This is a genomic window from Pararhizobium sp. P1_E7, from assembly GCF_056405855.1.
Genome location: NZ_JBFUBH010000001.1, coordinates 115,344 through 344,135 on the forward strand (window position 1 = coordinate 115,344; position 228,792 = coordinate 344,135).

A 228,792-nucleotide genomic window follows, 5' to 3' on the forward strand; every position below is an offset into this window, starting at 1 on the left:
TGCGGTCGGGCGACAAGATGGACAGCTACGTCATGCTGGCCGATGCCCTGTCGCGGCTGACCCATCTACCGTGGCAATTGTCTGTCGTTGGCGACGGTACGCGTGCCGCTGAGGTGCGGTCGCTGTTTTCAGGCTTCGACAAGGACCGGATCCTCTGGCACGGTGAACAGCCGGCTGCCGGGATCGCCGATCTTTTGTCGCGCTCGGCGCTCTATGTCTGGCCCGGCTGCGGTGAGGCCTATGGTCTGGCTTACCTTGAGGCACAGGCGGCCGGTTTGCCTGTCGTCGCGCAAGAGATCGCCGGCGTGCCGGAGGTGGTGGTGCACGGGAAAACGGGCCTTTTGACACCGCCGGGCGACATTGATGCCTATGCGCAGGCGATCGAACGGGTGTTGACGGACGATGGTGAGCGTATGGCGCTTGCCCGCGCGGCAAGGCCGTTTGCGTGCGAGCACCGTTCGCTCGACCAAGCGTCGGCGCGGCTCAGCACTATTCTCGACGAATATCTCAAGCGGGCACGACATGATGGATGATTTCGAAACAGTGATTTCAGGCGAACTGGATCGCTGGCAACAGGCAGGCAAGATCGCGCAGTTCTGGTTGCGGGATGACGACGCCGTCGAGCCGACCGCGCCGCTCGACCGGTTGCTGGACATATCGGCCACATTTTCCGTGCCGCTGACGCTGGCAGTCATTCCGGCCCACACCGGCGAGGCACTTGCCGAAAGGTTGCGGCGGGAACCATTGTGTTCCGTCACTATCCACGGTTGGACGCACCGGAACCATGCAGGCCCTGATGAAAAGAAGCAGGAGCTTGGCCGGCACCGCCCGGCTGCCGACGTGCTTGCCGACTTGAAACAGGGGTTTGATCGCCTCGCCGGACTGCACGGGGAACGGTTCGTGCCGATGCTCGTGCCGCCCTGGAACCGGATCGATGCCGGGCTTGTGCCGCATCTGGCTTCACTGGGCTATCAGGCGTTGTCGGTCTACGGTCCGGAAAAGCCGGCTGCCCTGCCGCTGATCAATACGCATGTGGATGTCATGGACTGGCACGGAACCCGCGGTGGACGTGATCCGCAGGCGCTGGCCGTCGAGATCGCGGCGCGTTTGAGGCACATGTTCGACAATGGCGGAACGATGGGGCTTTTAACGCATCATCTGGTCCATGACGCCGCGGTCTGGGACTTTATGAGCGCCTTGTTTGAGGTGACCGCGCGTCATCCAGCCTGCCGCTGGACCTCGGTTGCGGATATCCTGTCGGAGCGGTGAGCTCTATTTTTCTCAGAGGTCGATCACCTGACCGTCGCGGGCGGTGAAGGCGCCGCCGAAATCCCGCTCGGCAAGCCGTTGGATGGCATCGAGTTCGCTGTCGGTGCGCAGCGGCGAATGATGGATGAAGCCGACCTGCTTGGCCTTTGCAGCCTTGGCAAGCCGTATGGCCTGCTGCCAGGTGGAATGGCCATAGCCGACATGCCGCTGCATCTCCTCGTCGGTATACATGCAATCGTAGAGGAAGAGATCGGCGCCATCGATCAGGTCGAGAACGGCGGGATCGAGCGTGCCCGGTTTATGCTCGGTATCGGTAATCAGAGCGACGGCGCGGCCGCCCCATTCGACCCGGTAACCGATCGCGCCGCCGGGATGGTTGAGGCTGCCGGTCCTGATCGCCACGCCCGGATAGGGGTCAAGCACATCGCCGGAGCGGAAGTCGCGGCAGTTGATCGAGGCGCGGCAGATGTCTGGTTCGACGGGAAACCACGGCGGACGCATGAACTCGCCGATCATCTGGCGGGTGGACATGCGCCCGGCCAGATGCCCGGACCACAAGGTCACCGATGCGTGCGGATCGAACAGCGCCGGCAGATAGGGCAGGCCGACGATATGATCGTAATGGCAGTGGGTGAAAAACAGATTGAAATCGGAGGCGCCTTCGGACTTCAGCACCTGGCCGGCGGGCATCAAGCCGGAGCCTGCGTCAAACAATAGCCTGTGAGGGCCGCATTGCATCTCGATGCAGATGGTGTTGCCGCCATAATTCTGGAACTCGGCCCCCGAGACCGGGAGGCTGCCGCGCACACCCCATAACCGCACCCGAAACACGTTTTCGTTCACTCTCTTGCCTCAGTCACGAAAAGCTACTTTTGCCTTTCCGTCTGCACCCGTCCCACTTAACTCTTAAGGTCGTCTTTTGGTCGTGCCTAGTTAACCAAGCCGTATTTCCATCATGTTAGCTAAACTGAATGGGTTAAGCGAGACTTCAATTCGCTTTTTCTTTCCACATATGCGAGAGACCAAGAGAAACGAATCCGGTTTGAACGTGTAGACGGAAACACCGACAGAATGCCGTCCTTGAAGCACCCGCGCATCGCTGTTGTCGCCGACGCGCATTTTCACGATCTATACGCCGATTATGGCTTTGCAGGCATCGTTCAAGACGACCGGCGGCTGACGTTCAGGCTGCTGGCCGATACGGCCCGCTCGACGCGGGTGTTCAACGAAAGCTATTTCGCATTCCATCATGCGCTTGACGATATCGCTGAACGCGGCATCCGCCATGTCGTGCTGCTCGGCGATTATTCCGACGATGGACAGGTGGAGACCGTCAGGGGTGTGAAACGGGTGCTCGACAGCTATGCAGCGCGGTTCGGCATGCGGTTTTATGCCACCACCGGCAATCACGATATTTTCGGGGCGGATGGACGCCACCGCGCCAAGCGCTTCCTCAACGAGGACGGCGGCTACAGCATCCTCAGTAGCGACCCGCATCTGCGCGACCGGGGCGCGCATGCGGTCATCGCCAGCAAGCGCATGTATTGCCAGGGCTATCCGGAAGGGCTCGAGGCGATGGCGGATTTCGGCTTTTACCCACGGCCGGGCGATCTTCACTGGGAAACGCCGTTCGGTACGGATGGCGATCCGGCAGAGCGGCTTTATGAGGTCAATTCGCCGGATGGAAAAACCACACGCAGGCTGATGGACGCCTCCTATCTCGTCGAGCCTTTCCCCGGCGTCTGGCTGCTGATGATCGACGCCAATGTTTTCGTGCCCGCCGATGGCGTGGCGCCGGGCGGCGAGGGCGATCTCGCCGACAGCACCAGCGCCGGCTGGAACGCGATGCTCGTTCACAAGCGGTTCGTTCTCGACTGGATGGCGGACGTTGCCCGGCGTGCGCGCCTTGAGGGCAAATGCCTGCTGGCGTTTTCACATTATCCTGTTCTCGATCCGCTCGATGGCACGCGCGATGACGAGGTAGCGCTGCTCGGCCGGACGGGCATGGTGGAGCGCATTCCGCAGGCCGATGTTGCCGAGGCGCTGATCGCGGCGGGCATCGACATTCACTTCAGCGGCCACCTGCATGTCAACGATACGGCGCGCCACGGCGATGACGGGCGCTTCCTGATCAACGTCGCCATGCCGTCTCTCGTCGCATTCCCGGGAGCCTACAAGGTTCTTACCATTGGCGAGCAATGCATTGATATCGAGACGATGGGGATCGATGCAATGCCGCTCGATGGCGATTTGCGGCGGGGCTATGACCGCGAGATCGTGCCGTCGCGGCTCGATGCCGGCGGGATGCTCGATGTCACTGACTATGGTGGCTTTCTGTTTGCGCATATCGGTCATCTGGTCGGGCGGCGCTATCTCAAGCGTGAATGGCCGAAGGAGATTGCGGCAATGATCCGCAGCCTCGATGTTGCGGACCTTGCGGCACTGGCGCTGATCGATGAACCGGTTGCAGCGGGAGATGCTGCCGCTGCAATCGCTGCGGCCCGCAACGATGCCGGCGTGCGGCAGCTCCTGACGGAAGCGGGGCTTGAGGGTGCAGGGCTTACGGGCATTTCCGCGATGGCGTTTCTGGCCGACTGGTACCGGCTGCGGATGGGCAGCAACCTGGCGTTCGACTGGATCGCGCCGGCGCGGCTGGCGCTGTACCGGGCGGTCGGGCAGCTGTTTGCAAATGGCGGTTGGAGCGATGCCGGCTGCGCGCAGGCGCGGTTCGCGCTGATCTTCCGGATGTTTGAAAAATACGCCGGCGGGCTGCCTTCACGCAATTTCAGTATAGACCGCACGAGCGGTGCGATTACCCGGGTGGCGGGGTAGCACGAAGAAACAGCGCCCGTTGATGAGGCGCCTTGAAGACGCGTCTGCCGTCAATCCGTCTTGCGCGCGCGGCTTCGGGCTTCCGACAGTTCGCTTGTCGTATGGCTCAGGCGATCGGCCAGCACCCGCATGATCTCGATGGTGATTTCCGGAAAATCGGTGAGCAGCTTGAGGAAATGCTCCTTGCGGATGCGCAGGGCTTCCAGCGGTGTCGTCGTCTGTACCGTCGCGGTTCGCGAAACGTCGCAGAGTATGGCGATCTCGCCGACGATGGAATTGGTTTCGACTTCGGCGATCTTGATCGGGCCGGTCGAGGAATCGACCAGAATGTCCGCTTTGCCGGCCAAAACGACATAGGCGGCATCGCCGGTATCGCCTTGATGGAAGAGCGCTTCGCCCGGATCATAGCTGACACGGTCGGACGTGAACGCGAGAAGCTTCAGCTTGCCCGGCTCTACATTCGAAAACAGCGGCACGCGCCGCAGCATTTGAACTTCATCCTTCAGAAGCATAGTCGTGCCTTTTCTCCATTCTCTCCCTTCCGGACCATCGGCCGGTGCTGGTCACCAGCCCTGCCTCCGCGAAGGTTGCCCCTGCCTGCAATCCCGTCGCACGCATGGACTTCACCAATGACATTATGATGACACAAGCTCCTTAAAGATACCGTTATTCTCGGCCAGCGCCGCAGGTGTGCCTTCTTCCACAAGCAAGCCTCTGTCGAAGACGAGGACACGATCGAACAGGCTCGAAAGTGCGGTGTTCGAGAGCACCCAGACGACAGCCGGATCGCGCCCGTCACGGCGCACGAGCTTCAAGACATCGCGGACGATTTCGTCCTGCAGGCGGTGGTCGAGGCCGGGCAGCGGCCGGTTGAAGATGTAATAATCGGACCGGCGGACCAGCGCACGTGCCAGATTGAGCTTCTGCCGCTGCACCGCCGTCAGCCGTTTGCCGCCGGCGCCGAGATTGAAATCCAGGCCGATATCGATGACGCGCTCCAAAAGGCCGAGTGAGTTCAAAAGCGAGCTGACGATCGAACGGATGCGCTTGGAACCGTCGGTATGCTTGTGGCTGATGCGGCCGAACAGAATATTGTCCATCAGGCTTGCCGACGCCTGATAATGTTCCGGATCGTAGCGCTCGATATCGCCGCGCATTTCTTCCGGCAACCCTTCATGGAATTGACGGCGGACGTCGACGATCTTCGCCATCAGTTCGTCGGTCAGAAGACCGAAACGATGCCGCGGTTCGATGTAGCGGAAGCTCAGGCGAATGATCTGTCCGCGGTCATCCTCGGTCGCCGCGTCAAAACCCTTGCCCTTCAGCTTCTGCAAGAGCAGCTGGTATTCGGGAATGTCATCCGCGGTCATGAAGGTCAGCTGCTGGAAGAACGGATGATCCGGCGGCAGGTCAGAGAACAGTTCGACCGCGTTCTCGGCAATGCTGTACCCCATGTCGAACATGATACGGTCGAGGCCGGAGCGGCCGATAACGGAACGGAAATAGGCGTTCTTGCCGATGGCCTTGCCGATGAGTGCCGGGCCGGTTGCGGTGCCGAACAAAAGGTTTTCGCCGACCGTCGCCTCGGTATTGTAGGCGCCGGGTTCGAAGGAGACGACGAGGCTGCTGAGGCCCGCTTCTTCCAGTTCGTCGCGAAGGGCATGGCGCATTTCGACCAGCCCCTCGGCAAGCCCCGGGTGTTCGTCGGGAGAAACGATGCTGCGCAGGGCAAGATCGAGAATATCTTTCGATAGTTGAACCGTATCAAGCACCGAGAGGACCGGGGTGAAGAGATCGTCGCGGTTGGTCGCATTGGCCGCGTCGTAGTCGATCCAATCACTGTTCACGTCGTAATCCGGATTGCCAGCCAGTCGTGCTTCGTTGATTTCCCATTTGCGATGGGCCGCGCGACTGCCTTCGTAGGCCGCGTCGCGCAGCGGCGCGTGTTTCAACCCGTAAAGCAGGTTGTCGCGCAAGGTGCCGTAGAAGAAGTAGGCATCGGACGAAACATAGGAGATAGCGCGTCCGGTCACGGATTCGGGCAATTCCAGAAGATCGTCGCCGCCTGCCGTTACCTTGCCGCTCTCGGGCCATGTGAGGCGCGCAAAGGCTTCCGCCAGCATTTCGCCGCCGCCGGCGGCACCTCCGACGATGGCAACGGTCTCGCCGGGACGGATCTGTACCGACACGCGCTCGAGAAGCTTGGCGCCGCTATCGTCTGCCAGCGACAGGTTGACCGCCGCCAGCGGATGCTTGATCGAGCCGGCGTCCTTGATGGCAATGGCCTGGATGGACGGATCGATCGTTCTATCGACACTGAACTGCTCGACCACCTGGACATATTTCACCTGGACGTCCTGGCGGGTCTGGTCCCAGTCGATCAGGTCCTTCAAGGGACCGGGCAGGTCCTTGTAGGCGCTGATGACGGCGATCAGCTGACCAATGTCGAGACGGCCCTGCAGCGCCAGATAACCGCCGATGCAATAGAACAGGAAGGGGGTGAGCTGGGCGAGGAAGTTGTTGATGAACTTGACCAGGAATTTCCACTGGTAGAGGTCGTAGCGGATCTTGAAGATGCGGCCGAGGCGCGAGGCGATGTCGGCGCGCTCGTAATTCGACGTATCATAGGCATGGATGGTGCCGATGCCATCGACGATCTCGCTGACGCGGCCGGCAAGCTCGCGGGCGGTGATCTGGCGTTCGCGGCCAAGCACCAGCAGGCGCCGGCGCATACGGGGAATGATCACGGCCTGGACGCCGACCATCACGGCCGCGATCACGCCGAGCCAGGTATTTTGCATGAAGATGAAGAACAGGGCCGTCAATGCCTGCCCGCCGAGCAGGGCGGGCTGGACGAAGGCATCGCCGGTAAAGCCGCCGAGCGGCTCGACCTCATCCTTGACCATGCTGGAAACTTCCGCACCCTTCATGCGCTTGAACTGGCTTGGCGGAAAACGCAGGATCCGGTCGACAAGCTCGAAGCGGATGCGCCGGAGCAGGCGTTCGCCGAGCCGGCCCTTGTAGGTATTGATGTAGAATTTGAAGAGGCCGTTGATAATAACCAGCAGCAGGAAGACCATGCTCAGCGCAAACAGGGTCTGCATGCGGGTCAATTCGACGCCGTCAAAGAGCGAGACTGTTCCGAGCCAGGGCAGGTCGAAGCTGATGTCCATGAACAGCTGGGTGGCGCCCGGCTGATCGAAGCCCTCGCCTTGAATTGGCCCGTTGACGATCTGCTTGGGCAGGTCGAACGACAGGAAGTAGGGGATCATCGAGACGGCGACGACCAGAAGGATCCAGAGCTGCTGGCCTTTGGTGTGGGTCCAGATGTAGCGGGCGATGTTTTTTTCCATGGGTGGATTCAACTGGCCGTGTAGCGGGTGTCGAGGACGTAGAAGCGCCGGGCAGCGTAAGGCGTGCCGGCGATCTCCGGGTCGTGCAGACGAAGATCGAACTGTCCGCGGATCGTGACGGCCGGACGGCTGACGATATGCGGCACCTGGGAGGCGGCCCGTTCGAGTTCGGGCGCATATTCGATCACGACCGTTTTGGCGTTCTCGATCAGCGAGAACAAGAGGTCGCCCAGCGGATCCTTGCGGCCGAACGGTTTTAGCGAATAGCCGAGCAGGACGAGGCCGTAGCTTCCCGGCTGGTAGTGATAGTCGATCTGCTGGAATTTCGCCGGAATATGCCGCACATGGCATTGTTTTCCGTTCAGTTCGTTTGCCTCGTAAGCCTCGGTTTTCGGATCGACGGAGGTGACCGACAGCGGATGATGGGTGAGATAAGGGGTGACCGGCCGGATATGGCCGCCGATTTCCAGGATATGCGGGCAGTCGCGCATGAAGTGGGCGGCGAAGACCTGCCGCATCGTTGCGCCCAGTCCTGCCAGATGCGGAATATCCTTTCCCGCCTCCAAAGGCGGTAGATCGGAGACGGCATCCTTCAGGTTGACTTGCATTCCTTGCACTCCAGAAAAGTCCAGACTACAACACGCGCATGATGAAAACCACCCGACCAAACGAAGCAAACACAACAGATTGGCACGAGAGTGCCTTCGATATTATCCGCGGTCTTTCCGCCTATACGGGAAGCTCTCTGATAGAAGGCCTTGCGAAAGTTATCGCCAAATATCCGGACGCGGACCTCGGCACGGCCTTCAACCACAAGCAGGTTGGAAGCAAGATATGGGCGCGCGAAAAGCTTTTTGAAAGCCTTGGCGGAAAATTTAAACACATCGTCTTGCTCGGCGGCTGGTATGGCGTGCTTCCGGCAATGTTTTTCGATGACAGCCGTTTCGACATCGAACTCTTCGAGAGCATTGATATCGACCCGGAGGTCGGCGAAATCGCCGAAACGCTGAATGCCAGGGCCGGTGCGCATTTTCGCACGGTGACGCAGGATATGTACGCGCTCGATTACGCTACCCGCGGTGCGGATCTCGTCATCAACACCAGCTGCGAACACATTGCCGATCTTCCCGCATGGCTTTCGCTTCTGCCGCGCGGCACGAAGGTCCTTTTGCAGTCGAACGACTATTTCAGCGAGCCGACCCACATCAACTGCGTACCCTCGCTGGAGGCTTTCCAGGAACAGACGTCGCTCAGCCATGTGGCCTTTGCCGGATCGCTGCAGATGAAGAAATATACCCGCTTCATGGTGATCGGCACGGTTTGATCCGAGATCAGATCAGCCCGCGTAAAATCGTGGCGGTGCGATGCGCGCCGTCAAGATCGAGATTGTGGGGCGGCCGGTCCGTTGCCGCGAGCGCTTTCTCGATTGCCCGTGTCATACTATCGGCCGACAGGTCGTCTTCAGTCAGGACATGTGCAAGCCCAAGCTTTTCGAGACGCTCGGCCCGGACGGTCTGCTCGGTTTCACCTCCGGCGGTGAAGGGAATAAGCAGGGCATGGCATCCGGCGCGCAGAATGTCGCAAACGGTGTTGTAGCCCGCCTGTGACACGGACAGTCTGGCGCCGGCCAGCAGGCTGGCGAAGTCGGGACGGAAGCGGTAGACGCTGACCTGGGCGGGAGCATCGGCTAGGATTGCGTCGAAGTCCGGCTGCGGCAGGTTGGGGCCGGTGATCAGCGCCCAGGACAAAGGCTTGCCGATCGACTTTGCGGCCTGAAGTGCTGCACGGATCAGGGCATTGCCGACCGCACCACCGCCGGCCGAGACGATGACGTCGAAACGCTCGGTTGGCTGCGCGGGGGCGGGGGCGGCCACCAACCCGGTATAGATCACCTTACCGGTGATATCGGCGGCCAGCGGAAAAGTATCTTCCAGCCTGGCAAAGGCCGGATCGCCATGGACCAGAACCCGGTCGAAATATCGCTTCACCAGTGCGACCGTTTCCTCGTCGCGGCCGGGCTTGGAGCGTTCCTGCAGGATATCGCGCAGCGACGTGACGACCAGCGGCTTCTTGTCCATCGCGGCGATGGCATCAAGCAGCGGCAAGAGTTCGAAACGGACCTGCCTGCGGCCGAAGGGAAAGGCCTCGATGATGACGATATCAGGCTGGCATTGGTGGAAAGCTGCCAGCAGCCGCGCCTTGCGATCTTCCTTGAAAGCGTCATCGACCGGGTTGCCGTCGATATCAGCCAGCCCGGAAAAGCCGGCATCGCCGGCAGTGACCGGCGGCAAGGCGACATGATGGACGAGCGGGCCGGGAAAGCCGGTCACCGGTGTTCCGCCGGTCACGACCGTCACGTCGAAACCATCCTCGGCCAGCGCGCGGGCGATGCGGCTGGCACGGGCAAGGTGGCCGATGCCGAGCAGGTGCTGGACGTAGAAAAAGGCGCGGGGATTGCGGTTCTGGCCGTCGGTCATGGTGCAGTCCGCCATTCCGTCTCGAACAGGTCTTTCAACTGGCGGATGCTGGTCTGATGATCGAAGTGGCTGCGCACCTTGCGTTCGGCTGCTTCTCCGAGCCGCTTTCGCAGCGCCGGATCGCGGACGGCTTTTGCCAACGCCTCGGCCAGCGCCTGCGGGTCTTCCGGCGCGACGACAAAGCCGTTTTCTCCATCAACGAGCAATTCGGGCACCCCGGAAATATTCGTCGATATGCAGGCCAGCGCCTGGCTCGACGCCTCGACAAGGACGTTCGGCAATCCGTCACGGTCGCCATCGGCGGTGATGCGGCAGGCAAGGGCGAATATATCGGCGTCGCGATAGTGCTGCAGCACTTCGGTCTGCGACAGGGACCCGTACCAGGTCACCTTTTGGGCAATGCCGAGTTCGGATGCCAGCGCCTGCAGCTTTTCCAGCAGCTCACCGCCGCCGATATGAACGAACCGCCAGTTGAGCCCGGCGGGCAGCAGGCTCAGCGCCCGCAGCAGGATATCGAAGCCCTTCTTCTCGACGGCCCGGCCAACGCTGACGATCGTCACCGGGTTTGCGGGATCGGACCCGTCATAGGCCGGACGAGTGCCGTCAAATGGACCGAAACGGCGGAGATCCAGGCCGTGATAGCTCAGATGTACATGCGGCCTGCCGCCGGAAAGATGGCGTAGTTGTTCAAAGCCGGTCTGCGTGCAGGTCACGGTCCAGCGGGTGTTGGCGAGCTTGCCGGCAAGCTCCCAATCGGGCGACGTCCAGATATCCTTCGCATGGGCAGAGCAGGTCCAGGGTGTACCGCTGATCATGCTGGCATAGCGGGCGACGGAGGCCGGCGTGTGAATGAAATGCGCGTGCAGCCATTCTCCGCCCGCCGGCCATTCGGCCGAAAGCACCATCGCCTGTCCGAAACGCCGGACCCGGTTGCGCGTCCGGTCACGCCAAAGATCGGAGAAAAACGCCGGCAAGGCCCGCCAGAAGCCCGGCTTCGGCAGGCACGTGATCAGCGCGCGCGCGACCCGCAGTGGCTCCTCATGCAGATATTCCGGCAGGTAGTGGACCGGAGCCCTGATCTCGTCATGGACAGGGTGGCGCTTCTTGTCCGTCGGCCGCCGCAACGCAACAAGCGCGAGTTCAAAACCGGCCTTTTCCAGGCCGAGCAGTTCCTGTGCGATGAATGTTTCCGAAAGGCGCGGATAGCCCTTGAGCACCACGACGATCTTGCGGCGCTGGGTCAACTTTGGCTCAACCTTTCACGACCGTCAGGTGCTCGTGGTCGCGGCGACCGAGCCATTCTCCAACGATCTGCGATATGTTCGCCAACCCTTCGAGCGTCATGCCCTTGGCGCTCTTGGAGGGCGGGTTGCGATCCGGCAGTGCCTTGAGTGCTGCGGCAAAGCGCATCGGATCGGCCGCTTCCTCCGGCAAAAGCATGTCGATCAGGCCAAGTTCTGCGGCGCGGCTGGCTCGGATGAGCTGCTCTTCGCGCGGCATGACTCTGGGGACGATCAGGGCCGGCTTGTCGAAGGACAGGATTTCGCAATAGGTGTTGTAGCCGCCCATGGCGACGACGCCCTTGGCGCCGGCAATCAGCTCTTCCATCCGGTTGTCGAACTCGATCACCTCGAGATAGGGGATCTTGGCGCATTTCATCAAAAGCTTGTGGCGCTGCTTGACCGGCATGTAGGGGCCAAGAACGATCAGCGCCTTGTGCGTCAGCGTCGGGTCTTCCTGGTAGGCGTCGATCACATCATGGATCAGGTCGGAGCCGTCGCCGCCACCGCCGGTGGTGATCAGAATATAGTCGCCCTTCGGCTTGTGCTCGGATTCGACATCCTGCGAGACACTTCGCTGCAGAAAGCCGACGAAATCCATCTTGCCGCGCACGATCGGTGGAACGTCGAGGCCGACGAGGGGATCGTAGAAATCGGGTGGGCCATAGACCCAGATGCTGTCGTAGAACTGGCCGATCTTGCGCATCACGTCGTTGCGCTTCCATTCCGCATCCAGCAGGTGCGGCGCGTCCATGACCTCGCGCAGGCCGAGAACCAGGGTTGTCCCCTGTTTCTTGAGATAGGCGAGCGTCTCTTCGACTTCGCCATGCAGCCCCATCGGCTCCTTGTCGACGATGAAGACATCCGGCTGGAAGGTCTCGGCCGTGTGGCGGATGATCGACCGGCGCATCTTCAGCGTCTCATGCAGGTCGATATGCCTGTCCATCGACGTGTACTCGCCGTTGCGCAGCTTGATGACGCTGGGGATCTTCACGAAGTCGACGCGGGCGCGGTAGTCGAACGCACCGGCGATCGTTGCGCCCGAGATGATCAGGATATTGACGCCGCGATAATCCTCGACCAGCGAATGCGCAATCGTCCGGCACCGCCGGAGGTGGCCGAGGCCGAACGTGTCGTGGCTGTACATCAGGATGCGCGCATCCTCGATCCGGCGCGTCATGAGCGCAGCCTCTTGTCTCCCATGGCGTTGCCTATCTCCGCAAGGAGTATCCTGAGCATATCGGTATCCACTTCACTTGTACGGATCGGCAGCATCGCGAAGTCCGTCGCCCAGGAAGTTGAACGCCAGAATCACGAGGATGACCGGAATGGTTGGAAACAACAGCCAGGGATAAAAAGCAATGACGCTGACGCTGCGAGCTTCGGTCAGAAGAATGCCCCAGCTGGTGATCGGCGGGCGAAGACCAAGGCCAAGGAAGCTCAGCGCCGTCTCGCCGAGGATCATGCCGGGGATCGCCAGCGTCGCGGTTGCGATCAGATGCGACATGAAGCCGGGCACAAGATGGCGGCCGATGATACGGCTCGAACCCGCGCCCATCAATTGCGCTGCCAGAACGTAGTCCTCTTCACGCAGGGCCAAAAGTTTCGAGCGGACGGCGCGCGCAAGCCCCGTCCAGTCGAGCAGGCCGAGAATGGCGGTAATGCCAAGATAGATCAGGATCGGACTCCAGGTGACCGGCATGATGGCTGCGAGCGCCATCCATAGCGGGATGCTCGGTATCGATTGCAGGACCTCGATAATGCGCTGGACGATCAGGTCGAAGATGCCGCCGTGATAACCCGCAAGCCCACCGATGGTGATACCCAGCACGAAGCTCATGGTGATGCCGAGCAGGCCGATGGTCAAGGATATCCTGGCTCCGTAAAGGATACGTGACAGCACGTCGCGGCCGAGGCGGTCACTGCCCAAAAGGAAGAGCTGCCCGTCCTTGGCCGGGCAAGCCAGATGGATATTGGTCTGTACCAGGCCCCAGAATTTGTATCCGTCGCCCCGGCAGAAGAAGCGGATCGGTTCGACCTGATCCGGCTTGTCGGTGTAGATCCGGCGCAGCGTATCCATGTCGAGCGTCATCGTGCGTCCGTAGACGAACGGCCCGACAAAATTGCCTTCATGGAACAGATGGACGCGCTGCGGCGGCGAATAGATGAAATCGACGTTGCGGGTGTGCAGATTGTAGGGCGCCAGGAATTCGACGATGGCAATGGTGACGTAGAGAAAGGTGAGGAAATACAAAGAAAACAGCGCAAGGCGGTGTTTCTTGAATTTCCACCACATCAGCCGCAGTTGCGAGGCCTGATAGATCCGCAACTGCTCCTGCGTCATCACATCGACGGAATGGGGATCGAACGGCGCTGTCGAGATGTAATGCGAAAGCGGTTCGCCGGATTGGGGAAGAGATACCGTCACTTGGTGCTACCGCCTTGCAGTCTGATGCGCGGGTCGAGGAATGCGAGCGCGATGTCTGAAATCAGTACGCCGATCACGGTGAGGAAGGCCAGGAACATCAGGAACGAGCCGGCCAGATACATATCCTGACTTTGCAACGCTTTTATCAGCATCGGTCCGGTCGTTTCGAGCGAAAGCACGATGGCCGTGATCTCGGCTCCGGAAATGATCGCCGGCAGGATCGAGCCGATATCCGAAATGAAGAAGTTGAGCGCCATGCGCAGCGGATACTTCACCAGCGTGCGGAACGGATGCAGGCCTTTGGCGCGGGCCGTCACGACATATTGTTTCTGCAGTTCGTCGAGCAGATTGGCGCGCAGGCGGCGGATCATGCCGGCGGTGCCCGCTGTGCCGACGATCAGGACGGGTATCCAGAGATGCTCAAGGATCGATTTCGCCTTTTCCCAGCTCATCGGTTCGGCCAGATACTTCTGATCCATCAGATGGCCAATGGACGTGCCGAACCAGATATTGGCGAAATACATCAGGATCAGCGCGAACATGAAGTTCGGAATGGCGATGCCGATCAACCCCAGGAACGTCAGCCCGTAGTCGCCCCAGCTATATTGATGGGTGGCGGAGTAGATGCCGATCGGAAAGGCGATCAGCCATGTGAACAGGATGGTCACGAAGGAGACCAGCACCGTCAGCCACAGACGATCTCCGACCACCTCGTTGACCGGCAGCTGATACTCGAAGGAATAGCCGTAATCGCCCTGCACCAGGCCTGCAGCCCAATGGAAATACCGCATCACCGGCGGCTGATCGAAGCCGTACTCCTTGCGCAATGCATCGATCTCAGCCGTGTCCACAGCTTCGCCTTGGGCGCGAAGTTCGGCAATGTAGCTTTCGAAATAATCGCCAGGCGGCAGTTCGATGATGGTGAACACCAGCGCGGAAATGATGACGAGGGTCGGTATCATCGCCAGAATGCGCCAGAAAATATAACGCAACATGCTCAGCTAACCTCTTCGCTGTACCAGAACGTATCTGGCATGTAGACCCCGAGATAGCAGGTCGGGTCGAAGCCGTAGAGGCCTTTCTCGGGAATGTTGCGGATATAGGCGGAATGCATGATCGGCTGGAGCGCAGCGTTGACGATGCCGATCGAAAAGACGTTTTGCGTATAGATTTCCAGCATTTGGTGCCAGATACGCGTTCTGTCTTCGTTGTCGACGGTCTTTCGCCATTGCTTGAGCAGGTCGATCAGCGTGATCGCCTCCGGCAATTCCGGTGCACTGCCGTTCTGTCCGATGGACAGGTAGTACATGCCCCATGCCGGCCATTGAAATTGGTCGTCTCTGCTCGGCGCAAGATCGCCGGGGTTCATATCGGCCGTGGGCACACCATTTTCGATGCCTGACCACATGGACATCATGATCTCGCCACTCATCGTCCGGCTGCTGAAAACGTCCCGCTGCGAGGTCTTGATAAAAAGCGCGAAGCCGATTTTCGCCCAATGGTCCTTGATCAGTTCAAGGACGTCGGTTTCGAGCGTGCTTTCGCCGGAAGTCTCGACAACGATCTGCGCGTCGCGGCCATCCGGCAAGAGCCGGAAGCCGTCACTGTTGCGTTTGGTCAGGCCGGCTTCGTCAAGCAGCTTATTGGCCTGATCCGGATCGTAGCTGGCCCATGCCGATGCATATTCCGGCTTGAAAAGCGGGCTGTCGGGCAGAATGGTATCGGCGCTTTCGCTGGCAAGGCCGTAGAAGCTTACCATGTTGATTTCGTGCCGGTCGATCGCCAATGACAGTGCGCGCCGGACCCGCACGTCCCACCACAGATCGCGCCAGACCTTGTCGGCGCAGTTCAGGTTCGGCAAAAGGGCGAGGCGCGACCCCTGGATGCGCTTCCAGAGATTGACCTTCACCGGATAGCGTTTTTCCGCATCCTTGAAGAAGGCATAGTCGGAAAAATCGACGCCGGTGGATTGCAGATCGGTCTCGCCCGCGCCGGTCTTGGCCGCGATGATTTCCGACGAGCTGATATTCAAAACCCAGCGGTCGATATAGGGCAGTTGCAGGCCGTTTTCGTCGATCCGGTGGAAGAACGGGTTGCGTTCGAACACGAATTGCTCGGCTGGCGGGGCTGTGCGCGGAATCCACGGATCCAGCGACGGCAGGTCGGGATTTTCCGGACGGTACTGGCGCGACATCTTGATGTGCAGATCGGCCCATTTCTTGACGCGGTACTGTTTCATCAGCGCCGACAGGCGGAAATCGTCCTGATACTTCTTGTGGAAATGCCGCATATAGGCCGACGGCATCAGGATGACGACCGGCGAAGCGGCAGCAAGGCCCGGAAGAAAGTCCGGGTTGGGTACTTTCCAGGTGTAGCGGACCGTCAGTTCGTCGATGATCTCGAATGTCGGCCCTTCGCCATCGGCGAGCAGCTCCCGCTGGATGCCGCCCTTGCGCAGATCCTTGTTGAGGATCACATCCTCCCAAGTGTAGCGGAAATCCTCGGATGTCAGATAGCTGCCATTGGACCAGCGATGGCCGTCGCGAATCTTGAACGTGAAAATCCGGCCTTCCTGAACGTCGAAGCTTTCCAGAATGTCGGGCTGGAATTGCAGGTCCTCGGTATAACCGACCAGACGGGCATAGCCGTTGATCGTCATCATCCGGATGTCCTTCTGGCTGCCGATCAGCATGCGGACGGTTCCGCCGTACTTTCCGGGCTGCCGGCCCATGGCGGCAACGTTGACGCGCCGCGGATTCTTGGGGATGCGCTCGCTGATGTCGGGAAGCGTCTGGGCGCGCAGATAAGGCCGCAGGAATGGTGGCTCCGGGGTCGCTCGCGCGACGCCGGGAACGAAAGCGGAGGCAAGCAGGCCAAGGGTGGTGCGCCGGGTGATCATGGTACGAGCTCCCTGACATCGGCGGTTTTTCGCGCCAGAACAAGATGACCGTTGCCGAGGTCCGCCGTCCCCAGCGCGTTTGCGTCGCCCTCATCGGAGAAATGCTTGCCCCAGCTGCGCTTGTCGGATGCGCCGCTTGGATTGAGCAGGGAGAAATCGAGCGGCCGGTCGAGATCAGGGAAGGGCACGGCGGCGAGCAGCGATTTGGTATAGGGGTGAACGGGCGCCGCCATCAGCGTCTCGCGCGGGGCGATCTCGACAATGCGGCCGCCGCACATCACCGCGATACGGTCGGCCATGTAGTCGACGACGGCAAGGTTGTGCGAGATGAAGAGATAGGTGAGCCCCAGTTCCTTCTGCAGATCCTTCAGCAAGTTGAGGATCTGCGCCTGAACGGACACATCGAGCGCAGAGACGGGCTCGTCGCAGATCAACAGGTCAGGCCCGAGTGCAAGCGCTCTGGCAATGCCGATGCGCTGGCGCTGGCCGCCGGAAAAACTGTGGGGATAGCGATTGAGGTGGCGTTCGCTGAGACCAATTGCGTTTAACAGCGCCTTGACCGTCTCGACGCGGGATTTGCCGCTGCCGCGTCCGTGGATTTCCAGCGGTTCGCTCAGAATGTTCTGCACCGTCATGCGTGGCGACAACGAGGAGACGGGGTCCTGGAACACCATCTGCACCTTGGTGCGCAACTCCTGCAGTCCGGAACCTTCCGCCTTCAGCACGTCGATCGGGCCGTCGCTGCTGTTGAGCATGATCGCGCCGCCGTCCGGTGTCACGGCGCGCATCAGGATCTTGCTGAGCGTGGTCTTGCCGCAGCCGCTTTCGCCCACCAGTCCCAGACATTCGCCGCGCATGATGTCGAAGCTGACGCCATCGACAGCCTTGACGGCGCCGGCGGTATCCTTGGTCAGCCAGCTCGATTTGCGGGTGGTGAAGGTCTTGCTGACATCGCGCACCGAAAGCAGGATTTCCGGCTTCAGGGCTTCGTCGGCCGCGACGATCTGCTTTTTCCCGAGCAGATTGCTGGTATTGACCGGAACCTCGCGCAACGCCTTCAGGCGTTCGCCGGGCTTCATGTCGAAATGCGGGACGGCGGCCATCAAGCCCTTGAGGTAGGGATGTGACGGCTTACGGAAAATGGTCTCGACCGGGCCTGCCTCCATGATCTCGCCGTGATAGATGACGACAACCTCGTCCGCGACATTGGCGACGACGCCGAGATCGTGGGTAATCAACAGCATGGCCATGTTCAGCTTGGTCTGCAATCCGCGCAGCAATTGCAGGATCTGCGCCTGGATGGTCACGTCAAGCGCGGTCGTCGGCTCGTCGGCGATCAGAAGCGAGGGATTGCAGATCAGCGCCATGGCGATCATGGCGCGCTGGCGCATGCCGCCCGACAATTCGAACGGATACATGTCGAAGGCGCGCGACGGCTTGGGGAAGCCGACGAGCCCGAGCATTTCCTCGGTGCGGTCGCGCCGCTCGCGGCTGGACATAGGAGTGTGGATTTTCAGGGATTCGCTGATCTGGTTGCCGATGGTGTGCAGCGGCGACAGCGATGTCATCGGCTCTTGAAAGATCTTGCCGATACGGTTGCCGCGCAGATTGCGGATTTCCCGCCCGTCGCGCGGCATGGCCAGAAGGTCGGCCGGCTGTTCGCCGGTCGCCGGATCGCAAAACAGGATGCGGCCGGTGCAGGTGGCGGACTTCGGCAGGATGCCCATCACGGACTGGCTGATGACGGATTTCCCGGAGCCGGACTCGCCGACCAGCGCGGTCACCTTGCCTGGCAGGACGCGCAGGCTGGCATTGCGGACAGCATCGATCTGCCCGCCGAGCATCGCGAACGAGATACTCAAATTCTCGATCCGCAGCAGGTCCGTGCCTGATTTCATGCCAGCATATGTCCTTGTCTCTCGGGTGGCTTGCAATCGCGCAGAGCGCACCTCCGGGTGGAAACCCGGCTCCATTGCAAGGAGACTATCGCACGGAAATTGGTGTGTCCATGACCTTAGGCTGGTAAAGTGCGTGCGGATATAATCGCGGCCCGGAAGCGTCGCGATTTGAAAAAAACAACAATCATTCGAGCGGGATGGCGCTGTTTTTGCATTCCGCCAGGGCAATCGGTGCCGGATAGGCGCCCGGCGGCTTGATCCTTACTGCAGCAGCTTGTTCCAGAGCAGGTCGCGTGGCTGCGATTTCTTGCTGTTGCGATAGAGCAGCATGACCTGCTCGGCCTCGGAGCGCGTCTCCAGCGAACGGCTTTGCATGGTCTCGCTCGCGTCCAGTTTCAGGTTCTGGTCCCCAGGCAAAAGCACGGTTACCTTCTGGCGCACGCCGCGCAGCTTTTCCTGGCCGAGCGTCACCCATTCGCCGCCGCTATAGGTGGCGAATGCCTGGCTGGCCACGATCGGCTGGGCGTATTTCTTCGTCAGCCCCTGGAGCCGCTCCACCTCGTTGACGGCTGCGCCGAAGGCGGAAAATGTCAGCCGGTCTTTCAGGCCGACATTGCCGAACATGACATTGCCGACATGCAAGCCGATGCCATAATTGATATCGCCGAGACTTTGGCGGCGGCGATCGGCGTTGAGTTCGGCCATCCGCGCCGACGCCTGCCGCACCGCCGCCATCGCAGCCAGGGCTGCGACCTGCGACGGCTCCCGGTGGCGGCCACAGGGATAGACGGCAAGGAAGCCGTCGCCGACGAAACTGAGGATCTCGCCGCCGTTGCGGCTGAACGGGGTGGCGATGGCGTCGAAGAACTGGTTCAGCGTATCGATATAGACCTGACGCCCCTCTTTTTCCGCGAGCACGGTCGACTGGCGCATGTCCGCCATCACCAGTGCCGCCCGGATTGTTTCGCCGTCGCCGCGCCGGGTCTGGCCGGACAGGACGCGCTTTCCGGCATTTTCCCCGAGATAGGTGGTCAGCATATTGTCGGCGAGCTTGCCGAGGACGGCCATCTTTGCAGCGACAGCCAGATTGTTCTGAATTCGCAGCAGGGCCTCTATGACATTGTCGCTGAAGCCGCCATAGGCGTCGGTCGACCAGGAACCGATCATGCCCTGGCCGGACGTTTCGCCAAAGGACTGGACGAAGGCGATATAGTCGGTAACGCCCATTTCCTTCAGATCATCGAAGATCGGAAATTCCGAGCGCATGGACGGATCGATCTGCCGGCGCAGATGATCGAGATTGTTGCTTAGGAGATAATAGTATGGGCTCTGCAAGAACCGGTCCGGCTTGTCGTCGGTTGGGTCGGCACGATAGCCTTCGACGGTAACGCCTTCGCCGCGCAACCAGGTGAAACCCAGCGCGTCATAGAGCGGATGCAGCATCGAAAAGCTCAAGTGGACGCGGTTGAGCGGCAGGCCGGAGGCCGCCAGTCTTTCGCAGAAGCCTGTCACAACCGTCTCGAGCGTTTCGCCGTTGAGGGCCGCCTGCTGCAGCCAGTTCGATACGCGGTCCAGCAGGTGGGTCGAAACATTCGTCTTGTGGATGTTCATCGCGTGACGTGTCGCTTTCTCAACGAAAATCCCGGCGATCGCCGGATGTCCGGTCTGCGTCTCGATAGATCAGGCGTTTGCACCCGACCAATATAGGTTGTGAAAATGGCAAAACCAGATTCAGAGCGGGTAAAAATTGGAGAATTGTTCCGGCTGCGGCGAGATGCGCATCTGTCGCGGTCCTTGACTTCAAACCAATTTGTCCTCAACTGACCCACATCCGCAAAGGCGCTTCAGCGCGTCACGATCAGTCGAGAACACCCATTTGACCGTCCATTCTTCCGTGAGCGAGATCCTTCTTTCAAAGATCGCCGGCCATAGCGCCCATGCCGGCGTCATCGGGCTCGGCTATGTCGGCCTGCCCCTTGCGATCACCGCTGCCCGCAATGGTTTTACCGTGACCGGGTTCGATATCGACCCGCTCAAGATCGTCGCTATCGATGCCGGGCACTCCTATATCGAGGCGGTTCCGGATGCGGTTCTGGCGACGGAGACGGCGGAAGGCCGTTTTCGCGCCACGACCGATTTCAGTCAGCTCGGCGCCTGCGATATTATCGTCATCTGCGTCCCGACACCACTGACGAAGCACCGCGATCCGGACCTTTCGTTCATCACCCGCACCTGTGACCGCATCGCCGAGACCCTGAAGCCCGGGCAGCTGATCGTGCTGGAATCGACCACCTATCCCGGCACGACGGATGAGGTTGTTCGGCCGATCCTTGAAAAGACCGGCTTGAAATCGGCGCAGGATTTCTTCCTTGGCTTCTCGCCGGAGCGTGAAGATCCGGGCAACCGCGATTTCCACACGTCGAGCATCCCGAAGGTCGTCGCCGGTGACGGCGATGCGGCCTTGGACCTGATGAAGGCCTTTTACGGCGCCGTCGTCCAGTCGGTCGTGCCGGTGTCTTCGCCGGCGACGGCCGAGGCGGTGAAGCTCACCGAGAACATTTTTCGTGCGGTCAACATCGCCCTCGTCAACGAGTTGAAGGTCGTCTACGAGGCAATGGGCATCGATATCTGGGAAGTCATCGATGCGGCCAAGACCAAGCCGTTCGGTTACATGCCGTTCTATCCGGGTCCGGGGCTTGGCGGCCACTGCATTCCGATCGATCCGTTCTATCTGACGTGGAAGTCACGCGAATACGAGTTGCCGACCCGCTTCATCGAGCTTGCCGGTGAAATCAATTCGGCCATGCCGCGGCATGTGGCCGGACGGCTTGCCGAAGCGCTGGATATCCACCATGGCAAGGCGCTCAGCCGGTCGAAGGTCCTCGTGATCGGTCTCGCCTACAAGAAGAATGTGCCGGATATCCGTGAAAGCCCGTCGCTGAAGCTGATCGAGCTGATCGAGGAGCGGGGCGGAAGTGCCGCCTACCACGATCCGCATGTCGCAGAGATCCCGAAGACACGCGAATACATGGCGCTGAAGGGGCGGACTTCGGTGCCGTTGGACGAACAATCGGTCAAGGCGTTCGATGCCGTCCTGATCGCAACCGATCATGATGCAATCGACTATGCTGCCATTGCGCGCTGGTCGCCGCTGATCGTCGATACACGCAATGCCTTCGCCCGACGAGGGATCGAAAGCGGCGCCATTATCAAGGCGTAGCTGGCTTCAAGGCGTAGCAGTGATAGCGGGACTGGCGGACATCTGCTTCTTCATCCGGCTGGCCGCCACGGCGTAACCACCGGCGGCGCCATCGATGAAATGCATGTGATCGCGGCTGAGCGGTGTCGGCACGATGCAGGTCATCAGCGCCGAATCCTGGCGATGCAGGCCGAAGCGGCAGATGCCGGCGGCCGATGCCTCCTCAAGTCGCCGCTCGATCTGGGCAAACCTTTGCGGATCGACGTCGATGGTCATTTTCAGGCCATCGTCGAACTTGCGGAAATCGGTATTGCGGGCAACGTCCTGCCGGTAGATTTTTGGATCAAACCGGCCGAGCGTCAGGCCGAAACGAAAGAGACCGGCCATCAGCAGATACTGCGCCAGAATGAAAAGCCGGTGCGTGAACCGTTTTCCCTTGGGCGCCGTTTTGGTTTCTGCCGCAAGTCCCGCCATTGACAGGCCGATCTGCGGACCTTCAACCGCCACCGGGTGACCGTTGCGTTCTTCGGCTGCGGCGAGCGCGACGATGTCGGCGACCAGGGCCTGAAATGCGGCGATGTTTTCTGATCCCGCGGGAATGGCGATAATGGAGACGATTTCGCCATGCCGGGATTGGATGGGGTTCCATCGGCAGGAAAGGCCGGTCAGGTCCGGCCGTGCATCGGCGGGTGCCGGAGGTACGGCAAACAGGCCTTCCTTCATGCGTGCTTCCGCCCAACTCGAACCGCCACCGGCAAACATCGCGTAGGAAATATCGGGGTTGACCTGAAAACGGGCGACACGAACGGAAAGCCCTGCCGCGATGACATCGACAACGGGAACAAGAGCGGCGCGCAGCGTCAGCTGCAACTCTTCGCCGACCCAGCTTCGGACGGCCGAGAGCGCGTTCCTTGCCTTCTCCACGCCAGAGGGCGGCACGGCGACAAGTGCGCCATCGCCGCCGAAGACGAAGGGAAGGTCGTTGTTGCCGAGAGCGTTCAGGATGGCCGAGATGACGCTGGCGCCGGCCATGTTGACCGCCTTGTAGCGGCCGGCCTCGATCGCCCCGGTCGAATCAACGATGTCTGCCGTTGCCAGCGCCCAGTCGGCCGGCAATGCGCGATAGTTGTCGCTATTGGCAACGCCGGCGAATTCGACGAAGACCGGAAGCGCGCTGAAGAATGTTTCACTGGAAAGCTGGCCCATGCTTGGAGGCTAACATATTCGCGCCGGGCAGGCGAAGTGGTTTGACAACCGGCCGCTGGAAAAACCTGGCGGGAACAGGTTCATCGCTCTCCACTCCTGATTGGCGTTTGGAGCAAATTTCCCGCTCTTGCGGTCGACCCGTTGCCAAGTCTCGTGTTAAGCGATGCAACCGGCATGATTTGAATGAATGAATGGATGGAAATAGATGAGTCGCCTTGATGGTTTTATCTCCCGCATGCACTCCCAGCGTGCTGTTCTCAACCATATCAAGGAGGCCTCGATGATCGCGCCAGATGGCGTGATCCTGGAAATAGGGCTCGGCAACGGCCGAACCTACGACCATATCCGCGAACTGTTTCCAAACAACCGGATCATCGTTTTCGACCGGGCTATCGGTTCGCATCCTGATTCGACGCCGCCGGAAGCGGACCTTATCCTGGGTGACATCCAGGAAACGATTGCGCAGTTTTCCGGCAGGGGCATCGCGTTTGCGCATGCCGATATCGGCACGGCCTATCCGGAAAAGGATGCCAAGACGCTGACCTGGCTGCCGCAGTCCATCGCCGCAGCCCTGAAGAGCGGTGGCATCGCCGCAAGCGGGCTGCCGCTTGCCCATCCCGAACTCGAGCCTCTTCCGCTGCCTGCCGGTGCCGATCCCGGGCGGACCTATTTCTACCGGAAACGCTGACCGGCGACGGTTCAGGGCAGGAAGAGGACGTCGAACTGGTCCTGCGCGATGGGCAGGGCTGTGACCTTCATATCCACCTGGCTGTCCTCGTAAAAGACGATGCAGTTTTCATAGAATCCGGCCAGATAATCGACGAATGCCCTCGATCCGGCCGGTCCGTAGAAGACCGGGGAAAACTCCATGTAGAACGGCACGCGACGGGCGAGGAGCGGCCGCATGGATTTGGCTGCGACCGGCTCATACCCTTCGATATCCATCCACACCAGCCCGATGTCATCAGCTGCGACGCCTGCTTCGGTGAGCATGGTAGTGACCGGCTTTACCGGAACCTTGATCTCGATATCCCGTTCGCTCTGGCGCAGGGCGCTGCTCTTGCCGTGATTATCCCGGTGCAGGAAGAAATCGAGCGTGCCTTCGCTCTCTCCCGCGGCGGTGTTGATCGCGGTGATCTCATCGTTCAGATCGTTCTGGCCGATATTGGTTTTGAGAAGCTTGAAGTTGCGCGGATCCGGCTCCACCGTGACGATGTGGCGGAAAGCCTTGCTGAGCGCGAAATAGAGGGTCTGCGTGCCGATATTGCCGCCGAGCTCCAGCAGGATTTTTCCCGGTTGCAGCAGAGCCCTTTGCCGTAGCACGGACAGGAGCCGCTCGACATTCTCGCGTTCGAAATGGCCTTTGCGATAGATCTTGCGGCCAATGTAATCATGCGGGGAGAAGGTCATCAGATGGTCGCCGCAATCAGCGGTCATCGACAGGATTTTCGGGCTGACGGCGTTGACGAGCATTTCGCGGCCAGTCGGTGTGGCGAGAAACCGCTTTGCCAGTCGATTGCGCCATTTGCGCAGCCGGCGCGTCCAGGATTTCATCGCTTGCATGCCGTGTCCGTCTCCATCGTGTCTTGATCCTGTTCAACACGAGATTGAGCGGGAAATGAAGACGTTTCTGCGAAAACGCCATCAGGCGCGATGGAAACCGAGATGACCTTCCTGACTAGACCCCCTGCGTCACCAGGAACGCCTTCATCCGCTCCACTGCCAGGTCCGGCATGTCCAGCACATTGGCCTTGTCGGCCAGGCGGAAGATATCGGCATAGTGCAGCATGCCGCGGGCCGATTGCATGCCGGCCGGCATGGTGAAGTGCTTCTGGTGGCCGTTCAGCCAGGCAAGGAAAACGACACCCGCCTTGTAATATTGCGTCGGCGCCTCGAAGATTTTTCGCGACAGGGGGACGGTCGGCTCGATCACCGCGCGGAAGGTGGCGACATCGCCGGCGGCGAGCGACGCCAGCGCCTTTGAGGCGGACGGCGCAACGGCGTCGAAGATACCGAGCAGGGCGTGGCTGTATTTCTGTCCGTCGCCTTCGATCAGTTCGGCATAATTGAAATCGTCGCCGGTGAAGCAGAGCACGCCGTCCGGCAACCGGTTGCGCAGCGCCACTTCACAGGCATTGTCGAGCAGCGAGATCTTGATGCCTTCGACCTTGTCCCTGTTGTCCGCGATGATCGATAGAACGGTGTCGAGCGCCGTGTCGAAATCTTCCGAACCCCAATAGCCCTTCAGCTGCGGATCGAACATGTCGCCGAGCCAATGCAGCACGACCTTGTCTTCGGTCTGCGACAGGATACGGCCATAGACTTTCCGGTAATCATCCGGCGAAGTGGCAATGCGGGCAAGCGCCCGGCTGGCCATCATGATCGACCGGCCGCCTTCCTTTTCGACGAAACCGATCTGCGTTTCATAGGCGCCGATCACGTCGTCGAGCGAGCGCGTGTCGGCGGGCGAAAGATGGTCGGTCCCGGCGCCACAGGCGAGATCGGCATCTGGCACGGACCGCGCCTCAGTCAGCGACCGGCGGATCAGTTCCTGGGCGCCCGTCCAATCCAGCCCCATGCCGCGCTGCGACGTGTCCATCGCCTCGGCGATCCGAAAACCCAGCGCCCAGAGATGGTGGCGGAACGCCATCGTCCGCTCCCAATCAATCGCGGGGCGGCCCCACGGGTTGAGATCGCGCAGCGGATCGGAGACGACGTGTGCTGCTGCATAGGCGATACGGTTGAAAGCGGGGGCTGCTGGCGGCCGTGAGATCGGCGTCCCGGTCAGGCGGTAGATCTCAAGCGAACCGTCGGCGCGCGGCAGCGGCAGGGTGGCGGACATGCGGGCTCCTCCTTGGGTATTGCAAGCCGAATAATTTAGATCGTTCCAAATTTCAAGAGGAAATTTGTTTGAGGCGATGGTATCGAACTGCGTCCGTTAGGCGGGATTGTGGGTTTCGGTGTGCCATACATCACGCGCCTGAGCGTGCAAACTTCGCATATTATATATTAAATTCAATATTATGTGCAGTGTCATCCTCTTTCGGTCGATCCGGTTGTTCATGCCCACCTGTGGATCGGCCCTGTTTTTGCGAAATCCACTTGACAAAATTGGAACGTTCCAATTATCTTGCGGCAAGTGCTGAGGCAATCAGCCTTAACTGGGAGGGAAATGTGGCTAAGGACCGGGTGACAGTTATCGATATTGCGCGCGCCGCCGGTGTGTCGAAGTCGACTGTGTCGCTGGTGCTGCAGGCGAGCCCGCTGGTCAACGAAGTGACCCGCGCCAAGGTCAATACAGTCATTCGTGATCTCGGCTACGTCTATAACCGGGGTGCGGCCAACCTGCGCCAGTCCAATTCCAAATCGAAAATCATCGGCATCGTCGTCAACGACCTGACCAACAGCTTTTTTGCCGAGCTTGCCGTCGGTGTCGACATGGTCGTGCAATCGGCCGGCTACGTGCAGTTCCTTGCCAATACCGCCGAAAGTGTTGATCGCCAGCGCGAGGTCATCGCCTCGATGCGCGAGCATGGCATTTCAGGTCTGATCCTGTCGCCGGCGCGCGGTACCGATGCGGCCGATCTGAAGTCGCTGGTGGCAAGCGGCATTCCGGTCGTCAATGTTGTCCGGCAAGTCTCCGGCGCCAAGGTTTCGTCGCTGGTATCGGACAATCATGCCGGCATGCGCGATGCGGTCCGCCATCTGGTTGGGCTTGGCCATCACCGCATCGCCTTTCTCGGCGGCTTTCCCGATACGGCTGTTTTCAATGAGCGGCTGCAGGGCTATCGCGACGCATTGTCGGACGTGGACCTCGCCGTTCACGACGAGCTGGTCGTCAGTTCTGCGCCATCGCGGGCAGGGGGCGTTGCCGCCATCGAGCGGGCGCTGCTCTTGCGCGAACGGCCGACGGCTGCTGTTTGCTTCAACGATGCGGTCGCTTTCGGCGTTTGCGACGGTTTGCGCGCCCATCGTCTCGATCCGGGCGACGATTTTGCCGTGATCGGCTTTGACGACGTGATCGAGGCGCAGACGGCGGTGCCGGCGCTGACGACGATTTCGGTCGATCCGCAGGGCATGGGGCGCCGGGCCGCGCAGCTTCTCTTGAAACAGATCAATGCCGGACGGGCAGACGCCGAAGCGATCGTCAGTTCGGTGCGGCTGGTTGTGCGCCAAAGCTGTGGTGCCGCCATCGACAAGCGGGAAAGGCTATCCTTGTTATGACACGTTGGGGTTTGATCGGGGCGAGCACGATTGCCCATGAATGGGTGATCGATGCGATCCGCGCCGCCGGCGGCGAGATCGTTTCGGTGATGAGCAGCAGTGCCGAGCGCGGTGCCAAATATGCCAGCGACCACGGTATTGCAAAATCGGTGACCAGCGTTGCCGCGCTTGTCGGCGATCCCGACGTTCAGGCCGTCTATATTTCCACCACGAATGAGCTGCATCGCGACCAGGCGCTTGCCGCGGCCAAGGCCGGCAAGCATATTCTGTGCGAAAAGCCGCTGGCAATGTCGCTTGAAGATGCTCATGCCATGATCAAGGCGGCGCGCGATGCCGGCGTGGTCATGGCCACCAATCACCATTTGCGCGGGGCTGCCACCCACCGGGCGATGCGCGATGCGATTGCGGCCGGCAAGATCGGCAAGCCGCTGGCGGCGCGCGTCTTTCACGCGGTCTATCTGCCGCCGCATCTGCAGGGCTGGCGTCTTGACCGGCCGGAAGCGGGCGGTGGCGTCATTCTCGATATTACCGTGCATGACACCGATGCACTGCGCTTCGTGCTTGGCGATGACCCGGTCGAGGCGGTGGCGCTTGGCCAATATGGCGGCATGGCGAAAGCCGGGCTCGAAGACGCGGTCATGGGCGTTCTGCGTTTCAAGTCGGGCCTGATCGCCCAGTTTCATGACGGCTTCACTACGAAATATGCCGAGACGGGTTTCGAGGTGCATGGTTCGGACGGATCGCTGGTCGGCCGCAACTGCATGAGTCAGAAACCAGCCGGCACCGTGACGCTGCGCAATGCCGATGGCGAGACGGAATTGCCGCTCGACCACCGCAATCTCTACGAAAATACGCTGCTTGCATTCGATGACGCCATTGCGGGCCGCGGCAGGCCGCTCTGCAGCGGCGAGGACGGCATCTGGTCGCTGGCCACGGGGCTTGCGGTGATGACATCGGCGCAGACCGGCGGCGCGGCCGCAATTGAAACGGGACTTTGAGAGCATTTCCATGAGCAAGCATATCACCCCGGCCGAGGCGGCCTCTTTGATCCCCGATGGAGCGACCGTATCCGTGTCGTCGTCGAGTGGACTTGGCTGCCCGGACCTGATGCTGAAGGCCATTGGCGAGCGCTTTGATGCGACCGGCCACCCGCGCGATCTGACCACGCTGCATCCGATCGCCGCCGGCGATATGAGCGGCATCAAGGGTGTCGATTACATCGCCAAAAAGGGGCTTTTGAAAAAGATCATTGGCGGTTCCTATCCCTCCGGCCCATCGACGTCGGAGCCACCGCTGATCTGGCAGATGATCGGCAACAACGAGGTTGCCGCCTACAACATCCCGTCCGGAGTACTGTTCGACATGCACCGCGAGGCGGCCGCAAAGCGTCCGGGCGTGCTCACCAAGATCGGTCTCGATACCTTTGTCGATCCCTCGCGCCAGGGCTGCGCCATGAATGCGTCGGCCGCGGCCGAGCCGGTTGTCAGGAAGATGGAGTTCGAGGGCGAGGACTGGCTGTATTTCAAGGCGATCGTGCCGCAGGTGGCGATCATCCGGGCGACGACTGCCGACGAGCGTGGCAACCTGACCTATGAGCATGAGGGTGCCTATCTCGGCGGGCTCGACCAGGCGCTGGCCGCCCGCAACAATGGCGGCATTGTCATTGCGCAGGTCAAGCGCATCACCAAGTCGGGATCGCTCAAACCCCACGACGTTCGCGTGCCGGGCATGCTGGTGGATTACGTGATCGTCGATCCGGATCAGAAACAGACAACGCTGACGGATTACGATCCAGCCATTTCAGGCGAAATCTTCCGGCCGCTCGACAGTTTTCGCGTCCCGGAATTCAACATTCAGAAGGTCATCGCCCGCCGCGTCGCGCAGGAGCTTCAGGGTGGTTCCTGTGTCAATCTCGGCTTCGGCATCTCGGCCAACGTGCCGCGTATCCTGCTCGAAGAGGGACTGCACGGCTCGGTCACCTGGGTCATCGAGCAGGGTGCCGTCGGTGGTGTGCCGTTGCTCGATTTTGCCTTCGGCTGCGCCTCGAATGCCGACGCCTTCATGCCGTCGCCCTATCAGTTCACCTATTTTCAGGGTGCCGGCTTCGACGCCTCGCTTCTGTCCTTCCTTGAGATCGACAAGTCCGGCTCGGTCAACGTCTCCAAATTGTCCTTCCGGCCGCATGTGACGGCGGGGGCAGGCGGCTTCGTTGATATCACTGCGCGGGCAAAGAAGATCGTCTTTTCCGGCATGTTCAATGCCGGCGCCAAGCTCTCCATGGCCGATAGCAAGCTGGTGATCGAGAAAGAGGGCAAGCTGAAGAAGCTGGTCAACGAGGTCGAGCACGTCACCTTCTCCGGCCGCCGCGCCGTCGAGCAGGGTCAGGACATCACCTATGTCACAGAGCGCTGCGTGATGAAGCTGACGCCGCAGGGCATCATGCTGACCGAGATAGCGCCCGGTGTCGATCTGCAGACGCATATTCTCGACCAGTCGGAATTTCCGCTGATCGTTTCCGATAGGCTGAAGGTCATGGACGCAGCCCTGTTCCATGAAGCGCCGATCGGCCTGACGCTGCCGGAAAAACCGATCCGGACGCTGGAAGGAGCTTCGCATGGTTGACGAGCGAATCCGTATCGAGGTCGACGGAGCGGTTGCCATCCTGACGGTTGCGCGGCCGGAAAAGTTGAACGCTTTCGATATCGACATGCTGAAGGCGCTGTCGGTTGCCTGCGATACGGTCGAAGCGGATGCCAGCGTGCGTGTCGTTATTCTAACCGGCGAGGGCAAGGCCTTTTCCGCCGGTGGCGACATCAAGGCCTGGGCGACAATGAGCCCGAACGAATTCGGCCATCAATGGGTGCGCTTCGGCCACCGGGTGTTCGAGCGGTTGGCGACTTTGCGCATGCCGGTGATCGCCGCGATCAATGGCCATACGCTCGGCGGCGGGCTGGAGCTGGCGGCGGCTGCGGATATCCGCATTGCGGAAACGCAGGTGAAGATCGGCCTGCCGGAAACGAGCCTCGGCATGGTGCCGGGCTGGTCGGGCACGCAGCGGCTGGTCACGCGGTTTGGCGCGCAGGCCGTGCGCCGGATGGTGCTCGGCGGCGAGACGTTTATGGCAGAAGAGGCGAGGGCGCTGGGGCTGGTCGACGCCGTGGTGGCAACCGGAACGGTGCTGGACGCAGCGAAGGTTTATGCGCGCCGTATTGCCCAGCGCGGCCCGGCAGCGCTGGAGATCTGCAAGCTGATGATCGCGTCCGCCAATGGTGAAGACAATGGAACCGCCGTCGAGGCGCTGGGCTCGATCCTGGCGGCCAAGACCGGCGACATGAAGGAGGGCGTTGCGGCTTTTGCCGGAAAGCGCCCCGCGGAATTCAAGGGAGAATGGTAATGACGGTTCTGGTGAAGCCCAAGGCTTTGACTGAGACAAGGGTGCGCGACTTCCAGATGCTGATCGACGGCAAATGGGGGGATGCATCCGAGGGCAGGACGCTGGAGCGCGTGGCCCCCGGCCATGACGTCACGGTCAGCCGCTACCCGGCCGCGACGAAAGCCGATACCGAGCGGGCGATTGCCGCTGCGCGCAGGGCGTTTGACGACGGCCCCTGGCCGCGCATGACGGCATCGGAGCGTTCGCTGGTCCTTCTGAGAGCTGCCGACATGATTGCGGCGCGCGCCGATGAGCTGGCCTATCTCGACTGCATCGAATCCGGCAAGCCGATCAGCCAGGCCAAGGGCGAACTCGGCGGTGCCGCCGACATATGGCGCTATGCCGCAGCCCTTGCCCGCGACCTGCATGGCGAAAGCTACAATACGCTCGGTGACGGCACGCTTGGCGTCGTCCTGCGCGAAGCGATCGGCGTCGTCTCGATCATCACGCCGTGGAATTTTCCGTTCCTGATCGTCAGCCAGAAGCTGCCATTCGCGCTGGCCGCCGGTTGCACCGCGGTGGTCAAGCCGTCCGAGTTGACGTCCGGCTCGACGCTGGTTCTCGGTGAAATTCTCGAAGCGGCGGGTGTTCCGGCCGGCGTCGTCAATATCATCACCGGTACCGGCCCGGTTGCCGGCGCGGTCATGACCTCGCACCCGGATGTCGACATGGTCTCGTTCACGGGCTCGACCGGGGTCGGCAAACTGACCATGACCAATGCGGCGCAAACCTTGAAGAAGGTATCGCTGGAACTCGGCGGCAAGAACCCGCAGATCGTGTTTCCGGACGCCAATCTCGACGATTTCATCGATGCGGCGGTCTTCGGCGCCTATTTCAACGCCGGCGAATGCTGCAATGCCGGCTCGCGGCTGATCGTCCATCGCGACATCGCCGATGAAGTCGTTCGCCGTGTGGCCGAGCTTTCGGCCAAGGTCAAGGTCGGCGATCCGCTCGATCCTGAAACGCAGGTTGGCGCGATCATCACGCCGCAGCATCTGGAAAAGATCGTCGGCTATGTCTCGGCTGCCTCCAGCAACGGCGCAACAGTGTCGCATGGCGGTTCCTCGCTCGATCTCGGCTCCGGCCAGTTCATGTCGCCGACCATTCTTTCGGCTGTGACACCCGATATGGCGGTGGCCCGCGAAGAAGTTTTCGGCCCGGTGCTTTCGGTTCTCAGTTTCGAAACGGCCGAGGAAGCGATCAAGATTGCAAACTCCATCGACTATGGCCTGTCGGCCGGCGTCTGGAGCCGCGATTTCGATACCTGCCTGACCGTCGGCCGCAAGGTGCGGGCCGGAACGGTCTGGATGAACACTTTCATGGATGGCGCATCGGAGCTTCCGTTCGGCGGCTATCGCCAGTCCGGCCTTGGCCGCGAACTCGGCCGCCATGCGGTGGAAGACTATACCGAAACCAAGACGCTCAACATGCATATCGGCGGCCGGACGGCCATGTGGATGCCGCGTTCGTAAAGCGATTTGGTCTGTGGCGATGAGGGGAAAGGAGGGCGTGATGAGACTGAATTTAGATTTTGAGCAGGGCGCCAATCCTTCCTCCGTCATCCTCGCCCTTGAGGCGGGGATCCAGCCACGGCGCGTCTGCGCCGTGAATGGCTACTCTATCGCAAGGCTGTCTTCTGCGCCCAAGGACCTGGGCGCGCTGGATCCCTGTGACGAGCACAGGGATGACGGAGCAAAACAAAAGCCTGACGGTTCAGAGAAGCACCCTGTGACAATGGGATACACCTCACGCCGCCGTAAAACTGATTTGCGGCTTGAGCAGCACCTGCATTCCGGTCGCCTCGTCGCCGGCGATGCGGGCGAGAAGCACGCGGCCCATCTGTTCGCCGGTGTCGGTCAGGTCCTCGTAGATCGTCTCGACCTTCGGCTGGATCTGGCTGAGCAGTTTCGAGGTCCGCTTGGCGACGATGTCATATTCGAGCCCGAGCGTCAGACCGTGGTCGCTCATGCCGGTGATGGTTGCGAGCGCCGAGACCTCACCGCCGCAGGCAAAACCGTCGGGGGCGCCGGGCTGACCGGCGCGCCGGCTCATGTAGTCGCGAATCTCCTCGACGGGACAGTCGAGGTCGATTTCGTCGGGGATTTCGTAGGCGACACCGGCTTCTCTCACCGCGGTCATGAAGCCGTGCATAAGGTGCTGCGAGAAGGTCATGCGCTTGGGCGGCAGGATGATCATCGGTTTGCGGCGGCCGCGGGCGATCAGCCGTTTGGTGGCCTCATAGGCGAACGAGAAATTGTCGTAGTCGACATAGGGATGCGGGGTGGTGAACTCGGTCCTGCCGTGCGTGACGAACGGAAACCCGTTCTCAAGCAGCAGCCGCACGCGCGGATCGAAGGGCTCGGTGCGCGAGAAGATCAGACCGTCGGCCATGCCGTTGCGCACGATATGGCGCACGGCATCGATGTTGGCGCCGTCAATGAAGTTCGGCATGACGATCAGATGGTAGGAGGTATCTTGCAGCGCCCTGGCAAGCCCGTGCATCAGCGAAAAGCCGTAGCCGAGGATTTCTTCATGCGGATCGAGCAGGACGCAGATGACATTGGTGCGGCCGGTCTTCAGCCGCTGGGCGGCGCGATCCGGCAGATAACCGATCTCGGCCGCGACCTCGTGGACGCGCTTGCGGGTCTCGGCCGAAATCTGCGGGGCGTTGCCCAGCGCGCGCGACACCGTAGTCACGGCAAAGCCTGTCAGATCGGCGATGGTGCGCAGGGTTGGCTTGCTGCTTTTCGGCTTGGTGCCGGTGGTGGAAGATTTGGGAGTGTCAGCCAATGAAATACTCCCTTGAGGCGACGACAAGGCGCTTTTGTAACGTCAGACGCACGCATGCGCAATGTGTTTGTGCAAACGTTTTAAATCGAAAACCTTGGCAACTATTTGCTGCAGTGCGGAATCGCTGAAACGTCTTATAAGCGTCCAAATTCAGCATGTTAAGTCTATTGCTTGGCAGAAAGCGTGCGGTGCTTGACTTGACAGAGTTTATAACGTTTTAAATGTGCCAGCGGTGGAGACCGCAGACCAATTGCTTCCGCGTTTAAACGGGGATGGCATTCAACGGCGGGGAGGAGTTTCTCGCTACACGACTTGCAAATGGGAGGATTACGATGCGCAAGTTTATGACGACCACAGCAATTGCAGCATTGATGATGACGGGCAGCGCGGTCATGGGCGGTACTGCCGCACATGCTGCTGAAAGCGTCGAAGTTCTGCATTGGTGGACATCCGGCGGCGAAGCGGCTGCTCTGGACGTCCTGAAGAAGGATCTGGAGAGCAAGGGCATCTCCTGGACCGATATGCCGGTTGCCGGCGGTGGCGGTACGGAAGCCATGACGGTGCTGCGCGCTCGCGTCACTGCGGGCAATGCTCCGACAGCTGTTCAGATGCTCGGCTTCGACATTCTCGACTGGGCCAAGGAAGGCTCGCTCGGCAATCTCGATGAAATTGCCGGCAAGGAAGGCTGGGACAAAGTTATCCCGGCGGCCCTGCAGAAATTCTCCAAGTATGACGGCCACTGGATCGCTGCTCCGGTCAACGTCCACTCCACCAACTGGATGTGGATCAACAAGGCAGCACTCGACAAGGCCGGCGGCAAGGAGCCGCAGAACTGGGACGAGCTGATCGCCCTGCTCGACAACTTCAAGGCACAGGGCATCACCCCGATTGCTGCCGGCGGCCAGCCGTGGCAGGACGCGACACTGTTTGACGCTGTCGTCCTTTCGCTCGGCACCGATTTTTACAAGGCAGCTTTCATCGATCTCGATCCGGCAGCTCTCGGCGGCGACAAGATGAAGGAAGCCTTCAGCCGCATGACCAAGCTGCGCTCCTATGTGGACGACAACTTCTCCGGCCGCGACTGGAACCTCGCCTCCGCCATGGTCATCGAAGGCAAGGCCGGCGTGCAGTTCATGGGCGACTGGGCAAAGGGCGAGTTCGTCAAGGCCAAGAAGGTGCCCGGCACCGACTTCGTCTGCATGCGCTACCCGGAAACGCAGGGCTCCGTGACCTTCAACTCCGACCAGTTCGCGATGTTCAAGGTCGCCGCCGACAAGGTGCCGGCTCAGATGCAGATGGCCTCGGCCATTGAAAGCCCGACCTTCCAGTCGGCCTTCAACGTGGTCAAGGGCTCGGCCCCGGCCCGCACCGACGTGCCGAACGACGCGTTTGACGCTTGCGGCAAGAAGGCAATCGCCGATCTCGCCGATGCTGACAAGAACGGCAAGCTGTTCGGTTCCATGGCGCATGGCCATGCCAACCCGGCTGCTGTCAAGAACGCGATCTATGACGTCGTGACGCGCGAATTCAACGGTGAACTCACCGCTGACGAAGCCGTCAAGGAACTGCCGGCCGCTGTAGCTGCTGCGCAGTAATCGGTCTGCAAACAATGCCCCTCATCCGCCCTTCGGGCACCTTCTCCCCGCGGGCGGGGAGAAGGACCAGGCGGGAACCTCTGCAATCCCCTCTGCCCGCTTGCGGGGAGAGGGCTAGGGTGAGGGGCATTTTGCTTTATTCAATTCACATACAACGGTGGTGTTCACTATGGATAGCCGAAGCCGGCTGCAGGACATTGTGCCAAAACTGGTACTTGCCCCAAGCTTTCTGATCGTCATTGTCTTCGTATATGGCTTCATCGCCTATACCGGCTATCTGTCGGTCACCGACAGCAAGATGCTGCCCTCCTACAATTTCGTGGGCTTAAGCAATTATTCCAAGCTCTGGGCTCTGCCGCACTGGTGGCGGGCGATTTCCAATCTGGCGATCTTCGCGTCGCTTTACATCCTCATCTGCTCCGTGCTGGGGCTGGGGCTCGCCATTCTGCTGGACCAGAAGATCCGCGCGGAAGGTTTGCTCAGACCGATCTATCTTTATCCGATGGCGCTTTCCTTCATCGTCACGGGTACGGCCTGGAAATGGTTCCTCGATCCGGGCATCGGTCTTGAAAACACCATGCACCTGTGGGGCTGGGAGAGCTTCACGTTCAACTGGATCAAGGACCGCAACTACGCGATCTACTGCGTTGTCATTGCCGCCGTCTGGCAGTCGTCCGGGTTCATCATGGCGATGTTTCTTGCAGGCCTGCGCGGCGTCGACAACGAGATCATCAAGGCAGCGCAGATCGATGGTGCCTCCACGACCACGATCTATCGCCGCATCATCATTCCGCTGATGCGCCCGGTCTTTCTGTCGGCTTTCGTCGTGCTCGCCCATCTTGCCATCAAGGCCTACGACCTGATCATTGCGCTGACTGGCGGCGGGCCGGGGCAGGCGACCGAACTGCCGGCGACCTTCATGTATTCCTATACTTTCACCCGCAACCAGATGGGCATCGGCGCTTCCTCGGCGATCATCATGCTGGTGATGATCTTCTCGATCATCGTTCCCTACCTCTATTCCGAAATCAAAGGGGAGAAGCGCCAATGAGCGTCCAAAGCCCTGACAACGCCATTTCCTCAGGCCGCCTGACGCGTGCCCTGATCTATACCGTGCTGATCCTGTTTGCGGCCTATTCGCTGCTGCCGCTCTATGTGATGCTGGTCAATTCCTTCAAGCCGCTGGACGAAATCCGCCAGGGCGGCATGCTGAACCTGCCGATGACCTGGACGCTGGATCCCTGGCGCTCGGCCTGGTCGACGGCGCAGATCGGCGTGCAGCCGACGGGCCTGCGTCCCTTCTTCATCAACTCGATCCTGATGGTGGTCCCGGCAGTCGCCATTTCGACGATCGTCGGTGCGCTGAACGGTTATGTCCTGACCAAATGGCGCTTTCCGGGATCGGGCGTCTTCTTCGGCATGCTGCTTTTGTCCTGCTTCATCCCGTTCCAGATCGTGCTTATTCCGATGGCGCGCATCCTCGGTATTCTCGGACTTGCCGGATCGGTGCCGGGCCTGGTGCTGGTGCATATCATCTACGGTCTCGGCTTCACGACGCTGTACTTCCGCAACTACTACGAAGCCTTTCCGACCGAACTGGTGCGCGCCGCCCAGATCGATGGCGCCAGCTTCTTCCAGATTTTCCGGCGCATCCTTCTGCCCTCGTCGGGTCCGATCATCGTCGTCTCGGTCATCTGGCAGTTTACCAACATCTGGAACGACTTTCTGTTCGGGGCCTCGTTCTCCGGCGCCGGTTCCACGCCGATGACGGTGGCGCTCAACAATCTCGTTTCCTCCTCCACCGGGGTGAAGGAATACAACGTCCATTTCGCAGGCGCGATCCTTGCCGCCCTGCCAACGCTTGTCGTCTACATCGTTTCCGGCCGCTACTTCGTCCGTGGCCTGATGTCCGGCGCCGTAAAGGGTTAAAGCCATGTCCTTTCTGAAAATCACCGATCTGCGCAAGTCCTACGGCTCGCTGGAAATCCTCAAGAACATCAATCTGGAAATCGACGAGGGCGGCTTCCTGGTGCTGGTCGGCCCCTCCGGCTGCGGCAAATCGACATTGCTCAACACCATCGCCGGGCTTGAGCCGATTACCTCGGGTGAAATCGCCATCAACGGCAAGTCGGTGGCGGGCCTGCACCCGTCCAAGCGCGACATCGCCATGGTCTTCCAGTCCTATGCGCTCTACCCGAACATGACGGTCGCCGGAAACATCGCCTTCGGCATGGAGATCCGTGGCGTGCCGAAGGACGAGCGCGACAAGGCGATCAAGCAGGTAGCCGACATGCTGCAGATCGGCCATCTGCTCGATCGCAAACCGAGCCAGCTCTCCGGCGGCCAGCGCCAGCGTGTCGCCATGGGCCGGGCGCTGGTGCGCAATCCGCAGGTCTTCCTGTTCGACGAACCGCTCTCCAATCTCGATGCCAAACTTCGTGTCGACATGCGTACCGAGATCAAGCGCCTGCATCAGCGCATGAAAACGACGATCGTCTATGTGACGCACGATCAGATCGAGGCGATGACGCTGGCCACCAAGATCGCCGTTCTGAAGGACGGCATTCTGCAGCAATTCGGCACGCCGGCGGAAATCTACAACAATCCGGCCAATCTGTTCGTTGCCGATTTCATGGGCTCGCCGGCGATGAACCTTTTGACCGCCACGGTCGAGGGCGGCGGCAATGATCTGCGTGTGTCGCTGATGCGCCCCGATGCCGGGCCCTTGCATCTGCCCGTCGCCCAGGTCGCCGGACTTGCCGCCTATAGCGGAAAGCAGGTTGTCTTCGGCATTCGGCCGGAAGCGCTGACCGATCCCGATGGGGCCGACCGCAATGCGCGTCTGCTGGTGGAAGGCGATTGCCTGATCGAGGTGGTGGAGCCGGCCGGTTCCGATACGTTCGCAGTCACCAAGCTTGGCGGCAAGGAAGTGGTGGCGCGGCTTCGCGCCGATGCCCGCATCGCGCCCGGACAGAACACCCGGCTTGCCTTCAACCTGGACAAGGCGGTGTATTTCGATCCGCAAAGCCAGAGCCGCATCGGCTGAGTTTCGTCATGATCAAGCAGCCCGATATCGTCATCATCGGTTCCGGCATCGGCGGGGCGACGGTCGCCTCTGCCCTTGCGGGTTCCGGCGCCGACATCCTGATCCTGGAGGCCGGCGGTCACATCGAGGACCGGCCGGAAAACCGCGACCAGCGGGCAATCTTCCAGCGCGGCCATTTCCGGCCGAAGGAATTTTGGTACGAAACGGACGGGAAGAGCTTCAATCCCGGCAATTACTACAATGTCGGCGGCAATTCGAAATTCTTCGGGGCGGTGATGGTGCGCTACCGCCGCGAGGATTTCGCCGAGATGGCGCATCTGGAAGGCGTCTCGCCTGCCTGGCCGTTCGCCTATGACGAGCTTGAGCCCTGGTACAGCCGGGCTGAACAGCTTTATCAGGTGCGCGGCGCGCTCGGGCAGGACCCGACGGAGCCCGTGCATTCAAAAGACTATGCTTTCCCGCCGGTGCCGGACGAGCCGCCAATTGCGTCGGTGCGCGGCAAGCTGAAGCAAAACGGCTTGCATCCCTATTCGCTGCCGCTGGGCATCGATATCGACAAGTGGCTGGCGAAGGCAAAGACGCCGTGGGATGCGCATCCCAACAGTTTCGACGGCAAGATGGATGCCGAAACGGCGGCGCTGACGGTCGCCTTGCAGCACAAAAATGTCCGGCTCCAGACCGGATCGCGGGTGACGCGGCTTGAGACCGCGGCGGACGGCAAGCGGATTGAGACGGTTCGCTATGTCAAGGATGGTGCCGAACAAACGGTGTCGCCAAAACTGGTCATCCTGTCTGCCGGTGCGGTCCAGTCCTCGGTGCTGTTGCTGCGCTCTGCCAATGCCATGCACCCGAAAGGTCTGGCCAACAGCTCCGACCAGGTCGGCCGCAATTTCATGAACCACAATTCGAGCGCGGTTCTGGCAATCTCGCCGTTCTTCAAGAACACCTCGATCTATCAGAAGACATTCGGCTTCAACGACTATTATCTTTCGGACGGGAAGGGTGGGCCACCGCTCGGCAATGTCCAGCTTCTTGGCCGTATCTCCGGGCCGATCCTGAAAGCGAACCTTCCCTCGCTGCCGGAATGGCTGCTCAATCAGGTCTCGGCGCATGCGATCGATTTTTATGCGATGAGCGAGGACATTCCGCATCCGGAAAGCCGGATCATGGTCGATGGCGAGCGCATCGTCCTGCAATGGGTGCGCACCAACTGGGACGCGCATCTGATGCTGGTGAAGAAATTGAAAAAGGCGCTAAGGGGCGCCGGATTCCCGATTGTGCTGTCGCGGCCCTTCGACAAGCGCACGCCGTCGCACCAGTGCGGAACGGTGCGCATGGGCAACGATCCGGCATCGGCGCCGCTGAATGTCTACTGCCGGGCTTTCGACCATCCAAACCTGTTCGTCGTCGATGCCAGCTGCCTGCCGACCTCGGCCGCCGTCAATCCGGCGCTGACGGTCGCAGCGCAGGCGCTGCGTGTCGCCGATCATATCGTGTCAAAGGATCTGGCGGCATGACCGGTCATAAACGTCCCGTTGCCATCGTCACCGGCGGCCGCCGCGGCATTGGACTTGGCATTGCCAAGGCGCTGGCGAGAGACGGGTTTGATATCGTCATTACAGGTATCGGCGATGCGGATCAGGTATCCGGCGTGCTGGAAGGTCTTGCGGCGCTCGGTGCGAAAGCGATTTTCCTGAAAGCCGATCTTTCCGATCTTTCCGGCCATCAGGCAACGGTCGATGCGGTTTTGGCGCAATTCGGATCGATCGAATGCCTCGTCAACAATGCCGGCATGGCATCGGTGGTGCGCGGCGATTTCCTCGATCTGGCGCCGGAAAATTTCGACGCGATTGTCGCTACCAATCTGCGCGGCACGGTGTTTTTCACCCAGGCCGTGGTGAAGGCCATGCTGGCAGGCGCCCCCGGCCGGCATCGTTCGGTGATCAATATCACCTCGGTTTCGGCAGCGATGAGCTCGCCGGAACGCCTGGACTATTGCATCAGCAAGGCGGGGCTTGCCGCCTTTTCGCAAGGATTGGCCCTGCGGCTGGCCGAGACCGGCATCGCCGTTTTCGAGGTGCGGCCGGGCATCATCCGCTCCGACATGACGGCCGGCGTTTCGGCCAAATACGACGCGCTGATCGATGGCGGGCTGGTGCCGATGAAGCGCTGGGGCGAGGCGGACGATATCGGCGGCATGGTCGCAGCATTGGCAAACGGCAGCTTCGGCTTTGCCACCGGCACGGTGATCAATGCCGACGGTGGGCTGTCGATCGGGCGTTTGTAGGGGCAGGCGGCAAAGCGGTGATTGCCCCTCACGCCAGCCCTCTCCCCGCTTGCGGGGACAGGGCGGATGAGGGGCGACCTCCTCGGCAAGTGGATTCTAAGGACGACGACATGACTTACGACTACATCATCACAGGTGCCGGACCAGCCGGTTGCGTACTCGCCAATCGCCTGACCGAAGACGCCGACGTCAAGGTGCTGCTGCTGGAAGCGGGCGGCAGCGACTGGAATCCGCTGTTCCACATGCCCGCCGGTTTTGCCAAGATGACCAAGGGCGTCGCCAGCTGGGGCTGGGAAACCGTGCCGCAGAAGCACATGAAGAACCGGGTGTTGCGCTATACGCAGGCCAAGGTGATCGGCGGCGGCTCGTCGATCAACGCCCAGCTCTATACGCGCGGCAATGCGGCCGACTACGATCTCTGGGCGAGCGAAGACGGCTGCACCGGCTGGGACTATCGCAACGTGCTTCCCTATTTCAAACGCTCGGAAGACAACCAGCGTTTCGCCGACGATTATCATTCCTATGGCGGACCGCTCGGCGTTTCCATGCCGGTATCGGGGCTTCCGATCTGCGACGCCTATATCCGCGCCGGCCAGGAACTCGGCATTCCCTATAATCATGATTTCAACGGCAGGCAGCAGGCCGGCGTCGGCTTCTATCAGCTGACCCAGCGCAACCGCCGCCGCTCGTCGGCATCGCTTGCCTATCTCACTCCGATCAGGGATCGCAAGAACCTGACGGTGCGGCTTGGCGCCCGGGTGACGCGGATCGTTCTGGAGGGGAGGCGCGCCGTCGGCGTCGAGGTCGCAACCGCCAAGGGGCTGGAAACGATCCGGGCCGAGCGGGAGGTTCTGGTCTCCTCCGGCGCCATCGGATCGCCGAAACTGCTGCAGCAGTCGGGCATCGGTCCGGCCGGTCACCTGCGATCCGTCGGCGTCGATGTGAAACACGACCTGCCGGGCGTCGGCTCCAACCTGCAAGACCATCTCGACCTGTTCGTCATTTCCGAATGCACGGGCGACCACACCTACGATGGCGTCGCCAAACTGCACCGCACGCTCTGGGCAGGGCTGCAATATGTGCTGTTCCGCTCCGGCCCGGTTGCATCGTCGCTGTTTGAGACGGGCGGCTTCTGGTATGCCGATTCGAACGCGCGCTCGCCGGATATCCAGTTCCATCTGGGGCTGGGCTCCGGTATCGAAGCGGGTGTCGAGAAGCTGAAGAATGCCGGCGTGACGCTGAATTCCGCTTACTTGCATCCGCGCTCGCGCGGTACCGTCCGGCTGTCATCTTCCGATCCTGCGGCAGCGCCGCTGATCGATCCGAACTACTGGAGCGATCCGCACGACCGCAAGATGTCGCTCGAAGGCTTGAAGATCGCCCGCGAAATCTTCCAGCAGCAGGCGCTGAAACCCTTCATCATGGCCGAGCGCTTGCCGGGACCGAACGTGATGACCGATGACGAACTGTTCGACTACGGTTGCGCCAACGCAAAGACCGATCATCATCCGGTCGGAACCTGCAAGATGGGCACGGGCGCTGACGCCGTCGTCGGACTTGATCTCAAGGTGCACGGCCTTGAGGGCCTTCGCGTCTGCGACAGTTCTGTCATGCCGCGTGTCCCCTCTTGCAATACCAACGGGCCGACGATCATGATGGGCGAAAAGGGATCGGACATCATCCGCGAACGGCAGCCGTTGCCCGCAGTGATCTTTTCCCATGAACGCAATGACCAGCGCCCGCGGGCGCGTGCCGACATCCAATAGGAGTTCCGTCATGATCCGCCACTGTGTTTTTATCCGCTTCAAGACGGCCGTTTCGGACGCCGAAAGAGCGTCGATCCTTTCGGATATCGCGGCACTGCAGCCGATCGTTCCCGGATACCTCGCCATCGATATCGGCCCGAATGTCAGCCCTGAAGGCTTGGGGAAGGGCTATACTGGCGGCTTCATCATCGATTTTGCCGACGCGGCTGCCCGGGACACGTATATTTCCCATCCGGACCACGGGACGGCGGCCGGCCGGATCGTCGCTGCCACCGAAGGTGGCGTCGATGGCGTCTTCGTCTATGATTTCGAGATTGCAGGCTGATCTCGCATGACATTTGAACCCCGTGTCTTTCTGACCAGCCTGTTTGAGGCAGCCGTAGGCGCCGCCGATCCGCTGGCCGCGATCCGGTCTTATCTGCCGGAACGGCCGAAGGGGCGGACCATCGTTGTCGGCGCCGGCAAGGCCGCAAGCCAGATGGCGTCTGCGTTCGAAAGCCTGTGGGACGGACCATTGGACGGTGCAGTTGTGGCGCGGCACGGGCCGGTCGCGGCCTGCAGCCGCATCCGCGTCCTGCAGTCGGCCCATCCGGTGCCTGATGAGGCCGGGCTTGCCGGATCGGCGGAATTGCTGCGGCTTGTCGAACGCCTAACACCGGATGATCTGGTTGTTGCGCTGATTTCCGGTGGCGGCTCTTCGCTCCTGCCCGCGCCGCCCGAAGGCCTGACATTGGCTGACGAAATCGCGGTCAACAAGGCGTTGCTGGCCTCAGGCGCGCCGATTTCGGCGATGAATGTCGTGCGCAAGCATGTCTCGCGCATCAAGGGCGGGCGGCTGGCTTTTGCCGCAGCTCCTGCGCGGGTCGTGAGCCTGATCGTCTCCGATGTGCCGGGTGATAATCCTGCCTTTGTGGCGTCGGGGCCGACGATTGCGGATAAGTCCACCCCGGACGATGCCTTAGCCATCGTCACGCGCTACGGCATGGCGCTGCCTGACGCGGTCATGCGGCATCTGCGATCGGAACACGCATCTGCACCACATCCTGATCATCCTGCGTTCGCCAATCAGCAGCACCACATCATTGCATCGGCCAGCGTCTCGCTTGAGGCTGCGGCGGCAAGGGCGCGGTCGCTTGGTATCGAGGCGGTGATCCTGTCGGATGCGATCGAGGGTGAAGCGCGCGATATCGGCCGCATGCATGCAGCGATCGCGCGGGAGACGGCGCTGCGTCACCGGCCGTTCTCAAAGCCCGTCGTCATCCTGTCCGGCGGCGAAACCACCGTGACGATCTTGGGCGATGCGTATGGCAAGGGCGGCCGCAACAGCGAGTTCCTGCTCTCGCTTGCGCTGGATATCGACGGCATTGACGGAATTCATGCGCTGGCCGCCGATACCGACGGCATTGATGGATCGGAAGACAATGCCGGCGCCTTTGCCGACGGTTCGACCATAGCCCGCATCCGGGCCGCCGGTGCCGATCCACGCGATCATCTGGCCCGTCACGATGCCTGGAGCGCGTTCAACGCCAGCGGCGATCTTTTCGTGCCCGGCCCGACCGGTACCAATGTCAACGACCTGCGGGCGCTGCTGGTCATTTAGCGGCACGCCTGTCGGGTGAAAAGCCGCCGTCGCGCTGTTCCTGCGCCGGCGGCTTGTCCGGCCTTTTTTCCAGTCCGGCAACGGGAACAAATCCACACGATGTCCGTTCCTGCGTCGGAGGTGGCACATGTTCATTCGGTTGGGATACGAGATAGGCATCAGCTGCAGTCAGCCGACCCCGATGATGACCTTTCTTTCCGTTGATCTTGCCAGGCGGCCAGACATCGTCAGCGAGCACGGACCGATTTCGGATCCGGTGGTGAAAATGAGAGAGGTGACCGATCCTTTCGGCAATGTCTGCATGCGGATGGTCGTACCGGCAGGTGGACTGAACCTCACCTATGACGCGGTGATTGAGGATAGTGGCCGTCCCGACCCGGTTAATCGCGGCGCAGCGGCGGTCGCCGTTGAAAAATTGCCGCCGGAATGCCTGCCCTATCTGTCCGCCAGCCGTTACTGCGAAACCGATCGCTTCGGCGCCCTTGCCTGGCGCCTTTTCGGCGAAATCGAACCGGGGTGGGCACGGGTTCAGGCAATATGCGACTATGTCCATCAGCGCCTGACCTTCAGCTATGGTTATAAACCCTCTCTTCGCACCGCGATGGAGGCGCATGAGGAAAGGGCAGGGGTGTGCCGCGATTACGCCCATCTTGCCGTAACCTTGTGCCGCTGCATGAATATGCCGGCGCGCTACGTCAACGGCTACATGGGCGACATCGGGGTGACAGACAATCCGGCTCCGATGGATTTCAACGCCTGGTTCGAAGTGTTTCTCGATGATCGCTGGTACACGTTCGATGCCCGACACAATGTTCCGCGGATCGGCCGTATCGTCGTCGCGCGCGGACGGGATGCCGCCGACATTCCGCTGATCCAGACATTCGGCAAGCATGAGCTGACGACGTTCAAGGTATGGACATCCAAGGAGACGGATGGAGTCCTGACAAAGCCGCGCAGCAGGGCCGATGTTTCCCTTTTGACGCCATGGTTCAGCGAACGCTGGTCCCGGCTTGTCCAGCAAAGGGAGCACGAGCGGAAACATTGAGGCGGCAGCCGCGTTATCTTTGATGGACGCGCGGCGCTGTAGAAGGTTGGTTTTTTCCTCCACGGCGCAAAAGGCAGAAAATAATATCTATAAACTAGATGGAAAATATAGGAGAAAAGCACAGGCCGACGCCGAAACAGCGGCAGGACATCTGCAACAACTCAAGTGGAGGACAGGATGCAAGGTTCGAAACCAGTCATGCAGAAGAGCCCGGTGAGCTATGGCGCACACCCGGTGCCGCATTTTTCCTGGACGCTCGCCGCGCAGGGCACTGCGCTGGCCGCGGCGTTTCTGTTCGTGACCGCGCTGGTCTGCGGCGCGATCTGAGCCGGACCGGCGGCGAATTCGATATTTTGATGTTCCGTAAAAGTCCCTGATCCCTTGGATGCAGGGGCTTTCGTTTTTCAGGATGTACCGGACGGCTGTTCGTGGACGGCAAGCCATGCGCCATCATCCTGACTTTCGAAACGATCGTTTCCCGCTCCTCATATGCCGCAGTCCTCGGCGGTGATGGACGGCCAGATCGTCCCCCTTGCCCTCCGTCTCGCCGATATCGTAGCCTTGCCCGGCAGCGGGAGTTGAGAATGCAACACGTCAGCGCGGACAAATGGTATCAGGTGAGGCGTCTTGATGACGACGTCACCGCCATTTCCGAGCCGTTTATCCAGGAATTCTATCGCTGCAACATCTGGCATGTGCGCGGCCGCGACCGGGATATGCTGGTCGATAGCGGCATGGGCGTCGTTTCGTTGAGGGAATACGTACCGCTGGTCACCGAGCGCGGTCTGATCGCCGTCGCCAGCCACACGCATTTCGACCATATCGGCTGCCATCACGAGTTCGAATGCCGCGCCGTCCATTCCGCCGAAGCCGATCTGCTTGCCAATCCGACGCGGCAAAACACGCTCGCCGATCCGTATGTCACCGACGATATATTCGACGCCCTGCCGCCTGTGCCCTACTGTTCGAAATGCTATGCCGTAAAAAAGGCGCCGGCGACGCGTATTCTCGACGATGGCGATGTGATCGACCTCGGCGACCGGGTGTTTAAGGTCATCCATACACCCGGCCACTCCCCGGGGGGTATTGCACTCTACGAGAAGGCGACCGAAATTCTGTTCTCCGGCGATATCCTCTATGACGGTCCGCTGATCGAGGATACCTATCATTCTAACGCCGCAGACTATCTCGCCTCGATGGAGCGCCTGTTGAAAATTCCCGCCCGCATCGTGCATGGCGGTCATTTTCCAAGCTTCAGCGGTGAACGCTACCGCCAGCTGATCACCGGCTGGCTGAACGAAAAACAGAAGACGATCTGACGGGAAGGAAAAAGCATGCTTGATAAACGCAAGTTCTACATTAACGGCGAATGGGTGGCGCCGCTCGCTGCAAACGATCTCGATGTCCTCAATCCGGCGACGGAAAAGCCGGTCGCGGTGATTTCCATGGGAACCGCCGGCGACATCGACCGCGCCGTTGCCGCCGCCAAGAAGGCATTTGTTACTTATAGCCGGACGACGACGGAAGAGCGCCTGGCGCTTCTGGAGAAGCTGCTCGCCATCTACAAGCGCCGCTACGAGGAAATGGCGCAGACCATCACGCTTGAGCTTGGCGCGCCGTTGACGATGAGCCGCGAACAGCAGGCCGATGTCGGCGTTGGCCATCTCCAGGGTTTCATCGATGCGCTGAAGCGCCTGCACACGCGCGAAGTGCTGCCGAACGGCGACGTCATGTTGCGCGAGCCGATCGGCGTCTGCGGCCTCATCACGCCCTGGAACTGGCCGATCAACCAGATCGCGCTGAAGGTCGTTCCGGCGCTTGCGACCGGCTCGACCTGCGTGCTGAAGCCGTCCGAATTCACGCCGCTGAACGCAATGCTCTATGCGGAAATGGTGCATGAGGCCGGCTTCCCGGCAGGGACGTTCAACCTCGTCAACGGCGATGGCCTGAATGTCGGTGCCGCTCTCTCCAGGCACAAGGACGTCGACATGATGTCGTTCACGGGCTCGACCCGCGCCGGCATCGCCGTCAGCAAGGACGCGGCCGAAACGGTCAAGCGCGTCACGCTGGAACTCGGCGGCAAGTCGCCGAACATCGTCTTTGAGGATGCGGATCTGGAAGATCGCATTACCGGCAGCGTGCTGGAATGCTTCAACAATTCCGGCCAGTCCTGCGATGCGCCGACGCGTCTCCTGGTGCAGAAGTCGGTCTACGACAAGGCGGTCGAGATCGCCACGCGGGTGGGTAAGGAAGCAAAGGTCGGTAATCCGGCGGAAGAAGGCAGCCATATCGGGCCGCTGGTCAGCGACGTCCAGTTCGGCCGCGTTCAGGCGCTGATCGAGGCGGGCATCGCTGAAGGCGCCCGGCTTCTGGTCGGCGGCGCAGGCAAGCCGCACGGCTTCAAGACCGGTTACTTCGTCAAGCCGACGATCTTTGCCGACGTCAACAATACCATGCGCATCGCCCGTGAAGAGGTGTTCGGTCCGGTGCTCGCCATCATGCCGTTCGAGACGGAGGAGGAAGCGATCGAGATCGCCAACGACACCAATTACGGCCTGGCCGCCTATGTCCAGACGGGTGATCCAAAGCGTGCCGAACGCGTCGCCTCGCGGCTTCGCGCGGGCATGGTGCATATCAATGGCGGTCCGCATCGCTACGGCAGCCCGTTCGGCGGCTACAAGCAATCCGGCAACGGCCGCGAAGGCGGCATGTTCGGGCTTGAGGATTTCCTCGAGGTGAAGACGGTACACCGGCCGGATGCCGCCTGAGATTTGGCCGACCTGAGTACGCCAAATTAATCCAATTTCTTGCCGCCGGGCGTTTGACGGCGGCAAGAAAATTCAACGGGCTTTCTCACAACGGGTTGCTCAGCCTCTTAACCGTTGATTTCGCCTAAGAAACGCTCGACCAGATCGCATCGGAGTGGCGTCTCTTGAACGAGACGACAAACGCTCGGCGCGGCTATGGCTGAGGGCATCGAACGGCCGCGTTTGCCGGCCTAAGTTCACAGTTTCTAATCATTCCATGCACGGAAGTTGCTGTTTCCCCGCGAATCGTTCTGGTACCGTCGGTGCATATCGCCTGGCACCGAAAGTGCTGTGCCCGTTTGTATTGGACAGCATTCGTGTCAGAGACCGCGCTCCCCTCATCCTCATTGGCCTCATCATCCGCAAACCGGCTTGCGCTCATAGCACTGCTGATCGGTGGCGCGGCAATCGGCGGCTCTCCCATCTTTGTGCGCTTGTCGGAAGTCGGGCCGATGGCGACGGCGTTCTGGCGGGTGACGCTGGCGCTTCTGCCGTTGCTGGCCTGGTCGAGGGCAACGGCGAACACCGTCACCGATCAGCGGCCAGCCGGTTTGGCGGATTACGGCCTGCTTGTCGTTCCCGGTGTGTTTCTTGCCGTCGATCTCGCCGCCTGGCATCTGGCGCTGCACATGACCTCGGTTGCCAACGCAACGCTGCTGGCCAATCTGGCGCCGATCTTCGTGACGCTCGGCTCATGGCTTCTGTTTCGCGCCCGTGTCAGCGGCGTGTTCATCGCAGGTCTGGCGACGGCGCTGGCAGGGGTGGTGATCCTCAAGGGCGGGCCGATGGCGCTCGGCGACGGTCAACTGGCGGGCGATGCGACTGCGGCGCTGGCGGCGGTATTTTATGCCGGGTACATCCTGTCGATCGGCCGGCTACGCAGCCGTTTTTCCACCAACCGCATTATGATCTGGAGTACGGGCTCGGCCGCCGTCTGTATCTTCCCGCTCGCCTTTTTCTTCGAGGCGAGCTTCATGCCGACGGCGCTGTTCGGCTGGGCCATACTGTTCGGGCTTGCCTTCATCAGCCATGCCGGCGGGCAGGGGCTGATCATCTATGCGCTCGCCTTCCTGCCGCCGGCGTTTTCGTCGCTGACGCTGCTGTTGCAGCCGGTCGTGGCGGCGATCCTCGCCTGGCTGCTGCTCAGCGAACCCGTCGGGCTGATGCAGGCAATCGGTGGGGCGATCGTGCTTGCCGGCATCCTGATCGCCCGCCGCGGCTGAACCTCTTTGGTCAGATGCCCGGCAGAGTGAAGCCCGAAAGCCGTTCCTCGAGCTTCAGGATCGTCGGCGCGTCGGCGTTGGCAAATGCAAAGCGCAGGTAGCCTTCCTGCCCCTCGCCGAAATAATCGCCGGGTAGGCAGACGATACCGGCGATCTTTGCCAGCTTTTCCGCGACGAATTCCGAGCGGATATCCGGATAGGGGTGACGGATATAGGCGAAATAGGCGCCGACCGCCTGCAGTTTCCAGCCCTTCAGCCTGCTCATCACCTGCTTCAGTGCTTCAGCCCGGGCCGCGATCTCGGCGCGGTTGCCGGCTCTCCATTCGCCAAGTGCCGGGATGGCCCTGGCAACGGCCGCCTGCGCCGAGCGCGGTGCGCAAATCTGCAGATTGTCCATGATCTTGGCGACCTGCTCGACGACGGCGGGCCCCGCCGTGATGGCACCAAGCCGATGGCCGGGAATGCAGAAGGATTTGGAGAAGCTGTAGAGGCAGATGAGACTGTCCTGCCACCCTTCGATAGACAGAAGATCGTGCGGCGCTCCGCTGCCTTCGGGAAGGAAGTCGCGATAGGTTTCGTCGAGGATCAGCCATGTGCCGTTGGCGCGGCAAAGATCGTAGATACGGCGCAGCAGCGCCGGCGGATAGACAGAGCCGGTCGGGTTGTTAGGCGTAACCAGCGCCAAGGCGCGGACGCCAGGCTTGAGTGCTGAGGCGATGGCGTCGATATCGGGCAGAAAGCCGTCGCTCGCGTCGCAAGGCACCAGTTCGATGCCGATGCCGAGCATGGCCAGCGTCGTTTCCTGGTTGAAATAGAAGGGGTTGGTCATCAGGACCGTATCGCCGGTACCCGCAATCGCCATGGCCGTACAGATGAAGGCCTGGTTGCAGCCGGAGGTGACGTGGATGTTTTCAGCGCCGACCGGGGCATTGTAGAGGCCGGAAACATGGGCGGCATAGGCACTGCGCAAAACCTCTTCGCCTTCGATCGCGCCATAGCCGGTGAAGGCGGGAGAGGACGCCGCTTCGCCCAGCCACTTCAGCATGTCCGGATGGGCCGGATAGCCGGGCACGGCTTGGCTGAGATCGATCAGCGGTCCGCGCGACCCGTCATAGGCCTTGGCCCAGGCGAGGACGGAAGGCACTGGCGGCGGCGAGAGCTTGGCGATCAGCGGATTGAAATGCGGCATCGGATTGTCCTGTAGTTTTGCGGCTTGGCTGTGCTTAAGATTTGGCTCTGCGTTTCGGCGCCGGCTGCGGACGCCTGGTGCGAGCGGGGGAGGATACGGGTTGAAAGCTGTCCTTGGCGGGTAAGCGTTCCGGGGTGCCGGCTTTTTGGGTGCGGGCGCGGATGATGGTGCGTGCCGAGGTCTGTAGCTCCGGCATGGGGTCGTTTTCAAGAGCAGAAAACAGCCAGTCGATGAAGACCTTGACGATGGGGGCGGCGCGGATCTCGTTGCGGCAGGCGACGTAGAAGGCGTCGTTGGCCGGCACGGTGAGATCGAAGGGCGCGATCAATTCGCCCTTGGCAATCAGGCTACCGGCCGTGATCGTATCGCCGAGCGCCACGCCCTGGTTGTGCAGGGCAGCCTCCGTCGAAAGCCTGGCGTCGCTCATGAAATGCTGGCGGCCGCGCTGGATGCCGATGCCGTCGGCGGCGGCAAGCCAGGTGTTCCATTCGCGCCCGTCGTCGCCGTGCAGGATGACATGATCGCGCAGGTCGCGCAGCGAACGCAGTGGCCGCATGTTGAGGAGGGTGGGGCTGACGACCGGAAACAGTTCCAGCCGGCTCCACAGCCGTGCCCAGCAATCCGGCCAGTTTCCGTCGCCATAGAGCAGGCAGACATCGACATCGCCGGAAAACAGGTTGGCCGCATCGTTGGAGGCGATCAGCGTCAGCTGCACGTCTGGAAACTGTTCGGTGAACTGGTGCAGGCGCGGGATCATCCAGAAGGACAGAAGGGCTGGCACACAGACGATGCGCAGCTCACCGCTAGTGGTCGGCCGGGTCATCGCGGCGGTGGCGGCAGCAATACCCTCGAAGGCGTGGGTGACGGCGGGAAGAAGCAGAGCCCCCTGCGACGTCAGTTTCAACCGCTTGCCGCCACGCTCGAACAGTGTCGCGTTGAACGAGAGTTCCAGCGCTCTTATCTGATGGCTGATCGCCCCGTGCGTGACGTTGAGCTCGCGTGCCGCGGCCGAAACCGAGCCACGCCGGGCTGTCGCCTCGAAGGCACGCAAGGGGTTCAACGGGGGCAGGCGGCTCGACAAGAAGGCGGCTCCGGGAGGTGAAGAATGATGTGAGAATTTCTCACACCAAACGCTATAACAATGTCAATTGATTTTCCAATCAAATTGTCTCCTAATGTGAGCAACAAAGGCAAAAGCCTGGGGAACATGCAACCGAGATCGCCTCTGGCAAACAGGGCGGCATCTTGGCTTTGGCGGCAGAGCGCACCTTCATCTGATGCTCCACAACCGCCCAAAATCGCACGTCTTTCCAGGCCCAACATGAGGTCCAGTCGACATGGCGTGGGATAACAGCAAGCTCAACGAACTGAAGGCAAAGTACGGCGAAGCCCATGGCGGCGAGATGTTCGACCCGACCTTCCGCAAGGTCGCCGACAAGATCTTCTCCAAGAGCGGCACGCGTCTTGCGCCTTACTCCGGCGTTCCGACGTTCCTGATGGCGCCGCATATGCCTGTTGATGCCAACGAACCGGATTTCGGCAACCTGCAGGTCGCCATCGTCGGCGTGCCGATGGATCTCGGCGTCACCAACCGTCCGGGCTCGCGTTTCGGGCCGCGCGCCATGCGCACCATCGAGCGTATCGGTCCCTATAACCATGTGCTCGGCTGCGCTCCGGTGCACGACCTGCGCGTGGCCGATATCGGCGACGTGCCGTTCCAGAGCCGCTACCGGCTGGAACTCAGCCATGACGATATCGAAAAGCGCATCAACCAGATCGTCGATGCCGGCGTGGTGCCGCTCTCGGTCGGCGGCGACCATTCGATCAGCCATCCGATCCTGAAAGCGGTCGGCAAGAAGCGCCCGGTCGGCATGATCCATATCGACGCCCATTGCGATACCGGCGGTGCCTACGATCTCACCAAGTTCCATCATGGCGGCCCGTTCCGCAATGCGGTGCTCGACGGCGTGCTCGATCCGACCCGCACGGTCCAGATCGGCATTCGCGGCTCCTCGGAATATCTGTGGGAATTCTCCTACGAGTCCGGCATGACCGTCATCCACGCCGAGGAAGTGACCGGCATGGGCATTCCCGCCATCATCGAGAAGGCCAGGAAGATCGTTGGCGATGGTCCGACCTACTTGTCCTTCGACATTGACAGCGTCGATCCGAGCTTTGCGCCGGGTACAGGCACGCCGGAAATCGGCGGTCTCACCACCCGCGAAGTGCTGGAACTGATCCGCGGCTTGAAGGGCCTGAACCTGGTCGGCGGCGATGTCGTCGAGGTCGCACCACAGTACGATTCGACCACCAACACGGCGCATGTCGGCTCGCAGGTCCTGTTCGAAATCCTCAGCCTCATGGTGTTCAGCCCGTTCGTCAACGGCACGCGGGGCTAACTTTATTCCTACCAGCGGCCCCTCGTCCGGCCTCCCCGTTTACGGGAAGAGGGTTGGGGTGAGGGGCAAAAGCCACATACTCAGCCGTGCCTATCGCAAACAAAAATCACAAAGGGGAATAAAATGACCAATCTTTCAAACCTGAAATCCGCCTTCACCGCCGCCCTGATGCTCAGCGGCGCCGTTCTCGGTTTCGCATCCGTGGCTCACGCCGATGCCATAGACGATATCACCAAGGCTGGCGTGCTCAACGTCGGCGTCTTTGCCGATTTCCCGCCCTTCTCCTCGGCCAGCGCCGACATGAGCCTCAAGGGGTATGACATCGACGTCGCGCAGTACATTGCCGACAGCCTGAAGGTGAAGCTGGTTCCGGTGCCGGTTACCGGCCAGAACCGTATTCCATACCTCACCGAAAAGCGTGTCGATGTGCTGGTCAGCGTCGGCTACAGCAAGGAGCGCGCCGAGGTCATCGATTTTGCCGCGGCTTACGCGCCTTATTACATCGCCGTGATCGGCCCGGCCGCCATGGACGTGAAGGGCAAGGAAGACCTTGCCGGCAAGAGCATCGCCGTCAACCGCGGCACGCTGGAAGACACGTCGCTGACGGAAGCCGCCCCCAAGGATGCCGACATCAAGCGTTTCGACAACTACAACTCGGTGATCCAGGCCTTCATCTCCGGCCAGACCGAGCTGATGGTCGTCGGCAACGATGTTGGTGCCCAGGTTCTCGCCCGCCAGGAAGCCTTGAAGCCGGAGCAGAAATTCCAGCTTCTGACCTCGCCGTCCCATTTGGCGCTCAACAAGGGTGAAGACCGGTTGAAGACGGCGATCAACGATGCTGTTGCCAAGATGCTGGCCGACGGCAAGCTGAACGCAAGTTCGGAAGCGTGGCTGAAGGTTCCGCTCAATCCCGAAAACCTGAAGGATTGATCCTTTGGGCTATGTGCTCGATTTCGGCTGGCTGGACGACGCGATCACTCTGATCGCAAGCGGCGCAGCCATGACGATCTTGCTGATCGCGGTGTCGGCTGTCGCCGGCATCGTGCTCAGCGTCCTGGGCGCGGCAGCGCGGCGCAGCCGCCATGCTTTCCTGCGCAACGCGGTTGCCGGCTATGTCGAGCTGATCCGCAACACGCCGTTTCTGGTGCAGCTGTTCTTCATCTTCTTCGGGCTGCCCAGCCTCGGCATCCGGCTCGATCCGGTGGTCGCTGCAATCCTGGCGATGACCTTGAACATGACGGCCTATACGACGGAGATCGTCGGCGCCGGTCTCGATGCGGTGCCGAAGGGGCAAAGGGAGGCAGCGCTTGCTCTCGGTCTGCGGCCTCGCCTGGTCTTCATCAAGATCGTGCTGCCGCAGGCGCTGAAGGTGATCTATCCGGCGCTGACCAGCCAGATCGTCATCATGATGCTGGAATCCGCCGTCGTTTCGCAGATCGCCGTGCGCGAGCTGACCTATGAGGCCGACATGCTGCAGGCCCGTACATTCCGCGCCTTCGAGACCTACTTCATCGTCACCCTCGTCTACCTCGCCATGAGCATCGGCCTGCGCCGCCTGCTTGTTGCCGGCGGCAACCGTTTTCTGTCCGGAGGCGTGTCGTGATCGAATTCACCCTTTGGGACATCATCCGCAACCTGCTTCTGGCTGCGCGCTGGACGATCCTGCTGTCAGCGGTCGCCTTTGTCGGCGGCACCATCGTCGGCCTGGTCATCCTGTTCATGCGCATTTCCAAACGGCGCCCGGTACAGCGGTTTGCCGAATACTACATCGGCCTGTTTCAGGGCACGCCGCTTCTGATGCAGCTGTTCCTGCTGTTCTTCGGCCTGCCTCTGCTCGGGCTGCGCATCGAACCCTGGACGGCAGCCGTGCTCGGGCTTACGCTTTGTGCGAGTGCTTTTCTGGCGGAAATCTGGCGCGGCGGCGTGCAGGCCGTACCCTTGGGGCAGTGGGATGCAGGCAGCAGTCTCGGCCTGCATTACCTGAAGCAATTGCGGCTGATCATCCTGCCGCAGGCCTTTGCGATGACGCGGGCGCCGACGGTCGGTTTTCTGGTGCAGCTCATCAAGAGCACCGCCTTGACTTCGATCATCGGATTTGAGGAACTGGTCAGGACTTCGAATGCAATCAACAATGCAACCTTTGAACCGTTCAAGGTCTATGGCTTCGTTGCGCTGATCTATTTTGCACTGTGTTTTCCGCTGACGCGATACGCAAAGATGCTGGAGCTTCGCGCTCTAAAACATTGACCGAAAATGTCATTCCAGGCTTGCAGTCCGCGATAAAAATTGGGAACAACCCGGAAGCTGAAAAATCGGCACCGGCAAAACAGGAGAACAATGATGACTGAATTTCTCAAACAGACGATCAGCCGCCGCGCCGTGCTGGGTGCCGGTCTTGCCGGCGCATCGATGCTGGCCATGCCCTCGATCCTGCGTGCGCAGGACAAGTCGCTGAAAGTCGGCGTCTACGGCGGTTACTTCAAGGATTCGTTCGACAAGAACATCTTCCCGGACTTCACCAAGGCGACGGGTATCGCTATCGAAGCGATTGCCGAGCCGACGGGCGAAGCCTGGCTGGTGCAGCTCGATCAGGCGGCCAAGGCAGGCCAGGCGCCGGCCGATGTCTCGATGATGTCGCAGGTGGCGATGCTGAAGGGACAGGCGACCGATCTCTGGGCGCCGCTCGACATGGCGAAGATCCCGAACGGCGCCAACCTGATCGATCGCTTCGTCAACAAGTATCCGGACGGCCGCGTTGCCGGCGTCGGCGCCGTTTCCTGGTACATCACGCTGGTCACCAACACCGACGTCTACAAGGAAGCTCCGACCTCCTGGCAGGCGTTCTGGGATCCGGCAAACGTCGACAAGCTCGGCCTCCTGGCGCTGGTTTCCAATTCCTTCCTGCTCGAAGTGACGGCAAAGACCTTTTTTGGCGGCACCAATGCGCTCGACACGGAAGAGGGCATCCAGAAGGCCTTCGACAAGCTTGCCGAAGTCAAGCCGAATGTTCGCCTCTGGTATCGCGACGAAGCCCAGTTCGAACAGGCGCTGAAGTCGGGCGAAATCCCGATGGGCCAGTATTACCACGACGTCACCGGCCTTGCTGCAGCCGACGGCAACCCCGTCCGCTCGACATTCCCGAAGGAAGGCGGCATTCAGGACAGCGGCTGCTGGGCGCTGTCGCGCGCTTCGGCCAAGGTCGAGGAAGCCCATGTGTTCATCGACTATATGAGCCAGCCGTCGATCCAGGCGCTGCTGTCGCGCAAGGTCGGCACCTCGCCGACAGTCAAGCGCGAACTGACCGACCTGACGGATGCGGAATTCGCCGCCGTATCGTCCGACATCGAGCCGATCATTCCGCGCTACGATCTCTACCAGACGAAGTCGGATTGGCTGAACCAGAAATGGACCGAACTGATCGTCGGGTAACGGTTTCCGGCCTGACGGAGCGAGGATACCCCCCTCTGTCGGCGACGCCGACATCTCCTCCACAAGGGGGGAGATTGACCGCTTGCTCAGTGCTTCCCTTACTCGATGGTAACAAGGGAAAAGAATGATCTCCCCCCTTGTGGGGGAGATGTCACGAAGTGACAGAGGGGGGTAAACTCCACACTCAGTCGGCTTTTTGAGAAACAATAAAGGAAACTCATGTCAGGCCTGGCCCTCAACAATGTTACGAAGGAATTCGGGACTTTCACCGCGGTCAACAATGTCGAGCTGACGGTGCCGCATGGCACGTTCGTCTGCATGCTCGGACCATCCGGTTGCGGCAAGACCACGCTGCTCAGGATGATCGCCGGCCTTGATTTGCCGACCGGCGGCGCGATCCGGCTGGATGGCGAGGACATCACGAATGTTCCGACCCACAAGCGCGATCTCGGCATGGTGTTCCAGTCGCTGGCGCTGTTTCCGCATCTGACCGTCGGCGAGAACATTGCCTACCCCTTGCGCATTCGCGGCGTGCCGAAGGAAGACCAAAAGAAGCGGGTCGATGAACTTCTGTCGATGATCCATCTCACCGGCTATGCCGACCGGCCGGTCTCGAAGCTGTCCGGTGGGCAGCGCCAGCGCGTGGCGATTGCCCGTGCGCTGTCGATCTCGCCGAAGCTTTTCCTGCTCGACGAGCCGTTGTCGGCGCTCGACGCAAAGCTGCGCGAGGCGATGCAGGTGGAACTGCGCCAGCTGCAGCAGAAGCTTGGCATCACCACCATTGTCGTGACGCATGACCAGCGTGAGGCGATGACCATGGCCGATACGGTCGTGGTGATGAAGGGTGGCGAAATCCGCCAGGCCGCATCGCCGATCGAGATCTATCGCCGTCCGGCCGATACGTTCGTTGCCGATTTCATCGGTTCGACCAATCTTCTCGAGGCCGAAGCCGACAGCACGGGTCGCGTGTCCGTGCTCGGCCAGCCGGTATCCGGCGTGTCTCTTGGAGCCAACACAAGCAAGGCGACATTGTCGATCCGGCCGGAAGACGTGCACCTGACGGCGCCCGCCGATGGCGCGCTGTCCGGTACCGTGACATTCGTGCGCGATCTCGGCGGTACGATTGAAACCTTCGTCGATATCGCCGGCCGTCAGATCGTCGCGGTCTCGACACCGCGTGCCCGGCCCGAAGTCACAGTCGGCCAGCCGGTCGGCGTCGTCCTGCTCCCCGATGTCTGCGTGGTGCTCGCCAAATGAGACGCGAAGCCCCGCAAAAACTGAGCGACTACGGTCCGCTGTTCTTCCCGGCGATGATGCTCATCGTCTTCTTCGTCGTACCCTTTGCGACGATGATTGCCGTCTCGTTCTTCCAGCGCCAGCAGGGCGGCTTTTATGTGCCGGCCTTCAAACTGGCCAATTACCAGCGTTTCCTCAGCCTGTTTTTCGCCAATGTGCTCGGCTTCTCGCTGATGCTGGCGGTGACGGTGGCGATCTGCTGTGTCGTGCTTGCCGTTCCCTTCACCTATCTTCTGACCCGCATGGCGCGAAAAGTGCAGATATTCTGGCTGGTGGCGCTTCTCTCGGTTCTGTCGCTGTCGGAAGTCATCATCGGTTTTGCCTGGTCGACGCTGTTTTCGCGCACGGCGGGGATTACCAATCTACTGGTCATGGCCGGCATCATGAGCGAGGCGAAGGCCCTTTTGCCGAGTTTTGGAGCGGTGCTCACCGGCATGGTCTATCAGGCCTTTCCGTATACGGTGCTGGTGCTCTACCCGGCGCTGGTGCGGCTTGACCCGACGCTGACGGAAGCGGCCCGGACGCTTGGCGCGTCGCCGGTCAAGGCGTTCTTCACCGTCGTCATTCCGGCCCTGCGCAATACCATCACCGCGACGCTGATCATGGTGTTCATCTTCGCACTCGGCTCCTACCTGCTGCCCCAGCTTCTCGGCCGGCCGCAACACTGGACACTGTCGGTGCTGATTACTGATCAGGCGATCTACCAGTCGAACATGCCGTTTGCAGCGGCGATGGCGGTATTCCTGGTCCTGGTAACGCTTGGCCTTGTGGCCTTGACCGTTCTTGCCGGACGCAAGGGAGAAGCCGCATGACCGGGGCGCTGAGCAAAGCCTATTTCTTCCTGATTGGCCTGTTTCTGGCTCTGCCGATGATCGTCGTTGCCGGCGTTTCGGTGAATGAAAAGCAGACACTCGCCTTTCCGCCAAAGGGGTTTTCGCTGTCCTGGTACGGCGAAATCTTCCTCAATCCGGAATGGCGTAATGCGCTGTTTGCCTCGCTGACGCTGGCGATCCTGTCGGCGGCATTGGCGGTGGCGATCGCGCTGCCGCTTGCCTGGTTCCTGTGGCGGCGGATTGCGCCCTGGGCGAACATTTTCCAGCTCCTCGGCATCGCGCCGTTCACGCTGCCGCCGGTCATTACCGCGCTCGGTATGCTCACCTTCTGGGCAACCACGGGTTTTTATGGCCAGCCCTGGACCGCCGTCGTCAGCCACGCGATCTTCTTCGTGACGCTGCCGCTCGTCACCCTGTCGCTCGGCTTCACCGCGATCGACCGTTCGCTGGTCGAGGCTGCCGCAACGATGGGCGCCGATGACAAGACGATCTTCCGCACCGTCGTCCTGCCGCTGATCCTGCCCTATATCGTCTCGGGGTATGCCTTTGCCTTCGTGCTGTCGCTCAACGAGTATATCGTTGCCTACATGACCGTCGGCTTCACCATGGAAACGCTGCCGATCAAGATCTTCAACGCGTTGCGCTACGGCTACACGCCGACGATGGCTTCCGTGACGATCCTGTTCGTGGTAACGGCGGCCATCATCTTCTCCCTTGTCGCGCGGTTCGGCGATCTGCCGAAACTGCTCGGCGCCATGTCATCGGACGATACATGATCACGCTCGCCGCCTTGCAGATGAAATCGAAAAGCGGTGACGTCGCCGCCAATCTTGCACGCATCGAGCAGGCGGCGAAGGAGGCGGCAACCACGGGCGCAAGCCTGCTTATCACGCCTGAGCTTGGGCTTACCGGCTACGGCGCCGGCGATGTCATCCGCGATCTGGCGGAGCCGGCAGATGGTCCGCTGGTGACGCGGCTGCAGGCGATTTCTTCAAAGACTGGTATCGCGATCATCGCCGGTTTCGCCGAAAAGGCCGACGAAGCCATTTTTAACAGCGCGGTTTATGTCGATGGCCCTGCTGCCCCTGTCGTTTACCGCAAGTCCAACCTCTACGGCGATTACGAGCGGACGTTGTTTGCCGCCGCCGAGCCGAGCACCCTGCTGTTTGACCATCGCGGCGTCAGATGCGGCATGCTGATCTGCTACGACGTCGAGTTTCCGGAAAACGTCCGGCGGCTGGCTTTGGCGGGCGCCGATGCCGTGCTGGTTCCGACGGCGTTGCCGGCCGGCTATTCCGGCACGTTCATCGCCGATCACATGATCCGGACACGGGCCTTCGAGAACCAGGTCTTCGTCGCCTACATCAATCATTGCGGTGCCGACGAGCGCTTCACCTTCGCCGGATCGTCGCGCGTGGCGGCTCCGGACGGCAGCCTTCTGGCAAGCGCTGCGTCCCATGGTGAGGCGCTGATGATCGTGTCGCTTGATCCTGCCGATTTCCAGGTCTCGAAAACCGAAAATACCTATCTGACCGATCTGACACGCCGCGCCTGATCCGGTGGCGCCTGGTTTTGGCTGGACTTGGAAAACCATTTCTAAAGCCCATTTCAAGTGGCAGGGCTTGAATCATTGTTCACATGCAGTGAACATTCTGTCCGCGTCGGGCCTCTTTATTAAACGGCCGCTACGCCCGATATTCGCGTCATGTTCACGAATGGAGGCAGCCATGAGCTTGCAACTGACAGGAATTCATCATCTGACGGCGATCACTGCGAATGCCAGGGAAAACCTGCGTTTCTATACGCAGATTCTCGGCATGCGGCTGGTCAAGAAGACCGTCAACCAGGACGATACCACCGCCTATCACCTGTTCTACGCCGACGGCGAGGCAACGCCGGGCACCGACCTGACCTTTTTCGACTGGCCGGTGAACCGGGAGACCCGTGGCACCCACAGCGTTTCGCGCACCGGCCTTCGCGTCGGCAACCCGGAAAGCATCGAATGGTGGAAGGCCCGGTTCGGCGAACTGAACATCACGTCCGGCGACGTGATCGAGATCGACGGCCGTCTGTCGCTTGATTTCGAGGATGGCGAGGGCCAGCGTTTCCGGCTGATCGACGATGGCGGGCTTGCACCGTCGCATCCCTGGGATCGCAGCCCGGTGCCCGCCGAGCATCAGATCAAGGGACTTGGCCCGATCACCATGAGCGTTCCGGATATCACCAATACGCAACTGGTTCTGGAGCAGGTGATGAACATGACGAAGCAGCGCCAGTATCCGTCGCCGGATGACAATGGCGAGGTGCATGTGTTTTCGATGGGCGAAGGCGGCCCGGCCGCCGAACTGCATGTTGCTGTTCAGCCCGGCCTGCCGGCTGCCCGGCAAGGTGCAGGCGCCGTCCATCACGTCGCGTTCCGCGCCCCGGACGAAGCCGCGCTGCACGCTTGGACCGAACGGCTGGAGGGTTTCCGCCTGCCGTCGAGCGGCGAGGTCGAGCGGTTCTATTTCCGCTCGCTCTACTTCCGCGAACCGAACGGCATCCTGTTCGAGATCGCCACCGACGGTCCCGGCTTTGCTGTGGACGAGCCGATGGAAACGCTCGGCGAAGGACTGTCGCTGCCACCGTTCCTGGAGCACAAGCGCGTCCAGATCGAGGCACGGCTGAAGCCGCTGGTCTAGCCGTTGAAACCAAGCCGGGAGCACAACTCCCGGCTTTTTGTCTGTACTTTTCCGTATTTCGCAGCATGCTTCCAGCAAAGCAAAAGGGATTCTTGCGAATGACAAAACTGATCGGCATTTCCGGAAGCCTGCGCAAGGCGTCGTTCAACACCGCGCTTCTGAGAACAGCCATTGGGCTTGCGCCTGAGGGCGTGACGTTCACTTCGGGCACCATCGAGGGCATTCCGCTCTACAACGCCGATGTCGAGCGGGAAGGCGTGCCGGAGGCCGTGCAGCTGCTGAAGGACCAGATCGCCGCTGCCGATGGCGTCATCCTGTTTACGCCGGAATACAACAATTCGATACCGGGCGTTTTCAAGAACGCCATCGACTGGGTGAGCTCGTCGATGACCGGCGCGCCGAACGTCTTTGCCGGACGTGCCTTTGCCATTGCCGGCACCTCGCCGGGGCCTTTCGGAACCTTGCTCAGCCAGAATGCCTGGCTGTCCGTGCTGCGCACGCTTGGCGCCGACCTCTGGTCCGGCAAGCGGCTGATGCTGCCGAAAGCGGCATCGCTGTTCGACAAGGATGGGCATCTGATCGACGAAGAGGCCAAGGCAAGGCTGAAGAGCTTCGTCGAGGCCTTCGCAAACTATGTGGCTGGAAAATCGGCGTAGGGTCTGGCGGGGACATTACAGCGCCGCGCGTCGTTCACGACGCACAGCGCTGTAACACTTTAAATTTGCTGCATAATTTTTCCATAGATCGATTTCGATTTAAGGAATTATGTCGTAGCCCCGCTTGTTTTCAACCATTCCCGGACGGCCTCTGCGTCCATCCTGCCGATCTCGTGGCCGGCATTCAGCGTGACGGTCGCGAGTGTTGCCCCCGCGTCGCGCAAGACGGCCTCCAGCGGTGGGGCGTAGCGGGAGTAACCATCGGTCTTTCCCGTTACCGTCAGGATTTGGGTTCCGGACAGATCTGCTTCCGGCACCGTATCCAAGGGGTTCATCATCCGCAGCAGCGCGGCCTTCCGGATCAGTCCCGGATTAAGCAGCATGGTGGCGATCAGCATGTTGGCGCCGTTGGAATAGCCGACGAAAGTCATCTTTTCGCGGTCGAGGCCATAGGCTGATACAGCCCCCTCGATCATCGCGACAAAGGCTTCTGCCTCCGAGGCTATATCCTTCTGGTCGAAGGTGAAGGGCGTAATCCTGCGGAAGAACCGCGGGTGGCCTTCCTCCGTGCTGCGGCCCCTCAGGCTTAGCAGCAGCGCATTCGGGGCGATCTGGCGGCCAAGCGGCAGGAGGCTGGTTTCATTGGCGCCGCTGCCGTGCAGAAGCACCAAGGTGCTGCCGTCGGGATTGTCCGCCTGATGCAGGCGATGAATGAACGGCAGGTCGCGCTGCGTGAACCGTTCCTCGCCGGGCAGCGCGAATTGTGGCAGCATGACGAGATTGTCTTCTAGGTTTCCGCCGAAATGTTCCGGCACGAACAGTTTCGTCCCAATTGTCTCCGGGCTCTCGTCAACGGTCATGCCCGGTGCGTCGGTGGCGAATTCGAACAGCGTTCCGCCCGGCTCGCGGACATAGAGCGAATAGAAATACTTGCGGTCATGGGCATTGATCTGACCGGCATCTTCCGCCTCGAGCTCAATGCGCAGATCGTTGACCGCCGCCTCGCTCGTGGCCCGGAACGCGATATGGTCGATGGTACCGGTGCCGGGCGCTGCCGTCCAGAAGCCGCCGGCATCGCGCACATCGATGGTATCGCCGGAGGCCGACACAAGGCGCCGGATCGCATCCGTCCTGTCTGCCTCGGCATAGCCGAAATGCCTGGTGACGAAGGCGGCGGTGCCATCGGGCGTGGCCGTCAGGATCGTTGCGCCGCGCAGCCGCCGGATTGCGTCTTCCTGCGGGATGTCGGGGGTTGAATAGAGGGCAGGGGTGGTCACGGCCCCGGTGCCGACAAGCTTGACGATGACGCCGTCCGGGTCCTTCAGCCGGATGACCGGCTCGCCGAATTCATGCGTGGGGCCGGTTGCAGCGACATTGTACCGGAGAGCCCGGGTCAGCCAGAAGCCGATGCTGTCAGGCGCTATGGCAAAGGCGATCTCGCTCGGCTGGCCGTGGCCGACGCGGCCGGGCGCGCCGTCCTCCCAGACGAGGAACGACACCAGTGATCCCGGCGAGCCGGTAGCATCGCCGTAGAACAGATGCAGCTGTGCTGCATCTTCGAAACCCGCCGTTCGCTTGACGAGGCGTAGACCGAGAAAGCCGGCATAGAAATCGACATTGGGCTGCACTTTGCGGGTGATCAGGGTGATGTGGTGGATGCCGCTCGTCATGTCATGAAACCTGTTGAATCTGGCCGCAGAAAAGCAGCAAACGAAGTGTTGTGCCAGTCCTGCGGCGTGAACACATCGTCCACCTTATGGACATTCAAATCGTGCCGGTTGATGCAAGCTCAGCCGATCTTCGGCCGGTCTTTCGTCAAAAACGTCTTGAATGCGTCAGCATGGTCGGGATGCCAGCGTGATAATGGCGGGCGGTTCTCGATGATATCGCCGGCTGCCCAGAGAATGCGTTTTTCATCGGTCGGACGCGCGACGTCGTTGTCCGGGCACAGGATGTAGAAATCGCCGCCTTCAAGGCTCTGCATCATGAAATCGACGGTTTCCTGCGACGTCCAGGCCGCCGCCGGTTTTTCGGTCCGGCCGCTTGCGGTCAGTCCTGTGTAGACGAAGCCCGGGATCAGCAGATGCGCGGTGATGTTGCAGCCGGGGGTGTTGCGCAGCTCGTGCTGCAGGGCCTCGGTAAAGGCTTTGACGCCTGCCTTGGTCACATTGTAGGCGGGATCGCCGGGCGGTGTGGTGATGCCCTGCTTGGAGCCGGTATTGATGATCAGCCCGGTCTGGCCGTGGGCGATCATGGCCGGCGCAAAGATGCGGGAGCCGTTGATGACGCCCCAGAGATTGACGGCGAAGACCTTTTCCCACGCATCCTGCGCCGAGAATATCGAGCTGCCGGGCTGGATGCCGGCATTGTTCATCAACACGTGCACGCGGCCAAACTGCGCGATTGCTCCAGCTTCCAGGGCTATGAGTGAATCGGTGCTCGACACGTCAGCCGCGATTGCAATCACGCTGCCGGGACCATGTGGGGAAATGGCGGCTGTTTCCTCCGCCGCCTTGTCCAATCGCTCGCCCGGCAGATCGGCGAGAACGACATTCATGCCGAGGCCCGCAAAGCGCCGGGCGGCGGCAAGACCGATACCGGATGCAGCTCCGGTCACGACGGCGACATGGTTGCTGGCAAAGGCTGGGTGATTCATCGCTTCCATCTCATTTTCGAGGACATGATCTTAGACGGAAAACTAGGCGGGCCGGGTAGAGAAGTCCACCATTGCTCCGGATGTTCCTCTTGCCGGAAGGATGCCCGGCCCTAATTTCACGAGAATTCTAAGTTCTGCGTCCTCGTCCAGACATCGCCGCAGAGGAACCCAATGGCCGCACCGAAAGCGTCAAGGCCTTCTCACCACCGCAACGACCGGCCGGCCTTAGAGCCCGGGTTTCCCACTCTCCGGGTTCAGCTGGGGCTTGCCCCGCTCAACCGGCGGTTTTCGCTATGCTTGTACAAAAAATCCGCTTAGCTTTTGCAGTATGACCGTCAACGCGGGGAAGGCATATGCTTGTCCTCCTCGCGAGGACGTACTCCCAGCCGGCCCAATCGGCTTGTCATTGGTGCGGCTCGTGTATATTGAGGGGCCACAATAAATGGTTTGGCTTGAGTGTCGGGATGAGCGGGCGCAGATGAGCGAAAAACGAAAACTCCGTCTTTCCGGATGGTGCGTGGCATCGTTCGCGGCCTTGGCCCTGGCATCCTGCGAGGGCGAAACCAAACCACCGGAGACGGCCAAAACGCCCGTGCGGGTGCAGAGCGCCGAGTTCGTCGATCACCGGCAGACCGTGATGTTGACCGGCGAGGTTGCCGCCCATGTCCAGACCAATCTTTCGTTTCGCGTCAGCGGCCAGATAACCGAATGGCTCGCGGATGTCGGATCGCATGTGACGGCCGGCGAGGTTCTGGCGCGTATCGATCCAAGCGAGCAGAAGGCCGATGTCGAATCTGCCGAGGCGGCGGTGCGGGCCGCAGAGGCCCAGGTTCGGCAGGCTTCCGCCTCCTTTGAGCGGCAGAAGTCTCTGCTGGCGAAGAATTCCACCACACAGGAAGCCTTCGATCAGGCACAGACGGCTTTGCAGACGGCCCAGGGGTCGCTCGAATCGTCGAAGGCGCTGCTCGGCACGTCCCGCGATGCGTTGTCCTATACGCAACTGCGCGCCGACGCCGACGGCATCATCACCGCGCGCAACGCCGAGACGGGCCAGGTGGTTCAGGCCGCGCAAACCATGTACTCCGTCGCGCGCGACGGCCCGCGCGACGCGATCTTCGACGTTTACGAATCGCTGCTTTTCGAAAAGCCGGCTGAGCCGAAAATCAATCTGGCGCTGATCAGTGATCCCTCGGTCAAAACAGAAGGAACGATCAGCGAAATCTCGCCGACGATCGATACCGCCACGGGAACCGTGCGCGTCAAGATCGCCATGGACACCACGCCCGATCGCATGACGCTGGGTGCGCCGGTAACCGGATTTGCCAGTTCCAAGCCGGCAAAGCTGATCATCCTGCCCTGGACCTCGCTTTCTGCGCTGGACGGAAAACCGGCTGTCTGGGTGGTCGATGGCAAGGACAGCACGGTCAGCCGCAAGCCGGTGACGGTGGCGTCCTACGAGATAGGCCGCGTGCTTATTTCCGAAGGGATTGCCACGGGCGAGGCCGTGGTCGTCGAGGGGGCAAAGATGCTGCGTCCTGGTCAGGCGGTCGATGTCATCAAGGAGCAGGCGAAATGAACCGGATATCGCTGGGACTGCTCTCCGCGCCCATCATGCTTTTGATCCTTTCTGGATGCCAGAAAGACGAAGAGAAAGGCGAACCGCTGATCCGCCCCGTGCTGTCGCAAATCGTCGTTCCCCAGCGCCGGCCCGTTCCGAGCTTCGCCGGCACGGTACAGCCGAAGGTCCAGACCATCTTTGGGCCTCGCGTGACAGGCCTTTTGGTTGCCCGGGATGTCGATATCGGCGACACGGTGACCCGGGGGCAGCTATTGGCGGCTCTCGATCCGACAGCGCTTGAGCTTGCCGTCGGATCGGCACGGGCCGATCTGGCCAACGCGGAGGCGACGCTTGCCAATGCCGTTTCGGTCGAGCGGCGCACCAGGGCGTTGTTCAAGGTCGGCACCGAAACGCAGGCCACCGTGGAAAGCACGCAACAGGCGAGTGCGGCGGCCGAGGCGTCGGTCATCCAGTCGCGCTCGGCCGTGTCGAAGGCCGAGGAGCAGCTTTCCTATACCCAGGTCAAAGCGGCATTTGACGGCGTGGTCACCCAGACGGGAGCGGAGGTGGGCCAGGTCGTTGCGGCGGGCGCTACTGTTGTCACCGTTGCACGGCCGGAAGCCCGGGACGCCGTGGTTGATATCCCGGACGGCAATGCGCTTTTCCCCGTGGGCACGCCATTTTCAGTTTCCCTGCAGATCGACCCCGCCAAGATGGTCGCCGGCAAGGTCCGCGAGGTCGCACCGGCGGCGGATCCGGCGACACGAACGCGCCGCGTCAAGATCGCGCTTGAAAATCCCCCGGCCAGCTTCCGGCTGGGAACCACGATCACCGCCTCGCTCAAGGAGGCCGTCGTCGAACAGGTGCTGCTGCCGGCAACGGCCATTTTGCTGCGCGATGGCAAATCCTATGTCTGGGTGGTCGATGAAGGCGGCGGAACGGTCAAGGCCCGCGAAGTGGTCACCGGACCGCAAGCGGGCAACGGGATCGTCATCACGTCCGGCATCGAGGCCGGTATCCGCGTGGTGACGGCCGGCGTGCACAGCCTTGAGGAAGGTCAGGCAGTCAAAGTTGAAGACGGGGCAGGCTCATGAGGAAATTCAATCTTTCAGACTGGGCTGTCGATCACGCATCGATGGTCTGGTACTTCATGATCGTCTTCGCCCTGCTCGGCATGTTCTCCTATCTGAGCCTTGGCCGCGAGGAGGATCCGTCCTTTACCATCAAGACCATGACGATTTCGGCGCAATGGCCGGGTGCCTCGGTCGAGGAAACCACGCGGCAAGTCACTGAGCGCATCGAGCGCAAGCTCGAGGAGCTGGAATCGCTCGATTACACGCGCAGTATCACAACGCCCGGTCAGACACTGGTCTTCGTCAATCTCAAGGACACGACGAAGGCGCGGGATGTCGCCTCGATCTGGGTGACCGTGCGCAACATGATCGGCGATATTCGCGGCCAGTTTCCGTCCGGCGTCGTCGGGCCGGCTTTCAACGACCGCTTTGGTGACGTGTTCGGCAATATCTACGCGTTTACTGCCGACGGGCTGACCCAGAGGCAATTGCGCGATTATGTCGAGACCGCGCGCCGGCAAATTCTGACGGTTCCGAATATCGGCAAGGTCGATATCGTCGGCGCGCAGGATGAGGTGATCTATCTCGAGTTCTCGACACGCCAACTGGCCGCACTTGGAATCAACCAGAACGAGGTGGTTGCCACCCTGCAGGCACAGAACGCGATTGAACCCTCCGGCGTCGTGCAGGCAAAGGGAGAACGGGTCAGCGTTCGCGTCAACGGCCAGTTTTCGTCCGAAGACAGCCTGCGGGCCGTCAATCTGCAGGTCAACGACCGCTTCTTCCGCCTCACCGATATCGCCACCATCACGCGCGGTTATACCGATCCGCCGTCGTCGCTGTTCCGGTTCAACGGCCAGGCGGCGATCGGCCTTGCCATCGGCATGAAACAGGGCGCCAATCTTCTGGAATTCGGCGCTCACGTCGAGGAGAAGATCAGCCAGGTCGAAGCGGAACTGCCTGTCGGCGTCGGCGTCCATCTGGTCTCCGACCAGCCGCTGATCGTCGAGGAGGCGGTCTCGGGCTTTACCCGCGGACTGGCGGAGGCCGTCGTCATCGTCCTTCTCGTCAGCTTCGTCAGCCTCGGGGTCCGGGCAGGGCTTGTCGTTGCCCTGTCGATCCCGCTGACACTGGCCATCACCTTCGTCGTCATGTCCTATTTCGACATTTCGCTGCAGCGGATTTCGCTCGGGGCGCTGATTATCGCGCTGGGGCTTCTCGTCGATGATGCGATGATCGCGGTGGAAATGATGGTGGCGCGGCTGGAGGTAGGCGATTCCCTGCGCAAGGCGGCGACCTATGTCTACACGTCCACGGCGTTTCCGATGCTGACAGGCACGCTGGTCACCGTTGCCAGCTTCATTCCCGTCGGCCTCAACAACAGCGCCGCCGGCGAGTTCACCTTCACGCTGTTCGTCGTCATCGCCGTTTCGCTGCTGGTTTCCTGGATCGTCGCGGTGGTGTTTGCGCCGCTGCTCGGCGTGACCATCCTGCCAAAAACCATGAAGCAGCATCATGAGAAACAAGGCCGTGTTGCGGGGCTGTTCTCCCGCCTTCTCGGCTGGTGCATGCGCTGGAAATGGACGACGATCGCCTTGACGGTGGCTGTCTTCGGCCTGTCGCTGTTTGGCATGAGCCGGGTTCAGCAGCAGTTCTTCCCGTCATCGGACCGTCTTGAACTGATCGTCGACTGGTCGTTGCCGCAGAATGCTTCGATTACCGAAACGAACGCGCAGATGGCGAAGTTCGAGCAGGACAAGCTTGTCGGCAATCCCGATGTCGAACGCTGGTCCACCTATGTCGGAGAGGGCGCCGTGCGATTCGTCCTGTCCTTCGATGTTCAGCCTCCGGATACGTCGTTCGGCCAGACGATCATCGTTACCAAAAGTCTTGACGTGCGCGACAAGCTGCGAGCCGACCTGCAGAAATATCTGAAGGAAACGTTCGTCGGCACCGATGCCTATGTGAAACTGCTCGATATCGGGCCGCCGGTCGGCCGCCCCGTGCAGTACAGGGTCAGCGGCCCGGATATCGGCAAGGTTCGCGAGCATGCGCTCGAACTCGGCACCGTCCTCGGCCGCAACCCGTTGCTGGGCGACGTCGTCTACGACTGGAACGAACCGGCCCGCGTCATCAAGGTGGATGTGCTCCAGGATAAGGCCCGCCAGCTCGGCGTCACCTCGCAGGACATCGCGTCTGCGCTTAACGGCATCGTCGGCGGAACGACGGTGACCCAGGTTCGCGACGATATCTACCTGATCAACGTGGTTGCCCGCGCCAAGGCTTCCGAGCGCCAGTCGATCGAGACGTTGCGCGACCTGCAGCTGCCGGGCACCGGCGGCAATTCCGTGCCGCTCGCTGCTGTCGCAAGCTTCCATTACGAGATTGAGCAACCCGTCGTCTGGCGCCGGTCGCGCTTGCCGACGCTCACCGTCAAGGCTGGTATTCGCGACGCGACACAGCCGGCGACCATCGTTGACCAGCTGTCGCAGGACGTGGCCGCCTATGCTGAAAAATTGCCGCCCGGATACAAGATCGAGGTCGGCGGCAGCGTCGAGGAAAGCGCCAAGAGCCAGGCGCCGATCGCCGCCGTCGTGCCGTTGATGCTGTTTGCGATGGCGACGATCCTGATGATCCAGCTGCAGAGTTTTTCGCGGCTGTTCCTCGTCTTCGCGGTGGCGCCGCTGGCGCTGATCGGGGTGGTGGCGGCACTCTTGTCAAGCAATTCGCCGATGGGCTTCGTCGCCATTCTCGGCATTTTGGCGCTGATCGGCATCCTTATTCGAAACTCCGTGATCCTGGTGGTGCAGATCGAACAACTGCGCACCGAGGGCGTGCCGCCATGGCAGGCGGTTCAGGAAGCCACGGAACACCGGATGCGGCCGATCATGCTGACGGCCGCCGCCGCCAGCCTGGCATTGATCCCGATCGCCCGGGAAATTTTCTGGGGACCGATGGCCTATGCGATGATGGGCGGCATCATTGTCGGCACCGTCCTGACGCTGCTGTTCCTGCCTGCCCTCTACCTCGCCTGGTTCCGCATTAAGCCGCCGGAAACCGAGGAGGTGACGCTCGATGGGGCGGAGATCGCGTCCACGGAAGATGCAGTGCCGGTCTGACATGGTGCAGCGCTCCTACAGCATCACCACGGTCAATTCCGTCTTGTCATAGGCGAAATCGAGCGGTGTGGTTCCGGTGTGTTCCAGCACCAGCCAGTCGCTGGCGTTGAGGATCGCCATGCCGATGGCACAATTGCCATAGGATGCGGAGGCTGCGTCGTTGTCGTTGACGCTGGCAACGACTGTGGTGCCATTGACCTTTACGGTGACGGAAAAGGCACCGGCTGGATTGGCCTCGACACCGAGGCAAATGAGATAGGGGCCCGCGACCGGTACGATCAGGCGGCTGCCGCCGCCGGCAACTGCGGCGCCCAGCGTGAAGCCGCCCTGATTGACGCTCAGGGTGGAAAATCCGGTCTGCGAACCCGACGTGGGCGTCAGTACGCCGCCGCCGCGCGTGGCGCGCACCAATGGCCGCTGCGGCATGCGGATCTGGCCCTGTGCGGTGATGCTCAATGCCGATGCCCAGGTGGCGCCGTCGGCGCTGACCTTCACGGCGAATTCGTTCGTGCCGGTTAGACCCATTTCGGCGCGGCCGGACCAGCCTGTCTGGAACAGCAGGCTTGCCGTATCGCCTGCCGCCGCCTTGTTGACCTTGATCTGATGTCCATTGCCGGCATGCGTGAGCAGTGTGGCTGCTGCTGCGACAGCCAGCCGGTTGGTGCTGTCGGCGGTGGTGTTGATGCCGAGAAATGCCGGCGTGCCAATGGCGTCGAAGACGGCCCAGTTCGTGCCGTCGTGGATCTTGAGCTTGTCTTCGGCGGTGAACCAGCCGCGCCAGCCGTCCTTCGGGGTGATGAAGATCCAGTCGCCATCCTGACGGAAGGCGAGCTTGCCGCTCTTTCCGGCCCACGCTCCGGTCGGTGACGCCGTGACATTGAAACACGTTCCTTCCTGCGGATCGGACGGCGGGCTCGAGAGCGAAGCTGTGATCGTCAATTGCGTCAGTGCGTCGAGGCGCTGCATGGCTTCATTGTGGGTGACGTGCTTTTGCGCCTGCGACGGCAGGATATAGGGCAGTTCCAGGTTGACGGTTGCTTCGCTCATCGGGGCCGTTCTCCTTTGCTGTGTGGAGAAGGGTATCCGCAGTTGCAGCAGGGGGGATGTCGGGCCGGCTGCTGCGTTGTTTGTCAACGGAGATTGGCAAAGGACATGCCCGTCGATTCACCGGTGCTGTCGGGATTTAGTGCCGGCGGCGGTGCGGTGAGCAGCGTCAGTTCTTGCCGCGCGAGACAAAATAGGGGTTGGCGAAATCGACGTCGGTCGTCTGGTTGCGCTTGCCGTAGGAAAGCGGGTTGCCGTCCATGGTGACCGTCTCGCCGCCGGCTGCCCGCAAGACCGCGTCGCCGGCGGCGGTATCCCATTCCATCGTCCGGCTGAGGCGGGGATAGATGTCGGCGAGGCCTTCGGCAAGAAGGCAGAATTTCAGCGAAGAGCCGATCGATTCATAATCGGTGATGCCGTGCTCGGTAAGGTAAGCGATGGTTTCCTGGCTATTGTGATGCTTGCTCGCAAGTGCCACCAGCCGGTCACCACGACTACGGCAGCCGATGATCGTTGGCGGGCCGATGTCGTGCTGGCCTGTCACTACGGCTTTCTTTGCCTTGTTGCGGGTGGCGGCATAGAGAATGCCGAGTGCCGGCGCATAGACAACGCCGGCAACCGGTTCGCCCTTTTCGATCAGCGCGATATTGACGGTGAAATCGTCGTTGCGGCCGACGAATTCCTTGGTGCCGTCAAGCGGATCGACAAGGAAGAAGGACTTGCCCTCGATGTCGGGGATATGGCCGGCGGCAACGGCTTCCTCGGCCACGACAGGAATATCGGGAAACGCGGCTGCCAGACAGTCGAGGATGATCCTTTCGGCGCTCTCGTCGGCATCGGTGACGGGGGAACGGTCGGCCTTGTAGCTGACTTCCGGTCCGGCATGATAGACGTCGAGGATCGCTTTCCCCGCAGCCACCGCCGCTCTTTCCAGAATGTCGAGCATGTTTGCTTCCCGTGCCTTCCTGCATCCGCGGCCATGGTATCCGGGTTTCCCCGCAGAGGTTGAGTTTCAAAATCCAGAGCGCGGATTATACATCCACCTTCCTTACCGGTCTTTTCAAGATAAGTGCGTGAAATTTTGCCGACTGTGCCGCATTTGGCACTGTATCCCGGGTTGTATTCGGATAGAGCTGCGGCTGTGTGGCGCAGCGCATTTCGCCGGACTTCGCCCAGAGAGTCTTTGCGCCGGTCGCGGCATATGCAAATGTGCGTTGCAACATGGATTAAGGTGAGTTGGGACTGGCATGCGTTATTCGGCATTCTCGATCGTCAAGAACGCACTGACGGGCAACGTCAACTGGAAGCCGGCCTGGCGCCAGCCCGAACCAAAACCCTTCTACGATGTGATCATCGTCGGCGGCGGTGGCCATGGGCTGGCGACGGCCTATTATCTCGCCCGGGAATTCGGCCTGAAGAACATCGCGGTGCTGGAGAAGGGGTACCTCGGCTCCGGCAATGTCGGCCGCAACACGACGATCGTGCGCTCCAATTACCTGCTGCCGGGCAACGAGCCGTTCTACGAGTTTTCGATGAAACTCTGGGAAGGCATGGAGCAGGAGTTGAACTACAACGCCATGCTGTCGCAGCGCGGCGTCATCAACCTGTACCACAATGACGGCCAGCGCGATGCCTATATCCGCCGCGGCAATGCCATGTGGATGGAGGGTGTTCCCGCCGAGCTGCTCGACAGAGCCGCGCTGAAGAAGATGCTGCCTTTCCTGAATTTCGACCATGCCCGGTTTCCGATCCTGGGCGGCCTCCTGCAGAAGCGCGGCGGCACGGCGCGTCACGATGCCGTTGCCTGGGGGTACGCGCGCGCCGCCGACCGCCTCGGCGTCGATCTCATCCAGAATTGCGAAGTCACGGGTATTCGCCGCGACAATGGCGTGGTGACCGGCGTCGAGACATCAAAGGGTTTCATCGGTTGCGGCAAGCTTGGGCTGGCGGCAGCCGGCAACACCTCGCGCGTCGGCCAGATGGCGGACCTGAAGCTGCCGATCGAAAGCCATGTGCTGCAGGCCTTCGTCACCGAGGGGCTGAAGCCTGCCATCAATCACGTCATCACCTATGGCGCCGGGCATTTTTATATTTCCCAGTCGGACAAGGGCGGTCTCGTCTTCGGCGCCGAGATCGACGGCTACAATTCCTATGCCCAGCGCGGCAATCTGGCAACGGTCGAGCATGTGATGGAGGAGGGGGTGACGATGATCCCCGGTCTGTCGCGCGTGCGCGTGCTGCGCTCCTGGGGCGGCGTCATGGACATGACCATGGACGGCTCGCCGATCATCAGCCACACGCCGGTCGACAATCTCTACCTGAACTGCGGCTGGTGCTACGGCGGCTTCAAGGCGACGCCGGCCTCCGGCTGGTGTTTCGCGCATCTGATCGCCAGGAACGAAACGCATCCCGTCGCCCGTTTCCTGCGTCTCGATCGCTTCGAGCGCGGCTATCCGATTGATGAACACGGTGCTGGCCCCCAGCCCAACCTGCATTGAGACCCTGAATGGCAAGCCTCATCCACTGCCCGCATTGCGGCGTCCGGCCGAAGGAAGAATTTTCGATCCGGGGTGACGCGTCGCTGGTTCGTCCCGATCCGGAAGCTTCGGACGAGGCCTGGAACGATTATGTTCATATCCGCAGCAACCCGCGGGGGCGCTACCGTGAACATTGGCAGCATGCCGCCGGCTGCCGGCGCTGGCTGGTGGTCGAGCGCGATACATTCACGCATGAGGTCTTCTCGGTTGCGGATGCGGCGTCCGCCGCGCGGGAGGCTGGCCGATGACCGCCTACCGTCTCGCCTCCGGTGGCCTGATCGATCGCCGCGCGCCGCTCGATTTCCGGTTCGATGGCCGGAATCTGACGGGATTTGCCGGCGATACGCTGGCCTCGGCGCTGCTGGCCAATGATCAGCTTCTGGTCGGCCGCAGCTTCAAATATCACCGGCCGCGCGGCATCGTCACCGCCGGAGCGTCTGAGCCGAATGCGCTGGTCACGATCGGCAAGGGCGCTGGCAGCGACCCGAATACCAAGGCGACGGTTGCCGAACTTTATCTTGGGCTCGACGCCCGCAGCCAGAACCGCTTTCCGTCGCTGAAATACGATTTTGGCGCGCTGAACGGCTTGCTCTCGCCCTTCCTCGGCGCGGGTTTCTACTACAAGACCTTCATGTGGCCGGCAGCTTTCTGGGAAAAGGTCTATGAGCCGATCATCCGCAAGGCGGCTGGGCTCGGGCGCGCGGTGCTCGAGCGCGATCCGCAAGCCTACGAGAAATGCTGGGCGCATTGCGACCTGCTGATTGTCGGCGCCGGTCCAACAGGGCTGATGGCGGCCCTGACGGCCGGCCGCGCCGGGCTGCGGGTTATCCTGGCGGACGAGGATTTCAGGCTGGGTGGGTCGCTGCTTGGAGAGACGTCGCATATCGGTGACACCTCCGCGCCGGATTTTGCCGAATTGGCGCTCGCCGAACTCCGGTCTTTGCCCAACGTGACGATGATGTCGCGGACCACCATTTTCGGCTGGTACGACGACAATGTGTTTGGCGCGGTCGAGCGGGTGCAAAAGCATGTGGCAGCGCCTCAGGCGAAACTGCCGGTCGAGCGGCTCTGGCGCATCGTTGCCAAGCGGGCGATACTGGCGGCCGGTGCCGAAGAGCGGCCGCTGGTTTTCGGCGGTAACGACAGGCCGGGCGTAATGATGGCCGGGGCGATGCGCACCTATGCCAACCGTTTTGGCGTTGCTGCCGGCAAGTCGGTGGCGATTTTCACCAATGGCAGTGCCGGCTACCGGACCGCAGCCGATCTCGTGGCACGCGGGATGGAGGTCACAGCCATCATCGACAGCCGATCCGATGTTCCCGATATTGCTCCCGATGGCGTCCGTGTCATTCAATCGGCCTCCATTATCGACACGAAGGGACACAAACGCGTCTCCGGTGCCGTTGTCGAACGTTCGGGCTTTGAGCAAACGATTGCCTGCGACGCGATCGGCATGTCCGGCGGCTGGAACCCGGTCATTCATCTTGCCTGCCAGCGGGGTGCCAAGGCCGTCTGGTCCGAGGAACTGAAGACTTTTCTTGCTCCCGATGCCGGCAATGGGCTTGTCGCCGCCGGCGCGGCCGCGGGACGCTACACCTTGGCCGGCTGCCTGAAGGACGGCGCGGAAAAGGCAGCGGCCGTCGCTGCCGACCTCGGGTTCTCTGTTGCTATCGAAGCGCCGCCTGCCGTCGAGGGGGAGATCGATCCGTCGTTCACCGCTCTCTGGTATTCCCCGGGGGCGAAGGCCAAAGCCTTTGTCGATTTCCAGAACGATGTTCATGTCAAGGATATCGGCCTTGCCCTGCGTGAAGGCTTCGGCCATGTCGAGCATGCCAAGCGCTATACGACGAACGGCATGGCGACCGATCAGGGCAAGCTCTCCGGCATCAATGCCACCGGGCTTCTGGCCGCCATGCAGGGTATCAGCCCCGCCGATGTCGGCACCACCACCTTCCGGCCTTTCTATACGCCGGTGGCCTTCGGTGCGCTGGCGGGCACCTCCCGCGACGAACACGCGGCCCCGGTGCGCAAATCGCCGCTCCACGGCTGGGCGCAGAGGCATGGCGCTGTCTTCGTCGATTCCGGTCTCTGGTTTCGACCGGCTTATTTTGCCCGGTCCGGTGAGAAGGACTGGCGCGAAAGCACCGACCGTGAAGTCCTCAACGTTCGCGAGAATGTCGGTCTGTGCGATGTCTCGACGCTCGGCAAGATCGAGATTTTCGGGCCGGACGCTGCCGAGTTCCTCAACCGCCTCTATTGCAATCCGTTCCTGAAGCTGCCGGTCGGCAAGGCCCGTTACGGATTGATGCTGCGCGAGGACGGCATGGTCTATGATGATGGCACCACCAGCCGCCTTTCGCCGGGACATTTCGTCATGACCACCACCACGGCGCTGGCCGGTGGCGTCATGTCCCATATGGAATATTGCGCGCAGGTGCTCTGGCCGGAGCTCAAGGTCCGCTTCTGCTCATCGACAGATCAATGGGCGCAGATGGCGGTTGCCGGACCGAAAGCGCGGCTCGCGGTGCAGGCGCTTGTCGAGGACGATATTTCGGATGCGGCGTTTCCATTCCTCGCCGCAGGCATTGTCACCTTGAAGGGCGGCATCAAGGCGCGGCTGTTCCGGATCTCGTTTTCCGGCGAGCTTGCCTACGAACTGGCGGTGCCGGCAGGCCTTGGCGAAGCCGTCGCAGATGCGATCATGGAAGAGGGCGGGGCGCATGGAATTTGCGCCTATGGCCTTGAGGCGCTGAACGTGCTGCGCATCGAGAAGGGCCACGCCACCCATGCCGAATTCGACGGCCGGGTGACCCCGGACGATGCGGGCTTCGGACGCATGGTCTCGGCACAAAAACCGGATTTCATCGGCAAGCGGCTATCGACCCGCTATGGGCTGACGGCCGCCGATCGCATGCAGATGGTCGGGTTGAAGCCGGTGGAGCCGGATCAGCATATCCGTGCCGGTGCGCATCTCTTGCGCGAGGGCGCAAAACCTTCGACGCTGAACGATCAGGGTTATGTCAGTTCGGCCTGTTTTTCGCCGACGCTTGGATACGACATCGCGCTTGCCTTCCTGAAGTCAGGCCGCGAGCGCTACGGCGAGCGCATCGTCGTCTGGGACAAGCTGGCCGGCACCGAGGTTGTGGCGGAGGTCCGCAGCCCGGTGTTCGTCGATCCCGGCAATACGAAGCTGAATGCTTGAGGCGGACATGACCAGAACCTATACTTCCCGCCATCCCCTTGAAGACCTGCTGCCGCTCAAGCCCGGCATTCGTGCGGTCGATCACCTGGACAGTCCGCGCGCCATGGCGATCGCCGCCGTGATGGCGATGGACGGGGAAGAGGCAGCCGTGGCGGCAGGATTGGCGGCTTCAGGCGATGTGCAGGTCCGTTTTACCGGTCCTGGCGAATGGCTGATCCTGTCGCAGTCCGAAACGCCGGAGGAGCTGCACCGCAATCTTTCGCTGCTGCTCGCCGAGACTGCCTACATCGTCGATCAGAGCGACGGCCGGGTCGTTTTCAGGCTGTCCGGGCCCAACGTCCGGCGCATCCTTGCCAAGGGGATTGCCTCGGATCTGCATCCCGCCGTGTTTGAAATCGGCACGTCATCGAACGTTCTTTGCGGCCATATCAGCGTCAATCTGGCGAGAACCGGCGAAAACGAGTTCGAATTGATCGTCATGCGCAGTTTCGCGGGATCTCTGTTCGGCGATCTGAGCGTGATGGGGCGGGAATTCGATCTCTCCGCCGATTTTTCCGCATAAGGATAGCGCGAAGGGTAAATACGTCATCGCGTGACGCATTTAGGGCGCTGCTGAAGGAGCCGATGGCGGGAACGAGCAAGACCTGTTCGCTGAGATATCTTTAACCGGTTCGACTTTGCCGGTACGGTTTCGATAGCCAAGAGTTTGCTTCATCGACCGGGAACGCTCTTTCGCGGGGCAATCCCGAAACCGGAGAATATCCATGAAAAGCCATGCCAGGGTCGTCGTTATCGGCGGCGGCGTCGTCGGTTGTTCGATCCTTTATCACCTGACGAAATTCGGCTGGACCGATGTCGTTCTTCTGGAGCGTTCGGAGCTCACGTCCGGTTCGACGTGGCACGCGGCCGGCGGCATGCACACGATCAATGGCGACCCGAACGTCGCCAAGCTGCAGAAATATACGGTCGAGCTCTACAAGGAAATCCAGGACTATTCCGGCCAGGACATCGGTCTGCACATGACCTCCGGCATGATGCTGGCTGCGACCAAGGAGCGGTTCGACTGGATGAAGTCGATCCTCGCCAAGGGCCGCTACATGGGTCTGGAAGCCGAGCTTTTGACGCCCAAGGAAGCACATGAGCTGATGCCGCTTCTCGACCCGTCGCAGTTCGTCGGTGCTGTCTTCGACCCGGTCGAAGGGCATCTTGATCCCTACGGCACCACGCATGCCTATGCGAAATCCGCCAAGAAGAATGGCGCCGACATCTATCTGCACACCAAGGTGGAAGACCTCGTCCAACGGGAAGATGGTTCCTGGCGGGTCATCACCAACAAGGGCGAGATCGTCGCCGAGCATGTCGTCAATGCCGCCGGTCTCTGGGCCCGCGAAGTCGGCCGCATGACCGGCCTCGAGCTGCCGGTGCTGGCGATGGAGCACATGTACCTCATCACCGAGGATATGCCCGAGGTTATCGAGTTCAACCAGACGCGCGGCAAGGAACTGATGCACTGCGTCGATTTCGACGGCGAGATCTATCTGCGCCAGGAACGCAACGGCATGCTGATGGGCACCTACGAAAAGGCCTGTCGCCCGTGGTCGCCGGTCACCACGCCGTGGGATTTCGGCCATGAGCTGCTGGCCGAGGATATCGAGCGTATCACACCGGAACTCGAAGTCGGCTTCCGCCATTTCCCGGCCTTCAACAATGCCGGCATCAAGAAGATCATCAACGGACCCTTCACCTTCTCGCCGGACGGCAATCCGCTGGTCGGTCCGGTGCGTGGGCTCACCAACTACTGGTCGGCCTGTGCCGTCATGGCCGGGTTCAGCCAGGGCGGCGGCGTTGGCCTGGCGCTAGCCAACTGGATCATCTACGGCGATCCGGGTTTTGACGTATTCGCGATGGACGTGTCGCGCTACGGCGATTTCGCCACGCTCGGCTTCACCAACGCCAAGGTCCGCGAAAACTATTCCCGCCGCTTCTCGATCCGCTATCCGAACGAGGAACTGCCGGGCGCCCGTCCGTTCCTGACCACGCCGATCTACGACAGACTGAAGGATGCGGGTGCCGTCTTCGGTGCTTCCTACGGGCTCGAATCACCGCTCTGGTTTGCCCCGAAGGGCGAGGAAGACAAATTCTCCTGGCGCCGTTCCAACGATTTCGACGTCGTCGGTGCCGAAGCCAAGGCCGTGCGCGACAGCGTCGGTCTGATGGAGACGTCCGGCTTCGCCAAATATGCGATCACCGGCAAGGGGGCAGAGGCCTGGCTCGACCGGATGCTGACCTGCCGCATTCCGGCCAAGGGCCGCATGTCGCTCGCCCCGATGTTGAAGGACGACGGCAAGCTGATCGGCGATTTCACGCTGGCAAAGCTTGGAGAAGGGGATTTCCTGCTCATCGGCTCCGGCATCGCCGAAGACTACCATATGCGTTGGTTCGAGAGCCATTTGCCCAAGGACGGCTCGGTCATGCTGACGGCGCTGAACCTGCAGCTGGTCGGTCTGTCGATTGCCGGGCCGAATTCGCGCGCGCTGATTGCCAAGCTGACGCATCTCGATATGTCCGACGAGGCTTTCCCGTTCATGGATATCCGCCGCATGGATCTCGGCATGGCGCCGGCGACCGTCGGTCGCGTCAGCTATACCGGCGATCTCGGCTACGAGATCTGGATGAAGCCGGAATATCAGCGCTACCTCTATGACCTGATCATGGAGGCCGGCGCCGGGTTCAATATCAAGCCGTTCGGCTTGCGTGCGCTCAACGCGCTTCGTGTCGAAAAATCCTTCGGCAGCTGGTCGCGCGAGTACCGGCCGCTCTACGGTCCGTTCGAAGCCGGGCTCGGGCGATTCGTTGCCTTGAAGAAGGATGCGGATTTCATCGGCAAGCAAGCGGCGGCGAAGGAAAAGGCGCAAGGCGGTACGCTACGCCTGCGAACCTTCGTCATCGAAGCCAAAGACGCCGATGTCATCGGCGACGAGCCGATTTCCCTGAATGGCAAGGTCTGTGGCTGGGTGACATCCGGCGGTTATGCCCACACATCCGGCGTTTCCGTCGCCATCGGCTACGTACCGAAGGAGGTTGCGGACGAAGCCGATGGGTGGCAAGTTGAGTTGCTTGGCGAAATGCTGCCCGCCCGTTTGCAGGCGCAACCGCTTTTCGATGCCAATGGTTCGCGCATGCGATCCTGACAGGTTTGGCAACTATTACAAAGGCCTGCTGGCGCTGTTTGTGCCGGCCGGCCTGTTTGTGCGGATGGCCGTAGGAATCACGGTTTGATGCTCGAAAACATGCCTCAAACTGCTACATTTTTGATTTTTTGGCTGTTTAAGCGTCAATATCACCAAATTGGGAAAGAATTTCGGGAAAGCATCATTTTACGCTTCACTTTTGGTTCGAAAGCATTATGGAATCCCCTATCGAAAAGGCTCAGAAAGAGCCACGAAAAGAAGAGGTCTGGCCTACTAGGATCAGACCCGGGGGATATTGATGGAGTATTTTGTCCAGCAGCTCGTCAATGGGCTGACTCTTGGCTCGATTTACGGTTTGATTGCCATTGGCTATACAATGGTTTACGGCATTATCGGCATGGTAAACTTCGCCCACGGCGATATATTCATGCTTGGCGGTTTTGCAGCGCTCATCGTTTACCTGGTTCTTGTTGGGCTGTTCGGTGGAATTCCGATCGCGCTTGCGCTGTTCGTCATGATCATCGTGGCGATGCTGATGACCGGACTGTGGAACTGGGTCATTGAAAAAATGGCCTACCGCCCCTTGCGCGGTTCCTTTCGTCTGGCGCCGCTGATCACCGCGATCGGCATGTCCATTGCGCTGTCGAACTTCATTCAGGTGACGCAGGGCCCGCGCAACAAGCCGGTGCCGCCGCTGGTGTCGTCGGTCTACGATGTTTTCGGCATCTCGATTTCCCTGAAGCAGATCATCATCGTTGTGGTTACAGCGGTTCTGCTGACGATCTTCTGGTATATCGTCAATCATACGCCGCTTGGACGCGCACAGCGCGCCACCGAGCAGGACCGCAAGATGGCGGCGCTGCTGGGTATCGACGTCGACAAGACGATCTCTATCACCTTCGTCATGGGCGCGGCGCTGGCTGCCGTCGCCGGTACCATGTACCTGATGTATTACGGCGTCATCGTTTTCACCGACGGCTTTACGCCGGGCGTCAAGGCTTTCACGGCCGCCGTTCTGGGTGGCATCGGCTCGCTGCCGGGTGCCGTGCTGGGCGGTCTGATGATCGGGCTCATCGAGTCGCTGTGGTCCGCCTATTTCACCATCGACTACAAGGATGTCGCGACATTCTCGATCCTCGCCATCGTGCTGATTTTCAAGCCATCTGGTATTCTGGGTCGGCCGGAAGTCGAGAAGGTATAATTTCATGGCAAACATTACCAACACTCCTGAGAGCGCCGGCAGCAATCTGACGGTGCGGGCTCTGCGCGAGGCTTTTTATGCTGGCCTCGTTGCGCTCGGTCTCTTCGTGCTCTTCGTCGGCCTGAAGACCGACCAGAACATCCTGAACGAGCTGGTCCTCGTGCAGCGCTGGGGATTGCTCGCAATCTTCGTCGTCATCGCAATGGTCGGACGTTTCCTTTCCGTCGCCTACTTCCGTCCCTATCTTGCCGAACGCAAGGCATCAAAGGCCGCCGCTCCGGCAACGGCGCAGGAGGCGGGCTTCGTCCGGCGCAATTTCAGCCTGCTGGCCATCGCTGCCCTGGTGGTCTATCCGCTGGTCATGGTGGGGTTGTTCGGTTTCCAGGGCTCGTTGAAGTGGGTCGATAACTTCGGTATCCAGATCCTCATCTATGTATTGCTGGCCTGGGGTTTGAACATCGTCGTCGGCCTCGCCGGTCTTCTCGATCTCGGTTACGTGGCCTTCTACGCGGTTGGGGCCTATTCCTACGCGCTGCTGTCGTCCTATTTCGGCCTGTCCTTCTGGCTGTTGTTGCCGATGGCCGGTATCCTGGCCGCTCTCTGGGGCACGATCCTCGGTTTTCCGGTGCTGCGGCTCAAGGGCGACTACCTGGCGATCGTGACGCTCGCTTTCGGGGAAATCATCCGCCTGGTTCTGATTAACTGGACTGCGGTTACCAAGGGCACCTTTGGTATTTCGGGTATCGCCAAGGCGAGTATCTTCGGCATCTGGTCCTTTGACGTCGGCGCCTCGAACAATTTCGCCAAGGCATTCGGCCTGCCGATGTCTTCGGCCTATTACAAGATCTTCCTCTTCTATCTGATCCTGGCGCTTTGCATGCTGACCGCCTTCGTGACGATCCGCTTGCGCCGCATGCCGATCGGCCGCGCCTGGGAAGCACTGCGCGAGGACGAAATTGCCTGCCGTTCGCTCGGTATCAACACGGTCACGACCAAGCTGACGGCATTTGCCACCGGTGCGATGTTCGGGGGGATTGCAGGTTCGTTCTTTGCCGTTCGCCAAGGGTTCGTTTCGCCGGAATCCTTCGTCTTCCTGGAATCGGCGATCATTCTTGCCATCGTGGTTCTGGGCGGCATGGGCTCGTTGGTCGGTATTGCCGTCGCTGCGACGGTGATGATCGGCGGTACCGAGCTGCTGCGTGAAATGGACTTCCTGAAGCAGGTATTCGGACCTGACTTCACCCCGGAACTCTACCGCATGCTGATCTTCGGCCTGGCCATGATCATTGTCATGGTGTGGAAACCACGCGGCTTTGTCGGCTCGCGCGAACCCACGGCCTTCCTGAAGGAACGCAAGAGTGTATCGGGCAGCTTTACCAAGGAAGGGCACGGCTGATGGCCCTCGAGACAGATACAATGACAAAAGATCCAATCCTCAAAGTCGAGCATCTGTCGATGCGCTTCGGCGGCCTGATGGCCATCAACGACCTGTCGTTCGAAGCCTATCGCGGCGACATCACCGCACTCATCGGCCCGAACGGCGCCGGCAAGACGACGGTCTTCAACTGCATCACCGGCTTCTACAAGCCGACGATGGGCATGATCACGATGCGGCAGAAAGCGGGCAAGGAATATCTGCTCGAACGCATGTCGGATTTCGAGGTCAACCGCGACGCCAAGGTGGCCCGTACCTTCCAGAACATCCGGTTGTTCTCGGGCCTGACGGTGCTGGAAAACCTGCTTGTCGCGCAGCACAACAAGCTGATGCTGGCCTCGGGCTATACGATCCTCGGCCTGCTCGGCTTCCCGACCTACAAGGCGGCCGTCGGGCAGTCGATCGAGCAAGCCAAGTACTGGCTCGACAAGGCGAACCTCACTGACCGCGCCGACGATCCGGCCGGCGACCTTCCCTACGGTGCCCAGCGCCGCCTGGAAATCGCCCGCGCCATGTGCACGGGGCCGGAGTTTCTCTGCCTCGATGAACCGGCCGCCGGTCTCAATCCGCGTGAATCCCTGGCGCTCAATGAATTGTTGCGCAGCATCCGCAAGGATACCGGCACGTCGATCCTCCTGATCGAGCACGACATGTCGGTTGTCATGGAAATTTCCGACCATGTCGTGGTGCTGGAGTACGGCCAGAAGATTTCCGATGGCAATCCGGAGCATGTGAAACACGATCCGAAGGTTATTGCGGCCTATCTCGGTGTTGAGGATGATGAGGTCGAAGAGGTGATCGAAGAAATCGCGGAAATCGCGCCGGGAGAGACGCACTGATGAGCGAGAATCTCCTCCATGTAAAAAGCGTTGAGACCTATTACGGCAATATTCGCGCGCTCGCGGGCGTCGAGGTCGAAGTCAAGCGCGGCGAAATTGTCTGCATGATCGGCGCCAACGGTGCCGGCAAATCGACGCTGATGATGACGATCTGCGGCAGCCCGCAAGCAAAGACCGGTTCGGTGACGTTCGACGGTCAGGACATCACGCGTCTGCCGACGCATGAAATTGCCCGGCTGCGCATCGCCCAGTCTCCGGAAGGCCGGCGTATTTTCCCGCGCATGACCGTCTATGAAAATCTTCAGATGGGGGCGAGCCTCGACAATCTGAAGCATTTCAACGAGGACGTGGAAAAGATCTTCACGCTTTTCCCGCGGCTCAAGGAGCGTCAGGCCCAGCGCGGCGGTACGCTGTCGGGCGGCGAGCAGCAAATGCTTTCCATCGGCCGCGCGCTGATGGCGCGTCCGAAACTGCTGCTTCTCGACGAGCCATCGCTTGGGCTTGCGCCGCTGATCGTCAAGGGCATTTTCGCTGCGATCAAGAAGCTCAATGAAGAGGAAGGCCTGACCGTTTTCCTCGTCGAGCAGAACGCCTTTGCGGCTCTGAAGCTGTCGCACCGTGGCTACGTCATGGTCAACGGCAAGGTGACGATGAGCGGCAGCGGCAAGGAATTGCTCGCCAATCCGGAAGTGCGCGCCGCCTATCTCGAGGGCGGCCATCATTGATGCATTCCGGACCGCGGCTGAGAGCTCCTTGGGCGCGGACCGGTTTGTACATTCGGCATATGGAAGGCGTTTTCGTGCGGCTTGATGCCCGCATGGCGCCTTGAAGGGGAGAAACGGAATGCACGGCATTCTCTACGAAGAACCCTCGGTTCTGCACTTTCTGCTTATCACCGTCCTGATGGGCGGCTGGACGGCGTGGCGCACTGGAAAGAGCGCTGCCGAGGGCTGGAAAAGCTATGGGGTCCTGGTGTTCTATACGCTACTTCTGGGTGTGGCGATCCGCTTCATTCATCACGCGCTTTTCAACGGCAGCATGTTGACTTTACAGTACTATGTCGTGGACACGATCGTCCTTTTGCTGTTTGCTACGGCTGGTTATCGCTACTACCGCACGCAGCAGATGACCAACAATTACTACTGGCTTTACGAAAAGGTTTCGCCGTTTTCGTGGAAGGCCAAATGACAGAGGGAACCCCGCAACGGCGTCTTGCACGCTGATGCGGACATAAGAACACCGGCACGATTATGGTGGGTATCGTGACTGGTTCCAAAAGGCACCCGCTCAATTTTTTTGGGAGTAACAAGATGAAGAAGTCACTTTTGTCAGCTGTTGCGCTGACTGCAATGGTCGCTTTCAGCGGCACTGCATGGGCTGACCTGCTGGTTGGTGTTGCTGGCCCGTTGACAGGCCCGAACGCAGCTTTCGGCGCGCAGCTCCAGAAGGGTGCCGAACAGGCCGCAGCTGATATCAATGCCGCCGGCGGTATCAATGGCGAGCAGATCAAGGTTGTGCTCGGCGACGACGTTTCCGATCCGAAGCAGGGCGTTTCCGTTGCCAACAAGTTCGTTGCCGACGGCGTCAAGTTCGTTATCGGCCACTTCAACTCCGGCGTTTCGATCCCGGCTTCGGAAGTCTACGCCGAAAACGGCATCTTGCAGATCACTCCTGCGTCCACCAACCCGGTCTTCACCGAGCGCGGCCTGTGGAACACCTTCCGTACCTGCGGCCGTGACGACCAGCAGGGTGCCGTTGCCGGCGCCTACATTGCTGCAAACTTCAAGGACGCCAAGGTTGCCGTCGTTCACGACAAGACACCTTACGGCCAGGGCCTCGCTGACCTGACCAAGGCTGCCATGAACGAAGCCGGCGTCAAGGAAGTCGTCTACGAAGGTATCACGGCAGGCGACAAGGACTTCTCGGCCCTGATCGCCAAGATGAAGGAAGCCGGCGTATCGCTGGTTTACTACGGCGGTCTGCACACGGAAGCCGGCCTCATCATGCGCCAGATGGCTGATCAGGGCCTGAAGGCCACTGTCATGTCCGGCGACGGTATCGTCTCGAACGAACTTGCTTCGATCGCTGGCGACGCTGTCGATGGCACGCTGATGACGTTCGCTCCCGATCCGCGCAAGAACCCGGCTGCAAAGGAACTGGTCGAAAAGTTCCGCGCTTCCGGTTTCGAGCCTGAAGCCTACACGCTCTACGCCTATGCTGCCCTACAGGTCATCGCAGAAGCTGCCAAGACAACCGGCGGCAACGACCCGCAGGCTGTTGCCGAGAACATCAAGGGCAAGGGTCCGTTCAAGACCGTTATCGGCGAGTTCGGCTATGACGACAAGGGCGACATCACCCGTCCGGACTACGTCATGTACACCTGGAAGAAGGGTGACGACGGCAAGTACAGCTACTTCCAGAACGAATAGTCGTTCCGGATCTGCTTACCGGTCCTTCTGGACTGCGAAAGGCCCGGCATTTGCCGGGCCTTTTTGCGTTAAATGGCCCTCCACTGTGTCGGATGGCTTGACGGATGGATCCGGCATGGCTCTGCTCTATCCTTCGCGCGGAACGTTCGTTTTGAGCCAACGGAATCGCTTCCGTTTAAAGATGAAGCGCTCTAATGGTCAGCCCAAGCAACTATTGTTCGGAGACGCCGATGGCCGAAAAACCACGTATCCTTGTCACCCGCCGCTGGCCCGATGCGGTCGAGCGCGTGCTCGCCGCGCAGTTCGATGCGTCTTTCAACGCATCGGATGTGGCCATGGATGCCGGCGCGCTGAGCGAAGCGCTTCGATCATTCGATGCGGTCTTGCCGACCGTGTCCGACCGTCTGCCGGCATCGCTGTTCGAAGGCGGTGATATCCGCACGAGGATTCTCGGAAACTTCGGTGTCGGCTACAATCATATCGATATCGCGGCGGCCGGGCATTACGGCATTACCGTCACCAATACGCCGGGCGTTTTGACCGATTGCACCGCCGATATCGCCATGGCGCTGCTGTTGTCGGTTGCGCGCCGCACCGGCGAGGGGGAACGCGAAGTTCGTGCCGGGCAATGGACCGGTTGGCGACCGACACACATGATCGGCACCCAGGTGACGGGAAAGACGCTGGGGATCATCGGCTTTGGCCGGATCGGCAAGGCGATGGCGAAACGCTGTCATTTCGGTTTCGACATGAACGTCGTCTTCTACAACAGGTCGCGGATCGATCCTGCGGAAGCTGCTTGGTATGGTGCACGGCAGCTGGACACCGTCGAGGACGTGCTGGCGGCCGCTGATTTCGTTTCGCTGCATTGCCCGGGCGGTGGCGAAAACCGGCATCTGATCAATGCGCAACGTCTGGCGGTGATGAAGCCGGCAGCCTATCTCATCAATACCGCCCGTGGCGACGTTGTCGATGAGACGGCGCTGATCCACGCATTGGAAACGGGTATCATCCGTGGCGCCGGGCTGGATGTCTTCGAAGCGGAGCCCAACGTTCCCGAGCGGTTGCGTGCTCTGGAGAATGCCGTTCTCCTGCCGCATCTGGGCAGTGCCAGCGAAGAAACGCGCACTGCCATGGGCATGAAGGTCGTGGAAAACATCACGGCCTTCTTCGAGGGCCGCGAGCCACCCGACAAGGTCGCTTAATACCAAGTCTCCATCATCGAGACTTGGTATAAACGGCTATTCCTGGCGCAGCGCGTTCGCCGCCTTGACGGCGGCAGAAGCACGATTTTCGACGCCGAGCTTTACGTAGATCTGTTCCAGGTGCTTGTTGACGGTGCGGGCGCTCAGGCCCAGGATTTCGCCGATGTCACGGTTGGATTTGCCCTTGGCGATCCACAGCAGGACCTGTGCCTCGCGCACCGTCAGCGAGAAATTCTGCCGCAGGATTTCGTCGTCGCTGGTCTGGCTGACGCCGGTCAGCCGGAACAGGAATTCGTCCCCGCCGATTGCGCCGAGATAGGCAAGCTGCAGCACCGGCTGACCATTCTGGTGGATCATCAGCGGGCCGTCCCTGGACACGCCATGTTTCTCGCGTTCCTGCTGCCATTGACGGATGTGGACGGCAAGCGTGTCCAGTCCGTCATCGCGTCCCGTCGCGGCATTGACCAGCCGGGTTGCCTGCGGTGTCGACCACTGGATGGTACCGTTGCTGCGCACGGCGAGCAAATGCCGCCCGGCCGCGTCCAGTGCGACACGCGCGCTTTGCGCCGAGCGCGCATTGGCGAGATGCACGCGGATACGGGCGCGCAGCTCATCGATATTGATCGGCTTGGAAAGGTAATCGACGCCGCCCGATTCCAGTGCGTGGACGATGTGCTCGGTTTCCGTCAGCCCGGTCATGAAAATCACCGGCACCTGGGCCACGGCCGGATTGGTCTTCAGGGTCCGGCAGGTGGCAAAGCCGTCCATGCCCGGCATGACGGCGTCCATCAGGATGACGTCGGGCGTGATCCGGTCCACGACGTTGATCGCCGCGTTTCCGGACGTTGCGATCAGGACGGAAAACCCGGATTGCTCCAGCGCATCGGTGAGGAACCCCAGCGTTTCCGGTGAATCGTCCACGATGAGCACGATGTCGCGCGGATGCACTGTTTCATTCACCGGCCGGTCTCCCCTGTTTGTTGATGTTTTGCAGGAAGTTGGCATAGCCGGCAAGGTCGAAAGCCTGGACGTAGGTCTTGACCGCCTCGGTGAACGGCTGGTTTTCCTCAAGGCGCGCGAGATCGGCGAGCTTGGCCTCGATGCCCCGGACATAACCGATCTCGCCAAGGCGGATCAGCTCTTCGACATGAGCGGCACCCGGGGTCTTCACCGTCGCCTTCATCCTCGTTTTGACCGGCGGTTGCGCGGTATCGCTGTAGATCCATTCGAGCGCCAGATGGACGGCCAGCTTGTCGTTCAGCTGGCGGATATCGAAGGGCTTGGCAAGCGTATCGTTGTGGCCGGTATGGGTGTCGGCGGCTGTGCCGTCGCCGATATTGGCCGAGAGCATGATGATCGGCGCCGTCTGTTCGTGATCGCGCAGCCGGGTCGCCAGTTGCCAGCCGCTCATGCCGGGCATCGAGATGTCGATGAGGAAAAGGTCCGGCCGGATGCCCTCGATCAGCGTCAGGCATTCCGTGCCGCCTGCAGCGGTCAGCACGATGAAATCGAGTGGCATCAGCACCTCGCGCATCAGGTCGCGATGATCCTCGTTGTCATCGACGACGACGATGGTCCGTCTGGGACCGGCATAGCCGGCGATCTTGCGGATCGAGGGCAGGGACGCCGTCGGCCTGTCAATCGCCGATAACATCAGCCGGACGCGGAAGGACGAGCCTTTGTCACGTTCGCTCTCGACGACGATCTCGCCGCCGAGCGTTTGGGTGAGCAGCTGCGTGATTGTCAGCCCCAGCCCAAGACCGGGCATCGGGCGGACATGCTGGGCTTCGCCGCGCTGGAACGGCTCGAAGATGCGCGGCAGGTCGGCTTGCGAAATCCCGCGGCCGGTATCGGAGACGGTGAAGGTCGCCACCTGGCTGCGATAGGCGACATCGAAGCGGATAGCGCCTGTGTCTGTGAATTTGATGGCATTGGACAGAAGGTTGACGAGGATCTGGCGCAGACGCTTTTCGTCCGTGCGGACATATTGGGGAAGGGCACCGGCGCGTCGATGTTCGAAGGCGAGGCCTTTTGCCTGTGCTTGCGGGCGGAACATATCGGCGATCTGGTCGAGGAAATCCTGGATGTTGATCTCGTTGGAATAGACCTGCAGGCGGCCGGCCTCGATCTTGGAGATGTCGAGCAGGCCGTCGATCAGACCCGACAGATGGTCGGCGCTGCGCTTGATCACCTTGATCGCCGACTGGCGCGGAGCGGGTATGGTCTCGTCGCGCTCGAGGATCTGGGCGTAGCCGAGCACGGCGTTGAGCGGCGTCCTCAGTTCGTGGCTCAGACCCACCACATAGCGGCTCTTGGCGCGGTTGGCCGCTTCCGCCGTTTCCTTGGCATATTGCAGGGCTGCATCGGTCTTCTTGTGGGCGGCGATTTCCTTGAGCAGGAGCGTGTTCTGGCGCGAGGATTCCTCCTCCGCCACCAGCCGGCTGTCATGGGCAAGCACATAGAACCAGCAGACGATGCCGGTGACGACCGCAAAGACGAAGAAGACGATGCCGATCGTCCGATTGATCACCGAGGCGGTCTCCGGCGAGGCTGTGCCGGTCTGGTGGGCGATCATTGCCAGGATGACGCCGATGCCGGCGACGGAAAGGACAACGGCAATGCCGTAGCGGCCGAGCCGGGTGGAGAGTGTTTCCGTCACTCTTTGCGGCAACAGGGTCTTGGCGACGACGGCGGTCTGATAGTTGAAGCTCGCATGCGGCTTGCACATGTCGTGACAGCGGCTGTCGAGCGAGCAGCAGAGCGAGCAGATGGGCGCAGAATAGGCCGGGCACCAGGCCATGTCCTCCGGTTCGAACGGATGCTCGCAGATCGAGCAGGTGACGGTCGAGAGCTTCTTCCAGCTCTGGCGCGGCTTGCGGGCAAGGTAATATTTGCCCTTCGTCGCTAAGGCGATGGCGGGAGAGACGATGAAGGCCGTGATCAAGGCGATATAGGGTGCCAGCGAGGAGGCGAGTGCGCCGAACAGGCCGAAATGTGCGGTGAGCGCGGCCAGGGCGGAGGCCGCCATCGCGCCGACGCCGACCGGGTTGATATCGTAGAGATGGGCGCGCTTGAACTCGATACCGGGTGGCGCCAGCCCCAGTGGCTTGTTGACGAAGAGATCGGCCGAGATCGTGCAGAGCCAGGACATGGCGATGATCGAGAAGATGCCGAGCGTTTCTTCCAGAAGCTTGTAGATGCCGAGTTCCATCAGCAGAAGCGCGATCGCCACGTTGAACATCAGCCAGACGACGCGGCCGGGATGGCTGTGGGTGAGGCGCGAGAAGAAATTCGACCAGGCGAGCGACCCCGCATAGGCATTCATGACGTTGATCTTCAATTGCGAAACGACCACGAACGCCGCCATCAGGAGAAGTGCTGCATTGTGCCAGGGCATCATGTAGCCGAAGGCGGTCAGGTACATATGCGCCGGGTCTGCCGCATCCTCGACAGGAACGCCGGCACTGAGGCACAGGACGACGAGGAACGAGCCCGCCAAAAGCTTCGGTGCGCCAAGGATCACCCAGCCGGCGCCGGCAAGGAACACGGCGAAGCGATGGTGGAGCTTGCGCTGGCCCTCCGGCGGCAGGAACCGCAAGAAATCCACCTGCTCGCCGATCTGGGCCATCAGGGCCAGGATAACAGCCGAGGCGGCGCCGAACTCGACGAGCGAAAACGGAGCGATGGAGCCGGGCATCCCGGCTGATTTGTGGGCACCGGGGAAGGCGAGCCAGAGGTCGAACTTGCTCCAGTCGGCAAGCGCAATGAAGGCGAAGGGCAGGATGTTGAGGACGATCCAGAATGGCTGCGTCATCAACTGGAACTTGCTGATCAGCCGTACACCGTGCGTCACCAGCGGGATCACCATCACGGCGCTGACGATATAGCCGATCCAGACGGGGATGCCGAGCGCCAGTTCCAGCGCCGCCGACATGATTGAGGCCTCGATGGCAAACAGCATGAAGGTGAAGCTGGCATAGATCAGCGACGTGATCGTCGAGCCGATATAGCCGAAGCTCGCCCCGCGGGTGAGCAGGTCGATATCGACGCCATGGCGGATCGCATAGCGGCTGATCGGCAGGCCGACACCGAGCATGACGAGGCTGGCGGCAAGGATGGCAATGATGGCATTGGTAGTGCCGTAGGAGAGCGTGATGGCGCCGCCGATCGCCTCCAGCGCCAGGAACGAAATTGCCCCGATCGCCGTCTGCGAGATGCGTTGCGACGAGAATTGCCGGGCGCTCTTGGCCGTGAAGCGAAGCGCGTAGTCTTCCAGCGTCTGGTTGGCGACCCAGCGGTTATATTCGCGCCGGACCGGAATGATGCGCTGGCGGGCTGTCATGCCTAATTTCTATTCCTCTGCGGAAGGTGATCAATGATTAGGCAATGTCGTCCGATCGGAGATCTTTTGCAAGTGCGAGGTGTGGATTGATTGGGGACCGGGAGATTTGTTTCCCGTAAGTGGAACGTGGCGGCGAACGCGCTGCCGGACAGGCAAGGACCGGGCATTCCGGTCAATGCGCGTATGCGTGTGCTGCATTGCACACTTCGCCCCGCCCTCTACGTCAATTGACGTATACAGAATTCGAAAACCCCAGCGGATAGTCCCTTTACGAACGGTAAAGGTCTCCCAAGAGCCGTCGTCAAAGAACGAGAGGGGTTCACAATGAAAATCAAATCTCATGTCATGAGCGCGTTCCTGGCTGGCGCGCTTGCCACGACCGCATTCTCCGGCGTTTTTGCCGCCGAAGACACGATCAAGGTCGGCGTTCTGCATTCGCTTTCCGGTACCATGGCCATTTCCGAGACCACGCTCAAGGATGCCATGCTGATGCTCATCGAGGAGCAGAACAAGAAGGGCGGCCTTCTCGGCAAGAAGCTCGAAGCCGTCGTCGTCGATCCGGCGTCTGACTGGCCGCTGTTTGCCGAAAAGGCCCGCGAACTGATTTCCGTCGACAAGGTCGCTGCCGTCTTCGGTTGCTGGACCTCGTCGTCGCGCAAGTCGGTTCTGCCGGTCTTCGAAGAGCTGAACTCGCTGCTCTTCTATCCGGTCCAGTACGAGGGTGAGGAATCCTCGCGCAACATCTTCTATACCGGTGCAGCACCGAACCAGCAGGCCATTCCTGCCGTCGATTATCTGATGAACACGGAAGGCGTCGAGCGCTTCGTGCTTGAAGGCACCGACTATGTCTATCCGCGCACGACCAACAAGATCCTCGAAGCCTATCTGATCGCCAAGGGTATTCCGAAGGAAGACATCCTGATCAACTACACGCCGTTCGGCTTCTCCGACTGGCAGACGGAAGTGGCCAAGATCAAGGAATTCGGTTCGGCCGGCAAGAAGACCGCCGTCGTCTCGACCATCAACGGCGATGCCAACGTTCCTTTCTACAAGGAGCTTGGCAACAAGGGCATCAAGGCAACGGACATTCCGGTCGTCGCCTTCTCGGTTGGCGAAGAAGAACTTGCCGGTCTCGACACCAAGCCGCTGGTCGGCCATCTGGCTGCCTGGAACTACTTCCAGTCCGTCGATGCTCCGGTCAACGCCGAATTCATCAAGCAGTGGCATACGTTTACCAAGAACGACAAGCGCGTGACCAATGACCCGATGGAAGCCGCCTATATCGGCTTCAACGCCTGGGTGAAGGCTGTCGAGGCTGCCGGCACCACCGACACGGACGCCGTTCTCGACACGATCATCGGCACCAGCGTTCCGAACCTTTCGGGCGGCTATTCCACCGTCATGCCGAACCACCACATTACCAAACCGGTGCTGATCGGTGAAATCCAGGAAGACGGCCAGTTCGAAATCGTCCAGCAGACGCCCGCCGTCGTCGGCGACGAATGGTCCGACTTTCTGCCCGACTCGAAAGACCTGATCTCCGATTGGCGCAAGCCGATGTCCTGCGGCAACTTCAACGTCGCAACCGGCAAGTGCGGCGGCAAGGGCTCCTGATTTCATCAAGGTCAGTATATTCCGGAAGCGGCTTTTCGGCCGCTTCTCGACAATCATTCACTGCATTGCCGAAGCATACCCCTCCGTCCGGTTCTCCCATCCGGACGGAGGGACTTTCATCCCTTTCCCTTGCATCCCTTTGCGATGTCTCCCTTTTCCTGTGTGCCTGGCACGCTTTCTGCATCGGTTAGGGGTGGTCCAAGGTTCCTGGTGCCGCAGCGGTTCGATCTGATTGTTGAACGGGCGCATTGCGCAAACTTTAAGCAACGGCGCCAGCGGCTTCGGCGGAACCCGTAGTCCAGCCAACGGAACAAGAAAAGCTCATGTATCGCGCCATCCAGACCCTCCTTGTCGCTTTCTGTCTGCTGGTCAGTTGCCTTGCAACCGGCCTGCGGGCGCAGGAAGATATCCGCCCGCTGGTCGATGCGCTCGGCGCCAGCGGCTTTCCGCAGAAGATCGAAGCCGTGAAGGCGCTTGCCGCCTCAGGAGACGCCAAGGTCGCCGACATCCTGCAAGATCTCAGCGACGGTAAACTTTACGCGCCGAAGACCGGTGGGCCGGTTTATCTCGAAGGCCCGGCGAGCGGCGCATATGTCGATGTTCTGACCGGCGCGCCAGCGGCGGATGTTCCCGGCAATTTGGCCAAGATCAAATTGAACAACGGTTTGCGCGGCGCGATTGGCGCGGCTCTCAGCCAGCTGACGCTCATCAGCCCCGATCGAACGGCCCGCCTGACGGCGTCGCAGGATCTGCTCAAGGATGCCGATCCGGACAATCTCGGCCTGTTGAATTCGGCGCTGGCGTTGGAGAAGGATCCTGAAGTCAAGGCGACCATGGAAGCGGCGCGGGCCGTCATCCTGTTGAAGACCGATGCCAGCGCAAACGACAAGAGAGCTGCTATCGACACGATCGCCGCTCGCGGAAACCGCGATGCGCTGACGATTCTGACCGCGGCGATGGAGAACGCGCCTGAAGATCTGAAACCCGCGATCCAGACGAACATCGATTCGATCGACCGCAGCCTGGCCGCCTGGGACGTCGTCCAGAACGTCTGGTACGGCCTGTCGCTCGGCTCTGTCCTTCTTCTCGCGGCAATCGGACTTGCGATCACCTTCGGCGTCATGGGCATCATCAACATGGCGCATGGCGAAATGGTCATGCTCGGCGCCTACACAACCTACGTCGTTCAGCAGACGGTCGCGTCCGTCGCCCCCGGCATGACCGACTATACGCTCGCCTTCGCGGTTCCCGCCGCCTTTCTCTTTACCGGCCTGGTCGGTGTCGGCATCGAGCGCAGCGTCATCCGCTTTCTCTATGGCCGCCCGTTGGAGACGTTGCTCGCCACCTGGGGCATCTCGCTGATCCTGCAGCAGGCGATCCGCACCATTTTCGGGCCGACCAATCGTCAGGTCGACAATCCGGGCTGGATGTCGGGCGCCTTCGAGCTTGGCGGGCTTGCCATCACCTACAATCGTATGTGGATCATCGTCTTCTCGCTTGGCGTCTTCGTCGCGCTGCTGCTGCTCCTCAAACGCTCCAAGTTCGGCCTGCAGATGCGCGCCGTGACCCAAAACCGCCGTATGGCCTCGTCGATGGGCATCCGCACGCCATGGGTCGATGCGCTGACCTTTGGCCTCGGTTCCGGCATCGCCGGCATGGCGGGCGTGGCGCTCAGCCAGATCGACAATGTCTCGCCCAATCTCGGCCAGAACTACATTATCGACAGCTTCATGGTCGTGGTCTTCGGCGGCGTCGGCAATCTTTGGGGAACGCTGATCGGTGCCTTGACGCTCGGGATCGCCAACAAGTTCCTCGAACCCTATGCCGGAGCGGTGCTCGGCAAGATCCTCATCCTCATCTTCATCATTCTCTTCATTCAGCGGCGGCCACGCGGCCTGTTCGCGCTCAAGGGAAGGGCGGTCGAACAATGATTACGCAAATGCTGTTTCGCAGGCACGAAAAGAAAACCCTCTGGGCTGTGTACCTGATCCTTACTGCCGCCCTCCTCGTGCCGCTCGCCAATCTGCTGATCCCGGAGGGCAGCGCCTTTCATGTGCCTGGCTATCTGGTGCCGCTGCTCGGCAAATACCTTTGCTATGCGCTTTTGGCCTTGGCGCTCGATCTCGTCTGGGGTTACTGCGGCATTCTCTCGCTTGGCCATGGCGCGTTCTTCGCGCTCGGCGGCTATGCCATGGGCATGTACCTGATGCGCCAGATCGGCGACCGGGGCGTCTATGCCAATCCGCTGCTGCCCGATTTCATGGTCTTCCTCAACTGGAGCGAACTGCCGTGGTACTGGCATGGCTTTGACCATTTCGCCTTCGCGGCGCTGATGGTGCTTTTGGTGCCGGGGCTGCTTGCCTTCGTCTTTGGCTGGTTTGCCTTCCGCTCGCGCGTCACCGGCGTCTACCTGTCGATCATCACCCAGGCGATGACTTATGCCTTGCTGCTTGCCTTCTTCCGCAACGAGATGGGATTTGGCGGCAATAACGGGCTGACCGATTTCAAGGAAATTCTCGGTTTCAACGTCCAGGCCGGTGGCACGCGGGCAGCGCTGTTTGCCGCCACCGCCATTGCGCTGGCGCTGGCGCTCATGCTGAGCTCGGCCATCGTCCGTTCCAAATATGGCAAGGTGCTGGTCGGCGTGCGCGATGCGGAAAGCCGCACCCGGTTCCTGGGTTACCGCGTCGAGAACATGAAGCTGTTCATCTTCACCGTTTCGGCGATGATGGCTGGCGTTGCCGGCGCGCTCTACGTGCCGCAGGTCGGTATCATCAATCCCGGCGAATTTGCACCGGCAAACTCGATCGAAGTCGTGATCTGGACGGCGGTGGGCGGGCGCGGCACCCTGATCGGGCCGATCATCGGCGCCATTCTCGTCAATTTCGGCAAGAGCATCTTCACCGCCGCTTTCCCGGAATTCTGGCTGTTCGCGCTCGGCGCACTGTTCGTCGCAACGACCCTGTTCCTGCCCAAGGGCGTCGTCGGCACGGTCCAGCAGCTTTTGGCCCGGCGCAACGAACAGAGACGAGCCGACGCCATCGAGCAAGCCTATCAGGACAAGGCGGCTGCCAAGATCGAAGACCAACTCGCAACACTCGAACCCCAGGCTGCGGAGTAAGACCGATGGATGCAAAAACCTCCCGCAGCCTTCTCTATCTCGATGGCGTGTCGGTTTCCTTTGACGGATTCAAGGCGTTGAACGCGCTGTCCTTCGTGGTCGAGCCCGGCGAACTGCGGGCCATCATCGGTCCGAACGGTGCCGGAAAGACGACGATGATGGACATCATCACCGGCAAGACGCGGCCGGACAGCGGTCAGGTCTTCTTCAACGGCGATATCGACCTCACAAAGAAGGACGAGGCCGACATCGCCCAGCTCGGCATCGGCCGCAAATTCCAGAAACCGACGGTGTTCGAAAGCCATACCGTCTGGGACAATATCGAGCTGGCGCTCAACCGGAAGCGCGGCGTGTTTTCGACATTGTTTTACCGGCTGACCCCGGCCGACAAGGCGCGCATCGAGGAAATCCTCGAAACGGTGCGCATGACCGCGCGCAAGGACGATCTCGCCGCCAATCTTTCGCATGGTCAGAAGCAATGGCTGGAGATCGGCATGCTTCTGGCGCAGGAGCCGAAACTGCTTCTGGTCGATGAGCCGGTTGCCGGCATGACGGATGCTGAAACGGCGGAGACCGCCATCCTGCTCAAGGAAATCGCCAAGACCCGCTCGGTTGTCGTCGTCGAGCATGACATGGGGTTCATCCGCGATCTCGGCGTCAAGGTGACGTGCCTGGCCGAAGGCTCCGTGCTGGCCGAAGGCTCGATCGATTTCGTCAGCAACGATCCGAAAGTGATCGAGAACTATTTGGGACGGTGAAGATGCGATCGGTTTTCCTGTCTTTGAGCGCAATGCCTGCGGCTTCACCCCCCTCTGTCGCTTTGCGACATCTCCCCCTTAAGGGGGGAGATCGTCCTTTTTCCCTGTTTGCTCGAAGACCCGTGGTGATCTCCCCCCTTGAGGGGGAGATGTCGGTGTCGCCGACCAAGGGGGGTGAATTCGCTCCGAATACGATAGGTGTGCTATGCTGACGGTCGATAACATCAATCTGCACTATGGCGCGGCACAAGCGCTTCGTGGCGTTTCCATCACCGCTCCCATGGGCAAGATCACCTGTGTGCTCGGCCGCAACGGCGTCGGCAAGACCAGCCTGCTGAGGGCGATCACCGGTCAGCATGGGCCGAGCGCCGGAACCATCACCTTCAACGACACGGTGCTGAACGGCATGGCGCCCTATAACCGCGCCAAGCACGGTATCGGCTTCGTGCCGCAGGGGCGGGAAGTCTTTCCGTTGCTGACGGTCAAGGAAAATCTGGAATCGGGTTATGCGCCTGTCGCGCGCAAGGACCGCTTCATTCCGGAGGATATCTTCAACCTATTCCCGATTCTGCGCACCATGCTCGGGCGGCGCGGCGGTGATCTGTCGGGTGGGCAGCAGCAGCAGCTGGCGATCGGCAGGGCGCTGGTGACGCGACCGAAAATCCTCGTACTTGATGAGCCGACCGAGGGCATCCAGCCGTCTATCATTAAGGATATCGGCCGGGCGATCCAGTATCTGCGCGATTCCACGGGGATGGCAATTCTGCTTGTGGAACAATACCTTGACTTCTGCCGCGAGCTTGCAGATCACGTCTATATCATGGACCGGGGCGAGATCGTGCATGAAGGCCCGGCCGAGACGCTGGATACGCCGGAAGCGCGCCGCCACCTCACTGTTTAACGTTGGATTTTTGATGGCTGAGGCAGCGGCAATCGCTCCGCAAAGGGCGTGGGGCAAGGGACGGCTGGTGGCAAAGCCGTTTGCCGGGCGCACGCGGCTTGCCGAATTCTACCAGGAAGGCTGCGCCAAGATCAGGCTTCCAGACACGTTCGATGTGACGATGGAAGCCGTGCTGATCAACAGTTCCGGCGGTCTGACGGGAGGTGACCACATGGAATGGTCGTTTTCCGCCGGCGAAGGCACGCATCTCACCTTGACCACGCAGGCCTGCGAGAAAATCTACAAGGCGAGCGCCGGAACGGCGGATGTGACGACGCAGATTTCGGTCGGTACGTGCGCTGCGGTGCATTGGCTGCCGCAAGAAACCATTCTGTTCGACCGGGCTTCGCTGTCGCGCAGGCTTGAGGTGGACATCGCCGGGGGAGCGGAATTTCTGGCCGTCGAAGCCGTGCTCTTGGGTCGCAAGGCGATGGGCGAAGCAATGCGGGAAGGGTTGTTTCAGGATTGCTGGCGCATCCGCAAGAACGGCGTGCTCCTGCATGCGGAAAACCTGCGGCTCTCCGGGGATATCGCAGCGATGACCGATGAGACAGCTGTGCTCGGCGGGCAGGTGGCCTTTGCGACGCTTCTCTACACCGGCGCCGATTGCGAGCTGCAGGTCGAGAAACTGCGCGGCCTGATCGGCGGCGCTCGTGGCGGGGTGAGTTCTTACCGGGTGGCGGGCGAGGACAAGCTGATTGCCCGCGTCGTTGCCCCCGATGGTTTCGCTTTGAGAAAAATCCTCCTCCCGGTTATTTCGCACTTGCGCAAGGGCGCCTCTGTGCCAAAAGTCTGGAACCTGTAATCGACCCGCAATCCTGGTGACCACGTATGAATCTGACACCCCGTGAAAAAGACAAATTGCTGATCTCGATGGCGGCGATGGTTGCCCGAAGGCGGCTGGAGCGCGGGGTGAAGCTCAATCACCCCGAAGCGATCGCGCTGATCACCGACTATGTCGTCGAAGGTGCCCGCGACGGCCGCTCGGTGCCCGACCTGATGGAGGCGGGCGCCCATGTCGTCACCCGGGCCCAGGTCATGGAAGGCATCCCCGAAATGATCCACGATATCCAGATCGAGGCGACCTTTCCGGACGGTACCAAGCTCGTGACGGTCCACGAACCCATTCGCTGAAGGAGCCCACCATGCTGCAACTGAGACCCAATTGCGAATGCTGCGACAAGGACCTGCCACCCGGCAGCCGTGAAGCGATGATCTGCAGCTTCGAATGCACCTTCTGCACACAATGCGTTTCCGAGGTTCTGGACGGACAATGCCCGAACTGCGGCGGTGAACTCGTCCGCCGTCCGGTTCGCCCGGCTGCCAAGCTGGGTAAGTTTCCGGCGTCCACCGAACGGGTTTTGAAAGCCGAGGGCTGTGCGCCGATCAAGGCTGCGTAAACAGGAGAGACAATCATGATCCCCGGTGAAATCATTGCGGCAAGCGGCGATATCGAGCTGAATGCCGGGCTGGAAACCGTTTCGCTCGACGTCTCCAATTCCGGCGACCGGCCGGTACAGGTCGGCAGCCACTATCACTTTGCCGAAACCAATGCCGCCCTGTTGTTCGACCGCGCGGTGGCCCATGGCCGGCGCCTTGATATCCCGGCTGGAACCGCCGTCCGTTTCGAGCCGGGGCAGACCCGCAGCGTCACGCTCATTCCGTTTGCCGGCAAGCGTGAGGTTTATGGTTTCCGGCAGAAGGTCATGGGAAAGCTATGAGGTGCCCGTGACGTCAGGCCGGACCATCATGATCGTCGGAAACGGGCCGGTGCCGGACGCTGCTGCGGCGGTCATCGACGCGGCCGATCTGGTGATCCGCTTCAACGACTGCCGCGGCGCGGGTGGAGGCAAGACGGATATTGTCGCCGTCTGCAATACCGGGCGCCCGGCGCTGGCGATGCTGGGCGGCGGCCGGTGGAAGACGAGTGCGGCAGTGCGGCAGGCAAGTGCGATCTGGTGCGTCCGGGCAGCCGAAAAATTTGAGATGCTGCGGCCCGAAATCGAGCGGCGCCACCCTGATCTTGACGATCTCTGCGACGATTATACCGATGGCTTTCGCGCTTTCGCCAAGGCGACGGGTCGAGGTTTCCATGTCGTCCCGCCATCGACGCATGAAGAGGTCGATGCAGGGTTGAAGCGCTTCGATCCCGGCGAATACGTCGTGCCGAGCAGCGGCCTGATCGTCATCGCCGAGGTGCTTGCCCATTGGCGCCAGCCGGGCGACCGCGTCGTGCTTGCCGGTTTCGGCCACGCCGGCTGGGAGTGGCACCCGTTCGCCGCCGAGCGGCGTTATGTCGATGACCTGATTTCCAAGGGGCGGCTCTTCCGCCTCGACCAGACTACTTTATCCGCCTTTGCTCAGGGAGCCTGATAGCCATGTCCTACAAAATGTCGCGCGCGGCCTATGCCAGCATGTTTGGCCCCACCACCGGCGACAAGGTCCGGCTGGCCGATACCGAGCTTTTCATCGAGGTGGAAAAGGATTTTACCACCTATGGCGACGAGGTGAAGTTCGGCGGCGGCAAGGTGATCCGTGACGGCATGGGCCAAAGCCAGGCGACGCGCGCTCAAGGGGCGGTCGATACGGTCATCACCAATGCGCTGATCGTCGATCATACGGGCATCGTCAAGGCTGATATCGGTCTGAAGAACGGCCGTATCACAGCGATCGGCAAGGCCGGCAATCCGGATACCCAGCCGGGCGTGACCATCATCGTCGGCCCCTCCACGGAGGTGATCGCTGGCGAGGGCAAGATCGTCACGGCGGGCGGCATGGATGCGCATATCCATTTCATCTGCCCGCAGCAGATCGAGGAAGCGCTGATGTCGGGGATCACCACCATGCTCGGCGGTGGTTCCGGCCCGGCGCATGGGACGCTGGCGACCACCTGCACCGGCGCCTGGCATATCGAACGGATGATCGAGAGTTTTGACGGTTTCCCGATGAACCTCGCGCTGGCCGGCAAGGGCAATGCCTCGCTTGCGGCGCCGCTTGAGGAAATGATCCTTGCCGGCGCTTCCAGCCTGAAGCTGCACGAGGACTGGGGCACTACGCCGGCCGCCATCGACAATTGCCTGACGGTTGCCGATGCCTATGACGTGCAGGTCATGATCCATACCGATACTTTGAACGAAAGCGGTTTTGTCGAGGATACCATCGACGCCATCGGGGGGCGCACGATCCACGCCTTTCATACCGAAGGTGCGGGCGGCGGCCATGCGCCTGATATCATCGAGATCTGTGGCCATTCGAACGTCATTCCATCGTCGACGAATCCGACCCGGCCCTACACGATCAACACGCTGGCCGAGCATCTCGACATGCTGATGGTCTGCCACCACCTGTCGCCGTCCATCCCGGAAGATATCGCCTTTGCCGAAAGCCGTATCCGCAAGGAGACGATCGCTGCCGAAGACATCCTGCACGATATCGGCGCCTTCTCGATCATTTCCTCCGACAGCCAGGCGATGGGCCGCGTCGGTGAGGTGGCGATCCGCACCTGGCAGACCGCCGACAAGATGAAGCGGCAGCGCGGCCGGCTGGCACAGGAGACCGGCGACAACGATAATTTCCGCGTCCGGCGCTATATCGCAAAATACACCATCAATCCCGCCATCGCGCAGGGGCTTTCGCATGAAATCGGCTCGATCGAAGTCGGCAAGCGCGCCGATCTGGTGATCTGGAATCCGGCCTTCTTCGGGGTGAAGCCCGATATGGTGATCCTCGGCGGCATGATCGCGGCCGCCCCGATGGGCGATCCCAATGCCTCCATCCCGACGCCGCAGCCGGTACATTACCGGCCGATGTTCGGCGCCTTTGGCAAGGCAAGGACGAATTCCTCCGTCACCTTCGTGTCGCAGGCCTCGCTGGATGGCGGGTTGCAAGCGCGTCTCGGCGTGGCCAAGCAGCTGATCGCGGTAAAGAACACCCGCGGCGGCATCAGCAAGGCCTCAATGATCCATAACAGCCTGACGCCGCATATCGAGGTCGACCCGGAAACCTATGAAGTGCGGGCCGATGGCGAGCTTCTGACCTGCGAACCCGCAACAGTGCTGCCGATGGCGCAGCGCTATTTCATGTTTTAGGATTTGCCGGACGTGAAAGAACCTCGCTGATGTTCTGGAAACGGCCCTTGCGCTGGCTGGCTGCCGTCGTTTTCGCGGCGGTCCTGGCTGTTGTTACCGGGACGTTCGTGCCGCGTCCTTTGTGGCCCGCGGCGAAAGCCGCTACAGTCACCGGGGAAAAGCATCGCATCCTCGTTCTGTCAAACCCCATCCACACCGATATTGCCATTCCCATCGATGCCGAAACGCTGGCCCGATTTCCGTTTCTCGGTGAAAGTGGCATGCCGGTTGCGCATCCGAATGCGCGCTGGCTCGTCTTCGGCTGGGGCGGGCGGGCGTTCTACATCGAAACCCCGACATGGTCGGAGCTGAAGCCGGTGCCGCTGTTCAAGGGGGTGACGATGGACCGTTCCGTCATCCACGCCGATGTGGCAGGCGAGATCGTCGATCCTTCGGACCGGGTCACGCGGTTTGAGATCGGCACGGAAGAGTATCAGCGGCTGCTTTCGTTCATCGAGGCGAGCTTTACGCCGATGGACGGGCGGATCGAGGCGATACCGGACACGGCCTATGGGCCAAATGACCGCTTTTTCGAGGCCAATGGCTGGTTCAGCGCTGTCGTCGGCTGCAATACCTGGACGGCCAAGGCGCTTCGGGAGGCGGGTTTACGGACAGGCTGGTGGAATCCCTTGCCGGTTTCGCTCTCGGCATCGTTGGCCGTATATAACTGAAATCCTTGAACATAGGCAGGCCGTGAAAGGCATGCGCAGGGCGCAGGTCAGCCATGCAGACGGCCTTTTTCGCGCCCTTTGTGCTGCATCGCAGCAGGAGTTGCTGTAGAAAAACAGCTCACCTCCTGCGCCGGGCTCCTCCCAAGACTGCCGCGCAGGGTGTTCGTCTTTCAAGGAGTAATCATCATGATCATTGGCAGAAAAGTGCCATCCGTTATGTTCCGCACGCGCGTTCGGGACGAAGCCGTTGGCGGCGCCAATCCGTTCCGCTGGCAGGATGTCTCGTCCGCCGATTATTTCGCAGGCAAACGCGTCATCCTGTTCTCGCTGCCGGGCGCTTTCACGCCGACCTGCTCGACCTTCCAGCTTCCCGACTTCGAAAAGCTGGCTGCCGATTTCCGCGCAGAAGGCATCGACGACATCTATTGCATCTCCGTCAACGACGCCTTCGTGATGAATGCCTGGGGCAAGTCGCAGAACCTTGAAAACGTCAAGCTGATCCCGGATGGTTCGGGCGAGTTCACCCGCAAGATGGGCATGCTCGTTTCCAAGGACAATCTCGGTTTCGGCATGCGCTCGTGGCGTTATGCCGCCGTCATCAACGACGGTGTCGTCGAGCAGTGGTTCGAGGAAGAAGGCTATCGCGACAATGCCGACAGCGATCCCTATGGCGTGTCGTCGCCGCAGAACATCCTTGGTGCGCTGCAGTCGGAAAAGATCGCGGCCTGAGCCGGAACACCTGTGATTTCCGTGAAATCCGGTGCCGGGCCTGTTTGGTCTGGCGCCGGATTTTTTTGTTGCTACTGTGCCATGAATGAACTTGAAGGTTTTCCGAATGCCTTATCGCTCGACCCAGATCCTGTCGCCCGGCCCGGCGGATAAGTCCGCCCTACACACGATCGCGCTCTCCCATGACCAGCGGCATCTGCGCCGCAAGCTTTTGCATCTCGACAATGACGACGTGGTGATGCTCGATCTCAGGCAAGCCGTCATGCTCGCCGACGGCGATCTTCTGGTGCTCGACACCGGCGACTACGTGCGCATCGCCGCCATCGAGGAGCCGCTCTACGATATCCGCGCCCGCGATCCGCTCCACCTGATCGAGCTCGCATGGCATCTCGGCAATCGGCACCTCGCCGCCGAAATCCGGCTGGACCGGATATTGATCCTGCGCGATCCGGTGATCCGGGCCATGCTTCAAGGATTGGGCGCCACGCTCAGCGAGGTGACGGAACCGTTCCAGCCGATGCGCGGCGCCTATCATGGTTCCGGCGGGCATTCGCACGGACACTCGCATGGACACGCCCACGGACATGGCGACCACCAGCACGCCCATGACTGATCGTACCGATACGCAAGCGCTGCTGCGGCTGGTGACATGGTTGTCGCCGGCGTTTCCGGTCGGGGCATTTTCCTATTCCGGCGGGCTTGAGCAGGCGGTGCACGACTGCCTGGTGACCGGCGCCTCCGGGCTTGCCCAATGGTTGCGCGCCCTGATCGAGCACGGGTCGAGCTGGAATGACGCCGTGCTTCTCGCTGAGAGCTATCGTGCCTGTGGCGACACCTTGAGGCTTGAAGCTGTGCACCAGCTGGCGCAAGCGCTCGCCGGGTCGCGCGAGCGCCACATGGAAACGATGCTGCAGGGAGAAGCCTTCCTGACGGCCGCTGCCCATTGGCCGCATCCGGCACTGGAAACGCTGACCGGTGCCGTTGCCTATCCGGTTGCTGTCGGTGCTGTTGCCGGCGCACATCGCACCGGGCTGGAGCCTGCTTTAGCGGCCTACCTGCATTCGACCGCGTCCAACCTCGTCTCCGTGGCGATCCGTTGCGGCGTCACAGGACAGACGCATGGCCTCGGGGTGCTGGCCGAACTGGAACCGGTGATCGCAGAGACGGCGGCCAAGGCTTCGGCAAGTACGCTCGACGATCTTGGCTCGGCAACAATCACGGCCGATATCGCGGCGCTTTGCCATGAGACACTGCATTCGCGGCTCTTTCGTTCCTGATGGTTTGTGAGCGCGTTTTTTGAAAGGAATGTTGCGATGAAATCTTCCAATGGACCGCTTCGCGTCGGCATCGGTGGTCCGGTCGGCTCTGGCAAGACGGCGCTGACCGACAAGCTCTGCAAGGCAATGCGGGAGACCTATTCGGTCGCCGTCGTCACCAACGATATCTACACCAAGGAAGATGCCGAGGCGCTGGTGCGGATGCAGGCGCTGCCGTCGGACCGGATCGTCGGCGTCGAGACCGGTGGTTGCCCGCACACGGCGATCCGTGAAGACGCGACGATCAACCTGCAGGCCATCGCCGATCTCAACCGTCGCATTCCGGACCTTGACGTCATCTTCATCGAATCCGGCGGCGACAATCTGGCGGCGACCTTTTCGCCAGACCTTGCCGATATCACCATCTATGTGATCTCCGTCTGCCAGGGCGAGGAAATCCCGCGCAAGGGCGGGCCGGCGATCACACGCTCGGATCTTCTGGTCATCAACAAGAAGGACCTGGCGCCCTATGTCGGCGCCGATCTCGACGTCATGGAGCGTGATGCCAACCGGATGCGCGCCGAGCGGCCGTTCGTGTTTTCCGACATGAAACGTGGCGACGGCATCGAGACGATCGTCGATTTCCTGAGGACCGAAGGCGGGCTGTAAAAGTCGCGATACGACCAACGCAAAAGCCCGGCCGCATCATCGATGCGGCCGGGCTTTTTCATGGGATTGCCGCAGAACTACTCGGCCGCGAGCGCCGGGTGGTTGATGACGTTGCCGCCGCGTTTGGGACCTTCCAGCTTGTCGAGCCGCTTTTGCAACTCGTCGATCGTCTTGCTCTGATCGGTCACGATGTCGGTCAGTGCGGCGTTTTCCAGCACTTCCGTCTCGTGATCCTTGCGGCCGACGAAGCGGCCGAAGATCTTGCCGAGCAGGCGCGACAGGTCATCCATGATCAGGAAGAACGACGGGACGACGACGAGCGAGATGACCGTCGAGACGATAATGCCGCCGATTACCGCAATGGCCATCGGTGCGCGGAACGAACCGCCTTCGCCGACGCCGAGCGCCGAGGGCAACATGCCCGCCGACATCGCGATCGATGTCATGATGATCGGCCGTGCGCGCTTGCGCCCAGCCTCGATCATCGCTTCCGTCCGCTCCATGCCGCGATGCATCATTTCGATTGCGAAATCGACCAGAAGAATGGCGTTCTTCGTCACGATACCCATCAGCATCAGGATGCCGATCAGCACCGGCATCGACATGGCGTTCTGCGTCAGGATCAGGCCGATCGCCACGCCACCGATGGCAAGCGGCAGCGAGAACAGGATGGTGAACGGCTGGATGACATTCTTGAACAGAAGGATGAGCACCACCAGCACCAGCATCAGGCCGAGCAGCATGGCGTTGCCAAACCCCTGTTGCATTTCCGCCTGAACTTCCGCGTCGCCGCTTTCGAGGAACTCGACGCCCGGCGGCAGCTTGGTTTCCTTGGCAATCTCCTTGAAACGATCCGATGCCGTATTGAGGGCGACGCCGATCGGCAGGTCTGCGCCCATGGTGACGACGCGGCTGCGGTCATAGCGCTTGATCGAGCTCGGGCCTTCCGAATAGTTGATATCGGCAACCGTCGAAATCGGCACCAGCGCACCGGCCGCCGTCTGAACTTTCAGATTGCGGATGGCGGCGAGATCGGTGCGGAAATTCGTGTTCACCTGGACGCGGATCGGGATCTGCCGGTCATCGAGCGAAATCTTCGTCAGGGCCGCATCGATATCGCCGATCGTGGCGACGCGAACGACGTCGGCGATCTGTGCGGTCATGATGCCGAGGCGCGACATCTGGTCGGCGCGCGGGCGGATCTGCAGTTCAGGCCGCGGTAGGGCGCCGTCGGGGCTGACATTGGCGAGAAGAGGCTCGTTGCGCAGATTGGCTTCCAGCATGCCGACGGCTTTGTTGAGGGCGGCGTCGCTCTTCGACAGGAGATTGAACGCCAGGTCCCGTTCGCCGCGGTCGTTCAGCTTCAAAATCCGGACGTCCGGAATGGAGCGAACTGCCGCATAAACCTGCTTTTCGATTTCGGCCTGGGGAACGATACGTCCAGATGGCGGCAGCTTCGGCAGATATGCGCCGATCACCGGCATCCGGCCGAAAACGTCGTTGACCACCTTGTTGAGGAGCGAATGGTCAAGCTTGGCCAGCATGACGGTGATCGTCGCGCGGCGCAGCTCAAGATCGCCCTTCGGCGAGGCGCCGCCAAGGACGAAGATTCCTTCGACGCCGTTCAGGTCCTTGATACGGCCGTAGATTTCTTCGGTCGTCTTGTCGGTGTCGTCCAGTCTTGCATCCGGCGGCAGTTCGACGGACAGAACGATACGGGACGCATCTTCGGTCGGCAGGAAACTGCCTGGAACCGTCATCAAAAGCATGACCGATCCGATGACGAAACCGATGGCGGCGAGCATCGTCGCATAACGCATGTACCAGCGCTTGGTCGTCCTGCTGACCAGCCAGGTATAGCCGCGCATGATGGCGCCGTCGTCATCGTGCTCATGGCCGTCGCCATCGCCCGACTTCATCAGATAGGCAGCCATGAGCGGCGTGATCAGCCGCGCGACCATCAGCGAGAAGAATACCGAGACCGCGACCGTCAGGCCGAACTGGATGAAGTACTGACCGGGAATGCCGGGCATGAAGGACACCGGCACGAACACCGCGATGATCGTGAACGTCGTTGCGATCACGGCAAGACCGATTTCGTCGGCCGCTTCGATTGCCGCCTTGTAGGGCGATTTGCCCATCTTGATATGCCGGGCGATATTCTCGATTTCGACGATGGCGTCATCGACGAGAATACCGGTGGCTAGCGTCAGGGCAAGGAAGCTGACCAGGTTCAGGGAAAAGCCGAGCAGATCCATGATCCAGAAGGTCGGGATTGCCGACAGCGGCAGTGCCAGCGCCGAGATCAGCGTTGCGCGCCAGTTGCGCAGGAATAGCATGACCACGGCAACGGCGAGCAGGGCGCCTTCGAGCAGCGTATGGATCGCCGCCTCGTAGTTGCCGTAGGTGTAGTAGACGGAATCATCGACCAGTTCGATCGACACGTCGGGATTTTTCGCCCTGAGGTCAACAAGCGTCTTTTCAACCGTTTCTGCGACCGAGACCTCGCTCGCTCCCTTGGCGCGGAAGACGGCGAAGGTGACGACCGGCGTGCCGTTGAAACGCGAGAACGACTTTGGCTCCTCGTAGGTATCGGTCACCTTGCCGAGTTCGGAAAGGCGCACGAACCTGCCGTTGGGCATGGCGATCATGGTGTTCGCCAGACCTTCAACCGAGCGAGCATCGCCGAGCGTGCGGATCGCCTGCTCGCTGCCGCCAATCTGTCCGCGGCCGGAACCGAGGTCGGTGTTCATCTTGCGCAGCTGGTTGTTCACGTCGGATGCGGTAATGCCGTAGGAATTCAGGCGCGCGTCGTTGAGTTCGACGCGGACCTCGCGGTCCGCTCCGCCGTAACGGTCGATCCGGCCGATGCCGGACTTGCCCTGAAGCGCGCGCTTGACTGTATCGTCAACGAACCAGGAGATTTCCTCAAGCGTCATGCCCGGAGACGAGACGGCAAAGGTCTGGATCGCCTGTCCTTCGACATCGACCTTGGAGACGATCGGTTCTTCGACCGAGGCGGGCAGGTCGCCGCGGATGCGGTCGATCGCATCCTTGGTGTCCTGAACGGCCTGATTGGTCGGCACGTCCATCATGAACATAACGGCGGTGGTGGAGAGCCCGTCGCTGATGGTCGAAGTGATGTGATCGACACCGGAAATGCCGGCAACGGCATCCTCGATTTCCTTGGTGACCTGCGATTCAAGTTCTGCGGGTGCAGCACCGCTCTGGCTGACGCTGATCGAGACGATCGGAACGTCGATATTGGGGAAGCGCGTGATCGGCAGCGTGTTGAAAGCCGAATATCCGAGATACATCAACAACACGAAGGCGAGGATCGGCGCTATCGGATTGCGAATTGCCCAAGCTGAAAAATTCATACCGCTCTTCCCGTCAATTGGTCGCCGTGGCGGCGGAGGTCACCGGATTGATCTTGTCGCCGTCGCGCACATAGGCGCCGGCCTTGGCAACCACCTTGTCACCGGGCTTCAGACCCGTGGTGATCTCGATGAATTCACCATCCTGAATGCCTGTCGTCACTTTCGTCAGGTGAACAACGCCGTCTTCGACCTTGCGCACGATCGTCTCGCTGTTGCCAACGGTAACAGCTGTCAGCGGCAAGACGATGGCCTGCTTTTCCTCGATGATGATCTGCGCATCGGCATACATCCCGACACGGGCCTTTTCGGGCTCGTTCAGCGAGATGTAGACGGCGCCCAAACGGGTCTGGGCATCGACCATCGGCGAAATCAGCCGGATCCTACCGTCAACCCTGGCCTTGCCGTCGGCGAGCGTGACCACAGCCTTCTGGCCGATGGCGAGCTTGATGAGATCTGCCTCGTTGATATCGGCCCGCATTTCCAGCGCGCCGTTGCGAATGATCGTGAACAGCGGCTCGCCGGTACCGTTGGCAATGGCACCGACCTTGGCGGCCCTTGCCGAAACGATGCCGCTGACCGGAGATTTGACCTCGGTACGGGCAAGGCGCAGGTCCAGATCGGACATCTGGGCTTCGACCACCTTGATATCGGCGTTGGCGACGGCGATGAGCTGTTCGGCCGAATTGAGCCGGGCAAGGGCCGCGGTCGCGGCTGCCTTTTCCTGATCCCGCTGGGCAGTGGAAATAGAACCCGCTTCCGATAGCTTCCTGGAGCGCTCGCTGACCCGCACCGCTTCCTCTGCATTGGCCTGCGCTTCGGCAAGCTGTGCCTGGTACTGCGCAAGCGAAGCATTGGCTTTGGCAAGGCTGGCCGCATACTGGCTCTTTTGCAAGAGCAGCATGTCGTCGTTGAGCACGGCCAGTGTACTGTCGGCCGCGACCCGGTCGCCAACGTCTGCGTTCAGCGTGCGGATCGACAATCCATCGACCAGCGGCGAGACATAGGTCTCTTCCACGGCCTTGATGGCGCCGGTAGCAACGACGCGGTCGATGACCGGTTTGTTTTCCACCTGGGTCACAACGATGGAGGGCAATGTCTGCTCGGTCTTTGGTGCGGCGGCTTCTTGCGCGGATGCGGCGCTGGACATCAAAGTCAGCAGCAGTGCAGTGGAAACTCCAAACGCAAACGTCGTATTACGGGCCATCGGCTCACTTCCTCGAATTCCGGATAAATCAGTTCGCTGACGCCGAAAACCTTGCAGGAAGGGCGTGCCGCTCATGTGCTGGAAGGGAAGGAAACAGCGCGTCAATGGCAATTCTATTGCGCGAAATTTTTCCTCCGCATCCTCCTCAAAATGCCTTCGGGCTCTATTTAGTTAGGGCCGCCCGGCTATGCAAGATCATTGAAAAGAAGAATGGTGCCTCATTATTTTATTTGTTGGGTGCCATCAATGCAACTTCTGTTTTATGTCGTTTTGTTGCCGCGCGTCATTCATGACGCGCAAAGGTCGCTGCAGCACTTTAAATTTGCCGCATAATTTTTCCTTAAATCGATTCCGATTTAAGGAACTGTGCAGGGTGTTTTTTCAACGTTGCAAATGGGAAACGCGCGGGGACAACCCGCGCGTTTCTCTATCAAAGGGTATTGTTCAGTAGTCTACTTGAGAGCCGCGTCGGTGATCTCGTGGGTGAAAGCGCCGACCGGTTCCTTGCTGATAACCGGATCGGAGCCGCCCTTCAGAAGCGAAGAGACAGTACGCTTGTAGTCTGCCTCATCGAGTGCGCCGTTCGAACCCGCCGTCAGCTTGGCGATTTCGCTCATCATGCGCTTCTGGTGTTCTTCCGTCTGGGCCCCGGTGGCGTCGTTTTCAAGAACGATGCCGGCTGCTTCATCCGTGTGCTCCTCGGCATATTTCCAGCCCTTCATCGAGGCGCGGACGAACTTGACCATCTTTTCCTTGAAGGCCGGGTCCTTGAGCTTGTCTTCAAGCGCGTAGAGCCCGTCTTCCAGTGTTGCGACGCCCTGGTCCTCGTACTTGAACGTCACCAGGTCTTCCGGCTTGATGCCGGCATCGATGACCTGCCAATATTCGTTGTAGGTCATGGTGGAGATGCAGGCTGCCTGCTTCTGGATGAGCGGATCGACGTTGAAGCCCTGCTTCAAGACCGTGACGCCATCCGCGCCACCGTCGGTCTTGAGGCCGAGCTGGCTCATCCACGACAGGAAGGGATACTCATTGCCGAAGAACCAGACGCCGAGCGTCTTGCCTTTGAAATCGGCAGGCGAAGCGACGCCGGATTCCTTCAGGCAGGTCAGCATCATGCCGGACTTCTTGAACGGCTGGGCGATGTTGACGAGGGCCACGCCCTTTTCGCGGGTTGCAAGCGCCGAAGGCATCCAGTCGACCACAACATCGGCGCCGCCGCCGGCAATGACCTGCGGAGGCGCGATGTCGGGACCGCCCGGCTTGATTTCGACATCGAGGCCTTCCTCTTCATAGAAGCCCTTGTCCTTGGCAACGTAGTATCCGGCGAACTGGGCCTGCGTGACCCATTTCAGCTGCAGAACCACCTTGTCGGCGGCCATGGCATGGAATGCGGACAGCGAAAAAGCGCTTGCCAGCAGCAATGATGCAAGTCTTGTCTTCATGTCAGTTCCCTCTTTTTTGTTGTACCCGTCCACCACGGACAGGCATTTCTTAAGCCGTTCGCGCGTTTCGCACGGACGGATGCCAGAACGTGACAGCCCGCTCGATGAGCGCCACTATCCCGTAGAAGACGGAGCCAGCCACCGCCGCGACGGCGATCTCGGCCCAAACCATATCGACATTCATGCGCCCCACTTCCGTGGAAATCCGGAATCCCATGCCGACGATCGGGGTGCCGAAGAATTCAGCGACGATGGCACCGATCAGGGCCAAAGTGGAGTTGATCTTGAGCGCATTGAAGATGAAGGGCCATGCCGCCGGAAGACGCAATTTGACGAGCGTCTGGAACCAGCTGGCGGCATAGGTATGCATCAGATCCCGCTCCATCGAACTTGCCGCCGAAAGTCCGGACACCGTGTTCACCAGCATCGGGAAGAAGGTCATGATGACCACGACGGCGACCTTCGACTGCCAGTCGAAACCGAACCACATGACCATGATCGGCGCGACGCCGATGACGGGCAGCGCCGAGACGAAATTACCGAGCGGCAACAGGCCCTTCTGCAGGAAAGGCGAGCGGTCGATGGCGATGGCGACGAGAAATCCGAGGCTGCAGCCGAGCGCATAGCCGATGATGACGGCCTTCAGGAAAGTCTGCTGGAAATCGGCCCACAGCGTCGGCAGGGAGTTGATCAGCCGGGCCCAGATCATCGAGGGCGGTGGCAGGAGCACGGTGGGAACATTGAACCCGCGCACGAGACCTTCCCACAGAACCAGGATGCTGACGCCGAACAACAGGGGCACGGCCAGGCGAACGGCGCTGCTTGCGGACCTGTCCGTAAATTTCTGGCGCACCAGCCATTCATTGGTTGCCCAGGCAGCGAGCCAGAAGGCGATGGCACCGAAGAGCAGACCGTAATTCATGGCTTCATCCCCATGCGCTTGAGGACGGCGGTGTGGGCAAGGCCGACGATAATCACCAGCGTTGCGGCAAGTGCCGCCGCCATGAACAATGCAGACCATATCTGCACCGTCTGGCCGTAATAGGAGCCGGCCAGAAGCCGGGCGCCAAGACCGGACACGGCCCCGGTTGGCAGTTCGCCGACAATGGCGCCGACCAGGGAAATGGCAATCGCAACCTTCAGCGAGGCGAAGAGATAGGGCATGGAGGACGGCCAGCGCAGCTTCCAGAACGTCTGCGCCGGACTGGCGTAATAGGTGTGCATCAGGTCGAGCTGGATCTGCTCGGGACTTCTCAAGCCCTTGACCATCCCGACGACGATCGGAAAGAAGCTGAGATAGGTCGAGATCAGCGCCTTCGGCAGCAGGCCCGATATGCCGATGGCGTTGAGCACAACGATGATCATCGGCGCGATGGCGAGGATGGGGATGGTCTGGCTGGCGATCACCCACGGCATCAGCGAGCGGTCCATCGCCCGGTTGTGGACGATACCGACTGCGAGCAGAATGCCGAGCACGGTGCCGATACCGAAGCCGAGCAGCGTCGCCGACAGCGTGATCCAGGCATGGTAGACGAGGCTGCGCTTGGAGGTGATCGGCTTGTTGAAGGTGGTGTCCCAGATTTCGGCGATCACCTGATGCGGGGCGGGCAGAACCGGCCGTTGCTGGAACATGGTTTTCGGCAGGATTTCGGAGAAGGTCATTTCAGTTCCAGCCCGTGCGGCCGTATCGCGCTCGTAGGGCGCATTGAGAAAGACCACCGCCACATACCAGATGACAAGGACGGCAAGGAGGATGACACCCACCGGCATGATCCTGTCGTTGAAGATGTTCGGTTTTTCCATAGTCAGGCCTTCCCGCCGGCGGGCAGCAGCATCAATCCCATCGACACGATGCCAAGCGCCACCCCGGCCAGTTGTGGCAGGGTCATCCGCTCGCCGAAGACCGCAAAGGCGATGAAATTGACCAGGAGCAGCTGGGCGATTGCCGATGCCGAAATGGCAAGTCCCAGCCCCCCTTCGCGCATCAGCCGCACCATCATCAGGTTGCCGAGGCAATAGAGGCCGAGCGAGAAGATCAGGATCAGGATGTTGTTGCTGGAGACATAAAAGCGCGAGGCGGTCGCGGCGCTGAGGAAAATGGCCATGGAGGCGGCGAGCCAGAGGATGAAGGAGGGGTTCATGATTGGCACCTCGCCGCGCAGCCGCACGGCACGATCGGTCTACTCATCATAGCTATGCCCCGCTCTCAAGCCTTCGCGCACCCGGCTGGCGATTTCCAGAAATTCGGGGCTTTCGCGGATGTCGAGCGGACGCTCCCTCGGCAGCGTGGACTCGATGATATCGGTGACGCGGCCGGGGCGGGGGCTCATGACGACGATCTTGGTCGAGAGATAGACGGCTTCGGGGATCGAGTGAGTGACGAAGCAGATCGTCTTGTTGGTACGGTCCCAGAGTTTCAAGAGCTGTTCGTTCAGGTGATCGCGGACGATTTCATCCAGCGCGCCAAAGGGCTCGTCCATCAGGAGAAGATCGGCATCGAAGGCGAGCGCGCGGGCGATCGAGGCGCGCTGCTGCATGCCGCCCGAAAGCTGCCAGGGGAATTTCTTGCCGAAACCGGTGAGATTGACCAGCTCCAGCGTGCGCTCGATGCGTGCCTTCTGGTCGGCTACGCTGTAGCCCATGATCTCCAGCGGCAGAGCGATGTTCTTTTCGATGGTGCGCCACGGGTAGAGGGCGGCCGCTTGGAAGACATAGCCGTAGGAGCGGTTCTTGCGGGCGTCTTCCGGCGTCGTGCCGTTGACGGTGATCGAGCCGGACGTCGGCTTTTCGAGATCGGCGATGACGCGCAGGAAGGTGGTCTTGCCGCAGCCGGACGGGCCGATAAAGGAGACGAAATCGCCCTTGTCGACGTCGAGATTGACGCCCGTCAGCGCATTGACCGGGCCGTCACTGGTCTCGAAGGTCAGGCCGAGATCGCGGGCCGAAACGACAGATGCTGGTGCTGTTGTCATTGTATCCGGTGCGCTCCGTCCTGAATGCCATTGGCTGGAAGATTGGTGTGACGTCATCCGGCTCTTTGCCTCCGATAGTCGTACTTCATATTTTTCCAATGAGGTATGCTGCGCGCGATATTGTTGCCGAGGAGATGGGAAAATGGTGCAATCATCGACACCGGCCTGCCGGGTCGTGCGCCCCGGGCATACGTATGACGGAAAACAGGGATTCGGCTACTTCGAAGGCATTTCGGCCGAAGCAGTCGGATCGACCGGTATCTGCATGCATCTTTTGACGATCCCGCCGGGTGGCCGGGCCAAGGCGCATAAACACGAGACCCATGAAACGGCGATCTACGTGCTGTCCGGCGAGGCGCATACCTGGTTCGGCGACCGGCTGGAGGAGCACGCGATCGTCAGGGCAGGGGAGATGTTCTACATTCCGGCAGGCGTGCCGCATCTCGCGGCCAATCTGTCGGGCGAGCCCTGTTCGGCGGTGATTGCGCGGACAGATCCGAATGAGCAGGAGAGCGTCGTGCTGTTGCCGGAACTGGAGACTCTCGTGCCATTGTAATGTCGGTGTTGCGTCAGCAGGCCGGTCGTGCCGCCTCTTGCCCGCCGGCCGGCGACAGAGCGATGTGCTTGATGGAAGGCGGCTCACTTGCATTTCTTCAGCGGCCCCCAGCGCGTCCCGTCCTTGAAGGCGATGGTGTAGTCCTTGCCCGTGCGCAGAATTTCGACGCTATCGTCCGCCTCGCTACTTTCGCCCTCTGCCGAGCAGGAGACGGTAGCGGCAAAGGAGGTTCCGTTTTTCTTCGCGGCACCCTTGAAGCTGCAATAGGAAGCCGCCGTGGTGATGCCTTCATTCGTCAAGAGGAAGAAATCGTCCGAACCGGTGGATTCGCCGCTATTGGCATAGGCACAGCCGTCCTTGTTGCCATAGTTCCCATCGAGAAAATTCTGGCTCGCAACCGCCGGCCCGGCTGTCACGGCGCCGGCCACAAGCAACAACGCGATGCGGTTTGACGCTCTCACCATCACACCCCGCTTGCCGGAATGCCGGTGCGCTGTACCTTGCGTGGCGCGGTGATGTCCTTCCAGGTCGAGAGCGCCTTGTTGACGGCGGTAAACGGTTCGCGGCTGACGAATTTGCCCTGGCCTTCGCGGGTCTTGATGGTCGATTCCTCGATGGCAACGACGCCGCCGGTCAGCGTGTAGCGCGGCAGGCCGGTGACCTGCTTGCCCTCGAAGACATTGTAGTCGATTGCCGACTGCTGGGCGGCGGCCGAGATCGTTTTCGAACGCTTCGGGTCCCAGACGACGATGTCGGCATCGGCGCCGACGAGGATTGCGCCCTTTCTCGGATACATGTTGAGAATCTTGGCGATGTTGGTCGAGGTGACGGCGACGAACTCGTTCATGGTAATGCGGCCGGTGGCGACGCCGTGCGTCCACAGCATCGGCATGCGGTCTTCAAGCCCGCCGGTGCCGTTCGGAATCTTGGTGAAGTCGCCGACGCCGAAGCGTTTTTGCGCTGTCGTGAAGGCGCAGTGATCGGTCGCGACCACCTGCAGCGAGCCTGCGGCAAGTCCGGCCCAGAGTGAATCCTGATGCTGCTTGTTGCGGAACGGCGGCGACATGACCCGGCGGGCAGCATGGTCCCAATCGGGATTGGCATATTCGCTCTCGTCCAGCGTCAGGTGCTGGATCAGCGGCTCGCCATAGACGCGCATGCCGTTCTGGCGCGCGCGGCGGATGGCTTCATGGGCCTGTTCGCAGGAGGTGTGCACGACATAGAGCGGGCTGCCGGCCATGTCGGCGATGATGATGGCGCGGTTGGTCGCTTCGCCCTCGACGGCGGCGGGGCGGGAATAGGCATGCGCTTCCGGACCGTTATTGCCCTCGGCCAAAAGCTTTGCCTGCATCTGCGCGACGATGTCGCCATTTTCGGCGTGCACCAGCGGCAGCGCGCCGAGCTCGGCGCAGCGCTGGAACGAGTGGAACATCTCGTCGTCGTCCACCATCAGCGCGCCCTTGTAGGCCATGAAGTGCTTGAAGGTGTTGATGCCCTTGTCCTGAACGATGGTCTGCATCTCGTTGAAGACCTGCTCGCTCCACCAGGTGATCGCCATGTGGAAGGAGAAGTCGCAATTGGCCCGCGAGGTCTTGTTGTCCCACATGGTGAGCGCTTCCAGCAGCGACTGACCGGGCGAGGGGAGCGCGAAATCGACGACCATGGTCGTGCCGCCGGACAGGGCCGCGCGCGTGCCGCTTTCGAAATCGTCGGAGGAATAGGTGCCCATGAACGGCATTTCGAGGTGGGTATGCGGATCGATGCCGCCGGGCATGACGTAACAGCCGCTCGCATCCAGCGTCTCGTCACCGGACAGGTTCGGCCCGATCTCGACAATCCTGCCGCCGTCGATCTTGACGTCTGCCTTGTAGGTGAGGTCGGCGGTGACGATGGTGCCGTTCTTGATGACTGTGGTCATGATCATATTTCCTCTTTGGTGTTCGCAAAGGATCCGGCAGGCGAAAAGCGGGTCGCATCGCAGCGCCTGGTGATGTCGTTGTTCTTCTGCGCTTTCATCGTAAGGCCGGATGAAGGGGCCAAGACCACAGTCTTCACCCCACAATCCCCGCAGTCTCTACCACCGCATGGAACAACACATCGCAGCCGGCAGACGCCCATTCCTTGGAAATGTCTTCCGCCTCGTTGTGGCTGAGGCCCCCGACGCAGGGGCACATGACCATGGTGGCAGGCGCCACCTTGGCGGCCCAGCAGGCGTCGTGGCCGGCCCCGGAGATGAGGTTCATGTGGCTGTAGCCGAGCTTTTCGGCGGCGGTGCGAACGGCGGTCACCAGTGTTGGATCGAAGGTCACCGGCTCGAAATGGCCGATGGCTTCGATGGAACAGCCGACGCCGAGCGCATCGGTGATCTTCGGGGCTTCGGCCTCGATCCTGGCGCGCATGCGGTCGAGCTTGGCCTTGTCGGGAGAGCGGATATCGACGGTGAAGACGACCTTGCCCGGCAGCACGTTGCGGGAATTCGGAGAGAAGAACACCTGGCCGACGCCGCCGACGGCGCCCGGCTGGTTTTCCATGGCAACACCCTGAACCATCTCGATGATCCGCGCCATGGCAAGGCCGGCATTGACGCGCAGGTTCATCGGCGTCGAGCCGGTATGGGCTTCGCGGCCAGTCAGGGTGAATTCCAGCCACCAGAGGCCCTGGCAGTGCGTTACCACGCCGATGGTCTTTTCCTCCGCCTCGAGGATCGGCCCCTGCTCGATATGATACTCGAAATAGGCGTGCATTTTGCGGGCGCCGACCTCTTCGTCGCCCTGCCAGCCGATCCGCTTCAGCTCGTCGCCATAGGTCTTGCCTTCGGGGTCCTTGCGATCATAGGCATAGTCGAGCGTATGGACACCGGCAAAGACGCCGGAGGCCAGCATGGCCGGGGCAAAACGCGCGCCCTCTTCATTCGTCCAGTTGGTGACGACGATCGGATGTTTCGTCCTGATGCCGAGATCATTCATCGTGCGCACGACTTCGAGAGCGCCGAGCACGCCGAGCACGCCGTCATATTTGCCGCCGGTCGGCTGGGTATCGAGGTGGCTGCCGACATAGACGGGCAGGGCATCGGGGTCGGTGCCGGGGCGGGTGGCAAACATCGTACCCATCTTGTCGACGCCCATCGTCATGCCGGCGTCTTCGCACCATTTTTGAAACAGGTGGCGGCCTTCGCCGTCTTCGTCCGTCAGTGTCTGGCGATTGTTGCCGCCGGCGATGCCGGGGCCGATCTTCGCCATCTCCATCAGTGAATCCCACAGACGGTCGGCGTTGACGCGCATGTTCTCGCCCGGTGCATGAGTCATGACGGTTCTCCTCATTCTTTTTAGGGGAGGCACTTACCGGTGCATCCCATCGTTCCCGTGGTCAAATCGGGGCATCTGGTTTTTTCGATTGCCCTGCGATCAGCCGTTGCGTTTGAGTTTGAACTGACTGATAATTTGACCGGTTGGTAAAACATTACAACTTCCGTTGCCGCACTCAAGACGAAAAGCAGAAAAAACGTAAGTGCCGTCCGAATTTTTGGATCATGCGGTTTTTGGACGTTTTCACGCCGCACGCTGGCGGCGATTGGTGAGAAGACTGGGGGAAAGATGGTACTTCCGAGGGCAGCCCGAACGCAACGGCGAACCCGCATCCAGGAGGAGAAGGAAGAACTGATTCTGGAGGCGGCGCTCGACGTGTTCGCAACCCACGGCTTTCGTGGCAGCACCATCGACCAGATCGCCGACGTGGCGGGGATGTCGAAACCCAACCTGCTCTATTATTTCCGCACCAAGGAGGCGATGCACCGGGCGCTGATCGACCGTGTGCTCGACAGCTGGCTCGACCCGTTGCGCGAGTTCGATGCGGAGGGAAACCCGGTTTCGGAAATCCGCAGCTATATCCGCCGCAAGCTGGAGATGGCGCGGGATTTTCCACGCGAAAGCCGGTTGTTTGCCAATGAGATTCTGCAGGGTGCTCCCCATATCGAGGATGAGTTGAAGGGGCCCTTGAAATTGCTTGTCGATGAGAAGGCTGAGGTCATCCGCAGCTGGATAAAGGACGGCAAGATCGCCAAATGCGACCCCTATCACCTGATCTTTGCCATCTGGTCGACCACGCAGCACTATGCCGATTTCGACGTCCAGGTGCGCGGCGTGCTCGGAGACGAGCGCTCCGGCGAAGGACGCTTTGAAGACGCAGCACGGTTTCTCGAACAGCTGTTCGTCGGTGGTCTGGAGATAAAGGAAGGCAGCGCATGAGCGGCGCTACAGCAGCCGTTTCGCGATAGGGCGCCGCTTCAGCTTCCCGTCGAAAGATTGCTGCTGCCGGTCACGCAGATATCTCCGGCGGGCGGTTCGTCTCCAACATGGCCTCCACCTCCACCGCGTTCTGGACGATCAGCGTTTCGAGCGTGCCGGCACGGCCGCGTATGGAGATGTTGTAGCTTTCACGATCGACCTTAAGTCCGGCATAGCGCACCAGATCGGCGGAAACGGCGAGCTGCGCGTCATACTCCTTGGCAAAGCCTTCCAGACGGCTGGCCGCGTTGATCGTGTCGCCGACGGCGGTCAGCGAAGACGCCTTGCCATAGCCGATCTGGCCGATGATCGCCGGGCCGGCATGCATGCCCATGGCGATCCGCAACGGCCTGTCCAGTTCGCTCATGAAACTGCGGTTGAGGACATCGATGCCCCTGGCGATCCGCGCCGTCGCCGTCAACGCCTGCGCGCAGGCCTCCTCGACGGTGGTGTTCAGCCCGAAGAGCGCAAGTGCGCCGTCGCCAATGAACTTGTCGATGACCCCGCCCGAGGCTTCGACCGCCTCGCCAATCGTCTCGAAATAGCGGTTGAGCAGGAAGACGGTATCGAACGGCAGTTGTTTCTGGGCGAGCAGCGTGAAGTCGCGCAGGTCGCAAAAGAGAACGGCGATGCGGCGTTCGCGGCCGGCTGCTTCCTGTTCGGTCGGATTTGCCTTGAGGCCGACATTGTCGGCACCGAGAATGGGCGAGATCGACAGATTGTGGATTGGCCGCAACTGGCAGGCAAGGCGTACATTGTCCGGAGCGCGGATACGGTTCAGCGTTGCCCGTTCTGCTTCGTTGGCCGGCGGCTGCCGCTCCAGGCCTTCCGTCACCCGCACCCGGCATGTCGAGCAGCGTCCGCGTCCGCCGCAGATCGAGAGATGCGGGATGCCCGCGGCGCGGCTTGCCTCGAGTACGCTGAAACCTTTTGCAACCGAGATGGCACGATCAGGGTAGGTGATACGGATCTTTCCCCTGACCGGAATGGCGCGCAGGATCAACGTTCCGCCGATCATGGCGAGCAGGGCGGCGGTGATGGCCGCCCTGATCTGTCCCATGGTTTCGGGTGCGGCGCGCGCTGGCATGAACCAGCTCGTCGATGGTACCCCGACCTCCAGCGACCGGGCACCCGCGGCAAAGCCGAGAAGGGCCAGAAGCGGAACGAGGACGGCGAACGAATAGAAAAACAAGAAATAGCGCGGATACCAATCGCGGCCGCGCATCCAGAACCATGCCCCCAGGCAGCCATGCGCCCAGGCGAGGATCAGTGCCAGCGATTGCCGCGTCGCGGTGAAAGTATTCGACCAGAGCAGCGGCAGCACCTGGTAATAACCGTCGCCGTAGCCGGTTATCATCCACTCGATCCGGGTGCTGACCACATGCCCGACGATGAGGAAGGGGAAGGCAAGGCCGAAGATGATTTTCAGCGCCTCGCGGATGGGCATGCGCAGGGTCTGCCGCCGGTAGAGGCTTTCAAGGGCAAGCATGAAGTGAACGAGCAGCGATCCGTAAAGCAGCACCGTGCCCGGCCAGCTTCGCCAGACGAAATTGAAAATCCGGCGTGCGTCTTCCATCGTCTCGACGGAGATGAGGCCGAGCGCGTGGTTGGAAAAATGCGTCAGCAGGAAAAAGCCCAGGCAGGCGCCCGTCAGGAGGTGCAGCCTTTTGCGGGTTCGTGAGGAGGCGATCTTCAAGCAGACATCCGGTGTTGGCGGCCACGCCGCGTCATCCCCTCTTATTGACGAGTTCGCGGCAAGGGGCAACGCACGTTTTTGTGGACGCATCGTCGCAAATTCGTGTCCAATACCCTGTCTGCGTCACTCCCGTAAAAGCGCGCCGCATTTCACAGCAGATTCTTCGCCGCTTTGAATGACGATCAGCCGCGTCGCATTTCGGCGACGCGGCTGACACGTTTTGTATTTCCTGATTATTCGGCGGCCTGGCGGGCCATCGGATTGTTCGGGTGGGTCGTCCAATTGGCGTAGTTCGCATCGACCACCTTGCCGGTGCGCTCGTCCAGTGCGCCCGGCTCAAGGCCGACCATGGTGATGCAATCCTGCACGGGGCAGACATTGACGCAGAGATTGCAGCCGACGCATTCGTCTTCCATCACCTCGAAATGCCTCTTGCCATCGACGAACTGGGTGATCGCCTGGTGCGAGGTATCCTCGCAGGCAATGTGACAGCGGCCGCACTTGATGCAGGCATCCTGATCGATGTGAGCCTTGGCGATATAGTTGAGGTTGAGATACTGCCAGTCCGAAACGTTGGGCACGGCCCGGCCGCAGATATCGTCAAGGGTGCGATGGCCCTTGGCGTCCATCCAGCTGGAAAGACCGGTGATCATTTCCTGGACGATCTTGAAGCCGTAGGTCATCGCCGCCGTGCAGACCTGGACGTTGCCGGCGCCGAGCACGAGGAATTCGGCAGCGTCCCGCCACGTGGTGATGCCGCCGATGCCGGAAATAGGCAGGCCGTAGGTCTCGGGATCGCGGGCGATCTCGGCCACCATGTTGAGCGCGATCGGCTTGACCGCCGGGCCGCAATAGCCGCCATGGCTGCCCTTGCCGTCGATCGACGGTTCCGGCGAGAACGTATCGAGATTGACCGAGGTGATCGAATTGATCGTGTTGATCAGTGACACGGCATCGGTGCCGCCGGATTTGGCGGCGCGGGCCGGCTTGCGCACATCGGTGATGTTCGGCGTCAGCTTGGTGATGACGGGCATGCGGGTGTACTGCTTGCACCAGCGCACGACCATCTCGATGTATTCCGGCACCTGTCCGACCGCAGCCCCCATGCCGCGTTCCGACATGCCGTGCGGACAGCCGAAATTGAGTTCGATACCGTCAGCGCCGGTCTCTTCGACGAGCGGCAGAATCGCCTTCCAGGCATTTTCCTCGCACGGCACCATGATCGAGGCGATCAGGGCACGATCCGGCCAGTTCATCTTCACCTGCTTCATCTCGCGAAGGTTGGTGTAGAGGTCACGGTCCGTGATGAGCTCAATATTGTTCAGGCCGAGAAGCCGGCGGTCGGCACCCCAGATCGCGCCATAGCGCGGGCCGTTGACGTTGACGACCGGCGGACCTTCCTCGCCGAGCGTCTTCCAGACGACGCCGCCCCAGCCCGCCTTGAAGGCGCGCTCGACATTGTAGGCCTTGTCGGTCGGCGGCGCCGACGCCAGCCAGAAGGGGTTCGGAGACTTGATGCCGACGAAATTGTTGCGCAGATCAGCCATTGTTCATTCTCCCCTTCAAGCGACGGCAACGGCCGGCTGCGAGGCAGCGGCGAGCACGTGGTTGATCGATTCGGCTGCATCGCGGCCCTGTGCCACGGCCGAAACCGTCAGGTCCTCGCCGCCGAGAACACAGTCGCCGCCTGCCCAGACGCGCTCGAGCGACGTGCGGCCTTCGCCATCGACGACGATGCGGCCGGATTGCAGCGCGATGATGCCGAGGCCGTCAGCCTCGAACGTCTGGCCGATGGCTTTGAGTACATGGTCGGCGGTGATGACGCCGGTTTCGCCTGTGGTCGTCAGGCGGCCGTCGGCGATTGCCGTATAGTCGAGCTCGATGCCGGCCACCTTGCCGTCACGGGCAATGATGCGCTTGGGCTGCAGCCAGTGACGGATGGTAACGCCCTTGGCGGCAGCCAGATCCTGTTCGAACTCGGACGCGTTCATGTTCTCCTTGCCGCGGCGATAACAGATGGTCACCTCCTCGGCGCCGAGCAGCTTGGCCTGAACGGCCGCATCGACCGCGGTCATGCCGCCGCCGAGGACCACGACCCTGCGGCCGACGGGAATGTCCGATTTGGTTTCCGATTGACGGAGTGCTGCGATGAAATCGACGGCGTCCTCGACGCCTTCTGCGGTTTCACCCTCGGCACGCAGCGCATTGACGCCGGCAAGGCCAAGGCCGAGGAACACGGCGTCGTGTTTGGCCAGCATGTCGTTCAGCGAAAAATCACGCCCGAGCATCATGCGGTTGCGGATTTCGATGCCGCCGATCTCCAGCACATAGTCGACTTCGGCCTGGGCGAAATCATCGACGGCCTTGTAGGTGGCGATACCGTATTCGTTGAGGCCGCCGGCCTTTTCGCGGGCATCGTAAATGACGACGTCATGGCCCTTGACGGCAAGGCGATGGGCGCAGGCAAGGCCGGCCGGTCCGGCGCCGATGACGGCGATGGATTTTCCAGTCGGTTCGGCGCGCTGATAGAACTGCCGGTTTTCGCGCATGGCGATATCCGTCGCATAGCGCTGAAGGCGTCCGATCTCGACAGGCCGGTGCTCGGCATCGTTGCGCACGCAGGCCTGTTCGCAGAGCGTTTCGGTGGGACAGACGCGGGCGCACATGCCGCCGAGAATGTTCTGGTCGAATATGGTATTGGCCGATCCGAGCGGGTTTCCAGTCGATATCTGCCGGATGAACAGCGGGATATCGATGGAGGTGGGACAGGCCGTCATGCACGGCGCGTCATAGCAGAAATAACAGCGGTCGGAGGCGACCAGCGCTTCGTGCTCATCCAGCGGCGGGTGCAGGTCGGAAAAATTCTTCTCGTATTCCACGGGAGACAGGCGCCCGCTCACTATTCCAGTTTCAGTCGTTCCCATTTTTTTGCTCCCAAATGTCGTGCCTCAGGATATAGAAACGGTACCACGCTTTATTTTTTTATCAAACGGTAAAATTTTAAAAATGAAATCGCTGGAATCCCAGCGCTATGGGGGTTTCGCAGGCACTCTGACGGGGTACCCGTGGGCAGTGTTTGACAGAAGGACGGAAAAAGTGTCAGCACATTCTCCCAGGGAGTACGGAAATGGCACGCAGACCGGAAGGCAATAATAGGCTCGATGACGCCGCGCGAGCGGGCTGGCTTTATTATGTCGCCGGGCGCACCCAGGACGAAATCGCGTCCATCATGGGCATTTCCCGTCAGTCGGCGCAGCGGCTGGTTTCGCTGGCGATGGCCGAACGCCTGATCAAGGTCCGTCTCGACCATCCGATCGCCGCCTGTCTCGAACTCGGGCTTCGCCTCAAGGAAAAATTCGACCTCCGGCATGTGGACGTCGTGCCGAGCGATCCCGGTTCGTCATCGACGACGGTCGGCATCGCCGAGGCGGGGGCCGCCGAGATCGAGCGTTGGCTGAAATCGGCCGATCCGATCATCCTGGCGATCGGCACGGGGCGAACGCTGAAGGCGGCGATCGACCAGCTGCCGGCGATGGAATGTCCCCAACACCGCATCGTGTCCTTGACCGGCAATATCCGTCTGGACGGATCGGCTGCCTATTACAACGTCATCTTCTCGATGGCGGACGCCATCAAGGCGCGGCATTTTCCCATGCCGTTGCCGGTTCTTGTGTCTTCGCCGGAAGAGCGGGCGGTGCTGCACAATCAGGCGCTGGTGAAGTTCGCCCTGCAGCTCGGCGCCGAGGCAAATGTCGCTTTCGTCGGCGTCGGTGAACTGGGCGAGCGGGCGCCTCTGTGCGAAGACGGTTTTCTTGCCCAGGACGAAATGCTGCGCCTGGTGGACGAGGGGGCCGCAGGCGAAATCTGCGGCTGGATGTTTGATCGCGATGGGCAGATGATGTCCGGCAGCATTAACAAGCGTGTCGCCAGCGTGCCCTTGCCGTCGCGTGATTCTGCGACTGTGATCGGCATCGCGAAGGGGCAGCGAAAATACGTTGCCCTGAGAGCTGCTCTCAAAGGCCGGGTGATCAACGGTTTGATCACCGACGAGTCGACTGCGGAGTTTTTGCTCACAAACTGAGCAAATGCCCAGAATTTTTCAATAATAAAATCAAATCAATAGGCTGCCGTTCTGCGCTGCAGCAACGAATGCAATTGACATTTTTTGCAAATGTGTGAGTAATTGCTCACGAGCAAGGCAAATGCTCATAACTCTTCTGGGAGGAAGAATATGAACTTGAAAACTTTTTTGCTGGGCACATGCTCGGCAGTCGTCATCGCGGGTTTCGCCCAGGCAGAAACCCTCACCATTGCCACGGTGAACAACGGCGACATGGTCCGGATGCAGACGCTGACGGACGATTTCACCAAGGCCAATCCTGACATTCAGCTGGAATGGGTCACCCTCGAAGAGAACGTCCTGCGCGAACGCGTCACCACCGACATCGCCACCAAGGGCGGCCAGTACGATGTGCTGACGATCGGTACCTACGAAGTCCCGATCTGGGCCAAGCAGGGCTGGTTGCTACCGCTCGACAACCTGGGCGCCGATTATGACGTCGACGACCTTCTGCCCGCCATCCGTTCGGGCCTGACCATGGACGACAAGCTCTATGCCGCGCCGTTCTATGGCGAAAGCTCGATGGTCATGTACCGCAAGGACCTGATGGAAAAGGCCGGGCTGACCATGCCTGATGCTCCGACCTGGGAGTTCATCGGTGACGCAGCCCGCAAGATGACCGACCGCGCGGCCGGCATCAACGGCATTTGCCTTCGCGGCAAGGCCGGCTGGGGTGAGAACATGGCGTTCCTGACCGCCACGTCCAACGCCTTCGGCGCCCGCTGGTTCGACGAGAACTGGAAGCCCCAGTTCGATCAGCCGGAATGGAAGAACACGCTCGACATGTACGTCAAGCTGATGAACGATGCCGGCCCGCAGGGCGCTTCGTCCAACGGCTTCAACGAAAACCTGGCGCTCTTCCAGCAGGGCAAGTGCGGCATGTGGATCGACGCCACTGTGGCTGCATCCTTCGTGACCAATCCGAAGGACTCGACGGTCGCCGACAAGGTCGGTTTCGCTCTCGCCCCGGACACTGGTCTCGGCAAGCGCGGCAACTGGCTGTGGGCGTGGAACCTTGCCATTCCGGCAGGCACCCAGAAGGCAGACGCCGCCGAGAAGTTCGTGTCCTGGGCAACCAGCAAGCACTATCTCGATCTGGTCGCCGCCAAGGAGGGCTGGGCAAACGTTCCTCCGGGCACGCGCACCTCGCTTTATGAAAATGCCGAGTACCAGAAGGCAGCTCCGTTCGCCAAGATGACGCTCGACAGCATCAATGCAGCCGACCCGAAGAACCCCTCCGTGAAGCCGGTGCCTTATGTCGGTGTTCAGTTCGTCGCCATCCCGGAATTCCAGGGTCTCGGCACGACGGTCGGCCAGCTCTTCTCGGCAGCTCTTGCCGGCCAGATGACAGTTGACGATGCGCTGGCGCAGGCTCAGCAGGTAACCACCCGCGAAATGACGCGCGGCGGCTACATCAAGTAGGTTCCTTCCCAAGGACAGGCGGCCCGGACTACCATCCGGACCGTCAACTCAGACCTGACGTCAATCGCCGTGAATATCGCTGCGGCTGACGTCAGGCTTTTCAAAAAGAAGACTAAGGCGGCCGGCTTGCAGTCCTCCCGGCGGGGCGGGCGTCCGTACCGGCATCACAGGGAGGGTGTTGAAATGGCTACGCAGAATACGCGGGCGCTCGCGCGCTGGATGATGGCCCCGTCAGTCGGGCTTCTCCTGATCTGGATGATTGTGCCACTGGCCATGACGCTGTGGTTCTCGTTTCAGAATTACAATCTGCTCAACCCTGGCACTGTCAGCTTCGCTGGCCTTTTCAACTATCAGTATTTCTATACCGATCCCGCTTTTTTCCAGTCCATCTGGAACACGCTGGTCATTGTGGTCGGCGTGCTTTTTATCACGGTCATCGGCGGCATTGCCATTGCGCTTCTGCTCGATCAGCCGATGTGGGGGCAGGGGCTCGTCCGCATCCTGGTGATCTCACCGTTCTTCGTCATGCCGCCGGTCGCGGCGCTTGTCTGGAAGAACATGATCATGCATCCGCAATATGGCGTGTTTGCCGATATCAGCCGCTTCTTCGGGCTGCAGCCGGTCGACTGGTTCGGTCAGTATCCGCTGTTTTCGATCATCATCATCGTTGCCTGGCAATGGTTGCCCTTTGCGACGCTCATCCTGTTGACCGCCCTGCAATCGCTTGACGGCGAGCAGAAGGAAGCCGCCGAAATGGACGGGGCAGGCTTTATCAACCGGTTCATCTATCTGACGGTGCCGCATCTGGCCCGTTCGATCACCGTCGTTATCCTGATCCAGACGATTTTCCTTCTGGGCGTCTACGCCGAAATCCTCGTCACCACCAATGGCGGACCAGGCTATGCATCCACGAACCTGCCGTTCCTGATCTATCGCACCGCGCTTCTCGGCTATGACGTCGGCGGCGCTTCGGCAGGCGGCATCATCGCAGTCATCCTCGCCAATATCGTCGCCTTCTTCCTGATGCGCGCCGTTGGCAAGAACCTCGACAAGTAAGGGAGGCAAGACCATGGCCCGTGCAGTTTCGACCAGAAGAACAGCAGTCTTCACGATCGCCGCCTGGATCATCGCGCTCGTGATCTTCTTCCCGATCCTTTATACGATCATCACCAGCTTCAAGTCCGAGACCGAGGCGATCCAGGGCTTTAACCTGATCCCGTCGGGAACCGTCGAAAGCTACGTGGCGGTCCAGTCGCAGAGCAACTACTTCAAGCCGTTCATGAATTCGGTGATCCTGTCGGTCGGCTCGACGATCCTGGCGCTGCTGATCGCGGTTCCCTCTGCCTGGTCGATGGCATTTTCGCCGACGAACAAGACCAAGGACATCCTGATGTGGATGCTCTCCACCAAGATGATGCCGGCCGTCGCGGTCCTTGTTCCAATCTATCTGTTGTTCCGTGACTTTGGCCTGCTCGACAGCAGAATCGGTCTGACTGCCATGTTGACGATGATCAACCTGCCGATCGTGATCTGGATGCTCTACACCTACTTTCGCGAAATTCCGGGCGAAATCCTGGAAGCGGCGCGGATGGACGGAGCGTCGCTCTGGGGCGAGATCATCTATGTGCTGACGCCGATGGCCGTACCCGGCATTGCATCGACCATGCTGCTCAACATCATTCTTGCCTGGAACGAAGCGTTCTGGACGATCCGTCTGACCACCACCAATGCAGCACCACTCACAGCCTTCATTGCCTCTTTCTCCAGCCCGCAAGGTCTGTTCTGGGCAAAGCTGTCGGCAGCCTCGACGCTAGCGATTGCGCCGATCCTGATCATGGGCTGGTTCAGCCAGAAGCAACTTGTCCGCGGCCTGACCTTTGGCGCCGTGAAGTAACTCAAAGAAAAGGCTCGGGAGGCACGCATGGGCAATATCACTCTGAAAAAAGTCAACAAATCCTTTGGCGCGACGCAGGTCATTCCGGGCATCGACCTGACGATCAACGAGGGCGAGTTCGTCGTTTTCGTCGGCCCTTCGGGCTGCGGGAAATCGACCCTGCTGCGCCTGATCGCCGGCCTTGAAGATACGACCTCCGGCACCATCGAGATCGACGGACGCGATGTGACGGGCGCTGCACCGGCAAAACGTGGATTGGCCATGGTGTTTCAGTCCTACGCGCTCTATCCGCATATGACGGTGCGCAACAACATCGCTTTTCCACTGAAGATGGCGAAGCTCGATCAAGGCGCCATCGACAAGAAGGTGACGGAAGCGGCCCGCGTCCTCAACCTCACCAACTATCTCGACCGGCGCCCCGGCCAGCTTTCCGGCGGCCAGCGCCAGCGCGTCGCCATCGGCCGGGCCATCGTCCGCGAGCCCTCGGCCTTCCTGTTCGACGAGCCTTTGTCCAACCTCGACGCGGCGCTGCGCGGGACGATGCGGCTTGAGATCAGCGAGCTTCATCATCAGCTGAAGACGACGATGATCTACGTCACGCACGATCAGGTCGAGGCCATGACCATGGCCGACAAGATCGTGGTGCTGAATGCCGGCAATATCGAGCAGGTCGGTTCGCCGCTCGATCTCTACCACCGTCCGGACAATATCTTCGTCGCCGGCTTCATCGGCTCGCCGCGGATGAACTTTGCCACGGGCGCGTTCGCCAAACCGCACGGCGCCCATACGATCGGCGTTCGTCCGGAGCATCTCAAACTCTCTACAGAATCCGGGGCGTGGAGCGGCACGGTCGGTGTCGCCGAGCATCTTGGATCGGATACCTTCCTGCATATTCATGCCGATGGCATCGGATTGGTCACGGCCCGCGTTGGCGGCGACTTTGCCGTCACGCATGGCGACAAGGTCTTCCTCACCCCGGAAGAAGGCCGCGTGCACAAATTCAACGACAAGGGACAGGCAATTCGATGACACGGCTCAAGGGTAAAAGCGCACTGATCACGGGATCGGCGCGCGGGATCGGACGCGCTTTCGCTGAGGCCTATATCCGCGAAGGGGCGACCGTCGCCATCGCTGACATCAACCTTGAGCGGGCGAAAACGACGGCGGCCGAGCTTGGCCCGTCGGCCTATGCCGTGGAAATGGACGTGACCAGCCAGATTTCGATCGACGAGGCAATCGCCGCTGTCACCGCAAAGGCAGGCGGTCTCGATATTCTCGTCAACAATGCGGCCCTGTTCGATCTTGCACCCATCGTCGAGATCACCCGGGAAAGCTACGACAGGCTCTTTACGATCAATGTCTCCGGCACGCTTTTTACCATGCAGGCCGCTGCAAAGCAGATGATTGCGCAGGGCCGCGGCGGCAAGATCATCAACATGGCAAGCCAGGCCGGACGCCGTGGTGAAGCTCTTGTCGCCGTTTACTGCGCCACCAAGGCCGCCGTCATCAGTCTGACCCAGTCGGCGGGACTGAACCTCATCAAGCACCGCATCAACGTCAACGCGATCGCCCCCGGCGTCGTCGATGGCGAGCACTGGGACGGCGTCGATGCGCTGTTTGCCAAATACGAAAACCGTCCGCTCGGCGAGAAGAAGAGGCTTGCCGGCGCCGAGGTTCCCTTCGGGCGCATGGGCACGGCTGAAGACCTGACGGGAATGGCGATCTTCCTCGCCTCCGCCGACAGCAACTATGTCGTTTCGCAGACCTACAATGTCGATGGCGGCAACTGGATGAGCTGAGCTCAAAGCTCGTCGAAAGGAATGAACATGACGACCAAACTCTCGCTCGCCAATCTCTCTGCAATCAAGGCGACCGCAGCGATCCCGGCCTATGACCGCTCGTCGCTGAGGGCGGGTATCGTCCATTTCGGCGTCGGCAATTTCCACCGGGCGCATCAGGCGATCTATCTCGACGATCTCTTCAACACCGGCAGCGATCACGACTGGGCGATCATCGGGGCAGGGGTTCTGCCGTCCGACGAGGCGATGCGGGCAAAGCTTGAAGAGCAGGATTTCCTGACGACGGTGGTTGAGCAGGACAACAATAAGAGTGCCGCCCGCGTCACCGCACCGATGATCGACTATCTGCGGCCGGGCAATGCGGCAGCGACAATCGCTGTGCTTTCAGACCCTTCGATCCGTATCGTTTCGCTGACGATCACCGAGGGCGGTTATTTCATCGACCCGGCGTCGGGCGTGTTCAATCCCAAACACCCCGCCATCGTCTCCGACAGCCAGAACCCGGGCGATCCGAAGACTGTGTTCGGTCTCATCATTGCCGGGCTGAAAGCCCGCAAGGACAAGGGTATCGTGCCGTTCACGGTGATGTCCTGCGACAATATTCCGGGCAATGGGGAAGTGACTCATGCAGCCGTTTCCGGTCTTGCCGGGCTGTCCGATCCGGCGCTTGCCGAATGGATCGAGGTCAATGTCGCATTCCCGAACGGCATGGTCGACCGCATTACGCCGGCGACCGGTCCGCGCGAAGTCGGCATCGTCGCCGACGATTACGGTATAGATGACAACTGGCCGGTCTTTTGCGAAGAGTTCAAGCAATGGGTGCTGGAGGACCATTTCCCCGCTGGCCGGCCGGCGCTTGAGAAGGTTGGCGTCCAGTTCGTGCCGGATGTCGCCCCCTACGAGCACATGAAGATCCGCATCCTGAACGGCGGCCATGCGGCGATCGCCTATCCGGCGGCACTTCTCGACATTCATTTCGTCCATGAGGCGATGGAAGACAAGACGGTCTGCGCGTTTCTGGCAAAGCTGGAAGAGGACGAGATCATTCCCGTCATTCCGCCGGTGCCGAACACCGATCTCAATGCCTATTTCAAGAAGGTGGAGACGCGGCTGTTCAATCCGAAGATCGGTGACACGATCCCGCGACTGGCGCAGGACGGCTCGAACCGGCAGCCGAAATTCATCCTGCCGACGACGGCCGATCGGCTGCGGCGCGGCGAGGATGTCGTCGGCCTTGCGCTGGTATCGGCGCTCTGGTGCCGGTACTTTGCCGGAACCACGGACAGCGGCAAGCCGATCACCTTCAACGATGCGAGTTCAGACCGGCTTCATGCGGCGGCCGTCAAGGCCAAGGACGATCCACAGGCCTTTCTTGCGCTTTCGGATATCTTCGGCGATGTTGCGCAGTCGACGCTGTTCCAGAAACGGTTCGCACATGCGCTGCAAACACTTTGGGGCAAGGGCACGCGAGCAACGCTGCAGCTCTATCTCGATGGAAAACTTGGAGAATGACCTCATGACGCTTCCGCCCCCGCGTAACGCCGTGGTCGCCGCATGCCACCACTCTGGCGCCCAAGCAGCGGCCTGACGGTTATGAATACACACCCGCCAAAGCTGGTGATTTTCGATTGCGACGGCGTTCTGGTCGATAGCGAGCCCTTGTCGCTCGATGTCCTGGTTCGCGTGCTGCGCAGTGCTGGCGTTGATATGGATACCGAAGAGGCGACAGAGCGGTTCCTCGGCAAGAGCCTGAAGACGATGACGGATATCCTGCACGAGGACTACGGCCTTGCGGTGGACGATCATTTTCTGGAACAGATGCGCCTTGATCTCTACCAGCGCTTCCGCCAGGAACTGCAGCCGGTGGCTGGCATTTCAACGGCGCTCGATCAGCTCGATCTGCCGCGATGCGTCGCATCGTCCAGCCAGATGGAGCGCATCCGGCTGTCCCTGACCATTACCGGACTGATCGGCAAGCTTGAGCCCTACCTGTTCAGCTCGTCGATGGTCGAGCGTGGAAAGCCGGCACCGGACCTCTTCCTGCATGCGGCCGCACAGATGGCCACGCCACCGGAAAATTGCATCGTCGTCGAAGACAGCCCGGCTGGCATCGAGGCGGCCAAGGCGGCCGGAATGCGGGTTTTTGCCTTTGCCGGCGCCTCGCATGCAAAGACCGAACGGCATCTGGAGGCACTGCGGCGGCTTTCACCGGACGTGCTGTTTGACGACATGCGGGAATTGATCCATCTTGTTCACAAAGAACAAGGGGACGGGAACGCAGGGCTCTGATGGCTGATTTGATCGTTGCTGTCGATGTCGGAACCGGCAGCGCACGCGCTGGCATTTTCGATAGGCATGGCAAGCAGTTGGCCCGCGCGGACTATCCGATCGCGATGAATCGGCCGGAAGAAAATCACGCCGAGCATGATTCCGAAAATATCTGGTCTGCCGTCTGCATTGCCGTCAAAACGGCGCGTGCCAAGGCTGGCGTGCCCGCCGAAGCGATCGCTGCGATCGGGTTCGATGCGACCTGCTCGCTGGTCGTGCGGGATGTGAACGGCGCGCCTTTGTCGGTCAACCGCAAGGGCGATCCGCGCTGGGATACGATCGTCTGGCTCGATCACCGGGCGCTGAAGCAGGCGGATTTCTGCACGGCCACGCAACATCCTGTTCTCAACCATTCCGGCCGCGTGATGTCGCCGGAAATGGAAATGCCGAAGCTGATGTGGCTGAAGCAGAACCTGCCGCAACAATGGGAAAAGACGGGATATTTCTTTGATCTCGCTGATTTCATGTCCTGGCGGGCAACCGGCAATGCCACACGGTCGCGCTGCACACTGACGGCCAAGTGGAACTATCTTTCCCATAAGGAGAACGGCTGGCAGGATGAGTTCCTTGCCAGGATCGGGCTTGAGGACTTGCGAGCGCGCGGCGCGCTGCCGGAAAAGACGCTGCCGGTCGGGCAATCGGCCGGGCATCTGACGGCGGCGGCGGCGGCCGAATTGGGTCTGCACGAGGCCTGCAAGGTCGCAACGGGGGTGATCGACGCCTATGCGGGCGCCATCGGGGTGCTCGGTGGCTTTGCCGGCGAGCCGGACAGACTGGAGCGGCAACTCGCCTTGATCGCCGGAACGTCCAGCTGCATCGTCGCCTTCTCCAAGGAGATGAAGCCGGGATTCGGCATGTGGGGGCCTTACTTCGAGGCGGCGTTTGCAGACAGCTGGCTGATCGAGGGCGGGCAATCGGCAACCGGCGCTCTGCTTGATCATGTCGTGCGCAGCCACAGTGCCGGCGGCGAGCCGGATGCCGAGGTTCATGCGCGGATCGTGCTTCGCATTCAGGAACTGCGTGCAGCCTACGGCAGCGAATTTGCCGCGCGTCTGCACGTCCTGCCGGATTTTCACGGCAATCGCTCGCCGCTTGCCGATCCGCATGCACTCGGCGTCATAAGCGGGTTGACGCTGGATAGCTCGTTCGACGCGCTTTGCCGGCTTTATTGGCGCACCTGCGTGGCGATAGCGCTCGGTATCCGCCACATTCTCGAAATGATGAAGGAGGCGGGGTACGATCTCGACACCCTGCACGTGACCGGTGGCCATGTCCGCAATGCGCTGTTGATGGAACTCTATTGCGATGTGACCGGCTGCACGGTCGTCGTGCCGGAAACGAATGATGCTGTCCTGCTCGGCACGGCCATGGTCGCCTCGGTCGCCGGCGGCCTCTATCCGGACCTGCGCGCCGCCGGACCGGCCATGTATCCCGGCGGCCATGCGCAATATCCAAATGCGGACATGCGGGAAACCTATGATCGCGACTATCGCAAGTTCCTCAGCCTCTACAGGCACCGCGCCGAGCTGGAAATGCTTTGAAAAAGGGCGGATTTTATAACCACAAAAAAAATGAAACCTGCGCGGAACTTTTCCTTTGCCGGCTCGTTTCTGTGATGTCCGGATAGCCGTTCACATCGCCCCCAATGTGAACCCCATTTAAATATCCGGCATTCGGCTCACACCCCCCTCGGTGAGCTGTCAATATCAGCCAGTGCCTTCCCCCGGCGCTGGCTGTTTTTTTGACCATTTTGCTGGAAGGTTAACGCAGGGAGCGTGCAGCGATACTGCAGCGTCATTCGCCGGTTACGATTTCGTATTCTCGGGATGGAATGGTCAGGTGATATTCAATGCGGTCGGGTGTCGTCAGATACATCGCCTTGCCGCCGATCGCCACGGGAACGACACGCTCCAGCACCGTGCGCGCAAATGTAGGCTCGTCCGCCTCCCGCAGGGTTGCCGCAGGCGGCAGGTGTTCGATCCATGCCAGTTCGATGGCTTCATTTTCGTCAAGGATTGTCTCGAAACAATCGATCGTCAGGGAATTTACGCCCGCCGAGATCGCACCATAGGACGCCGAATTGACGATGAGTTCGTGAAGCGCAAGGCCAATATGCAGCGTCGCGTTGGGCGATAGATGTGCATTGATGCCATTGATGCAAATCGGCGTTTCGGAGCCCGGCCAATAGGCGCTGAACTGGCGCTCTGTTAGCGCAAAGAGATAGGCCCCGCGCCAGCTGGAGTCTGTGACGAGATCCTGCGAATAGGACAGCGACTGGATGCGTCCGCGGAATTTGGTGAGGAAATAGTCCAGCGACAGGGCCTGGCGGGCCGTCTGCGTCGCGATCCCTTGAATGATTGCGAGCAGGTTCTTGGAACGATGGCTGAGTTCGCGCAGCAGTGTTTTCAAGATACGCTCGCGATGCCGGGTTTCAGAGATATCGGTGATGACGGAGAGAATTCCGGTCATCCCCGGCGTATCGACGCGTTCGATGTCGATCCGGTATGTCAGCACTCCAGTCGCAGACGTCATATCGATTTCTGTTGAGGCGGGCGCATTGCTGCACGCAACGCTACGTTTCAAGGCGATCAAACGCGTGCCGTCGTCTGCGCCAAACACCGATTCATCTGCCTGGTGCGCCGTCGCCAGCATTTGCAATCCTTCAGGCAGGTTTCCCGAAAGAACAGTATCAAGATCGTCCGATTGATACACATAGCCCGAGCCTGATTTCTTCAACACCAGGTCCATCAGAACTTTGCTGGTTCTGGCGCCGGTCCTGATTGGGGCTGAATTGCCTGCATTGCCCACGCGAAGCGCCTTCCGTTGTCTGACCGATTGGACGCCTTACTCCCGGGCTCGGGGAGTAGAGCGTCCAAGATCCGATCCATATGCCGGCCGGAAACGGGCCGGCTCAATATCCACATACCCACCCAGGGTGCCGTTGATCCCCCCGCCTTTTTTACCCAGCCTCTTTTACAATGAGATCGTTCAGCCGAATGTTCCGTCCGCAACAGATTTCAGGCCGCAGCCTTGGTGGATTCGTTGAAGAACAGGGCCTGGCTGATCAACGCTTTGACCATGTCCGGGTTGAACGGCTTTGTGACCAGGAAGGTTGGTTCAGGACGTTCGCCGGTCAAAAGGCGCTCGGGAAAAGCAGTGATGAAAATGACAGGAATAGCGGTGTTCTTCAGAATGTCGTTGACGGCGTCGATGCCGGAACTGCCGTCGGCGAGCTGGATATCGGCAAGCACCATGCTCGGTCGCGTTGCCTTGAACAGGGCCACGGCCTCGTCACGGGTACGGGCGATGCCGGTGACCGTATGCCCGAGGCTCTCGACCATCTGCTCGATGTCGATGGCAATCAGCGGTTCGTCCTCAATGATCATGATGTTGGTTGCCACCTGCCGCGAAATCTCTTCAGATGCGCGCTCGAGCAACTGGTTCATGCCGCTCTCCGTCGTGTTGAGAACTTCAGCTGCCTCGCTTGTGCGAAATCCTTCAACGGAAACCAGGAGAAAGGCCTGACGGGCGAGCGGCGAGACCGAAGCGAGATTGATCGATGCGCGCTTTTCCCAAGCAAATGGCGAAACCGGTTCAGGGACGAGGACGGACGATGAGCCGAAAAGCTTGGTGTACAGCTGAAAAAGAGCAACCCTGTCATTGCTGGCTTCCGGGAATATGCTGACATCGGTGATCAGTGCTTCCAGAACAGCTGCGACATAGGCGTCGCCCGATGTCTGCGATCCCGTCAGTGCGCGTGAGTACCGGCGCAAATAGGGCAGGAACGGAGCAATCCGGGTGGAAAGTGACATGTAAAGACTCCCTCAATCTGGCCGAGGTGGCGGCCATGACAGCGAAGGAACGCGACGCGAAAATAAAGGTTCCTTTCGCGGAACATTTTTTTTTACCGCGCATTATGCTGCCAGATGAACATTGAAGGTAATTGGTATTGATGACCGACAAACTTGGGGCAGGGCGCGAGACCGTGAGGCCAGCGCGTACCGATAATCCAAACGCGCAGATTGCAACGAAGCTTCGCGCTCTCTATCTTTCTATACAGGAAGAAGCCATTCCGGACCGGTTCCTTGACCTGCTTGAAAAGCTCGATGCGGTCGAGCGCCGGTCAAAGGCGGATGTGGCAGAATGAGTGGCGACATGACGTCGGAGGAACCCAGTTTCAAGCGTGAAATGCTGGCGGCCCTTCCCAGCCTGCGCGCCTTTGCCATGTCGCTGATCGGCCGGCATGACCGCGCCGACGATCTGGTGCAGGATACCATCATGAAGGCGTGGGCCAAGCAGGACCACTTCGAGATGGGCACCAACATGAAGGCATGGCTGTTCACCATCCTTCGCAACGAACTCTACAGCCAGATGCGTAAGCGCGGCCGCGAGGTTCAGGATAGCGACGGCTATTTTACCGAGTCGCTTGCCCAGCACCCGCCGCAGTACGGCTCTCTGGATCTCCAGGATTTCAAGCGGGCGCTGGAAATGCTGCCGCCGGATCAGCGCGAAGCCATCATTCTTGTCGGTGCGTCCGGCTTTTCCTATGAAGAGGCAGCGGAAATCTGCGGTTGCGCGCTCGGCACGATCAAGAGCCGGGTCAATCGGGCGCGCCAGCGATTGCAGGATATTCTACAGGTGACCGGCGAAAACGAATATGGCCCGGATGCCACGTCCGCGCCGATGACGTCGCGGGCGTTCATTTCCTGACATCCCTCTTGTCTGCGGCCTCCAAACCTTGCAACTGGGTTTGGCGAGGCTCGTTCTGCGGTGCGTCACACCTTATGATTGTATGTAGTATTTTATCGTGCATAAATTGTGTCCGGTGAGCTGTTGCGCTAAGGCGGGGTTGAGGTATTGATGCTGCCGGGGCTGGGTATGGAGTTCATGACCAAAGAGACTCGCGATCTGCAGGCCGCTGTGACGGCCGTTCGGATGTCGGCCCAAAGGCTTGACGTCCTGCATGCGGTCGTCCCGGATATGGCTGAACCGGACGCCGATTTCCGCGATCTTGCCGACATTGCCGCCGCTCTCTTCGCTGCACCCTTTGCGTTGGTGAGCCTTGTCGATGCAGAAAATCAATGGTTCAAGGCGGCCAGCGGAGTTAGCGAGACACAGGCGCCGGCTGCAGGTTCCTTTTGTGTGCATACAATCGCCGGAGCTTTGGACGGCGCGCTGGTGGTCGCCGATGCCACAACAGACGCCCGTTTTTCTGATCAGCCGCGTGTTGTGGGCGCGCCTTTCTTGCGGTTTTACGCCGGCGTCCCGCTGGTCATCGAAGGTCAGCCGGTGGGCACGATCTGTGTTTTCGATGTCGAGCCACGCCAGGACCCGCCTCCGCAGCTCATTGCGCAGCTGCAAAGGCTGTCACGCGTCGCCTCCTCTCTCTTCTCGTTGAAGCACGAGGCGCGTCAACGCGCCCTGAAAGAAGCCGCGCTCTCCCGCGAGGAACAGCGGCATGCAATGGCGCTGGATGCGGCCAATGTCGGCAGCTGGATGTGGGATATCCGCTCGGGCAATGTTTCGTGCAATGGGTCAATGCTGCGCATGTTCGGCATGCAGCCCACCAAGAGTGTCCAGGCCCGGGATATCTTTGGCGCCATCCACCCGGACGACCGCGTGGCGACGCTTTCGAAGCTGCGTTCTGCGATGACGCGCGATCAGGAGTATGACGGAACGTTCCGGGTTGGATCGACGGGGCGCTGGCTGCTCGGCCGGGGCCGTGTGCACGAGCGTGATGCCAAGGGCAAACCGACCGTTTTTCTCGGGATCAATATCGATGTGACCGAAGAGCAGGAAGCAAGCCAGCGAACCCGGCTTTTGTTGCGCGAACTTAATCACCGGGTCAAGAACACGCTGGCCATGCTGCAGTCGCTGGCTCGTCAGACGCTGCGGCAGACAAGCGACCCGCAGGAATTCATGACCGCATTCGCCGGCCGGCTGCAGGCGATTTCCGAAGCGCACGGACTTCTGTCGGACCATGAATGGGGCGAAATCCGCCTGTCCGCGTTGCTGGCCAAACAGCTTGCACCGCATGTGCGGGACTATCAAAAGCAGATCGAGGTTCACAAGGACGAGATCCTCCTCGGACCCGATCAGGCCGTCGGACTGGGGCTGGTTCTGCATGAACTGGCAACCAACGCCGCGAAATACGGATCGCTGTCGGTCTCTCGCGGCAGGGTGGTGTTGACCGCCCGCAGTGTCGATGAAGATGGTCGCCGTGTCCTGCATATGACATGGACAGAGGTCGACGGTCCGCCGGTCGAACAGCCGGCGCGGCGTGGTTTCGGCTCCATCCTGATCGAGCGGAGCCTTGACAAGGTGATGGGCAGTTCGGTGAAAGTCGAATATCTGCCGGCAGGCCTGACAGCGATTGTCCGCCTGCCGCTCTGAAAACGTTCTCCGCCTCTGCGTCAGGACCGATCGCTGTCGCCTGTCTTTCGCATCAGTCCGAGGACGGTGCCAAGGCCGACCGCGAGGCCGGCGGCCAGAAGCGGCTGCTTGCGAAAAAGCGTCAACGCCGTGGCAATGGCAAAGGTGGTCTGCGCCTGCGAGCGGCGGCGTTTTTGAGCTGCGATGCGCCGATCGTGTGCATTCAATGCAAACATGATGCCGATAATGATAAGTCCGATGACGGCGGAAATCGCGGCTAGGATGATGGTGGCTTTCAAGGGCGTGTACAGCGCACTCAGATAGATGGCGCCTGCCACCAGTGCGAAGATGTAGGCCGTCAGGAGGAACAGCGCTGCAACCGCCCACATTGCACCGTTGCGCCTGTAGCGCGCTACTGTGACGCCGACATCGGTCATTACGAGAGCCGAAAGCATTGCGGCCAAAGGACCCATTTTTTTCTCCAGAAGGCAGAGGCGGATGACACAAAGGCCGGCTGACAACCGTGTTGCTTCGCCAGCCTTCGAAAGGGAAACAGGCGGCCGCCGTTTATCGGCCGCCCTGTTGGGGTCACTGTGTTTATCGGCGGATCAGCGCAGCGACGAGCAGGCCAAGTGCTGCAGCGGCGCCCAACGTGGCAAACGGGTGCTGGCGGACGGTCTGGCGGACCTGTTTTTCTGTCGATGAATAGCGGCTGCGCAGTTCGGCAAGCAACGCCTCGCCATTTTCCAGAAGGTCTTGCAGGCCTGCCTCGACCTGATCGCGTGCGTCATGAGCCTTTGCCCGAACATCCCTGGAAGCTTCGGATGCCCTTGACCGCGCCTCCTTCGATGCTTCTGTGCCGCGCTGCGTCAGGAGCTTGGCCAGCGATGCGATCTCGTCGCGGAGTTCGCTGATCTGATCTTCGATCGGTGCATCGAGCAGGCTGCCATTGCGCTTCCTGGCGCTGGAACCGGAAAAGAGACTTGTGGCCATGGAGATAACTCCTTCATGCGGCGGGAGCGGGGCCAATGCCCGCCCCAGAGTGCGATAGTACCGGCAGGTGACATCATCACCGTGTCAGCAGTTCACCACCTCAACGCGTAGCAAGGGGTTTGGTTCCAATTGGCCCTGAAGGGCGCTACGCCGCCGTGTGCGGCAGGACGAACGGGATGTTGCCCCCGGGGGTTGCGTTGACCCGCATGGCGCAGCCAAACACCGCTTCCATCACGGCATTGGTCATCACCTCGTTCGGCTGTCCTGTCGCATGGACACGCCCGGCCTTCATCATGATCATCCGGTCGGCAAACATCGCGGTCAGGTTGAGGTCATGCATGATGGCGATGACACCGCCGCCGCGTTCGCAGAAGTTGCGGGCGAGCCGCATGATCGTCAGCTGATGGCGGATGTCGAGGCTCGACACCGGCTCGTCGAGCAGGAGGAAGGCGGGCTCGCCATACCGGACCGGCTCCCAGATCTGGCATAGCGCACGGGCGAGCTGGACACGCTGCTGCTCGCCACCGGAAAGCTCCTGGTAGAAGCGTCCGGCAAACCCGGACAGGTCTACGGCCTCCAATGCGTCGCGGGCAATGCGGTCCGTTTCTTCAGCGTCTGCCTTTGCCCCGACGGAGAGACCCATGCGGACGATTTCGCGCACGGTGAAGGGAAAGGAGATGACGGTGGATTGCGGCAGCACGGCGCGCTTCAGCGCCAGTTCCCAAGGCTTCAATGTCTTGATGTCGTGGCCGTTGATAGCGACGGTACCGGCATAGGGCAGTTCACCGGCAATGGCCTTGAGGCTGGTGGTCTTGCCGGAACCGTTGGGGCCGACGATTGCGGTCAACTGTCCGGCCGCAGCCTCGATGTTGACGCCGTGCAGCACCGGCTTGCCGGAAAGCCGGACGGAAAGATGACTGGCCTTGATCATGGTCTAAAGCCCCATATGGGAGCGCCCGCGCAGCAGGATCCAAAGGAAGAACGGCGCGCCGGCGAAAGCGGTGATGATGCCGATCGGCAATTCCGCCGGCGGAACGATGGTACGGGCGATCATATCGGCAAAGATCAGCAATGTGCCGCCGAGCAGCGCGGATGCGGGCAAAAGGTACCGGTGGTCGGGGCCTATCAGCATCCGCAGCACATGCGGAACGACGATACCGACAAAGCCGATGCCGCCACTGACGGCGACCGAAGCGCCGGTCGAGGCCGCGACGCTGACGATGGCGATGTTCTTGAGCCGTTGAACCGGAATGCCCATGTGGAAGGCCGAGGCTTCTCCGAGCGTCAGGGCGTTGAGGCCGCGAGCAAGGAAAGGAACGACCGCGAGCGAGACGAGGATGATCGGCCCGGCCGACAGGATCTTCATCCAGTTGGCGCCGGCCAGCGAGCCGAGGCCCCAGAAGGTCAGGTCGCGCAATTGCTTGTCGTCGGCCATGAAAATCAGCACGCCGGTGACGGCCCCGGTCAGGGCGCCGAGCGCAATGCCGGCAAGCAGCATGGTGGCGACCGAGGTCTGGCCGCTTCGGGTGGCAATCTTGTAGAGCAGCAAGGTCGTGATGAGGCCGCCGCAGAACGCCGCGACCGGCAGCGCGTAGAAGCCGAAGATCGCAAAAAGCGGGCCGAAAAAGGTACTGCCAAGCACGATCAGCAGGACAGCGCCAAGGCTGGCGCCGGAGGAAACGCCGACCAGTCCGGGGTCGGCCAGCGGATTGCGGAACAGGCCTTGCATCACGGCGCCCGAGACGGCTAGCGAGGCACCCACCAGCATGCCGAGCACGGCGCGCGGCAGCCGGATATCGAGGATGATGATCCGGTCGCGGACGCTCAAGGCCTGCTCGGCGCCTTCCATGCCCAGGAGCCAACGCAGAACGTTGCTAAGCGAAGCATCGGCAGCACCGGTCATGATCGAGGCCGCAAACATTGCGGCGGCGGCCACGATGAGCACGAGGATCAGCAATTGAGCGAGCCGCGAACGGTCGCCCATATGCCATTCGGATTTCAAGCGTGCCGCAAAAGACTGGGACCGGCCGTCACCCGCGACCATTTCACTGCGATGCATTCGGCTTTTTTCCGTAGATGGCGGCGTTGAGTTCGCGCACCGTGCTGGCTGTGCGCGGCCCGAAGCCAAGCATATGCAGGCCGTCCATGCGGACAACCGTCCTGGTCCTTGCTGCCGGGGTCAGGCTGAGGGCAGGGTGGGCAAAGAGTTCATCATCGCTGGCGGCATGGCCACCGCTTCGGGTCATCATCAAGACGACATCGGGTTTGGCCTCGATGATCGCCTCGTCGGTCAGTGGCTTGTAGCCTTCGAATGTGCCGGTGGCGTTGATGGCGCCGGAGAGCGCGATGATGCCGTCGGCGGCCGTGCCGGTGCCGGACGCCATGATCTTGCCGCCCTGCGTGCTGAGGATAAAGATCACACGCTTGCGTTCGCTTCCCGGGCGCTTGGCGGCATCCGTGACGGCTGCGTCGAGGTCGGCCTTGACCTTTTCGGAAAGGACGGATGCCTTTTCAGGCACGCCGAGGAAATCGCCGACAGCGCGGATCTTCGACAGAATGCCGTCGCGATCGTAGGTTTCCGCAACGGTCTGGAAGGGGATGTTGGCGTCTTTCAGAACCGCGAGCGTTTCGGGCGGGCCGCTGCCGTCGACGGCGATGATGGCGCTCGGATTGATGGCGATCACACCTTCCGGCGACAATTGCCGCATGTAGCCGACATCGGGAAGCTTGGTTGCCGCTTCCGGATAAAGGCTGGTCGAGTCGCGGCCGACGAGCTTTCCTTCTTCGCCGAGCGCATAGATGATCTCGGTGATGGCGCCGCCAACGGAAACGAGCCGGGAGGTGTCGGCCTTCTGCATCTCCTGTGCGGCAACCGCACGAACGAAGGACGCGTCGCCCGGCAGCGTCGCCGGCAGCACGAAGGGGGCAGACACCGCGAAGATCGCCAGGGCCAGTTCCCAGGACCGCAGCCGGGTAAAATCATAGGGAGCGTTCATCACCGGTTCCTTCAGGCAGCTTCAATGATATCGAGCCGGGCGAGGCTTTCCATGATGGCGCGCCATTCCTCCCGCTCTGCAAAACCTTCCTTGCGTTTGCCGAAGAACTGGGTGACCATTTCGCCCCTGGCGTCGAGTGCTTCGAGCGAGGTCACGTGGCCGTCGGCGGTCGGCTTGCGAACCGCCCAGATTTCGGCAAGGTGATCGCTGCGCAAGTGCAGATGCAATGTCGGGTCCATGATGTTGAGCCAGGGACCCATCGTCTGGATATTGGCAACCGGCCCGGAATGGATCTGGATGATGCCGTGGTTGCCAACGAAACACATGATCGGCACCTCGATCTTGGCCGATTCGCGCAGCATGTCTTCGACGGCTTCTGGCTGCAGTTTCCAGGCGAAATCCTCGCCGACCGACTGCAATGCCTGGCGCCGGCCGAGCTTCAATTTGCGCAGCAGTCCATGGAACTGGTGCGTATCGGTCATCTTGCTCCACTCGTCGCGCAGTGTGGCGACGTCGACCGAGGCTGTTTCGCCATCGGCAATGCTCTCAACCTTTATCTCGGGGACGAATTCCTGCGACTGATCGTCGAGACGGAACGCTTCGACGATGCTGTGATAGGCGTCAAGATTGGAGGCCGGGCGCAGGTGCACCTTGTGAACGGCGGTCCCCTGCTTGTCGAAGAACTGCAGGCTGCGGCGCACGTCGTCGCCATCGGTCTTGGTCACGGCAAAGCCATGTGCCCAGGTGCCCGGGAAGATACGCAGATCAATATTCTCGCCGAGCACGATCGAGGCATGTTTGCCGGGGGTGATGTTTTCGAAGACACCGATCTTCTCGTGAACCGCGCTGTCATTGCGGGTCAGCGCCATCACTTCTCCAAGTTCCGCGGCCCGTTCCAGAAAACGGTTGGCGCTGCCATCGATCCGAATGCTGGTCAGGCCGCATTCGGCGGCAACGAGTGCTGCTTCCGAAATGCCAAGCTGAGCGGCGATGTCGCGCTCGCGCATCTTCGGGTTGGCAACCCGGTAGGCGCGGATTTCGGACGGGGTCGGGCGGGATGTTTGTGTCATGTGTCTGGCCTATTTGTTCAGAATAAGTTTGCCCTGACGGGTGATCTTCATGCGGTAGATCGCGCCTTCATGGGTAATCAGGATTTCGTTTCCGCCGCGAAAAAGCTCACGGCTTTCAAAGATGCGCTGCGTCTGGCCTGCCGGCAAAGCGGCCGGCATCGCATCTGGTTCGTTCGGTGTCACAGGTTTCCGGTCCTGATCGTGGCGGCCGAAAAACAGGGGATTTCTCCCTCTCCCCAGCCGGGTCACTGCGATTAGTATCTTGACTTAACTACTCATCTTTTATTATGGACGCAATACTAGATTTTTGTAGTCAAGTTTAAATGCCGGGCCGAAATGCGCTGCTTGTGGGCGGGGTCTCCAGGCGCTGATTTCTCCGCCCTGCCACTCTTCAGAGAATGGATAGACCATGATGAAATTTGCTCGTCTGCTGCCTCTGGTTTTGTTGGCGGCCTTCTGTTCGGGCGCGGCGGCATTGGCGCAGGATGCCGGGACGTCCGGCGATTTGTCGATCGAGATCAACGATCTCACCCCATCCGAAAAAGGCTGCAAGTTGACATTTGTCGCGGCAAACGAACTGCCGCAAACGCTGTCAAAGGTCTCCTTCGAATTCGTGCTTTTCGACGGAAAAGGCCTGGTCGAGCGGATGGCTGTTCTCGACTTCCGCGATCTGCCGGCGGGCAAGACGAAGGTTCGGCAGTTCGATCTGCCGGGAACCAAGTGCGAGGCGGTCAAGAGCCTTTTGATCAATGACGCTCCGGTTTGCAGCGGCGACGGTGTTGCCAAGGATGCCTGCATGAAGGCGCTGAAGACCGGCTCCAGGTCGGCTGTCGAGTTGAAGGGCTGATGCGGATTTCGCATCGGTATCTGTGATGAACAATACGATCAAATGGACCGGGGCGATCGTCCTCTCGCTGCTTGCGCATGCGGGGGCGGCGCAACTGTTTGAGCCGGACGAAAAGCCGGTCGAGCAGGAACAGGTTGCGGGCGGCGAAGCCATGGAAATCGCCGTTCTTGGCAACGCGTTCGAAGAGACCGTGCTGGCGGGCGATCCCGCAGAAGCGATCGCGCCGGAGGAGGAGCCGCAGGAGATAGCGCCGGAGCCGATGGAAGTGGCGGAGATACCGCCCGTTCAATCAGAAATGACCGCCGAGACGCCGGCCGACATCGTCCCGACCGAGGCCGATGTCATTCTTCCAGCGGAGGAAATGCCGCCGGTTACCACCGAACAGCCGGAGATCACGGCAACCGTTGCGCCGGTTGAAACCGTCGTTCCGGAGGAAAAGCCGGAGATAAAACCGGAATCTGAAAAGAAGCCGGAGACGAAGGCGGAGCCGGACAAGGAAAAACCGAAGAAGAAGCCCGTCCGCAAGAAGGCCGGCGATGCCGGCAAGCAGGTCGAAACCGTGACGAAAGGTCAGGCCGATGGTGTCGAAGGTGCCGTCGCCAGCGCAAGTACCGGCAAGAAGGGCAAGATCGCCCAGGCCTTCGGAAATGCGGCGGAGAGCAATTACAAGGGCAAGGTCCGCTCGAAGGTGCAGAGGCATTTCCGCTACCCCAAATCGGCGGATCGTGCGGGGCTGAGCGGAACGGTGACGGTGAGCTTCATCATATCTGCTAGTGGCGGTGTCTCCGGTGTCCGGATCGTCAAGGGATCGGGATCGCCGGTTCTCGATGACGCCGCGGTGAGCGCTGTGCAGAAGGCGGAGCCTTTCCCCAAAATTCCGCAGGCTGCCAATCGCAGCAGCTGGCCCTTTGTCATCCCACTCCAGTTCGGTCGCTGATGTCGTGCAAGCCCGTCTTATCCGGAAAGCAGGGGCTTGTGCGGATTCTTCAGCGCTGCGGCGAAACATCCAGAGATAATATGAGAAAAAAACTCATGTTTATACTTTACTCTTTTTATCAAGTTAAATAGGGTTCCCGCACGATCAGCCGAACGGCCGATTCCGAAAACACGCGGAGACTGACATGGGTGACAAACGGCATCAGCTCAAGCCGAAGCAGAAGCAGAGCCGGGAGGCAGAAACGCGCAATATGCCGGGTTCCGCCAAAACGCAGGAAACCCGGCTTGAGGGCCGCAGCTTCCTCTATGTCGGCGGACGCGATTGCCAGGTGGCGCATCTGCGCCAGATCGCCAGCTCGCATGGTGCCGAACTGATCCATCATGACGGCGGGCTGCGCGAGGCGGTTTCCCGCATCGACAATATCCTGCCCTCGGTCGACTGCGTTTTCTGCCCGATCGACTGTATCAGCCATGATGCGTGCCTGCGGGTAAAGACCGGCTGCAAGAAGTGGGGCAAGGCCTTCGTGCCCTTGCGCAACGGCAGCAAGTCGAGCCTGGAGCGCGCTTTCCTGGATCTGAAGGCGAGCCGCAGCAACGCCAGTTGATCTGCTGCTCGCATCGGTGTCCGGGCGCGGTTTCCGGCGCCTGTTTCCTGTGGAGATGAGAAGAATGAGCAACGAGCGTCCCGATCAGTTCATGATGATCGGACTGCATAAGCTGGCCTCGCAATTCGGCGACGGGCTGGTTCCTGAACTGTACGAACTTCTGTCACGCCGTGCGCGCATGATCGAGGACAATCAAAACGTCACGGAATTTCCTGCCTGGCAGGTGCGTCCGCCGGCCCGCGCTGCATTGGGGCTTGCTCCTGAGCAGAGAGACAATATTCTGCCGTTCCCTTCCGGTGCCGCCAGTGCCGCGCCAACCAAAAATCGGGTTTGAGGATATCGTCATGTATTTCGCCATGAACAGGTTCAGGATCGCGATTGGGCACGAAGCGGCGTTCGAAGATGTTTGGAAGAGCCGCGATTCCAGCCTCTCCGAAGTTCCCGGTTTCAAAGAATTCCGACTTCTGCGCGGCGATACGGTTGCCGACGAGGGCTTTACGCTGTTCGTTTCCAGTTCGATCTGGGAAAGCCGCGACGCCTTTTCCGCCTGGACGAAATCGGAGAATTTCCGCGCGGCGCACAAGAGTGCGGCGGATAACCGGGCGATGTATCTCGGTCCGCCGAAATTCGAAGGATTTGTCGGCGTCGAGGGCGCCTGATGTCCGATTTGTCAGGCGAAAATCGCGTCGAAGTCCTGCCTGTCCTACCGTCGCTGAATATTGGCGAGACCGTGGCGTTCTACCGCGACAAACTGGGCTTCGACGTCACGGTCTATCAAGAGCAAGATTATCTCATCCTGCGCCGCGAAGACATGGAACTGCATTTCTGGCTCACGGATGATCGCAGCCTGTGCGAGAAAACGTCCGTCTATCTGCGCGGTGGTGGCATCGGCGATCTCCATCGCGAGTTCACGGAGAAAAACGTCGAGCGAATGAGCGAAATGTCTGTGAGGCCCTGGAACATGGAAGAGTTTTACATCCATGATCCGCACGGTAATCTGCTGCGCTTCGGACGCATTCCGCGAGGCTGAGCGGCCGGCTTAAATTTCCTTTCGGATGAAGAATGCGCCGGCGGCGACCGACAGCCAGCCGGCCATCATGATCACGCCTCCGGTTGGCGCCGACATTGGGAAGAGGCCATGGCCGAGGAAATGTCGCGCCGTCAGGTCGGCGGCGAACAGGGCCGTTCCGGCTGACATGAGCAGTGCCGCGATCGCTGCCGTGCGCATCGTTGGCCAGGCGGCATAAAGGGCGATGAGGGCAGGGGCATGCGCCAGGCACATTGCCGAAGCGCCGCCCAGCAGGCGCGGATCGGCTCCGTGCGACGCGGCGGCGGCGCTGATGATGCCGAACAGGCCCATCAACCCGGCAATGAAAAGGGTAACCGGCCGAAACTGCCCGCTCTGCATGTCTATTCGTCCTTGTTCTGCATGTGATGGGCAAGCCGTGTCACCGGCTCCAGAATGATCGAGCGCAATTGCGGATGCGACACGGTCTCTTCCAGTGCTTTGCTAAAGCAAAGCAGCCACTCGTCGCGTTCCTGGGCTCCGATAGCCGCGCCGAAATGACGGCTTCTGAGGCGTGGATGGCCGCGCTTGTCGGTATAGAGCGGCGGTCCGCCGAGCCAGCCGGTCAGATATTCGTAGAATTTCTCTTCACTGCCGGACAGATCGGCCGGATGCAGCGCCCGGCAGCGGGCGGCTTCGGGCAGCGTATCCATCAATTCGTAGAAACGGCGGGTGAGCGCCCGCACGGCGCTATCGCCGCCGATCGCGTTGTAGAGTGTTTCCGTCTGGCCGTCCGTCATCATCGCTTTCCTGATTGCCGTCACTTCTAGCGTGCCGCGGCGGGCCATTCCAACCGTTTTTCATCGGGCCACGCGGGTTGCGTCGATTGATCGCGCCGGTGGCAGAAAGTTCGAATTATCTTGACAAACCGTCCAGACGGTATCTTATAGCTCCATGTCAATCGCTCATCACCGCCGCAAACAACCTGAATTGGTCCGCCAGCAATTGCTTGAGGTCGCTGCGCGCCTGTCGCTCGAGCAGGGTGCTGCCGGCGTAACGCTGGACGCCGTGTCGCAGGCAGCAGGCGTCAGCAAAGGCGGGCTGCTGCATCATTTTCCCAACAAGATGGCGCTTCTGAACGGGCTCTTCGACGATCTGACGGAGAAGCTCGACCGGACGATCGAGCTGGAGATGCGCAACGATCCTGTTGCCCATGGCCGCTTCACCCGCGCCTATTTGTCCTGCGTGTTCGCAATGACGGACGAAGCCGACGCGCAAGGCTGGCAGGTCCTGACCATTGCGCTTCTCTCCGAGCCGCAGTTGCGTGAGCGCTGGCGGTTATGGGTGACGGACCATGCGGATGAATTCGTCGGCACCGATTCCTCGCCCGGATGCCTGCTGGCGCGCTTTGCCGCCGATGGCCTGTGGCTGGCGGATATCCTTAAAAGCCATGACATCGACCAACCCGCGCGTCAGGCCATGCGGGCCCAGATGCTTGCACTTTCTCTTCAATGACCGGCCATCGGAGCTTCAGATGAATCCCGCCATGCTCTATGCCGTGCTTGTTGCGGCAATCGTTTTCGAAGTGCTCGGCACGTCGGCCATGCAGGCCGCCCAGCATTTCACCCGGCTGGTGCCGACGCTGATCATGGTGGTCTGCTATGCGATTGCCTTCTACTTCTTGTCCTATACGCTGCGGGTCATTCCTGTCGGGATCGCCTATGCGATCTGGAGTGGCCTCGGCATCGTGCTGATTTCGCTCGCCGGCTATTTCGTCTTCGGACAGAAGCTTGATCTTGCTGCGGTTCTCGGGCTTGGATTGATCATTGCCGGAGTTGTCGTGCTCAACGTCTTTTCCAAGTCCACGTTTCACTAGCGACGTCGCCACGTGGCCCACGCTTAAAGACAGTCTGGCGCGAGCCACGCGGTTTGTGAGCGCAATACCGGTGGGTTCCTCTATTCGATACGAAACTCCACCGGCCGGTAGCCGTCAGTGAGCCGTCTGCGAATGCTCGCCGCCGGGCTGTGAGATGCCGCTCAGTGCCTCGCCCGTTTCGGGCGCCGGCCCATTCGTGGCGATATCGCCGAGCGAGATAATGCCGACGAGCCGCTTGTCATGATTAAGCACCGGTAGGCGCCGTACTTGAAGGGCTCCCATGGTGTGAAGCACATCGTCAATATCGTCGTCGTCGAAGCAGTATCTGACGTCGGTGCTCATCACATCGCGGATCTTCGCGTCGGGTCCTTTGCCCTCGGCAACGCCACGGATGGCGATGTCGCGGTCGGTGATCATGCCGACGAGCCGGTCATTCTCGCCCACCGGCAGTGAGCCGGCATCGATACGGCCCATTGAAAGCGCGGCATCGCGCAAAGTCTGCTCCGGATTGGCAATCTGAACGTCCTTGGTCATGCAGTTGCTAACTCTCATGATAACCTCCCTGGGTGTGGCGCGTGGCCAGTGCTGATGGGTGAGTGAATCAACGCGTGCCGGCCGGAAACGTTCCATTGTCATGCGAGACGGTACTTCCGTCTCGTCGAAGCTGGTTCAGGCCGATTGGGAAGAGCCGGCCTGCGATGCGGAGGGTGCCGCATCGCAAGCGGCTGTTGCCTTTGTGTCTGCATGCAGGAAATTTCAGATCGAGACTTGGCACGAGGTCGCCGATTTTCGCTTGCAAAAGCGCCGGGCGGATTCTATCGCTTGAAATTGAAAGCGGTTTCAATTTTATCGAATGCTGATCTAAGAAGCGTCGAAAGAAGGATTGGTCATGACCATCAAGGCAGTTGTCTGGGGCGAAAATATCCATGAGCAGACCAATGAGGTGGTCAGAAGCATCTATCCGAACGGCATGCACAACACGATCGCCGCGGCGCTGAACACCGATACCGGCATCGAAGCGACGACGGCGACATTGCAGGAGCCTGAACATGGCTTGAGCGTCGAGCGGCTGGCAAAGACCGATGTCTTGCTCTGGTGGGGCCACAAGGATCATGGCGCCGTTTCCGACGAGATCGTCGAGCGTGTCGCCAAGCGGGTTTGGGAAGGCATGGGCCTGATCGTCCTGCATTCCGGCCACTTCTCCAAACCGTTCAAGCGGCTGATGGGCACGCCCTGCGCGCTGAAATGGCGCGAGGCGGGCGAGCGCGAGCGGCTGTGGGTGATCAATCCGCGCCATCCGATCGCAGAAGGGCTGGACGAGAACTTCGTGCTCGAAAACGAGGAAATGTACGGCGAGCAGTTTTCCGTGCCGGAGCCGCTCGAAACCGTGTTCATCTCCTGGTTTGCCGGCGGCGAGGTGTTCCGCTCGGGCCTGACGTGGCGCCGCGGTGCCGGCAACATCTTCTATTTCCGCCCCGGCCACGAAACCTATCCGACCTATCACGACACCAATGTCCACAAGGTTCTGCGCAACTCGGTCAAGTGGGCCTACAACCGCCAGGGCACCTACAGCGCCATCCATGATGCGCCGAACGTTCCGGTCGAAAAGGCGCTGGAGCCGATTGTCGAACGCGGGCCGAAGCTGCATCAGGCCGGCGAAGAGGGGTACAAGTGATGAAGCCCATCCGTCTTCTCGTTCTCGGCACGGGCGGCATGGCCAATTCCCATGCTATGAATTTTGCCACTATCGATGGTGTCGAACTCGTGGCGGCTGTCGATGTCGATCAGGTTCGGGTGCAGGCGTTTGCTTTGCGCCACGAGATCGCCAAAACGTTCACCTCGCTCGATGAGGCGATTGCCTGGGGCGAATTCGATGCCGTCACCAATGTGACGCCGGACAAGATCCACTATCCGACGACACTGAAGCTTCTGGCGGCCGGCAAGCATGTGCTGTGCGAAAAACCGTTGGCCGAGGATTATGCCAAGGCCGACGAGATGGCGACGGCTGCGGAAAAATCCGGTCTGGTGACGATGGTCAACCTCACTTACCGCAATGTCGCCGAAGTGCAGAAGGCGCGGCAGATGGTTCTGGCCGGCGAGATCGGCAAGGTTCGCCATATCGAGGCGTCCTATCTGCAGAGCTGGCTGGTCTCCAAGGCCTGGGGCGACTGGGCGACGGAATCGCAATGGCTCTGGCGGCTATCCACCAAGCATGGCTCGAATGGCGTGCTTGGCGATGTCGGCATTCATATTCTCGATTTCGCCGGTTATGGCGCGGCCACCGATGTGGAACATATTTTCGCGCGGTTGAAGACCTTCGACAAGGCGCCCGGCAACAGGATCGGCGAGTATGATCTTGATGCAAACGACAGTTTCACCATGACCGCCGAATTCGACAATGGTGCCATGGGTGTCATTCATGCCAGCCGCTGGGCCGTCGGCCACCTCAACGAACTGCGCCTGCGCATGCATGGCGACAAGGGCGCGATCGAGGTGATCCATACGCCCGACGGTTCGACGCTGAGGGCGTGCCTTGGGGACGACATCGAAAAGGGCGTCTGGAAGGATATCGATGCGGGTACCGTGTTGACCAACTACCAGCGCTTCATCGACGCAGTCCGTTCCGGCAAGACGGCCGAGCCGGGTTTCCGCCATGCCGCCGATCTGCAGAAGGTTCTCGATCTGGCCATGGTCACCGAGAAGGAGCGCCGCGAACTTACGGTTTAATACCAAGTCTCACGGCCGCCGTCGAGTTGCGGATGACCAGTTCCACCGGCCAGACCTCGCGCAGGTTTTCGGCCGGTGTTCCCTGCAGCATTTCCAGCACCATTTCCCCGATCCGCGCGCCCGCCGCGCGGATCGATGACCGCGTCGTCGAGAGTGTCGGTACCAGATGGTCCGGGCTGATATAGGGAAAAACGTCGTCATGGGCGATCAGCGAGATGTCCCCGCCGACGGTCAAGCCGGCAATGCGGATCGCCCGCATGGCGCCGAGCGCCGACATCATCGATCCGGCGACCACGGCCGTCGGCCGGTAGTCAAGCTTCAGAAACCCCTGCATCAGCCGGAAGCCCATCTCGTCGGTGAATTCGCCATGACCGCATAGGGCCGGATCGATGGCGACGCCGCGTTCGCTGAGGGCTGTCTGGTAGCCGTCCTGGCGGTGCTCGGCAAAAATCCGGCCGCGATAGCCGTTAAGCAGCGCGATACGGCGATGACCGAGATCGAGCAAATGGCTGGTCGACTGGCGAACGGCGCCGAAATTGTCGATGTCCAGCCAGCCGAAATTGCCGTCCGAATTGGTGCGGCCGTGGACGATGAAGGGCAGGCGTAGCGAATTGAGCAGTGCGATGCGCGGATCGTCAAGAAAGGGCGAATGCAGGATGACCGCATCGACGCGCTTGCTGGCGGCCAGCCGCCGATAGGTGGCAAGTTCGGCTTCCTGCGAATCGACGGTCGAGACGAGGATGTCGATCTCTTCCTGCTGCAGCCGTCCGCCAAGTCCACCCATGAATTCGCTGGTGTGCGGGCCGAACTCGCCGCCGCCCTTGAGCACGATGCCGATGGCGCCGACACGGCCGGTGGCAAGCCCGAGCGCGCTGGTGTTCGGCCGGTAGCCATATTCGAGCGCAGCCTTCAGCACCCGTTCGCGGGTCGCCTGCTTGACCTCAGGATAGCCACTCAAGGCGCGGCTGACCGTCGTCTGCGACAGTTCGAGCCGGTTTGCGAACTCCTTGAGGTTCATGCGGATATCCCTGTTGTCTGCGGTTCCAGTTTAAGACGCATCATGGCTGCGGCAAAGGGGCTATGCCCGGCACGCCCTCGCGAATCCGGCGGGAGAAATCGGGCGCATTGCCTGCTGCCTGCGCCCGCGCGCTGATCGCTCCGCCGCTTTGCAGTTGCTCCAGCGTAAAGCCGGGCGTGAAGCCATTCACGTCGATGATGTAGGAGGGCAGGTAACCTGAAAAGATCAGCCGGTAATCCAGCGGCAGGGCGCCGGCGACGATATGATTGATCATGGCAAAGACCATCGTCGTGCAATTGGCCGTGATCGTATTGTAATATTGCGGTGTCTCGTTGAGGCCATTGGCCGTATCGACATAGGACAGGAACAGCGAGCGCATCCTCGGCTTTGGCATGGTGAGGCGATAGAGATAGACGTCCTCCTTGCGGATATTGGTGCGCACTCTGACGATATCGCGTTCGTCGGCGGCAATGACGCTCATCTCGAATTCTTTGAAGAACCCGCCGATCTCTGAAAAGCCCTCGTGCCGCTCCTTGCGAATCTCCACCGAGAAGGTGACGAACTGGCCGTCGTCGAAACCGAAGGAGACGAGCGTATGGGCAATCGCCGGGCTTGACCAATAGGAGAGCAGCAGATCGGCCGAGGCGAGCTTGTCGAGATCGTAGGTGCGGTTCTCCCAGCGTACCGTGTAGTCCGTCGATGTCCGCCAGTCGAAATTGCGGACATTGGCAAGGGTGACTTCAGGGCCGTTGACGACGCCTGCGACGATATGGGCGACCTCGTCTGCCCAGTCGCGGCTGTTGCTCGCCGGTATGGCGTTCCACCAGAACAACAGGGCGGCGATCATCATCGGGTAGATCAGCGCGGCAAGGCGCGAATGCCAGCGGACATAGGCATAGAGCGCCACAAGCGAGAGGATGGCCCATAGCGCTGCGATGAGCATCCTGACCGGGGCCGGGCCGGGCGCCTGATAGGACAGGGCCATCGCCCCCCAGATTGCAAAGCCGAGAATGGCAAGCGTCGAAATCACCCTTACGATGATGCCGAGGAGGTGAAAGCGAGGGCGTCGAACTGGTTCGCTCATCGATCAGCAGCCGTCATGAAAGCCTGCATTGCAAGCCTTTGGCGCGGTTTCTTGCCCATGGCAGCCCTCCTTCGTTTCCCCATCCTGCAATGCCAGATTTTCCAGCAGGAGGACATTTGATTTTTTGGTTTCCTGCATTTTTCAAAGAAACAGGCATCCACGCTCTTCCGGTTGTGCAGGCCCGGAGCTTGCTTCAGACGAGCGGGTAAGCCGTTATACCATCATTGTTTTTTCGCTTGTTGAAATTTGCAGAAGCCGCATTGTTATTTGTTATATGTTTGAATAGCATCGCGTTCTTGACCAATCGGACAAAAATTGGCTGATGCCGATAGACGCATTAGGCAGGACGGGATTTTTTTGAATGCAGGCGGTTTTCGACGGCCACAACGATGTGTTGCTGAGACTGTGGAGCAATGCCAAAAATGGCGCTGACCCGGTTGTTGAGTTTTCCGAGGGAACAACGGAAGGTCATATTGACGGCCCCCGCGCCAGGAAGGGCGGCCTCGCCGGCGGACTGTCGGCGATCTACATCCCCTCCGGCCATCTCATACTGAAGACGCCTGACGAGAATGGCCACTATGCGACGCAGCTGTCCGAGCCGCTGGAGCGGCAGCCGTCTCTCGATATTGCGCTGGAGTTCACCGCCATCGCCCTTCAGCTCGATCGCGCCGGCGCCTGGAAGCTTTGCCGTTCGACCGCCGATATCCGCGCGGCGATGGAAAAGGGCATCTTTGCCGCGGTTCTGCACATGGAAGGCTGCGAGGCGATCGGTGCCGATCTTACCGCGCTTGAAACATTCCACGCTGCCGGATTGCGTTCGCTTGGCCCGGTCTGGAGCCGCAACAACATCTTTGGCCATGGCGTGCCGTTTGCCTTTCCGGTGGGCCCGGATACCGGGCCTGGCCTGACCGATGCCGGCTTCGATCTGGTACGCGAATGCAACCGTCTCGGAATTCTGATCGATCTCGCCCACATTACCGAAAAGGGGTTCTGGGACGTGGCGAAAACCACCGACCAGCCGCTGATCGCCAGCCACTCCAATGCGCATTCCCTGACTGCGGTTGCCCGCAACCTGACCGATCGCCAATTGGATGCGATCCGCGACAGCAAGGGTCTGGCCGGGCTGAACTATGCGACCACGATGCTGCGGCCGGACGGGCTGGAAAACGCCAATACGCCGATCTCCGATATGGTCCGGCATGTCGATTATATGGTCGAGCGCATGGGCATCGATTGCGTGGCGCTTGGATCCGATTTCGATGGTGCAACCATTCCGGAAGGAATTACCGATGCGGCCGGTAACCAGAGCCTGATCGCTGCCCTTCGGGAGGCCGGATACGGTGACGCTGAACTTGCGAAAATATGCCGGGAAAACTGGCTGAGGGTTTTGGCTCAGGCCTGGCACGAAGCCGTCTGAACTGAAAACAAAGGCCCATTGCGGGCTCAAAAGAGGGAACGGAACGATGATGCATTCACTGAACAGGCATGTCCGAATGTTGACCGCTGGCGCTGCCATGTCGCTGATCTTGATGGCGGGTGCGCCCGCTTTCGCCGAAACGCCGGCCGATACATTGGTCGAGGGCTGGGCGATCGACGACATCATCACCATGGATCCGGGCGAAGCGTTCGAATTGTCGACCGCCGAAGTCACGGCCAATACCTATAGCTATCTCGTTCGCCTCGATATCAACGACACGTCCAAGGTCGTCGGCGATCTCGCCGAAAGCTGGACTGTCTCGGATGACGGCCTGACCTACACGTTCAAGCTGAAGCCCGACGCGAAATTTGCCTCCGGCAATCCCGTGACGGCCGAGGATGTCGCTTACTCCATCGAACGCGTCGTCAAGCTCGACAAGAGCCCCGCCTTCATCCTCACGCAGTTCGGCCTGACCGGCGACAATGTTGCGGAAAAGGCCAAGGCGACGGACGCCAATACCTTCACCTTTACGGTCGACAAGGGCTACGCGCCGAGCTTTGTCCTCAACTGCCTGACGGCGACCGTCGGCGCCGTTGTCGATGAGAAGCTTGTTCTCGAACATGTGGCCGCGGTCACGCCATCGGCCGAATACAAGTACGACAACGACTTCGGCAATGAATGGCTGAAGACCAACTATGCCGGTTCGGGCGCCTTCAAGTTGCGCGAGTGGCGTGCCAACGAAGTCGTCGTCATGGAGCGCAATGACAATTACTACGGTGAAAAGACGCCGCTTGCCCGCGTCATCTATCGCCACATGAAGGAAAGCTCCGGCCAGCGCCTGGCGCTCGAAGCCGGCGACATCGACGTGGCGCGCAATCTCGAGCCGGGTGATTTCGACGCGGTGTCGAAGAATGCCGAGCTTGCCACCACCAATGCACCGAAGGGCACGGTCTACTACTTCAGCCTCAACCAGAAGAACGCCAACCTGGCAAAGCCGGAAGTGGCGGAAGCCTTCAAGTATCTGGTCGATTACGATGCGATCGGCTCGACCCTGATCAAGGGCATCGGCGAAATCCATCAGAGCTTCCTGCCGAAGGGCGTTCTGGGCGAACTGCCGGAAAATCCCTACAAGCTCGATGTCGCCAAGGCTAAGGAACTTCTGGCCAAGGCCGGTCTTGCCGACGGTTTCTCGGTGACCATGGACGTGCGCAACACCCAGCCGATCACGGGTATTGCCGAATCCATCCAGCAGACGCTGGCCCAGGCCAACATCAAGATGGAAATCATCCCCGGCGACGGCAAGCAGACGCTGACCAAGTACCGCGCCCGCACACACGACATCTATATCGGTCAGTGGGGACAGGATTACTTCGATCCGAACTCGAATGCCGAAACCTTCACCGTCAACCCGGACAATTCCGACGAAGGCAAGAACAAGACGCTCGCCTGGCGCAACACCTGGGACGTTCCGAAGGAATGGACGGAAGAGAGCAAGGCTGCTCTTCTCGAAAAGGATGCAGCCAAGCGCGCTGAGATGTACAAGGACCTGCAGAAGAAGGTGCTTGAAAAGAGCCCGTTCGTGATCATCTTCCAGCAGACGGAAGTTGCAGGCACCCGTGCCAACGTGAAGGGTTTCAAGCTCGGTCCGAGCTTCGATACCAACTACGTCTTCACGGTTTCCAAGGATTGAGCCGGAGATAGCCGGTGAGCATTCCCCAAACAGTACCAACGGCCGGGCGCTCACGCGCCCGTGCCAACGGCTGGGCAAAGAGCATCCTGCGCTTCCTGGTCATCATCGTCACGACCTATCTCGGACTTCTGGCCGTGACCTTCTTTATCGGCCGCGTCATTCCGATCGACCCGGTGCTCGCCGTTCTCGGCGACCGGGCGCCGGCGCATGTCGTCGAGCGGACCCGTGAGCTGATGGGCTTCAACAAGCCGCTCTATGTGCAGTTCCTTATCTATGTCCGCGATGCCTTGACGGGCAATTTCGGCACTTCGGTGCTGACGACCAATCCGGTGATGAGCGATATCCGCCGCGTCTTCCCCGCCACTCTGGAACTTGCGACGCTGGGCACCGTCATCGGCAGTCTTTTCGGCGTTCCGCTCGGTGTGCTCGCAGCCGTCAAGCGCGGCTCGATCGCCGACCAGATCGTTCGCGTCGTCGGGCTTGTCGGCTATTCCGTGCCGATCTTCTGGCTGGCTTTGCTGTCGCTTTTGTTCTTCTACGCCAAGCTCAGATGGGTCGCCTATCCGGGCCGCATCGATATTGTCTACGAATACAGTTTTACGCCGGTGACCGGCCTCTATCTGCTGGATTCGCTCTGGCAGGGGCAGTGGGACGTGTTCCGCGATGTCTTCCGCCACATCATTCTACCGGCAGGCCTGCTTGGTTATTTCTCGCTTGCCTATATCAGCCGCATGACCCGCAGCTTCATGCTCAATGAACTCGGCCAGGAATACATTGTCGCGGCGCGCGCCAAGGGCCTGTCGGAAACCCGGATCATCTGGGGCCACGCCCTGCGCAATGCCGCAGTGCCGCTGGTGACGGTGATTGCGCTGTCCTATGCCGGGCTTCTCGAAGGCTCTGTCCTGACCGAGACGGTCTTTGCCTGGCCGGGCCTCGGGCTCTACATCACCAATTCGCTGCAGAATGCCGACATGAACGCGGTTTTGGGCGGCACCATCGTTATCGGTTCCGTCTTCATCGCCATCAATATCCTGTCCGATCTTCTCTACCGGACACTTGACCCAAGGACGCGCGCGCGATGAGCCAGTCCAGCCTCCAAACCAGTCCGATGACCCGCCGCCAATGGCTGATGTCCGACAGGCCGCAATCGCGCCTGCAGGCCCGTCTTGGCCGCGCCTACATGACCTGGCAGCGGTTCTCGGCCAACAGGCTTGCTGTTGCCGGTCTCTGCATCATCCTTCTGCTCATCCTCATCGCGATCTTTGCCGATGTGCTCGCGCCGCATTCGCCCGTGATCGGTGATCTCGGCGGTGCGCGGCTGTTGCCACCCGGAAGCGAGGGCTATCTGCTCGGCACCGACGATCAGGGCAGGGACATTCTCTCGCGCCTGCTGCATGGATCGCGGTTGACATTGCTGGTCATCGTCCTCGTCGCGATCATCGCCGCCCCGATCGGCCTTCTGGTCGGTGCCGTCTCCGGCTATGCCGGCGGCTGGGTCGATGCGGTGCTGATGCGCATCACCGATATCTTCCTCGCTTTCCCCAAGCTTGTTCTGGCGCTTGCCTTCGTGGCTGCCATGGGACCGGGCATCGAAAACGCCATCCTTGCCATCGCCATCACGTCCTGGCCGCCCTACGCCCGCATCGCCCGTGCCGAGACGCTCAGCGTGCGCAACTCCGACTATATCGCCGCTGTGCGGCTGATGGGGGCGTCGCCCTTCCGCATCGTGCTCAGGCATGTCATGCCGATGTGCGTGTCGTCGCTGATCGTCCGCGTCACGCTCGATATGGCCGGTATTATCCTCACCGCAGCCGGCCTCGGATTTCTCGGCCTCGGCGCACAGCCGCCGCTGCCGGAATGGGGCGCGATGATCGCATCCGGCCGCCGGTTCATCCTTGACCAGTGGTGGGTCGCCACCATGCCCGGCATCGCCATCCTCATCGTCAGCCTCGGTTTCAACCTTCTGGGCGACGGCCTGCGCGACGCGCTTGATCCACGGGAGAGCGGCCAATGAGCACGATGCTGACGGTCGATAATCTCAGGGTCTCGTTTCCCACCCGCACGGGCGTGATCGAAGCCGTGCGTGGGGTTTCCTTCACGCTTGGCCGCGAACGCCTTGGCATCGTCGGTGAAAGCGGCTCGGGAAAATCCCAGACGGGCAGGGCGATCATGGGGCTGACGCCCGCGCATGCCAGGATTTCGGCGAACACGCTGAATTTCGACGGCATCGATCTTTTGGCGGCTCCGGCCAAGGTCAGGCGAAGCCTGCGCGGCAGCCGCATCGCCATGATCCTGCAGGACCCGAAATACTCGCTCAATCCGGTGATGAGCATCGGCCGCCAGATCGTCGAGACGCTGCGCACGCATGAAAATGTCGGCAAGCGCGAGGCCCGCGACCGTGCCATTGCCATGCTGGAGGCTGTGCAGATCCGCGACGCCGGCCGCGTCTTCGATCTTCATCCGCATGAAGTTTCCGGCGGCATGGGCCAGCGGGCGATGATCGCCATGATGCTGATTGCCGGACCCGAATTGCTGGTCGCCGACGAGCCGACCTCGGCGCTCGATGTGACGGTGCAACTCGAGGTGCTCGGCATTCTCGACAAGCTAGTTGCCGAGCGCGGCATGGGGCTGATCTTCATCTCCCATGACCTGCGTCTGGTTTCGTCCTTCTGCGACCGCGTCATCGTCATGTATGCCGGCAAGATCGTCGAGGAACTGGCGGCCTCCGATCTCGGCAATGCGAAACATCCCTATACCCAAGGCCTGCTCAATTGCATGCCGACGCTCGGCACCGATAGGCATCCGCTGCCGGTGCTGGACCGCCAGCCGGAGTGGGCGCTATGACTGCAATCGTTTCGGCTGAAAACCTGACCGTCTCCTTTGACGATTTCCTGGCCCTCGACAATGTCAGCATCGATGTCGAACCGGGCGAATCCTTCGGCCTCGTCGGCGAATCCGGATCCGGAAAATCGACGCTTTTGCGCGCCGTTGCCGGTCTCTCGCCGGTAACGTCAGGCCGGATCGTGCTTGACGGCAAGCCTCTGGATGTCAAGTATCGCGACAAGGCGTTCTATCGCCAGGTGCAGATGGTTTTCCAGGATCCCTATGGCTCGCTGCATCCCCGCCAGACGGTCGACCGGTTGCTGCAGGAACCGCTGGCCATTCACGGCATCGCCGATGCCGAACGCCGCATCCTGCGGGCGCTCGACGAGGTCGGCCTCGGTTCCTCCTTCCGCTTCCGCTATTCGCACCAGCTCTCCGGCGGCCAGCGCCAGCGCATCGCGATTGCCCGCGCGCTGATCATCGAACCGCAGATCATGTTGCTCGACGAGCCGACCTCGGCGCTCGATGCCTCTGTCCAGGCCGAAGTCCTCAACCTCCTGGAGCAGGTGCGCCGCGACCGCAAGCTCACCTATATCATGGTCAGCCATGACCTCGGCGTCGTCACCCATATGTGCGAACGGCTGGCGGTGATGAAGGGCGGCAAGGTCGTCGAACGGCTGTCGTCAGCCGATCTCGTGGCGGGCCGCCTCCAGGAAGACTATACGAAGAACCTCATGGTGGCGAGCAAGGGGTTCGTTCGGGACGCAAGCATGGCCTGACGTTGGGGGCCAGCGGCTCCACTGCGCCAGTAATGGCCGCTCATTGCGCCCAGCTGCCCCCGTCTTGCGCCGTTCATTAGAAAGGCGCAAAGTACGAGGGCTGGGGCATGGTACACCTTGGAGGGGTGCGTCATGAACGATATGAGCCTCTTGAATTTACAAGCAGGAAAGACGACCGTGAGCGCGGCGGCCATCGAGGCTTTCGCGGGGCAGCAGCGCGGCAGCGTGCTGGATGCCGGCGACGCGTCCTATGACGAAGTGCGCGCCATCTGGAATAGCATGATCGACCGCAAGCCGGCGCTGATCGTGCGATGCGCCGGTGCTGGCGACGTCGTTCGAGCCGTGCGCTTTGCCCGCGATAAGGGGTTGCTTGTCGCGGTGCGCGGCGGCGGACACAACATCGCTGGCAATGCGGTCTGTGACGGCGGCCTCATGATCGACCTGTCGCCGATGAAGTCCGTGCGTGTCGATGCGGCGGCAAAGCGTGCCTGGGTCGAACCCGGGGCGACGCTGGCCGATGTCGACAGCGAAACCCAATCCTTCGGACTTGCAGTACCGACCGGGATAAACTCGACGACCGGCATCGCCGGATTGACGCTGGGCGGCGGTTTCGGCTGGATCACGCGCAAGTTCGGTCTGACGATCGACAGTCTCGTCTGCGCAGATGTTGTCACCGCAGACGGCAATCTGGTGCGTGCCAGCGAGACGGAAAACAGCGATCTCTTCTGGGCGCTGAGGGGTGGCGGCGGGAATTTCGGTATCGTCACAGCATTCGAATTCAAGCTCCACGATCTCGGTCCGCAGGTTACAGCCGGTCTCGTCGTGCATCCGTTCGAGGATGCGCAAACCGTGCTCGAACAATACCGGCAAGCGCTCGAAACTGCGCCTGACGAACTGACCTGCTGGGTGGTGATGCGGGCTGCGCCACCGCTGCCATTTCTGCCTGAGGCGTGGCACGGCAAGGAGGTGCTGGTTCTCGCCATGTGTTATTGCGGTGATGCCGCCGCAGCTGAAACGGCAACCGCCCGGCTGCGCTCGATCGGCAAGCCGATCGCCGACGTCGTCGGCCCCTGTCCGTTTGCCGGCTGGCAGCAGGCATTCGATCCGCTGCTGACGCCCGGCGCGCGAAACTACTGGAAGAGCCATGATTTCATGGAGCTTTCCGATACGACGATCGGAATTCTGCTCGATGCCGTCCGCAGGCTGCCAGGGCCCGAATGCGAGATTTTCATCGCCCATCTGGGCGGCGCTGCGGGCCGCGTTGCAACCGGCGCCACTGCCTTCCCGCAACGCAACACGCATTTCGTCATGAACGTACACGCGCGCTGGCGCGAACCGGCGGGGGACGGGGCTTGTATCGGTTGGGCGCGCCGGCTCTTCGAGGCCGCAAAACCCTATTCCGCCGGAACGGCCTATATCAATTTCATGCCGGAAGACGAGGGGGATCGCGTTGCGGCGGCCTATGGCAGCAACTATCAGCGGCTCGGCGAGATCAAACGGCGATACGATCCGCACAATCTGTTCCGCATGAACCAGAACGTCCTGCCGAAAGGCGAGGCGGGTTAGAGCAACTCCGGCAAAAGTGCATAGCGGTTTTGCGTCCGGAATGCGCAAAACAAAAAATAGAGCGTTTTCGCGATTCGGAGGAACGCGGGAACGCTCTAAGCTGATTAGGCACTTGAGCACGTTTCAGACAGATCATTCACTATGCAGATTGGTCGTAGTAGTGCAGCTCAAACAACAGGCACCCTTTCTCGGATTTGAAAGGACCGTGATAGATGCCAGGCGGCCGGCAGGCATAGGTGTTGGGCGCAAAGCTCGATGCGCGTTCTGCAGGGCTCGCCTCGCCGACGATGAGGTCCCCTGAGATCAGATAGACCTCCTCCCAATAGTCGTGCACGAACGGCTCCGTGGTGTAGGCGCCCGGCCTGAAACGAAGCAGCCGCGTTCGGTTGCCGGTCTTGTTGATCTCATCGAGACTGCCGGCAAGTATCTTCTGCTCAATATCCTCCGGATAGCCTGGTGGGGAATGCCAGCCGTCGCCATCCATATCGACGGCATGGAATTCCTTGTGCTCTTTCTGGATGGGCATGGGATACCTCAGGCAGCTGTCTGCTTTTCGTTGGAGAGCTCATCTTCGAGCGAATAGCTGTCAAGCATGTAATCGACGAGTTGCGTGCAGCGATCCCAATCAAACGTGCGATAGCTGTGTCCCTTGGTCACGAAGGTGGCGCCTGCATAGAACATTTCGTATTGTGTGTGGCGCGAGGCGAATTCCGAGCCGACTGCATCCCAAGCGAGCTTGAAGAATTTTACGCGTCCCTCCGACGACGCGACAGGCGATTGTTGCGTCTTGCCGATCAAATCGCGCAACTCGCCGTTGGCGAAGTCGGAGACGGACGAAGGCAGCATGATCAGTCCCCCTCCAGCCAGTTCGCGCAGGGTCACCATGACCTGCGCATAGAGTTGCTGGGTCAGCACCTGCGCGGAATACAATGTGTGGCCGTCGGGAATGAAATAATCGCCCCGCATCCGGCCTTTCACCTCCATGGAATGGACGAGGGCGTCCACCATGGTATTTTGCGCCGCGAGCGAACCAAGCGTTTCCTTCACTTGGGGGAAGCTGATGACGCCGTTCGTCTCGGCAATGCGCTTTGCGATGCCGACAAGGAAGCGCATCTTCACCATGAGACGAATCTGGGACTGGTAGTTCTGGTAGACGTGGGCCGGCGTGGCGTGGAACTGTTTCTGGCACATGGCGATGTCCTGATTGACGAACACGCGCTCCCACGGCACCTTCACATCGTCGAAGTAGAGCACCGCGTCATTCTCGTCGAAGCGGCTGGCGAGCGGATTGTCGAAGATGCTGGTCGCACTTTCCTCATAGGATTTGCGGGACAGGACTTTCATCCCCTTGGCATTCATCGGCACCGCAAAGGAAACGGCGTAGCGCTCATCGCCCTCGCGCAGCGGTTGGATGCATGTGACGAGCGCTTCATTCGCCAGGATGCTGCCCGTTGCCAGCATCTTGGCGCCACGGATCGTTATGCCTTCGCTATCCTGGTCAACAACACCGGCGGTGAGGAACGGGTCCTGCTGCTCGTTTGCAGCTTTGGATCGATCGGCCTGGGGATTGATGATGACATAGGTGAGGTAAAGTTCGTTGTTCCGGGCAAACCGATAGTAGTCGGCAATGGCTCCCGCGCGGGCGCCGTCATAAGCCTTGAACACGTCGATCCCCATGTACATCCCTGCGATGCAGGAAGCGACATGGTCGGGCGCACGGCCCAGAAAGCCGCAATGAAGTTCGGTCCAGGCCTCGAGAGCCGTTCGGCGCTCCACCAGATCCTGATAGCTGCGCGGTAGCTGCCACATGCGATTGGCGCGTTCCCCGCCGCCGTCCGGCACTTCGAACGTCATCAACTCCCTGTTGTACGGACTGGCCTGGAAATCATAGAGCATTCCGATCGACTTCACCGTCCGTCGGAAGGCGGAATGCTCGGTGACATCTCCAGCCAGTCGGCCGTTGATGTAGACCTGCCTGCCGTCCTTCAGTGTCTCGATATGCCTTGAGCCGGTCTTGATCATGTTTCCCTCCCTATCGTCAGTAGTGAATGTCGAGCGGCCAGAGTGGCGCCAGGGACTGTGTCGGCTCAAGCGCTGCGTAGCGCCCTTGGCAGAATACAAGCGGCCTGCGATCGGCGGACGACAGGAATCGATTCACCCGCGCTATGAAGATGATGTGGTCGCCACCGTCGTGCCTAGCCCAGGGAGCGCACTCGAACACGGCGGCAACGCCTGGCAACACCGGCGCATCCGAGCTTCCGTTCGCAACTCTTACGCCTTCCCACTTCTTGGAAAGCGATCTCGCAAACCGATTGGAAACGTCCTTTTGATTTTCAGACAAGACATTGATGGCGTAGCTTTCGGCCTTCTCCCACAAGGGCAGGCTCGCAGCCCGGCGATCGACGCTGAACAGAACGAGGGGCGGATCGAGAGACACGGAATTGAATGAGCTCATGGTCATACCGAGCCGCTCCCTGTCCACTATGCAGGTCACGACGCAGACGCCGGTGGGAAACTGACCCAACGCCTGTCGGAACGCACGTAGATTGACAACGGTTTCCGGCTCGACAATCATTTCCCTCTCCACTCAGGCAATCAGGATAACAACAGTCTTCTCCGCATTTGCTCGCGGACCATGCGCGATCATCGCCCCGCCGGGCACTTGCACCACATTTCCATTGCCGGGCTCCCCGCGCATCGGCAGGGCCGCGTGGCTAAAAATTCGCAATCGGCAGTCGCAGGGCAATGAGTGTGTTGGATAAATGCAGTGCCATCGCGGCCGCCGCGCGCTCAGGATCCCCTAAGCGAACCGCCTGGACGATGGCAGTATGTTCGGCCAGTACGGTGCCACTACGTGCCTCGGAGGCCGCGATCGCGAGCAGTCCCATTCGTAACTGGCGATCCCGCAGGCTCTCATAGAAGTCAGCCAGGATCGGGTTGCCGGCGCTGCGTACGATCGCCCGGTGAAACTCCCGGTCGTACTCGATGAACTTCACCGGTGTCTGCTGACATTCCTCCTGCTGGCTCACCAGCCGTTCCAACTGCGCCGCCAGCGGCTCGTTCGACACAGCCGCACGCCGCACGCACCAATCCTCGACCAAGCCGCGAGCCTGCATGACCGCTTCGACCTCGGCCTCGGTGATAGGCGGGACATACGCGCCCTTTTTCGGCACGATTTTAAGCAGGCCATCCGATTCGAGCCGCAGCAATGCCTCGCGCACGGGGGTTCGCGAAATTCCAATCGCCCGGCATACCTCGGCTTCCGTCAAGAACGTTCCTTCATGGCGCGGCAGCGTCAGAACGTGCTGTTTCAGCCATCTGTAGACGACATCCTGGGCGCTGTCGGCCTGCTGGCCCATAAACGAGTGGTTCATCGTAGCTTGTAGGCTTTTCATCAACATCATGTATACATGTTGTTGATGTGTTTTGCAAGACTCTCAGGGGAGGCCGTTCTTTAAGATCGGGTTCTGTAGGATTCCGTGATTCACGCCCGAGCTGGCTTGCGATCAGCAGTCGGTCCAGGCAGGCCCATGCAAATGAGTCAGGTGCCCACCGGGCTGCGCAGCTTTGTTCTGGAATGGTGGTAATTGGTGCACCCGACTGGATTCGAACCAGTGACCTCTGCCTTCGGAGGGCAGCACTCTATCCAGCTGAGCTACGGGTGCATCCGCGACGGCAAGGCGTCGAAGCAGGCTGTGCCCGGTTCATAGCCTAGGATAGACGGCGCATCAATGGTGAAAGCGTACCGGCAGCAGGAAAATCCCGTGGATTGAATGCGGTCCAGTTCGCGCCGGCTGCCAGGGCGGAGGAGTGGCACTCTGCACGATATGCCGGCATGAAAAAAATGCCGCGCTCTTTGAGCGCGGCATCGGATTTTCGGACAGAAGGGAAACTCAAGCCGTCTGCATGGCGCCGGGGCCGGCGATGGCTTTCGGCGGGACCTTGCCGAGAATGATCATCCCCAGAACCTCGTCCTTGGTGACGTCCTCGGTGCGGGCATGGCCAACGACCTGGCCGTTCTTCATCACCGAGACGCGGTCGGCGAGGTCGAAGACATCGTGGATGTCGTGGCTGATCAGGAAGATGCCGATGCCTTCGCGCTTCAGCTGCTTGATCAGTTCGCCGACCTGTGCGGTTTCCTGTGGCCCGAGCGCGGCGGTCGGCTCGTCCATGATCAGGATGCGCGCGTCGAACAGGATGGCGCGGGCAATGGCGACCGACTGGCGCTGGCCGCCCGAAAGCGCTTTCACCGGCTCCTTGAAGCGGCGGAAGTTCGGATTGAGCCGTCCCATCACTTCGCGGGCCTTGGCTTCCATCGCCACGTCGTCGAGCGTGCCCCAGGGGGTGCGCAGCTCGCGGCCGAGGTAGAGGTTGGCAGCGGCATCGACGTTGTCGGCGACGGCGAGTGTCTGGTAGATCGTCTCGATGCCGTAGGCCTTGGCATCGCGCGGGTTGCTAATGTGGACCGGCTCGCCATTGATCAGGATCTCGCCGGCGTCGCGCTTGTAGGCGCCAGACAGGATCTTGATCAGTGTCGACTTGCCGGCGCCGTTATGGCCAAGCAATGCGACGACTTCGCCTGGATAGAGATCGACCGAGGCATTGTCGACGGCGTGGATGCCGCCAAAGGAGATGGAAATGTTCTTCATTTCCACCAGGGGAGTGCGTTGTTCCGTCATTGTTCGAACTCCTCTACTTGGCTCGGCCGCGATAAACGGTATCCAGCCAGACGGCCATGACCAGCACGATGCCGATGACGATGCTTTGCAGCGGTGTGTCGATGCGCAACAGCACCATGCCGGACTGCAGCGACTGCATGACGATGGCTCCGAGAACCGCTCCCGAGATCGTCCCCATGCCGCCAGCGAGCGATGTGCCGCCGATGACGGCCGCAGCGATCGTATAGAGTTCGTCGAGCGTGCCCTGCGCATTCGTTGCGGCGTTCAGGCGGGCCGTCGAGATGGCGGCAGCGATGGCACAGAGCGCGCCCATCAGCGCGAAGATGCGCACCGTCACCCAGCGTGTCTTGATGCCGGCCAGTTCCGCCGCTTCCGGATTGCCGCCGATTGCAAAGACATAGCGGCCAAAGCGGGTACGGGTGGTGAGGAAACTCATGGCGATGGCGATACCGACGGCCATCAGGACCGGAATGGCGATGCCGAGCGGGATCTGCAGCCCGCCTTCAGGCCAGGGGATGTTGTTGGCCTCGGCATATTTCTTGGCGAGGTTGACCGGCATGTAATAGCTGTTGAGCACCCAGACGGCGGCCAGCACCATGACGCAGCCGACGAACGAGAGAAAGTATTCCGCCCACATCGGACGCAGCGGAAAGCCGAAGCGCTTGCGCTGCTTGCGTGAGTTGATGATCGAGGCGACGATGATGACGCAGGCGATGACACCGACGACCCAGCTTGCCGTGGCGCCGATCGATCCTTCCGCGCCGCCGCCCATCAGGCGGAATGTCGAGTCCATCGGGGCAACGGTTGCACCGGAGATGACGAGGAAGGCCGCAGCGCGCCAGATCAGCAGGCCGCCGAGGGTGACGATGAAGGCGGGGACATTGAGAAAGGCGATGATAATGCCCTGAAACGCGCCGATGGCGGTTCCAAGCGCGATGCCGACCGTGAGCGCAATGATCCAGGTGGCTGGATTGTCGAAGCCGATCAGCGGCGGCAGGATTTTCGCCTGCGTGATTGCCATGATCATGCCGACAAAGCCGAGGATCGAGCCGACCGACAGGTCGATATTGCGGGTGACGATGACGAGCACCATGCCCGTTGCCATGACCGAGACCGACGCAGCCTGGACCGTGAGGTTCCACAGATTGCGCGGTGTCAGGAAAAGCCCGCCGGTGAAATATTGAAAGCCGAGCCAGATGCACAGCAGCGCTGCGATCATCCCGAGAAGCCGGGTATCGATCTCGGTCGCCTGCAGGAACCGCTGCAGGGCGGTTCCCTGTGTTTGGCGCACGCTGCTGGAAGGCGTTGCAATGGTGGTGTTCGCCATTTGCTGATTACTCCCCCTTTATTCTTGTGTTTAAAGTACCGCACATCGGAGAAGCGCCGCAACGTGATCGCTGCGGCGCTCGTGACGGGACCTTATTTGCCCATGTTCAGGTTCGGATCAGTTGCAGACCGCAACGGTTCCGGCCTTCACGCCCTGGCAGGTTTCTTCCTTGGAAATCCAGCCGGCGTCGATGACGACGTTCAGGTTTTCCTTGGTGATCGGCTGCGGCGCAATGAAGAACGACTGCATTTCGACGCCCTTCGGGCCGCCGGAGAACTTGACAGTGCCGGGGATGGAGTCCATCGAAGCGCCGCCAGCAAGGGCTACGGCGATTTCGCCGGCCTTCTTGCCGAGTTCGCGGCTATCCTTCCAGACGGATACGGTCTGGGTACCAAGGGCGACGCGGTTCAGAGCGGCCTTGTCGCCATCCTGGCCCGAAACCGGAACCGAGCCTGCGAGGCCCTGGGCTTCGAGCGCTGCGACAACACCGCCGGCCATGCCGTCATTCGAGGAGACGACGCCGTCCACCTTGTTGTCGTTGGCAGTCAGGAACTGTTCCATGTTCTTCTGGGCAGCTTCCGGCTTCCAGCCGTCCGTATAGGCTTCGCCGACATTCTTGATCTTGCCTGCGTCCATGGCGGCCTTGAGCACTTCCATCTGGCCGGAGAACAGGAAGTCTGCATTCGGGTCTGTCGATGCGCCCTTGATGAAGACGTAGTTGCCTTCCGGCTTGACCTTGAACACTTCGGCAGCCTGCATGCGGCCGACTTCCTTGTTGTCGAAGGTGATGTAGTAGGCGGCCGGGTTTTCGATCAGGCGGTCATAGCCGACGACCGGAATACCTTCAGCAGCAGCCTTTTCGATGGCCGGGCCGATGGCTTCCGAATCCTGCGCCAGAACGATGATGGCGTTGGCGCCCTGGGCGATCAGCGATTCGATGTCGGTCAGCTGCTTTGCAGCCGATGCCTGGGCGTCAGCGGAAATGTACTTGTCGCCAGATGCTTCGAGGGCTGCCTTGATGGCGGCTTCGTCGGTCTTCCAGCGTTCTTCCTGGAAGTTCGACCAGGAAACGCCGACGACCAGATCCTTGGCCATGGCTGCAGTGTGCAGGGATACGATGATGGCAGCGCCTGCCATCAGTGTCAAAACTGATTTCATGAAGTCCTCCCAAGTGACCGCTGGCCGTCCGTGCGAACCTCCCGCACGGCCCCCGGCCAGCAAAATTGCCTGTCGTCAACCCGAAAGAGTTTTTTCTCGACAGTCGAGAAAATAGATGTCAGAGTTTTTCAGGGCTGTCAATAACGCTTTGGATAATGCAGTTTGACATCGGGCAGATGCTTTGGGAGGAGCATGTGTTTGTGGAATTCGTGAATCACAGGGATGCGCAATGCTGAGCAAATCAAGCACCGAATTGGTGCGCCAGCAAAACAGCGCGCTCGTGCTTGCGACGTTGCGGCGCCTTGGGCCGCTGTCTCATACCGATATATCCGAACATACCGGCTTGGCCTCTGCGACGGTTTCGGCGATCACCGCCGAACTGGAGCGGGCAGGGGTCATCGAGAAGGCGGAACAGCAAGCCTCGTCTGGACGCGGACGGCCGCGGGTGCTGTTTGCGCAGCGTCGCGACAGCGGCTTTCTGATCGCCGTGCGCATCTCCTCGGATGTCGTGCAATATTCGCTTGTGGATTATTCCGGCCGGCTGATCGACCGTTTCGAGGAGCCGCGCAATCATAAGGTTGCCGGAACGCAGCCCTTTGCCGAGGGATTCCTCGTTGCGCTGGACCGCCTCATTGAACGGTCGCAATTGGACAAGGCACAAGTTCTCGCCGTCTCGATCTCCAGCAAGGGCACCGTCGATGCCGATGGCAAGCGGCTTTTGTGGTCGCCGGTGTTTGGCGGCGAGCAGATCGATTTCGTTTCGCTGCTGGCGCCTCGATGGCGCGCCAAGGTCACGCTGAACAACGAAACCCTTTTGGTCGCGCAGGCACTGGGGATGAAGGCGGATGCAAGCCAGGCCGATTCGTTCCGCGGACTTGCCGCTTTGTCGCTTGGACACAGTATCGGGCTTGGCATTGCCCGCAAGGACCGGTTCGGCGAGCTGGAGGTGACGGCTCCCAATTTCGGCCACATGCTGCACGCTGCCAACGGTTGCCTTTGCCGCTGCGGCTCCTTCGGCTGCATCGAGGCAACCGCCGGATTCTACGGCATTCTGCGCTCTGCGTTTGAAGTGCCGCCCGATACGATCCCGGCCAAATTCGTGCCGCTGGCCGAAATGGACAAGATCGCCACCAGTGCGCGCCAGGGAAACCGCATGGCTGGCTACGCCTTCCGGCAGGCAGGCATAGCGCTCGGCAACGGCCTTTCCCGGCTGCTGAGCCTTTACGACCGCATGCCGATCTCCATAACCGGGCCGGGAACGCGCTACTTCGATCTGTTGCAGCGCGGCATCGATGAGGGGCTTGAGCAATCGCATGAGGTCCGCCTCCAGGGCCGGCCGGAGATTTCGGTGATCTTCGACGAACAGAGGCTGGTCTTCGATGGGCATTTGGATCGGGCCTTGACCGATATGGATCACGATATAGCCGCCTTCAGGCCGTTGCCACCGGCGGCAGATCAGGCTTGATACACGAAAGGCCGGGCAAACCCGGCCTTTCAGCGTTCAACCCTGTCGATCAGGCGTCGATGCGGATCTGGCGCTTTTCCGTCACGGACTTCACGGCGGCGTCGGCGAGTGCCAGCGCTGCAAGGCCGTCGGCGCCGGAAGGTGTGATCTTCGTGCCCTTTTCGATCGCGGAGATGAAGCCGGCGATTTCGTTGGCATAGGCTTCGGTGTAGCGCGTCATGAAGAAATCATGCAGCGGCGGGCGGGTATAGCCGTCACCATTGGCGATCTCGATTGAGACGGCGCGCTGATTCTCGGCGGAGACGACGCCCTTCGACCCGTGCACTTCGATGCGCTGGTCGTAGCCGTAGGTGGCGCGGCGGGAATTGGAGATGATCGCCTGCTTGCCGGAGGCGGTCTCCAGAATGACCGAGACGCTGTCATAGTCGCCGGCCTTGCCGATCTCCGGATCGACGAGCACAGCCGCATGGGCCGTGACGATGACGGGTTCTTCACCCAGCAGGAAGCGGGCCATGTCGAAATCATGGATGGTCATGTCGCGGAAAATGCCGCCGGAACGCTTGATATAATCGACGGGCGGGGCGCCGGGATCGCGCGAGATGATCGTGACCATTTCGACCGTGCCGATCTTGCCGTCGTCGATCGCCTTGCGCACCGCCATGAAATGCGGATCGAAGCGGCGGTTGAAGCCAACCATCAGCTTGCCCTTGGTCTCTTCGACAACCTTCATGCATTCGCGCACGCGGCCGACGTCGAGATCGATCGGCTTTTCGCAGAAGATCGCCTTGCCGGCGCGGGCGAAACGCTCGATCAGGTCGGCATGGGTATCCGTCGGAGTGCAGATGACGACGGCATCGATATCCGCGGACTTTTCGATCTCCTCGATCGTGCGGACAGCACAGCCATATTGCTTGGCGATCGCGTTGGCTGCTTCGGGAAAGGCATCGGCAACGGCAACGAGGACGGCATCCGGATTGCCGCTGACGGCTTTGGCGTGAACCTTGCCGATACGGCCGGCGCCGAGAAGACCAAATCTGACGGTCATGTTCATCTCTTTTTGACGAGCGGCAAAGCGCCGCGAAGGGACGGGGTGATGACGCTCACTCCGGACAGGCGTTGCGGAAGACAGGTCCGCGCTGATGCTCTTGAGGTGGTTTCCGGCATTTGCCGATCCGCCAAGTTGCGGGCGGTGTAATCTCTCTCCCTGTTCGTCTTGTCTCCCGAGCGCGTATGGAGCGATATCTCCTCGGCGCATGTGAAATCGGAATGAAAACGAAACGATGTTAATTTTCAGAATATTTATTCTATTTACGCCGTCGCCGTCAAGCTGTTAAACCGTTCGGGCTCTTGCGGCAAATGTCCATTTGGACATAAAGCTGTGGCCTTTGATGCAGGGCCCGAATGGCCGGGCACATCCTCAAGGACAGTTTTCATGATGAAGTTCATCGATCCGGATCATCCGTTCTACAAGCCGCTTTGGGTCCGGCTTCTGATCGTGATGCTCTGCTGTGTGTGGACTGCCGTCGAATTCTGGAACGGAGCGGACACCTGGGGGATGATCTTCCTGGCAGTCTCTGCCTATACGGCCTGCGTGCTGATCATCTTTTTCAAGCCGAAGACCGGGGCTGCCGAAGAAACAAAGACCGACGACCCTGCCTGATGTCACCGACGCTGCATCTGGCGTAACCGCCTTTGCGCTTCGTCGATAAGCATGTTGGCGACTTTCATGCGCAGTGTGGCATTGGTCCGGTAGTCGGGATCATGGCGATCCGGGTGGTTTTCAGCGGCAAAACGGCGGCGTTTATCGGCCAGTGTCTGGGGTGTCTCCATCTCCGTCAGCGCCAGGTCGGCGGCAATCTGTTCCGGGCCGACCCTGCCGAGATGCTCCGGCATGACCGGTTTGGGCACAGGCTTGGCGGGGGCGAGCATTGCATCGCTTGCCATATCGAAATAGGCGCGCTGAACCGCTCCGTCGCCGGTCATCGCCGACGCCAAAGGATTGCCCACCCAGCCCGCGTTGAAGCCGCGTATGGCGGCGGACGGCCGGTCCTCTTTCGAGGCCACCTCGTCGCCGTCCTCTTCCGCCTTCAACCGCTCCAGAACCGATTGGAACACCGACATCCCGAACATCTGCCTCTCCACTTTTCCAGCTTTAGAGCATGTCAGGGTTTTGCGGGCCTGATCAGGCGGTGCTCTGCTTCAGGATCAGGTCGTAGAGAAGCTTGGCGCTCGGCGGCAGCGCCCGGCCGCGTGCGGTGATCAGGCTGTAGGGCCGGATCTTGATGTTGAAATCTGTCGGAAGCACGCGGATCTCGCCCGCCTGGCTACCGCTTCCGGCAATCAGAGTGGCAACGTCGCGGGCGACGGGAGCGATGGCATTGGTGTGGTGGACGATGGAAACCGTCAGAATCGTCGATGACGTGTTGATAATGGTCGCGGGCAGCGGCGTACCGGCCGACAGAAAGCTGTCCTCGACGGCACGCCGCAGCAGCGTTCCCGATGGCTGGAAAACCCAGTCGTAACCGGGAAGATCGGCTGAGCTGATAATGCCCTTGTCGAGCAGCGGATGACCCGCCCGGACGATCAGGCAGACATCTTCCTCGCCGATCTCGATCAGGTTGAATTGCCGGGGATCCATGTCGTCCGGTATCCGGCCGATGACGAAGTCGTGCCGGGCTGCCAGCAGCTCGCGCACAAGCACATTGCTGTTTTCGACCTGAATATTGATTTCGATGCCGGGATAGGCGGTCGAGACCTGGCGGATGGCCGGAACGGCCAGGTTAAGGGCAGGTCCCGTGACAGAACCCAACGAGACCGAGCCGCCGCTGCCGGTCTTCAGTTCGTTGATCTCGCGCGTCGTTTCCCGAAGTTCCAAAAAGATCGTGCGCGCCCGCCGCGCCAGCGCCCTGCCATATTGCGTCAGTTCGACGCCGCGGGCGACGCGGGCACACAGAGGCGCCTTCACAATCGTCTCGACTTCGCTCAGCATGCGCGACGCTGCCGGTTGAGAAATGCTCAGAGAATCGGCCGCTGCGCTAATCTGACCATGTTCTTCGATGGCGAGAATCAGCTGCAGATGACTCATTTTTAAGCCTAGGCGAAAAATTCCGCGCTCCGAATAATCCACAGCCACGGATGAGAGTGGCGCTGAATCGTCCATATTTTACTCCTATTCCGAGAAAAATCCCTTCGCATGTGCAAAAAGTCACACTGTTGTGTCTTAATATATCAAAATTGTGATGAGGATACACTTATATTGTATTTGACAGTTATGATGTTTGATTCCAGTTTGCGGCGATGTGCGCCAGCGTGCTTGGGAGCGTGTAAGGCCTGGGAGGGCTTTCTTTCACCCCTTAAACCTCCGCCAAGGGACTTTAGTCTCTCGGCAACGCGAAGCGCTGCATATCGAGGCCGGCTGGCTGCCGCCTGGATCAACACTCAGGGAGAGATATATGAGATTAGTTACTTCGCTTCTCGCCGCCGCAGCGCTCAGCGTGGCGTCGTTCGTCGTTCCGGCGATCGCCCAGGACAAGGGCACCGTCGGCATCTCGATGCCAACCAAGACCTCGACCCGCTGGATTTCCGACGGCGAGACGATGGAAAAGCTGTTCAAGGAAGCCGGCTATACCCCGGACCTGCAGTTTGCTGACGACGACATTCCGAACCAGCTGGCCCAGATCGAAAACATGGTCACCAAGGGTGCCAAGGTTCTGATCATCGGCGCCATCGACGGTACGACGCTCTCCGACATCCTGGCCAAGGCTCACGAAGCTGGCGTCAAGGTCATCGCTTACGACCGCCTGATCCGCGATTCCGGCAATGTCGACTACTATGCAACGTTCGACAACTTCCAGGTTGGCGTTCTGCAGGCAACGACGCTGGTACAGGGCCTCAAGCTCGACGGCGCGACCGAGCCGAAGAATGTTGAACTGTTCGGCGGTTCGCCGGATGATAACAACGCCTTCTTCTTCTACGATGGTGCGATGTCGGTTCTGCAGCCGCTGATCGATGCCAAGAAGATCGTCGTCAAGTCCGGCCAGACGGGCATGGAAAAGGTCGGCACGCTGCGTTGGGACGGTGCTGTTGCACAGGCCCGCATGGAAAACCTGCTGTCCTCGACCTACACCGATGCCAAGGTTGACGGCGTTCTGTCGCCTTACGATGGTCTCTCCATCGGCATCATCTCGGCTCTGAAGGGTGTTGGCTACGGTTCCGGCGACATGCCGATGCCGATCGTTACCGGTCAGGACGCCGAACTTCCGTCGGTCAAGTCGATCCTCGCTGGCGAACAGTATTCCTCGATCTTCAAGGATACCCGCGAGCTTGCCAAGGTTGCCGTCTCGATGACGGACTCCATCATTGGCGGCAAGGAGCCGGAAATCAACGACACCAAGACCTACGACAACGGCGTCAAGGTTGTTCCGTCCTACCTCCTGAAGCCGGTCGCTGTTGACAAGACCAACGTCAAGGACGTTCTGGTCGGTGCTGGCTACTACACGGAAGACCAGATCAACAACTGATCCCGTCTTTTCCATCCGGGGCCCGCGATCAGTTGCGGGCCCTTTTATCTTGATGAGAGACTTGTATTGTCGTTGCGTCTGGCCTCATCATTCACGGACTGCCGCAGGATTACCTGAACATGGACAACATCATTCTCGAAATGCGGGGCATCACCAAGACGTTTCCGGGCGTCAAGGCCTTGGACAACGTCAACCTGAAGGTTCACGAGGGTGAAATTCACGCGCTGGTCGGCGAAAACGGAGCCGGCAAATCAACGCTGATGAAGGTTTTGAGCGGTGTCTATCCCGCTGGAACCTATGACGGCGAAATCCATTACGACCGTGAAGTTCGCCATTTCTCGACGATTTCGGATAGCGAGCATCTCGGCATCATCATCATTCACCAGGAGCTGGCGTTGGTGCCGCTGCTGTCGATTGCCGAAAATATCTTTCTCGGCAACGAGATCGCCACCAACGGCGTCATCGACTGGAAGCAGACTTTTCAGCGCACGCAGGGCCTGCTTGAAAAGGTCGGCCTCAAAGAGGCGCCATCGGCCCGTATCACCGATATCGGCGTCGGCAAGCAGCAGCTCGTCGAGATCGCCAAGGCGCTGTCCAAGAAGGTCCGGCTGCTCATCCTCGACGAACCGACGGCTTCGCTCAACGAGACCGATTCCGACGCGCTTCTGAAGCTCCTGATGGAATTCCGCAAGCAGGGCATGACCTCGATCATCATTTCGCACAAGCTGAACGAGATCAAGAAGGTCGCCGACAAGATCACCATCCTGCGCGATGGCGGCACGGTGGAAACGCTGAACTGTCACAACGAGGACATCAGCGAAGACCGGATCATCAAGGGCATGGTCGGCCGCGATATGGAAGACCGCTACCCGCCGCGCGAGCCGAAGGTCGGCGATATCCTGCTGGAAGTGAAGAACTGGAACGTCTTCCACCAGCAGCACCGCGACCGCCAGTTCCTGCACGACGTCAATTTCAACGTGCGCGCCGGCGAAGTCGTCGGCATTGCCGGCCTCATGGGTGCCGGCCGCACGGAAACGGTGATGAGCATCTTCGGCAAGTCCTGGGGTCACAAGATCACCGGCGAAGTTCACATGCATGGCAAGCTCGTTGATGTCAGCACCATCCCGCGCGCCATCGATGCCGGCCTTGCCTATGTGACCGAAGACCGCAAGCAGCTCGGCTTGGTGCTGAACAACAACATCATGCACAATACGACGCTTGCCAATCTGAATGCGGTTGCAAGCAACGGCGTGATCGATGACCACAAGGAGCGCAAGGTTGCGACCGACTACCGGTCGAAACTGCGTATCCGGTCCCATTCGATCTATCAGGAAGCCGTCAATCTGTCGGGTGGCAACCAGCAGAAGGTCGTCCTGTCCAAGTGGTTGTTCACCACGCCGGAAGTACTGATCCTCGACGAGCCGACGCGCGGCATCGATGTCGGGGCGAAGTATGAAATCTATACCATCATTAATCAGCTTGCCGCAGAGGGTAAGGGTATCCTGATGATCTCATCGGAAATGCCCGAACTTCTCGGAACCTGCGACCGGATCTACGTGATGAACGAAGGCCGCATCGTCGCCGAGCTTTCGAAGCAGGAAGCAAGCCAGGAATCCATTATGCGCGCCATCATGCGCTCCGGGGAGAAACACTAATGGTCGCCGAAACCAGCGCTCAGAAAACCACGCCCTCCATCGGGGAATATCTCAAGAACAATATCCGCGAATACGGCCTGCTCGTCGCGCTCGTGGTCATCATGCTTTTCTTTCAGTATTTGACTGATGGCGTTCTGTTCCGCCCGGTCAACCTGACCAACCTCATCCTGCAGAATTCCTTCATCGTCATCATGGCGCTGGGCATGCTGTTGATCATTGTTGCCGGCCATATCGATCTGTCGGTCGGCTCGATCGTCGCCTTCACCGGCGGCCTATCGGCGATCATGCTGGTCAAATGGGGGATTCATTTCTCCGTCGTCGTGCCGCTTTGCCTGATTTTGGGCGGTCTCGTGGGGGCAGCGCAAGGGTACTGGGTTGCCTACCAGAAAATCCCGGCGTTCATCGTGACACTGGCCGGCATGCTCGTTTTTCGCGGTCTGACCTACCTCATCCTGCAGAATCGGCCGATCGGTCCGTTCCCGAAGGATTTCCAGTCGCTGTCGACCGGCTTCGTCCCTGACTTCCTGTATTTCCTCAATCCGCTGCCCGGCACGATCACCAACTTCTTCTCGCTTGTCGTCGTGGTGGCGCTGGTTGCTTTGGCCATTTACTACGGTCTGCGCGATCGCCGGACCAATGAAAGGCACGGCACGGAAAACGAGCCCTTTGCGTTCTTTGCCGGCCAGATGGCGATCATTGCCGGCGTGGCGATTTTCCTCGGCTTCCAGCTCTCGACCTACAAGGGCTTCCCGAACGTCCTGATCGTCATGGCCCTGCTCATCGCGCTCTACACGTTCGTCACCACCCGCTCGACGATTGGCCGCCGCATCTACGCAATGGGCGGCAACGAGAAGGCGGCAAAGCTGTCCGGCATCAACACCGAACGGCTGACCTTCTACACCTTCGTCAACATGGGCGTGCTTGCGGCTCTTGCCGGCATGATCATCGCGGCACGCCTGAATTCGGCGACCCCGAAGGCCGGTGTCGGCTTCGAACTTGACGTCATCGCGGCCTGCTTCATCGGCGGCGCTTCGGCGTCGGGCGGCGTCGGCAAGATCACCGGCGCTGTTATCGGCGCTCTGATCATGGGTGTCATGAACAACGGTATGTCGATCATGGGCCTCGGCATCGACTACCAGCAGCTGGTCAAGGGCCTCGTGCTCCTCGCTGCCGTGTTCTTCGACGTCTACAACAAGAACAAGGGCTGACCGGTTCCGGTTGGTCCCGCGCGTCAGGTTTCCTGACTGCGCAAACGGGTGCCGGAGCGGTTGTCGCGCTGACGTTTGGCGCGATGCTCCGGCCCGCGCATCATAACGAGAACGGCGGCTTGCCGCCATGAACGGGAGCATGTGTCATGTTTCCCAACGGGTTGTTGTTGCCGAAAGCCAGCCGCTGGACGCCGATCAAACCGCCCGGATCTAGAAAAGGACAAGGCTGTGCTGATTTCTCAGGTGAAGAACAATGATGGCTCGATCACGGTGGCCGTTCGTGAATTGGGCGAGGGCGCCCGCGCCGTGAAGGGTGCGGCCAGCGTCTACACGCTGGCGATGGAAGCAGCCAATTCGGGCAAGAGCCTGAAGGCCGTCGTCGCGGCCCATGGTCTTGGCGACGAAGTCGATCTTCAGGACGTCTATGCCAAGGGGCTTTTCCTGCCGCCGATCACTCATCCGGATGACGCGCATCTGCATCTGACGGGTACCGGTCTCACCCATCTCGGCTCCGCATCGACGCGCGATGCGATGCATGCCGCGGTGTCGAAGGTCGAGGAAGGCGCCACCGATACGATGAAAATGTTCAAGATGGGTCTGGAAGGCGGCAAGCCGAAGCCGGGCGAGAAGGGCGTGCAGCCCGAATGGTTCTACAAGGGCAACGGCTCGCAGACAGTTGCTCCAGGCGGGGAACTCGTCTCGCCGTCCTTTGCCGAGGACGGTGGCGAAGAACCGGAAATGGCCGGCATCTACGTGATCTCCGACAAGGGCGCACCGTTCCGCATCGGCTTTGCGGTCGCCAACGAATTTTCCGACCACGTGACCGAACGGGTCAACTATCTCTATCTCGCCCATTCCAAGCTGCGGCCTGCAAGCTTCGGTCCGGAAATCCGGGTCGGCGAGGCGCCCGCCGACATTCGCGGCAGCTCGCGCATCATCCGCGATGGCACGGTTCTCTGGGAAAAGCCGTTCCTGTCGGGCGAAGCCAACATGTCCCATACTTTCGCCAATCTCGAATATCACCACTTCAAGTATGGAATTTTCCGTGCGCCGGGCGATGTCCATGTCCATATGTTCGGGACGGCGACGCTGTCCTTCGGCGATGGCATCAAGACCGAAGCGGGCGATATCTTCGAAATCGAGGCGTCCGAATTCGGTCTGCCGCTGCGCAACGCGCTGGCGATCGCCAGCGAAGACGAGATCACGATCGGTCAGCTCTGATCCGTTCATGCATTTGACTGCGGGTGCCGTTCTCAGGGTGTTCGCTGAAACCAAGGAGGCTTTGAGCCCATGACACTCCATCACAACCTGATCGCCGGCGAATGGGTCGGCAGCAACGGCGTTGAAAACATCAATCCGTCGAACACGAAGGAAATCGTCGGTCTCTATGCCACCGCCAGCGCCGACGATGCCAAGACCGCGATTGCCGCCGCAAAGGCCGCGTTTCCGGCCTGGTCGCGCTCGGGCATTCTCGAGCGTCATGCGATCCTGAAGAAGACCGCCGACGAAATCCTCGCCCGCAAGGAAGAGCTCGGCAACCTGCTCGCCCGCGAAGAAGGCAAGACGTTGCCGGAAGCGATCGGCGAGACCATCCGCGCGGCACAGATTTTCGATTTCTTCGCCGGCGAGGCTCTGCGCCTGGCAGGCGAGGTGCTGCCGTCGGCACGCCCGAACATCGGCGTCGAGATCACCCGCGAGCCGATCGGCGTCATCGGCATCATCACGCCGTGGAACTTCCCGATCGCCATTCCGGCCTGGAAGATCGCGCCGGCACTCTGCTACGGCAACACCGTCGTCTTCAAGCCTGCCGAGCTGGTACCCGGCTGCTCCTGGGCGATTGCCGATATTCTCAACCGTGCCGGCCTGCCGAAGGGCGTCTTGAACCTCGTCATGGGCAAGGGCTCGGTCGTTGGCCAGGCCATGCTCGACAGCCCGGATCTGGCCGGCATCACCTTTACCGGCTCGACGGGTACCGGCAAGCGGGTCGCCGCGTCCTCCATCGAGCATAACCGCAAGTTCCAGCTGGAAATGGGCGGCAAGAACCCGATGGTGGTACTGGACGATGCCGACCTGACCGTCGCTGTCGAAGCCGCGGCCAATTCCGGCTTCTTCTCGACCGGCCAGCGCTGCACGGCGTCGTCGCGACTGATCGTCACCGAAGGCATCCACGACAAGTTCGTCGCAGCCTTGACCGAAAAGCTGAAGACACTGGTGGTCGATGATGCGCTGAAGGCAGGAACCCATATCGGTCCGGTCGTCGATGAGCGCCAGCTTGCAACCGACACCGATTACATTGCCATCGGCCGCCAGGAAGGCGCCAAGCTCGCTTTCGGCGGCGAGACGATTACGCGCGAAAATCCGGGCTTCTACCTGCAGCCGACGCTGTTTACCGAGGCAACCAACCAGATGCGCATCAGCCGCGAAGAAATCTTCGGCCCCGTCGCCTCCGTCATCCGGGTCAAGGATTACGAGGAAGCGCTCTCGGTTGCCAACGACACGCCGTTCGGCCTGTCGGCGGGTATCGCGACGACGAGCCTGAAGCATGCGACGCATTTCAAGCGCAATTCGGAAGCCGGCATGGTGATGGTCAACCTGCCGACGGCTGGTGTTGATTTCCACGTGCCGTTCGGTGGCCGCAAGGCTTCCTCTTTCGGCTCGCGCGAGCAGGGCAAGTACGCGGCCGAGTTCTTCACCGTGGTGAAAACGGCTTATACGCTGGCTTAACGACGTTTCCGGACTGGGCAAGGCCCGGTCCGATCCCTCTTAAAGGACAAGGACTATGACGAAGAAAGCGGAATGGCCGCGCAGGCTGCGGTCCCAGGAATGGTACGGCGGCACGAGCCGCGACGTGATCTACCATCGCGGCTGGATGAAGAACCAGGGGTATCCGCACGACCTGTTCGACGGCCGGCCGGTGATCGGCATCCTCAACACCTGGTCGGATATGACGCCGTGCAACGGCCATCTGCGCGAGCTTGCCGAAAAGGTGAAGGCCGGCGTGTGGGAGGCTGGCGGCTTCCCGATGGAGGTGCCGGTATTCTCGGCATCGGAAAACACCTTCCGCCCGACGGCGATGATGTACCGCAACCTGGCGGCGCTGGCTATCGAAGAGACCATCCGCGGCCAGCCGATGGATGGCTGCGTGCTTTTGGTCGGTTGCGACAAGACCACGCCCTCGCTGATCATGGCAGCGGCCTCAGTCGACCTGCCCTCGATCGTCGTCACCGGCGGGCCGATGCTGAACGGCTATTTCCGCGGTGAGCGCGTCGGCTCGGGCACGCATCTGTGGAAATTCTCCGAGATGGTCAAGGCCGGCGAGATGACGCAGGATGAGTTCTTGGAGGCGGAAGCCTCGATGAGCCGTTCGTCGGGCACCTGTAACACCATGGGTACCGCCTCCACCATGGCCTCCATGGCGGAAGCCCTCGGCATGGCTCTGTCAGGCAATGCTGCGATCCCGGGCGTCGACTCCCGCCGCAAGGTGATGGCACAGCTCACCGGTCGACGGATCGTCCAGATGGTCAAGGACGATCTGAAGCCCTCCGACATCATGACGAAGAAGGCCTTCGAGAACGCCATCCGCACCAACGCGGCCATCGGCGGATCGACCAACGCTGTTATCCACCTGCTGGCCATGGCCGGCCGCGTCGGCATCGACCTGACACTGGATGATTGGGACCGTTGCGGCCGCGACGTGCCGACCATCGTCAACCTCATGCCGTCGGGCAAATACCTGATGGAAGAGTTCTTCTATGCCGGCGGTCTGCCGGTGGTCTTGAAGCGCCTCGGCGAGGCTGGCCTTCTGCACAAGGACGCGATAACGGTCTCTGGCGAAACCGTTTGGGACGAGGTCAAGGACGTCGTCAACTGGAACGAGGACGTCATTCTGCCTGCCGACAAGGCGCTGACGCAGTCGGGCGGCATCGTCGTCGTGCGCGGCAATCTCGCGCCCAAGGGCGCGGTGCTGAAGCCGTCAGCCGCTTCGCCGCATCTCTTGACGCATCGGGGCCGCGCGGTGGTGTTCGAGGACATCGACGACTACAAGGCCAAGATCAACGACGACAATCTCGACATCGACGAGACCTGCGTCATGGTCATGAAGAACTGTGGACCGAAGGGTTATCCGGGCATGGCCGAGGTCGGCAACATGGGTCTTCCGCCGAAAGTGCTGAAGAAGGGCATCACCGACATGGTGCGCATCTCCGACGCTCGCATGTCCGGCACCGCCTACGGTACTGTCGTGTTGCACACGTCGCCGGAAGCAGCGGTCGGCGGCCCGCTTGCCGTGGTGAAGAACGGCGATATGATCGAGCTCGACGTGCCGAACCGCCGCCTGCATCTCGACATTTCCGAAGCGGAACTGGCGCGGCGGCTTGCCGAGTGGCAGCCGAACCACGACCTGCCGACATCGGGCTATGCTTTCCTGCACCAGCAGCATGTCGAAGGGGCCGATACCGGCGCCGACCTCGACTTCCTCAAGGGATGTCGCGGAAACGCGGTCGGCAAGGACAGTCACTAACCGCTTATCCGCAGTTTGAAGCTGAAATCACAAGGTCTCCGGCATAACCTGCCGGAGACCTATTTCTTTTCTGCCCTCCCGGCAAAAAGCGATTTGCGGATGGTTGCGTGGACGCCGAGATTGCCGTCCGCCACCTGTGTGATGCCGAAATCGACCGCCAGCGACATCAGGCTCATGGCTTCGTCCTCGCTCAGCGCATAGGTATCCATCAGGAACCGGCGCGCCTGCTGGAATGCGTTGCGCAGGGCAAGGTCCACCGTGGACCGGCCGTAGACCTCGGCTTGCGCGTTGCGGCCGAGATCGCGCAGATATTGCGGATAGCTGAAGCTCTGGATAACCCAGCAGTCCGCAGTCTCGATCAGCGGCGCACCGAAGCCGTGCAGATGCGGGGGCAGCTGCTCATGCTGCTTGTGCAGCCTGATGCGGATGTCGCCGGTGAGCGAGCATTCAAGCCCGGTACCGTTGATCTCGCCGTCGCCTTGCGCGAAATGCCCGTCACCGATCGACAGGAGGGCGCCGGGAACGGAAACGGGCAGGTATATTTTCGATCCGGGACCTGCGCGCCAGTTGTCGATATTGCCGCCGAAATAGCCGGGCGGGATGGAATCGATGATCTCCGCCTCCCGCGGCGCGACGGCGATGAAGCCGAAATGTGGACGGGCAGGGACGCGCACGCCTTCGAGCAGCCTGTTTCTGGGCTGGATGCTGGCGCGGTCCACCGGAATGCCGGGGTAATCCATCGTGGCATGCACGACGCCGAAGGGATCGGTCTGCGGCGTCCACTCGAAGCTGTAGAGCGCCCGTGCATGCGCCGCATCCTGAAGGTCGATTTCATAGATGGTCACCGTTTCGCGGCGGCGGGTCTGGTCGAGCAGGTCGTGATACTGGAAGCCCCACCAGGCCGAAGCATTGCTGGCGAAGGCCTTGCCGGCAAAGTCGGGATTGGCGCAAGGGCGGGGGCTGATACCGAGTATCTCCACTTCGAGTATATCGCCCGGCTCGGCGCCGCGCACGTGGATCGGTCCCGTACAGATGTGCACGCCGAAACCTTCGCCAGCGCCGCGCCCGAACACCGAGGCGTTGATGGGACCTGCGCCACGGCGGTCGATAGCCTTGTATTCCGATGTCCACTCAAACACGCTTTCGGCACCGGGATCGCCCTTGATCATGCGTTCGTGGTCGTCGTAGGCATGCTGTGTCAGGGTCTCGATCGTGACGCGCTCGCCAGACCCGACCCTCAGCACCGGCGCCAGCAGGCGGCTGAGATATCCCCAATGCACCGTCGAGCGGTTGGCTGGAAGATAATGGTGGCGCGGGGTCTTTTCCCGGATTTCCACCTCAGCGGTGTCGCCGGCGGTAAACTGGACGGTTTTCGGGCGGCTGGGCGTCACGCCGCTACGGCCGCCCTGTACGGATGGCTTGCCTCTTTGCCGGCGAACCTCCCCGGTATCGGACAGGTTGCGGCGCAGGATGCGCGGCGAAATGCCGAAGGCGGTGCTGAAGGCGCGGGAGAAATGGGCCTGATCGCGAAAGCCCCAGCGGTTGCCGATTTCGGCGATGCTTTCGGCATTGTGGTTCGGATCGATCAGGTCGGCGCGGCACCGCTCGAGGCGCAGGTTGCGGACATAATCCGAAAAGCTCTCGCCGCGCTTTTCAAACAGGCGCTGCAGGTACCGCACGGACATGCCTTCCTTCGCTGCGATATCGGTCATGCCGAGATCGGTGTCTTGAAGCTGGCGCTCGATGGCGGCTGAAACCCGCCGGAAATGCGCGGCCTGCACCTGGGTCACGCCGCCCTCGTCCGCCTTCAGTTCGGACAAAAGGGCGCTTGCGGCAAGTTCCGTCACCGCTGTTTCCGCCACGCTCAGGTCGGCCTGGTCGATCAGGTCGATATGGCCCGCCAGGGTCCGCAGTATCGGCCGCACGGCGATGGCGGCGACCGTCTTGCCCAGTGCGACTGGAAAGGTCACCCTTGCGCGGCCAAGCCGCGATGCGAAGCCGGTGCGCGGCAGCCGCAGGATCAGGATCTCGAAATCGCTGCGCCAATCGATCGTCCAGCGGTCCGCCATGTCGAGCGCGCACAGAACGCCTTCCGCCAGCTCGATGGACTTGCGCCCGCAGATCAGCCGCCCGCGCCCGGACAGACAGAGGATGAGGGAGACCGGACTGTTGGCGCTTGCCTGCACAATGCTCTGCAATTGCTGGGGTCGCGAATGGAGAAGCGCCAGAACGGCGCCGCTTTGCGAATGCCGCAGTGTGATCGAACCGCTCGCCGGTCCGCGTTCCGGCATCCGGCAATCGAGCGATAATGCCATCAGCGCACCCAGCCAGGCATTCTGGCGGGCCTCGGCCGGAAACTGATCGATCGCGATATGCTCGGCTGCCTGATCCATGCAAATCCCTTCTTGCGTGGGGTCTATCCGCAAGCGCGCTGCCGTTGCGCCTCCTCAGGATAGCATGCTGAGGGAAGTTTAACCGCACTGCAGCAATTTTTCTTGTTCCCAGACGAACAATCTCTTGCTTCGTGATGCCGCGCGGGCTGATCCCGGCACACTCGATAATTTTAGGAATTCATTTAAGCATATGAAAATATTTTATTATTTTTGATTTTTTGCTCTGCTCTCGGTGCCAAACGCTGCCGATGCCGGCCGGTGGCGGCCATTGTCATCGCTCGATCCGTCACAAATACTTTGCCCCGTCGAAGCACTTTTAAGGGGAAAGGAACGAAAAAAATGTGCCATGGAGACGACGTGAATTGTCCGCATTTTGCGGCGCACTACAAGACATTCAAGGAAGATATGAACGTCGAGCGGCGCGGCTTCCTGAAGAGCAGTTTTGCGGCTGCGGGCGGTCTTGCCGCCCTCGGCGCGGGAACGATGACGCTGGTCACGCCCGAGCTGGCTAAGGCCAGCGCCGCCAAGCAGCCCGCCAAGCAATCCTATCACTATCTGCCCGCCAACGCCGATACGGTTCACTGGGGCTATTTCAGCAAGACGCTGAAGCCGCAGGTGGAAGTGGAGAGCGGCGACATCGTCACCATCGAGACGCTGACGCATCATGCGGGCGACGATCTGGAGCGCATGGTCAAGGGGGACGAGGGGGCGGAAAGCGTCTACCTCTGGACCAAGGAAAAGAAGGGCGTCGACCGGCGTGGCGCCGGACCGACCGACCCCGCCGTCTACAAGAAGGGTTCCGGCGAAGGCATGGGCGTGCACATCATGACCGGTCCGGTCTATGTGCGCGGCGCCGAGCCGGGCGATATTCTGGAGGTCCGCATCATCGATTGCGTGCCGCGCCCGTCAGCCAATCCGGACTTCAAGGGCAAGGCCTTCGGGTCAAATGCGGCGGCCAATTGGGGTTTCCACTACAACCATCTTCTCGACGGCAAGAAGCGCGAGGTCATCACGATCTATGAGATCGATGCAACGGGCAGCCGCAACTGGGCGCAGGCGGCCTATAATTTCCGGTGGGTGCCGCAGAAAGACCCGTTCGGCGTCATGCACGAGACGATCGACTATCCCGGCGTGCCCGTGGATCACAGCATCACCAAGCGCAATTACGACGTGCTGAAGGGTGTGCGGCTTCCGATCCGCCCGCACTTCGGCACGCTCGGCCTTGCGCCCGCCGAAGTGGATTTCGTCGATACGATTCCGCCCAGCTATACCGGCGGCAATATCGACAACTGGCGTATCGGCAAGGGGGCGACGATGTACTATCCCGTCTCCGTCGCCGGCGCCATGCTCTCGGTCGGGGATCCTCATGCCTCGCAAGGCGACAGCGAACTGTGCGGAACAGCGATCGAATGCTCGCTGACCGGCACATTCCAGCTCATCGTTCACAAGAAGGCGGACCTCGCCGGCACGCCGCTGGAGGAGCTGAACTATCCGATGCTGGAAACCAAGGACGACTGGCTGGTTCACGGCTTCAGTTTCGCCAACTATCTGGAGGAACTGGGCTCCAGTGCGCAGACCGAGATCTACTCGAAGTCGTCGGTCGATCTGGCGCTGCGCGATGCCTTCAAGAAGATGCGCCATTTCCTGATGAAGACGAAGGGACTGACGGAAGACGAGGCGATCTCGCTGATGTCCATCGGCGTCGACTTCGGCATCACCCAGGTGGTCGACGGGAACTGGGGCGTGCACGCCATCGTCAAGAAGGACATTTTCGCCGGCATGGCGTGATGCGCTTTCACCCGGCCTCTACAGCGCCGCGCGTCATTCGTGACGCGCAAACGTCGCTGTAACCTTTTAAACTTGCTGCATAATTTTTCCTTAAATCGATTCCGACTTAAGGAATTATGCAGTAGGAGCCCGGTGATCCAAACGCCGGAGCCGGTCAGGACTGGCTCTGGCTCTGTTCCTGCTGCTCAACAGTCACCGAGACTTTCAGCGCTTCGCTCGCTGAACCGTGGATCAGGCCGGAAATCGGCGCTGCGTCGCGATAGTCCAGCCCGCAGGCGATGCGGACATAGCGGTCGTCAGGGCACATCTTGTTGGCGGCATCGAAGCCGACCCAGCCGAGACCGTTGAGGTGCACTTCGGCCCAGGCGTGGCTGGCCGTCTGCTCCGGATGATCTTCCATCATCAGGTATCCGGAAACGTAGCGCGCGGGCAGGCCCAGCGTGCGCGCGGCGGCGATCATGATATGGGCGTGATCCTGGCAGACGCCGCTCTTTTGCAGGAGGGCCTGCTCTGCCGTTGTCTCCGTTCCTGTCTCGCCCTGCCGGTATTCGACGATCTCATTGATCTTGCCCATTAGCGCATGCATCCTGGCAAGATCCGTCTCGCCGCTCATTGCCTTGGCGAGGTTGCGGATGGGCTTGGTCATCTTGGTGAGCGGCGTTTCGCGCAAATAGAGCCAGAGCGGCGCATAGGCCTGGTGGGGGCCGTAGACACCCGCCTTGTCTTCCGTCTCGATCTCGCCTGAAGCTGTGATGCGGATAGACGTCTGGTCGCCATGGACGCTGACGAGGTTTACCCGGTTGCCGAAATGGTCGTCATAGCCGACCTCCATCTTGGCGCCCTCGACGGCGGTTTCCCAGCTGATGACGGTCTGACCTGGCTGCGACAGTGGCGTCAGGCGCAGACGCTGCAGCGAATACTGCACCGGTTCGTCATAGGTATATTCGGTGGTGTGGCTGATCTTCAGACGCATGTACTCTCTCCCATCCGAATCTCAGTTGAACCGGTAACCGTCGGAGATTTCCTGTCCCAGACGGTTGTTGTGGCTGATGAAATTCTCGATGTATTCGTGCAGCCCCTGGTCCATCACGTCCTTGATCGAGTGATTGCGCAGGGAGGAGAGGGTTTCTTCCGCCGTTGCGTGTGCTGCATGGCCTTCGCCGTATTCGCGGGCGAGATAGCCGAGATTGCTGACGATCTTGTCGTAGCAATAGGCAAGCGACCGGGGCATGCGGCCGTTGAGGATCAGGAAGTCGGCAATGTTGGATGGTTTGTATTCCGCCTCGTAGACCCAGCCGTAGGAGCGGTGCGCCGAAACCGAGCGCAGGATCGATTCCCACTGGACGTTGTCGATCGAGGAGCCGACCTGCGACACCGCCGGAAGCAGGACGTAGTATTTCACATCGAGAATGCGGGCGGTGTTGTCGGCCCGCTCGATGAAGGTGCCGATGCGTGAGAAGTTGAAGATCTCGTTGCGCAGCATCGTCCCGTGGAACGCGCCGCGGATCAGGCCCGTCATGCGCTTGATGCCGTCGATGACTTCGGGAAGGTCGGCCGGCCTGATGCGCCGGGAAAGGGTGGATTTGAGGTCGAGCCAGCATTCGTTGGTGGCTTCCCAGGTTTCCCGCGTCAGCGCTGTTCTCACCATGCGGGCATTGTTGCGGCCCGAATCGATGCAGGACATCACGCTCGAAGGATTGGCCCGGTCGCGCAGCAGAAAGTCGATGGCGTCGGCGCTCGTCAGTTTTTCGTAGAGATCGTCGTAGATATCGCGGACGCCCGAGCTTTGCAGCACGCCGTCCCAATCGTCTTCCGTTGCCTCCGAGCGGGTGAGCGACATGCGCAGGCCGGCATCGATCAGCCGGGCACTGTTTTCGGCCCGCTCGATATAGCGGAACATCCAGTAGAGGCCGTTTGCAGTTCTTCCAAGCATATGCATCAGTCCTCCAGAACCCAGGTATCCTTGGTGCCGCCGCCCTGGCTGGAATTCACCACCAGCGAGCCGGCCTTCAAAGCCACGCGGGTCAGCCCGCCTGGAATGATCTGCACCTTGTCGGAAACGAGGACATAAGGGCGAAGGTCCACATGGCGCGGAGCGATGCCCTTGTTGACGAGGATCGGCACGGTCGAAAGCGAAAGTGTCGGTTGCGCGATGTAGTTGGCAGGGCGCGCTTTCAGTTTTTCGGCAAAAGCAGCGCGCTCCTTCTTGGATGCGGTCGGCCCGACCAGCATGCCGTAACCGCCGGAGCCATGCACTTCCTTGACGACGAGATCGGCAAGGTTTTCCAGTACGTATTTCAGGCTGTCGTCTTCCGAACAGCGCCATGTTGGCACGTTCTCGAGCAGCGCCTTGCGGCCGGTATAGAACTCGACGATCTCGGGCATGTAGGAGTAGATCGCCTTGTCGTCGCAGATGCCGGTGCCTGGCGCATTGGCAATAGTGATATTGCCCGCCCGGTAGACATCCATGATGCCGGGAATGCCGAGCGCCGATTCGGGCTTGAAGGTCAGCGGATCGAGATAGTCGTCATCGACACGGCGGTAGAGCACGTCGATCGCCTCGTAGCCGCGGGTGGTGCGCATCTTCACCTTGCCGTCGATGACGCGCAGGTCCGAGCCTTCGACAAGCTCGACACCCATCATATCGGCGAGGAAGGCGTGCTCGTAATAGGCCGAATTGTAGATGCCGGGCGTCAGCACCGCAACGCGCGGCTTGCCTTCGCAGCCGGGAGGAGCGAGCGATGCCAGGCTGTGGCGCAAGAGGTAGGGATAGTTCTCGACCGGCCGGACGCGGTTTTGATGGAAGAGTTCCGGGAACATCTGCATCATCGTTTCGCGGTTTTCCAGCATGTAGGAAACGCCGGAGGGCGTGCGGGCATTGTCTTCCAGCACATAGAACTGGTCTTCGCCGGTGCGCACGATGTCGGTGCCGACGATATGGGTATAGACGCCGCCCGGCGGCCGGAAGCCGATCATCTGTGGCAGGAAGGCGACGTTGCGCTCGATCAGCTCGCGCGGCACACGGCCGGCCTTGATGATCTCCTGCTTGTGGTAGATGTCGTCAAGGAAGGCGTTGAGGGCGATGACCCGCTGTTCGATGCCCTGGGCCAGCTTGCGCCATTCACGGCCGGAAATGATGCGGGGGATGAGGTCGAAGGGGATGAGCTTTTCGGAGCTGTCCGCGTGTCCGTAGACCGCGAAGGTAATACCTGTCCTGCGGAAGATGTTCTCGGCCTCTTTCGATTTTGCAATCAGGCGGGCCTTGTCCTGGGCTGAGTACCAATCATTGTAAGTCGAGTACGGCTGGCGCGGGCTGTTGTCCGCATTCATCATTTCGTCAAATGCCAACGGTGTGATCCCCTTTTTTTGCCATTTGAGTACAACAACAGGGGCAATGCAAGAAGCATGCTCATTAGAGGGCAAAAGAAATTTCGGCTGGTGATCGCCGCTTTTTTGGGCTGACCCTGAGGTCAGAGTCCTGGAGATGCCGCCCTTTTCATCATGTCTTCGCGTCGGAGTGGCCAAGTAGTTCCATTCCGGTCCCTCGCCGGGAGTTGGAAATCTATTGAGTGCCTGATTTTTGTGCTGCCGGCGGATCGTGATCCGGGTCCTCGCTGAAGATAAACATCAGGAATTTTGCTTTGACCATCACCAAGCGTCCCTCTATCGCAGTCGGCGACGCAAAGATCACCTCTGGAGTTCGCATGACCCTCGACCGCCTGGCCCCGGCCATTTTCGTTCTGCTCTGGTCGACGGGATGGGTGATGGCGAAATATGCCGGCATCTACGCCGACCCGCTGACGTTCCTGGTGATGCGCTATCTTCTCGCGACGCTCTTGTTCGTCGGCTTCTGTCTGGCAACCGGTGCCGCATGGCCAAAGACCTGGACGGCGGCCGGACATGCCGTCGTCTCCGGCATCTTCCTGCATGGGCTCTATCTCGGCGCCGTCTGGTGGGCGATCGGACAAGGGGTTCCGGCGGCGATTTCCGGCATTATCGCCGGATTGCAGCCGCTGATGACGGCGGTTGCCGCGCCGGCCCTGATCGGCGAAAACCTGTCGGTTCAGCAGAGGCTCGGGCTAACGCTGGGCTTTCTCGGGATCGCGCTGGCCGTTGTTCCCAAGATGCTGGCCATCGATACCGGCGTGACGCCGATCCATCTGTTTCCGGTGGTCATCAATGTGCTCGGCATGGCGGCCGTCACCTACGGCACCCTCTATCAGAAACGGCACCTCCAGACCGGCGATATCCGCTCGACCGCGACCCTGCAATATGTCGGCGCCCTGATTGTTACGCTTCCTGCCGCGTTCTTGCTTGAGGATATGCGGGTGATCTGGAGCGTGCAGCTGTTTGCGGCCCTGACCTGGGCGGTGCTCGGCCTGTCGATGGGGGCGATTGCCTTGCTGCTTTATCTGATCCGGCGCGGTCAGGTCTCGAAGGCCGCGTCGCTGATCTATCTGGTGCCGCCGCTGGCAGCATTGCAGGCCTGGCTGCTGTTTGACGAAGCCCTGACGCCGCCGATGATCGCCGGCACGATGGTCGCGGTCACCGGCGTCTATCTCACCAACCGTAAACCGGTGGCGGTTCCGGCATAAAAAAACGGCGGGTCCAGCCCGCCGTTCTTCATCTCAATTCACTTTCGCGAAAGGCTTATGCCTCGTCGCGGCGCGGTCCGTTGCCGTTGGCACGGCGGCGCTGGCCTTGGGCACTGGCGCCATTGCCGCCTTCGCGGTTCTGGCCGCCTGCGGCGTTGCCGCCGTGGTTGCGGTTGCGCCATTCGCCCTGCTTGCCGCCGGGACGTCCGTTGCGGTTGCCGCCGGGACGCTTGGCAAGAGCCTGCTCGTGAGCTGCCTGTGCGGCCGGGCCCTGGCCCTTGCGGTGCGGCTTCTTCGCGTGGCTGTCGCCGGCCAAAAGATCGTCACCGGCAAACGGGCTCGGAGCCGAACGCTCGGTGCGGTGCACGTTGTCGCTGCCGCCCTGCGGACGCGGACGGCGCTCATTGTGGCCGTTGCCAGCGGGGCGGGAAGCGTTGCGGGCACCGTTGCCACCGCGAGCACCCTTCGGGCGGGCGCGGTCGGCCGGAACCTCACCGCTGGCGACAGCGATATCGATCTTCATCAGGCGCTCGATGTCGCGCAGCAGGCGGATTTCGTCCGGTGCGCAGAAAGCGATGGCAATGCCGTCGCGGCCGGCGCGGGCGGTACGGCCGATGCGGTGCACGTAGGCATCCGGCACTTCCGGCAGGTCGTAGTTGTAGACATGGGTGACGCCGGGAATATCGATGCCGCGGGCCGCAACGTCGGTTGCAACGAGAACGCGGGTTTCGCCATCACGGAAGGCCTTAAGTGCGCGTTCGCGCTGGCCCTGGCTCTTGTTGCCGTGGATCGAGGCGACGGAGAAGCCGACATGGTCCAGGTGCTTCATCAGCTTTTCGGCGCCGTGCTTGGTGCGCGAGAAAACCATGGCGCGGCCATCGGGATTTTCGGTCAGCGTCTTCTTGAGGATCTCGGTCTTCTGGCTGGCGCCGGCAACGAAATGGACGAACTGTTCGACCTTGTCGGCGGCCTTGCCCGGAGGCGAGACTTCGACGCGCTTCGGGTTGCTCAGATATTCGGCGGCCAGATCGGCGATCGCCTTCGGCATGGTGGCCGAAAACAAGAGCGTCTGGCGGTTCTTCGGCACCAGTTTGGATATCTTGCGCAGGTCATGGATGAAGCCGAGATCCAGCATCTGGTCGGCTTCGTCGAGAACCAGGTAACGGGCCTGGGTCAGGGTCACTGCCTTGCGGGCGATGAGATCGAGAAGACGGCCGGGCGTGGCGACGAGGATGTCGACGCCGCGGGAAAGCTGCTCGGACTGCTTGTTGATCGAGGCACCGCCGACGACCAGGCCGATCTTGATCGGCGTCTTCTTGACGAAGTCCTTGAGGTTGGCAGCGATCTGGTTCACCAGCTCGCGGGTCGGGGCGAGAACCAGCGCGCGGATGTTGCGCGGATCGGGACGCTTGCCGTCGGCCATCATCTTTTCGATCATCGGCAGGCCGAAAGCGGCGGTTTTGCCGGTGCCGGTCTGGGCAAGACCGATCAGGTCATGGCCTTCCATGACGAGCGGGATGGCTTCGGCCTGAATCGGCGTCGGCGTTTCGAAACCCAGGGAGGCGAGGGTCGAAAGCACGTGCTCGGAGAGGCCAAGGTCTTTGAAAGTGGTCAATGTAATACCTTTTCGGGGGCGCAAAACGAACAACGCCGGAACTGCACCATGCGGTTCCGGTTTCGCTTCGCGTCAAGAACCCCGCGTGATTTGGGAACTTGTGGGTTGATTAATCTCGTCTAGCGCATGCATCCTGCCACGTTTGGCAGGACATTCTCTAGTTGCGCTTATCCTTCGTTACGGATCGGTAGATCCCGCAGGGCTCGCTCACGCGGCGGCCAGAAGGTGACGCTGAGCCTCATGTCGTTGTTTTCCCGTCAAAAGTCAAGGGATAGTTTTTTGCAGGTGCGAAGAGACCGGTGGATCACGGCATGACCAGCTGGAAGTCGATGCAGGGATGACCGGGCCCGGCGGCGCTCCCGGTTACAATATTTTTGCGGGTGTCGAAATTTTTACGGAACATTCCTTTTTCCCGGCGCGTTGATTTCATCACGTGTCTCGTCTTGGGGGGAGGCACTGCGTGCGTTCAGTCCTGGCGCCGCCGGTGCCACGGCCTATGAACGTTGGGGCTCTGCTCGAGGATTGAACAATGACCATCACATGGATTCTTGCCGCAGACGGAAATCAGGCACGTCTTCTGAAGGGCGTGAATTTTCTCAAAAATGGGCGCCAGAGCCCCGAGCAGGAGGTTTTTCAGCTTGAGACCAGGCGCGCCCGGGACATCATGGCCGACAAACCGGGGCGCAGTCATTCCTCCGTGGGACATGGCCGCTCGGCGATGGAGTATCCCAGCGATCCGGTCCGTGAGGAACAGCAGAAGTTCACCGCCGACGTTGCCAGCAAAATAGACAGCTATGAGCAGGAGGGCGCATTCGACCGCCTTGTTGTTTGTGCGGCACCACAGACGCTTGGCGATCTGCGCTCCATGCTTTCCGCCGCAACGCGGGCCAAGACAACCGTGGAGATCAGCAAGGACTACAGCAATCTGCCGACGGACAAGCTGATTTCGTCGGTTCGTGCCGCGCTGTCGAACTGATTCTTCGTTAAAAATCCGTCGGAACGCCGCCTTCGGCTTTCCGGCGGGCAACAAACGCGTCAAGCTCCTCCTCGATGGCCGGATCGAGCGGCGGCTTCTCATATTCGTTCAGTTTATCCTTGAAGACGCGGTTGGCGTGATCGTAGGTCGTCGGCCGTCCGGCTTCGGTCCAGGTCTCGAAATTGCGCCAGTCCGACAGGATCGGCGAGTAGAAGGCCGTCTCGTAGCGGGCGAGCGTATGGGCGGTGCCGAAATAATGCCCTCCGGGGCCGACATCGCGCACGGCATCCAGCCCCAGCGCATCCTCGCTGACATCGAGCGGCGTCAGGAATTCGGCGACCATCTGCAGCATGTCGACATCGAGAATGAATTTTTCGAAGGAGGCCGTGAGCCCCCCCTCGCTCCAGCCGGCCGAGTGCATGATGAAATTGCCGCCCCCTTGCGTCAGCGCCCAGAGCGACAGGGCCGATTCATAGGCGGCCTGTGCATCGAGCGTGTTGGAAGCGTTGGTGTTGGAGGTGCGGTAGGGAACTTTGTAGCGGCGGGCGAGCTGTCCGCCGGCAATCACGGCCTTCATGTATTCGGGCGTGCCGAAGGCGGGCGCACCGGTTTTCATGTCCACATTCGAGGTGAAGCCGCCATACATGACAGGCGACCCGCGCCGGACCATCTGCGTAAATGCAATGCCCGCCAGCGCCTCGGCATTCTGCTGCACGACGGCGCCTGCGATCGTCACCGGCGCCATGGCGCCCGCCAGCGTGAACGGCGTGACGACGACGACCTGATTGCGCGACGACATTTCGATGATGCCCTGCAGCATCGGCCCATCAAGGCGCAGCGGCGAGGATGTGTTGATGATGGTGAACAGCGACGGCTCGCGTTCCATCTGCTCGGTGGAAATGCCGCGGCCGATGCGGGCAATCTCGATCGCGTCGATATTGCGCTGCTGGCCAAGCGAATAGCAGTGGAACACCTTGTCGGTGAGCTTCACCATGTCCGACAGGCAGTCGAGATGGCGCACGGAAGCGTGGATGTCGATCGGCTCGACCGGATAGCCGCCGGTGGTATGGATGATGTCATAGGACTGGGCGAGCTTGACCAGCTTGCGGAAATCCTCCTGGTTGCCGGCGCGCCGTCCGCCCTCGCGGTCGGCAACGAACGGTGCCGAGGCGATCTGCGCGAACACCAGGTTGTTGCCGCCGATCTCAACATTGCGCACCGGGTTGCGCGCATGCATGGTGAAGCCTGATGGCACGGACGCCATCATGTCCATGATCAGGCCGCGATCGAAACGCACCCGATCCGTGCCGGGCGTCAGATCGGCGCCGGCAGCCTTCATGCGGGCGCGGGCTTCGGGCAGGATCACGTCCATGCCGATCTCTTCAAGAATTGTCAGCGAGGCGTCGTGAATGGCCTCGAGCGCGTCTTCGGAGAGCACCGTTGATTTTGCCATCGTGTTGACGAGGTTCAGGTATTTTGAACTGCCGCTGCCCTTGCGGGAACGATCGGCGCCGCGGCCGCCGGTTCTGCGGCGCCGCTCGACCGGCGCGTCTGCCTCGCTTGTGGAGGCTTGCGGAAATTCGTTGTCGCTCATCGCTTTTCCATCGGTTTGGACAGAGCGTCATGTTGCCGTTTCGACGCGCCAAAGGCGCCACCATTTGCGACAGCAAATTTCCTTGAAAGAGAAGGGCAGTGTGAGGGCTGGTTTTTAAGCGACGCCGGATGTCGATTTCACGCCGCAGAGCATTTCGCGCTTGCTGCCGAAACCAGGCCGGCGTTCGACCGTGAAGCCTGCGGCCTGGAGATTTCGGCGCACGAAGCCGGCGGCGGCATAGGTCGCAAACGTGCCGCCCTCCACGGTCTTTTCATAGGCAAGCCGCATCAGCTCCTGCGACCACATGTCGGGATTGCGTTTGGGCGCGAAGCCATCGAGGTACCAGGCGTCGAACTTTTCCTGAAAACCATCGATCTCCTCGATGGCGGCACCGCACAGGACGGTGAGCCGCATTCCATCCTTGAAATCGAGGTCGATGCGGCCTTCCGGATGGGCCGGCCACTCAGCGCAAAGGGCCAGCCGTTCCGCCTCGATCTGCGGCCAGTGCGATAGCGCCCGGCCGATGTCGGGTCCGAGCATCGGAAACCGTTCGAACGAGACGAAATGCAGGTTTGCCCCCTCGACACGCATCTCCCTCCATTGCCGCCATGTTTCGCAGAAATTCAGCCCGGTGCCGAACCCGAGCTCGCCGATGCGGAACACGTTGCGGTGCTGCCAGCGTTCAGGCAGACCGTTGCCGCCGAGAAAGACATGCCCACACTCCGCCCGGCCATCTTCACGGCAATAAAAATGGTCGCCAAACTCCTGCGAATAGGGCATATCGCCCTCGTGCCATTCAAGGGTCTGCCGGTCTGGGGTCTGCCGGTCCGGGGTTTGCCGGTCCGTGGTTTCCCCGTCCGGCGCGGGCGTTACGTCCAAATGATCTCGGGTCATGGCGAAGCGATAGTCTCCACATTCAAGAAGGTCAATCGATGGTGGATCTGCTGATTGTTGGCGGCGGTATCATGGGGCTCTGGGCAGCCGTCATGGCGGATCGGGCCGGCCTCGAAACGGTCCTTGTCGAGCGCGATGTGATCGGCGCTGGCGCGAGCGGCGGTGTGCTCGGCGCGCTGATGCCGCATATGCCGGATCGCTGGAATTCCAAGAAGCAGTTCCAGTTCGAAGCGCTGATCGCCCTTGAAACGGAGATCGCGGCGCTTGAAGCGGAGACTGGTCTTTCCGCGGGTTATCGCCGCTCAGGCCGGATCATGCCATTGGCAAAGCCGCATCTGCGAACCATCGCGCTTCGGCACGAGCAGGACGCGCTGGTCAACTGGCGCTCGGGCGATCGGCAATTCCATTGGCATGTGCAGGACCAGTTTCATGACGGTGGCTGGCTGAACGCGGGTGCCGCGGAAAGCGGCGTGGTCTTCGACACGCTGGCCGCCCGCGTTGCTCCGCGCCCGTTCCTTGCCATGCTTGCCAGACATTTGCGCCGGTCGCGCCACGTCCGCATCGAGGAAGGGCAGGCGGTTGTCCATATCGATCCGGCCGCGGGCCGAGCCACATTTGCCGATGGAGGTAGCCTGTCTTTCGGCGCCTGCATTCTCGCCAATGGCGTTCAGGCGTTTCCCTTTATCGACGAATTGACAACGGCGCCCGGCGTCAGCGGCGTGCCGGTGAAAGGACAGGCAGCCCTTCTCCAGGCCGATGTCGATCCCGATCTTCCCGTCGTCTTTACCGATGGCCTGTATGTCGTTGCCCACGAAAACGGTCTGGTCGCGGTTGGCAGCACGAGCGAAAACACCTTTGAGAATTCGGCTTCGACAGATGGGCAACTCGATGACCTGTTACAGCAGGCGGCGGAGCTGGTTCCTCTCATTCGCAGGGCTCCGGTGATCGAACGCTGGGCCGGGCTGCGGCCAAAGGCAATCGGCCGCGATCCGATGGCGGGACGCCACCCCGATCATCTTCGAATCCACGCCCTTGCGGGCGGCTTCAAGATCAGCTTCGGTATCGCGCACCGGCTGGCATCGGCTGTGGTGGGTGAAATCGCGGGCGGCACGGATCAAGGTCTGCCGGCCTCCTTTCGATGCCAGACCCATATCGAGTTGCTGCGCAAAGAGGCCGCAAGATAAACGCAAACGGCCCCGCAGCGCGGGGCCGAACCATGTGCCCAGCCTCATTACATCCAGTCCTCCTTACATCCAGTAAGGGGGAACGCCGTAGTAGTCGTAGACGCGGCGGCCGTTTTCCCGGTTCCACTCATATTCGTCGTCGCCGTGATATTTCGGTGCCGCTTCGACCTGCTCGCGTGTCACGTCGGTACGATAGCCGCCGAGGCTTTCGTCATAGCTGAGTTTCGACCAGGGCAAAGGATAATGGTCTTCGCCCAAGCCGAGGAAACCGCCAAAGCTCATGACCGCATAGGAGACACGGCCGCTGCGCTTTTCGATGATGACCCGCTCGATGGAGCCGATATGGTTGCCATCGCGCCCGTAGACCCGTGTTCCCTCGACCTTGTCGCTGGCGATGAGATCATGGGTTTCCCGGATGGAGGCGTCCTGGTGGATGGTATCCTGGTAGGTCATGATTCTTCTCCGCTTTTGCTGCTATCGGAAAGAAAACGAAACGAAAGCCGGTTGGTTCCCGTCAAGAAATCTCTGTTTGGGGCGGGCGAGCCCCGGGGAAGCCAGCCCGGCTCTTCGTCATTCTGTCACGCAAATCGCTTAACCCCGGCCCCCAGAACACGTTTCAACGGAGCGGGGCCCATGCGGTACGCCATCTATTTCACGCCGTCGATGTACGATCCCCTGTCGGTCGCTGCGGCCAGCTGGCTTGGCCGCAACGTCTATTCCGGCGAAGCGCCCGAGGCACCTTCCATTGCCGGTTTCAGCCGGCAGGAACTGGCGTTTCACACGGCTGTACCGCGCCGCTACGGATTTCACGGGACCATCAAGGCACCGTTCCACCTGCGTGACGACACCAGCGAACCGGCGCTGCTGAAGTCGCTGATGCATTTCGCCAGCACGATGAGTCCGTTCGAAATTCCACGGATGGAAATCGCGCGGCTGGGCGAGTTCTTCGGCCTTGCGCCGTCGGTTCCCTGCGAACAGATGAACCATCTTGCCGCGTGTGTCGTTCAGGCGTTCGACGCGTTTCGGGCGCCGTTGAGCGATATCGAGATCGAGCGGCGGGACCCGGACCGCCTGACCGCACCGCAGTTCGCCAACCTGCATCGCTGGGGTTATCCCTATGTGATGGAGGAGTTCCGCTTTCATATGATGCTGACGGGGCCGGTGAATGCCAATCTCAACGCGCGCTTCGAGACCGCATTGCGCGATTTCTTCGAGCCGGTGATCGCCGGTCCCCTGAAAATTTCCAGCCTTGCCTTGTTCATCGAGCAGGAACCCGGTGCACCGTTGCGGGTCCATTCGCAGCACCCGCTCGGCAAGCTCTCGGCGCATCGGCCGGCAGTCAACGCAAAAGCCAGCACCGCGGCGCACGCCGATGCGCCACACATTTCCGAATCGAAAGCGGCAGTCGCTGCCCGTCTGCTGCAGGCGAGTTGCTAAGCCGCTGAGGCGCCGTACCGACCCTGAACGGTTTTGCCTATTCTTTGGACAGTTCACTGCTGGCCACCATTTTGACTTCGATTTTTCAGTCTCGGATGCTACCGTTCGGGCAAAATTCGAAGGGTGATTTTGATGACACTGGAATCCTATCCACGCGATCTCGTCGGCTACGGCCGCAATCCTCCGCAGGTCCGCTGGCCGGGCGATGCGCGCGTCGCGGTGCAGTTCGTGGTCAACTACGAAGAGGGTGGCGAAAGTTGCATTCTCGATAGCGACAAGACGTCCGAATCGCTGCTGTCGGAAATCGTCGGTGCACAGCCCTGGCCCGGCCAGCGTAATCTCAACATGGAATCGATCTACGAATATGGCTCGCGCGCCGGTTTCTGGCGGCTCTGGCGAATGTTTACCAGCCGCAATGTCGATGTCACGGTTTATGGCGTGACGCTGGCCATGGCGCGCAACCCGGAAGCGGTCGCCGCCATGAAGGAAGCGGGCTGGGAAATCGCCAGCCACGGCTATCGCTGGCTTGAATACAAGGATTTCTCGGAGGAAGAAGAGCGCAAGCATATCCGCGAGGCGGTGCGCCTGCACACCGAACTGACGGGATCGCATCCGCTCGGCATGTATCAGGGCAAGCCTTCGGACAACACGCTGAAGCTGGTGATCGAAGAAGGCGGCTTTGTCTACTCCTCCGACAGCTATGCCGACGAACTGCCCTATTGGGTGCCCGGTCTCACCAAAGACAAGCCGCACCTGATCATTCCCTACACGCTCGATGCCAACGATATGCGCTTTGCGACGCCGCAGGGGTTCAATTCCGGCGACCAGTTCTTCACCTACCTCAAGGACACGTTCGACGTGCTCTATGCCGAGGGCAAGGAAGGCAGCCCGAAGATGATGAATGTCGGCCTGCATTGCCGCCTCGTCGGCCGGCCGGGCAGGGCCGCGGCTCTGGCCCGTTTTGTCGATTATGTTCTCGGCCACGAAAAGGTCTGGACGCCGAAGCGCATCGACATCGCCCGGCACTGGCATGAGCATCACAAGCCGGCAGGCGGTCTGTGACGGTGGCGCGGGATGAATTTGTCGCGCGGTTCGGCGGCGTCTTCGAACATTCGCCATGGGTGGCAGAGCGGGCTTTCGATGCGAACCCGCACATTGTCTTGAGCGCGGGCGCCGTGCATGCCGCCCTTGTTGCCCCGTTTCGCGCGGCCTCCCATGCCGAGCGCCTGGCGGTTTTAAGAGCCCATCCGGATCTTGCCGGCAAACTGGCAATCGCCGGGGGACTGACGGAGGATTCCAAGGCAGAGCAGGCCGGAGCCGGGCTGGACCGGCTCAGCGCCTCAGAGCATGCGCGATTTACCGGGCTGAATACCGCCTACACGGAAAAATTCGGCTTTCCGTTCATCATCGCGGTGAAAGGCCTGAACAAGGACGATATTCTCTCTGCCTTCGAAAGGCGGATTGACAACAGCCCGGAAGAGGAATTTGAAACGGCCTCGGCGCAAGTCGAAAAGATTGCGCTGTTGCGTTTGCGTTCACTGCTGCCGGGAGAAGACAATGCCTGAGACCAAACCGCCATGCCATTTTACGGCGGGACGGACGATCTGATGCCACATGTCCTGACGATCGAGCCCTTGACGCAGGCGGCATTCGCACCTTTTGGTACTGTTATCGAGCCAGATCCGGGAACGATGCGGCTCATCAACGGTGGATCGACCGAGCGGTTTCATGCGCTCGGCCGGGCCGACGTCGCCGGCGAAGATGCCCGGGTGATCATCAACATTTTCCGCGGCCAGCCGCGCAGCTTTCCCTACGCAGTGACGATGATGGAGCGCCATCCGCTGGGCTCGCAGAGCTTTTCGCCGATAGGCGGGGGCTCCTGGCTTGCAGTCGTCGCGCCGGATGATGGCGGAAAGCCGGGATTGCCGCGCGTCTTTCTGGCCACTGGCGAGCAGGGGGTCAATTATGGCCGCAATGTCTGGCATCATCCATTGATGGCTGTCGGTCAGGTTAGCGATTTTCTGGTTGTCGATCGCGACGGGCCGGGTAACAATCTGGAAGAGGTTTACTACGACGAACCCTTCTTCATCGCCGATCCCTTCTGACGTTCACGAGGTTCCCATGAGCACGTCCGGCCGCCTGACCACCCATGTCCTCGACACCGCGCTGGGCACGCCGGCCGAGGGCTTGACCATCGACCTCTTTGTGATCGAGGGCGAGGGGCGCCGCCTGCTGAGGACGGTCGAGACCAACAGCGATGGCCGCGTCGATGGGCCGCTGCTGGAGGGGGCGGCCTTTGCGGCCGGCACCTACGAGCTTTTGTTCCATGCGGGCGACTATTTGCGCGCAACCGGCGTTGCCTTGGCAGAGCCCGCCTTCCTCGATCTCATCCCGCTGCGCTTCGGCATCGCTGACACGGGCAGCCATTATCATGTGCCGCTGCTGCTTTCGCCCTTCAGCTACTCGACCTACCGGGGGAGTTGAGGGCCATTTGCATTTCTCGGGGCCTAATATTTGTGAATTGCAGGCGATAAGTCGACGCAGAGCAAAGATATCAAGCGAGCCAAGATAATCGCGGGCGATTTGGACATGGATTATGACAATTGAAACACTGCCGTTTGATGCGGCGCAGTATCTTGATACTCCGGAGGCACATACCGAGCTTCTCAACGATGCCTTTGAAACCGGCAATGCAGCCTATATCGCCGCGGCTCTCGGTGTTGTCGCTCGTGCGAAGGGCATGTCACAGATTGCCAAAGATGCGGGCGTAACCAGGGAGGCTCTCTACAAGGCTTTGAGTACAGAAGGCGACCCCAAGCTCTCCACCCTTCTTGGTGTCGTCAAGGCACTGGGTGTCAACTTGACCATCACTGCGGCCTAGTCACTCATCACTCCGCAATCACATCCCGGTTGATGTCGCGGATATCGCGCTTGCCGCAGAGTGCCATAGTGATGTCGAGTTCCTTGCGGATGATATCGAGCGCGGTGGTCACGCCGGCCTTGCCGCCGGCGCCGAGGCCGTAGAGGAAGGGACGGCCGATATAGGTTCCCTTGGCGCCAAGCGCTACGGCTTTCAACACGTCCTGACCGGAGCGGATACCGCCATCGACATGAACCTCGATCTGGTTGCCGACGGCATCGACGATTTTCGGCAGCATGCTGATCGACGAGGGGGCGCCATCCAGCTGGCGGCCGCCGTGATTGGAAACGATGATCGCATCGGCGCCGGTGCGCGCCGCCATCTTTGCGTCCTCGACGTCGAGGATGCCCTTGAGGATCAGCGGGCCGCCCCACATCTTCCTGATTTCCTCGACATTTTCCCAGGACAGCTGCGGGTCGAACTGTTCTGCCGTCCACGACGACAGGGACGAGAGATCGGAGACGTTCTTGGCGTGGCCGACGATATTGCCGAAGCTGCGGCGCTTGGTCTTGAGCATCTGCATGCACCAGAGCGGCCGCGTCGCCATCTGCCAGATATGCTTTGGCGTGAATTTGGGCGGCGCTGACAGGCCGTTGCGCAGGTCCTTGTGCCGCTGGCCGAGGATCTGCAGGTCGAGCGTCAACACCAGTGCCGAGCACTTGGCCGCCTTGGCGCGGTCGATCAGGTTTTTGACGAACTCCCGGTCGCGCATGACATAGAGCTGGAACCAGAAAGGCTTTGTTGTCACCGAGGCGACATCCTCGATCGAGCAGATGCTCATGGTCGACAGAGTGAAGGGAACACCGAACTCCTCGGCCGCCCTTGCCGCCAGCATTTCCCCATCGGCGTGCTGCATGCCGGTCAGGCCGGTCGGGGACAATGCCACAGGCATCGAAACCTTCTGGCCGATCATCGTGCTTTCGAGCGAGCGGTTGGTCATGTCGACCAGCACCCGCTGGCGCAGCTTCACCTTGCGGAAATCCTCCTCATTGGCGCGGTAGGTGCCTTCGGTCCAGGCGCCGCTGTCGGCATAGTCGAAGAACATCTTGGGCACGCGGCGCTTCGCGAGTGCTTTCAGGTCGCTGATTTCGAGGATTTTGGCCATGGGCGGGTTTCCAGCTCTACTGCATAATTCCTCAAATCGGAATCGATTTGAGGAATTATGCTGCAAATTTAAAGTGCTACAGCAACCTTTGCGCGTCAGGTATAACGCGCGGCGCTGTAGGGATGGCCCGGCCATATCATGTTTCTAGAGCCGTTGTTAAGGGTGGAATCGCTGAGAGGTAAAATATATTTACCTCTTTTGAGGGTTCAGCTATCGTCGGCGATCTGTCCGTTTACCGTCGCATGGACCTCGCGCGCTGTGGGCGGCTTGGCAAGACGGCGCCGGAATGTGCCGGGCTTGGTGCCGAACCGGTCGTGAAAGGCTTCATAAAAGCGGGAGAGGGAGCCGAAGCCTGCCTCGAAGGCGATCGAGGTGATTGGCAGGTCGGTGGAGATCAACAGCGATTGCGCCGTGTCGAGGCGGTGCCGGACGATGGATTGATTGATGGTCACGCCCACCGTGCGTTTGAAGATGCCCATCGCATAGTTGGGGTGAAGGCCGACGTCCCTGCCGACATCGTCGGCCGATATGTTCTCCAGTGCATGTTCGGTGATGAAGCGCATCATCCGCTCGACATGGAACATGCGGTCGGCGTCGTGATGCTCGAAGGAGGCGATGGCCGATCCCTGTTCGCGCAGATCGCGCCAGCCCTCGCGGTCGAGGCGGCGCACACGGGCGCCAAGCTCTTCGCGGACGATTTGCTCCAGCTCCTCGTCACCGGACAGCAGCTCTTCGCGCCAGCGCATGAAGACGTCGCGGTCATAGGGCCGGATGTCGAGCGCCTCGATCATCGCGCCGCGAAAGACAGCATCACGAAAACGGCTGAGGCTTGGAAGCGCCAGGAAGACCGACATCGGCACATAGAGGCAGATGAACCGCGTCGGTTCTTTGATATCCGTCACCTGATGCGGGATCATCCCCCAGAACAGGCAGAGACGGCCTTCCGAAACGCTGAGCTCGCGCCCATCGAACCAGTAGGTCATCTCGCCTTCGAGCACGAAATTAAGCTCGATCTGGCTGTGCATGTGCGGGCCTGTCATTCGCCGCACATTGATGTTGTCGCCAGCGCAGAAACGGTGATCGCCAAAGACCACCAGTGGATGCGCCGGATCGCGCTCCGGATGAACCGGTATCGCTCCGAGCCTGTTCACGAGTTTCGGACGGCGGGCCATTTCATATCCTGCTGATGTTAGAAAACCGGAAGTCTATGCCGAAATGTCGGAAGTAGATTGCGGGTTTCGGCCCCAAGGTCAAGGCGTTCATGCGGGAGAGAGGAACAAGACAACCTGCGGGACACAACGGCACCACACGCTGATCCTTGGGAGGATATTATGAATTCTTTTAAAGCTGCGCTTGCGCTCGGCTACGCACTGACCGTCTCGACCGCGTTCGCCGGCGAGCTTGTGATCAATTCCGACCAGTCCGATCCGGCGCCGAAAAAGGCGATGGAAACGCTGCTCGAAGGTTTTAAGGCAGCCAATCCTGACGTCACGGTCAAGTGGAACAATTTCGACCACGAAGGCTACAAGTCTGCGATCCGCAACTTCCTGACCGCCGACGCGCCCGACGTGGTGTCCTGGTATTCCGGCAACCGCATGGCTCCTTTCGTCAAGGCCGGCCTGTTCGAGGACGTCTCTGACCTCTGGACCGAAAACAAACTGGACGATCAGCTGAAATCGGCCGTCAAGTCGATGGAGATCGACGGCAAGAAATGGGGTATTCCCTATTCCTACTATCAGTGGGGTATCTACTACCGGAAGGATATTTTCGAGAAGGAAGGTATCACGCCGCCGAAGAACTGGGCGGAGCTGGTTGCCGCCTGCGAAAAGATCAAGGCAGCCGGCATGACGCCGTTTGCAATCGGCACCAAGGCGCTCTGGCCGACCGGCGGCTGGTTCGACTATCTCGACCTGCGCGTCAACGGCTACGAGTTCCATATGGACCTCACGGCCGGCAAGGTGCCCTACACCGATCCGAAGGTGAAGGCTGTCTTCGAGAAATGGGCCGAGCTGGTCAAGCCTGGCTATTTCCTCGAAAACCACGCCGCGATCGACTGGCAGGATGCAATTCCGCAGTTCGTGCAGGGCAAAGCGCCGATGTATCTGATGGGCAATTTCGCCGTTGCCGCGATGGTGGATGGCGGATTGAAGGCAGACCAGATCGGCTTCCTGCAGTTCCCCGAAATCACCGCCGGCATTCCGATGGCCGAGGATGCGCCGACCGAGTCCTTCCATATCCCGTCGGGTGCGAAGAACAAGGAAGATGCCCGCAAGTTCCTCGCCTATCTGGCAACGCCTGAAGCGCAGACCAAGATGAACGAGGTTCTCGGCCAGCTTCCGGTGAACAACCAGTCGGCAAAATCGAACGATCCGTTCCTCAAGGCCGGGTTCGACATGCTGGCGAACGCCTATGCGCTTGCACAGTTCTACGATCGCGATGCGCCGGCTGAAATGGCGAAGGCCGGCATGGAAGGCTTCCAGCAGTTCATGGTCAAGCCGGACAACGTCGATGCGATCCTTGCGCGGCTCGAAAAGGCACGCGGGCGGATCTACAAGTAACCTTCTTCGCGTTCGCCCCTCATCCGGCCGTCCTTGTTCGACAAGAGGGGCGGCCACCTTCTCCCCGTAAACGGGGAGAAGGGACAAGCGGCAGTTCCTGTTGCTCTCTTGTAAAAATGGGGGCGCGGTCGCCTCTCACCGTCTACGGGGAGAGGGCTGGGGTGAGGGGCAAATGCCCGGATTGCAGTCCATTGATTTCAAACTACTACAAAGCAAAGGGGCCGCGATGAGCAGCACCGTTCCCGCAACGTCGAGTTACTGGAAGCGCAACCAGCAGCGCCTTGCGCCCTGGCTGTTTCTGGCGCCCGGCATGATCATGTTTTCGATCTACGTGATCATCCCCATCTTCCAGTCGATCTGGATCAGCTTCTACGACTGGGACGGTCTGGGCGCCAAGACCTGGATCGGCCTGGCCAACTATGTCGAGCTTCTCGATGACGAGGCCTTCTATACCTCGCTGAAGAACAACATCCTCTGGCTGGTGCTTTATCTGCTGGCGGTCCCGGCCGGTCTTGCCGTGGCACTGTTCCTCAATCAGACGGTTGCCGGCATCAGGCTCTACAAGTCGCTGTTCTTCTTTCCCTTTGTCATCAGCCAGGTGGTCGTCGGCCTGATCTTTACCTGGTTCTATGCGCCGGATTTCGGTCTGCTCTCGGCGTTGATCAAGGCGGTGAGCGGCGAGAGTATCGCCATCCTTGCCGACGAGCGCTACGTTACGCTCGGCATTATTGCCGCCGGTCTCTGGCCGCAGATCGCCTATTGCATGATCCTCTACCTGACGGGCCTCAACAACATCAATCCGGAGCAGGTGGAAGCCGCCCGCATGGATGGCGCTAAGGGCTGGTCGCTGCTCTGGAACATCATCCTGCCGCAGCTCGGACCTGCGACCTTCATCGCCGTTGTCGTCACCGTTATCGGCGCGCTGCGTTCCTTCGACCTGGTGTCGATCATGACCGACGGCGGTCCTTACGGCTCCAGTCGCGTGCTGTCCTTCTACATGTACGAGCAGGCGCTGTCCGAATACGGCTATCGCATGGGCTATGGCGCGGCGATCGCGGTGGTTCTGTTCATGATCATGATGATCTTCATTACGCTGTTCATCGTGCGCATGCTGATGCGGGAAAGGAACGCCTGATGTTTCCAACCCCTGTCCAGAAGGCTGCACCCTGGGTGCGCTACGCCTATACGATCATCCTGCCGATCGCGCTCATCGTCTGGCTCTTGCCGCTGATCGGCGTCGCCATCACCTCGATCCGCCCGTCCGGCGATCTCGCTGCCGGAAACTATTTCGGCCTGCCCTCGCGCTTTGCCGGTATCGAAAACTACACCGCCGTCTTCAGGGATTCGCCGATCGGCTGGTACATCCTCAACTCCTTCAAGGTGACGATCCCCACGGTGATCGGCGCGGTCGGTCTTGCCTGCCTGTCGGGCTTTGCGCTGGCGGTCTATAAGTTCCGCGCCAATCTCGTCGTCTTCTTCATGTTCGTTGCGGGCAATTTCATTCCATTCCAGATCCTCATGGTACCGGTGCGCGACATGACGCTGAAGGCGGGGCTGTACGACAGCATCTCCGGCCTCGTGCTCTTCCATATCGCCTTCCAGACCGGTTTCTGCACGCTGTTCATGCGTAATTTCATCAAGTCGCTGCCCTTCGCGCTGATCGAATCCGCCCGTGTCGAGGGTGTCAGCGAGTGGCGGATCTTCCGCTATATCGTCCTGCCGCTGATGCGCCCGGCGATCGCTGCCCTTTCGGTGCTGGTCTTCACCTTCATCTGGAACGACTACTTCTGGGCAACCGTCCTGGTGCAGGGCCAGCATGCGATGCCGGTGACTGCCGGGCTCTATTCGCTGAACGGCCAATGGATTGCCGCCTGGCATCTGGTTTCGGCCGGCTCGATCGTCGCTGCCATGCCGCCCGTCCTGATGTTCTTCCTGATGCAGAAGCATTTCATCGCCGGGCTGACGCTGGGAGCGACCAAGGGATGATCGCTGCGTTTTCCACATTTCAACATTCATCGAAAGGCAGGGCCAATGGCTGACGTCACGCTCCGCAATGTCACCAAGCAGTTCGGCGCCGTTAGCGTCATCAAGGGTGTCGATTTCTCGATTGCCGATGGCGAGTTCTGTGTCTTCGTCGGCCCCTCCGGCTGCGGCAAGTCCACGTTGCTACGGATGATTGCCGGCCTTGAGGAAATCTCGTCCGGGGAACTGAAAATCGGCGGCAACGACATGACCCATGTCGGCCCGTCCGAGCGTGGCGTCGCCATGGTGTTCCAGTCCTATGCGCTCTATCCGCATATGACCGTTGCCGACAATATCGGCTTCGGCCTGCGCATGACCGGCCACGACAAGGCCGAGATCGAAAAGCGCACTGGCCGCGCGGCGAAGATGCTGCAGCTCGAACCGCTGCTCGGCCGCAAGCCGTCGCAACTCTCCGGCGGCCAGCGCCAGCGTGTCGCCATCGGCCGCGCTATCGTGCGCAATCCGGAAGTGTTCCTGTTCGACGAACCGCTGTCCAATCTTGATGCAGCGCTCCGCGTCCAGATGCGCACCGAGATCAGCACGCTGCATCAGGACCTGAAGGCAACGATGATCTACGTCACCCACGATCAGGTGGAAGCCATGACCATGGCCGACAAGATCGTGGTCCTGAGCGCCGGCTCGATCGAGCAGATCGGCTCGCCGCTGGAGCTTTACCATCGGCCGAACAATATTTTCGTCGCCGGTTTCATCGGCTCCCCGAAGATGAATTTTCTGACGGCGACGGCATCGCCCTCGGGCGATCAGATCCGCGTCACGTTGCCGGGCGGTGTCGATATCCTGCTGCCGGCCGGCAATGCGAAGGTTAGCGAAGGCCAGGCAGTGACGCTCGGTATTCGCCCCGAGCATATCGATGCCGATGCCAAGGACGGTGCCATCCTGCCGGCGAAGCTCCGGCTCGCCGAATATCTCGGCTCCGAGACGATGTTCTATGTCAGCCTTGCCGATGGCAACGATATCGCCGTCAAGGCCGATGGGCTTGCCACGGCAAAACCAGGGGCGGATTTCCGCATCGGCATCCCACCCAAGGCTTGCCACCTCTTCGACGCAAAGGGCGTCGCCATCATCAACGGGGATTTGACGAAGTAATGTTGGGCGTTTGCTATTATCCGGAACATTGGCCAGAGGCGTGGTGGGCAAAGGATGCCCGCCGCATGCGGGACATGGGCATTTCCTTCGTGCGCATCGGCGAATTTGCCTGGTCGCGGCTGGAGCCGAGGCGCGGCGAGTTCGATTTCGGCTGGCTCGACCGTGCGATGGACACGCTCGGTGCTGCGGGCCTGAAAGTCGTGCTCGGTACGCCAACGGCGACGCCGCCGAAATGGCTGATGGACGAATATCCCGAGATCGCCCCGGTCGATCAACAGGGCCATGTGCGCGGCTTCGGTTCGCGTAGGCACTATACGTTCTCCTCGGAAGTCTGGTGGCGCGAAAGTGCGCGCATCGTCGAGATCATCGCCAAGCGCTATGGCGAACATCCGGCACTCGACGGCTGGCAGACGGACAACGAATATGGCTGCCACGACACGACGCAATCCTGGGGGCCGGAGGACCTGAAGGCCTTCCGCCGCTGGCTGAGGCTGCGCTACCAGTCGACCGATCAGCTGAACGAGGCCTGGGGCAATGTCTTCTGGTCGATGGAGGTGAACAGTTTCGAGGATGTCGTGCTGCCGAACCTGACCGTCACCGAGACCAATCCGGCAGCACGGCTTGATTTCTGGCGCTTCCAGTCGGGGCAGGTGGCTGCCTACGACAAGATGCAGTGCGAGATCATCCGCAAGCATTCGCCCGGCCGCTGGATCACGCATAACTTCATGGGCTTCGTCAACGATTTCGACCACTGGAAGGTCGGCGAAAATCTCGATATCGCCTCGTGGGACAGCTATCCGATCGGCTTCGTCGAAAAATTTCCATTCAGCCAGGAAGAGAAGAACCGCTGGGCGGAGACCTCGCATCCCGATATCGCGCCGTTCCACCACGATCTCTACCGCGGCGTCGGCCGTGGCCGTTTCTGGGTCATGGAGCAGCAACCGGGACCGGTAAACTGGGCGCCGTGGAACCCGGTGCCGAAGCCGGGCATGGTGCGGCTTTGGACCTGGGAGGCTTTGGCGCATGGTGCCGAAGTCGTCAGCTACTTCCGCTGGCGTCAGGCACCGTTTGCGCAGGAACAGATGCATGCGGGCCTCAACCTGCCGGGCTCGGACGAGCTGTCGGCCGGCGGCCGCGAAGCGGAGATCACCGGCCGCGAGATCATCGAGACGGGCGAACTGCCGGCAACCGAACAGGCCCCGGTCGCCATCGTCTATGACTACGAAACCTATTGGGCCTCGGTCATTCAGCCGCAGGGCAGGGATTTCCAGTACCACGATCTCGCCTTCCGCTGGTACGAGGCGGTTCGAAAACTCGGCCTCAACGTCGATTTCGTCCCCCCGGGCGCACCGCTGGATGGCTACCGGCTGGTGCTGGTTCCTTCGCTGATGATGGTCTCGGACGCAGCCCTGCAGGCCTTCAGCGCCGCAAAGGGTCTCGTGCTCTACGGCCCGCGCTCCGGTTCGCGCACGCGGCAATTCGCCATTCCCGAAAACCTGCCGCCAGGTACGCTCGCGGCGCTTACGGGCGTTCGTGTCACACAGGTTTCGTCATTGCGTCCGGGATTGGAGGATGCGGTCTGCGGCAGCGTTTCGGGGGCGGTAATCCGCTGGCGCGAATACGTCGAGACGGACGGGGAGGTGCTTGCGCGCTTTGGCAACGGCGACCCGGCGCTCACGGCGAAGGGATTGCACCACTATCTTGCCTGCTGGCCGGATCAGGAACTGTTGCAACAGACGTTCGCGCGTCTGGCCGCAAAAGCAGATCTGGAGACTGTCACGCTGCCCGATCATATCCGCCTGCGCAAGCGGGGCGACGTGACGTTCGCCTTCAACTACGGGACGGAGGCTTGGGGAATTCCGCTCGAAGCGACCGTCGTTCTCGGCGAAGCTGAGGTGATGCCGCAGACTGTTGCTGCCTGGAAAGAATAGGCAGCAACGGGGTAGCGGCCGACGGCGTCGGATCAAGAGCAATTGCACGTTCCGGCGCCTGGCTGGCATCCTTCATCGGAGAAACAGAAGCCAGACGGCAAGGACCGCTACCCAAAGCAGGACGTAGTAGAATGTTTGCCCCTCGACCATAGCAGCGATCCCGATCACCGATGGCTGCTATTTTAGCATTGATGCAACTAAAGGATAAGACGTCCCGCTACCTCAGCGTTCACCGAGAAGCGCACTAAAAGTCTTCAGATCGATGTTGCCACCGCTCAGCAGAACACCGATCCGCTTGCCGGCACACGCAAATGCGCCATGCATGACGGCGGCGGCAGCCAGGCAGCCGGTTGGTTCCACGATGAGCTTCATGCGTTCGGCAAAGAACCGCATCGCCTCGACCAGTTGCCCATCGGTAACCGTGGCGATGTCATCAACGCTGTCTTTCAGGATGGCAAAGTTATGCACGCCGACATGGGTTGAGAGCGCACCGTCCGCGATGGATTTCGGCACCGGGATGTGAACGATCTCACCCTTTCGCAATGATTGCTGGCCGTCATTGCCGGCTTCAGGCTCGACGCCAACGATGGTGCAGGAGGGCAGCAACGCTCTGGTGCTGAGTGCGCTGCCCGCAAGCAAACCACCACCGCCCAGCGGTACGACGAGCAAATCGATCTCCCCGACGTCCTCGATCAATTCCAGCGCGGCGGTGCCCTGACCCGCAATGACATCCGGATGGTCATAGGGCGGAATCAAGGTTGCGTCTCGCTCTTCGGCAAGACGCCGGCTTATCCTCTCGCGATCTTCCGTATACCGATCATAGAAGACGATTTCGGCGCCATAGTCCTTGGTCGCTGCCACCTTTATTTCCGGAGCGTCCCGCGGCATGACGATCGTCACCGAAACGCCCTGGAGCTTGGCGGCGTAGGCAAGCGCCTGGGCGTGATTCCCTGACGAATAGGCGACGACACCATTTTTCCGGGAGCGCGCGTCGAGTGCAGCGATGGCGTTGTAAGCACCGCGAAATTTGAACGCGCCTGCTCGTTGCAGATTCTCCGCCTTGAAGAAAACGGTCGCTCCCGTTCGTGCGTCCATAGTTCGCGATGTAAAAACGGGCGTGTGGTGCGCGACGCCGGAAATGCGGACCCGCGCGGTCTGGACATCGTCAAACGTCGGGATGCGCCACGAAGTGGATACTGATTGAGAATTCGCCATGAGAACCTCCGCCCCTTACGCGTCGCCCCGCATGGCGACCAACGCATAACAATGTAACATGGCGCGTGCACGAGCAAGGTAGCCCGCCAGTTGGCACGGTCATTCTCGGTGAAACGAAGGTGAAGCCGCAGACGGTTGCGGCGTGGAAAGAATAGGCATCGTCTTCGTCTCTTGCATTTTGGCCAATCTCTCCCACAAGGGGGGGATTGGAAATCGTGTATCGGATGATTGAATGAGAACCAGTCTGAGGCAAAAGATAGTTGAAGTCTGCAATCGCAAGATCGCAGAAAAAGGCCCCGGTGTCGGGCTGTCCTTTTATGCGTTTTTCGCGAACAGGAATGACGATCCAGAGTTGCTGATGGAAGCGGCCGAATGGTGGATCCGGACGCACAAGCTGGATCACTTCGAAAAGGCCGTTAAGGTCAGGGCGATGGTTGAGAATATCGCTTAACCGGCCACCCCCGCCTTCGCCGCCACACCGGCCACATAGGTTTCGGCAATCGCCCGGTCATCCCCCATTGTCTGCAACAGGAACAGCTCGTCAGCGAGCGAGGTGACGACCTCCGCCTTCAGCGCCGTGGCCGGGGTCGCCGCCATGTTCAGCACAATGAAGTCTGCGTCGGTGCCTGGCTCCAGCGTGCCGATCCTGTCGGCAAGTGACAGAGCTTCGGCGTTGCCAAGCGTCATGTAATAGAAGCTTTCGAGCGGGTTCAGCCGTTCGCCCTGCAATTGCTGGATTTTGTAGGCCTCGTCCATGGTGCGCAGCATCGAATAGCTGGTGCCGCCGCCGATATCGGTGGCGAAGGAGACGCGCACTGGCTTTTCACGGTTCGTCAGCCGCCTGAGCGGAAACAGGCCGGAGCCGAGGAAGAGATTGGAGGTCGGGCAATGAACGGCAATCGAGCCGGTTTCGCTCATGGCGTCCATCTCGCGCTCGGACAGGTGGATGCAGTGGCCGAACAGGGTTTTCGGACCGAGGAGGCCGTAGCGGGCGTAAACGTCGGTATAGTCGATCGCGTCCGGGTAGAGCGCACAGGTGAAATCGATCTCGTCGCGGTTTTCCGAAAGGTGCGTCTGGACGTGCAGGTCCGGAAATTCAAGCACCAGGGCTTGCGCAGCCGACATCTGCTCCGGCGTCGAGGTGATGGCAAAGCGTGGAGTGATGGCGACGTGATTGCGGCCCTTGCCGTGCCATTGTTTAATGACGGCGCGGGTTTCGTCGTAACCCATTTGAGGCGTATCGAGCAGGCCCTGCGGCGCGTTGCGGTCCATCATCACCTTGCCGGCGACCATGCGCATGTTGCGGTTCAGCGCCTCGGCGAAAAAGGCATCGGCAGAGGCCTTGTGCACCGAGCAATAGGCAACGGCCGTCGTCGTGCCGTGGCGGACCATCTCGTCGAAGAATTTTCCGGCAATGCGCTCAGCATGCGCCGTCTCGACAAAGCGGCATTCCTCCGGAAACGTGTAGGTGTTCAGCCATTCCAACAGGTTGGCAGCGTAGGAACCGATCACCTGCATCTGCGGGAAATGCAGGTGCGTGTCGATGAAGCCGGGCAGGATCAGATGCGGACGATGGTCGAATTCACTGACGTCTCCGGCCGCCTGCGCCTTGACGGCCTCATAGCTGCCGCTGGCGACAATCAGTCCGTCTTCGACCAGAAGCGCACCGTCGGCCTCGTAAGTATAAGCGCCGGTGTCGTCGAGGCTGAAAGGGGCACGGCTGAAACTCAAGGTGCGTCCGCGGATGAGGGTGGCGGTCATTCTGTCTTGCCTTCCGAAACCGAGCTTTCGAACCATGCGGTCAAAAGCTTGCGCTCGTCATTGGTCATGTCGGTGATATTGCCGGGTGGCATCGCATGGCTGCGGCCGGCCTGGATATAGATTTCGCGGGCATGGGCTGCGATCTCCGCGTCGTTTTCCAGCATCACGCCCTTCGGCGGCCGGCTGATGCCTTCATAAACAGGTTCGGTGGAATGGCACATGGAACAGCGCGTCGAAATCGCGTCTTTCACGGCCGGGAAATGCGCGTTGGCGGCGAATTTCCGGAAGGCGGGAGAGACCTCGGCCGTGTCCTCGCCGGTCAGGACTTTCGGCACGGTCGAAAGCCACATGATGACGATGAAGATCAACAGGGTCACCAGCCAGGTCCAGGTCGGGTGTCCCTTGCGGGCATGGGTTGTGTTGAACCAGTGCCTAATGGTGACGCCCATCAGGAAGACCAGAGCTGCGATCACCCAGTTATAGGCGGTGGCGAAGGCCAGCGGATAATGGTTCGACAGCATGAAGAAGATGACGGGCAGGGTCAGGTAGTTGTTGTGCAGCGAACGCTGCTTGGCAATGACGCCGTATTTCGGATCCGGCGTCCGCCCGGCGATCAGGTCGGCGACCACGACGCGCTGGTTCGGCATGATGATGAAAAAGACGTTGGCCGACATGATCGTCGCGGTGAAGGCGCCGAGATGCAGGAAGGCGGCGCGACCGGTAAAAACCTGCGTGTAGCCCCAGGCCATGGCGACCAGCGCGACATAGAGAATGCCCATCAGCGTCCAGGTGTTCTTGCCGAGCGGCGATTTGCAAAGCAGGTCGTAGAAGATCCAGCCGACGGCGAGGGAGCCAACCGAGATCGCAATCGCCGTGCTCGAGGAGATGTCGAGCACATGCCGGTCGATCAGGAAGAGATCGGCGCCGCCGTAATAGACCAGACAGAGCATGGCAAAGCCGGACAGCCAGGTGACATAGCTCTCCCATTTGAACCAGGTGAGATGTTCCGGCATGGTCGCGGGCGCGACGAGGTATTTCTGGATGTGATAGAAGCCACCGCCATGAACCTGCCATTCCTCGCCATAGGCGCCGGCGGGCAGGTGGTCGCGCTTCACCAGGCCGAGGTCGAGCGCGATGAAATAGAAGGACGAGCCGATCCAGGCAATCGCCGTGATCGCATGCAGCCAGCGGACCGCAAAGGCGAGCCATTCCCAGACGACGGCGAATTCATACATGCAAGGTCCCCTTTTCATGCTCCGTCTCCCCACCTTGCGCAAAAATGCACGGTGGGGGAAGGGGCGATTTGATCGTCAACCGCTATTTGGCAAAGCCGCTGGCTTCCGGATTGAGTCCGCCCAGAATCCAGTCGCGAAACATGCGGATTTTCGGCGTGTTGCGGCGCGCATGCGGATAGGCGAGCCAGTAATTGTGGCCATCGCTGCAGCGTAGCTCAAACGGCTGGTAGAGCCTGCCGAGCGCTACGTCGTCTGTGTAGAATTCAGGGGTCAGAATGGCGGCGCCCTGGCCGGCGACCGCCGCGCGCGCTTCGAAGGTTTGCGCGCCGAGCCTGCTTGTCGGCCTGCCCTCGAGGTCCGGGTCCTTGACGCCGGCGGCTTCGAACCAGATTCGCCACCAGGGATCGGCGGCGTCGATGATCCTCAGTTTCAGGAGATCGCGTGGCGAGTGGATGCCGCCGATCGTCTCGGCGAGCGCCGGGCTCAGCATTGGCGTGAACTCGATGCGCATCAGCGGATGGCTGTCGAGGCCCGGCCAGACGCCGGTACCGGATCGGATGGCAAGGTCAGCCGCTCCCATCAAGAGATCGATTGTTTTCTCGCCGGTCGTCAGGCGCACGGCGATGTTCGGATGCGCCAGTTGAAAGGAACCGATATTGCGCGCGAGCCATTGCGACGCAAAGGTTGCCGTCGAACTGATAAGCAAGGCGCTGTTCACATCGCCGCGCGCCGATGAAACCGCTTCCTGCAACATCTCGAAGGCTTCGGTCACGCGCGGGGCGAGCTGCTGGCCAACGTCGGTCAGCACGATCTGCCGCGGCCGCCGCAGGAATAGCGGCTCGCCGACATTCTCCTCGATCAGCTTGATCTGGTAGCTGACAGCGGTCTGCGTCATGCCGAGCTCAGCGCCTGCCTTGGTGAAGCTGCCCAGCCGTGCCGCCGCTTCGAACACCCGAAGCGCATTCAGCGGAAACTGTTTCGACATTTTCATGGATAAGTTCTCTTGATGCATGCAGACGGTTGTTCGATTGGAACTGGAGCACGTTTGCGCGCATGCTGCAATCACATTCACGAAAACAACAGGTGCCGTCATGGATTGCCAAGCAATTGAAAGATATCAGCCAATACCGCAAGCGGGCAGGGACGGATGGCGGCTTCGGCTGGCAAGGTTTTTGTCTCGCCTTCAGCCGAACTATCCGAAGCTCGATCTTGAAGTGATGTCCGAGTACATGAAGAGAGACTTGGGTTTCATGGATGGACGCGACCCCCGCCAGGACTCGGACCTGACCCGTTAGTGCTCGCCGCCAGAACATATCCCGATGTTCTGGCGGCGCAATTTTACTGCGCGGATTGCAATCAGCAACGCTGCTGCGCGTTCAGCGCGACACGGTTCTCAGGCGTTCGACAGCCATCAGGACGCGTTCTGGCGTTGCCGGCGCATCAAGCCGTGGGCACTCGCGATAATCGGCGACGCTGGCAACGGCCATCGACAGGGCTTCCAGCACCGAGATCGGCAGCATGAACGGCGGTTCGCCGACCGCTTTCGAGCGGCCGATGGTCATCTCGGCATTCTCGGCCCATTCCGCCAGCTTGACGTTGAAGATTTTTGGCCGGTCGGAGGCGAGCGGGATCTTGTAGGTCGATGGCGCGTGGGTGCGCAGACGGCCTTTTTCGTCCCACCAGAGTTCCTCGGTCGTCAGCCAGCCCATGCCCTGCACGAAGGCGCCCTCGACCTGGCCTATATCGATCGCCGGATTGAGCGACTTGCCGACATCGTGCAGCACATCGACGCGGTCGACCATGTATTCGCCGGTCAGCGTATCGATGGAAACCTCGGAAACGGCGGCGCCATAGGCGAAATAGTAGAATGGCGTGCCTCGGCCTGTATTGCGGTCCCAGTGGATTTTCGGCGTCTTGTAGAAGCCGGCGGCCGACAGCTGCACGCGGGCGAAATAGGCTTGTTTGATGAAAGCCGGGAAGGGCACTAGTTCTTCGCCGATCTTCACGTGGTTCGGCACGAAGGCGATGTTTTCCCGCTCCGTCTGCCAGCGCTCGGCGGCAAAATCGACCAGGCGTTCCTTGATCTGGCGGGCTGCGTCATGGGCGGCCATGCCGTTCAAGTCGGAGCCGGAGGAGGCGGCGGTGGCCGACGTGTTCGGCACCTTGCCGGTGGTGGTGGCGGTGATCTTGACGTTGGTGATGTCGACCTGAAAACTGTCCGCCAGAACCTGCGCCACCTTGGTGTAGAGCCCCTGGCCCATTTCCGTGCCGCCATGGTTCAGGTGGATCGATCCGTCCTGATAGACATGCACCAGCGCACCCGCCTGATTGAAGGCGGTCATGGTGAATGAGATGCCGAATTTCACCGGCGTCAGCGCAATGCCCTTGCGGATGATGCGGCTCGTTTTGTTGAAATCGATGACCGACTTGCGCCGCGCCTGATAGTCGGCGCTTGTCTCCAGCTCGGCGACGATGCGCTGGATGATATTGTCTTCCACCTGCTGGTGATAGGGCGTGAGGTCCCGGCCGGAACCCTTCTCGCCGTAAAAATTCAGTTTGCGGATCTCGAGCGGGTCCTTGCCCAGCGCATAGGCGATCTCCTCGATGATCCGCTCGCCGCCGACCATGCCCTGTGGTCCGCCGAAACCGCGATAGGCGGTATTGGAGACGGTGTGGGTCTTCAAGGGCTGCGAGGTCAGTTTCACATGCGGATAGAAATAGGAGCTGTCGGCATGGAACAGCGCGCGGTCGGTGACCGGGCCGGACAGGTCCGAGGAATAGCCGCAGCGCGCGGCGTAATTGGCCTTGACCGCATGGATACGGCCGTCATCGTCGAAGCCGACGTCATAATCGACGAGGAAATCGTGCCGTTTGCCGGTCGCGGTCATGTCCTCGTCGCGGTCGGGCCGGAACTTGACGGCGCGGTTGAGCTTCTTTGCTGCAACGGCGGCGAGAGCCGCAAACTGGTTGCCCTGCGTCTCCTTGCCGCCGAAACCGCCGCCCATGCGCCGGACCTGTACGGTGACGGCATTGGAGGGGACGCCGAGCACATGGCCGACCATGTGCTGTATTTCGCTCGGATGCTGGGTGGAAGACCAGACGGTGATTTCGTCGTCCTCGCCCGGGATGGCCATGGCGATATGGCTTTCCAGATAGAAATGCTCCTGCCCGCCGATCCGCATCCGGCCGGTGAGACGGCGCGGTGAAAGCTCCAGCTCCGCCTCGGCATCGCCACGCGATAGGGTCAGCGGCTTGGTGACGACCTCGGCGCCGTTTTCGAGCGCATCGAGAATATCCGTGTGATGCGGCAGGTCGCGATAGGTGATCTTCGCCTTGCAGGCGGCGCGCCGGGCAATGTCGCGCGTCTGCGCAATCACCGCGAAAGCCGGTTGGCCGTGGAACTGCACCAGGCCATCGGCCAGCACCGGCTCGTCGTCGAGATGGCTCGGGCTGATATCGTTGGAATGCGGCATGTCCTTTGCGGTCAGGACACAGACGACGCCGGGCGTCGCCTCGACCTCCGACAGGTCCATGGAAACGATCTCTGCGTGTGCACGGTCGGTCATGCCGAGAGCGCCGTGCAATGTTCCGGCCGGTTCCGGAATATCATCGATATAGTCGGCGGTGCCTGACACATGCTTGTGGGCGCTGTCGTGACGCAGCGCCGAATGCATCGGCCCGGCAATCGTCTTGCGTTCCTCGAAGGTGGAGTTGTCCATTATATCCCGCTCCGATTGGTGGTGCACATGCCCCTCATCCGGCCGTCCTCGTTCAGTGAGACGGGCGGCCACCTTCTCCCGGTTTTGACGGGGAGAAGGGAGCAGCCGGGCCGTGCCAACGGTGAAATTCCCGTGTTCATGCCGTCACCTCGAACCGGACAAGTTCCGCTTTTTCGCCCGATGTTTCCAGGAAAAACCGCAACAACAGGTTCTTCGCCGCCAGCATGCGGTAGGCGGCCGTCGCCCGCCAGTCGGTGAGCGGCTGGTAATCCTGTTCGAATGCCGCCTGCGCCGCTGTCACCGTCTCTTCGGTCCAGACCTTGCCGATCAGCGCCGCCTCGACATCCGTTGCCCGTTTCGGCGTCCCGGCCATGCCGCCGAATGCGATCCGCGCGGAGGCAACCGTGTTGTCGCTCGCAAGTGCTATGCGGAAGGCGCCGCAAAGCGCGGAGATGTCCTCATCGCGGCGCTTGGAAATCTTGTAGACGGCGAAATGATCGCCCTTGGGCAGGTTCGGCACGAAAACGCTCTCGACGAATTCGCCGGGTTTGCGGTCCTGACGGCCATAGTCGATGAAATAGGCCTCAAGGGGCATAGTGCGCTGTCCGGCCTTTGATCGCAGTGTCACGCTGGCGCCAAGCACAATCAGCGGCGGCGGCGTGTCGCCGATCGGCGAGCCATTGGCGACATTGCCGCCGATCGTGCCCATGTTGCGCACCTGCTCGCCGCCGAGGCGATCGAGCAAGCGGCCGAAGGCGGGGTAGCGCGCGGATATCAGATCGAAGGCGGCCGAGTAGCTGACGCCGGCGCCGATGATGATGCCATCATCCGTTTCGCGGATAGTCTGGAGTTCTTCCAGGCCATTGATGAAAATAACGGGGTTCAGTTCCCGCATCTGCTTGGTGACCCACAGACCGACGTCGGTACCGCCCGCAACCATGGTCGCTTGCGGATTGTCCGCCAGCGCATCGGCGAGATCGGCAGCCGTGCCGGGTATAATCAACGTGGCGTCATCACTCGTCATGCGGATCGTCTGCGTCGAGCGGATCGCCGTCAGCTTGGCAATGATTTCCTTACGGACTTTGACGATCGGGTCGAACACCGCATCGGGCCTTGCCAGTGCCACGGCTTCCGCCGCCTTCACGATCGGCTCGTATCCCGTGCATCGACAGAGATTGCCTTGTAGCGCCTTTTCGATATCGGCCCGGCCGGGATTGTCCTTCGACAGCCAGAGGCCATAGAGCGACATCACGAAGCCGGGGGTGCAGAAACCGCACTGCGAACCGTGATAATCGACCATTGCCTGCTGAACCGGGTGCAATGTTCCGTCGCTCGCCGCCAGATGCTCGACGGTGACGACATGGGTGGCGTTCAGCGAGCCGGTGAAACGGATGCACGCATTGACGCTTTCATAGACGAGTTCACCGCCCGACAGCCGCCCGACCAGAACGGTGCAGGCACCGCAGTCCCCTTCCGCGCAGCCTTCCTTGGTGCCGGTCAGCCGCCGTTCGAGGCGCAGAAAATCGAGCAGCGTCGCGGTCGGCTGCACGGCGGTGAGCGCAATCTCCCGGTCATTCAGGATAAAACGGATGCTGCCGGCGGACTGTGTCATGCTGTCTCTTCTTTTTCATTTCGAACCTTGAAACTATGCCCAAAACCGGCACCGTGACAATTGTGTTTCTGCCATCACCGTCCGGCTTTTTCGCGTGGCGCAATAGCCCGTTCGCTTGCGTTTTGTTTTCGTTTGACATTCGTTTTTGTATCGTATTGAAGTTTTTGAAATGGCTCGCGCTCTTGAGGAGAACCCGCGGGCAGAAGAAAAGCAGGGAGGGGCAAGGTGAGCGGATATATTCTCGCAATCGATCAGGGCACGACATCGAGCCGTGCGATCATCTTTGACAAGGACCAGAAAATCGCCGGGTCCGGGCAGAAGGAATTCAGGCAGCATTTCCCCAAATCCGGCTGGGTCGAACATGATCCCGAGGAAATCTGGGATACCGTCCTCTGGGCGATTAGGGAAGCCATAAGCAAGGCCGGTATCAAGGCCGGTGACCTCTCGGCGATCGGCATCACCAACCAGCGCGAGACGGTCGTCGTCTGGGAGCGCGACAGCGGCAAGGCGATCCACAATGCCATCGTCTGGCAGGACCGCCGCACCGCCTCCTACTGCGACAAGCTGAAGCGCCAGGGGCTCGAAAAGACCTTTACCAGGAAGACCGGCCTGCTGCTCGATCCCTATTTTTCCGGTACCAAGCTGTCCTGGACGCTCGCCAACGTCAAGGGCGCGCGGGCGCGTGGGGGCAAGGGCGATCTCTGCTTCGGGACGATCGACACGTTCCTGATCTGGCGGCTGACCGGCGGCAAATCCTTCGTGACGGATGCGACCAATGCTTCGCGCACGCTGATGTTCAATATCGTCACCAATGACTGGGATCGCGAACTCCTTGAAATCCTGCGCGTTCCCGAGGCGATGCTGCCTGAGGTTCTCGACTGTGCTGCGGATTTCGGCGTAACGGACATGTCGGTCTTCGGGGCCGAAATCCCGATCCTCGGTGTTGCCGGCGACCAGCAGGCGGCCACCATCGGCCAGGCCTGCTTCCAGCCGGGCATGATGAAATCCACCTATGGCACCGGCTGCTTTGCTCTTTTGAATACCGGCAAGGATATCGTCCGCTCGAAGAACCGGCTGTTGACGACCATCGCTTACCGGCTCGCCGGTGAAACCACCTACGCTTTGGAAGGCTCGATCTTCGTTGCCGGTGCCGCCGTGCAGTGGCTGCGGGATGGATTGAAGGTCATCAAGGCTGCCCCCGATACCGGCACGCTTGCCGCAAGCGCCGATCCGTCGCAGGAGGTCTATCTGGTGCCCGCCTTCACCGGGCTTGGCGCACCGCATTGGGATCCGGATGCGCGCGGCGCCATTTTCGGCATGACACGCAACACCGGTCCCGCCGAGTTCGCCCGCGCAGCGCTTGAGGCCGTCTGCTATCAGACGCGCGACCTGCTCGATGCCATGCACAAGGACTGGAAGAGCGACGGCAAGGAAACCGTGCTGCGTGTGGACGGCGGCATGGTCGCTTCCGACTGGACGATGCAGCGCCTGTCCGACCTGCTCGATGCACCGGTGGACCGGCCGACTATTCTGGAGACCACGGCACTCGGCGTCGCCTGGCTTGCCGGCAGCCGGGCAGGGGTCTGGCCGAACCAGAAGGATTTCGCCAAATCCTGGGCTCGCGACCAGCGGTTCGAGCCGGCGATGGACGAAAAGACCCGCGCCGGAAAGCTGAAAGGCTGGCGCAATGCGGTGAAGCGAACGCTGAGCGACGGGTAGAAAGATATGTGCCAGGGCGTCAAATGTAGTTACGTTGCTACAGATTGATGGAGGCGCCTATGAGCACTGCATTTTCCGATACCCGAGATTTCATGGGCAGCGGGGTGCGTCTGCTCAAGCCATGGGAAACCTGACCCTTCTGGAAACACACTGTTTCGCCTTCCGTGCTGTCTGTCATGCGCACAGATGGTTATGTGTGAGGCCACACCAACTTTGCCCCTTCCGGGCTTCTTAAACAGGCAGGAATCGCATGGAACTCGGTCTTTACACCTTCGGCGACGTTCACCCGGAAGCGCCGCAGGGACGCGGGCCGGAGGGCGAGGAGCGGGTGCGCCACCTGATCGAGGAAATCGAACTGGCCGATCAGGTCGGGCTTGATGTTTTCGGTCTGGGCGAACATCACCGGCCGGATTATGTCGCGTCTGCTCCGGCAATGATCCTGGCTGCTGCGGCGGCACGCACGAAAAACATCAAGTTGACGAGTGCTGTTACGGTGCTGAGTTCGGACGATCCTGTCCGGGTCTTCCAGCAGTTTGCGACGCTCGACCTGATCTCGAACGGCCGTGCCGAAATCATGGCCGGACGGGGTTCCTTCATCGAATCCTTCCCGCTGTTCGGCTATGATCTCGAAGATTACGACCAGCTGTTTTCGGAAAAACTGGATCTGCTTTTGGCCATCCGCGAGGGCGAGGCCGTGACCTGGTCCGGCGTGAAGCGCGCGCCCATCAATGGCCGCGGCGTCTATCCACGGCCGGTGAACGATCCGCTGCCGGTCTGGATCGCGGTCGGCGGCACGCCGCAATCGGTGGCGCGGGCCGGAGCGCTCGGTCTGCCGGTGGCGCTGGCGATCATCGGCGGCGAGCCGGCGCGCTATGCACCGCTGTTCGACCTCTATCGCGAAGCCGCGCACCGCGCCGGACAGGACCCGTCAAAGCTGAAGACCAGCATCAATGTCCATGGCTTCATTGCCGACACCAATGAAAAGGCTGGCGACCAGTTCTATGGCCCGCAGGCCGAGGTGATGAACCGCATCGGCCGCGAGCGCGGCTGGGGTCCGACCAACCGGGCGCATTTCAACCAGTCGATCGGGCCGAACGGCAATCTCTTTCTTGGCGATCCCGATACGGTCGCGGAAAAGATCATCCGGCACCAGAAGATCTTCAAGAACGATCGTTTCCTCCTGCAGATGGCGATCGGCCTGATGCCGCATGACCAGATCCTGCGCGGCATCGAACTCTACGGCACGAAAGTGGCGCCGCTGGTGCGTGCGGCGCTGGCAGATGAGAAGAAACAGGCAAAAACCGTCTGATCTCAGCGATTTTCCCATAGCCGGTGTCTGGATTGGCCGCTTTCGGCGCGTTACATAAACAGCCGAAAGCGAGAGACGATGACACTCAACAATGACGAAGACCTGGAGCGGCTGAAGGAAATCGGCCGGATCTGCGCCAATACGATCCAGATCATGGCGGCGGCACTCGAGCCAGGCATCACCACGGCGGAACTCGACGCGATCGGCCGCAAGGTTCTGGAAGATGCCGGCGCCCGTTCCGCCCCGGAACTTACCTATAATTTTCCCGGCGCGACCTGCATCAGCGTCAACGAGGAAGTCGCCCACGGCATTCCCGGGCCACGCATCATCCAGGCCGGCGATCTCGTCAATATCGATGTTTCCGCCGAGAAGAACGGGTTGTTTGCCGATACCGGATCGTCCTTTGCCGTCCCGCCGGTCAAGCCGCAGATCGAGCGTCTCTGCCGCGATGGCAAGCGCGCCATGTGGGTGGGATTGAACGAGGTGAAGGCCGGCAAACCGCTGGCTTCGATCGGCAATGCCATTGGCAATTTTGCCAGGAAGAACCGCTATACGCTGATCACCAACCTGGCCAGCCACGGCGTCGGGCGCTCGCTGCACGAAGAGCCGACCGAGATCGCGACCTGGCCGGACAAGCACGAAAAGCGGCGGATGACCGAAGGCATGGTGTTCACCGTCGAGCCCTTCCTGTCGCTGGGTGCGCAATGGGCAGAAGGCGGCGATGACGAATGGACGCTCTACAGCGAGCCGCGGGCAATGACCGTCCAGTACGAGCACACAGTGATCGTCACGCGGAACGGACCGCTGGTCGTGACCCTGCCGGGCTAAACCATGCCTCAATGAGGCTGTTCTTGCATTCACACCGCTGAACGACACCATCAATTTTTGTCGTTTGTCGCCGTCATGCTGCATTGCGATAACTGTCGAATGACGACGATGGACCGCCCGTTGAGCCCGAGCCTTGCCCCCACGGCCTTCGCCGGCGCCATCGCCATGGCGGTTGCGATGGGGTTCGGGCGGTTTTCCTATACGCCGATCCTGCCCGGCATGATGACAGGTCTTGGGCTTTCCCCCGCCGATGCCGGGCTGATCGCCTCGGCCAATTTCGCCGGTTATCTTACCGGCGCGGTCGCCGCTGGCTATGGCTGGGCGGCCGGGCGCGAGCGGCTGATCAGTCTGTCGGCCCTTGCCGCGACCACGCTCTTGCTCCTTGCCATGGGGCTGACATCATCGTTGCTGCTGTTTTCCGTCATCCGGTTCCTGGCCGGTGTCGCCAGCGCCTTCACGATGATCTTTACCTCGGCGATCGTGCTCAGCAGGGGATTGGCGGCCGGCAATCCCCATGTGCAATCCGTCCATTTCGGCGGTGTCGGCATCGGTATTGCGGTCTCATCGCTGATGGTCTTTCTGTTGCCTTCCGGTGGGTTTGGTGCCTTTGCAGGCTGGCAGGCGGCGTGGTTCGGCGGCGCCGTCATCGCCTGCCTCGGCACCATCGCCGCCGCCGCCCTCTTGCCGTTCAGTCCTAAAGGGCGAAAGAGCGCGGAGCGGGAAAAGCCGTTGATCTGGACCAGGCCGCTCTTCGTCGTGACGCTGACCTACGGCCTGTTCGGCTTCGGCTATGTCATCACCGCGACCTTCCTTGTCGCCATGGCACGGCAAGGCGCAACCGATCATACGGTCGAGTTCCTCGCCTGGCTGATCACCGGTCTTGCCGCCGCCGTCTCGGTTCATCTGTGGCGCCGTGCCGTGCCGCGACTCGGGATCGTCGGGGTCTATGTCGTGGGGCTGCTGGTCGAGGCTATTGGCCTCATCCTCGTCGTTGCTCTGCCGTCGCCCTACGCACCGCTCATCGGTGGCCTGATGCTGGGACTGACCTTCATCATGATCACCGCCTATGGCCTGCAGATCGGCCGGGCGCTGGCGCCGGAAAGCCCGCGCAAGGCGCTCGCCTTCATGACCGCCGCCTTCGGCGTCGGCCAGATCGTCGGCCCGCTGGTTGCCGGTTGGCTGGCACAGGGGAGCGGCAGTTTCACGGTGCCGACGCTGCTGGCTGCGGGCGCTCTGCTGTTTTGCGCCGCGTTGATCGGGGTGGAAATGCGCCGCATCGTTGCTGCCGTGGGTCCCTGACCAGCCTCGCGATTAAATAACGGTAACATTAGCTTGACGTGATTGGCACATGAGGGCTTTTGCCCTAGGTTCGGCGCATCGAAGCAGGGCGTCTATGCCCTCAAGAAACGCGAGTGCCCGCCTTGTTCCATTCCTTTTTTCCCAATCCGAAGCTGTTTTTCACGTCCGGCGCGATATGGACAGTCATATGTATTCTGGTGTGGTATTCGGTCGGCCCACAGATTGGCGCTGCCATCGGATTGCCACCACTCGCTCCGGGGGAGAAGGCGCCGATCGGGCTTGCGTACTTCTTCACCCCCGACAATCTCTGGTTCTATCTCTACTTCACCATCTTTGTGCTGATCTTCGGGGGAGCCTGGAAGATTATCGCCCGCGATCATCCCTGGGCCAATTGGTCGATCTGGGGATCGGCATTCATCATTTTCATCGCGTATTTCTCGGTGCAGACGTCGGTTGCGATTAACAATTGGCGCGGCCCGTTCTTCGACCTGTTTCAAGACGCGCTTTCGAAAAAGCCGGGAGTGACCGTCGATCAACTCTATAGCCTGCAACTGCGCTTCCTGGAAATCGGCTTCGTCAGCGTCGCCTTGAACGTTGTCACAGCCTTTTTCACCAACCATTACGTCTTTCGCTGGCGTACCGCGATGAACGATTTCTATATCTCGAAGTGGAACAAGCTGCGGCATATCGAAGGGGCATCGCAGCGTGTTCAGGAAGATACGATGCGTTTCGCCAATATCCTTGAAGGCCTTGGCGTCACCTTGATCAATTCGGTGATGACGCTGGTGGTTTTCCTACCGCTGCTCTTCGCAATGTCTGAGCACGTTTCCGATCTGCCGATCCTTGGCGCCGTTCCCCACGCACTGTTCTGGCTTGCGATCGTGTGGTCGCTCTTCGGCACGGCGCTTCTGGCGTTCGCCGGCATCAAGCTGCCCGGATTGAACTTCCGCAACCAGCGCGTCGAGGCAGCCTACCGCAAGGAGCTTGTCTATGGGGAAGATCATGCCGACCGTGCACAGCCGATCACCGTCAGGGAACTCTACGACAACGTGCGCCGCAACTATTTCCGCATGTACTGGCACTATGCCTATTTCAATGTGGCGCGTTTTTCCTACGGCCAGCTTGATGCGATTTTCCTGAACTTCATCCTTATCCCGACAATCGTGCTGGGGAAGATCACGATGGGCATCTGGCAGCAGATTGCCACGGCTTTCGGCGAGGTCAGCAATTCGTTCCAATACCTGGTGAACTACTGGTCGACGATCATCGAGCTGCTATCGATTCACAAGCGTCTGAAAGCCTTCGAAGCGGCGATCGACGATACGCCGCTGCCTGCGATCGACCAGCGCTATCTCGCCCGCGAGGAAACAGACGGCGAGCTTGCGGCGGCCAAGCCGTAAGGCCGACCTTCAGGCAAACAGCAATCAAAAGGCGGAGCGATCCGCCTTTTTCTGTTTGGCGATCATCGGCAGCGCCTCGGCATAGCTGACGCAGGCGACATCCGGCTTGCCGCAGGTTTCGGTCAGGAACCGGTCGAGTGCCCGCCAATAGGCGCCACCGTTCATTTCAACGAAATGAAAACCCAGCTGCAGTGGAATGCGATTGCCGCCATATTCCTGCTGAAAGGCCTTGCGGAAGGCGTCGAGCGCGCGCTCTTCGAAGGTAGCGCTGTCCTTTCGGTTCTCGATGCCCATGGAGTGGCGAACGAACAGATTGTAGTCCATGCCGATGATGCGGCGCTGCTGCGGGCCCTCGGGAATGAGCGGCAGGCCGAAGCGCGGCAATCCATCCGCGTCAGACGGCCAGCCCGGTCCCTTGGTGACGAGGCTGGCATCATACGTGAAGCCGGCTTGCTTCAGGGCAGGCAGCAAGCCGTCGCTCAGTGACAGATAGGGTGCGCGAAAACCCTCGATATCCTTGGCGGCGAAATCGGCCCAGCCTTCCGGCTTCTCGCTGGCGATGCCACCGGCGTTCCAGGCATTGGCGAGTGCTGCATTGAATGCAGCGAATTCCTGTTTCCAGTCGGCGGCAGTCCAGCCTTTGCCGTCAAAATGCCCGCAGGCATGGCTGCCGATGTCGTGACCGTCCTGATGCGCCTGCCAGATGTGGCGGACGCGGGCTTGGATCTCTTCACGGCTCTGGGCAAAGCCGACATTGGACCGTCCGGCCTTGTGGCCCGGTGCCTGATAGGCCTTGCCGCCCTCGGCCCGTGTCATCAGGAACGTGCAGGAGAGGAAATAGGTGAAATGCGCGCCTGTCCGCCTGGCCATGTCCAGGCTCTTGTCCCAAAGCCTGTTGTCGTGCGCGCCATCGAAGGAGATGATGACGAGCTGCTTGCGCTCGACAGGCGCCGGCGGCTCGACGGCGTGGGCAACAGCGGGAGCAAAGGCCAATGCGAAAGCAAGGCCGGAAGAGGCGGACAATCTGGGCATGCGAAAACCTTGGGCGGCAAATGCGGGATTTTATACCAAGGATCGTTGATAGGATGGGCTCCTATCATCGACCCTTGGTATGGGACCCCTGCCTCAAGAATGCGGCAATCCTTTGATCGCTCTGGAAAGTTTGGCGCGATCCGGCTATGCGAAGAGGTAGAAATCTCAAACAACATAGGTGGGTATCATGGCATTGCTGGTTCTGGGGATTGTCGTCTTTCTAGGCATGCACCTCGTGCGCGTCGTGGCACCGGGGTTTCGCGCCTCGATAATCGAGCGTCAGGGCAAGGGTGTCTGGATGGGGCTTTACGCGGTCATCAGCTTGATTGGCCTCGGCCTGATCATCTATGGCTTCGGCGAGGCGAGGGCGACGACCGGCATGCTCTATAATCCGCCAGTCTTCCTGAAGCACATTGCACTGCTGCTGATGCTGATTGCCTTCATCTGTCTTGCCGCCGGCTTCCTGCCGGCAGGCCGCATCGCCGTTGCGGTCAAGCATCCGCAGATCCTGTCGATCAAGATCTGGGCGCTCGCCCATCTGCTCGCCAATGGCGAGACGTCGTCGGTTCTGCTGTTCGGCTCGTTTCTCGCCTGGGGGGTTATCATGCGCATCTCGATGAAACGGCGGCAGCGGGCCGGCGAACTGGTACTGCCGGTCTTCCGCTCGTCGTCCAACGATCTGTTGGCGGTGGTCATCGGAGTGGTTGCCTATGGCCTGTTCATCTGGAAATTGCACGAATTGCTGATCGGCGTTGCGCCGATTGTCATGGGCTAAACGGCGGTAATCGGGGCTAGAGCGCTTCATCTTCTGCCGAAATTCATCCCGCCCTTCGGGTTGGCTGAAAACGGCCGCCCACGGCGTCGGATGGCTTGGCCGATGGGACCCCATCGCTCGGCGCCATCCTTCGTGTGGAACGGCCGTTTTGAGCCAACAGAATCGCTTCCGTTCAAAGATGAAGCGCTCTAAATCGCGCTGCCCCCTTACAACGGCCTCAAAATACGATAGAAGCGCGGAAATCTTTACATCCATCTTTGCAGGGAAGGCCGGGAAACCGGAACTTAGGAATGGCGAACCAGGACGACAGCTTTATCCGCGAAGTCAACGAAGAACTGCGCTCCGAACAGGTGAAGGCCGTGTGGACGCGGTTCGGTAGCGTCATTATCGGGATTGCCATTCTGATCGTTGTCGGCACGATCGGCAAGGTCGGCTACGAATACTGGCACGAGACCTCGGCCTCGCAGTCGGGCGACGA

Annotated in this window: 209 protein-coding genes and 1 tRNA gene (2 of these 210 running past the window's edge); 130 read left to right on the forward strand and 80 right to left on the reverse strand. The window is 60.8% G+C overall.

Annotated elements, in window-relative coordinates:
- Both AC1D17_RS00525 and AC1D17_RS00530 read left to right on the forward strand, forming a co-directional pair.
- A protein-coding gene (locus tag AC1D17_RS00525) for a glycosyltransferase family 4 protein (protein ID WP_477563482.1) crosses the window boundary here: on the forward strand, positions 1-533 show its final stretch. It extends 571 nt beyond the left edge of the window; only the last 533 of its 1,104 coding nucleotides appear in the window; the start codon falls outside the window, past its left edge; the stop codon is at positions 531-533.
- Entirely contained in the window at positions 526-1,269 is a 744-nt protein-coding gene (locus AC1D17_RS00530; RefSeq protein ID WP_477563840.1) for a polysaccharide deacetylase family protein, read from the forward strand. Before AC1D17_RS00525 ends, AC1D17_RS00530 begins: the two co-directional genes overlap by 8 nt.
- Before the next feature lie 12 nt (positions 1,270-1,281).
- Here AC1D17_RS00530 and AC1D17_RS00535 read toward each other — a convergent pair whose 3' ends face one another.
- The gene (locus AC1D17_RS00535; protein ID WP_477563483.1) at positions 1,282-2,112 is read right to left on the reverse strand and encodes an MBL fold metallo-hydrolase; all 831 of its coding nucleotides are present in this window, start codon (positions 2,110-2,112) and stop codon (positions 1,282-1,284) included.
- A 228-nt stretch (positions 2,113-2,340) separates the two neighbouring features.
- On the opposite strand from AC1D17_RS00535, the gene AC1D17_RS00540 reads away from it, so the two are divergent.
- A complete protein-coding gene (locus AC1D17_RS00540) occupies positions 2,341-4,101 on the forward strand; it encodes a metallophosphoesterase family protein (RefSeq protein WP_477563484.1) in 1,761 nt (586 codons plus the stop codon).
- A 50-nt stretch (positions 4,102-4,151) separates the two neighbouring features.
- Here AC1D17_RS00540 and AC1D17_RS00545 read toward each other — a convergent pair whose 3' ends face one another.
- From AC1D17_RS00545 to AC1D17_RS00555, 3 genes are all read right to left on the reverse strand, one after another.
- Positions 4,152-4,613 carry a cyclic nucleotide-binding domain-containing protein gene (locus AC1D17_RS00545; protein ID WP_477563485.1) on the reverse strand — a complete coding sequence of 154 codons (462 nt, stop codon included), beginning with the start codon at positions 4,611-4,613 and terminating at the stop codon, positions 4,152-4,154.
- Positions 4,614-4,736: 123 nt separating this feature from the next.
- Positions 4,737-7,454 (reverse strand): ABC transporter transmembrane domain-containing protein, encoded by a 2,718-nt coding sequence (locus AC1D17_RS00550; RefSeq protein WP_477563486.1) that lies wholly within the window; start codon positions 7,452-7,454, stop codon positions 4,737-4,739.
- Positions 7,455-7,462: 8 nt separating this feature from the next.
- The gene (locus AC1D17_RS00555) at positions 7,463-8,062 is read right to left on the reverse strand and encodes a hypothetical protein (protein WP_477563487.1); all 600 of its coding nucleotides are present in this window, start codon (positions 8,060-8,062) and stop codon (positions 7,463-7,465) included.
- Positions 8,063-8,100: 38 nt separating this feature from the next.
- Here AC1D17_RS00555 and AC1D17_RS00560 point away from each other — a divergent pair, with 38 nt between their 5' ends.
- Positions 8,101-8,778, forward strand: a complete 678-nt coding sequence (locus tag AC1D17_RS00560) for a class I SAM-dependent methyltransferase (protein WP_477563488.1) — start codon at positions 8,101-8,103, stop codon at positions 8,776-8,778.
- Positions 8,779-8,785: 7 nt separating this feature from the next.
- On the opposite strand, the gene AC1D17_RS00565 is transcribed toward AC1D17_RS00560, so the two are convergent.
- The 8 genes from AC1D17_RS00565 to AC1D17_RS00600 form a co-directional block, all read right to left on the reverse strand.
- Entirely contained in the window at positions 8,786-9,931 is a 1,146-nt protein-coding gene (locus AC1D17_RS00565) for a glycosyltransferase family protein (protein WP_477563489.1), read from the reverse strand.
- A complete protein-coding gene (locus AC1D17_RS00570) occupies positions 9,928-11,175 on the reverse strand; it encodes a glycosyltransferase (RefSeq protein ID WP_477563490.1) in 1,248 nt (415 codons plus the stop codon). Before AC1D17_RS00570 ends, AC1D17_RS00565 begins: the two co-directional genes overlap by 4 nt.
- A gap of 7 nt (positions 11,176-11,182) precedes the next feature.
- Positions 11,183-12,391, reverse strand: coding sequence for a glycosyltransferase family protein (locus AC1D17_RS00575; RefSeq protein WP_477563491.1), 1,209 nt, complete (start codon positions 12,389-12,391; stop codon positions 11,183-11,185).
- 72 nt (positions 12,392-12,463) lie between these two features.
- Entirely contained in the window at positions 12,464-13,639 is a 1,176-nt protein-coding gene (locus AC1D17_RS00580) for an ABC transporter permease (protein WP_477563492.1), read from the reverse strand.
- Positions 13,636-14,634, reverse strand: a complete 999-nt coding sequence (locus AC1D17_RS00585; protein WP_477563493.1) for an ABC transporter permease — start codon at positions 14,632-14,634, stop codon at positions 13,636-13,638. Before AC1D17_RS00585 ends, AC1D17_RS00580 begins: the two co-directional genes overlap by 4 nt.
- 2 nt (positions 14,635-14,636) lie before the next feature.
- Positions 14,637-16,538: an ABC transporter substrate-binding protein gene (locus AC1D17_RS00590; RefSeq protein ID WP_477563494.1), complete on the reverse strand. Its 1,902-nt coding sequence runs from the start codon at positions 16,536-16,538 to the stop codon at positions 14,637-14,639.
- Complete coding sequence (locus AC1D17_RS00595; protein ID WP_477563495.1) at positions 16,535-18,436, reverse strand: ABC transporter ATP-binding protein; 1,902 nt, start codon at positions 18,434-18,436, stop codon at positions 16,535-16,537. Before AC1D17_RS00595 ends, AC1D17_RS00590 begins: the two co-directional genes overlap by 4 nt.
- 261 nt (positions 18,437-18,697) lie before the next feature.
- Complete coding sequence (locus AC1D17_RS00600; RefSeq protein WP_477563496.1) at positions 18,698-20,047, reverse strand: adenylate/guanylate cyclase domain-containing protein; 1,350 nt, start codon at positions 20,045-20,047, stop codon at positions 18,698-18,700.
- A gap of 265 nt (positions 20,048-20,312) precedes the next feature.
- Here AC1D17_RS00600 and AC1D17_RS00605 point away from each other — a divergent pair, with 265 nt between their 5' ends.
- Positions 20,313-21,656 carry a nucleotide sugar dehydrogenase gene (locus AC1D17_RS00605; protein ID WP_477563497.1) on the forward strand — a complete coding sequence of 448 codons (1,344 nt, stop codon included), beginning with the start codon at positions 20,313-20,315 and terminating at the stop codon, positions 21,654-21,656.
- A gap of 6 nt (positions 21,657-21,662) precedes the next feature.
- Here AC1D17_RS00605 and AC1D17_RS00610 read toward each other — a convergent pair whose 3' ends face one another.
- Positions 21,663-22,841, reverse strand: coding sequence for a DUF3095 domain-containing protein (locus AC1D17_RS00610; RefSeq protein ID WP_477563498.1), 1,179 nt, complete (start codon positions 22,839-22,841; stop codon positions 21,663-21,665).
- A 205-nt stretch (positions 22,842-23,046) separates the two neighbouring features.
- Here AC1D17_RS00610 and AC1D17_RS00615 point away from each other — a divergent pair, with 205 nt between their 5' ends.
- Positions 23,047-23,529, forward strand: coding sequence for a class I SAM-dependent methyltransferase (locus AC1D17_RS00615; protein WP_477563499.1), 483 nt, complete (start codon positions 23,047-23,049; stop codon positions 23,527-23,529).
- 11 nt (positions 23,530-23,540) lie between these two features.
- On the opposite strand, the gene AC1D17_RS00620 is transcribed toward AC1D17_RS00615, so the two are convergent.
- Both AC1D17_RS00620 and AC1D17_RS00625 read right to left on the reverse strand, forming a co-directional pair.
- Complete coding sequence (locus tag AC1D17_RS00620; protein WP_477563500.1) at positions 23,541-24,404, reverse strand: FkbM family methyltransferase; 864 nt, start codon at positions 24,402-24,404, stop codon at positions 23,541-23,543.
- 115 nt (positions 24,405-24,519) lie between these two features.
- Positions 24,520-25,683, reverse strand: a complete 1,164-nt coding sequence (locus tag AC1D17_RS00625; RefSeq protein WP_477563501.1) for a dihydrodipicolinate synthase family protein — start codon at positions 25,681-25,683, stop codon at positions 24,520-24,522.
- Positions 25,684-26,015: 332 nt separating this feature from the next.
- On the opposite strand from AC1D17_RS00625, the gene AC1D17_RS00630 reads away from it, so the two are divergent.
- Genes AC1D17_RS00630 through AC1D17_RS00650 form a run of 5 tightly spaced genes read left to right on the forward strand, consistent with a single transcriptional unit; the run spans position 26,016 to position 31,970 of the window.
- On the forward strand, positions 26,016-27,065 hold the full coding sequence (locus AC1D17_RS00630) for a LacI family DNA-binding transcriptional regulator (RefSeq protein ID WP_477563502.1): 1,050 nt from the start codon (positions 26,016-26,018) through the stop codon (positions 27,063-27,065).
- Positions 27,062-28,063 carry a Gfo/Idh/MocA family protein gene (locus AC1D17_RS00635; RefSeq protein ID WP_477563503.1) on the forward strand — a complete coding sequence of 334 codons (1,002 nt, stop codon included), beginning with the start codon at positions 27,062-27,064 and terminating at the stop codon, positions 28,061-28,063. The genes AC1D17_RS00630 and AC1D17_RS00635 overlap by 4 nt, the downstream gene beginning before the upstream one ends.
- 10 nt (positions 28,064-28,073) lie before the next feature.
- Positions 28,074-29,687, forward strand: coding sequence for an acyl CoA:acetate/3-ketoacid CoA transferase (locus tag AC1D17_RS00640; protein ID WP_477563504.1), 1,614 nt, complete (start codon positions 28,074-28,076; stop codon positions 29,685-29,687).
- The gene (locus AC1D17_RS00645) at positions 29,680-30,459 is read left to right on the forward strand and encodes an enoyl-CoA hydratase/isomerase family protein (RefSeq protein WP_477563505.1); all 780 of its coding nucleotides are present in this window, start codon (positions 29,680-29,682) and stop codon (positions 30,457-30,459) included. The genes AC1D17_RS00640 and AC1D17_RS00645 overlap by 8 nt, the downstream gene beginning before the upstream one ends.
- A complete protein-coding gene (locus tag AC1D17_RS00650; RefSeq protein ID WP_477563506.1) occupies positions 30,459-31,970 on the forward strand; it encodes an aldehyde dehydrogenase family protein in 1,512 nt (503 codons plus the stop codon). The genes AC1D17_RS00645 and AC1D17_RS00650 overlap by 1 nt, the downstream gene beginning before the upstream one ends.
- 274 nt (positions 31,971-32,244) lie before the next feature.
- Here AC1D17_RS00650 and AC1D17_RS00655 read toward each other — a convergent pair whose 3' ends face one another.
- A complete protein-coding gene (locus AC1D17_RS00655) occupies positions 32,245-33,288 on the reverse strand; it encodes a LacI family transcriptional regulator (protein WP_477563507.1) in 1,044 nt (347 codons plus the stop codon).
- Between the two features lie 371 nt (positions 33,289-33,659).
- Here AC1D17_RS00655 and AC1D17_RS00660 point away from each other — a divergent pair, with 371 nt between their 5' ends.
- The 14 genes from AC1D17_RS00660 to AC1D17_RS00725 all read left to right on the forward strand — a co-directional run bounded on the left by AC1D17_RS00660 (position 33,660) and on the right by AC1D17_RS00725 (position 48,657).
- The gene (locus AC1D17_RS00660; RefSeq protein WP_477563841.1) at positions 33,660-34,883 is read left to right on the forward strand and encodes an ABC transporter substrate-binding protein; all 1,224 of its coding nucleotides are present in this window, start codon (positions 33,660-33,662) and stop codon (positions 34,881-34,883) included.
- 169 nt (positions 34,884-35,052) lie between these two features.
- A complete protein-coding gene (locus AC1D17_RS00665; RefSeq protein ID WP_477563508.1) occupies positions 35,053-35,934 on the forward strand; it encodes a carbohydrate ABC transporter permease in 882 nt (293 codons plus the stop codon).
- The gene (locus AC1D17_RS00670; RefSeq protein WP_477563509.1) at positions 35,931-36,812 is read left to right on the forward strand and encodes a carbohydrate ABC transporter permease; all 882 of its coding nucleotides are present in this window, start codon (positions 35,931-35,933) and stop codon (positions 36,810-36,812) included. The genes AC1D17_RS00665 and AC1D17_RS00670 overlap by 4 nt, the downstream gene beginning before the upstream one ends.
- Before the next feature lie 4 nt (positions 36,813-36,816).
- Positions 36,817-37,929, forward strand: a complete 1,113-nt coding sequence (locus AC1D17_RS00675; RefSeq protein ID WP_477563510.1) for an ABC transporter ATP-binding protein — start codon at positions 36,817-36,819, stop codon at positions 37,927-37,929.
- Between the two features lie 8 nt (positions 37,930-37,937).
- A complete protein-coding gene (locus AC1D17_RS00680) occupies positions 37,938-39,446 on the forward strand; it encodes a GMC oxidoreductase (RefSeq protein ID WP_477563511.1) in 1,509 nt (502 codons plus the stop codon).
- Entirely contained in the window at positions 39,443-40,216 is a 774-nt protein-coding gene (locus tag AC1D17_RS00685; protein WP_477563512.1) for a 3-ketoacyl-ACP reductase, read from the forward strand. Before AC1D17_RS00680 ends, AC1D17_RS00685 begins: the two co-directional genes overlap by 4 nt.
- A 110-nt stretch (positions 40,217-40,326) precedes the next feature.
- Complete coding sequence (locus AC1D17_RS00690) at positions 40,327-41,982, forward strand: GMC family oxidoreductase (RefSeq protein WP_477563513.1); 1,656 nt, start codon at positions 40,327-40,329, stop codon at positions 41,980-41,982.
- A gap of 10 nt (positions 41,983-41,992) precedes the next feature.
- The gene (locus AC1D17_RS00695) at positions 41,993-42,307 is read left to right on the forward strand and encodes a Dabb family protein (protein WP_477563514.1); all 315 of its coding nucleotides are present in this window, start codon (positions 41,993-41,995) and stop codon (positions 42,305-42,307) included.
- 6 nt (positions 42,308-42,313) lie between these two features.
- Positions 42,314-43,582, forward strand: coding sequence for a glycerate kinase type-2 family protein (locus tag AC1D17_RS00700; RefSeq protein WP_477563515.1), 1,269 nt, complete (start codon positions 42,314-42,316; stop codon positions 43,580-43,582).
- A gap of 127 nt (positions 43,583-43,709) precedes the next feature.
- Entirely contained in the window at positions 43,710-44,627 is a 918-nt protein-coding gene (locus AC1D17_RS00705) for a transglutaminase-like domain-containing protein (RefSeq protein ID WP_477563516.1), read from the forward strand.
- Positions 44,628-44,804: 177 nt separating this feature from the next.
- Positions 44,805-44,954, forward strand: coding sequence for a hypothetical protein (locus tag AC1D17_RS00710; protein ID WP_477563517.1), 150 nt, complete (start codon positions 44,805-44,807; stop codon positions 44,952-44,954).
- A 257-nt stretch (positions 44,955-45,211) separates the two neighbouring features.
- Positions 45,212-45,946 (forward strand): MBL fold metallo-hydrolase, encoded by a 735-nt coding sequence (locus tag AC1D17_RS00715; protein WP_477563518.1) that lies wholly within the window; start codon positions 45,212-45,214, stop codon positions 45,944-45,946.
- A gap of 15 nt (positions 45,947-45,961) precedes the next feature.
- Positions 45,962-47,395, forward strand: a complete 1,434-nt coding sequence (locus AC1D17_RS00720; protein ID WP_477563519.1) for an aldehyde dehydrogenase family protein — start codon at positions 45,962-45,964, stop codon at positions 47,393-47,395.
- A 356-nt stretch (positions 47,396-47,751) separates the two neighbouring features.
- Entirely contained in the window at positions 47,752-48,657 is a 906-nt protein-coding gene (locus AC1D17_RS00725) for a DMT family transporter (protein WP_477563520.1), read from the forward strand.
- 10 nt (positions 48,658-48,667) lie between these two features.
- Here the strand turns inward: AC1D17_RS00725 and AC1D17_RS00730 are convergent, their stop codons facing one another.
- Together AC1D17_RS00730 and AC1D17_RS00735 are read right to left on the reverse strand one after the other, a co-directional pair.
- Positions 48,668-49,846: an aminotransferase gene (locus tag AC1D17_RS00730; protein ID WP_477563521.1), complete on the reverse strand. Its 1,179-nt coding sequence runs from the start codon at positions 49,844-49,846 to the stop codon at positions 48,668-48,670.
- 34 nt (positions 49,847-49,880) lie between these two features.
- A complete protein-coding gene (locus AC1D17_RS00735) occupies positions 49,881-50,927 on the reverse strand; it encodes a LysR substrate-binding domain-containing protein (RefSeq protein ID WP_477563522.1) in 1,047 nt (348 codons plus the stop codon).
- A 256-nt stretch (positions 50,928-51,183) separates the two neighbouring features.
- Here AC1D17_RS00735 and speB point away from each other — a divergent pair, with 256 nt between their 5' ends.
- The 11 genes from speB (at position 51,184) to AC1D17_RS00790 (ending at position 61,140) form a co-directional block, all read left to right on the forward strand.
- Complete coding sequence (gene speB, locus AC1D17_RS00740) at positions 51,184-52,245, forward strand: agmatinase (protein WP_477563523.1); 1,062 nt, start codon at positions 51,184-51,186, stop codon at positions 52,243-52,245.
- Positions 52,246-52,368: 123 nt separating this feature from the next.
- Positions 52,369-53,175 (forward strand): transporter substrate-binding domain-containing protein, encoded by an 807-nt coding sequence (locus AC1D17_RS00745; protein ID WP_477563524.1) that lies wholly within the window; start codon positions 52,369-52,371, stop codon positions 53,173-53,175.
- 4 nt (positions 53,176-53,179) lie between these two features.
- Positions 53,180-53,848 (forward strand): amino acid ABC transporter permease, encoded by a 669-nt coding sequence (locus tag AC1D17_RS00750; RefSeq protein ID WP_477563525.1) that lies wholly within the window; start codon positions 53,180-53,182, stop codon positions 53,846-53,848.
- Positions 53,845-54,492: an amino acid ABC transporter permease gene (locus tag AC1D17_RS00755; RefSeq protein WP_477563526.1), complete on the forward strand. Its 648-nt coding sequence runs from the start codon at positions 53,845-53,847 to the stop codon at positions 54,490-54,492. The genes AC1D17_RS00750 and AC1D17_RS00755 overlap by 4 nt, the downstream gene beginning before the upstream one ends.
- 93 nt (positions 54,493-54,585) lie before the next feature.
- Positions 54,586-55,674, forward strand: a complete 1,089-nt coding sequence (locus AC1D17_RS00760; protein WP_477563527.1) for an ABC transporter substrate-binding protein — start codon at positions 54,586-54,588, stop codon at positions 55,672-55,674.
- Between the two features lie 219 nt (positions 55,675-55,893).
- On the forward strand, positions 55,894-56,931 hold the full coding sequence (locus AC1D17_RS00765; RefSeq protein WP_477563528.1) for an ABC transporter ATP-binding protein: 1,038 nt from the start codon (positions 55,894-55,896) through the stop codon (positions 56,929-56,931).
- Positions 56,928-57,782, forward strand: a complete 855-nt coding sequence (locus AC1D17_RS00770) for an ABC transporter permease (protein ID WP_477563529.1) — start codon at positions 56,928-56,930, stop codon at positions 57,780-57,782. The genes AC1D17_RS00765 and AC1D17_RS00770 overlap by 4 nt, the downstream gene beginning before the upstream one ends.
- The gene (locus AC1D17_RS00775; RefSeq protein WP_477563530.1) at positions 57,779-58,579 is read left to right on the forward strand and encodes an ABC transporter permease; all 801 of its coding nucleotides are present in this window, start codon (positions 57,779-57,781) and stop codon (positions 58,577-58,579) included. The genes AC1D17_RS00770 and AC1D17_RS00775 overlap by 4 nt, the downstream gene beginning before the upstream one ends.
- A complete protein-coding gene (locus AC1D17_RS00780) occupies positions 58,576-59,358 on the forward strand; it encodes a carbon-nitrogen hydrolase family protein (RefSeq protein ID WP_477563531.1) in 783 nt (260 codons plus the stop codon). The genes AC1D17_RS00775 and AC1D17_RS00780 overlap by 4 nt, the downstream gene beginning before the upstream one ends.
- A gap of 172 nt (positions 59,359-59,530) precedes the next feature.
- Complete coding sequence (locus AC1D17_RS00785; protein ID WP_477563532.1) at positions 59,531-60,484, forward strand: ring-cleaving dioxygenase; 954 nt, start codon at positions 59,531-59,533, stop codon at positions 60,482-60,484.
- Between the two features lie 98 nt (positions 60,485-60,582).
- Entirely contained in the window at positions 60,583-61,140 is a 558-nt protein-coding gene (locus AC1D17_RS00790; protein WP_477563533.1) for an NADPH-dependent FMN reductase, read from the forward strand.
- 107 nt (positions 61,141-61,247) lie between these two features.
- Here the strand turns inward: AC1D17_RS00790 and AC1D17_RS00795 are convergent, their stop codons facing one another.
- Positions 61,248-62,810, reverse strand: a complete 1,563-nt coding sequence (locus AC1D17_RS00795; RefSeq protein WP_477563534.1) for a VOC family protein — start codon at positions 62,808-62,810, stop codon at positions 61,248-61,250.
- Positions 62,811-62,929: 119 nt separating this feature from the next.
- Positions 62,930-63,796 carry an SDR family NAD(P)-dependent oxidoreductase gene (locus AC1D17_RS00800; RefSeq protein ID WP_477563535.1) on the reverse strand — a complete coding sequence of 289 codons (867 nt, stop codon included), beginning with the start codon at positions 63,794-63,796 and terminating at the stop codon, positions 62,930-62,932.
- A gap of 517 nt (positions 63,797-64,313) precedes the next feature.
- Here AC1D17_RS00800 and AC1D17_RS00805 point away from each other — a divergent pair.
- From AC1D17_RS00805 to AC1D17_RS00815, 3 genes are read left to right on the forward strand one after another with little or no spacing between them, the layout of a single operon-like run.
- Entirely contained in the window at positions 64,314-65,372 is a 1,059-nt protein-coding gene (locus AC1D17_RS00805; RefSeq protein WP_477563536.1) for an efflux RND transporter periplasmic adaptor subunit, read from the forward strand.
- Positions 65,369-66,448: an efflux RND transporter periplasmic adaptor subunit gene (locus AC1D17_RS00810; RefSeq protein ID WP_477563537.1), complete on the forward strand. Its 1,080-nt coding sequence runs from the start codon at positions 65,369-65,371 to the stop codon at positions 66,446-66,448. Before AC1D17_RS00805 ends, AC1D17_RS00810 begins: the two co-directional genes overlap by 4 nt.
- Complete coding sequence (locus AC1D17_RS00815; RefSeq protein WP_477563538.1) at positions 66,445-69,546, forward strand: efflux RND transporter permease subunit; 3,102 nt, start codon at positions 66,445-66,447, stop codon at positions 69,544-69,546. Before AC1D17_RS00810 ends, AC1D17_RS00815 begins: the two co-directional genes overlap by 4 nt.
- 15 nt (positions 69,547-69,561) lie before the next feature.
- Here AC1D17_RS00815 and AC1D17_RS00820 read toward each other — a convergent pair whose 3' ends face one another.
- Both AC1D17_RS00820 and cysQ read right to left on the reverse strand, forming a co-directional pair.
- The gene (locus tag AC1D17_RS00820; RefSeq protein ID WP_477563539.1) at positions 69,562-70,593 is read right to left on the reverse strand and encodes a DUF2793 domain-containing protein; all 1,032 of its coding nucleotides are present in this window, start codon (positions 70,591-70,593) and stop codon (positions 69,562-69,564) included.
- Positions 70,594-70,759: 166 nt separating this feature from the next.
- Entirely contained in the window at positions 70,760-71,536 is a 777-nt protein-coding gene (cysQ, locus tag AC1D17_RS00825; protein ID WP_477563540.1) for a 3'(2'),5'-bisphosphate nucleotidase CysQ, read from the reverse strand.
- A 301-nt stretch (positions 71,537-71,837) separates the two neighbouring features.
- Here cysQ and AC1D17_RS00830 point away from each other — a divergent pair, with 301 nt between their 5' ends.
- The 12 genes from AC1D17_RS00830 (at position 71,838) to AC1D17_RS00885 (ending at position 86,629) form a co-directional block, all read left to right on the forward strand.
- Complete coding sequence (locus tag AC1D17_RS00830; protein WP_477563541.1) at positions 71,838-73,088, forward strand: sarcosine oxidase subunit beta family protein; 1,251 nt, start codon at positions 71,838-71,840, stop codon at positions 73,086-73,088.
- A gap of 8 nt (positions 73,089-73,096) precedes the next feature.
- Positions 73,097-73,375, forward strand: coding sequence for a sarcosine oxidase subunit delta (locus AC1D17_RS00835; protein WP_264222578.1), 279 nt, complete (start codon positions 73,097-73,099; stop codon positions 73,373-73,375).
- On the forward strand, positions 73,372-76,329 hold the full coding sequence (locus AC1D17_RS00840) for a sarcosine oxidase subunit alpha family protein (protein ID WP_477563542.1): 2,958 nt from the start codon (positions 73,372-73,374) through the stop codon (positions 76,327-76,329). The genes AC1D17_RS00835 and AC1D17_RS00840 overlap by 4 nt, the downstream gene beginning before the upstream one ends.
- A 7-nt stretch (positions 76,330-76,336) precedes the next feature.
- Complete coding sequence (locus AC1D17_RS00845; RefSeq protein ID WP_477563543.1) at positions 76,337-76,891, forward strand: sarcosine oxidase subunit gamma; 555 nt, start codon at positions 76,337-76,339, stop codon at positions 76,889-76,891.
- Positions 76,892-77,093: 202 nt separating this feature from the next.
- Positions 77,094-79,520, forward strand: coding sequence for a GcvT family protein (locus AC1D17_RS00850; protein ID WP_477563544.1), 2,427 nt, complete (start codon positions 77,094-77,096; stop codon positions 79,518-79,520).
- A 298-nt stretch (positions 79,521-79,818) separates the two neighbouring features.
- On the forward strand, positions 79,819-80,721 hold the full coding sequence (locus AC1D17_RS00855) for a branched-chain amino acid ABC transporter permease (RefSeq protein WP_477563545.1): 903 nt from the start codon (positions 79,819-79,821) through the stop codon (positions 80,719-80,721).
- A gap of 4 nt (positions 80,722-80,725) precedes the next feature.
- On the forward strand, positions 80,726-82,117 hold the full coding sequence (gene livM / locus AC1D17_RS00860; RefSeq protein WP_477563546.1) for a high-affinity branched-chain amino acid ABC transporter permease LivM: 1,392 nt from the start codon (positions 80,726-80,728) through the stop codon (positions 82,115-82,117).
- On the forward strand, positions 82,117-82,995 hold the full coding sequence (locus AC1D17_RS00865) for an ABC transporter ATP-binding protein (protein ID WP_477563547.1): 879 nt from the start codon (positions 82,117-82,119) through the stop codon (positions 82,993-82,995). Before livM ends, AC1D17_RS00865 begins: the two co-directional genes overlap by 1 nt.
- Entirely contained in the window at positions 82,995-83,720 is a 726-nt protein-coding gene (locus tag AC1D17_RS00870) for an ABC transporter ATP-binding protein (protein WP_477563548.1), read from the forward strand. Before AC1D17_RS00865 ends, AC1D17_RS00870 begins: the two co-directional genes overlap by 1 nt.
- Positions 83,721-83,838: 118 nt before the next feature.
- On the forward strand, positions 83,839-84,183 hold the full coding sequence (locus AC1D17_RS00875; RefSeq protein WP_477563549.1) for a DUF6867 family protein: 345 nt from the start codon (positions 83,839-83,841) through the stop codon (positions 84,181-84,183).
- A gap of 122 nt (positions 84,184-84,305) precedes the next feature.
- Entirely contained in the window at positions 84,306-85,424 is a 1,119-nt protein-coding gene (locus tag AC1D17_RS00880) for a branched-chain amino acid ABC transporter substrate-binding protein (protein WP_477563550.1), read from the forward strand.
- A 230-nt stretch (positions 85,425-85,654) separates the two neighbouring features.
- Positions 85,655-86,629 (forward strand): 2-hydroxyacid dehydrogenase, encoded by a 975-nt coding sequence (locus AC1D17_RS00885; protein ID WP_477563551.1) that lies wholly within the window; start codon positions 85,655-85,657, stop codon positions 86,627-86,629.
- A 36-nt stretch (positions 86,630-86,665) separates the two neighbouring features.
- Here AC1D17_RS00885 and AC1D17_RS00890 read toward each other — a convergent pair whose 3' ends face one another.
- Both AC1D17_RS00890 and AC1D17_RS00895 read right to left on the reverse strand, forming a co-directional pair.
- Entirely contained in the window at positions 86,666-87,589 is a 924-nt protein-coding gene (locus tag AC1D17_RS00890) for a response regulator (protein ID WP_477563552.1), read from the reverse strand.
- A complete protein-coding gene (locus tag AC1D17_RS00895) occupies positions 87,582-90,971 on the reverse strand; it encodes a hybrid sensor histidine kinase/response regulator (RefSeq protein WP_477563553.1) in 3,390 nt (1,129 codons plus the stop codon). The genes AC1D17_RS00890 and AC1D17_RS00895 overlap by 8 nt, the downstream gene beginning before the upstream one ends.
- A gap of 324 nt (positions 90,972-91,295) precedes the next feature.
- Here AC1D17_RS00895 and urtA point away from each other — a divergent pair, with 324 nt between their 5' ends.
- The 16 genes from urtA to ureG all read left to right on the forward strand — a co-directional run bounded on the left by urtA (position 91,296) and on the right by ureG (position 104,856).
- Positions 91,296-92,585 (forward strand): urea ABC transporter substrate-binding protein, encoded by a 1,290-nt coding sequence (urtA, locus tag AC1D17_RS00900; protein ID WP_477563554.1) that lies wholly within the window; start codon positions 91,296-91,298, stop codon positions 92,583-92,585.
- 323 nt (positions 92,586-92,908) lie between these two features.
- Positions 92,909-94,516, forward strand: a complete 1,608-nt coding sequence (gene urtB, locus AC1D17_RS00905) for an urea ABC transporter permease subunit UrtB (RefSeq protein ID WP_477563555.1) — start codon at positions 92,909-92,911, stop codon at positions 94,514-94,516.
- Positions 94,513-95,706 carry an urea ABC transporter permease subunit UrtC gene (gene urtC, locus AC1D17_RS00910; RefSeq protein ID WP_477563556.1) on the forward strand — a complete coding sequence of 398 codons (1,194 nt, stop codon included), beginning with the start codon at positions 94,513-94,515 and terminating at the stop codon, positions 95,704-95,706. Before urtB ends, urtC begins: the two co-directional genes overlap by 4 nt.
- A gap of 5 nt (positions 95,707-95,711) precedes the next feature.
- On the forward strand, positions 95,712-96,464 hold the full coding sequence (gene urtD / locus AC1D17_RS00915; protein WP_264222563.1) for an urea ABC transporter ATP-binding protein UrtD: 753 nt from the start codon (positions 95,712-95,714) through the stop codon (positions 96,462-96,464).
- Positions 96,465-96,669: 205 nt separating this feature from the next.
- Positions 96,670-97,365 (forward strand): urea ABC transporter ATP-binding subunit UrtE, encoded by a 696-nt coding sequence (gene urtE / locus AC1D17_RS00920; protein WP_477563557.1) that lies wholly within the window; start codon positions 96,670-96,672, stop codon positions 97,363-97,365.
- A 13-nt stretch (positions 97,366-97,378) separates the two neighbouring features.
- A complete protein-coding gene (locus AC1D17_RS00925) occupies positions 97,379-98,209 on the forward strand; it encodes an urease accessory protein UreD (RefSeq protein WP_477563558.1) in 831 nt (276 codons plus the stop codon).
- A gap of 26 nt (positions 98,210-98,235) precedes the next feature.
- On the forward strand, positions 98,236-98,538 hold the full coding sequence (locus tag AC1D17_RS00930) for an urease subunit gamma (RefSeq protein WP_264222560.1): 303 nt from the start codon (positions 98,236-98,238) through the stop codon (positions 98,536-98,538).
- 11 nt (positions 98,539-98,549) lie between these two features.
- Positions 98,550-98,804: a DUF1272 domain-containing protein gene (locus AC1D17_RS00935; RefSeq protein WP_264222559.1), complete on the forward strand. Its 255-nt coding sequence runs from the start codon at positions 98,550-98,552 to the stop codon at positions 98,802-98,804.
- A 15-nt stretch (positions 98,805-98,819) separates the two neighbouring features.
- Positions 98,820-99,125, forward strand: a complete 306-nt coding sequence (locus AC1D17_RS00940) for an urease subunit beta (protein WP_477563559.1) — start codon at positions 98,820-98,822, stop codon at positions 99,123-99,125.
- A gap of 7 nt (positions 99,126-99,132) precedes the next feature.
- The gene (locus AC1D17_RS00945; protein WP_477563560.1) at positions 99,133-99,777 is read left to right on the forward strand and encodes a Urease operon accessory protein; all 645 of its coding nucleotides are present in this window, start codon (positions 99,133-99,135) and stop codon (positions 99,775-99,777) included.
- Between the two features lie 5 nt (positions 99,778-99,782).
- Entirely contained in the window at positions 99,783-101,492 is a 1,710-nt protein-coding gene (ureC, locus tag AC1D17_RS00950) for an urease subunit alpha (protein WP_477563561.1), read from the forward strand.
- A 29-nt stretch (positions 101,493-101,521) separates the two neighbouring features.
- A complete protein-coding gene (locus tag AC1D17_RS00955) occupies positions 101,522-102,202 on the forward strand; it encodes a TIGR02117 family protein (RefSeq protein ID WP_477563562.1) in 681 nt (226 codons plus the stop codon).
- A 189-nt stretch (positions 102,203-102,391) separates the two neighbouring features.
- Complete coding sequence (locus AC1D17_RS00960) at positions 102,392-102,931, forward strand: redoxin family protein (protein ID WP_477563842.1); 540 nt, start codon at positions 102,392-102,394, stop codon at positions 102,929-102,931.
- Positions 102,932-103,037: 106 nt separating this feature from the next.
- Positions 103,038-103,544, forward strand: coding sequence for an urease accessory protein UreE (ureE, locus tag AC1D17_RS00965; protein WP_477563563.1), 507 nt, complete (start codon positions 103,038-103,040; stop codon positions 103,542-103,544).
- Positions 103,537-104,208 (forward strand): urease accessory protein UreF, encoded by a 672-nt coding sequence (locus AC1D17_RS00970; RefSeq protein ID WP_477563843.1) that lies wholly within the window; start codon positions 103,537-103,539, stop codon positions 104,206-104,208. Before ureE ends, AC1D17_RS00970 begins: the two co-directional genes overlap by 8 nt.
- A gap of 36 nt (positions 104,209-104,244) precedes the next feature.
- The gene (ureG, locus tag AC1D17_RS00975; protein ID WP_477563564.1) at positions 104,245-104,856 is read left to right on the forward strand and encodes an urease accessory protein UreG; all 612 of its coding nucleotides are present in this window, start codon (positions 104,245-104,247) and stop codon (positions 104,854-104,856) included.
- Positions 104,857-104,933: 77 nt separating this feature from the next.
- On the opposite strand, the gene AC1D17_RS00980 is transcribed toward ureG, so the two are convergent.
- Positions 104,934-108,236: an efflux RND transporter permease subunit gene (locus tag AC1D17_RS00980; RefSeq protein ID WP_477563565.1), complete on the reverse strand. Its 3,303-nt coding sequence runs from the start codon at positions 108,234-108,236 to the stop codon at positions 104,934-104,936.
- 13 nt (positions 108,237-108,249) lie between these two features.
- Positions 108,250-109,383, reverse strand: a complete 1,134-nt coding sequence (locus AC1D17_RS00985) for an efflux RND transporter periplasmic adaptor subunit (RefSeq protein WP_477563844.1) — start codon at positions 109,381-109,383, stop codon at positions 108,250-108,252.
- A 161-nt stretch (positions 109,384-109,544) separates the two neighbouring features.
- On the opposite strand from AC1D17_RS00985, the gene AC1D17_RS00990 reads away from it, so the two are divergent.
- On the forward strand, positions 109,545-109,733 hold the full coding sequence (locus tag AC1D17_RS00990; protein ID WP_477563566.1) for a hypothetical protein: 189 nt from the start codon (positions 109,545-109,547) through the stop codon (positions 109,731-109,733).
- Between the two features lie 159 nt (positions 109,734-109,892).
- On the opposite strand, the gene AC1D17_RS00995 is transcribed toward AC1D17_RS00990, so the two are convergent.
- The 5 genes from AC1D17_RS00995 to AC1D17_RS01015 are packed head-to-tail and all read right to left on the reverse strand — an operon-like array spanning position 109,893 to position 113,857.
- The gene (locus tag AC1D17_RS00995; RefSeq protein ID WP_477563567.1) at positions 109,893-110,885 is read right to left on the reverse strand and encodes an ABC transporter substrate-binding protein; all 993 of its coding nucleotides are present in this window, start codon (positions 110,883-110,885) and stop codon (positions 109,893-109,895) included.
- A 49-nt stretch (positions 110,886-110,934) separates the two neighbouring features.
- Positions 110,935-111,807 carry an ABC transporter permease gene (locus AC1D17_RS01000; RefSeq protein ID WP_477563568.1) on the reverse strand — a complete coding sequence of 291 codons (873 nt, stop codon included), beginning with the start codon at positions 111,805-111,807 and terminating at the stop codon, positions 110,935-110,937.
- Positions 111,804-112,655 carry an ABC transporter permease gene (locus AC1D17_RS01005; protein WP_477563845.1) on the reverse strand — a complete coding sequence of 284 codons (852 nt, stop codon included), beginning with the start codon at positions 112,653-112,655 and terminating at the stop codon, positions 111,804-111,806. The genes AC1D17_RS01000 and AC1D17_RS01005 overlap by 4 nt, the downstream gene beginning before the upstream one ends.
- Positions 112,656-112,690: 35 nt before the next feature.
- Positions 112,691-113,026 (reverse strand): hypothetical protein, encoded by a 336-nt coding sequence (locus AC1D17_RS01010; RefSeq protein ID WP_477563569.1) that lies wholly within the window; start codon positions 113,024-113,026, stop codon positions 112,691-112,693.
- A 39-nt stretch (positions 113,027-113,065) separates the two neighbouring features.
- Positions 113,066-113,857 (reverse strand): ABC transporter ATP-binding protein, encoded by a 792-nt coding sequence (locus AC1D17_RS01015; RefSeq protein WP_477563570.1) that lies wholly within the window; start codon positions 113,855-113,857, stop codon positions 113,066-113,068.
- Positions 113,858-113,999: 142 nt separating this feature from the next.
- On the opposite strand from AC1D17_RS01015, the gene AC1D17_RS01020 reads away from it, so the two are divergent.
- Positions 114,000-114,413, forward strand: coding sequence for a cupin domain-containing protein (locus AC1D17_RS01020; RefSeq protein WP_477563571.1), 414 nt, complete (start codon positions 114,000-114,002; stop codon positions 114,411-114,413).
- An 83-nt stretch (positions 114,414-114,496) separates the two neighbouring features.
- On the opposite strand, the gene AC1D17_RS01025 is transcribed toward AC1D17_RS01020, so the two are convergent.
- From AC1D17_RS01025 to AC1D17_RS01035, 3 genes are all read right to left on the reverse strand, one after another.
- Positions 114,497-114,877, reverse strand: coding sequence for a hypothetical protein (locus AC1D17_RS01025; RefSeq protein ID WP_477563572.1), 381 nt, complete (start codon positions 114,875-114,877; stop codon positions 114,497-114,499).
- Complete coding sequence (gene hydA / locus AC1D17_RS01030; RefSeq protein WP_477563573.1) at positions 114,877-116,331, reverse strand: dihydropyrimidinase; 1,455 nt, start codon at positions 116,329-116,331, stop codon at positions 114,877-114,879. Before hydA ends, AC1D17_RS01025 begins: the two co-directional genes overlap by 1 nt.
- A gap of 133 nt (positions 116,332-116,464) precedes the next feature.
- Positions 116,465-117,718, reverse strand: coding sequence for a Zn-dependent hydrolase (locus AC1D17_RS01035; RefSeq protein ID WP_477563574.1), 1,254 nt, complete (start codon positions 117,716-117,718; stop codon positions 116,465-116,467).
- A 288-nt stretch (positions 117,719-118,006) separates the two neighbouring features.
- Between AC1D17_RS01035 and AC1D17_RS01040 the strand changes: the two genes are divergently transcribed.
- The gene (locus AC1D17_RS01040) at positions 118,007-118,657 is read left to right on the forward strand and encodes a TetR family transcriptional regulator C-terminal domain-containing protein (RefSeq protein ID WP_477563575.1); all 651 of its coding nucleotides are present in this window, start codon (positions 118,007-118,009) and stop codon (positions 118,655-118,657) included.
- 70 nt (positions 118,658-118,727) lie between these two features.
- Here AC1D17_RS01040 and AC1D17_RS01045 read toward each other — a convergent pair whose 3' ends face one another.
- From AC1D17_RS01045 to AC1D17_RS01055, 3 genes are all read right to left on the reverse strand, one after another.
- Complete coding sequence (locus AC1D17_RS01045; protein WP_477563576.1) at positions 118,728-120,392, reverse strand: adenylate/guanylate cyclase domain-containing protein; 1,665 nt, start codon at positions 120,390-120,392, stop codon at positions 118,728-118,730.
- A 233-nt stretch (positions 120,393-120,625) separates the two neighbouring features.
- On the reverse strand, positions 120,626-121,939 hold the full coding sequence (gene preA, locus AC1D17_RS01050; protein ID WP_477563577.1) for an NAD-dependent dihydropyrimidine dehydrogenase subunit PreA: 1,314 nt from the start codon (positions 121,937-121,939) through the stop codon (positions 120,626-120,628).
- Between the two features lie 15 nt (positions 121,940-121,954).
- Entirely contained in the window at positions 121,955-123,316 is a 1,362-nt protein-coding gene (locus AC1D17_RS01055; RefSeq protein ID WP_477563578.1) for an NAD(P)-dependent oxidoreductase, read from the reverse strand.
- Positions 123,317-123,519: 203 nt separating this feature from the next.
- On the opposite strand from AC1D17_RS01055, the gene AC1D17_RS01060 reads away from it, so the two are divergent.
- The 9 genes from AC1D17_RS01060 to AC1D17_RS01100 all read left to right on the forward strand — a co-directional run bounded on the left by AC1D17_RS01060 (position 123,520) and on the right by AC1D17_RS01100 (position 133,496).
- The gene (locus AC1D17_RS01060) at positions 123,520-124,473 is read left to right on the forward strand and encodes a sugar-binding transcriptional regulator (protein ID WP_477563579.1); all 954 of its coding nucleotides are present in this window, start codon (positions 123,520-123,522) and stop codon (positions 124,471-124,473) included.
- 150 nt (positions 124,474-124,623) lie between these two features.
- Positions 124,624-125,934: an ABC transporter substrate-binding protein gene (locus AC1D17_RS01065; protein ID WP_477563580.1), complete on the forward strand. Its 1,311-nt coding sequence runs from the start codon at positions 124,624-124,626 to the stop codon at positions 125,932-125,934.
- Between the two features lie 183 nt (positions 125,935-126,117).
- A complete protein-coding gene (locus AC1D17_RS01070) occupies positions 126,118-126,990 on the forward strand; it encodes a carbohydrate ABC transporter permease (protein ID WP_477563581.1) in 873 nt (290 codons plus the stop codon).
- Between the two features lie 13 nt (positions 126,991-127,003).
- Positions 127,004-127,828 (forward strand): carbohydrate ABC transporter permease, encoded by an 825-nt coding sequence (locus tag AC1D17_RS01075; protein WP_477563582.1) that lies wholly within the window; start codon positions 127,004-127,006, stop codon positions 127,826-127,828.
- A 27-nt stretch (positions 127,829-127,855) separates the two neighbouring features.
- Positions 127,856-128,857: an ABC transporter ATP-binding protein gene (locus AC1D17_RS01080; RefSeq protein WP_477563583.1), complete on the forward strand. Its 1,002-nt coding sequence runs from the start codon at positions 127,856-127,858 to the stop codon at positions 128,855-128,857.
- Complete coding sequence (locus tag AC1D17_RS01085) at positions 128,854-129,627, forward strand: L-iditol 2-dehydrogenase (RefSeq protein ID WP_477563584.1); 774 nt, start codon at positions 128,854-128,856, stop codon at positions 129,625-129,627. The genes AC1D17_RS01080 and AC1D17_RS01085 overlap by 4 nt, the downstream gene beginning before the upstream one ends.
- Positions 129,628-129,654: 27 nt before the next feature.
- Positions 129,655-131,139: a mannitol dehydrogenase family protein gene (locus AC1D17_RS01090; protein WP_477563585.1), complete on the forward strand. Its 1,485-nt coding sequence runs from the start codon at positions 129,655-129,657 to the stop codon at positions 131,137-131,139.
- Positions 131,140-131,220: 81 nt separating this feature from the next.
- On the forward strand, positions 131,221-131,916 hold the full coding sequence (locus AC1D17_RS01095; RefSeq protein ID WP_477563586.1) for an HAD family hydrolase: 696 nt from the start codon (positions 131,221-131,223) through the stop codon (positions 131,914-131,916).
- Positions 131,916-133,496 carry an FGGY-family carbohydrate kinase gene (locus AC1D17_RS01100; protein ID WP_477563587.1) on the forward strand — a complete coding sequence of 527 codons (1,581 nt, stop codon included), beginning with the start codon at positions 131,916-131,918 and terminating at the stop codon, positions 133,494-133,496. The genes AC1D17_RS01095 and AC1D17_RS01100 overlap by 1 nt, the downstream gene beginning before the upstream one ends.
- Before the next feature lie 253 nt (positions 133,497-133,749).
- On the opposite strand, the gene AC1D17_RS01105 is transcribed toward AC1D17_RS01100, so the two are convergent.
- Both AC1D17_RS01105 and AC1D17_RS01110 read right to left on the reverse strand, forming a co-directional pair.
- Complete coding sequence (locus AC1D17_RS01105) at positions 133,750-134,703, reverse strand: sensor histidine kinase (protein WP_477563588.1); 954 nt, start codon at positions 134,701-134,703, stop codon at positions 133,750-133,752.
- A 269-nt stretch (positions 134,704-134,972) separates the two neighbouring features.
- On the reverse strand, positions 134,973-135,767 hold the full coding sequence (locus tag AC1D17_RS01110; RefSeq protein WP_477563589.1) for a response regulator: 795 nt from the start codon (positions 135,765-135,767) through the stop codon (positions 134,973-134,975).
- A gap of 140 nt (positions 135,768-135,907) precedes the next feature.
- On the opposite strand from AC1D17_RS01110, the gene AC1D17_RS01115 reads away from it, so the two are divergent.
- The 3 genes from AC1D17_RS01115 (at position 135,908) to AC1D17_RS01125 (ending at position 138,348) form a co-directional block, all read left to right on the forward strand.
- Positions 135,908-136,102, forward strand: a complete 195-nt coding sequence (locus tag AC1D17_RS01115; RefSeq protein WP_477563590.1) for a NepR family anti-sigma factor — start codon at positions 135,908-135,910, stop codon at positions 136,100-136,102.
- Positions 136,103-136,110: 8 nt separating this feature from the next.
- Positions 136,111-136,665, forward strand: coding sequence for an RNA polymerase sigma factor (locus AC1D17_RS01120; protein ID WP_477563846.1), 555 nt, complete (start codon positions 136,111-136,113; stop codon positions 136,663-136,665).
- Positions 136,666-136,842: 177 nt separating this feature from the next.
- Positions 136,843-138,348, forward strand: a complete 1,506-nt coding sequence (locus AC1D17_RS01125; RefSeq protein WP_477563591.1) for a sensor histidine kinase — start codon at positions 136,843-136,845, stop codon at positions 138,346-138,348.
- Positions 138,349-138,368: 20 nt separating this feature from the next.
- Here AC1D17_RS01125 and AC1D17_RS01130 read toward each other — a convergent pair whose 3' ends face one another.
- The 7 genes from AC1D17_RS01130 to hemP all read right to left on the reverse strand — a co-directional run bounded on the left by AC1D17_RS01130 (position 138,369) and on the right by hemP (position 143,545).
- Positions 138,369-138,800, reverse strand: coding sequence for a hypothetical protein (locus AC1D17_RS01130; protein WP_477563592.1), 432 nt, complete (start codon positions 138,798-138,800; stop codon positions 138,369-138,371).
- A 124-nt stretch (positions 138,801-138,924) separates the two neighbouring features.
- On the reverse strand, positions 138,925-139,320 hold the full coding sequence (locus tag AC1D17_RS01135) for a glycine zipper domain-containing protein (protein WP_477563593.1): 396 nt from the start codon (positions 139,318-139,320) through the stop codon (positions 138,925-138,927).
- A 145-nt stretch (positions 139,321-139,465) separates the two neighbouring features.
- On the reverse strand, positions 139,466-140,251 hold the full coding sequence (locus tag AC1D17_RS01140; RefSeq protein ID WP_477563594.1) for a heme ABC transporter ATP-binding protein: 786 nt from the start codon (positions 140,249-140,251) through the stop codon (positions 139,466-139,468).
- A gap of 3 nt (positions 140,252-140,254) precedes the next feature.
- The gene (locus AC1D17_RS01145) at positions 140,255-141,379 is read right to left on the reverse strand and encodes a FecCD family ABC transporter permease (RefSeq protein WP_477563595.1); all 1,125 of its coding nucleotides are present in this window, start codon (positions 141,377-141,379) and stop codon (positions 140,255-140,257) included.
- Entirely contained in the window at positions 141,366-142,316 is a 951-nt protein-coding gene (locus AC1D17_RS01150; RefSeq protein WP_477563596.1) for a heme/hemin ABC transporter substrate-binding protein, read from the reverse strand. The genes AC1D17_RS01145 and AC1D17_RS01150 overlap by 14 nt, the downstream gene beginning before the upstream one ends.
- Before the next feature lie 11 nt (positions 142,317-142,327).
- A complete protein-coding gene (locus AC1D17_RS01155; protein WP_477563597.1) occupies positions 142,328-143,386 on the reverse strand; it encodes a hemin-degrading factor in 1,059 nt (352 codons plus the stop codon).
- Between the two features lie 9 nt (positions 143,387-143,395).
- Positions 143,396-143,545 carry a hemin uptake protein HemP gene (gene hemP / locus AC1D17_RS01160; RefSeq protein ID WP_477563847.1) on the reverse strand — a complete coding sequence of 50 codons (150 nt, stop codon included), beginning with the start codon at positions 143,543-143,545 and terminating at the stop codon, positions 143,396-143,398.
- A 253-nt stretch (positions 143,546-143,798) separates the two neighbouring features.
- Here hemP and AC1D17_RS01165 point away from each other — a divergent pair, with 253 nt between their 5' ends.
- From AC1D17_RS01165 to AC1D17_RS01190, 6 genes are all read left to right on the forward strand, one after another.
- A complete protein-coding gene (locus tag AC1D17_RS01165; RefSeq protein WP_477563848.1) occupies positions 143,799-144,233 on the forward strand; it encodes a hypothetical protein in 435 nt (144 codons plus the stop codon).
- A 25-nt stretch (positions 144,234-144,258) separates the two neighbouring features.
- The gene (locus AC1D17_RS01170) at positions 144,259-145,170 is read left to right on the forward strand and encodes an energy transducer TonB family protein (protein ID WP_477563598.1); all 912 of its coding nucleotides are present in this window, start codon (positions 144,259-144,261) and stop codon (positions 145,168-145,170) included.
- A 250-nt stretch (positions 145,171-145,420) separates the two neighbouring features.
- Positions 145,421-145,774 (forward strand): DUF2325 domain-containing protein, encoded by a 354-nt coding sequence (locus AC1D17_RS01175; RefSeq protein WP_477563849.1) that lies wholly within the window; start codon positions 145,421-145,423, stop codon positions 145,772-145,774.
- A 64-nt stretch (positions 145,775-145,838) separates the two neighbouring features.
- Complete coding sequence (locus AC1D17_RS01180) at positions 145,839-146,108, forward strand: hypothetical protein (RefSeq protein WP_477563599.1); 270 nt, start codon at positions 145,839-145,841, stop codon at positions 146,106-146,108.
- Positions 146,109-146,118: 10 nt separating this feature from the next.
- Entirely contained in the window at positions 146,119-146,433 is a 315-nt protein-coding gene (gene hmuQ / locus AC1D17_RS01185; protein ID WP_477563600.1) for a heme-degrading protein HmuQ, read from the forward strand.
- Between the two features lie 8 nt (positions 146,434-146,441).
- Positions 146,442-146,804 carry a bleomycin resistance protein gene (locus tag AC1D17_RS01190; RefSeq protein WP_477563601.1) on the forward strand — a complete coding sequence of 121 codons (363 nt, stop codon included), beginning with the start codon at positions 146,442-146,444 and terminating at the stop codon, positions 146,802-146,804.
- Between the two features lie 9 nt (positions 146,805-146,813).
- Here the strand turns inward: AC1D17_RS01190 and AC1D17_RS01195 are convergent, their stop codons facing one another.
- Entirely contained in the window at positions 146,814-147,182 is a 369-nt protein-coding gene (locus AC1D17_RS01195; protein WP_477563602.1) for a DUF423 domain-containing protein, read from the reverse strand.
- Positions 147,183-147,184: 2 nt separating this feature from the next.
- On the reverse strand, positions 147,185-147,580 hold the full coding sequence (locus AC1D17_RS01200; protein ID WP_477563603.1) for a group II truncated hemoglobin: 396 nt from the start codon (positions 147,578-147,580) through the stop codon (positions 147,185-147,187).
- 154 nt (positions 147,581-147,734) lie between these two features.
- Between AC1D17_RS01200 and AC1D17_RS01205 the strand changes: the two genes are divergently transcribed.
- Together AC1D17_RS01205 and AC1D17_RS01210 are read left to right on the forward strand one after the other, a co-directional pair.
- Positions 147,735-148,295 (forward strand): TetR/AcrR family transcriptional regulator, encoded by a 561-nt coding sequence (locus tag AC1D17_RS01205; protein WP_477563604.1) that lies wholly within the window; start codon positions 147,735-147,737, stop codon positions 148,293-148,295.
- Positions 148,296-148,314: 19 nt separating this feature from the next.
- Entirely contained in the window at positions 148,315-148,656 is a 342-nt protein-coding gene (locus tag AC1D17_RS01210; RefSeq protein ID WP_264222512.1) for a DMT family transporter, read from the forward strand.
- Between the two features lie 114 nt (positions 148,657-148,770).
- Here the strand turns inward: AC1D17_RS01210 and AC1D17_RS01215 are convergent, their stop codons facing one another.
- Positions 148,771-149,208, reverse strand: a complete 438-nt coding sequence (locus AC1D17_RS01215; protein ID WP_477563605.1) for a CBS domain-containing protein — start codon at positions 149,206-149,208, stop codon at positions 148,771-148,773.
- Between the two features lie 337 nt (positions 149,209-149,545).
- On the opposite strand from AC1D17_RS01215, the gene AC1D17_RS01220 reads away from it, so the two are divergent.
- Together AC1D17_RS01220 and AC1D17_RS01225 are read left to right on the forward strand one after the other, a co-directional pair.
- Positions 149,546-150,331, forward strand: a complete 786-nt coding sequence (locus AC1D17_RS01220) for a ThuA domain-containing protein (RefSeq protein ID WP_477563606.1) — start codon at positions 149,546-149,548, stop codon at positions 150,329-150,331.
- A gap of 8 nt (positions 150,332-150,339) precedes the next feature.
- Positions 150,340-151,383, forward strand: a complete 1,044-nt coding sequence (locus tag AC1D17_RS01225; protein ID WP_477563850.1) for a Gfo/Idh/MocA family protein — start codon at positions 150,340-150,342, stop codon at positions 151,381-151,383.
- On the opposite strand, the gene AC1D17_RS01230 is transcribed toward AC1D17_RS01225, so the two are convergent.
- Together AC1D17_RS01230 and AC1D17_RS01235 are read right to left on the reverse strand one after the other, a co-directional pair.
- The gene (locus AC1D17_RS01230; protein ID WP_477563607.1) at positions 151,373-152,401 is read right to left on the reverse strand and encodes a substrate-binding domain-containing protein; all 1,029 of its coding nucleotides are present in this window, start codon (positions 152,399-152,401) and stop codon (positions 151,373-151,375) included. The genes AC1D17_RS01225 and AC1D17_RS01230 overlap by 11 nt on opposite strands.
- A gap of 40 nt (positions 152,402-152,441) precedes the next feature.
- A complete protein-coding gene (locus AC1D17_RS01235) occupies positions 152,442-153,485 on the reverse strand; it encodes an Lnb N-terminal periplasmic domain-containing protein (protein ID WP_477563608.1) in 1,044 nt (347 codons plus the stop codon).
- Positions 153,486-153,846: 361 nt separating this feature from the next.
- Here AC1D17_RS01235 and AC1D17_RS01240 point away from each other — a divergent pair, with 361 nt between their 5' ends.
- From AC1D17_RS01240 to AC1D17_RS01270, 7 genes are all read left to right on the forward strand, one after another.
- A complete protein-coding gene (locus AC1D17_RS01240; RefSeq protein WP_477563609.1) occupies positions 153,847-154,902 on the forward strand; it encodes a dipeptidase in 1,056 nt (351 codons plus the stop codon).
- Positions 154,903-154,948: 46 nt separating this feature from the next.
- Positions 154,949-156,592: an ABC transporter substrate-binding protein gene (locus tag AC1D17_RS01245; RefSeq protein WP_477563610.1), complete on the forward strand. Its 1,644-nt coding sequence runs from the start codon at positions 154,949-154,951 to the stop codon at positions 156,590-156,592.
- A 14-nt stretch (positions 156,593-156,606) separates the two neighbouring features.
- Positions 156,607-157,674, forward strand: coding sequence for an ABC transporter permease (locus AC1D17_RS01250; protein ID WP_477563611.1), 1,068 nt, complete (start codon positions 156,607-156,609; stop codon positions 157,672-157,674).
- Positions 157,671-158,606, forward strand: a complete 936-nt coding sequence (locus AC1D17_RS01255) for an ABC transporter permease (RefSeq protein WP_264223426.1) — start codon at positions 157,671-157,673, stop codon at positions 158,604-158,606. Before AC1D17_RS01250 ends, AC1D17_RS01255 begins: the two co-directional genes overlap by 4 nt.
- On the forward strand, positions 158,603-159,436 hold the full coding sequence (locus AC1D17_RS01260) for an ABC transporter ATP-binding protein (protein ID WP_477563612.1): 834 nt from the start codon (positions 158,603-158,605) through the stop codon (positions 159,434-159,436). Before AC1D17_RS01255 ends, AC1D17_RS01260 begins: the two co-directional genes overlap by 4 nt.
- Positions 159,433-160,194, forward strand: coding sequence for an ABC transporter ATP-binding protein (locus AC1D17_RS01265; protein WP_477563613.1), 762 nt, complete (start codon positions 159,433-159,435; stop codon positions 160,192-160,194). Before AC1D17_RS01260 ends, AC1D17_RS01265 begins: the two co-directional genes overlap by 4 nt.
- Before the next feature lie 132 nt (positions 160,195-160,326).
- A complete protein-coding gene (locus tag AC1D17_RS01270) occupies positions 160,327-161,760 on the forward strand; it encodes an FAD-binding oxidoreductase (RefSeq protein WP_477563614.1) in 1,434 nt (477 codons plus the stop codon).
- A gap of 139 nt (positions 161,761-161,899) precedes the next feature.
- On the opposite strand, the gene AC1D17_RS01275 is transcribed toward AC1D17_RS01270, so the two are convergent.
- From AC1D17_RS01275 to xylF, 8 genes are all read right to left on the reverse strand, one after another.
- Complete coding sequence (locus AC1D17_RS01275) at positions 161,900-162,286, reverse strand: cupin domain-containing protein (protein WP_477563615.1); 387 nt, start codon at positions 162,284-162,286, stop codon at positions 161,900-161,902.
- Positions 162,287-162,294: 8 nt separating this feature from the next.
- On the reverse strand, positions 162,295-163,782 hold the full coding sequence (locus AC1D17_RS01280; protein ID WP_477563616.1) for a 4-hydroxyphenylacetate 3-hydroxylase family protein: 1,488 nt from the start codon (positions 163,780-163,782) through the stop codon (positions 162,295-162,297).
- Positions 163,783-163,798: 16 nt separating this feature from the next.
- Entirely contained in the window at positions 163,799-164,335 is a 537-nt protein-coding gene (locus tag AC1D17_RS01285) for a flavin reductase family protein (RefSeq protein WP_477563617.1), read from the reverse strand.
- Positions 164,336-164,474: 139 nt separating this feature from the next.
- A complete protein-coding gene (locus tag AC1D17_RS01290; RefSeq protein WP_477563618.1) occupies positions 164,475-165,164 on the reverse strand; it encodes a GntR family transcriptional regulator in 690 nt (229 codons plus the stop codon).
- 184 nt (positions 165,165-165,348) lie between these two features.
- A tRNA-Arg gene (locus AC1D17_RS01295) sits at positions 165,349-165,425 on the reverse strand.
- A gap of 228 nt (positions 165,426-165,653) precedes the next feature.
- Positions 165,654-166,439, reverse strand: coding sequence for an ATP-binding cassette domain-containing protein (locus AC1D17_RS01300; RefSeq protein ID WP_477563619.1), 786 nt, complete (start codon positions 166,437-166,439; stop codon positions 165,654-165,656).
- 13 nt (positions 166,440-166,452) lie between these two features.
- Positions 166,453-167,766, reverse strand: a complete 1,314-nt coding sequence (locus tag AC1D17_RS01305; RefSeq protein ID WP_477563620.1) for a sugar ABC transporter permease — start codon at positions 167,764-167,766, stop codon at positions 166,453-166,455.
- Between the two features lie 117 nt (positions 167,767-167,883).
- Positions 167,884-168,924, reverse strand: a complete 1,041-nt coding sequence (xylF, locus tag AC1D17_RS01310) for a D-xylose ABC transporter substrate-binding protein (RefSeq protein WP_264223415.1) — start codon at positions 168,922-168,924, stop codon at positions 167,884-167,886.
- 229 nt (positions 168,925-169,153) lie between these two features.
- On the opposite strand from xylF, the gene AC1D17_RS01315 reads away from it, so the two are divergent.
- Positions 169,154-170,389, forward strand: a complete 1,236-nt coding sequence (locus tag AC1D17_RS01315; RefSeq protein WP_477563621.1) for an ROK family transcriptional regulator — start codon at positions 169,154-169,156, stop codon at positions 170,387-170,389.
- Between the two features lie 49 nt (positions 170,390-170,438).
- Here AC1D17_RS01315 and iolG read toward each other — a convergent pair whose 3' ends face one another.
- Positions 170,439-171,434, reverse strand: coding sequence for an inositol 2-dehydrogenase (iolG, locus tag AC1D17_RS01320; RefSeq protein WP_477563622.1), 996 nt, complete (start codon positions 171,432-171,434; stop codon positions 170,439-170,441).
- Positions 171,435-171,821: 387 nt separating this feature from the next.
- On the opposite strand from iolG, the gene AC1D17_RS01325 reads away from it, so the two are divergent.
- A complete protein-coding gene (locus tag AC1D17_RS01325; protein ID WP_477563623.1) occupies positions 171,822-172,049 on the forward strand; it encodes a hypothetical protein in 228 nt (75 codons plus the stop codon).
- 2 nt (positions 172,050-172,051) lie between these two features.
- Here the strand turns inward: AC1D17_RS01325 and AC1D17_RS01330 are convergent, their stop codons facing one another.
- Together AC1D17_RS01330 and AC1D17_RS01335 are read right to left on the reverse strand one after the other, a co-directional pair.
- Positions 172,052-172,519, reverse strand: a complete 468-nt coding sequence (locus AC1D17_RS01330) for a hypothetical protein (protein ID WP_477563624.1) — start codon at positions 172,517-172,519, stop codon at positions 172,052-172,054.
- A 52-nt stretch (positions 172,520-172,571) separates the two neighbouring features.
- Positions 172,572-173,549: a LysR family transcriptional regulator gene (locus AC1D17_RS01335; RefSeq protein WP_477563625.1), complete on the reverse strand. Its 978-nt coding sequence runs from the start codon at positions 173,547-173,549 to the stop codon at positions 172,572-172,574.
- A gap of 292 nt (positions 173,550-173,841) precedes the next feature.
- Between AC1D17_RS01335 and chvE the strand changes: the two genes are divergently transcribed.
- From chvE to araD, 6 genes are all read left to right on the forward strand, one after another.
- Complete coding sequence (gene chvE / locus AC1D17_RS01340; RefSeq protein ID WP_477563626.1) at positions 173,842-174,909, forward strand: multiple monosaccharide ABC transporter substrate-binding protein; 1,068 nt, start codon at positions 173,842-173,844, stop codon at positions 174,907-174,909.
- Positions 174,910-175,028: 119 nt separating this feature from the next.
- Entirely contained in the window at positions 175,029-176,564 is a 1,536-nt protein-coding gene (gene mmsA, locus AC1D17_RS01345; RefSeq protein WP_477563627.1) for a multiple monosaccharide ABC transporter ATP-binding protein, read from the forward strand.
- On the forward strand, positions 176,564-177,772 hold the full coding sequence (mmsB, locus tag AC1D17_RS01350) for a multiple monosaccharide ABC transporter permease (protein WP_477563628.1): 1,209 nt from the start codon (positions 176,564-176,566) through the stop codon (positions 177,770-177,772). Before mmsA ends, mmsB begins: the two co-directional genes overlap by 1 nt.
- Positions 177,773-178,000: 228 nt before the next feature.
- Positions 178,001-178,993 carry an AraD1 family protein gene (gene araD1, locus AC1D17_RS01355; RefSeq protein ID WP_477563629.1) on the forward strand — a complete coding sequence of 331 codons (993 nt, stop codon included), beginning with the start codon at positions 178,001-178,003 and terminating at the stop codon, positions 178,991-178,993.
- Between the two features lie 69 nt (positions 178,994-179,062).
- The gene (locus AC1D17_RS01360) at positions 179,063-180,496 is read left to right on the forward strand and encodes an aldehyde dehydrogenase family protein (protein WP_477563630.1); all 1,434 of its coding nucleotides are present in this window, start codon (positions 179,063-179,065) and stop codon (positions 180,494-180,496) included.
- A 55-nt stretch (positions 180,497-180,551) separates the two neighbouring features.
- Complete coding sequence (gene araD / locus AC1D17_RS01365; protein ID WP_477563631.1) at positions 180,552-182,291, forward strand: L-arabinonate dehydratase; 1,740 nt, start codon at positions 180,552-180,554, stop codon at positions 182,289-182,291.
- 59 nt (positions 182,292-182,350) lie between these two features.
- On the opposite strand, the gene AC1D17_RS01370 is transcribed toward araD, so the two are convergent.
- Positions 182,351-184,684, reverse strand: a complete 2,334-nt coding sequence (locus AC1D17_RS01370) for an acetamidase/formamidase family protein (protein WP_477563632.1) — start codon at positions 184,682-184,684, stop codon at positions 182,351-182,353.
- Between the two features lie 339 nt (positions 184,685-185,023).
- On the opposite strand from AC1D17_RS01370, the gene AC1D17_RS01375 reads away from it, so the two are divergent.
- Positions 185,024-186,472, forward strand: coding sequence for an acetamidase/formamidase family protein (locus tag AC1D17_RS01375; RefSeq protein ID WP_477563633.1), 1,449 nt, complete (start codon positions 185,024-185,026; stop codon positions 186,470-186,472).
- 154 nt (positions 186,473-186,626) lie between these two features.
- Here AC1D17_RS01375 and AC1D17_RS01380 read toward each other — a convergent pair whose 3' ends face one another.
- The 3 genes from AC1D17_RS01380 to AC1D17_RS01390 are packed head-to-tail and all read right to left on the reverse strand — an operon-like array spanning position 186,627 to position 189,805.
- Positions 186,627-187,445, reverse strand: a complete 819-nt coding sequence (locus AC1D17_RS01380) for a transglutaminase family protein (protein WP_477563634.1) — start codon at positions 187,443-187,445, stop codon at positions 186,627-186,629.
- Positions 187,446-187,466: 21 nt separating this feature from the next.
- Positions 187,467-188,405, reverse strand: coding sequence for an alpha-E domain-containing protein (locus AC1D17_RS01385; protein ID WP_264223399.1), 939 nt, complete (start codon positions 188,403-188,405; stop codon positions 187,467-187,469).
- Positions 188,406-188,410: 5 nt separating this feature from the next.
- Positions 188,411-189,805 (reverse strand): circularly permuted type 2 ATP-grasp protein, encoded by a 1,395-nt coding sequence (locus AC1D17_RS01390; RefSeq protein WP_477563851.1) that lies wholly within the window; start codon positions 189,803-189,805, stop codon positions 188,411-188,413.
- Positions 189,806-190,176: 371 nt separating this feature from the next.
- Between AC1D17_RS01390 and AC1D17_RS01395 the strand changes: the two genes are divergently transcribed.
- Complete coding sequence (locus AC1D17_RS01395) at positions 190,177-191,067, forward strand: DMT family transporter (protein ID WP_477563635.1); 891 nt, start codon at positions 190,177-190,179, stop codon at positions 191,065-191,067.
- A gap of 55 nt (positions 191,068-191,122) precedes the next feature.
- On the opposite strand, the gene AC1D17_RS01400 is transcribed toward AC1D17_RS01395, so the two are convergent.
- Both AC1D17_RS01400 and AC1D17_RS01405 read right to left on the reverse strand, forming a co-directional pair.
- Positions 191,123-192,682, reverse strand: coding sequence for a DEAD/DEAH box helicase (locus AC1D17_RS01400; protein ID WP_477563636.1), 1,560 nt, complete (start codon positions 192,680-192,682; stop codon positions 191,123-191,125).
- Positions 192,683-192,986: 304 nt separating this feature from the next.
- Positions 192,987-193,112 (reverse strand): hypothetical protein, encoded by a 126-nt coding sequence (locus tag AC1D17_RS01405; protein ID WP_477563637.1) that lies wholly within the window; start codon positions 193,110-193,112, stop codon positions 192,987-192,989.
- A gap of 99 nt (positions 193,113-193,211) precedes the next feature.
- On the opposite strand from AC1D17_RS01405, the gene AC1D17_RS01410 reads away from it, so the two are divergent.
- Positions 193,212-193,658, forward strand: a complete 447-nt coding sequence (locus AC1D17_RS01410) for a host attachment protein (protein ID WP_477563638.1) — start codon at positions 193,212-193,214, stop codon at positions 193,656-193,658.
- A gap of 7 nt (positions 193,659-193,665) precedes the next feature.
- On the opposite strand, the gene AC1D17_RS01415 is transcribed toward AC1D17_RS01410, so the two are convergent.
- Positions 193,666-195,252, reverse strand: coding sequence for a trimethylamine methyltransferase family protein (locus tag AC1D17_RS01415; RefSeq protein WP_477563639.1), 1,587 nt, complete (start codon positions 195,250-195,252; stop codon positions 193,666-193,668).
- 114 nt (positions 195,253-195,366) lie between these two features.
- The gene (mnmC2, locus tag AC1D17_RS01420; RefSeq protein WP_477563852.1) at positions 195,367-196,032 is read right to left on the reverse strand and encodes a tRNA (5-methylaminomethyl-2-thiouridine)(34)-methyltransferase MnmC2; all 666 of its coding nucleotides are present in this window, start codon (positions 196,030-196,032) and stop codon (positions 195,367-195,369) included.
- A gap of 152 nt (positions 196,033-196,184) precedes the next feature.
- Here mnmC2 and AC1D17_RS01425 point away from each other — a divergent pair, with 152 nt between their 5' ends.
- On the forward strand, positions 196,185-197,330 hold the full coding sequence (locus AC1D17_RS01425) for an NAD(P)/FAD-dependent oxidoreductase (RefSeq protein ID WP_477563640.1): 1,146 nt from the start codon (positions 196,185-196,187) through the stop codon (positions 197,328-197,330).
- Between the two features lie 63 nt (positions 197,331-197,393).
- Here AC1D17_RS01425 and AC1D17_RS01430 read toward each other — a convergent pair whose 3' ends face one another.
- Complete coding sequence (locus tag AC1D17_RS01430) at positions 197,394-197,783, reverse strand: PRC-barrel domain-containing protein (protein WP_477563641.1); 390 nt, start codon at positions 197,781-197,783, stop codon at positions 197,394-197,396.
- A 180-nt stretch (positions 197,784-197,963) separates the two neighbouring features.
- Here AC1D17_RS01430 and AC1D17_RS01435 point away from each other — a divergent pair, with 180 nt between their 5' ends.
- The 6 genes from AC1D17_RS01435 to AC1D17_RS01460 all read left to right on the forward strand — a co-directional run bounded on the left by AC1D17_RS01435 (position 197,964) and on the right by AC1D17_RS01460 (position 201,648).
- Positions 197,964-198,767, forward strand: a complete 804-nt coding sequence (locus AC1D17_RS01435) for a DUF1045 domain-containing protein (RefSeq protein WP_477563642.1) — start codon at positions 197,964-197,966, stop codon at positions 198,765-198,767.
- A 132-nt stretch (positions 198,768-198,899) separates the two neighbouring features.
- Positions 198,900-199,829: an allantoinase PuuE gene (gene puuE / locus AC1D17_RS01440; protein WP_477563643.1), complete on the forward strand. Its 930-nt coding sequence runs from the start codon at positions 198,900-198,902 to the stop codon at positions 199,827-199,829.
- Between the two features lie 2 nt (positions 199,830-199,831).
- Positions 199,832-200,332 (forward strand): 2-oxo-4-hydroxy-4-carboxy-5-ureidoimidazoline decarboxylase, encoded by a 501-nt coding sequence (gene uraD, locus AC1D17_RS01445; protein WP_477563644.1) that lies wholly within the window; start codon positions 199,832-199,834, stop codon positions 200,330-200,332.
- Positions 200,333-200,374: 42 nt separating this feature from the next.
- Positions 200,375-200,872: an ureidoglycolate lyase gene (locus AC1D17_RS01450; RefSeq protein ID WP_477563645.1), complete on the forward strand. Its 498-nt coding sequence runs from the start codon at positions 200,375-200,377 to the stop codon at positions 200,870-200,872.
- A gap of 16 nt (positions 200,873-200,888) precedes the next feature.
- A complete protein-coding gene (gene uraH / locus AC1D17_RS01455) occupies positions 200,889-201,251 on the forward strand; it encodes a hydroxyisourate hydrolase (protein WP_477563646.1) in 363 nt (120 codons plus the stop codon).
- 112 nt (positions 201,252-201,363) lie between these two features.
- The gene (locus tag AC1D17_RS01460) at positions 201,364-201,648 is read left to right on the forward strand and encodes an addiction module antidote protein (protein WP_477563647.1); all 285 of its coding nucleotides are present in this window, start codon (positions 201,364-201,366) and stop codon (positions 201,646-201,648) included.
- A gap of 7 nt (positions 201,649-201,655) precedes the next feature.
- On the opposite strand, the gene AC1D17_RS01465 is transcribed toward AC1D17_RS01460, so the two are convergent.
- On the reverse strand, positions 201,656-202,792 hold the full coding sequence (locus AC1D17_RS01465; RefSeq protein ID WP_477563648.1) for an alpha-hydroxy acid oxidase: 1,137 nt from the start codon (positions 202,790-202,792) through the stop codon (positions 201,656-201,658).
- Positions 202,793-202,998: 206 nt separating this feature from the next.
- Positions 202,999-203,964: a helix-turn-helix domain-containing protein gene (locus AC1D17_RS01470; protein ID WP_477563649.1), complete on the reverse strand. Its 966-nt coding sequence runs from the start codon at positions 203,962-203,964 to the stop codon at positions 202,999-203,001.
- Between the two features lie 159 nt (positions 203,965-204,123).
- Here AC1D17_RS01470 and AC1D17_RS01475 point away from each other — a divergent pair, with 159 nt between their 5' ends.
- From AC1D17_RS01475 to AC1D17_RS01495, 5 genes are all read left to right on the forward strand, one after another.
- On the forward strand, positions 204,124-205,350 hold the full coding sequence (locus tag AC1D17_RS01475) for an ABC transporter substrate-binding protein (protein WP_477563650.1): 1,227 nt from the start codon (positions 204,124-204,126) through the stop codon (positions 205,348-205,350).
- Positions 205,351-205,576: 226 nt separating this feature from the next.
- Positions 205,577-206,485, forward strand: coding sequence for a carbohydrate ABC transporter permease (locus tag AC1D17_RS01480; protein WP_477563651.1), 909 nt, complete (start codon positions 205,577-205,579; stop codon positions 206,483-206,485).
- Positions 206,485-207,336 carry a carbohydrate ABC transporter permease gene (locus AC1D17_RS01485; RefSeq protein ID WP_477563652.1) on the forward strand — a complete coding sequence of 284 codons (852 nt, stop codon included), beginning with the start codon at positions 206,485-206,487 and terminating at the stop codon, positions 207,334-207,336. The genes AC1D17_RS01480 and AC1D17_RS01485 overlap by 1 nt, the downstream gene beginning before the upstream one ends.
- Positions 207,337-207,381: 45 nt before the next feature.
- Positions 207,382-208,479: an ABC transporter ATP-binding protein gene (locus tag AC1D17_RS01490; protein WP_477563653.1), complete on the forward strand. Its 1,098-nt coding sequence runs from the start codon at positions 207,382-207,384 to the stop codon at positions 208,477-208,479.
- A complete protein-coding gene (locus AC1D17_RS01495) occupies positions 208,479-210,410 on the forward strand; it encodes a beta-galactosidase (protein WP_477563654.1) in 1,932 nt (643 codons plus the stop codon). Before AC1D17_RS01490 ends, AC1D17_RS01495 begins: the two co-directional genes overlap by 1 nt.
- A gap of 222 nt (positions 210,411-210,632) precedes the next feature.
- Here the strand turns inward: AC1D17_RS01495 and AC1D17_RS01500 are convergent, their stop codons facing one another.
- A complete protein-coding gene (locus AC1D17_RS01500) occupies positions 210,633-211,625 on the reverse strand; it encodes a threo-3-hydroxy-L-aspartate ammonia-lyase (protein ID WP_477563655.1) in 993 nt (330 codons plus the stop codon).
- Between the two features lie 232 nt (positions 211,626-211,857).
- On the opposite strand from AC1D17_RS01500, the gene AC1D17_RS01505 reads away from it, so the two are divergent.
- Positions 211,858-212,076: a DUF6500 family protein gene (locus AC1D17_RS01505; RefSeq protein ID WP_477563656.1), complete on the forward strand. Its 219-nt coding sequence runs from the start codon at positions 211,858-211,860 to the stop codon at positions 212,074-212,076.
- Here AC1D17_RS01505 and guaD read toward each other — a convergent pair.
- From guaD to xdhA, 5 genes are all read right to left on the reverse strand, one after another.
- On the reverse strand, positions 212,073-213,386 hold the full coding sequence (gene guaD, locus AC1D17_RS01510; RefSeq protein WP_477563657.1) for a guanine deaminase: 1,314 nt from the start codon (positions 213,384-213,386) through the stop codon (positions 212,073-212,075). The two genes, AC1D17_RS01505 and guaD, sit on opposite strands and share 4 nt — an antisense overlap.
- Complete coding sequence (locus AC1D17_RS01515) at positions 213,383-214,621, reverse strand: urate hydroxylase PuuD (RefSeq protein ID WP_477563853.1); 1,239 nt, start codon at positions 214,619-214,621, stop codon at positions 213,383-213,385. The genes guaD and AC1D17_RS01515 overlap by 4 nt, the downstream gene beginning before the upstream one ends.
- Before the next feature lie 82 nt (positions 214,622-214,703).
- Positions 214,704-215,612 (reverse strand): LysR substrate-binding domain-containing protein, encoded by a 909-nt coding sequence (locus AC1D17_RS01520; RefSeq protein ID WP_477563658.1) that lies wholly within the window; start codon positions 215,610-215,612, stop codon positions 214,704-214,706.
- A 385-nt stretch (positions 215,613-215,997) separates the two neighbouring features.
- Positions 215,998-218,340 carry a xanthine dehydrogenase molybdopterin binding subunit gene (gene xdhB / locus AC1D17_RS01525; protein ID WP_477563659.1) on the reverse strand — a complete coding sequence of 781 codons (2,343 nt, stop codon included), beginning with the start codon at positions 218,338-218,340 and terminating at the stop codon, positions 215,998-216,000.
- Between the two features lie 136 nt (positions 218,341-218,476).
- A complete protein-coding gene (gene xdhA, locus AC1D17_RS01530; protein WP_477563660.1) occupies positions 218,477-219,952 on the reverse strand; it encodes a xanthine dehydrogenase small subunit in 1,476 nt (491 codons plus the stop codon).
- A gap of 225 nt (positions 219,953-220,177) precedes the next feature.
- On the opposite strand from xdhA, the gene glpK reads away from it, so the two are divergent.
- From glpK to sbmA, 5 genes are all read left to right on the forward strand, one after another.
- The gene (glpK, locus tag AC1D17_RS01535) at positions 220,178-221,671 is read left to right on the forward strand and encodes a glycerol kinase GlpK (RefSeq protein ID WP_477563661.1); all 1,494 of its coding nucleotides are present in this window, start codon (positions 220,178-220,180) and stop codon (positions 221,669-221,671) included.
- 250 nt (positions 221,672-221,921) lie between these two features.
- Positions 221,922-222,980 (forward strand): LLM class flavin-dependent oxidoreductase, encoded by a 1,059-nt coding sequence (locus AC1D17_RS01540; RefSeq protein WP_477563662.1) that lies wholly within the window; start codon positions 221,922-221,924, stop codon positions 222,978-222,980.
- 78 nt (positions 222,981-223,058) lie between these two features.
- Positions 223,059-223,808 (forward strand): type I methionyl aminopeptidase, encoded by a 750-nt coding sequence (gene map, locus AC1D17_RS01545; RefSeq protein ID WP_477563663.1) that lies wholly within the window; start codon positions 223,059-223,061, stop codon positions 223,806-223,808.
- A gap of 99 nt (positions 223,809-223,907) precedes the next feature.
- On the forward strand, positions 223,908-225,107 hold the full coding sequence (locus AC1D17_RS01550) for a YbfB/YjiJ family MFS transporter (protein WP_477563664.1): 1,200 nt from the start codon (positions 223,908-223,910) through the stop codon (positions 225,105-225,107).
- 122 nt (positions 225,108-225,229) lie between these two features.
- Positions 225,230-226,507, forward strand: coding sequence for a peptide antibiotic transporter SbmA (sbmA, locus tag AC1D17_RS01555; protein ID WP_477563854.1), 1,278 nt, complete (start codon positions 225,230-225,232; stop codon positions 226,505-226,507).
- 24 nt (positions 226,508-226,531) lie between these two features.
- On the opposite strand, the gene AC1D17_RS01560 is transcribed toward sbmA, so the two are convergent.
- Complete coding sequence (locus tag AC1D17_RS01560; RefSeq protein WP_477563665.1) at positions 226,532-227,539, reverse strand: polysaccharide deacetylase family protein; 1,008 nt, start codon at positions 227,537-227,539, stop codon at positions 226,532-226,534.
- 187 nt (positions 227,540-227,726) lie between these two features.
- Between AC1D17_RS01560 and AC1D17_RS01565 the strand changes: the two genes are divergently transcribed.
- Together AC1D17_RS01565 and AC1D17_RS01570 are read left to right on the forward strand one after the other, a co-directional pair.
- Complete coding sequence (locus AC1D17_RS01565; protein ID WP_477563666.1) at positions 227,727-228,314, forward strand: NnrU family protein; 588 nt, start codon at positions 227,727-227,729, stop codon at positions 228,312-228,314.
- A gap of 290 nt (positions 228,315-228,604) precedes the next feature.
- A protein-coding gene (locus AC1D17_RS01570) for a tetratricopeptide repeat protein (RefSeq protein ID WP_477563667.1) crosses the window boundary here: on the forward strand, positions 228,605-228,792 show its start. The gene runs 484 nt beyond the window's last position; only the first 188 of its 672 coding nucleotides appear in the window; its start codon is at positions 228,605-228,607; the stop codon falls past the right edge of the window.

What these genes read in the sequence shown, in the direction of transcription:
- AC1D17_RS00985 (WP_477563844.1), bottom strand. Translation starts at nt 109,383, where the DNA reads ATGTCCAGCGCCGCATCCGCGCAAGAAGCCGCCGCACCAAAGACCGAG.
- mnmC2 (WP_477563852.1), bottom strand. Translation starts at nt 196,032, where the DNA reads ATGCCCTATTCGCAGGAGTTTGGCGACCATTTTTATTGCCGTGAAGAT.
- AC1D17_RS00885 (WP_477563551.1), top strand. Translation starts at nt 85,655, where the DNA reads ATGGCCGAAAAACCACGTATCCTTGTCACCCGCCGCTGGCCCGATGCG.
- AC1D17_RS01435 (WP_477563642.1), top strand. Translation starts at nt 197,964, where the DNA reads ATGCGGTACGCCATCTATTTCACGCCGTCGATGTACGATCCCCTGTCG.
- AC1D17_RS01065 (WP_477563580.1), top strand. Translation starts at nt 124,624, where the DNA reads ATGAACTTGAAAACTTTTTTGCTGGGCACATGCTCGGCAGTCGTCATC.
- AC1D17_RS01475 (WP_477563650.1), top strand. Translation starts at nt 204,124, where the DNA reads ATGAATTCTTTTAAAGCTGCGCTTGCGCTCGGCTACGCACTGACCGTC.
- AC1D17_RS00665 (WP_477563508.1), top strand. Translation starts at nt 35,053, where the DNA reads ATGGATAGCCGAAGCCGGCTGCAGGACATTGTGCCAAAACTGGTACTT.
- AC1D17_RS00590 (WP_477563494.1), bottom strand. Translation starts at nt 16,538, where the DNA reads ATGATCACCCGGCGCACCACCCTTGGCCTGCTTGCCTCCGCTTTCGTT.
- araD (WP_477563631.1), top strand. Translation starts at nt 180,552, where the DNA reads ATGACGAAGAAAGCGGAATGGCCGCGCAGGCTGCGGTCCCAGGAATGG.
- AC1D17_RS00695 (WP_477563514.1), top strand. Translation starts at nt 41,993, where the DNA reads ATGATCCGCCACTGTGTTTTTATCCGCTTCAAGACGGCCGTTTCGGAC.
- AC1D17_RS01155 (WP_477563597.1), bottom strand. Translation starts at nt 143,386, where the DNA reads ATGACACAAACATCCCGCCCGACCCCGTCCGAAATCCGCGCCTACCGG.
- AC1D17_RS01565 (WP_477563666.1), top strand. Translation starts at nt 227,727, where the DNA reads ATGGCATTGCTGGTTCTGGGGATTGTCGTCTTTCTAGGCATGCACCTC.
- AC1D17_RS01360 (WP_477563630.1), top strand. Translation starts at nt 179,063, where the DNA reads ATGACACTCCATCACAACCTGATCGCCGGCGAATGGGTCGGCAGCAAC.
- AC1D17_RS00770 (WP_477563529.1), top strand. Translation starts at nt 56,928, where the DNA reads ATGAGACGCGAAGCCCCGCAAAAACTGAGCGACTACGGTCCGCTGTTC.
- AC1D17_RS01315 (WP_477563621.1), top strand. Translation starts at nt 169,154, where the DNA reads ATGCTGAGCAAATCAAGCACCGAATTGGTGCGCCAGCAAAACAGCGCG.
- AC1D17_RS01450 (WP_477563645.1), top strand. Translation starts at nt 200,375, where the DNA reads ATGCCACATGTCCTGACGATCGAGCCCTTGACGCAGGCGGCATTCGCA.
- AC1D17_RS01005 (WP_477563845.1), bottom strand. Translation starts at nt 112,655, where the DNA reads ATGCCGGTGGGTGTCATCCTCCTTGCCGTCCTTGTCATCTGGTATGTG.
- AC1D17_RS00635 (WP_477563503.1), top strand. Translation starts at nt 27,062, where the DNA reads ATGACACGTTGGGGTTTGATCGGGGCGAGCACGATTGCCCATGAATGG.
- AC1D17_RS00700 (WP_477563515.1), top strand. Translation starts at nt 42,314, where the DNA reads ATGACATTTGAACCCCGTGTCTTTCTGACCAGCCTGTTTGAGGCAGCC.
- hemP (WP_477563847.1), bottom strand. Translation starts at nt 143,545, where the DNA reads ATGCCGGCCGCTTTGCCGGCAGGCCAGACGCAGCGCATCTTTGAAAGC.
- map (WP_477563663.1), top strand. Translation starts at nt 223,059, where the DNA reads ATGACACTCAACAATGACGAAGACCTGGAGCGGCTGAAGGAAATCGGC.
- AC1D17_RS00865 (WP_477563547.1), top strand. Translation starts at nt 82,117, where the DNA reads ATGGCCCTCGAGACAGATACAATGACAAAAGATCCAATCCTCAAAGTC.
- urtC (WP_477563556.1), top strand. Translation starts at nt 94,513, where the DNA reads ATGATTACGCAAATGCTGTTTCGCAGGCACGAAAAGAAAACCCTCTGG.
- AC1D17_RS01415 (WP_477563639.1), bottom strand. Translation starts at nt 195,252, where the DNA reads ATGAGCGACAACGAATTTCCGCAAGCCTCCACAAGCGAGGCAGACGCG.
- chvE (WP_477563626.1), top strand. Translation starts at nt 173,842, where the DNA reads ATGAGATTAGTTACTTCGCTTCTCGCCGCCGCAGCGCTCAGCGTGGCG.
- AC1D17_RS00575 (WP_477563491.1), bottom strand. Translation starts at nt 12,391, where the DNA reads ATGACGCGCCGGATCGAGGATGCGCGCATCCTGATGTACAGCCACGAC.
- puuE (WP_477563643.1), top strand. Translation starts at nt 198,900, where the DNA reads ATGACACTGGAATCCTATCCACGCGATCTCGTCGGCTACGGCCGCAAT.
- AC1D17_RS01085 (WP_477563584.1), top strand. Translation starts at nt 128,854, where the DNA reads ATGACACGGCTCAAGGGTAAAAGCGCACTGATCACGGGATCGGCGCGC.
- ureG (WP_477563564.1), top strand. Translation starts at nt 104,245, where the DNA reads ATGAAATCTTCCAATGGACCGCTTCGCGTCGGCATCGGTGGTCCGGTC.
- AC1D17_RS01265 (WP_477563613.1), top strand. Translation starts at nt 159,433, where the DNA reads ATGACTGCAATCGTTTCGGCTGAAAACCTGACCGTCTCCTTTGACGAT.
- AC1D17_RS00795 (WP_477563534.1), bottom strand. Translation starts at nt 62,810, where the DNA reads ATGACGAGCGGCATCCACCACATCACCCTGATCACCCGCAAAGTGCAG.
- AC1D17_RS01465 (WP_477563648.1), bottom strand. Translation starts at nt 202,792, where the DNA reads ATGGCCAAAATCCTCGAAATCAGCGACCTGAAAGCACTCGCGAAGCGC.
- AC1D17_RS01200 (WP_477563603.1), bottom strand. Translation starts at nt 147,580, where the DNA reads ATGACGGACGGCCAGACGGAAACACTCTACAACGCGATCGGCGGCGAT.
- AC1D17_RS00625 (WP_477563501.1), bottom strand. Translation starts at nt 25,683, where the DNA reads ATGTCCGCCACCCTGCCGCTGCCGCGCGCCGACGGTTCGCTTGAGATC.
- AC1D17_RS01215 (WP_477563605.1), bottom strand. Translation starts at nt 149,208, where the DNA reads ATGAGAGTTAGCAACTGCATGACCAAGGACGTTCAGATTGCCAATCCG.
- AC1D17_RS00660 (WP_477563841.1), top strand. Translation starts at nt 33,660, where the DNA reads ATGATGACGGGCAGCGCGGTCATGGGCGGTACTGCCGCACATGCTGCT.
- AC1D17_RS00530 (WP_477563840.1), top strand. Translation starts at nt 526, where the DNA reads ATGGATGATTTCGAAACAGTGATTTCAGGCGAACTGGATCGCTGGCAA.
- xylF (WP_264223415.1), bottom strand. Translation starts at nt 168,924, where the DNA reads ATGAAATCAGTTTTGACACTGATGGCAGGCGCTGCCATCATCGTATCC.
- AC1D17_RS01505 (WP_477563656.1), top strand. Translation starts at nt 211,858, where the DNA reads ATGAGAACCAGTCTGAGGCAAAAGATAGTTGAAGTCTGCAATCGCAAG.
- AC1D17_RS01120 (WP_477563846.1), top strand. Translation starts at nt 136,111, where the DNA reads ATGACGTCGGAGGAACCCAGTTTCAAGCGTGAAATGCTGGCGGCCCTT.
- AC1D17_RS01405 (WP_477563637.1), bottom strand. Translation starts at nt 193,112, where the DNA reads ATGAAATCAACGCGCCGGGAAAAAGGAATGTTCCGTAAAAATTTCGAC.
- AC1D17_RS01380 (WP_477563634.1), bottom strand. Translation starts at nt 187,445, where the DNA reads ATGCGTCTGAAGATCAGCCACACCACCGAATATACCTATGACGAACCG.
- AC1D17_RS00785 (WP_477563532.1), top strand. Translation starts at nt 59,531, where the DNA reads ATGAGCTTGCAACTGACAGGAATTCATCATCTGACGGCGATCACTGCG.
- AC1D17_RS01020 (WP_477563571.1), top strand. Translation starts at nt 114,000, where the DNA reads ATGGTGCAATCATCGACACCGGCCTGCCGGGTCGTGCGCCCCGGGCAT.
- AC1D17_RS01135 (WP_477563593.1), bottom strand. Translation starts at nt 139,320, where the DNA reads ATGGCCACAAGTCTCTTTTCCGGTTCCAGCGCCAGGAAGCGCAATGGC.
- AC1D17_RS01330 (WP_477563624.1), bottom strand. Translation starts at nt 172,519, where the DNA reads ATGTTCGGGATGTCGGTGTTCCAATCGGTTCTGGAGCGGTTGAAGGCG.
- AC1D17_RS00540 (WP_477563484.1), top strand. Translation starts at nt 2,341, where the DNA reads ATGCCGTCCTTGAAGCACCCGCGCATCGCTGTTGTCGCCGACGCGCAT.
- AC1D17_RS00845 (WP_477563543.1), top strand. Translation starts at nt 76,337, where the DNA reads ATGACCAGAACCTATACTTCCCGCCATCCCCTTGAAGACCTGCTGCCG.
- AC1D17_RS01390 (WP_477563851.1), bottom strand. Translation starts at nt 189,805, where the DNA reads ATGATGAATGCGGACAACAGCCCGCGCCAGCCGTACTCGACTTACAAT.
- AC1D17_RS01425 (WP_477563640.1), top strand. Translation starts at nt 196,185, where the DNA reads ATGGTGGATCTGCTGATTGTTGGCGGCGGTATCATGGGGCTCTGGGCA.
- AC1D17_RS01255 (WP_264223426.1), top strand. Translation starts at nt 157,671, where the DNA reads ATGAGCCAGTCCAGCCTCCAAACCAGTCCGATGACCCGCCGCCAATGG.
- AC1D17_RS01210 (WP_264222512.1), top strand. Translation starts at nt 148,315, where the DNA reads ATGAATCCCGCCATGCTCTATGCCGTGCTTGTTGCGGCAATCGTTTTC.
- AC1D17_RS00600 (WP_477563496.1), bottom strand. Translation starts at nt 20,047, where the DNA reads ATGAACATCCACAAGACGAATGTTTCGACCCACCTGCTGGACCGCGTA.
- AC1D17_RS01205 (WP_477563604.1), top strand. Translation starts at nt 147,735, where the DNA reads ATGTCAATCGCTCATCACCGCCGCAAACAACCTGAATTGGTCCGCCAG.
- AC1D17_RS00980 (WP_477563565.1), bottom strand. Translation starts at nt 108,236, where the DNA reads ATGAATTTTTCAGCTTGGGCAATTCGCAATCCGATAGCGCCGATCCTC.
- AC1D17_RS01140 (WP_477563594.1), bottom strand. Translation starts at nt 140,251, where the DNA reads ATGATCAAGGCCAGTCATCTTTCCGTCCGGCTTTCCGGCAAGCCGGTG.
- AC1D17_RS01090 (WP_477563585.1), top strand. Translation starts at nt 129,655, where the DNA reads ATGACGACCAAACTCTCGCTCGCCAATCTCTCTGCAATCAAGGCGACC.
- AC1D17_RS00705 (WP_477563516.1), top strand. Translation starts at nt 43,710, where the DNA reads ATGTTCATTCGGTTGGGATACGAGATAGGCATCAGCTGCAGTCAGCCG.
- AC1D17_RS00560 (WP_477563488.1), top strand. Translation starts at nt 8,101, where the DNA reads ATGATGAAAACCACCCGACCAAACGAAGCAAACACAACAGATTGGCAC.
- AC1D17_RS01275 (WP_477563615.1), bottom strand. Translation starts at nt 162,286, where the DNA reads ATGCCCATCCAGAAAGAGCACAAGGAATTCCATGCCGTCGATATGGAT.
- AC1D17_RS01490 (WP_477563653.1), top strand. Translation starts at nt 207,382, where the DNA reads ATGGCTGACGTCACGCTCCGCAATGTCACCAAGCAGTTCGGCGCCGTT.
- AC1D17_RS00680 (WP_477563511.1), top strand. Translation starts at nt 37,938, where the DNA reads ATGATCAAGCAGCCCGATATCGTCATCATCGGTTCCGGCATCGGCGGG.
- AC1D17_RS00790 (WP_477563533.1), top strand. Translation starts at nt 60,583, where the DNA reads ATGACAAAACTGATCGGCATTTCCGGAAGCCTGCGCAAGGCGTCGTTC.
- AC1D17_RS00850 (WP_477563544.1), top strand. Translation starts at nt 77,094, where the DNA reads ATGAAAAGCCATGCCAGGGTCGTCGTTATCGGCGGCGGCGTCGTCGGT.
- AC1D17_RS01395 (WP_477563635.1), top strand. Translation starts at nt 190,177, where the DNA reads ATGACCCTCGACCGCCTGGCCCCGGCCATTTTCGTTCTGCTCTGGTCG.
- AC1D17_RS01430 (WP_477563641.1), bottom strand. Translation starts at nt 197,783, where the DNA reads ATGACCTACCAGGATACCATCCACCAGGACGCCTCCATCCGGGAAACC.
- uraH (WP_477563646.1), top strand. Translation starts at nt 200,889, where the DNA reads ATGAGCACGTCCGGCCGCCTGACCACCCATGTCCTCGACACCGCGCTG.
- AC1D17_RS00895 (WP_477563553.1), bottom strand. Translation starts at nt 90,971, where the DNA reads ATGACAGCCCGCCAGCGCATCATTCCGGTCCGGCGCGAATATAACCGC.
- AC1D17_RS00555 (WP_477563487.1), bottom strand. Translation starts at nt 8,062, where the DNA reads ATGCAAGTCAACCTGAAGGATGCCGTCTCCGATCTACCGCCTTTGGAG.
- AC1D17_RS01000 (WP_477563568.1), bottom strand. Translation starts at nt 111,807, where the DNA reads ATGAATTACGGTCTGCTCTTCGGTGCCATCGCCTTCTGGCTCGCTGCC.
- hydA (WP_477563573.1), bottom strand. Translation starts at nt 116,331, where the DNA reads ATGACCACAGTCATCAAGAACGGCACCATCGTCACCGCCGACCTCACC.
- urtB (WP_477563555.1), top strand. Translation starts at nt 92,909, where the DNA reads ATGTATCGCGCCATCCAGACCCTCCTTGTCGCTTTCTGTCTGCTGGTC.
- mmsA (WP_477563627.1), top strand. Translation starts at nt 175,029, where the DNA reads ATGGACAACATCATTCTCGAAATGCGGGGCATCACCAAGACGTTTCCG.
- AC1D17_RS00720 (WP_477563519.1), top strand. Translation starts at nt 45,962, where the DNA reads ATGCTTGATAAACGCAAGTTCTACATTAACGGCGAATGGGTGGCGCCG.
- AC1D17_RS00940 (WP_477563559.1), top strand. Translation starts at nt 98,820, where the DNA reads ATGATCCCCGGTGAAATCATTGCGGCAAGCGGCGATATCGAGCTGAAT.
- preA (WP_477563577.1), bottom strand. Translation starts at nt 121,939, where the DNA reads ATGGCTGATCTGCGCAACAATTTCGTCGGCATCAAGTCTCCGAACCCC.
- AC1D17_RS01540 (WP_477563662.1), top strand. Translation starts at nt 221,922, where the DNA reads ATGGAACTCGGTCTTTACACCTTCGGCGACGTTCACCCGGAAGCGCCG.
- AC1D17_RS01075 (WP_477563582.1), top strand. Translation starts at nt 127,004, where the DNA reads ATGGCCCGTGCAGTTTCGACCAGAAGAACAGCAGTCTTCACGATCGCC.
- AC1D17_RS01305 (WP_477563620.1), bottom strand. Translation starts at nt 167,766, where the DNA reads ATGGCGAACACCACCATTGCAACGCCTTCCAGCAGCGTGCGCCAAACA.
- AC1D17_RS01495 (WP_477563654.1), top strand. Translation starts at nt 208,479, where the DNA reads ATGTTGGGCGTTTGCTATTATCCGGAACATTGGCCAGAGGCGTGGTGG.
- AC1D17_RS00765 (WP_477563528.1), top strand. Translation starts at nt 55,894, where the DNA reads ATGTCAGGCCTGGCCCTCAACAATGTTACGAAGGAATTCGGGACTTTC.
- AC1D17_RS00930 (WP_264222560.1), top strand. Translation starts at nt 98,236, where the DNA reads ATGAATCTGACACCCCGTGAAAAAGACAAATTGCTGATCTCGATGGCG.
- AC1D17_RS00730 (WP_477563521.1), bottom strand. Translation starts at nt 49,846, where the DNA reads ATGCCGCATTTCAATCCGCTGATCGCCAAGCTCTCGCCGCCGCCAGTG.
- AC1D17_RS01300 (WP_477563619.1), bottom strand. Translation starts at nt 166,439, where the DNA reads ATGACGGAACAACGCACTCCCCTGGTGGAAATGAAGAACATTTCCATC.
- AC1D17_RS00715 (WP_477563518.1), top strand. Translation starts at nt 45,212, where the DNA reads ATGCAACACGTCAGCGCGGACAAATGGTATCAGGTGAGGCGTCTTGAT.
- AC1D17_RS01470 (WP_477563649.1), bottom strand. Translation starts at nt 203,964, where the DNA reads ATGGCCCGCCGTCCGAAACTCGTGAACAGGCTCGGAGCGATACCGGTT.
- AC1D17_RS00935 (WP_264222559.1), top strand. Translation starts at nt 98,550, where the DNA reads ATGCTGCAACTGAGACCCAATTGCGAATGCTGCGACAAGGACCTGCCA.
- AC1D17_RS01500 (WP_477563655.1), bottom strand. Translation starts at nt 211,625, where the DNA reads ATGGCGAATTCTCAATCAGTATCCACTTCGTGGCGCATCCCGACGTTT.
- AC1D17_RS01235 (WP_477563608.1), bottom strand. Translation starts at nt 153,485, where the DNA reads ATGAGCGAACCAGTTCGACGCCCTCGCTTTCACCTCCTCGGCATCATC.
- AC1D17_RS00685 (WP_477563512.1), top strand. Translation starts at nt 39,443, where the DNA reads ATGACCGGTCATAAACGTCCCGTTGCCATCGTCACCGGCGGCCGCCGC.
- AC1D17_RS00955 (WP_477563562.1), top strand. Translation starts at nt 101,522, where the DNA reads ATGTTCTGGAAACGGCCCTTGCGCTGGCTGGCTGCCGTCGTTTTCGCG.
- AC1D17_RS00780 (WP_477563531.1), top strand. Translation starts at nt 58,576, where the DNA reads ATGATCACGCTCGCCGCCTTGCAGATGAAATCGAAAAGCGGTGACGTC.
- AC1D17_RS01560 (WP_477563665.1), bottom strand. Translation starts at nt 227,539, where the DNA reads ATGCCCAGATTGTCCGCCTCTTCCGGCCTTGCTTTCGCATTGGCCTTT.
- AC1D17_RS01040 (WP_477563575.1), top strand. Translation starts at nt 118,007, where the DNA reads ATGGTACTTCCGAGGGCAGCCCGAACGCAACGGCGAACCCGCATCCAG.
- AC1D17_RS00775 (WP_477563530.1), top strand. Translation starts at nt 57,779, where the DNA reads ATGACCGGGGCGCTGAGCAAAGCCTATTTCTTCCTGATTGGCCTGTTT.
- AC1D17_RS01485 (WP_477563652.1), top strand. Translation starts at nt 206,485, where the DNA reads ATGTTTCCAACCCCTGTCCAGAAGGCTGCACCCTGGGTGCGCTACGCC.
- speB (WP_477563523.1), top strand. Translation starts at nt 51,184, where the DNA reads ATGGCGTGGGATAACAGCAAGCTCAACGAACTGAAGGCAAAGTACGGC.
- AC1D17_RS01285 (WP_477563617.1), bottom strand. Translation starts at nt 164,335, where the DNA reads ATGATTGTCGAGCCGGAAACCGTTGTCAATCTACGTGCGTTCCGACAG.
- AC1D17_RS01480 (WP_477563651.1), top strand. Translation starts at nt 205,577, where the DNA reads ATGAGCAGCACCGTTCCCGCAACGTCGAGTTACTGGAAGCGCAACCAG.
- AC1D17_RS01055 (WP_477563578.1), bottom strand. Translation starts at nt 123,316, where the DNA reads ATGGGAACGACTGAAACTGGAATAGTGAGCGGGCGCCTGTCTCCCGTG.
- iolG (WP_477563622.1), bottom strand. Translation starts at nt 171,434, where the DNA reads ATGACCGTCAGATTTGGTCTTCTCGGCGCCGGCCGTATCGGCAAGGTT.
- urtD (WP_264222563.1), top strand. Translation starts at nt 95,712, where the DNA reads ATGGATGCAAAAACCTCCCGCAGCCTTCTCTATCTCGATGGCGTGTCG.
- AC1D17_RS00645 (WP_477563505.1), top strand. Translation starts at nt 29,680, where the DNA reads ATGGTTGACGAGCGAATCCGTATCGAGGTCGACGGAGCGGTTGCCATC.
- AC1D17_RS01270 (WP_477563614.1), top strand. Translation starts at nt 160,327, where the DNA reads ATGAACGATATGAGCCTCTTGAATTTACAAGCAGGAAAGACGACCGTG.
- AC1D17_RS00925 (WP_477563558.1), top strand. Translation starts at nt 97,379, where the DNA reads ATGGCTGAGGCAGCGGCAATCGCTCCGCAAAGGGCGTGGGGCAAGGGA.
- ureC (WP_477563561.1), top strand. Translation starts at nt 99,783, where the DNA reads ATGTCCTACAAAATGTCGCGCGCGGCCTATGCCAGCATGTTTGGCCCC.
- AC1D17_RS01180 (WP_477563599.1), top strand. Translation starts at nt 145,839, where the DNA reads ATGAGCAACGAGCGTCCCGATCAGTTCATGATGATCGGACTGCATAAG.
- AC1D17_RS00835 (WP_264222578.1), top strand. Translation starts at nt 73,097, where the DNA reads ATGGCAAGCCTCATCCACTGCCCGCATTGCGGCGTCCGGCCGAAGGAA.
- AC1D17_RS01410 (WP_477563638.1), top strand. Translation starts at nt 193,212, where the DNA reads ATGACCATCACATGGATTCTTGCCGCAGACGGAAATCAGGCACGTCTT.
- AC1D17_RS01460 (WP_477563647.1), top strand. Translation starts at nt 201,364, where the DNA reads ATGACAATTGAAACACTGCCGTTTGATGCGGCGCAGTATCTTGATACT.
- cysQ (WP_477563540.1), bottom strand. Translation starts at nt 71,536, where the DNA reads ATGCTCGACATTCTGGAAAGAGCGGCGGTGGCTGCGGGGAAAGCGATC.
- AC1D17_RS01385 (WP_264223399.1), bottom strand. Translation starts at nt 188,405, where the DNA reads ATGCTTGGAAGAACTGCAAACGGCCTCTACTGGATGTTCCGCTATATC.
- AC1D17_RS00615 (WP_477563499.1), top strand. Translation starts at nt 23,047, where the DNA reads ATGAGTCGCCTTGATGGTTTTATCTCCCGCATGCACTCCCAGCGTGCT.
- AC1D17_RS01170 (WP_477563598.1), top strand. Translation starts at nt 144,259, where the DNA reads ATGAACAATACGATCAAATGGACCGGGGCGATCGTCCTCTCGCTGCTT.
- AC1D17_RS00840 (WP_477563542.1), top strand. Translation starts at nt 73,372, where the DNA reads ATGACCGCCTACCGTCTCGCCTCCGGTGGCCTGATCGATCGCCGCGCG.
- AC1D17_RS01520 (WP_477563658.1), bottom strand. Translation starts at nt 215,612, where the DNA reads ATGAAAATGTCGAAACAGTTTCCGCTGAATGCGCTTCGGGTGTTCGAA.
- AC1D17_RS01165 (WP_477563848.1), top strand. Translation starts at nt 143,799, where the DNA reads ATGAAATTTGCTCGTCTGCTGCCTCTGGTTTTGTTGGCGGCCTTCTGT.
- AC1D17_RS00870 (WP_477563548.1), top strand. Translation starts at nt 82,995, where the DNA reads ATGAGCGAGAATCTCCTCCATGTAAAAAGCGTTGAGACCTATTACGGC.
- AC1D17_RS01080 (WP_477563583.1), top strand. Translation starts at nt 127,856, where the DNA reads ATGGGCAATATCACTCTGAAAAAAGTCAACAAATCCTTTGGCGCGACG.
- AC1D17_RS01335 (WP_477563625.1), bottom strand. Translation starts at nt 173,549, where the DNA reads ATGGACGATTCAGCGCCACTCTCATCCGTGGCTGTGGATTATTCGGAG.
- AC1D17_RS01175 (WP_477563849.1), top strand. Translation starts at nt 145,421, where the DNA reads ATGCCGGGTTCCGCCAAAACGCAGGAAACCCGGCTTGAGGGCCGCAGC.
- guaD (WP_477563657.1), bottom strand. Translation starts at nt 213,386, where the DNA reads ATGACCGCCACCCTCATCCGCGGACGCACCTTGAGTTTCAGCCGTGCC.
- AC1D17_RS00820 (WP_477563539.1), bottom strand. Translation starts at nt 70,593, where the DNA reads ATGAGCGAAGCAACCGTCAACCTGGAACTGCCCTATATCCTGCCGTCG.
- AC1D17_RS00800 (WP_477563535.1), bottom strand. Translation starts at nt 63,796, where the DNA reads ATGAATCACCCAGCCTTTGCCAGCAACCATGTCGCCGTCGTGACCGGA.
- xdhB (WP_477563659.1), bottom strand. Translation starts at nt 218,340, where the DNA reads ATGGACAACTCCACCTTCGAGGAACGCAAGACGATTGCCGGGCCGATG.
- AC1D17_RS00595 (WP_477563495.1), bottom strand. Translation starts at nt 18,436, where the DNA reads ATGAAATCAGGCACGGACCTGCTGCGGATCGAGAATTTGAGTATCTCG.
- AC1D17_RS01280 (WP_477563616.1), bottom strand. Translation starts at nt 163,782, where the DNA reads ATGATCAAGACCGGCTCAAGGCATATCGAGACACTGAAGGACGGCAGG.
- mmsB (WP_477563628.1), top strand. Translation starts at nt 176,564, where the DNA reads ATGGTCGCCGAAACCAGCGCTCAGAAAACCACGCCCTCCATCGGGGAA.
- AC1D17_RS01130 (WP_477563592.1), bottom strand. Translation starts at nt 138,800, where the DNA reads ATGGGTCCTTTGGCCGCAATGCTTTCGGCTCTCGTAATGACCGATGTC.
- AC1D17_RS01145 (WP_477563595.1), bottom strand. Translation starts at nt 141,379, where the DNA reads ATGCATCGCAGTGAAATGGTCGCGGGTGACGGCCGGTCCCAGTCTTTT.
- AC1D17_RS00990 (WP_477563566.1), top strand. Translation starts at nt 109,545, where the DNA reads ATGGCAATTCTATTGCGCGAAATTTTTCCTCCGCATCCTCCTCAAAAT.
- AC1D17_RS01230 (WP_477563607.1), bottom strand. Translation starts at nt 152,401, where the DNA reads ATGAACCTCAAGGAGTTCGCAAACCGGCTCGAACTGTCGCAGACGACG.
- AC1D17_RS01550 (WP_477563664.1), top strand. Translation starts at nt 223,908, where the DNA reads ATGACGACGATGGACCGCCCGTTGAGCCCGAGCCTTGCCCCCACGGCC.
- AC1D17_RS01095 (WP_477563586.1), top strand. Translation starts at nt 131,221, where the DNA reads ATGAATACACACCCGCCAAAGCTGGTGATTTTCGATTGCGACGGCGTT.
- AC1D17_RS01290 (WP_477563618.1), bottom strand. Translation starts at nt 165,164, where the DNA reads ATGATGTTGATGAAAAGCCTACAAGCTACGATGAACCACTCGTTTATG.
- AC1D17_RS01245 (WP_477563610.1), top strand. Translation starts at nt 154,949, where the DNA reads ATGATGCATTCACTGAACAGGCATGTCCGAATGTTGACCGCTGGCGCT.
- AC1D17_RS00545 (WP_477563485.1), bottom strand. Translation starts at nt 4,613, where the DNA reads ATGCTTCTGAAGGATGAAGTTCAAATGCTGCGGCGCGTGCCGCTGTTT.
- xdhA (WP_477563660.1), bottom strand. Translation starts at nt 219,952, where the DNA reads ATGACACAGTCCGCCGGCAGCATCCGTTTTATCCTGAATGACCGGGAG.
- AC1D17_RS01070 (WP_477563581.1), top strand. Translation starts at nt 126,118, where the DNA reads ATGGCTACGCAGAATACGCGGGCGCTCGCGCGCTGGATGATGGCCCCG.
- AC1D17_RS01260 (WP_477563612.1), top strand. Translation starts at nt 158,603, where the DNA reads ATGAGCACGATGCTGACGGTCGATAATCTCAGGGTCTCGTTTCCCACC.
- AC1D17_RS01025 (WP_477563572.1), bottom strand. Translation starts at nt 114,877, where the DNA reads ATGGTGAGAGCGTCAAACCGCATCGCGTTGTTGCTTGTGGCCGGCGCC.
- AC1D17_RS00875 (WP_477563549.1), top strand. Translation starts at nt 83,839, where the DNA reads ATGCACGGCATTCTCTACGAAGAACCCTCGGTTCTGCACTTTCTGCTT.
- AC1D17_RS01325 (WP_477563623.1), top strand. Translation starts at nt 171,822, where the DNA reads ATGATGAAGTTCATCGATCCGGATCATCCGTTCTACAAGCCGCTTTGG.
- AC1D17_RS00710 (WP_477563517.1), top strand. Translation starts at nt 44,805, where the DNA reads ATGCAAGGTTCGAAACCAGTCATGCAGAAGAGCCCGGTGAGCTATGGC.
- AC1D17_RS00830 (WP_477563541.1), top strand. Translation starts at nt 71,838, where the DNA reads ATGCGTTATTCGGCATTCTCGATCGTCAAGAACGCACTGACGGGCAAC.
- AC1D17_RS01110 (WP_477563589.1), bottom strand. Translation starts at nt 135,767, where the DNA reads ATGTCACTTTCCACCCGGATTGCTCCGTTCCTGCCCTATTTGCGCCGG.
- AC1D17_RS01195 (WP_477563602.1), bottom strand. Translation starts at nt 147,182, where the DNA reads ATGCAGAGCGGGCAGTTTCGGCCGGTTACCCTTTTCATTGCCGGGTTG.
- AC1D17_RS00690 (WP_477563513.1), top strand. Translation starts at nt 40,327, where the DNA reads ATGACTTACGACTACATCATCACAGGTGCCGGACCAGCCGGTTGCGTA.
- AC1D17_RS00610 (WP_477563498.1), bottom strand. Translation starts at nt 22,841, where the DNA reads ATGGGCCAGCTTTCCAGTGAAACATTCTTCAGCGCGCTTCCGGTCTTC.
- AC1D17_RS00745 (WP_477563524.1), top strand. Translation starts at nt 52,369, where the DNA reads ATGACCAATCTTTCAAACCTGAAATCCGCCTTCACCGCCGCCCTGATG.
- AC1D17_RS00995 (WP_477563567.1), bottom strand. Translation starts at nt 110,885, where the DNA reads ATGAAGACAAGACTTGCATCATTGCTGCTGGCAAGCGCTTTTTCGCTG.
- AC1D17_RS01150 (WP_477563596.1), bottom strand. Translation starts at nt 142,316, where the DNA reads ATGAACGCTCCCTATGATTTTACCCGGCTGCGGTCCTGGGAACTGGCC.
- AC1D17_RS00650 (WP_477563506.1), top strand. Translation starts at nt 30,459, where the DNA reads ATGACGGTTCTGGTGAAGCCCAAGGCTTTGACTGAGACAAGGGTGCGC.
- AC1D17_RS01515 (WP_477563853.1), bottom strand. Translation starts at nt 214,621, where the DNA reads ATGTATGAATTCGCCGTCGTCTGGGAATGGCTCGCCTTTGCGGTCCGC.
- AC1D17_RS00640 (WP_477563504.1), top strand. Translation starts at nt 28,074, where the DNA reads ATGAGCAAGCATATCACCCCGGCCGAGGCGGCCTCTTTGATCCCCGAT.
- AC1D17_RS00760 (WP_477563527.1), top strand. Translation starts at nt 54,586, where the DNA reads ATGACTGAATTTCTCAAACAGACGATCAGCCGCCGCGCCGTGCTGGGT.
- AC1D17_RS00675 (WP_477563510.1), top strand. Translation starts at nt 36,817, where the DNA reads ATGTCCTTTCTGAAAATCACCGATCTGCGCAAGTCCTACGGCTCGCTG.
- AC1D17_RS01220 (WP_477563606.1), top strand. Translation starts at nt 149,546, where the DNA reads ATGACCATCAAGGCAGTTGTCTGGGGCGAAAATATCCATGAGCAGACC.
- AC1D17_RS01375 (WP_477563633.1), top strand. Translation starts at nt 185,024, where the DNA reads ATGTGCCATGGAGACGACGTGAATTGTCCGCATTTTGCGGCGCACTAC.
- AC1D17_RS01035 (WP_477563574.1), bottom strand. Translation starts at nt 117,718, where the DNA reads ATGACTCATGCACCGGGCGAGAACATGCGCGTCAACGCCGACCGTCTG.
- AC1D17_RS01240 (WP_477563609.1), top strand. Translation starts at nt 153,847, where the DNA reads ATGCAGGCGGTTTTCGACGGCCACAACGATGTGTTGCTGAGACTGTGG.
- AC1D17_RS00670 (WP_477563509.1), top strand. Translation starts at nt 35,931, where the DNA reads ATGAGCGTCCAAAGCCCTGACAACGCCATTTCCTCAGGCCGCCTGACG.
- ureE (WP_477563563.1), top strand. Translation starts at nt 103,038, where the DNA reads ATGCCTTATCGCTCGACCCAGATCCTGTCGCCCGGCCCGGCGGATAAG.
- AC1D17_RS00855 (WP_477563545.1), top strand. Translation starts at nt 79,819, where the DNA reads ATGGAGTATTTTGTCCAGCAGCTCGTCAATGGGCTGACTCTTGGCTCG.
- AC1D17_RS01105 (WP_477563588.1), bottom strand. Translation starts at nt 134,703, where the DNA reads ATGGACCTGGTGTTGAAGAAATCAGGCTCGGGCTATGTGTATCAATCG.
- AC1D17_RS00585 (WP_477563493.1), bottom strand. Translation starts at nt 14,634, where the DNA reads ATGTTGCGTTATATTTTCTGGCGCATTCTGGCGATGATACCGACCCTC.
- AC1D17_RS00565 (WP_477563489.1), bottom strand. Translation starts at nt 9,931, where the DNA reads ATGACCGACGGCCAGAACCGCAATCCCCGCGCCTTTTTCTACGTCCAG.
- AC1D17_RS00815 (WP_477563538.1), top strand. Translation starts at nt 66,445, where the DNA reads ATGAGGAAATTCAATCTTTCAGACTGGGCTGTCGATCACGCATCGATG.
- AC1D17_RS00970 (WP_477563843.1), top strand. Translation starts at nt 103,537, where the DNA reads ATGACTGATCGTACCGATACGCAAGCGCTGCTGCGGCTGGTGACATGG.
- AC1D17_RS01060 (WP_477563579.1), top strand. Translation starts at nt 123,520, where the DNA reads ATGGCACGCAGACCGGAAGGCAATAATAGGCTCGATGACGCCGCGCGA.
- AC1D17_RS01370 (WP_477563632.1), bottom strand. Translation starts at nt 184,684, where the DNA reads ATGGATCAGGCAGCCGAGCATATCGCGATCGATCAGTTTCCGGCCGAG.
- AC1D17_RS01125 (WP_477563591.1), top strand. Translation starts at nt 136,843, where the DNA reads ATGACCAAAGAGACTCGCGATCTGCAGGCCGCTGTGACGGCCGTTCGG.
- AC1D17_RS01100 (WP_477563587.1), top strand. Translation starts at nt 131,916, where the DNA reads ATGGCTGATTTGATCGTTGCTGTCGATGTCGGAACCGGCAGCGCACGC.
- urtA (WP_477563554.1), top strand. Translation starts at nt 91,296, where the DNA reads ATGAAAATCAAATCTCATGTCATGAGCGCGTTCCTGGCTGGCGCGCTT.
- AC1D17_RS00550 (WP_477563486.1), bottom strand. Translation starts at nt 7,454, where the DNA reads ATGGAAAAAAACATCGCCCGCTACATCTGGACCCACACCAAAGGCCAG.
- AC1D17_RS00810 (WP_477563537.1), top strand. Translation starts at nt 65,369, where the DNA reads ATGAACCGGATATCGCTGGGACTGCTCTCCGCGCCCATCATGCTTTTG.
- AC1D17_RS01115 (WP_477563590.1), top strand. Translation starts at nt 135,908, where the DNA reads ATGACCGACAAACTTGGGGCAGGGCGCGAGACCGTGAGGCCAGCGCGT.
- AC1D17_RS01010 (WP_477563569.1), bottom strand. Translation starts at nt 113,026, where the DNA reads ATGAACCCCTCCTTCATCCTCTGGCTCGCCGCCTCCATGGCCATTTTC.
- AC1D17_RS00620 (WP_477563500.1), bottom strand. Translation starts at nt 24,404, where the DNA reads ATGCAAGCGATGAAATCCTGGACGCGCCGGCTGCGCAAATGGCGCAAT.
- livM (WP_477563546.1), top strand. Translation starts at nt 80,726, where the DNA reads ATGGCAAACATTACCAACACTCCTGAGAGCGCCGGCAGCAATCTGACG.
- AC1D17_RS00880 (WP_477563550.1), top strand. Translation starts at nt 84,306, where the DNA reads ATGAAGAAGTCACTTTTGTCAGCTGTTGCGCTGACTGCAATGGTCGCT.
- hmuQ (WP_477563600.1), top strand. Translation starts at nt 146,119, where the DNA reads ATGTATTTCGCCATGAACAGGTTCAGGATCGCGATTGGGCACGAAGCG.
- urtE (WP_477563557.1), top strand. Translation starts at nt 96,670, where the DNA reads ATGCTGACGGTCGATAACATCAATCTGCACTATGGCGCGGCACAAGCG.
- AC1D17_RS01015 (WP_477563570.1), bottom strand. Translation starts at nt 113,857, where the DNA reads ATGACAACAGCACCAGCATCTGTCGTTTCGGCCCGCGATCTCGGCCTG.